This window comes from Thalassospira sp. B30-1 (genome assembly GCF_015767575.1).
Classification (GTDB): Bacteria; Pseudomonadota; Alphaproteobacteria; order Rhodospirillales; family Thalassospiraceae; genus Thalassospira; species Thalassospira xiamenensis.
In genome coordinates, this window is the sequence record NZ_CP065232.1 from 899,758 (window position 1) to 1,129,238 (window position 229,481).

Annotated in this window: 216 protein-coding genes, 2 tRNA genes, 1 other RNA gene and 2 pseudogenes (1 of these 221 running past the window's edge); 125 read left to right on the forward strand and 96 right to left on the reverse strand. The window is 55.9% G+C overall.

Features of this window, described 5'->3' with window-relative positions; genetic code table 11:
* Positions 1-120: 120 nt before the first annotated feature.
* Positions 121-1,485, reverse strand: coding sequence for an O-antigen ligase (locus IT971_RS04105; protein WP_063092808.1), 1,365 nt, complete (start codon positions 1,483-1,485; stop codon positions 121-123).
* A gap of 80 nt (positions 1,486-1,565) precedes the next feature.
* Here IT971_RS04105 and IT971_RS04110 point away from each other — a divergent pair, with 80 nt between their 5' ends.
* The 6 genes from IT971_RS04110 (at position 1,566) to IT971_RS04135 (ending at position 7,714) form a co-directional block, all read left to right on the forward strand.
* Positions 1,566-2,630, forward strand: coding sequence for an O-antigen ligase (locus tag IT971_RS04110; protein WP_063092809.1), 1,065 nt, complete (start codon positions 1,566-1,568; stop codon positions 2,628-2,630).
* Positions 2,617-3,948: a prenyltransferase/squalene oxidase repeat-containing protein gene (locus tag IT971_RS04115; RefSeq protein ID WP_063092810.1), complete on the forward strand. Its 1,332-nt coding sequence runs from the start codon at positions 2,617-2,619 to the stop codon at positions 3,946-3,948. The genes IT971_RS04110 and IT971_RS04115 overlap by 14 nt, the downstream gene beginning before the upstream one ends.
* Positions 3,949-4,018: 70 nt before the next feature.
* Positions 4,019-4,258: a type II toxin-antitoxin system Phd/YefM family antitoxin gene (locus IT971_RS04120; RefSeq protein WP_037991808.1), complete on the forward strand. Its 240-nt coding sequence runs from the start codon at positions 4,019-4,021 to the stop codon at positions 4,256-4,258.
* Positions 4,258-4,644, forward strand: coding sequence for a type II toxin-antitoxin system VapC family toxin (locus IT971_RS04125; protein ID WP_063092811.1), 387 nt, complete (start codon positions 4,258-4,260; stop codon positions 4,642-4,644). Before IT971_RS04120 ends, IT971_RS04125 begins: the two co-directional genes overlap by 1 nt.
* A 67-nt stretch (positions 4,645-4,711) precedes the next feature.
* Positions 4,712-7,216 (forward strand): ATP-dependent helicase HrpB, encoded by a 2,505-nt coding sequence (gene hrpB / locus IT971_RS04130; RefSeq protein ID WP_063092812.1) that lies wholly within the window; start codon positions 4,712-4,714, stop codon positions 7,214-7,216.
* A gap of 87 nt (positions 7,217-7,303) precedes the next feature.
* Positions 7,304-7,714, forward strand: coding sequence for a VOC family protein (locus IT971_RS04135; RefSeq protein ID WP_063092813.1), 411 nt, complete (start codon positions 7,304-7,306; stop codon positions 7,712-7,714).
* Here the strand turns inward: IT971_RS04135 and greB are convergent.
* Together greB and IT971_RS04145 are read right to left on the reverse strand one after the other, a co-directional pair.
* Positions 7,699-8,181 carry a transcription elongation factor GreB gene (gene greB, locus IT971_RS04140; RefSeq protein WP_223305010.1) on the reverse strand — a complete coding sequence of 161 codons (483 nt, stop codon included), beginning with the start codon at positions 8,179-8,181 and terminating at the stop codon, positions 7,699-7,701. The genes IT971_RS04135 and greB overlap by 16 nt on opposite strands.
* A gap of 78 nt (positions 8,182-8,259) precedes the next feature.
* Positions 8,260-9,168 (reverse strand): LysR family transcriptional regulator, encoded by a 909-nt coding sequence (locus IT971_RS04145; RefSeq protein WP_063092815.1) that lies wholly within the window; start codon positions 9,166-9,168, stop codon positions 8,260-8,262.
* Positions 9,169-9,264: 96 nt separating this feature from the next.
* On the opposite strand from IT971_RS04145, the gene IT971_RS04150 reads away from it, so the two are divergent.
* Both IT971_RS04150 and IT971_RS04155 read left to right on the forward strand, forming a co-directional pair.
* On the forward strand, positions 9,265-9,729 hold the full coding sequence (locus tag IT971_RS04150) for an ester cyclase (RefSeq protein ID WP_063092845.1): 465 nt from the start codon (positions 9,265-9,267) through the stop codon (positions 9,727-9,729).
* A complete protein-coding gene (locus tag IT971_RS04155; protein ID WP_063092816.1) occupies positions 9,726-10,649 on the forward strand; it encodes an NADP-dependent oxidoreductase in 924 nt (307 codons plus the stop codon). Before IT971_RS04150 ends, IT971_RS04155 begins: the two co-directional genes overlap by 4 nt.
* Positions 10,650-10,707: 58 nt before the next feature.
* Here IT971_RS04155 and IT971_RS04160 read toward each other — a convergent pair whose 3' ends face one another.
* The 4 genes from IT971_RS04160 to IT971_RS04175 form a co-directional block, all read right to left on the reverse strand.
* Entirely contained in the window at positions 10,708-11,937 is a 1,230-nt protein-coding gene (locus tag IT971_RS04160; RefSeq protein WP_063092817.1) for an MFS transporter, read from the reverse strand.
* Positions 11,938-12,016: 79 nt separating this feature from the next.
* Positions 12,017-12,970 carry a LysR family transcriptional regulator gene (locus tag IT971_RS04165; protein ID WP_063092818.1) on the reverse strand — a complete coding sequence of 318 codons (954 nt, stop codon included), beginning with the start codon at positions 12,968-12,970 and terminating at the stop codon, positions 12,017-12,019.
* 77 nt (positions 12,971-13,047) lie between these two features.
* Positions 13,048-14,235 carry a DUF3095 domain-containing protein gene (locus IT971_RS04170; RefSeq protein WP_063092819.1) on the reverse strand — a complete coding sequence of 396 codons (1,188 nt, stop codon included), beginning with the start codon at positions 14,233-14,235 and terminating at the stop codon, positions 13,048-13,050.
* A gap of 33 nt (positions 14,236-14,268) precedes the next feature.
* Entirely contained in the window at positions 14,269-14,484 is a 216-nt protein-coding gene (locus IT971_RS04175) for a SlyX family protein (protein WP_007090472.1), read from the reverse strand.
* A 110-nt stretch (positions 14,485-14,594) separates the two neighbouring features.
* Between IT971_RS04175 and IT971_RS04180 the strand changes: the two genes are divergently transcribed.
* Positions 14,595-15,131 carry a class I SAM-dependent methyltransferase gene (locus tag IT971_RS04180; protein ID WP_063092820.1) on the forward strand — a complete coding sequence of 179 codons (537 nt, stop codon included), beginning with the start codon at positions 14,595-14,597 and terminating at the stop codon, positions 15,129-15,131.
* Positions 15,132-15,188: 57 nt separating this feature from the next.
* On the opposite strand, the gene IT971_RS22510 is transcribed toward IT971_RS04180, so the two are convergent.
* From IT971_RS22510 to IT971_RS04190, 3 genes and pseudogenes are all read right to left on the reverse strand, one after another.
* Positions 15,189-15,602, reverse strand: coding sequence for an NAD(P)-dependent oxidoreductase (locus IT971_RS22510; RefSeq protein ID WP_255356857.1), 414 nt, complete (start codon positions 15,600-15,602; stop codon positions 15,189-15,191).
* Positions 15,585-16,091: pseudogene (locus tag IT971_RS22515) on the reverse strand (NAD(P)-dependent oxidoreductase); the annotation flags it as partial. The pseudogene IT971_RS22515 and the gene IT971_RS22510, both read right to left, overlap by 18 nt.
* A 255-nt stretch (positions 16,092-16,346) precedes the next feature.
* Positions 16,347-16,760, reverse strand: coding sequence for a tellurite resistance TerB family protein (locus tag IT971_RS04190; RefSeq protein ID WP_007090469.1), 414 nt, complete (start codon positions 16,758-16,760; stop codon positions 16,347-16,349).
* Positions 16,761-17,127: 367 nt separating this feature from the next.
* Between IT971_RS04190 and IT971_RS22365 the strand changes: the two genes are divergently transcribed.
* The gene (locus IT971_RS22365) at positions 17,128-18,318 is read left to right on the forward strand and encodes a PAS domain S-box protein (protein WP_252724175.1); all 1,191 of its coding nucleotides are present in this window, start codon (positions 17,128-17,130) and stop codon (positions 18,316-18,318) included.
* A 17-nt stretch (positions 18,319-18,335) separates the two neighbouring features.
* Positions 18,336-20,267 carry a bifunctional diguanylate cyclase/phosphodiesterase gene (locus tag IT971_RS22370; protein ID WP_252724181.1) on the forward strand — a complete coding sequence of 644 codons (1,932 nt, stop codon included), beginning with the start codon at positions 18,336-18,338 and terminating at the stop codon, positions 20,265-20,267.
* Between the two features lie 47 nt (positions 20,268-20,314).
* Here the strand turns inward: IT971_RS22370 and IT971_RS04200 are convergent, their stop codons facing one another.
* From IT971_RS04200 to IT971_RS04210, 3 genes are all read right to left on the reverse strand, one after another.
* Positions 20,315-20,959, reverse strand: a complete 645-nt coding sequence (locus IT971_RS04200; protein WP_007090467.1) for a Crp/Fnr family transcriptional regulator — start codon at positions 20,957-20,959, stop codon at positions 20,315-20,317.
* A 107-nt stretch (positions 20,960-21,066) separates the two neighbouring features.
* On the reverse strand, positions 21,067-22,452 hold the full coding sequence (locus tag IT971_RS04205; RefSeq protein WP_063092822.1) for a PepSY domain-containing protein: 1,386 nt from the start codon (positions 22,450-22,452) through the stop codon (positions 21,067-21,069).
* A gap of 153 nt (positions 22,453-22,605) precedes the next feature.
* On the reverse strand, positions 22,606-23,052 hold the full coding sequence (locus tag IT971_RS04210; RefSeq protein WP_223305014.1) for a DUF2946 family protein: 447 nt from the start codon (positions 23,050-23,052) through the stop codon (positions 22,606-22,608).
* 330 nt (positions 23,053-23,382) lie between these two features.
* Between IT971_RS04210 and IT971_RS04215 the strand changes: the two genes are divergently transcribed.
* Together IT971_RS04215 and IT971_RS04220 are read left to right on the forward strand one after the other, a co-directional pair.
* Complete coding sequence (locus IT971_RS04215) at positions 23,383-25,311, forward strand: heavy metal translocating P-type ATPase (protein ID WP_063092824.1); 1,929 nt, start codon at positions 23,383-23,385, stop codon at positions 25,309-25,311.
* Between the two features lie 98 nt (positions 25,312-25,409).
* Positions 25,410-25,979, forward strand: coding sequence for an HdeD family acid-resistance protein (locus IT971_RS04220; RefSeq protein ID WP_063092825.1), 570 nt, complete (start codon positions 25,410-25,412; stop codon positions 25,977-25,979).
* Here IT971_RS04220 and IT971_RS04225 read toward each other — a convergent pair.
* Positions 25,976-27,259, reverse strand: coding sequence for a glycosyltransferase (locus IT971_RS04225; protein ID WP_063092826.1), 1,284 nt, complete (start codon positions 27,257-27,259; stop codon positions 25,976-25,978). The two genes, IT971_RS04220 and IT971_RS04225, sit on opposite strands and share 4 nt — an antisense overlap.
* A 79-nt stretch (positions 27,260-27,338) precedes the next feature.
* Positions 27,339-30,125 (reverse strand): ATP-dependent DNA helicase, encoded by a 2,787-nt coding sequence (locus IT971_RS04230; RefSeq protein WP_063092827.1) that lies wholly within the window; start codon positions 30,123-30,125, stop codon positions 27,339-27,341.
* Positions 30,126-30,226: 101 nt separating this feature from the next.
* Between IT971_RS04230 and IT971_RS04235 the strand changes: the two genes are divergently transcribed.
* Complete coding sequence (locus IT971_RS04235) at positions 30,227-31,072, forward strand: AraC family transcriptional regulator (RefSeq protein WP_063092828.1); 846 nt, start codon at positions 30,227-30,229, stop codon at positions 31,070-31,072.
* Between the two features lie 5 nt (positions 31,073-31,077).
* On the opposite strand, the gene IT971_RS04240 is transcribed toward IT971_RS04235, so the two are convergent.
* The 6 genes from IT971_RS04240 to IT971_RS04265 form a co-directional block, all read right to left on the reverse strand.
* Complete coding sequence (locus IT971_RS04240; RefSeq protein WP_082822598.1) at positions 31,078-31,680, reverse strand: LysE family translocator; 603 nt, start codon at positions 31,678-31,680, stop codon at positions 31,078-31,080.
* A 172-nt stretch (positions 31,681-31,852) separates the two neighbouring features.
* The gene (locus IT971_RS04245; protein WP_007090456.1) at positions 31,853-32,221 is read right to left on the reverse strand and encodes a hypothetical protein; all 369 of its coding nucleotides are present in this window, start codon (positions 32,219-32,221) and stop codon (positions 31,853-31,855) included.
* Between the two features lie 179 nt (positions 32,222-32,400).
* Positions 32,401-32,841, reverse strand: coding sequence for a YqaA family protein (locus IT971_RS04250; RefSeq protein ID WP_063092829.1), 441 nt, complete (start codon positions 32,839-32,841; stop codon positions 32,401-32,403).
* Between the two features lie 64 nt (positions 32,842-32,905).
* Entirely contained in the window at positions 32,906-33,202 is a 297-nt protein-coding gene (locus IT971_RS04255) for a putative quinol monooxygenase (RefSeq protein WP_040060546.1), read from the reverse strand.
* Between the two features lie 181 nt (positions 33,203-33,383).
* A complete protein-coding gene (locus IT971_RS04260) occupies positions 33,384-33,809 on the reverse strand; it encodes an organic hydroperoxide resistance protein (protein ID WP_063092830.1) in 426 nt (141 codons plus the stop codon).
* 149 nt (positions 33,810-33,958) lie between these two features.
* On the reverse strand, positions 33,959-34,990 hold the full coding sequence (locus IT971_RS04265; protein ID WP_063092831.1) for an alpha/beta hydrolase: 1,032 nt from the start codon (positions 34,988-34,990) through the stop codon (positions 33,959-33,961).
* 257 nt (positions 34,991-35,247) lie between these two features.
* Between IT971_RS04265 and IT971_RS04270 the strand changes: the two genes are divergently transcribed.
* Positions 35,248-35,703 (forward strand): MarR family winged helix-turn-helix transcriptional regulator, encoded by a 456-nt coding sequence (locus IT971_RS04270; protein WP_007090451.1) that lies wholly within the window; start codon positions 35,248-35,250, stop codon positions 35,701-35,703.
* 27 nt (positions 35,704-35,730) lie between these two features.
* On the opposite strand, the gene IT971_RS04275 is transcribed toward IT971_RS04270, so the two are convergent.
* The 6 genes from IT971_RS04275 to IT971_RS04300 all read right to left on the reverse strand — a co-directional run bounded on the left by IT971_RS04275 (position 35,731) and on the right by IT971_RS04300 (position 44,814).
* Positions 35,731-36,198 (reverse strand): DUF1801 domain-containing protein, encoded by a 468-nt coding sequence (locus IT971_RS04275; RefSeq protein ID WP_063092832.1) that lies wholly within the window; start codon positions 36,196-36,198, stop codon positions 35,731-35,733.
* 309 nt (positions 36,199-36,507) lie between these two features.
* Positions 36,508-36,891, reverse strand: coding sequence for an MAPEG family protein (locus IT971_RS04280; RefSeq protein ID WP_063092833.1), 384 nt, complete (start codon positions 36,889-36,891; stop codon positions 36,508-36,510).
* Between the two features lie 129 nt (positions 36,892-37,020).
* Complete coding sequence (locus IT971_RS04285; protein ID WP_063092834.1) at positions 37,021-38,835, reverse strand: methyl-accepting chemotaxis protein; 1,815 nt, start codon at positions 38,833-38,835, stop codon at positions 37,021-37,023.
* A 188-nt stretch (positions 38,836-39,023) separates the two neighbouring features.
* The gene (locus tag IT971_RS04290; protein WP_063092835.1) at positions 39,024-41,099 is read right to left on the reverse strand and encodes a methyl-accepting chemotaxis protein; all 2,076 of its coding nucleotides are present in this window, start codon (positions 41,097-41,099) and stop codon (positions 39,024-39,026) included.
* Positions 41,100-41,269: 170 nt separating this feature from the next.
* Positions 41,270-43,714: an EAL domain-containing protein gene (locus tag IT971_RS04295; protein WP_065702182.1), complete on the reverse strand. Its 2,445-nt coding sequence runs from the start codon at positions 43,712-43,714 to the stop codon at positions 41,270-41,272.
* A gap of 8 nt (positions 43,715-43,722) precedes the next feature.
* Positions 43,723-44,814 (reverse strand): sensor histidine kinase, encoded by a 1,092-nt coding sequence (locus tag IT971_RS04300; protein ID WP_223305016.1) that lies wholly within the window; start codon positions 44,812-44,814, stop codon positions 43,723-43,725.
* A 442-nt stretch (positions 44,815-45,256) separates the two neighbouring features.
* Here IT971_RS04300 and IT971_RS04305 point away from each other — a divergent pair, with 442 nt between their 5' ends.
* From IT971_RS04305 to IT971_RS04315, 3 genes are all read left to right on the forward strand, one after another.
* On the forward strand, positions 45,257-46,849 hold the full coding sequence (locus IT971_RS04305; protein ID WP_037991990.1) for a lysine--tRNA ligase: 1,593 nt from the start codon (positions 45,257-45,259) through the stop codon (positions 46,847-46,849).
* Between the two features lie 148 nt (positions 46,850-46,997).
* Complete coding sequence (locus tag IT971_RS04310; protein WP_230729384.1) at positions 46,998-47,966, forward strand: proline dehydrogenase family protein; 969 nt, start codon at positions 46,998-47,000, stop codon at positions 47,964-47,966.
* A 151-nt stretch (positions 47,967-48,117) separates the two neighbouring features.
* The gene (locus tag IT971_RS04315; protein WP_065701921.1) at positions 48,118-48,705 is read left to right on the forward strand and encodes a DUF4136 domain-containing protein; all 588 of its coding nucleotides are present in this window, start codon (positions 48,118-48,120) and stop codon (positions 48,703-48,705) included.
* A 78-nt stretch (positions 48,706-48,783) separates the two neighbouring features.
* Here IT971_RS04315 and IT971_RS04320 read toward each other — a convergent pair whose 3' ends face one another.
* Entirely contained in the window at positions 48,784-49,659 is an 876-nt protein-coding gene (locus IT971_RS04320) for a branched-chain amino acid aminotransferase (protein ID WP_063094259.1), read from the reverse strand.
* Positions 49,660-49,944: 285 nt separating this feature from the next.
* On the opposite strand from IT971_RS04320, the gene IT971_RS04325 reads away from it, so the two are divergent.
* From IT971_RS04325 to IT971_RS04345, 5 genes are all read left to right on the forward strand, one after another.
* A complete protein-coding gene (locus IT971_RS04325; protein ID WP_063094257.1) occupies positions 49,945-51,009 on the forward strand; it encodes a LacI family DNA-binding transcriptional regulator in 1,065 nt (354 codons plus the stop codon).
* Between the two features lie 342 nt (positions 51,010-51,351).
* Entirely contained in the window at positions 51,352-52,389 is a 1,038-nt protein-coding gene (locus tag IT971_RS04330) for an ABC transporter substrate-binding protein (RefSeq protein WP_007090439.1), read from the forward strand.
* Positions 52,390-52,487: 98 nt separating this feature from the next.
* The gene (locus tag IT971_RS04335; protein WP_063094253.1) at positions 52,488-54,704 is read left to right on the forward strand and encodes an iron ABC transporter permease; all 2,217 of its coding nucleotides are present in this window, start codon (positions 52,488-52,490) and stop codon (positions 54,702-54,704) included.
* The gene (locus tag IT971_RS04340) at positions 54,701-55,801 is read left to right on the forward strand and encodes an ABC transporter ATP-binding protein (RefSeq protein ID WP_063094251.1); all 1,101 of its coding nucleotides are present in this window, start codon (positions 54,701-54,703) and stop codon (positions 55,799-55,801) included. The genes IT971_RS04335 and IT971_RS04340 overlap by 4 nt, the downstream gene beginning before the upstream one ends.
* 36 nt (positions 55,802-55,837) lie before the next feature.
* Positions 55,838-56,656 carry an inositol monophosphatase gene (locus IT971_RS04345; RefSeq protein ID WP_007090436.1) on the forward strand — a complete coding sequence of 273 codons (819 nt, stop codon included), beginning with the start codon at positions 55,838-55,840 and terminating at the stop codon, positions 56,654-56,656.
* Between the two features lie 47 nt (positions 56,657-56,703).
* Here IT971_RS04345 and IT971_RS04350 read toward each other — a convergent pair whose 3' ends face one another.
* The 5 genes from IT971_RS04350 to IT971_RS04370 form a co-directional block, all read right to left on the reverse strand.
* A complete protein-coding gene (locus IT971_RS04350; protein ID WP_223305018.1) occupies positions 56,704-59,916 on the reverse strand; it encodes an ATP-binding protein in 3,213 nt (1,070 codons plus the stop codon).
* A gap of 153 nt (positions 59,917-60,069) precedes the next feature.
* On the reverse strand, positions 60,070-60,690 hold the full coding sequence (locus IT971_RS04355; RefSeq protein ID WP_007090434.1) for a helix-turn-helix transcriptional regulator: 621 nt from the start codon (positions 60,688-60,690) through the stop codon (positions 60,070-60,072).
* Between the two features lie 155 nt (positions 60,691-60,845).
* Entirely contained in the window at positions 60,846-61,040 is a 195-nt protein-coding gene (locus IT971_RS04360) for a DUF1508 domain-containing protein (protein WP_063094249.1), read from the reverse strand.
* A 129-nt stretch (positions 61,041-61,169) separates the two neighbouring features.
* Complete coding sequence (locus IT971_RS04365) at positions 61,170-61,457, reverse strand: hypothetical protein (protein ID WP_007090432.1); 288 nt, start codon at positions 61,455-61,457, stop codon at positions 61,170-61,172.
* A 28-nt stretch (positions 61,458-61,485) separates the two neighbouring features.
* On the reverse strand, positions 61,486-61,692 hold the full coding sequence (locus tag IT971_RS04370; protein ID WP_139190005.1) for a hypothetical protein: 207 nt from the start codon (positions 61,690-61,692) through the stop codon (positions 61,486-61,488).
* A gap of 114 nt (positions 61,693-61,806) precedes the next feature.
* Here IT971_RS04370 and IT971_RS04375 point away from each other — a divergent pair, with 114 nt between their 5' ends.
* The 6 genes from IT971_RS04375 to IT971_RS04400 all read left to right on the forward strand — a co-directional run bounded on the left by IT971_RS04375 (position 61,807) and on the right by IT971_RS04400 (position 66,289).
* Positions 61,807-62,247 (forward strand): hypothetical protein, encoded by a 441-nt coding sequence (locus IT971_RS04375; RefSeq protein ID WP_063094247.1) that lies wholly within the window; start codon positions 61,807-61,809, stop codon positions 62,245-62,247.
* Positions 62,235-62,750, forward strand: a complete 516-nt coding sequence (locus tag IT971_RS04380; protein ID WP_063094245.1) for a hypothetical protein — start codon at positions 62,235-62,237, stop codon at positions 62,748-62,750. The genes IT971_RS04375 and IT971_RS04380 overlap by 13 nt, the downstream gene beginning before the upstream one ends.
* Before the next feature lie 213 nt (positions 62,751-62,963).
* Positions 62,964-63,206 (forward strand): hypothetical protein, encoded by a 243-nt coding sequence (locus tag IT971_RS04385; RefSeq protein ID WP_063094243.1) that lies wholly within the window; start codon positions 62,964-62,966, stop codon positions 63,204-63,206.
* 3 nt (positions 63,207-63,209) lie between these two features.
* Positions 63,210-65,060 (forward strand): portal protein, encoded by a 1,851-nt coding sequence (locus IT971_RS04390; protein ID WP_063094241.1) that lies wholly within the window; start codon positions 63,210-63,212, stop codon positions 65,058-65,060.
* Positions 65,057-65,320, forward strand: coding sequence for a hypothetical protein (locus IT971_RS04395; protein ID WP_063094239.1), 264 nt, complete (start codon positions 65,057-65,059; stop codon positions 65,318-65,320). The genes IT971_RS04390 and IT971_RS04395 overlap by 4 nt, the downstream gene beginning before the upstream one ends.
* Before the next feature lie 246 nt (positions 65,321-65,566).
* The gene (locus tag IT971_RS04400) at positions 65,567-66,289 is read left to right on the forward strand and encodes a hypothetical protein (RefSeq protein ID WP_063094237.1); all 723 of its coding nucleotides are present in this window, start codon (positions 65,567-65,569) and stop codon (positions 66,287-66,289) included.
* On the opposite strand, the gene IT971_RS04405 is transcribed toward IT971_RS04400, so the two are convergent.
* The gene (locus tag IT971_RS04405; RefSeq protein ID WP_063094235.1) at positions 66,286-67,086 is read right to left on the reverse strand and encodes a hypothetical protein; all 801 of its coding nucleotides are present in this window, start codon (positions 67,084-67,086) and stop codon (positions 66,286-66,288) included. The two genes, IT971_RS04400 and IT971_RS04405, sit on opposite strands and share 4 nt — an antisense overlap.
* A gap of 230 nt (positions 67,087-67,316) precedes the next feature.
* On the opposite strand from IT971_RS04405, the gene IT971_RS04410 reads away from it, so the two are divergent.
* The 7 genes from IT971_RS04410 (at position 67,317) to IT971_RS04440 (ending at position 71,939) form a co-directional block, all read left to right on the forward strand.
* The gene (locus IT971_RS04410; protein WP_037991857.1) at positions 67,317-68,132 is read left to right on the forward strand and encodes a phage capsid protein; all 816 of its coding nucleotides are present in this window, start codon (positions 67,317-67,319) and stop codon (positions 68,130-68,132) included.
* Positions 68,133-68,186: 54 nt separating this feature from the next.
* Entirely contained in the window at positions 68,187-68,462 is a 276-nt protein-coding gene (locus IT971_RS04415; RefSeq protein WP_037991859.1) for a hypothetical protein, read from the forward strand.
* Positions 68,463-68,563: 101 nt separating this feature from the next.
* Positions 68,564-69,034 (forward strand): hypothetical protein, encoded by a 471-nt coding sequence (locus IT971_RS04420; protein WP_139190006.1) that lies wholly within the window; start codon positions 68,564-68,566, stop codon positions 69,032-69,034.
* A complete protein-coding gene (locus tag IT971_RS04425; RefSeq protein ID WP_063094233.1) occupies positions 69,031-69,777 on the forward strand; it encodes a hypothetical protein in 747 nt (248 codons plus the stop codon). Before IT971_RS04420 ends, IT971_RS04425 begins: the two co-directional genes overlap by 4 nt.
* 147 nt (positions 69,778-69,924) lie before the next feature.
* Positions 69,925-70,497: a phage tail protein gene (locus tag IT971_RS04430; protein WP_063094231.1), complete on the forward strand. Its 573-nt coding sequence runs from the start codon at positions 69,925-69,927 to the stop codon at positions 70,495-70,497.
* Positions 70,498-70,578: 81 nt separating this feature from the next.
* Positions 70,579-71,187, forward strand: coding sequence for a tail fiber protein (locus IT971_RS04435; RefSeq protein WP_063094229.1), 609 nt, complete (start codon positions 70,579-70,581; stop codon positions 71,185-71,187).
* 92 nt (positions 71,188-71,279) lie between these two features.
* On the forward strand, positions 71,280-71,939 hold the full coding sequence (locus IT971_RS04440) for a phage tail protein (protein ID WP_063094227.1): 660 nt from the start codon (positions 71,280-71,282) through the stop codon (positions 71,937-71,939).
* A gap of 188 nt (positions 71,940-72,127) precedes the next feature.
* Here IT971_RS04440 and IT971_RS04445 read toward each other — a convergent pair whose 3' ends face one another.
* Positions 72,128-73,636 carry a tetratricopeptide repeat protein gene (locus tag IT971_RS04445; protein WP_063094225.1) on the reverse strand — a complete coding sequence of 503 codons (1,509 nt, stop codon included), beginning with the start codon at positions 73,634-73,636 and terminating at the stop codon, positions 72,128-72,130.
* A gap of 128 nt (positions 73,637-73,764) precedes the next feature.
* On the opposite strand from IT971_RS04445, the gene IT971_RS04450 reads away from it, so the two are divergent.
* The 9 genes from IT971_RS04450 to IT971_RS04490 all read left to right on the forward strand — a co-directional run bounded on the left by IT971_RS04450 (position 73,765) and on the right by IT971_RS04490 (position 82,973).
* Positions 73,765-74,334 carry a hypothetical protein gene (locus IT971_RS04450; RefSeq protein WP_063094223.1) on the forward strand — a complete coding sequence of 190 codons (570 nt, stop codon included), beginning with the start codon at positions 73,765-73,767 and terminating at the stop codon, positions 74,332-74,334.
* A 29-nt stretch (positions 74,335-74,363) separates the two neighbouring features.
* Positions 74,364-76,286, forward strand: coding sequence for a hypothetical protein (locus tag IT971_RS04455; RefSeq protein WP_175494875.1), 1,923 nt, complete (start codon positions 74,364-74,366; stop codon positions 76,284-76,286).
* Entirely contained in the window at positions 76,286-76,729 is a 444-nt protein-coding gene (locus IT971_RS04460; protein ID WP_063094219.1) for a hypothetical protein, read from the forward strand. Before IT971_RS04455 ends, IT971_RS04460 begins: the two co-directional genes overlap by 1 nt.
* A 432-nt stretch (positions 76,730-77,161) precedes the next feature.
* Positions 77,162-78,565: a hypothetical protein gene (locus IT971_RS04465; RefSeq protein ID WP_063094217.1), complete on the forward strand. Its 1,404-nt coding sequence runs from the start codon at positions 77,162-77,164 to the stop codon at positions 78,563-78,565.
* A 389-nt stretch (positions 78,566-78,954) separates the two neighbouring features.
* Positions 78,955-80,067, forward strand: coding sequence for a hypothetical protein (locus IT971_RS04470; RefSeq protein WP_063094215.1), 1,113 nt, complete (start codon positions 78,955-78,957; stop codon positions 80,065-80,067).
* A 44-nt stretch (positions 80,068-80,111) separates the two neighbouring features.
* Entirely contained in the window at positions 80,112-80,423 is a 312-nt protein-coding gene (locus IT971_RS04475) for a hypothetical protein (RefSeq protein WP_063094213.1), read from the forward strand.
* A gap of 98 nt (positions 80,424-80,521) precedes the next feature.
* Positions 80,522-81,514: a hypothetical protein gene (locus tag IT971_RS04480; protein ID WP_139190007.1), complete on the forward strand. Its 993-nt coding sequence runs from the start codon at positions 80,522-80,524 to the stop codon at positions 81,512-81,514.
* 362 nt (positions 81,515-81,876) lie between these two features.
* The gene (locus IT971_RS04485; RefSeq protein ID WP_063094209.1) at positions 81,877-82,290 is read left to right on the forward strand and encodes an MbcA/ParS/Xre antitoxin family protein; all 414 of its coding nucleotides are present in this window, start codon (positions 81,877-81,879) and stop codon (positions 82,288-82,290) included.
* Entirely contained in the window at positions 82,287-82,973 is a 687-nt protein-coding gene (locus IT971_RS04490) for an RES family NAD+ phosphorylase (RefSeq protein WP_223305020.1), read from the forward strand. The genes IT971_RS04485 and IT971_RS04490 overlap by 4 nt, the downstream gene beginning before the upstream one ends.
* A 187-nt stretch (positions 82,974-83,160) precedes the next feature.
* On the opposite strand, the gene IT971_RS04495 is transcribed toward IT971_RS04490, so the two are convergent.
* Complete coding sequence (locus IT971_RS04495) at positions 83,161-84,141, reverse strand: chlorophyllase (protein WP_063094205.1); 981 nt, start codon at positions 84,139-84,141, stop codon at positions 83,161-83,163.
* A 186-nt stretch (positions 84,142-84,327) separates the two neighbouring features.
* Here IT971_RS04495 and IT971_RS04500 point away from each other — a divergent pair, with 186 nt between their 5' ends.
* Positions 84,328-84,948, forward strand: coding sequence for a TetR/AcrR family transcriptional regulator (locus IT971_RS04500; protein WP_063094203.1), 621 nt, complete (start codon positions 84,328-84,330; stop codon positions 84,946-84,948).
* Positions 84,949-85,374: 426 nt separating this feature from the next.
* On the opposite strand, the gene IT971_RS04505 is transcribed toward IT971_RS04500, so the two are convergent.
* On the reverse strand, positions 85,375-85,812 hold the full coding sequence (locus tag IT971_RS04505) for a GIY-YIG nuclease family protein (RefSeq protein ID WP_223305021.1): 438 nt from the start codon (positions 85,810-85,812) through the stop codon (positions 85,375-85,377).
* 194 nt (positions 85,813-86,006) lie between these two features.
* Here IT971_RS04505 and terL point away from each other — a divergent pair, with 194 nt between their 5' ends.
* The 4 genes from terL to IT971_RS04525 all read left to right on the forward strand — a co-directional run bounded on the left by terL (position 86,007) and on the right by IT971_RS04525 (position 89,283).
* Positions 86,007-87,572 carry a phage terminase large subunit gene (terL, locus tag IT971_RS04510; RefSeq protein ID WP_063093572.1) on the forward strand — a complete coding sequence of 522 codons (1,566 nt, stop codon included), beginning with the start codon at positions 86,007-86,009 and terminating at the stop codon, positions 87,570-87,572.
* Between the two features lie 276 nt (positions 87,573-87,848).
* Positions 87,849-88,160: a hypothetical protein gene (locus IT971_RS04515; RefSeq protein ID WP_063093571.1), complete on the forward strand. Its 312-nt coding sequence runs from the start codon at positions 87,849-87,851 to the stop codon at positions 88,158-88,160.
* Positions 88,161-88,501: 341 nt separating this feature from the next.
* Positions 88,502-88,795, forward strand: coding sequence for a hypothetical protein (locus IT971_RS04520; RefSeq protein WP_063093588.1), 294 nt, complete (start codon positions 88,502-88,504; stop codon positions 88,793-88,795).
* A gap of 32 nt (positions 88,796-88,827) precedes the next feature.
* A complete protein-coding gene (locus IT971_RS04525; protein ID WP_007092307.1) occupies positions 88,828-89,283 on the forward strand; it encodes a cell wall hydrolase in 456 nt (151 codons plus the stop codon).
* Between the two features lie 15 nt (positions 89,284-89,298).
* Here IT971_RS04525 and IT971_RS04530 read toward each other — a convergent pair whose 3' ends face one another.
* Positions 89,299-89,895, reverse strand: coding sequence for a papain-like cysteine protease family protein (locus IT971_RS04530; protein WP_063093570.1), 597 nt, complete (start codon positions 89,893-89,895; stop codon positions 89,299-89,301).
* A gap of 146 nt (positions 89,896-90,041) precedes the next feature.
* Between IT971_RS04530 and IT971_RS04535 the strand changes: the two genes are divergently transcribed.
* Together IT971_RS04535 and IT971_RS04540 are read left to right on the forward strand one after the other, a co-directional pair.
* A complete protein-coding gene (locus tag IT971_RS04535; RefSeq protein WP_007092308.1) occupies positions 90,042-90,542 on the forward strand; it encodes a 3TM-type holin in 501 nt (166 codons plus the stop codon).
* Positions 90,543-90,600: 58 nt separating this feature from the next.
* A complete protein-coding gene (locus IT971_RS04540; RefSeq protein ID WP_082822562.1) occupies positions 90,601-91,131 on the forward strand; it encodes an NUDIX hydrolase in 531 nt (176 codons plus the stop codon).
* A gap of 180 nt (positions 91,132-91,311) precedes the next feature.
* Here IT971_RS04540 and IT971_RS04545 read toward each other — a convergent pair whose 3' ends face one another.
* From IT971_RS04545 to IT971_RS04555, 3 genes are read right to left on the reverse strand one after another with little or no spacing between them, the layout of a single operon-like run.
* Positions 91,312-92,025, reverse strand: a complete 714-nt coding sequence (locus tag IT971_RS04545; RefSeq protein ID WP_063093569.1) for a hypothetical protein — start codon at positions 92,023-92,025, stop codon at positions 91,312-91,314.
* Between the two features lie 37 nt (positions 92,026-92,062).
* Positions 92,063-92,389 (reverse strand): type II toxin-antitoxin system RelE/ParE family toxin, encoded by a 327-nt coding sequence (locus IT971_RS04550; protein ID WP_063093568.1) that lies wholly within the window; start codon positions 92,387-92,389, stop codon positions 92,063-92,065.
* A complete protein-coding gene (locus IT971_RS04555; protein ID WP_063093567.1) occupies positions 92,386-92,664 on the reverse strand; it encodes a type II toxin-antitoxin system Phd/YefM family antitoxin in 279 nt (92 codons plus the stop codon). Before IT971_RS04555 ends, IT971_RS04550 begins: the two co-directional genes overlap by 4 nt.
* A gap of 172 nt (positions 92,665-92,836) precedes the next feature.
* Between IT971_RS04555 and IT971_RS04560 the strand changes: the two genes are divergently transcribed.
* Complete coding sequence (locus IT971_RS04560) at positions 92,837-93,436, forward strand: exopolysaccharide biosynthesis protein (RefSeq protein WP_063093566.1); 600 nt, start codon at positions 92,837-92,839, stop codon at positions 93,434-93,436.
* 14 nt (positions 93,437-93,450) lie between these two features.
* Here IT971_RS04560 and IT971_RS04565 read toward each other — a convergent pair whose 3' ends face one another.
* On the reverse strand, positions 93,451-93,765 hold the full coding sequence (locus IT971_RS04565; protein WP_063093565.1) for a hypothetical protein: 315 nt from the start codon (positions 93,763-93,765) through the stop codon (positions 93,451-93,453).
* Positions 93,766-93,982: 217 nt separating this feature from the next.
* On the opposite strand from IT971_RS04565, the gene IT971_RS04570 reads away from it, so the two are divergent.
* The gene (locus IT971_RS04570) at positions 93,983-94,363 is read left to right on the forward strand and encodes a DUF952 domain-containing protein (RefSeq protein ID WP_065702185.1); all 381 of its coding nucleotides are present in this window, start codon (positions 93,983-93,985) and stop codon (positions 94,361-94,363) included.
* Here the strand turns inward: IT971_RS04570 and IT971_RS04575 are convergent, their stop codons facing one another.
* Both IT971_RS04575 and IT971_RS04580 read right to left on the reverse strand, forming a co-directional pair.
* Positions 94,364-94,600, reverse strand: coding sequence for a DUF1413 domain-containing protein (locus IT971_RS04575; protein WP_223305022.1), 237 nt, complete (start codon positions 94,598-94,600; stop codon positions 94,364-94,366). It abuts the gene before it with no gap.
* Positions 94,601-94,710: 110 nt separating this feature from the next.
* Positions 94,711-95,826: an NADH:flavin oxidoreductase gene (locus IT971_RS04580; RefSeq protein WP_037991901.1), complete on the reverse strand. Its 1,116-nt coding sequence runs from the start codon at positions 95,824-95,826 to the stop codon at positions 94,711-94,713.
* A 134-nt stretch (positions 95,827-95,960) separates the two neighbouring features.
* Between IT971_RS04580 and IT971_RS04585 the strand changes: the two genes are divergently transcribed.
* Positions 95,961-96,344 (forward strand): helix-turn-helix domain-containing protein, encoded by a 384-nt coding sequence (locus IT971_RS04585; protein WP_063093564.1) that lies wholly within the window; start codon positions 95,961-95,963, stop codon positions 96,342-96,344.
* On the opposite strand, the gene IT971_RS04590 is transcribed toward IT971_RS04585, so the two are convergent.
* Together IT971_RS04590 and IT971_RS04595 are read right to left on the reverse strand one after the other, a co-directional pair.
* Positions 96,341-97,690 carry a HipA domain-containing protein gene (locus IT971_RS04590; protein ID WP_063093563.1) on the reverse strand — a complete coding sequence of 450 codons (1,350 nt, stop codon included), beginning with the start codon at positions 97,688-97,690 and terminating at the stop codon, positions 96,341-96,343. The two genes, IT971_RS04585 and IT971_RS04590, sit on opposite strands and share 4 nt — an antisense overlap.
* Positions 97,674-97,907 carry a helix-turn-helix transcriptional regulator gene (locus IT971_RS04595; RefSeq protein ID WP_065702186.1) on the reverse strand — a complete coding sequence of 78 codons (234 nt, stop codon included), beginning with the start codon at positions 97,905-97,907 and terminating at the stop codon, positions 97,674-97,676. The genes IT971_RS04590 and IT971_RS04595 overlap by 17 nt, the downstream gene beginning before the upstream one ends.
* Before the next feature lie 333 nt (positions 97,908-98,240).
* Between IT971_RS04595 and IT971_RS04600 the strand changes: the two genes are divergently transcribed.
* From IT971_RS04600 to IT971_RS04640, 9 genes are all read left to right on the forward strand, one after another.
* The gene (locus tag IT971_RS04600; RefSeq protein WP_063093561.1) at positions 98,241-98,753 is read left to right on the forward strand and encodes a sigma-70 family RNA polymerase sigma factor; all 513 of its coding nucleotides are present in this window, start codon (positions 98,241-98,243) and stop codon (positions 98,751-98,753) included.
* A gap of 142 nt (positions 98,754-98,895) precedes the next feature.
* Positions 98,896-99,990: a FecR domain-containing protein gene (locus IT971_RS04605; RefSeq protein WP_063093560.1), complete on the forward strand. Its 1,095-nt coding sequence runs from the start codon at positions 98,896-98,898 to the stop codon at positions 99,988-99,990.
* Between the two features lie 125 nt (positions 99,991-100,115).
* Complete coding sequence (locus IT971_RS04610; protein ID WP_063093559.1) at positions 100,116-102,626, forward strand: TonB-dependent siderophore receptor; 2,511 nt, start codon at positions 100,116-100,118, stop codon at positions 102,624-102,626.
* A 7-nt stretch (positions 102,627-102,633) separates the two neighbouring features.
* Complete coding sequence (locus IT971_RS04615; RefSeq protein ID WP_063093558.1) at positions 102,634-103,875, forward strand: MFS transporter; 1,242 nt, start codon at positions 102,634-102,636, stop codon at positions 103,873-103,875.
* Positions 103,875-104,318: a hypothetical protein gene (locus tag IT971_RS04620; RefSeq protein ID WP_063093557.1), complete on the forward strand. Its 444-nt coding sequence runs from the start codon at positions 103,875-103,877 to the stop codon at positions 104,316-104,318. The genes IT971_RS04615 and IT971_RS04620 overlap by 1 nt, the downstream gene beginning before the upstream one ends.
* 130 nt (positions 104,319-104,448) lie before the next feature.
* Positions 104,449-105,690: a quinone-dependent dihydroorotate dehydrogenase gene (locus IT971_RS04625; RefSeq protein WP_063093556.1), complete on the forward strand. Its 1,242-nt coding sequence runs from the start codon at positions 104,449-104,451 to the stop codon at positions 105,688-105,690.
* A gap of 146 nt (positions 105,691-105,836) precedes the next feature.
* Positions 105,837-106,721: a TIGR01459 family HAD-type hydrolase gene (locus tag IT971_RS04630; RefSeq protein ID WP_063093555.1), complete on the forward strand. Its 885-nt coding sequence runs from the start codon at positions 105,837-105,839 to the stop codon at positions 106,719-106,721.
* Positions 106,715-107,299, forward strand: a complete 585-nt coding sequence (locus IT971_RS04635) for a hypothetical protein (RefSeq protein ID WP_063093554.1) — start codon at positions 106,715-106,717, stop codon at positions 107,297-107,299. Before IT971_RS04630 ends, IT971_RS04635 begins: the two co-directional genes overlap by 7 nt.
* Positions 107,280-107,474 carry a hypothetical protein gene (locus IT971_RS04640; protein ID WP_063093553.1) on the forward strand — a complete coding sequence of 65 codons (195 nt, stop codon included), beginning with the start codon at positions 107,280-107,282 and terminating at the stop codon, positions 107,472-107,474. The genes IT971_RS04635 and IT971_RS04640 overlap by 20 nt, the downstream gene beginning before the upstream one ends.
* A 90-nt stretch (positions 107,475-107,564) precedes the next feature.
* Here the strand turns inward: IT971_RS04640 and IT971_RS04645 are convergent, their stop codons facing one another.
* The 4 genes and pseudogenes from IT971_RS04645 to IT971_RS04660 all read right to left on the reverse strand — a co-directional run bounded on the left by IT971_RS04645 (position 107,565) and on the right by IT971_RS04660 (position 110,179).
* On the reverse strand, positions 107,565-108,437 hold the full coding sequence (locus IT971_RS04645; protein WP_063093552.1) for a DMT family transporter: 873 nt from the start codon (positions 108,435-108,437) through the stop codon (positions 107,565-107,567).
* 408 nt (positions 108,438-108,845) lie between these two features.
* Positions 108,846-108,959 (reverse strand): transposase domain-containing protein, encoded by a 114-nt coding sequence (locus tag IT971_RS04650; protein WP_158526686.1) that lies wholly within the window; start codon positions 108,957-108,959, stop codon positions 108,846-108,848.
* Positions 108,946-109,705 (reverse strand): annotated as a pseudogene (locus tag IT971_RS22570) (IS66 family transposase). The gene IT971_RS04650 and the pseudogene IT971_RS22570 overlap by 14 nt, the downstream one beginning before the upstream one ends.
* A 48-nt stretch (positions 109,706-109,753) precedes the next feature.
* Positions 109,754-110,179 carry a helix-turn-helix domain-containing protein gene (locus IT971_RS04660; RefSeq protein ID WP_037992021.1) on the reverse strand — a complete coding sequence of 142 codons (426 nt, stop codon included), beginning with the start codon at positions 110,177-110,179 and terminating at the stop codon, positions 109,754-109,756.
* Positions 110,180-110,281: 102 nt separating this feature from the next.
* Between IT971_RS04660 and IT971_RS04665 the strand changes: the two genes are divergently transcribed.
* The gene (locus IT971_RS04665; RefSeq protein ID WP_063093549.1) at positions 110,282-111,220 is read left to right on the forward strand and encodes an aromatic alcohol reductase; all 939 of its coding nucleotides are present in this window, start codon (positions 110,282-110,284) and stop codon (positions 111,218-111,220) included.
* A gap of 207 nt (positions 111,221-111,427) precedes the next feature.
* Here the strand turns inward: IT971_RS04665 and IT971_RS04670 are convergent, their stop codons facing one another.
* Positions 111,428-112,282, reverse strand: coding sequence for a D-amino-acid transaminase (locus tag IT971_RS04670; protein WP_007092457.1), 855 nt, complete (start codon positions 112,280-112,282; stop codon positions 111,428-111,430).
* Between the two features lie 343 nt (positions 112,283-112,625).
* Between IT971_RS04670 and IT971_RS04675 the strand changes: the two genes are divergently transcribed.
* Complete coding sequence (locus IT971_RS04675; protein ID WP_082822564.1) at positions 112,626-113,567, forward strand: arylamine N-acetyltransferase; 942 nt, start codon at positions 112,626-112,628, stop codon at positions 113,565-113,567.
* Between the two features lie 62 nt (positions 113,568-113,629).
* Here IT971_RS04675 and IT971_RS04680 read toward each other — a convergent pair whose 3' ends face one another.
* The 4 genes from IT971_RS04680 to IT971_RS04695 form a co-directional block, all read right to left on the reverse strand.
* Complete coding sequence (locus IT971_RS04680; protein ID WP_063093548.1) at positions 113,630-114,433, reverse strand: ABC transporter substrate-binding protein; 804 nt, start codon at positions 114,431-114,433, stop codon at positions 113,630-113,632.
* A gap of 215 nt (positions 114,434-114,648) precedes the next feature.
* Entirely contained in the window at positions 114,649-115,467 is an 819-nt protein-coding gene (locus IT971_RS04685; RefSeq protein ID WP_196871109.1) for an alpha/beta fold hydrolase, read from the reverse strand.
* 335 nt (positions 115,468-115,802) lie between these two features.
* Positions 115,803-119,447 (reverse strand): autotransporter outer membrane beta-barrel domain-containing protein, encoded by a 3,645-nt coding sequence (locus IT971_RS04690; protein WP_063093547.1) that lies wholly within the window; start codon positions 119,445-119,447, stop codon positions 115,803-115,805.
* Between the two features lie 182 nt (positions 119,448-119,629).
* Positions 119,630-120,037: a cytochrome c gene (locus IT971_RS04695; protein WP_063093546.1), complete on the reverse strand. Its 408-nt coding sequence runs from the start codon at positions 120,035-120,037 to the stop codon at positions 119,630-119,632.
* Between the two features lie 176 nt (positions 120,038-120,213).
* Here IT971_RS04695 and IT971_RS04700 point away from each other — a divergent pair, with 176 nt between their 5' ends.
* The 5 genes from IT971_RS04700 (at position 120,214) to IT971_RS04720 (ending at position 126,389) form a co-directional block, all read left to right on the forward strand.
* Positions 120,214-120,726, forward strand: a complete 513-nt coding sequence (locus IT971_RS04700) for a sigma-70 family RNA polymerase sigma factor (protein ID WP_082822542.1) — start codon at positions 120,214-120,216, stop codon at positions 120,724-120,726.
* Between the two features lie 135 nt (positions 120,727-120,861).
* A complete protein-coding gene (locus IT971_RS04705) occupies positions 120,862-121,905 on the forward strand; it encodes a FecR family protein (RefSeq protein WP_051682392.1) in 1,044 nt (347 codons plus the stop codon).
* 159 nt (positions 121,906-122,064) lie between these two features.
* Positions 122,065-124,491: a TonB-dependent siderophore receptor gene (locus IT971_RS04710; protein WP_063093545.1), complete on the forward strand. Its 2,427-nt coding sequence runs from the start codon at positions 122,065-122,067 to the stop codon at positions 124,489-124,491.
* Between the two features lie 224 nt (positions 124,492-124,715).
* Entirely contained in the window at positions 124,716-125,603 is an 888-nt protein-coding gene (gene yghX, locus IT971_RS04715) for a YghX family hydrolase (RefSeq protein WP_063093544.1), read from the forward strand.
* A gap of 150 nt (positions 125,604-125,753) precedes the next feature.
* Positions 125,754-126,389: a bifunctional 2-polyprenyl-6-hydroxyphenol methylase/3-demethylubiquinol 3-O-methyltransferase UbiG gene (locus tag IT971_RS04720; RefSeq protein WP_063093543.1), complete on the forward strand. Its 636-nt coding sequence runs from the start codon at positions 125,754-125,756 to the stop codon at positions 126,387-126,389.
* A 49-nt stretch (positions 126,390-126,438) separates the two neighbouring features.
* On the opposite strand, the gene IT971_RS04725 is transcribed toward IT971_RS04720, so the two are convergent.
* From IT971_RS04725 to IT971_RS04750, 6 genes are all read right to left on the reverse strand, one after another.
* Positions 126,439-127,362, reverse strand: coding sequence for an ABC transporter permease (locus tag IT971_RS04725; RefSeq protein ID WP_063093542.1), 924 nt, complete (start codon positions 127,360-127,362; stop codon positions 126,439-126,441).
* 6 nt (positions 127,363-127,368) lie between these two features.
* Positions 127,369-128,148 carry an ABC transporter ATP-binding protein gene (locus tag IT971_RS04730; protein WP_063093541.1) on the reverse strand — a complete coding sequence of 260 codons (780 nt, stop codon included), beginning with the start codon at positions 128,146-128,148 and terminating at the stop codon, positions 127,369-127,371.
* A gap of 80 nt (positions 128,149-128,228) precedes the next feature.
* The gene (locus IT971_RS04735; protein ID WP_063093540.1) at positions 128,229-129,215 is read right to left on the reverse strand and encodes an ABC transporter substrate-binding protein; all 987 of its coding nucleotides are present in this window, start codon (positions 129,213-129,215) and stop codon (positions 128,229-128,231) included.
* 156 nt (positions 129,216-129,371) lie between these two features.
* Complete coding sequence (locus tag IT971_RS04740) at positions 129,372-129,740, reverse strand: VOC family protein (RefSeq protein WP_063093539.1); 369 nt, start codon at positions 129,738-129,740, stop codon at positions 129,372-129,374.
* A gap of 17 nt (positions 129,741-129,757) precedes the next feature.
* Entirely contained in the window at positions 129,758-130,918 is a 1,161-nt protein-coding gene (locus IT971_RS04745) for a hypothetical protein (protein WP_063093538.1), read from the reverse strand.
* A 173-nt stretch (positions 130,919-131,091) separates the two neighbouring features.
* Positions 131,092-131,763 (reverse strand): TetR/AcrR family transcriptional regulator, encoded by a 672-nt coding sequence (locus IT971_RS04750; protein ID WP_063093537.1) that lies wholly within the window; start codon positions 131,761-131,763, stop codon positions 131,092-131,094.
* A gap of 165 nt (positions 131,764-131,928) precedes the next feature.
* Here IT971_RS04750 and IT971_RS04755 point away from each other — a divergent pair, with 165 nt between their 5' ends.
* Together IT971_RS04755 and IT971_RS04760 are read left to right on the forward strand one after the other, a co-directional pair.
* Positions 131,929-133,119, forward strand: a complete 1,191-nt coding sequence (locus IT971_RS04755; protein ID WP_007090711.1) for an efflux RND transporter periplasmic adaptor subunit — start codon at positions 131,929-131,931, stop codon at positions 133,117-133,119.
* 24 nt (positions 133,120-133,143) lie between these two features.
* Entirely contained in the window at positions 133,144-136,290 is a 3,147-nt protein-coding gene (locus IT971_RS04760) for an efflux RND transporter permease subunit (RefSeq protein ID WP_063093536.1), read from the forward strand.
* Positions 136,291-136,564: 274 nt separating this feature from the next.
* Here IT971_RS04760 and argE read toward each other — a convergent pair whose 3' ends face one another.
* Together argE and IT971_RS04770 are read right to left on the reverse strand one after the other, a co-directional pair.
* Complete coding sequence (argE, locus tag IT971_RS04765) at positions 136,565-137,752, reverse strand: acetylornithine deacetylase (RefSeq protein ID WP_063093534.1); 1,188 nt, start codon at positions 137,750-137,752, stop codon at positions 136,565-136,567.
* On the reverse strand, positions 137,749-138,516 hold the full coding sequence (locus tag IT971_RS04770) for an NAD kinase (RefSeq protein WP_037992041.1): 768 nt from the start codon (positions 138,514-138,516) through the stop codon (positions 137,749-137,751). The genes argE and IT971_RS04770 overlap by 4 nt, the downstream gene beginning before the upstream one ends.
* Positions 138,517-138,830: 314 nt before the next feature.
* Between IT971_RS04770 and IT971_RS04775 the strand changes: the two genes are divergently transcribed.
* The 8 genes from IT971_RS04775 (at position 138,831) to IT971_RS04810 (ending at position 147,940) form a co-directional block, all read left to right on the forward strand.
* Positions 138,831-139,556, forward strand: coding sequence for a TetR/AcrR family transcriptional regulator (locus IT971_RS04775; protein ID WP_110252816.1), 726 nt, complete (start codon positions 138,831-138,833; stop codon positions 139,554-139,556).
* A gap of 146 nt (positions 139,557-139,702) precedes the next feature.
* Positions 139,703-140,626, forward strand: a complete 924-nt coding sequence (locus IT971_RS04780; RefSeq protein ID WP_063093533.1) for a sulfurtransferase — start codon at positions 139,703-139,705, stop codon at positions 140,624-140,626.
* A 106-nt stretch (positions 140,627-140,732) separates the two neighbouring features.
* Entirely contained in the window at positions 140,733-141,941 is a 1,209-nt protein-coding gene (locus IT971_RS04785; protein WP_063093532.1) for a YeeE/YedE family protein, read from the forward strand.
* A gap of 192 nt (positions 141,942-142,133) precedes the next feature.
* The gene (gene dcm / locus IT971_RS04790) at positions 142,134-143,762 is read left to right on the forward strand and encodes a DNA (cytosine-5-)-methyltransferase (protein ID WP_269451294.1); all 1,629 of its coding nucleotides are present in this window, start codon (positions 142,134-142,136) and stop codon (positions 143,760-143,762) included.
* Between the two features lie 3 nt (positions 143,763-143,765).
* Positions 143,766-144,227, forward strand: coding sequence for a very short patch repair endonuclease (locus IT971_RS04795; protein WP_063093530.1), 462 nt, complete (start codon positions 143,766-143,768; stop codon positions 144,225-144,227).
* A complete protein-coding gene (locus IT971_RS04800) occupies positions 144,220-145,560 on the forward strand; it encodes an MvaI/BcnI family restriction endonuclease (RefSeq protein WP_063093529.1) in 1,341 nt (446 codons plus the stop codon). Before IT971_RS04795 ends, IT971_RS04800 begins: the two co-directional genes overlap by 8 nt.
* A gap of 262 nt (positions 145,561-145,822) precedes the next feature.
* Positions 145,823-147,652, forward strand: a complete 1,830-nt coding sequence (locus IT971_RS04805) for a DEAD/DEAH box helicase (protein ID WP_063093528.1) — start codon at positions 145,823-145,825, stop codon at positions 147,650-147,652.
* 78 nt (positions 147,653-147,730) lie between these two features.
* Positions 147,731-147,940: a cold-shock protein gene (locus tag IT971_RS04810; RefSeq protein ID WP_007090722.1), complete on the forward strand. Its 210-nt coding sequence runs from the start codon at positions 147,731-147,733 to the stop codon at positions 147,938-147,940.
* Between the two features lie 89 nt (positions 147,941-148,029).
* Here IT971_RS04810 and IT971_RS04815 read toward each other — a convergent pair whose 3' ends face one another.
* Positions 148,030-148,707: a FadR/GntR family transcriptional regulator gene (locus IT971_RS04815; RefSeq protein WP_063093527.1), complete on the reverse strand. Its 678-nt coding sequence runs from the start codon at positions 148,705-148,707 to the stop codon at positions 148,030-148,032.
* A 204-nt stretch (positions 148,708-148,911) separates the two neighbouring features.
* Between IT971_RS04815 and IT971_RS04820 the strand changes: the two genes are divergently transcribed.
* The 6 genes from IT971_RS04820 (at position 148,912) to IT971_RS04845 (ending at position 153,671) form a co-directional block, all read left to right on the forward strand.
* A complete protein-coding gene (locus IT971_RS04820) occupies positions 148,912-149,694 on the forward strand; it encodes a transporter substrate-binding domain-containing protein (RefSeq protein ID WP_063093526.1) in 783 nt (260 codons plus the stop codon).
* Between the two features lie 52 nt (positions 149,695-149,746).
* Positions 149,747-150,418, forward strand: a complete 672-nt coding sequence (locus IT971_RS04825; protein ID WP_037991958.1) for an amino acid ABC transporter permease — start codon at positions 149,747-149,749, stop codon at positions 150,416-150,418.
* Positions 150,411-151,064: an amino acid ABC transporter permease gene (locus IT971_RS04830; RefSeq protein ID WP_007090726.1), complete on the forward strand. Its 654-nt coding sequence runs from the start codon at positions 150,411-150,413 to the stop codon at positions 151,062-151,064. Before IT971_RS04825 ends, IT971_RS04830 begins: the two co-directional genes overlap by 8 nt.
* Positions 151,051-151,779 carry an amino acid ABC transporter ATP-binding protein gene (locus IT971_RS04835; protein WP_007090727.1) on the forward strand — a complete coding sequence of 243 codons (729 nt, stop codon included), beginning with the start codon at positions 151,051-151,053 and terminating at the stop codon, positions 151,777-151,779. Before IT971_RS04830 ends, IT971_RS04835 begins: the two co-directional genes overlap by 14 nt.
* Positions 151,780-151,911: 132 nt before the next feature.
* Positions 151,912-153,156 carry an MFS transporter gene (locus IT971_RS04840; protein ID WP_063093525.1) on the forward strand — a complete coding sequence of 415 codons (1,245 nt, stop codon included), beginning with the start codon at positions 151,912-151,914 and terminating at the stop codon, positions 153,154-153,156.
* Between the two features lie 41 nt (positions 153,157-153,197).
* Positions 153,198-153,671: a YaiI/YqxD family protein gene (locus IT971_RS04845; protein ID WP_063093524.1), complete on the forward strand. Its 474-nt coding sequence runs from the start codon at positions 153,198-153,200 to the stop codon at positions 153,669-153,671.
* An 81-nt stretch (positions 153,672-153,752) separates the two neighbouring features.
* Here the strand turns inward: IT971_RS04845 and IT971_RS04850 are convergent, their stop codons facing one another.
* Positions 153,753-155,210, reverse strand: coding sequence for an aldehyde dehydrogenase (locus tag IT971_RS04850; RefSeq protein WP_063093523.1), 1,458 nt, complete (start codon positions 155,208-155,210; stop codon positions 153,753-153,755).
* A gap of 480 nt (positions 155,211-155,690) precedes the next feature.
* On the opposite strand from IT971_RS04850, the gene IT971_RS04855 reads away from it, so the two are divergent.
* Entirely contained in the window at positions 155,691-156,572 is an 882-nt protein-coding gene (locus IT971_RS04855; RefSeq protein ID WP_223305025.1) for a helix-turn-helix domain-containing protein, read from the forward strand.
* Between the two features lie 146 nt (positions 156,573-156,718).
* The gene (locus tag IT971_RS04860; RefSeq protein WP_196871110.1) at positions 156,719-157,561 is read left to right on the forward strand and encodes a DUF3750 domain-containing protein; all 843 of its coding nucleotides are present in this window, start codon (positions 156,719-156,721) and stop codon (positions 157,559-157,561) included.
* Between the two features lie 77 nt (positions 157,562-157,638).
* On the opposite strand, the gene IT971_RS04865 is transcribed toward IT971_RS04860, so the two are convergent.
* Together IT971_RS04865 and IT971_RS04870 are read right to left on the reverse strand one after the other, a co-directional pair.
* Entirely contained in the window at positions 157,639-158,652 is a 1,014-nt protein-coding gene (locus tag IT971_RS04865) for an NADP-dependent oxidoreductase (protein ID WP_063093522.1), read from the reverse strand.
* A 119-nt stretch (positions 158,653-158,771) separates the two neighbouring features.
* Positions 158,772-159,281, reverse strand: coding sequence for a TspO/MBR family protein (locus IT971_RS04870; RefSeq protein ID WP_063093582.1), 510 nt, complete (start codon positions 159,279-159,281; stop codon positions 158,772-158,774).
* A 282-nt stretch (positions 159,282-159,563) separates the two neighbouring features.
* Here IT971_RS04870 and IT971_RS04875 point away from each other — a divergent pair, with 282 nt between their 5' ends.
* Positions 159,564-161,255 (forward strand): methyl-accepting chemotaxis protein, encoded by a 1,692-nt coding sequence (locus tag IT971_RS04875; protein ID WP_065702188.1) that lies wholly within the window; start codon positions 159,564-159,566, stop codon positions 161,253-161,255.
* Positions 161,256-161,314: 59 nt separating this feature from the next.
* Here the strand turns inward: IT971_RS04875 and zigA are convergent, their stop codons facing one another.
* Together zigA and IT971_RS04885 are read right to left on the reverse strand one after the other, a co-directional pair.
* Positions 161,315-162,541 carry a zinc metallochaperone GTPase ZigA gene (gene zigA, locus IT971_RS04880; RefSeq protein ID WP_037992309.1) on the reverse strand — a complete coding sequence of 409 codons (1,227 nt, stop codon included), beginning with the start codon at positions 162,539-162,541 and terminating at the stop codon, positions 161,315-161,317.
* A 119-nt stretch (positions 162,542-162,660) separates the two neighbouring features.
* On the reverse strand, positions 162,661-163,362 hold the full coding sequence (locus tag IT971_RS04885; RefSeq protein ID WP_063093520.1) for a glutathione binding-like protein: 702 nt from the start codon (positions 163,360-163,362) through the stop codon (positions 162,661-162,663).
* Between the two features lie 151 nt (positions 163,363-163,513).
* On the opposite strand from IT971_RS04885, the gene IT971_RS04890 reads away from it, so the two are divergent.
* The gene (locus tag IT971_RS04890) at positions 163,514-164,206 is read left to right on the forward strand and encodes a glutathione S-transferase family protein (protein ID WP_063093519.1); all 693 of its coding nucleotides are present in this window, start codon (positions 163,514-163,516) and stop codon (positions 164,204-164,206) included.
* Positions 164,207-164,280: 74 nt separating this feature from the next.
* Here IT971_RS04890 and IT971_RS04895 read toward each other — a convergent pair whose 3' ends face one another.
* The gene (locus IT971_RS04895) at positions 164,281-165,621 is read right to left on the reverse strand and encodes an MFS transporter (protein WP_007090739.1); all 1,341 of its coding nucleotides are present in this window, start codon (positions 165,619-165,621) and stop codon (positions 164,281-164,283) included.
* A 426-nt stretch (positions 165,622-166,047) separates the two neighbouring features.
* On the opposite strand from IT971_RS04895, the gene cyoA reads away from it, so the two are divergent.
* The 5 genes from cyoA (at position 166,048) to IT971_RS04920 (ending at position 171,157) form a co-directional block, all read left to right on the forward strand.
* Positions 166,048-167,178, forward strand: a complete 1,131-nt coding sequence (gene cyoA, locus IT971_RS04900; protein WP_037992314.1) for a ubiquinol oxidase subunit II — start codon at positions 166,048-166,050, stop codon at positions 167,176-167,178.
* A gap of 92 nt (positions 167,179-167,270) precedes the next feature.
* The gene (gene cyoB, locus IT971_RS04905; protein WP_007090741.1) at positions 167,271-169,280 is read left to right on the forward strand and encodes a cytochrome o ubiquinol oxidase subunit I; all 2,010 of its coding nucleotides are present in this window, start codon (positions 167,271-167,273) and stop codon (positions 169,278-169,280) included.
* 10 nt (positions 169,281-169,290) lie between these two features.
* The gene (gene cyoC / locus IT971_RS04910; protein ID WP_063093518.1) at positions 169,291-169,911 is read left to right on the forward strand and encodes a cytochrome o ubiquinol oxidase subunit III; all 621 of its coding nucleotides are present in this window, start codon (positions 169,291-169,293) and stop codon (positions 169,909-169,911) included.
* A complete protein-coding gene (locus IT971_RS04915) occupies positions 169,908-170,300 on the forward strand; it encodes a cytochrome o ubiquinol oxidase subunit IV (protein ID WP_007090743.1) in 393 nt (130 codons plus the stop codon). The genes cyoC and IT971_RS04915 overlap by 4 nt, the downstream gene beginning before the upstream one ends.
* 86 nt (positions 170,301-170,386) lie before the next feature.
* A complete protein-coding gene (locus IT971_RS04920; protein WP_063093581.1) occupies positions 170,387-171,157 on the forward strand; it encodes an SURF1 family protein in 771 nt (256 codons plus the stop codon).
* Positions 171,158-171,313: 156 nt separating this feature from the next.
* Here IT971_RS04920 and IT971_RS04925 read toward each other — a convergent pair whose 3' ends face one another.
* From IT971_RS04925 to IT971_RS04950, 6 genes are all read right to left on the reverse strand, one after another.
* A complete protein-coding gene (locus tag IT971_RS04925; RefSeq protein ID WP_063093517.1) occupies positions 171,314-171,871 on the reverse strand; it encodes a peroxiredoxin-like family protein in 558 nt (185 codons plus the stop codon).
* Positions 171,872-171,985: 114 nt separating this feature from the next.
* Positions 171,986-172,609, reverse strand: coding sequence for a class I SAM-dependent methyltransferase (locus IT971_RS04930; protein ID WP_037992317.1), 624 nt, complete (start codon positions 172,607-172,609; stop codon positions 171,986-171,988).
* A gap of 107 nt (positions 172,610-172,716) precedes the next feature.
* Complete coding sequence (locus IT971_RS04935) at positions 172,717-173,298, reverse strand: TetR/AcrR family transcriptional regulator (RefSeq protein ID WP_037992448.1); 582 nt, start codon at positions 173,296-173,298, stop codon at positions 172,717-172,719.
* Between the two features lie 126 nt (positions 173,299-173,424).
* A complete protein-coding gene (gene mscL / locus IT971_RS04940) occupies positions 173,425-173,856 on the reverse strand; it encodes a large conductance mechanosensitive channel protein MscL (RefSeq protein ID WP_037992318.1) in 432 nt (143 codons plus the stop codon).
* Between the two features lie 126 nt (positions 173,857-173,982).
* Positions 173,983-174,522, reverse strand: a complete 540-nt coding sequence (locus IT971_RS04945; RefSeq protein WP_063093516.1) for a dihydrofolate reductase — start codon at positions 174,520-174,522, stop codon at positions 173,983-173,985.
* Complete coding sequence (locus IT971_RS04950; RefSeq protein WP_037992321.1) at positions 174,522-175,316, reverse strand: thymidylate synthase; 795 nt, start codon at positions 175,314-175,316, stop codon at positions 174,522-174,524. The genes IT971_RS04945 and IT971_RS04950 overlap by 1 nt, the downstream gene beginning before the upstream one ends.
* Before the next feature lie 208 nt (positions 175,317-175,524).
* Here IT971_RS04950 and IT971_RS04955 point away from each other — a divergent pair, with 208 nt between their 5' ends.
* The 5 genes from IT971_RS04955 (at position 175,525) to IT971_RS04975 (ending at position 180,104) form a co-directional block, all read left to right on the forward strand.
* A complete protein-coding gene (locus IT971_RS04955; protein WP_063093580.1) occupies positions 175,525-176,085 on the forward strand; it encodes a putative glycolipid-binding domain-containing protein in 561 nt (186 codons plus the stop codon).
* Between the two features lie 78 nt (positions 176,086-176,163).
* Positions 176,164-176,539: a transfer-messenger RNA gene (gene ssrA / locus IT971_RS04960) on the forward strand.
* A 137-nt stretch (positions 176,540-176,676) separates the two neighbouring features.
* Positions 176,677-177,219, forward strand: coding sequence for an SspB family protein (locus tag IT971_RS04965; RefSeq protein WP_063093515.1), 543 nt, complete (start codon positions 176,677-176,679; stop codon positions 177,217-177,219).
* A 183-nt stretch (positions 177,220-177,402) separates the two neighbouring features.
* Positions 177,403-179,019 (forward strand): fumarate hydratase, encoded by a 1,617-nt coding sequence (locus IT971_RS04970; protein ID WP_063093514.1) that lies wholly within the window; start codon positions 177,403-177,405, stop codon positions 179,017-179,019.
* 164 nt (positions 179,020-179,183) lie between these two features.
* A complete protein-coding gene (locus IT971_RS04975) occupies positions 179,184-180,104 on the forward strand; it encodes a DMT family transporter (protein ID WP_063093513.1) in 921 nt (306 codons plus the stop codon).
* A gap of 71 nt (positions 180,105-180,175) precedes the next feature.
* Here the strand turns inward: IT971_RS04975 and IT971_RS04980 are convergent, their stop codons facing one another.
* A complete protein-coding gene (locus IT971_RS04980; protein ID WP_063093512.1) occupies positions 180,176-181,234 on the reverse strand; it encodes an AbrB family transcriptional regulator in 1,059 nt (352 codons plus the stop codon).
* Between the two features lie 104 nt (positions 181,235-181,338).
* Positions 181,339-181,920: a hydrolase gene (locus IT971_RS04985; protein ID WP_063093511.1), complete on the reverse strand. Its 582-nt coding sequence runs from the start codon at positions 181,918-181,920 to the stop codon at positions 181,339-181,341.
* A 226-nt stretch (positions 181,921-182,146) separates the two neighbouring features.
* Between IT971_RS04985 and IT971_RS04990 the strand changes: the two genes are divergently transcribed.
* Entirely contained in the window at positions 182,147-182,770 is a 624-nt protein-coding gene (locus IT971_RS04990; protein WP_063093510.1) for an alpha/beta family hydrolase, read from the forward strand.
* Between the two features lie 70 nt (positions 182,771-182,840).
* Here IT971_RS04990 and IT971_RS04995 read toward each other — a convergent pair whose 3' ends face one another.
* A complete protein-coding gene (locus IT971_RS04995) occupies positions 182,841-183,278 on the reverse strand; it encodes a VOC family protein (RefSeq protein ID WP_063093509.1) in 438 nt (145 codons plus the stop codon).
* A gap of 125 nt (positions 183,279-183,403) precedes the next feature.
* On the opposite strand from IT971_RS04995, the gene IT971_RS05000 reads away from it, so the two are divergent.
* The 3 genes from IT971_RS05000 to IT971_RS05010 all read left to right on the forward strand — a co-directional run bounded on the left by IT971_RS05000 (position 183,404) and on the right by IT971_RS05010 (position 187,221).
* Positions 183,404-184,108: a YafY family protein gene (locus IT971_RS05000; protein WP_063093508.1), complete on the forward strand. Its 705-nt coding sequence runs from the start codon at positions 183,404-183,406 to the stop codon at positions 184,106-184,108.
* 227 nt (positions 184,109-184,335) lie between these two features.
* The gene (locus IT971_RS05005) at positions 184,336-186,336 is read left to right on the forward strand and encodes a bifunctional diguanylate cyclase/phosphodiesterase (protein WP_063093507.1); all 2,001 of its coding nucleotides are present in this window, start codon (positions 184,336-184,338) and stop codon (positions 186,334-186,336) included.
* A 291-nt stretch (positions 186,337-186,627) separates the two neighbouring features.
* Positions 186,628-187,221 carry a lipopolysaccharide assembly protein LapB gene (locus tag IT971_RS05010; protein ID WP_063093506.1) on the forward strand — a complete coding sequence of 198 codons (594 nt, stop codon included), beginning with the start codon at positions 186,628-186,630 and terminating at the stop codon, positions 187,219-187,221.
* A 16-nt stretch (positions 187,222-187,237) separates the two neighbouring features.
* Here the strand turns inward: IT971_RS05010 and IT971_RS05015 are convergent, their stop codons facing one another.
* The gene (locus IT971_RS05015) at positions 187,238-189,310 is read right to left on the reverse strand and encodes a SpoIIE family protein phosphatase (protein WP_196871111.1); all 2,073 of its coding nucleotides are present in this window, start codon (positions 189,308-189,310) and stop codon (positions 187,238-187,240) included.
* A gap of 3 nt (positions 189,311-189,313) precedes the next feature.
* Entirely contained in the window at positions 189,314-189,619 is a 306-nt protein-coding gene (locus tag IT971_RS05020; protein ID WP_007090765.1) for an STAS domain-containing protein, read from the reverse strand.
* 169 nt (positions 189,620-189,788) lie between these two features.
* Between IT971_RS05020 and IT971_RS05025 the strand changes: the two genes are divergently transcribed.
* Entirely contained in the window at positions 189,789-191,381 is a 1,593-nt protein-coding gene (locus tag IT971_RS05025) for a sigma-54 dependent transcriptional regulator (RefSeq protein WP_063093579.1), read from the forward strand.
* A 12-nt stretch (positions 191,382-191,393) separates the two neighbouring features.
* Here IT971_RS05025 and cobD read toward each other — a convergent pair whose 3' ends face one another.
* Positions 191,394-192,584, reverse strand: coding sequence for a threonine-phosphate decarboxylase CobD (gene cobD, locus IT971_RS05030; RefSeq protein WP_158526685.1), 1,191 nt, complete (start codon positions 192,582-192,584; stop codon positions 191,394-191,396).
* A 13-nt stretch (positions 192,585-192,597) separates the two neighbouring features.
* Between cobD and IT971_RS05035 the strand changes: the two genes are divergently transcribed.
* Both IT971_RS05035 and IT971_RS05040 read left to right on the forward strand, forming a co-directional pair.
* The gene (locus IT971_RS05035; protein ID WP_063093504.1) at positions 192,598-193,482 is read left to right on the forward strand and encodes a phytanoyl-CoA dioxygenase family protein; all 885 of its coding nucleotides are present in this window, start codon (positions 192,598-192,600) and stop codon (positions 193,480-193,482) included.
* Positions 193,457-196,045 (forward strand): ATP-binding protein, encoded by a 2,589-nt coding sequence (locus IT971_RS05040; protein ID WP_063093503.1) that lies wholly within the window; start codon positions 193,457-193,459, stop codon positions 196,043-196,045. The genes IT971_RS05035 and IT971_RS05040 overlap by 26 nt, the downstream gene beginning before the upstream one ends.
* Positions 196,046-196,113: 68 nt before the next feature.
* Here the strand turns inward: IT971_RS05040 and IT971_RS05045 are convergent, their stop codons facing one another.
* Positions 196,114-197,265 (reverse strand): Xaa-Pro peptidase family protein, encoded by a 1,152-nt coding sequence (locus tag IT971_RS05045; RefSeq protein ID WP_063093578.1) that lies wholly within the window; start codon positions 197,263-197,265, stop codon positions 196,114-196,116.
* Between the two features lie 300 nt (positions 197,266-197,565).
* On the opposite strand from IT971_RS05045, the gene IT971_RS05050 reads away from it, so the two are divergent.
* From IT971_RS05050 to IT971_RS05065, 4 genes are all read left to right on the forward strand, one after another.
* On the forward strand, positions 197,566-197,751 hold the full coding sequence (locus IT971_RS05050) for a hypothetical protein (protein ID WP_037992343.1): 186 nt from the start codon (positions 197,566-197,568) through the stop codon (positions 197,749-197,751).
* 201 nt (positions 197,752-197,952) lie between these two features.
* A complete protein-coding gene (locus tag IT971_RS05055; RefSeq protein ID WP_063093502.1) occupies positions 197,953-198,696 on the forward strand; it encodes a glycerophosphodiester phosphodiesterase family protein in 744 nt (247 codons plus the stop codon).
* A gap of 131 nt (positions 198,697-198,827) precedes the next feature.
* The gene (locus IT971_RS05060; protein WP_063093501.1) at positions 198,828-199,976 is read left to right on the forward strand and encodes an ABC transporter substrate-binding protein; all 1,149 of its coding nucleotides are present in this window, start codon (positions 198,828-198,830) and stop codon (positions 199,974-199,976) included.
* 30 nt (positions 199,977-200,006) lie between these two features.
* On the forward strand, positions 200,007-201,455 hold the full coding sequence (locus tag IT971_RS05065; RefSeq protein ID WP_063093500.1) for a GGDEF domain-containing protein: 1,449 nt from the start codon (positions 200,007-200,009) through the stop codon (positions 201,453-201,455).
* Positions 201,456-201,462: 7 nt separating this feature from the next.
* Here the strand turns inward: IT971_RS05065 and rodA are convergent, their stop codons facing one another.
* The 7 genes from rodA to IT971_RS05100 form a co-directional block, all read right to left on the reverse strand.
* Positions 201,463-202,626 (reverse strand): rod shape-determining protein RodA, encoded by a 1,164-nt coding sequence (gene rodA / locus IT971_RS05070; protein ID WP_007090775.1) that lies wholly within the window; start codon positions 202,624-202,626, stop codon positions 201,463-201,465.
* Between the two features lie 4 nt (positions 202,627-202,630).
* Entirely contained in the window at positions 202,631-204,517 is a 1,887-nt protein-coding gene (gene mrdA / locus IT971_RS05075; RefSeq protein WP_065701926.1) for a penicillin-binding protein 2, read from the reverse strand.
* 183 nt (positions 204,518-204,700) lie between these two features.
* Positions 204,701-205,216: a rod shape-determining protein MreD gene (mreD, locus tag IT971_RS05080; RefSeq protein WP_007090777.1), complete on the reverse strand. Its 516-nt coding sequence runs from the start codon at positions 205,214-205,216 to the stop codon at positions 204,701-204,703.
* The gene (gene mreC / locus IT971_RS05085; RefSeq protein ID WP_063093499.1) at positions 205,213-206,193 is read right to left on the reverse strand and encodes a rod shape-determining protein MreC; all 981 of its coding nucleotides are present in this window, start codon (positions 206,191-206,193) and stop codon (positions 205,213-205,215) included. The genes mreD and mreC overlap by 4 nt, the downstream gene beginning before the upstream one ends.
* A gap of 125 nt (positions 206,194-206,318) precedes the next feature.
* Positions 206,319-207,359, reverse strand: coding sequence for a rod shape-determining protein (locus IT971_RS05090; RefSeq protein WP_007090779.1), 1,041 nt, complete (start codon positions 207,357-207,359; stop codon positions 206,319-206,321).
* A 182-nt stretch (positions 207,360-207,541) separates the two neighbouring features.
* Positions 207,542-208,444, reverse strand: a complete 903-nt coding sequence (locus IT971_RS05095) for a S9 family peptidase (protein WP_063093498.1) — start codon at positions 208,442-208,444, stop codon at positions 207,542-207,544.
* A 163-nt stretch (positions 208,445-208,607) separates the two neighbouring features.
* Complete coding sequence (locus IT971_RS05100) at positions 208,608-210,158, reverse strand: 2-isopropylmalate synthase (RefSeq protein ID WP_063093497.1); 1,551 nt, start codon at positions 210,156-210,158, stop codon at positions 208,608-208,610.
* Positions 210,159-210,786: 628 nt separating this feature from the next.
* Between IT971_RS05100 and IT971_RS05105 the strand changes: the two genes are divergently transcribed.
* Both IT971_RS05105 and IT971_RS05110 read left to right on the forward strand, forming a co-directional pair.
* On the forward strand, positions 210,787-211,410 hold the full coding sequence (locus tag IT971_RS05105; protein ID WP_007090782.1) for a LysE family translocator: 624 nt from the start codon (positions 210,787-210,789) through the stop codon (positions 211,408-211,410).
* A gap of 84 nt (positions 211,411-211,494) precedes the next feature.
* Positions 211,495-211,812 (forward strand): hypothetical protein, encoded by a 318-nt coding sequence (locus IT971_RS05110; protein WP_007090783.1) that lies wholly within the window; start codon positions 211,495-211,497, stop codon positions 211,810-211,812.
* Between the two features lie 85 nt (positions 211,813-211,897).
* On the opposite strand, the gene IT971_RS05115 is transcribed toward IT971_RS05110, so the two are convergent.
* On the reverse strand, positions 211,898-212,932 hold the full coding sequence (locus tag IT971_RS05115; protein WP_007090784.1) for a hypothetical protein: 1,035 nt from the start codon (positions 212,930-212,932) through the stop codon (positions 211,898-211,900).
* A gap of 171 nt (positions 212,933-213,103) precedes the next feature.
* Entirely contained in the window at positions 213,104-214,132 is a 1,029-nt protein-coding gene (locus tag IT971_RS05120; protein WP_063093496.1) for a GGDEF domain-containing protein, read from the reverse strand.
* Positions 214,133-215,190: 1,058 nt separating this feature from the next.
* Here IT971_RS05120 and IT971_RS05125 point away from each other — a divergent pair.
* Positions 215,191-215,397, forward strand: coding sequence for a cold-shock protein (locus IT971_RS05125; RefSeq protein ID WP_007090786.1), 207 nt, complete (start codon positions 215,191-215,193; stop codon positions 215,395-215,397).
* Between the two features lie 133 nt (positions 215,398-215,530).
* A complete protein-coding gene (locus IT971_RS05130) occupies positions 215,531-216,205 on the forward strand; it encodes a 5-formyltetrahydrofolate cyclo-ligase (RefSeq protein ID WP_063093495.1) in 675 nt (224 codons plus the stop codon).
* Positions 216,206-216,210: 5 nt separating this feature from the next.
* Here the strand turns inward: IT971_RS05130 and thpD are convergent, their stop codons facing one another.
* The 3 genes from thpD to IT971_RS05145 form a co-directional block, all read right to left on the reverse strand.
* Entirely contained in the window at positions 216,211-217,122 is a 912-nt protein-coding gene (thpD, locus tag IT971_RS05135) for an ectoine hydroxylase (protein ID WP_063093577.1), read from the reverse strand.
* A gap of 231 nt (positions 217,123-217,353) precedes the next feature.
* A tRNA-Gln gene (locus IT971_RS05140) sits at positions 217,354-217,427 on the reverse strand.
* Positions 217,428-217,506: 79 nt separating this feature from the next.
* Positions 217,507-217,580 (reverse strand) — tRNA-Gln (locus IT971_RS05145).
* A 252-nt stretch (positions 217,581-217,832) separates the two neighbouring features.
* Between IT971_RS05145 and IT971_RS05150 the strand changes: the two genes are divergently transcribed.
* The 6 genes from IT971_RS05150 (at position 217,833) to IT971_RS05175 (ending at position 225,229) form a co-directional block, all read left to right on the forward strand.
* Positions 217,833-219,011 (forward strand): Ppx/GppA phosphatase family protein, encoded by a 1,179-nt coding sequence (locus IT971_RS05150; RefSeq protein ID WP_223305027.1) that lies wholly within the window; start codon positions 217,833-217,835, stop codon positions 219,009-219,011.
* 59 nt (positions 219,012-219,070) lie between these two features.
* Positions 219,071-219,877, forward strand: coding sequence for an RlmE family RNA methyltransferase (locus IT971_RS05155; protein ID WP_007090790.1), 807 nt, complete (start codon positions 219,071-219,073; stop codon positions 219,875-219,877).
* A 278-nt stretch (positions 219,878-220,155) separates the two neighbouring features.
* Positions 220,156-220,680 (forward strand): PAS domain-containing protein, encoded by a 525-nt coding sequence (locus IT971_RS05160; protein WP_007090791.1) that lies wholly within the window; start codon positions 220,156-220,158, stop codon positions 220,678-220,680.
* Positions 220,655-221,983 (forward strand): methyl-accepting chemotaxis protein, encoded by a 1,329-nt coding sequence (locus IT971_RS05165; protein WP_082822540.1) that lies wholly within the window; start codon positions 220,655-220,657, stop codon positions 221,981-221,983. Before IT971_RS05160 ends, IT971_RS05165 begins: the two co-directional genes overlap by 26 nt.
* Before the next feature lie 242 nt (positions 221,984-222,225).
* Positions 222,226-223,692 (forward strand): IMP dehydrogenase, encoded by a 1,467-nt coding sequence (guaB, locus tag IT971_RS05170; RefSeq protein ID WP_037992357.1) that lies wholly within the window; start codon positions 222,226-222,228, stop codon positions 223,690-223,692.
* Between the two features lie 199 nt (positions 223,693-223,891).
* Positions 223,892-225,229, forward strand: a complete 1,338-nt coding sequence (locus tag IT971_RS05175; protein ID WP_007090794.1) for an RsmB/NOP family class I SAM-dependent RNA methyltransferase — start codon at positions 223,892-223,894, stop codon at positions 225,227-225,229.
* A gap of 194 nt (positions 225,230-225,423) precedes the next feature.
* On the opposite strand, the gene IT971_RS05180 is transcribed toward IT971_RS05175, so the two are convergent.
* Complete coding sequence (locus tag IT971_RS05180; RefSeq protein ID WP_063093493.1) at positions 225,424-225,774, reverse strand: hypothetical protein; 351 nt, start codon at positions 225,772-225,774, stop codon at positions 225,424-225,426.
* Between the two features lie 302 nt (positions 225,775-226,076).
* Between IT971_RS05180 and guaA the strand changes: the two genes are divergently transcribed.
* From guaA to IT971_RS05195, 3 genes are all read left to right on the forward strand, one after another.
* Complete coding sequence (guaA, locus tag IT971_RS05185) at positions 226,077-227,630, forward strand: glutamine-hydrolyzing GMP synthase (RefSeq protein ID WP_063093492.1); 1,554 nt, start codon at positions 226,077-226,079, stop codon at positions 227,628-227,630.
* Between the two features lie 304 nt (positions 227,631-227,934).
* Entirely contained in the window at positions 227,935-229,134 is a 1,200-nt protein-coding gene (locus IT971_RS05190; protein ID WP_196871113.1) for a site-specific integrase, read from the forward strand.
* A 73-nt stretch (positions 229,135-229,207) separates the two neighbouring features.
* Positions 229,208-229,481, forward strand: partial view of a Hachiman antiphage defense system protein HamA gene (locus IT971_RS05195; protein WP_196871114.1) — the beginning only. The gene runs 575 nt beyond the window's last position; only the first 274 of its 849 coding nucleotides appear in the window; the start codon lies at positions 229,208-229,210; the stop codon falls past the right edge of the window.

Sequence of the window (229,481 nt, forward strand, 5' to 3'; positions counted from 1 at the left end):
CTTTTAAATCAGGCGAATGGATGGCTTTGGAGATATTGACGAGTGCGGAGCTTATAGATGCGCCGTTTGATCCGGTTTTGATGTCGCTTCGGGCTTTGGCACGGGCGCAGCAACAAGACTTTAATCCGCAGGCGATTGGCGAAGAACTGGATCGGGCCGCACGGATTGCCGGGGACCGTTCCGATATTGTGATGCTGCGCGGCTTTGTACTTTCGGCCTTGCTTCAAGCGCGGCCAGAAGGGACAGGAAGGGCAGAATGAGTGCAGGCATCGACGCGACCCAGCCGATGCTGGACATGATACCGATCAGAGCCGCAAGGCTGATCAGAAGCGTTCGATCCAGACGGTTTGCGGCTGCTCGGAAAGTGCGTGTCAGCCGATACAGGATAAAACCAGCCATCGCCAGCGTTGCGGGAATGCCAAAGATGAGGGCGGCATCAAGCCATAAATTATGGCTGCTGAACCATGCGGCTTTGCGGTTAAGGCCAAGAGTTGCGAAATGATCCATCACCAGCGCAATCGCGTTCGGGCCAAAGCCGGTAAATGGGCGATGGGATATGGCGATGATGGCAGTGTGCCATGCGTCATCGCGCTGGATCAGATCGGGGCGGGCCAGTTCGGCAAAGCGATTGCCAAGATCGGGAATGAGCATGGCGATGACGATCAGGGCAGTTGTAACGCAGGCTACGACAAGAACGGGATATGTGATGCGCGGCAGCAGGCGGTCTGCTTTTGGGCGAAGCATGATTGCAAAGGTGATGAGGGCAATTGCCAGTGCAAGAACCGCACTTCGCGAATGGCTGGCGAACAGGGCGGATGTGAAAATCAGTGCAAGTGCGATCCAGCCAGCCGCGTGATCAATCCGGCTTCCGATTGTGGCCGTGCCCTTGGCGCAGAAAAGGTAAAGGGCGTAGATCGCCGCAATCGTCATCAGGCCGCCAAAGGCGTTGCGATTGGCAAAGCTTCCGGTCCAGTCACCAAGATGGGCCTGCTTGGCAAACCAATAGGTGCTTTCAAACGAGAAGATATCGGCAAGACAGGCAAGTGCGACTTGCAGAATTGCCGCAATTATCACGGCCCATGCGATTATTCGGGTGAATTTATCACCTCGCATTTGCGCGCATCCAGCGGCCAGCACATAGATACCGACCAGCCACAAAACACTGCCGATCATCGGCAGGAAGGCGGTTGGGTAAAGGGCAAGGTGCGATGCGTTGAACGGGGCAGGCAGCGTTGGCCAGATCGGTGCGGCCTGCACGACCAGCCATACAGACAGGAGTGCGCCGGCAATGCCAACCTGTTTGATCGGTCGGGTCAGTTTCACGTGGCCGAACCATCCCGCCGCCAGCAACCCGATGCCGGTCAGGATGGTCAAAACCGCTATCGCCCAAGGTCGTGTGCCGCCCAGCATGATAGGGGCCAGAACGATCTGGGATGTCAGGCAAAATGTCACCAGTCGCTGCATCAGCGTTCCGAAAATATCCATGATTTCAAGCTGATCACGATAGCGGAGTTTTTCGGATTTGTCCCGCCGCGAGGTGTGGCGGGGTGTTGCAGGGGCAATTCATGGCCGAAATGAACGCAAAGCCGGACACGGTCGGGGATACGGCGGGCTCAAACATGCCGGTTCTTTTGCTGGGCATTGTGGCAATGCTGGCATCGCTTTGGCTGACCGGGTTTGGCGGGATGCTGGCGAAGCTGATCCTGATCGGGTTTTGGGGGATTTGGGTTGGGCCTGCGATTTTGCGGGGGCGATTGACGGGAGATGGATTGGTCGCCGTGCTTTTGCTGGGCGTGTTGGTCGGGGTTGTTGGGCTTGGCGATGGCGGGACGGATGAGAAAGTCCGGCTGATCGGCAATCTTTTGATCCTGCCGCTTGGCCTGATATGCGGCCTATGGCTGGGGCGGGATTGTTTGCGGGTGATGGTGCCGGCATTGATTTTGTATCTGCCGATGGCAAGTGTTTTTCAGATCACCCATGAAGGGTGGCGGCTTAATCATCCGTTTCTGTTTCTGGGGTTGTTTGCATTGACGTGCGCGATGCGGAGGCGTGCGCGCGGATGGATTGGTGGGGTTGCCGCGGTTGCCGTGGTCCTGAGCCAGACGCGGATTGCGGTTTTGGCGCTGATGATCGCCTTTGTCGGGCGGGTTCGGTTTTCGCGAGCGATGACGTGGCTTTTCGGATTGCCGACTTTGATTGCGGTGGGGGTGATGATGACGATCTGGCTGCCGCGCCTTTTGATGACGCATGGCAGCGGGCGATTGGCATTCTGGCAGATGTTTTGGAATGATTGGCAAACGGCATCCTCCGCACGTCAATGGCTTGGCTTTGGAGCGGGCAGTGTCGAGGCGATTTTGCAGGATTTGCCGTCTGCGGCGGCATTCGGCGCGCTGCATAATGATCATTTCCGCATCCTGTTCGAGACGGGATTGATCGGAGCAATCCTTTGGCTGATGGGCTGGGGGATGCTGATCTGGTTTGCACGGGGATCGCGGTTGGCGATGTGTGTTCTGGCATCAGTCGTGGTGACGATGGTGACGGACAATACACTGTCATACGGGCATTACCTGATTTGTTGCGGGATGGCGGCGGGGATTGCCATGCGGGAGAATACCGATGCAAGGCAATGATCTGATTGCGGTGCGTGACCGTGTTCTTGCGGGGATTGTTCACGCCAACTTTGCCGGGGCCGATCCGTTTGACGGGCTCGAAAGCGGGGTGTTCCGTTTAAGCGGCTTGGGGCGGTTTCGGATGGCGCGGCTGACTTGGTTGCAGGCGATTAAGCGTGGACCACGGGCATTACGCCATATTGCGATCATCCCGGCATTGCAAAACCCGAAAACGTTGGCGTTGCTTCTGGGGGCGGCTGATGGGGTACGGCTTCGCGATGTGGCGGGCAGGCTTTGCCAGATGCAAAACGAGGACGGTGGTTGGGGATATCCGTTTGCGTGGCAGGCACGCGCCTTCTATGTGCCGCGCGGTGCGTCCAATGCGATTGTCACAAGCTTTGCGGTTGATGCGTTGATGACTGGCGGTATGGCACCAAGCGACCCGGTATTGCATCGGGCGGCGGGATTTTTGCGTGGGCTTTGGCGTGATGGGTATTTTGTCTATGTCGGGCAGGGGGATAGGGAAATCCATAATGCCAGCCTTTGGACCGCCTGGACATTGCATCGCATTGATCCGGGTAATGAAATAAGCCGGAAGGCGGTTGCGCGGGTTCTGGCCGCGCAGCGTTTCGATGGGGCGTGGGAATATGGCACGCGGTCGCATCATCGCTTTGTTGATGGCTTTCATACCGGTTACATCCTTGATCTGCTGGATCGGTTCCGGGCATCGGGGATGGTCGGGTTGGATGACGCGATCATGCGTGGCTATGCATTTTACCGTGCGGAATGTTTTGACACTAATGGCCGCCCGCGCAGCTTTGCCAAGCGGGACGGGTATGTTGATTGTCATGCGGTGGCACAAGCCATCGGGACACTTTGCCGGTTTGGTGATCTTCCCGCGGCAAAGAAGATTGCGGATTGGGCGTGTGAAGCATTGTTTGATGCAAAGCGCGGTGTTTTTTATGCCGGTCTTGGGCGGTTTGGCGTGGATCGGCGTAATTATATGCGCTGGACTCAGGCATGGATGGTCTGGGCATTGTCGATTGTGATAGAAAAGGCGGCGATGGAAAACATATTGAACCTTTTGTTGCCGTTAACTTTCGAGCATCCCGATCCGACCCGGCTGGAGAAGGAGGAAGCCCTTCGTGTGCTTTCCGAAGAGGCGTTTCGCGACTTGTTTAAAGTGACCCGGATCGAAGCGCAGAAAATGCGGGTAAGCGGCGATATGGATGCGCTTTATAGGCTGACGCGCGGGCTTAAAACCCTGCAACGGATTGGCGGGGAGCGGGGACTTGTTTTGAGGACAGGGCCGGTGCAATTCTTGCACGAGCAGGAGTAGTTCGCTTTTTGCTGCGAATTCGATAAATATAAGATAGACTAAGTTAACTTAGTCATATTTGAGGTGCGCGATGGGAACCGTTAACATTCATGAGGCCAAAACACACCTGTCCCGGTTGATTGCAAGGGTAATGAACGGCGAGGATCTTGTGATTGCTAAGGCAGGAAAACCGGTCGTTCAGATGTCTGCGTTTGATCCCGAGAAATCCCTTGCCAAACGGACGGGATTCCTTCGCGGTGAAATTCTGGTTCCGGACGATTTCGACAGAATGGGATCGGACGAGATCGAAGAAATGTTTGGTCTGCGCTGATGAAGCTTTTGCTCGATACGCACTTGATCCTTTGGGCGGCAGGAGAACCGGAAAAGCTTCCATCTGGCGCAGTTGATCTGATCGAAAACGCGGAGAGCGAATTGCTTTTCAGCGCGGTCAGTCTTTGGGAAATCGCAATCAAGTCCGGGCTGGGGCGAGATGATTTTCGGGTGAATGCCCGGCTATTGCGTCGAGGGTTAATTGATAATGGATACTCCGAATTGCCGATCATTGGCGAACATACGCTTATGATCGATACTTTACCGTCTATTCACAAGGATCCGTTTGATCGGCTTCTGGTTGCTCAGGCGATATCGGAAGGGATAATGCTTCTGACATCGGATGATCTGGTCGCGAAATATGCGGGGCCGGTACGTTTGGTCTGATTTTGTTGCGCTTTTGATGAAATCCTTCAGTAATGTCCGGCCCTTGCCGTAGTTGTTAGTCCAGTTCATGCCCAAAGCCTTCCCCATCCTTCCGATTGATGCGGTTCTGCCCGACCTTTGTGCCGTGCTGGAAACCGGTACCAATGCGGTTTTGCAGGCCCCGCCGGGGGCCGGGAAAACGACCAAGGTGCCCTTGGCATTGCTGGAAAGTGCATGGCGGAATGACCAGAAGATCGTGATGCTGGAGCCCCGGCGGCTGGCCGCACGGGCAGCGGCGCGCCGGATGGCGCAGTTATTGGGCGAAAGCGTTGGTGAGACGGTCGGCTATCGCGTGCGGTTTGACAGCAAGGTTTCCACCAGCACCCGGATTGAGGTCGTGACCGAGGGTATTCTGGTGCGCATGATTCAGAATGATCCGGAACTGTCAGGCATTGGTTGCGTGATTTTTGATGAATTTCACGAAAGGTCGCTGGATGCCGATCTGGGGTTGGCATTGGCACTGGAAACGCAGGCAGCCCTTCGCGATGATTTGCGCATTGTCGTAATGTCGGCAACCCTTGATGGTGATCCGATTGCGGCTCTGATGGGCTGTTGCCCGGTGATCACCAGCGAAGGCCGCGCTTTCCCGGTTGAAACAAAATATATCCCGATCCGCCCTGATGCGTGGATTGATCGGGAAATGACGGCGGCGATCCGGTTGGCACTTCGCGAGGAAAGCGGGTCGATCCTGACCTTCCTGCCCGGGCAGGGGGAAATCACGCGGGTTGAGGTGGCGTTGAAAGATGGGCTTGATCCATCGGTGATCATTGCGCCGCTTTATGGCGCGATGGAAACCAGGGCACAGGATATTGCGATTGAGCCCGCACCAGATGGCATGCGCAAGGTGGTGCTGGCGACTGCGATTGCCGAAACGTCATTGACGATAGATGGCATTCGGGTGGTGGTGGATTGCGGGTTGCAGCGTTTGCCGAGGTTTAACCCGGCATCGGGCATGACGCGGCTGGTGACGGTCAAATCATCGCAGGCCAGTGCTGAACAACGCCGTGGCCGTGCGGGGCGGTTAGAGCCCGGCGTGTGTTATCGCCTGTGGGCGGAAGCCGAACATCGTGCCCGCCCGCCCTTTACCGCACCGGAAATTGCCGATGCCGATCTTGCGCCGCTGACGTTGGAACTCGCGCAGTGGGGCGTGTCTGATCCGGCAAGCCTGCCGTGGCTGGATCAGCCCGACGGGGCAAAGATCGATCAGGCGCGCGATGTGTTGAGGCGGCTTGAGGCGATTGACGATGCCAACCGGATCACGCCGATGGGCACCGCGATGGCCGGATTGCCGGTGCATCCACGCTTGGCGCATATGATGTTGCGTGGGGCGCGCCTTGGACTGGGTGAGGTTGCCTGTGCGCTGGCGGCATTGTTATCGGATCGGGATTTCATGCGCGGTCGCGGCGCGGATTTACGGCTTAGGGTAGAGGCGATTTTGGCCCGCAAGGCCCCGAAAATGATCACCGAGGCCGCAAGGCAGCTTTCGCGGCGATTGGGTGATGCCGCGAAGAAAGAGGCCAGCAAAGCGGGTAGTCATAACCCCGCTGATCCTGTTGATCATGCCGATCAGGTCGGGTTGCTTCTGGCCTTTGCCTATCCCGACCGGATTGGCGAACGGCGCAAGGGGACTGATGCGCGGTATCGTCTGTCGGGTGGGCGTGGCGGGATTCTGGCGAACGATGATGGGTTGGCGAGCGAACCCTATATCGCGGTGGCGGAGCTTGACGGACAGGCACGAGAGGCAAGGATTTACCTTGCCGCACCGTTATCGCGCGCGAGCCTTGAAACCCATTTCGCCGATCAGATTTCCGAAGGGACAGAGGTCTTCTGGGATGCGCAAAGCGATGCGGTGCAGGCGCGCTGGCAACGGCGGATCGGGGCGCTGGTGCTTGACGAAAAGACCACCCGTGACGAAGCCGGACCTGATGCCATTGCGGCCGCGATGATCGAAGGCATTCGTCGTCTTGGCCTGCATTGTTTGCCTTGGGACAAGGCGGCCGAGGGACTGCGCGAACGGATCGCGTTCCTGCACCGGGTTGATCCGGAAAACTGGCCCGACATGAGCGACGATGCGCTTTTGGCATCGCTTGAGGATTGGCTGATGCCATATCTTGGCGGGATCAATAAACGCAGCCAGCTTAAACAGGTCAATTTGGCCGAGGCATTGGTATCAGGCATTGACTGGAACAGGCGCCAAGAGCTTGATCGTCTGGCACCGACCCACTGGACCGTGCCAACCGGGTCACACATCCGCATTGATTATAGTGGCGAAACACCAGGGCTTCCTGTCCGGTTGCAGGAAATGTTTGGCGCGACCGAAACTCCCAAAATTGCTGGTGGTAAGGTGGCGGTAACGTTGCATCTGCTGTCGCCAGCGCAAAGGCCGCTTCAGGTGACGTCTGATCTGGTGGGGTTCTGGAACGGCTCCTATGCGCAGGTCAAGGCCGAGATGAAGGGACGGTATCCCAAACATTACTGGCCCGACGACCCGTTGCAGGCCGAACCGACGCGTCGGGGTAAAAGCCGGATGTGAGAAGGCGACCTTGTCGGGCGCAGTAGGGCTATGCGTGTGTGGCACAGGCGGGCATAATCGTGACTCGATTTTGCGTTTAACAGGATCATGATGATCACAGCCGCCACACCGCTTTTAAACGTTGCCGAGATCAACCGCAGCATCGGGTTTTACCGTTTGCTGAGGTTTGAGGTGGTGGCGCGTACCCTGTCCGATCTGGATGAGCAACCGGTCTGGGCGATGCTGGAGGCAGGTGACGGGGATACCGGAATCCGTTTGATGCTGGCCGCGCATGGCGGTGTTTCGCATGAAGAGCGCCGGATGCGACCATCCTTTGCCGGGCTGGTCTGGTATCTGGAATGCAATGATGTTGATGTCATGTTTGACGCGCTAAACGATGCCGGGTTCAAGCCAGAGCCGGTGACGGAGCTTGAGGACGGCACGCATCAGTTTTTTGTCCGTGATCCGGATGGGTATGAAATTGCGGTCACAGAACCGACGGGTTATGCTGTCGGATAGCTGATTTTTAGGACTTCAAGCTCGTCCTCGCCCGCCGGGGTGCGCAACGTGACGACGTCACCGACACCGGCCTTCATCAGGGCGCGGGCGACAGGGGAAATCCAGCTTATTCTGCCTTTGAGGCTTTCGGCCTCGTCCTCGCCCACGATGCGGATGGTGACTTCTTCGTCCCGCGCATTCACATATGTAACCGTGGCGCCAAAGAAAACCCGGCCGTGATCGGGTTGTTCGTGCGGGTCGACAACAACCGCGTCCTCGATCCGTTTGCGCAGATAGCGCACCCGGCGATCAATTTCGCGCAGGCGCTTCTTGCCATAGATGTAATCGCCATTTTCCGACCGGTCGCCATTACCTGCCGCCCATGAAACCACTGCAACGGTTTCGGGCCGTTCCTTTTTCCACAGGTGATCAAGTTCGGTGCGAAGGGCTGCGAGCCCTTCGGGGGTCATGTAAATCGGTCTGTCCATGAGCGGGTTTTAGCTTAACGCTGCGCCGCGGGAAAGAGGCGATTTGGGTCGGCGGTGTAGCAGATACCGGGCGTCTTGTTATCCATCAAGCGGCAGGCCCGAGACAAAATCACGCAGCCAGCGTTGTGCGGGATGGACATCATTGCGGCGATGCCAGGACATGGTGAAGCCGATCGGATCAAGATCGAAGGGAAGCGGGCGGATGGCAAGAGCATCGGCCTGGCCAGACGCTGGAATGACGCCCGCCATCAGAGTCGCGATCAGATCGGAGCGCGCAATCACAAGCGGGGCGGCGTACATCGTTGGCAGGGTCACGGCAAGGCGGCGTTTATGGCCCATTTTTGCCAGTGCCGCATCCACCAGACCAAAACGGTCATTTTCCGGTGATACCAGCAAATGCGATAGCGAAAGGAAAGCCGCAAGATCCAGCGGTGCCTTGGTTGCTGGGTGGTCACGGCGCAGAACGCAAACGAAGTCTTCCGAAAACAGTGGTCGGGTCAGTATGCGCCCGCTTGCCGTGGGGGAGACGCCAATCGTTAGGTCGGCTTCCCCCGCGTCAAGCAGGGTAATGGCGTCATCCCGCGCGGTGAAGTTACCGATCCGCAGCGTGATGCCCGGTGCCTTCTGACGCAGCGCATCAAGCAACACCGGTAGGACTTTGAAGGTCGGATGATCCGAAAGTGCTATGGAAAAAGTCGCGGTTGACGTCGTCGGATCAAACGTCTGGGTGAATTCAAGCGTGCGCTGAATTTCGGCCAGCGCATGGCCAATTGGTTCGGCAAGATCAAGGGCACGCGGGGTTGGCTGCAAGCCCGCAGGGCTTCGGATGAAAAGTTCATCATTAAGCAATCCGCGCAGCCGCGATAGTGCGGCACTCATGGCCGGTTGGGTGCGGCCAATGCGGATACCCGCGCGCGTGACGCTGCGTTCTTTCATCAGCGCGTCGAAGGCCACCATAAGATTGAGGTCGATACCATGTAAATCCATGAAATGGATGTTGCCATATATCTTATATCGATTTCAATTATGTCGAGAGGATCGATAGCATTTCCCATATCCAACAATCCTGAATGGGAAATGAAAATGACGGAGCAAATCAATAAGCCTGTGATTACCGGGGTATCAGACCCGGATCGCAAGGCCATCGAGGTACTCTATCGGGCTTTTAGCGAAGGTGCCGACCTTTTGGATGAGGCGGTTTGCAGCGACTGGCAGGATATCCCGCTTGCCCCCGGGCAGGCACCGGGACGCGATGGCATGAAGCCCCTGATCAGGGCGTTTCAGGCTGCCTTTCCAGACGTGAAAATCATCGTCCACGAAATGATTGGCGGACCGGGCCGGGTTGCCGTGCGGGCCGAAATCACCGGCACGCATTCAGGCGAATGGTTCGGGATTGCGCCGACAGGCAGGGCTTTTCACATGCCGATTCACGAATTTCATTATGTCGAAAACGGCAAGGTGACCCATACATGGCATCTGGAAGACTGGCTTGGCTGGTTGTATCAGGTGGGCGCATGGCCAATCACTGATCAGGAGGCCGCGCAATGAAAGCCGTCAGACTTGATGATTACAATACCGCACCTGTCATCCGCGATATTGCTACACCGGAAATCGGCCCGGAGGACGTGCTGGTCCGGGTGGGAGCAGCAGCTCTTAATCCGCTTGATATTAAATTGCAAAGCGGCGTGTTGCAGGGCTATTTCCCGCTGGAGTTCCGATACACGGTCGGATCCGACCTTGCAGGGATGATCGAGGAGGTCGGGGCAAATGTGAGTGGCTGGCACAAGGGTGACAAGGTTATTGCTCGGCTTGATCCGGTTGCGGGCGGGGCGTTAGCCGGGTTTGCCTGTGTTCCGGCGAATTATCTGGTGAAGGTGCCCGAAGACATGCCGCTTGAAGTCGCCGCAGGCATTCCGACGGCTGCGGGAACGGCGTGGCAGGCGTTGTTTGAGCTGGGTGGTCTTGGTGTCGGGCAGACGGTTCTGATCCATGCCGGGGCCGGTGGGGTAGGCAGTTTTGCCATCCAGTTTGCCCGTGCGTCAGGCGCACGCGTGATTGCAACCGCATCCGGGGACGGGATCGCCATTGCGCAGACATTGGGTGCAGATCAGGTGATCGATTATCGCCATGCTGATTTTGCAGAAATGCTTTCGGATATTGATCTGGTGATTGACACCATCGGCGGTGAAACACAGCAAAAATCGTTTGGTGTTCTGCGAAGCGGCGGCAGGCTGCTATCGCTTGTTGCCCCGCCGGATGAGGCATTGGCACATGCCCACAATGTCAATGCGCAGTTTGTGTTTCACATGTCTGATGGGGATCGGCTGGCACGGGTCGTTTCGGCGATGACCGAGAACAATGTGCGTGTTCTGATCGACCGGACCGTGCCGCTTGATCAGTTTGCCGATGCCTTTGCCCGACAATCATCGGGCCGGGCACGCGGCAAGATCATTGCTACGGTGGTCTGATAGGAGAAAGCCGTGACACAGAAAATATGTGTCACGGCTTTGTTCGGATAATCAGCGATCAGGCGTTGGCTTCGACCCGAAGGGCTTTGTCGTCAATTGGCATATGGACGATGGCGGCAAAGATGCCAAGCGCGATGGAGGCGATCCAGACGCCATCGAAACTGCCGGTCATATCAAAGATGATCCCGCCCATCCATGCGCCAAAGAATGCGCCGATCTGATGGGAAAGCATGACAATGCCAAACAGGGTCGCCATATAGCGCGGGCCGAAAACCTGCACGATGATGCCACTGGTCAACGGCACCGTCGACAGCCAAAGCGCTCCCATCAGGGCAGAAAACAGCCAGATGGTTTCGGCGGTTTTTGGAGCAAGCATGAACAGCAGAATGACCAGTGCGCGCATGCCGTAAATAAACGACAGGCTCCATTTTTTTCGCCACTTGCCGCCCACCCAACCGGCCGTCAGGGTGCCAACGATGTTAAACAGGCCAACAATCGCAAGCCCCTGTGCCGCGACCGAACCGGGCAGGCCGCAAAGCTGGGTAAAGGTTGGCAGGTGGGTTGCGATCACCGCGATATGGAAGCCGCAGACAAAGAACCCGGCATTGAGCAGCAGAAAACCGCGATGTTTGCGCGCCTCGTCGAAGGCTGCGACCAGCCCGGTCGGTTCAAGATCGGCACCACCTGAATTGGGGCCATGGGCCTCGGCCTTGCCGGTAAGCGCAAAGGCAAAGGGTACGATGATCATCGACATGACGGCAAGAATTGCAAGGGCGGTGACATAGCCATAACCGTCATTAAGAAACTGGGTTGTCGGGGCCATGACGAACTGGCCGACCGATCCCCCGGCGGATGCCAGACCAAGGGCGAAGCTGCGTTTGTTCGGCGGAAAGGCGCGGCTTATGGCGGCCAGAATGACCGGGAAGCTGGTCGCACCGACCCCTGCTCCGATCAGGAATCCCGATGTCAGATGCAGTTCCATTGGCGAGGTCGAAATACCCATGAGATACAGGCCCAACGCATAAAACGCCGCCCCACCAATCAGTGTGCGTGTGGTGCCATAGCGATCAGCAAGGGCACCGGCAATCGGGGCGGCAACACCCCACATCAGGTTCTGAATGGCAAAGGCCAGACCAAAGGTCGAGGCACTCCAGCCGGTGGCGGTCAGCATATCGGGGATGAACAGGCCAAGCGACGGGCGGATGCCGAGATTGACCGCCAGGACAAGACAGCCAGCGACAAGAACAAGCCAGGGAAACCACCTGGCGGTGCGAAGAGTGGGGCTCATCGGTTTACTCCGGAGCGGATTTCAATAATTGTTCCAAATTTGAACGCAGGGCCGCGATGCGTCCAATTCATTCGGTTTATTATGCGGATAACATTTGCGCATTATTATCTGGCAGCGTATCGGACATAGCCCCGGCTTCGACGACAATTTTGCCAACGGTATCAATGATATCATCAAGATCGGTGTTGGACTGACGGCGGATCAGCATGATCCCCATATCCCAATTCATGCCCGGAATATTAAGAATGCGGATGCGGTTTGTCGCCGGGCTGTGCATGCAGAACCGCCGTGCCATGATGCCGTATCCTGCCCCGGCGGCTACCATTTCGATCTGCAATTCAAGAGCGGAAACTTCCAGGACGGATTTGAACTGCACCCCGTTCTGGCGCGCCCATGCATTGCCAAGTGCCCGGAAAGTACAGCCATCCGGCATCAGGACCATGGGATGTTCGGCCAGTTCGGCAATGTTTTTCGGGTGATGTCTGGCTGACCGGGGGCCGATGGCAACGATCTGATCATCAAGAAGTTTTTGGGCACGCAGACTTGGCGGAATATCGCGGACATCAATGCTGCCAATTGTACCATGCGGACCATCCAGCGACAGCATGGCATCAATTTCGCCCCGCCGCATCAGCGGCAACAGCTCGCTTGACCAGCCACTTTTGATTGTAAGCGACATGTCGGGAAAACGTGCGTGTAGATCTCGCAGTTCGTGCGCCGCCAGAAGCGGTGCCGCCCCGTGACTGACGCCAAGGCGGAACGGACCGGTCACGGCATTGTTGCCGGTGATGCTTTCGGTGAAACCATCAAGGCGGCGTAAAAGATCGCGGGCTTCGGCCAATGCCCGGTGCCCGGCGGGGGTGGGTTGTAACGGCTTTAAGGACCGGTCAAAAAGCTGTGCGCCAATGCGTTCTTCAAGGCGCTGGATACGGCGCGTGATGGCAGGTTGCGTAAGGCCAAGGCGGGCGGCGGCCCCATGAAAGGATTTTTCATCGGCAACGGCGATCAATGCCTGAAGTTCGCGGGTATCCATGACGGTCACCTGTTGTCACAAAAGATGGTTCAGGATCGCGCAAATCGGCTATTGATGCAAGAAAAGCATCGGTGTCGTTAAGTTGATGCGAGTTCTGCATGAGCTGGTTGTGCCGGGAGCTTTTTCATCTTTGCTTTGCAGATGCTGGCTGCCGCGGTGTAACCGCCATCGGCTCCATCTAGGAAATGCAGGTGGGAGTCCGTTGCAATATCGGGAACGATGCAGGTCATCAGCGCTTCGTCCTGCTGTTTTATCCCAAACCAGATATCACCATTGTTTTCGGCATCCGACAGCAACGTTTCGATTTGTTCTGTTTGTGGTGCGGTGCAATTGACAGTCAGCCAGATACCATCGCCAAAGCGTCGGAAATCAGTATTGAGTTTGGTTTGTTCGCGATAATGCACCGGATCGAAATCGCCAAGATTCCGGCCAGTTTTAAACAGAAACAGGGCAACGCAGGAGACGAAAAGCGCCTTGCACCATGCGCGCAGTTTTGATCCTTCGGTTCCCTGTGTTGCCAGTGCTTCGAGGCGCAGGCTTTGCCAGCCAATCCGGAAATCGGGACCGGATTCAGGGACCGGATTGCTGTCACGACGGTCCTGTTCAAGGATGCCAAACAGGGCGGTTGCGCAACGGTCAAAACGAGCACGATCATCGCGGGGCAGCATGATTAGTGACAGGATTTTACATCCATCCTCGGCCCGGATTGGCGACCATCGGCACGAAAGTCCTGTCAGATCGGGCTGCGTGCCAGACGGTGCCGGTGTAATCAGGTTATGGCCCTGCTTCATCTGTTCTTCGGCCCAGGAAATGCCGCGCCCGGAAAATACCGCATAGGCCAGCTTTTTTGATGCGAGAAAACGGGCAACCCGGACATTGTGACCACTTTTTCGGATTTCGTCGATGCGGACCAAGGCAACCCGCAAATCAAAACCCAGTTCTTCGCTTGCCCAGATGGCGGTCGCGGCAAGGGCATCGCGGACGGCGGGAACCTTGTCGGGTGGGCAGGCAATCGCTGCACCGTCCCCGCCAAAGATGAATGGAAAATCCGAATGTCCGATGGCATTGGTGGCTGCGGCAATGACCGACGCGCCGACCATATTGACTTCCTTGTAACGGCCTGCTTCGACCGCCTTGGTCGACCCGACGATATCGGATGTGCCAACCCACCAGTCATCGGGCAGTTCGCGATAAATTGACGGGTCAAGAACCTTGGCGAAATCGTCGAACACCGGGATGTCGAGATAGGGATTGATCAAGGGCATCTCTGGGGTTGGCGGGGCCAGTTCATGGCACCATTAATAATGAGGCGGAGGTGCATCATCTTCTGGTGATGTACGCAGAAAATCGACAAGCCGTTTTATATCTTCGGCCATTAATTTGTTGCGCCGTTCCAGCAGGTCGATCCGGTCCCACTGTGATTTGATCATGTCGGACATGTCATGTATCGAGCTTTCGAGATGGGCGATGTGGATTTCGAGTTCGTCGATACGGTTGCTTGCGTCTTGGCTCATGGCGCGATGGTTGTCCCGCTTGGATGGGTGAAAACTTGCCGGGGACAATGCCCTGTGGCAGGAGTAAGACACCAACCTAGCACAGATCAGAAAGATTGGTTAGCAGGCCCATGAGCGAATTATCCATCCTCGTCATTCTTGGCGTCGTTACAGCACTGATCGTGGTCTATGCCATCCGGTTGCGTGCGGTGCCGATGCCAAGTGGTCGCAAGGCACGCAACGAAATCATATCCTATCTTCCCAAGGAACCCTGCCGGGTGACGGATTTCGGATCGGGATGGGGCGATCTGGCGATCAATATCGCGCGTGCCCGACCCGATATAACGGTGACCGGGATTGAGTTATCGCCGCTACCCTATGCGGTCAGCCGCATTCGCGCGCGGCTGGCACAGCTTGAAAACCTGTCGCTGGTGCGCGCGGACTTCAGAAAGCGCGATCAGAATCCGGGGGATGTTGTGGTGTGCTTCCTTGACCCGCGGGTGATGGCCGATGTCGGCGATGTTTTAAACCAGCGCATGGCACCGGGCGGGATTGTGATTTCACGTGCTTTTGCCATTCCGGGCTGGCAGGCCTTTGGCGAAGTCCCGATGCAGTCGGGATCGGATATGCTTTACCTGTACCGAATGGGATCGCATCTGCCAGGATGAGGCGCTGCCTGGCTTGCAAAAAGCAGGGTCGCCCAATGACACCCTGCTTTTTGCGTGTCATTCTTCTTCGTAAATCTTGATCAGGGCGGAATGGTCAAGATCGCCGCCGCCCATTTCGATCAGTTCTTCGTAAAGTTCAAGGGCGAGCCGCGAGAAGGGCAGTTCAAGGCCCAGTTCGCCTTCGGAAAATTCAAGCGCCTGATACAGGTCCTTGCGCTGGGTCACGACCTTGCCACCTGGTTCGAAATTGCGTTCGATCATGCGTTCGCCGTGCTTTTGCAGGATCGCGGAATCCGCAAAGCCGCCGGTCAGCGCGGAGCGCAATTTGCCCAGATCTACACCGGCTTCGTCGGCCATGGAAAAGGCTTCGGCAATCGCACCGATGGTGATGCCAACGATCATCTGGTTGGCGGCCTTGGCGATCTGGCCGGATCCGATTTCACCGACATGGGTGACGCGTGATCCAAGCACGCCAAAGACTCGCTGGACACGTTGAAAATCTTCTTCTTCTGCACCGACCATGATGGTGAGCGTACCGTTTTCAGCCCCGTGTGTTCCGCCTGATACCGGGGCATCGATCCAGTGACCGCCAGCTTCTTCGACGGCATCGGCAAAGCGCCGTGTGGCGTCGATGGCGGTCGTGCCCATGTCGACAACGATGGTGCCTTCTTCCATGCCGTCAATCACGCCATCCTCGCCAAGCAGCACGTTTTCAAGGGCTTCGGTATTGGCGACACAGATGATGACGATATCTGCATTCGCCGCTGCATCGGCCGGGGTGGGCGCGGTGGCAACGCCCAGATCGTCAAAGGCATTAAGCGTTTCGGGATTGCGCGTATTGACGGTCAGGATCGCCCCTGCTTTTTCGAGATTGAGCGCCATAGGACGGCCCATCAGTCCCAAACCGATGAATGCGATGTTTTCCCCGGCAAGTGCGGTCATAACGGTGTTCCTTCGTTTTGGCCAACGCGTGGGCCTTCGATGTGACGGTCAAAAAGCGATCAGACGATCAAAATCATCCCGGCTGGTTGAACCGGGTGGGCGGCAGTCAAATCGCAAGTGCGGCCATAACATGGCGGTCTGACAAAGAAAGCAGCAATTCAGGGCGTTGCCCGGTTTTATGCGCGTTTCGTTCGGTTTCCGTCGTTATCGGCCGACGCTATGTCGTCGGAATGGAAATTATGTGGTCGTTCTGTGCCGTCTTTGCGCGATTGCCTAAAACTCGCCGGGGCGGACATATCGCGCGGCCATGGCGCGTTCAATCGCGGCACTCACAAGGCGGTCAATATCGAGCCGATGACGTATCAGTTCGAGAATACGAAGTTCTTCCTGACTGATTTCGCTGTCCGACAGGACAATTTCGCAGGCAAAGACATAAGCGGTTTCGCGCAATTTGCGCGGCAGGGCTTCGCGGATCATGTCCAGCGTGCTGTCCAGGCCGTCTTCTTCGGCAAGCAGTTTGGCGCAATCGCGCGCAACCGCCGTGACACCGTCATTGTCAAAGCCGGCAAAAATCGGAAGATAGCGAACCCGACGCCCCATTGCGGACAGTTCCGCATCGGTGATGTCGTTATCCGAGGCCGAAACCATAACCATTGTGTAAATCAAGGCGTCCTGATGTGAGATCACGATGATTACTCCTTTTCCGGATGACTGACCGTTAACGGGTATTCCCGCGAAACGTCGACGCACCGGTTGATGGCGTGTGACAACTCCGATGGACATAGAACCTAAGACGGTATTTGATCTCCGGCAACAGTTAACCGGTTAAATATTCACGATTTTAATGATTGCGTAGTGAAATGTGGCGCATCCTCTGGGCGTCGGAACACAGGGGGGCTTGCTGCGCATGCATGTGCAGGGGCTGTGAACCGAAGGGGATGCTTAAAAAATTACAACATGTTAGCGTCAAGAACGCATCGCATTCTCTCTTGGGAATAAAATAGGCCTTTGCAGCGCATGGGGTAAAAGTTATGGTCTCGCAGCGATAACAAAAATGACGAATAAGCCGGGTATGGGAGTTATCATTTCAAGCAACGCTGCGGGGACTCTTGCGGCGTTGATTGGGCATCTTCGTGTCCCGTCGGGGGTTTATGACCCCATCGGCGAAAGCCTTCTTGTGAATGCGCCATGGGCGCAGACGATTTCACCCGACCTTGTCGATGATACCTGGCACAAGATTGATACCCATCCCGAAATCGCCCAAAATATCCGTGAAATCAGTGCCGAGGCCCTAAATGCCGTCGGATATTTTTCGCGTGTCGATAAAATTGATGGCCGCGATGTCCAATTCTTTGCCTGGCAGCTTTCACTCTCCGGGCAGGTTTTCATCCGGATCATCGCCCTTCAGGACGCAGATGCGACGACTGGCACCGGGGTTTTGATTTCGCCGCAGCCGGTTCTGGTGGTGGAGCGTGACGGCGGTTTGCGATTCTCCAACAAGGCAGCCGAGCAGGCCGCCCTTGAAATGGGGCTGCCTGGTGCATTGTCGCTGACTAAACCATCTGGCCAGCGTGCCCTGATTGAAGACGGCGAAAACATCGCCGACTGGGATGACATCCGCACCGTGCATTACGGGCAGCGGATTTATCAGTGGCAACGCATGCCGTTACCGACACAGGATGCGATTGCACTTTTCGGGCAGGAACGCACCCGCGAGGAAAGCTATCGCCGTGCCCTTGAACATGCGGTGCACGGTATTATCGATCTGGCCGCCGATGGCACATTGACCAGTGTGAACGAAGAAGCTGCGACATTGTTTGGCTATGACAATGTTCGCGAATTGCGCCAGGCCTATATTGCCAATAGTGAAAAGTTTTATGCCCGGGCCGAGGATTTGCGGGATTTGCGTCGCGACCTCGTATCCGGGGCAGGGATTCAGGCGCGCGATATCGAAATGCGCCGTCAGGATGGCAGCCAGCTTTGGGTGCGGATCAATGCTACCGAAATTCGTGGCGAAGGTGGATCGCTTCTGGGTTATAGCGTCACGGTTACCGACATCACCAAAAGCCGTCAGGCGGAATATGATCTGCGCCGCCGTCAGGAACGTTATCGTGCGCTGGTCCAGACTGCAGGCAGCGTGATCCTGTTCCTTGATAGCGAAGGTCGCATTCTGGAATATAACCGTGAATGTGAATGGACATTCGGCTTTTCCTGGATGGAAGCCGCCGGGGCAGAATTTCTTTGATTTCCTGTTGCTTGACGGTGAACGCGGATCAGGTGCGTCAGGGGATCAAACGCCTGATTTCCGGCGAGATCATCAAGGACGAAGTCATTTCATTCCGGCGCCGCGATGGCGAGGTTCGCCTGTTGCAATGGAATGCGCGTGCGCATTTCGGCGAGGATGGCGACGTATCGGGCGTGATCTGCATCGGGCAGGATGTGACCGAAAAGCTGTCGGTCGAACGTGCCCTTCGCCGGGCCGAAGAAAAATATCGCGGCATTTTCGAAAATTCCGCCGAAGGTCTTTATCAGAGCCGCCCGCTTGGCGATATCCTGTCTGCCAATCCGGCCTTCGTATCGATCCTTGGCTATGACAGTGCCGATGAATTGCTGGTGTCCCAAGCCGGGTTTTCGCAATGTTACCTGAACCCGACCAATCGCCTGCGCCTGACGGGAAAGCTTATGCGCGATGGCGTGGTTCAGGGGTTTGAGGCCGAGATGCGCCGACGCGACGGCAAGATCATCTGGGTCGAGGAAAATGCGCGACTGGTACGCGATGACAAAGGTGTTCCGGTTCTGATCGAAGGATCGATCACCGACATCACAGATCGCAAACGCAGCGAAGCACGTATCCAGTTTCTGGCCCATCATGACGGATTGACCGGACTTCCGAACCGCACCCTGTTTCAGGAGCGCCTTGCAGCCGCGGTCAAGCGTGGCAAGCATGAAAAGCGCAGTTTCGTGCTGATGCTGTTTGATCTGGATAACTTCAAAGACATCAATGATACGCTTGGGCATCCCATCGGCGACCTGCTCTTACAGGGGGTTGGGGAACGCATGCGGGTTTGTCTGCGCAACGAGGATGTGGTCGCGCGCCTTGGCGGGGATGAATTTGCCGTCCTGATCCATGATCCGGGCACGGTCGAGGAAGTGACCCTTGTTGCACAGCGCCTGATTGAACGGGTTTCGGAACGCTTCATGCTGGATGGGAACGAGGTGCAGGCATCGACATCGGTCGGTATCTGCATGTTCCCGCAGGACGGGCGCGATGAAAAGGACCTGTTCCGCAATGTCGATCTGGCGCTTTATTGTTCCAAGGCCGAAGGACGTAACCGGTATCATTTCTTCGAACCGCGTTTGCAGGTCGAAGTGCAGGAACGCAAGGCGCTTGAACGCGACCTTAGTCATGCGATTGAAAATGACGAGCTGGAGCTGTTCTATCAGCCGATTATTGATATCGCGAACCACAAGATCATCGGAATGGAGGCGCTGGTGCGCTGGTTCCATCCGTCCCGCGGGCAGGTCAGCCCGGTCGATTTCATTCCTGTGGCCGAACGCATGGGCATCATTGCCGATGTTGGCCATTGGGTGCTTAATCAGGCTTGCAAACAGACCCGGCAGTGGCTCGATGCCGGATATGGCGAACTGACGATTTCGGTCAATCTGTCGCCGCTGGAGCTTGCCCGGCACGAAGACCTGATTGAAAGTGTCGGCGATGTTCTGGAACGGTCGCGTTTGAACCCGACCCAGCTGCAGTTTGAAGTCACTGAAAGTGCGGTGATGGATAACCCGCGCGAAGCGGCGATCACGCTTGGCATTTTGCGAAATCAGGGCATCCGGATTGCAATTGATGATTTCGGCACAGGTTATTCATCGCTGGCCTATCTGAAACGATTCCCGGTCGACAAGATCAAGATAGACCGGTCGTTTATCATCGACCTCGACAGCCGCGATGGCAATGCCGCGATTGTGCGCGCGGTGGTGTTCCTGGCGCGGTCGTTTGGCATGGCGGTCAATGTCGAAGGGATCGAAACCGAAATGCAACTGGAACGCATCGTCTCTGAAGGCGTTGATGAGGTACAGGGCTTCTATTTCAGCAAGCCGATCCCTGCCAGCGATTTTGAAATGCTGTTGAAATCGAATGTGACCATGCCGTTCGATGTGTCCTTTGGCGGGAACACGCGGCCGCACTGATCATGCAGGCGACCGCATTCCCGGTTTTCAACAGGTTTCGTCCGTTATCACGCGGCGCGGTGGTCCCAGAAATCTCCGGCCTTCTGGCGCACGCGATCCCGGTCGATCACGACCGTTGACGGGCGAGACCGGCTTTTGCGCAAAACACCCTGACGGCGAAGATCAGCAATCATGCGGCTTGCGGTTTCGGTGGTTGTGGCAATGATGCTGCCCAGCTTGTCGCGTGTCGGCAGCGGGCAGTGATCATCCTTGGCACTCCAGAGCAGGAAACGGCAAATCCGGCGCATCGCCGATCCGGTCCCCAGATTGACCTTCCAGTTATAGCCATCGACAACCTCGCGTGCGAGCAGCCGCAGGATCGCCTGTTGCAGTTCGGGATTGGTCGCCTGTGCCATTCGGATGCGCGCAACCGGAATGCGCATCAGGACCGTCGGCGTCAAGGTTTCGCTGATCAGTGAAAGACCCGGTTCGACAACCGTTTCAAGCCCGATCAGATCACCGGGGCGGAACACGCGGCAGACCTGACGTTCGCCATCTTCGGCATAATGACATTGCATCACAAGGCCCGACAGGATGCGATAGATATATTCGCCTTCCTCTTCGTGGTGCCCGATGGCGGCATTGGCCCCCATATCAAGGGCCGGGTTTTCAGCAAGTTTCTCAAGATGTTTCAAGGCGTCTTCGTTGTTCATGGGGAACTCCCGATGGCACAAGGGAGATACGCGGCACGTTGCGGGGGGCCGCGTATCGACACCAGATCTTTTGTCCAGCCGGACGGCTGGTTTGCATTGTCGAACCTTCAGGCCACGCGCAATGCCCGGGCGGGGCGGGCCACAAACAGCCAGTCCAGGAACCAGATCACCAGCATGGATACACCGACGACCGGGTAAATGATTCCGCCAATCCCAAGGATCGCCGTCACTCCGACCAGGCTTTTTGTCCGGCGCGGCAAGGGCGGTATGCCCAGCGATCCGGCCGGGCGGCGTTTCCACCACATCATCCCGCCAGATACAGCCATAAAGACAATCGCGGCACAGACAATCATCAGCACAATCTGGTTGATCACCCCGTATTCCTGACCCATATGGACATTGATCGCCCATTCCATGATGCGGCCAAAGATGCCGTAGTCCTGATATCCCATATCAATCAACGGTCGACCTGAATATTGGTCCAGATGAATGACGCGCTGCTGGGACAGGTCATCGGGATAGATTGATGCGCTGTAAACACCGGTTTCACTGCTTGGCAATGAAATCGCATAGCCGGGTGCAATGCCAAGTTCTGCGAACTTTGCCACGGCGGCATCGATGCCAAACGGAGTTGGTGTGCCACCATTGGCAGTTGACGTGCCATCAACCGATAACGGGATCTGGGCGTTTTCGGTGGTCCAGCCGGTTTCACCGAAAGCCTTGATCATCGGGACGGTCGAAAGGGGCACATCGACGCGAACACCCGAAGGATAGCCGCTCGGCGTACCATTGGCGAATTCGTTGGCATATTTACCCCAGAATACAGACCAGAACATGCCGGTCGCGGCCAGAAACACGATAAAGAAGCCAACGAAAATGCCGGTAACCGCATGGGCATCGCGCCACCAGCGCCGACGCGCCGGGGTATCGCGCACGGTTAGAACGCCGCCGTTTTGATTGCCACGCGGCCACCAAAGATAGGTGCCTGTCGCGACCAGAAGGATGCTCCATCCCGCGGCGATTTCGATCAGGTAATTGGTAACGGTACCAAATTCGGCCAGACTGTGAATGCGGCGGATCAGCCACATGATCGTGCCGCGATCTGGCATCGATCCTAGCACCAGCCCGGTATAGGGATCGACATAAACCGACCGGCGATCACCCGCCGATGTGGCAATGACGATTTCGGTGCTACGGTCCGGCGAGGTCGGCGTGATGATTTTGACCGGTTTGTCCCCGACGAAATAGCGCACGGCATCAACCTGTGTGCTGATCGGAAGTGGCGGTACATCCAGAACATTGACGAATTTCAGGTCGGAATAGACCCAGTCATCGATTTCGTCACGGAAAAGATAGGCCGCACCAGTGACGGCCAGAAGAATCATAAAAGGCAGAACAAAAAGTCCGGCATAGAAATGCCAGCGCCAGACAGCGCGATAAAGGCTGCTTGTCCCTTTGGGCGCATTTTTGGCATGTGCCGATGCGTTTGGCATCACGATATCCCCAATTCGGTCGCGGGTCTGTCGGGATATGGGCGCATTGGCCCGATGATCCCTACCCGGAGCTCAAACAATCTGAAGTTGACCACGCTGGGCGGTCCGGGGCCAGTAAGGGCAACGGACATCATCCATCAGGCCGGGAGACACTCAGACGGGAAAGGGCGGGGCGCGGGGCGATGCCGCAATCGGACAGAAATCATGCAGGCGTGCCGTGATATGAAGGGCGGTGACCGCATTGGACATCCGCACGCGATGGATCAATGGCAATTCCGGTTCGACGGGCAGGCCGACCGCATGATTGCCAAGGCCGCAAATCGCGCATTGGAATCCTTCATAGGCACTGGAATGAGGGGAAGAACCGCCTTCTTCTGTTGCGCCAGCCGGGACAGATATCGTCTTGATGCCATTGGCGGTACAGATGATAAGCGGGATAAAGTTCCGATCGGCGTTGCCCCCGACAGCGGCCGGGGTATTGGCAAGCGCGACCGGCGCATGCATAAAGCCGAACATCAGGGCGTTTGCCAGCAAAAAGCACGCGACAGCAACCGACAGGCTGCGTCTGAGTGCCGAATATATCTGGCGGGTTCTGATCACGGCTTTCAATCCATTCCGGAAAGATACCTGCCTTCAATAATCCCTTGAAGGCGGAGTGTCAAAACCTCTTGGTGTGAACCACTTATCAGCAATTTTTTATAATCGTTCCTATAACAATTGAAATTCGCTGATTTGACTTGGTTGCGACGAATTGCACCAACAGTGTTTTGGCATTCTGAAAGCCAAAAAATTTTGTCTCGGATTTCGAAACGCCGGTTGTGGCGAAGGCTGTCAAAGCTTCCAGCATGCGGTTTGCAAATAGTTTTCGGTAAAACTCCTGTTTGGGGCTAGGCTTCATTACCTGCTTTGGTCATTTGCGGAGAACCCCCTATGCATGCCTATCAGCACGGTGGTGTGCCAGAACAGAAAACGCCCATATGGTCTGCGGTTCGTCTGAACCGGGCGGTTCTGATTTTGACCGTTGTCGGCATTGTCACCCATTTTGCCTTGATACCGGTTTCGATCTCTGTACCGGTTTTCGGGCATGCCGCGATGGATTGGCCGCTTTTTGCAGTGATTGCACTGGGCGGCGGGGTTCTGATTTTTGAAATCGTGCAAAAGGCGCTTGCCCGGGATTTCGGTGCGGATTTTCTGGCGGTGATTGCCTTTGTCACCGGTGTGGTGTTGGGCGAATATCTGGCGGCGGCGCTGATTATCCTGATGCTGAGCGGTGGGCAGGTTCTTGAAGCATTTGCCATGCGCAAGGCATCTTCGGCGTTAAATGCGCTTGCTGATCGGATGCCGCGTGTGGCGCATCGCAAAGACGGCGAAAACATTACCGACATCAGCCTTGATGACATCGTGGTCGGTGATCTGATTGCGATTTTCCCGCATGATACTGCCCCGGTCGATGGGGTGGTCGTCGATGGTCATGGTGCCATGGATGAAAGTTACCTGACCGGGGAGCCGTTTGTTGTGGCAAAGGCACCAGGGGCATCGGTGCTTTCAGGTGCGATCAACGGAGATGCGGTTCTGGTCATTCGGGCGGAGAGGCTTTCAAGTGAGTCACGCTATGCCCAGATCATGCAGGTCATGCAGGAAGCCGAACAGAAACGCCCGAAAATTCGCCGGATCGGGGATCAGATCGGGGCGTGGTTCGCCCCGTTTGCTTTGCTGGTTGCTTTTATCGCTTGGTATCTGAGCGGTGATTCCGTGCGGTTTCTGGCAGTCCTGGTCGTGGCAACGCCGTGTCCGCTTTTGATTGCCATTCCGATCACGATCATGAGCGCGATTTCCATGGCCGCCAGACGGGGCATCGTGATCAGCGATCCGACGGTTCTGGAACGGTTGCCGACTTGTAAAACGGCAATTTTTGATAAAACCGGAACACTGACATATGGCCGACCTGAACTGGTCGAAGTTCTGCCCGCCAGCGGTCATGGCGCGAACGAGGTTTTGCGTCTGGCCGCCAGTCTTGAACGATATTCAAAACATCCGCTGGCAACCGCGGTGCTGGCAGCGGCAGAAACCCGCAAACTGGCGCTTGGCGATGTGGCACGAGTATCAGAAAAGCCCGGGCAGGGGCTGGTCGGGGTGGTGGATGGTCAGGAGATTGCGGTGACCCACCGCAAAAAGCTGATTGCAAGTGACCCGGCCATGGCCGAAATCCTGCCGCCCGATGCCAGCGGACTTGAATGCGTGATCATGATTGATGGTGCCTATGGTGCGACATTGCGTTTCCGCGATAGCCCGCGTGCCGATGGCAGGAATTTCGTCGGGCATCTCGGGCCGGTTCATAATTTCAACAAGGTCATGCTTCTGTCAGGGGATCGCGCAAGCGAGGTCAGCCATCTTTCAAAGCTGCTTGGCATTGATGAGAGTCTTGCCTCACAAAGTCCGGAGCAAAAGGTTGAAATCGTGCGGCGCGAAACGGCGCTTGCGCCCACGCTTTTCATGGGGGATGGCATTAATGATGCGCCCGCGCTGGCGGTGGCAACCGTTGGTATCGCCTTTGGTAAACACAGTTCTGTAACGGCCGAGGCCGCCGGTGCCGTGATCCCCGAAAGTTCGCTTCAGGCGGTTGACGAACTGTTTCACATCAGCATGACCATGCGGCGCATTCTGCTGCAAAGTGTGATCGGTGGCATGGTGTTATCGATCTTTGCCATGGGCTTTGCCGCCTTTGGCTACATCAGTCCGGTTGCTGGTGCCGTGCTGCAGGAAGGGATTGATGTCATTGCGATCGTCAATGCCTTGCGCCTTGCCCTGGCGGGCAACATCCGCGCCGATCTTGTTGGGGATGAAAAGCAGATATCCTGAACATATCATCGACCGGAACCAAGCTTTGATGGCGGCGTTTATACAAACGACGGATCATATTTAAAGAAATCGGTAAATGAAACCAAAGGGACAGGTCCATGACACTCGTTGTAAATGACGGCACGCCGGAAATGCGCGCACTTCTGGAAAAGGGCCGCAAACGGCTTCGGACTGTCGGGGTCGTTCTGCTTTTGCTGGGTATTCTTGCCGTCGCCTTCCCGTTTGCCACGACGATTGCGTTTAAAACCGTGATCGGCTGGTTGTTTATCATCGGGGCTGTCGGGCATTTTTACGGCGCGTGGAATGCCGATACACCAACGCGCCGCTGGATCGATGTGGTGCAAGGCGTTCTGTTCGCGCTTGTCGGCGGGTGGCTGGCGTTTTTCCCGCTGACCGGGATTGTGACCCTGACCGTGTTGCTGGCAATTGCCTTTATCCTGCAAGGATTGCTTGAACTTGCCATGGCGTTCCGCCTCAGCCAGTTTCCCGGCTGGAAATGGATGCTGTTTTCCGGCGGTATAGCAGTACTTGCCGGTGTTTTAATATTCGTGGAATTGCCAAGTGCTGCCACTTGGGCGATTGGATTGTTGCTTGGGATTAATCTGATTTCGTCAGGTTTGAGCTATCTGATGGTGTCAATGGCAATGCGAACGGTTACCAAGAGCTAAGCTGCGATTTCTGTGCCGTTCAGGATCAGATCAACCGCCGTAGCAACACCGTTTTCATGCGAAATTTGTTTGGCAATTCGTTTTGCTGTTTCGTGAACCTGTGGTGTTGCCAGAATGTCGCTTATGGCGCTGGCAAGACATTTTGCATCAAGCTTCGATGAGGGGATCAACTGGTGGGCAACGCCGATCGTGTAAAGCCGTTTGGCCCAGAATGGTTGATCGCCAAAGAACGGTACAATAATGGATGGGCATCCCGCCCGTAATGCTGCTGCACACGTTCCGGCCCCCCCATGATGTATGGCGGTCTTTACATGTTTGAACATCCATTCGTGTGGTACTTCCCGAACGGCATAAATGTTGGATGGCCAATCAACATCGGAAGCAATGCCGCCCCAACCGGTTGCAATGATTGCCTGGGCATTTGCCTGTTTGACCGCATCAATCAACATTTGGGCGGTCTTTTGCGGATTGGCGGCGGGCATGGAGCCAAACCCGATATAGATCAGTTTTTGACTGTTTTTGATAAAGCTCGTCATTTCGGTGCTTGGCTCGTACAAAGCATCATTTACAAACCAATAGCCCGTGACAGCAGCTTTTTTCGGCCAGTCATTTGGGCGCGCTATGATGGCGTTGCTATAGGCGTTTAGAATCGTGATGGCTCCGAACTTTTGTGATTTTAGGATATCAAATTTCTGATACGGGATGGCTTTATGCCGTTTTGATGCCCAATCGCGGAGGCTGTTGCGCAACGACAGATTAACCAACCCCTTCACAAGCTTCCCTGTCAGAAGGTTATATTTCCGGCAATCCGCCATATTGGGAAAGCCGATATGCGGATAGGCACGAGTTGGAATAAGTGCTGGGATCAACTGGGCCAGAATGGCTGGGATTGCAAAATGATCAGCAATTGCCAAGGCGCCAAAGGCTTTTGGATGAAATACTATTTTGTCTGGCCTGAGCCTATTAATGGTTTCAAAAATATCATCAAGAAGCGCACCTTGAAGGTCTCTTCCTTGCGCACGCAATTTTAAGATGCTGCTTATTTTCTTTAGGAATCCGGTGCCCGGATTTGACGCATTCGCAAATTGTGGTTTGCTGGTCAGATTTATTAACGCATCTGTTAAGGGCGCAAATGCGAGGCCGTGTTGTTGCACTAACGATTGGAAGCGCCCGGGGGCGGCAAGTGTAACCATATGGCCGGTTTGTTGTAACCCGTACGCCAAAGCAATGAAGGGCTGGATGTCGCCGCGTGTGCCATAGGTCATCAACAAGATATGCATATCGCGTCCTTCGGCGGAAAATGGGGGTATTGCACAATCGATTTGTTGTCAGATGTCAGGTGAAGTTGACCCGCACAGATTACTTTAGCAGATTTCCATTGTCGGCGTTTGGCCTTAAAAATGCCCGTGTCTGTTCAATCGCTTCGCGCATGCCGACCCGCTGGACATTGACGTCTTCGGGGAATGCACCCAGCAATCGCGACGGCATCCGGTTATCAAGCAGCACAAATACCCCACGGTCTTCCGCGCGGCGAACAAGGCGACCAAAGGCCTGCTTCATCCGCAGACGGGTCAGCATGTCGTCATAGCGCGCACCATGAAATGCGGCCTTGCGCGCCCGGTGAAGGATATCGGGGCGGGGCCATGGCACGCGATCAAACACGATCAGGCGAAGGCTGTCACCCGGCACATCAACCCCGTCGCGCACCGCATCGGTTCCAAGCAGACAGGCATCGCGTTCTACCCGGAAAATATCGATCAGGGTTGACACATCCATACCGTCAATATGCTGTGCCAGAAGCTGCAACCCGGCATCGTCAAGCGGCCCGGTCAGGCGTTCGTAAACCGCACGCAAACGGTTGATTGCGGTAAACAGGCCAAGTGCACCGCCGCCGGACGCCAGAAACAATTCGCGATAGGCCGCCGCCACATGATCGGGGTTATCACGGCCAAGGTCATTGATGATGAAAACCTTGGTCTGTTTGGCATAGTCATAGGGGCTTTTCATCGCCGCCCGGATCGCGGGCATCGGCATGTGCGATGCTCCGGTGCGATCTTCGGCAACGCCCCAGTCAAACATCTCATCGCCCGTGCCATCGCGGAGCGTGGCCGACGTGATCACCAACCCATGGGCGGAGGGTGCCAGGGCCGCGGTCAGGGGCAATGTGGGGTCGATATGATGGCGGTGCATGCCAACATCGAAATCGCGGCCAAACTGCCGTTCGATGGCAAACCAGTCGACAAATTCCGGCGGGGTGGCATCGACAAGGCTTTCAAGCATTGCGCGCCATGCGGCAACCTGCATGATCGCACGCCGTTCAAGGGAACGGATCGCGGCATCAAGGCGTTGGCGCTCGGCACTTTCAAGCTCGTCTGCCTTTTCATCTAGCATATGGGCGATGATTTTGATTAGGGCCTTGGCCGGTTTTTCAAGGGCGGCCAAGGCACGGTCAAGATCGGCCGCACTGGCCAGAACCGGGTCAATCGCCGGTTTACAGTCGGTTTCAATCGAATAACCCCGGTCGCCTTCGGCCGCACGCGCCATCACCTGTGCCCGGACATGGGCAAGGAACAATTCCGCCGGGCCCTTGGCATGTTCGGCCCCGTCATGAATGCGCATCAGCCAGCCCTGTTCGGGCAGGCATTGGGCGGCGACAATCACGGCATTGACCGCATCACGAAGTTCGTCCCGATCCATGATCAGGGTTTCAAGCCGTTGTTTAAGTCCACGTGCGCGCGACTGGCCCTTGTTTTCCGCACCCAATAACCAGCGGCGTAATTCTGCCCCTTCCTGCCCGGTCAGATGGGCGGAAAAGGCTTTGTCGGCGGCATCAAAAAGATGATGTCCCTCGTCAAAGACATAACGTGTGGGCATCGATGCGTCGTCAAGCCCGCCAAGGGCAGCCTGCACCATCACCAGCGCATGATTGGCGACCACGATCTCGGCCGACCGCGCCCGGCGCACGGTTTTTTCAACAAAGCAGCGCGAATAATGCGGGCAGGCGGCATAAATGCATTCGCCGCGCTGATCGGCAAGCGCACTGGTAAACCGGCCACCGATCAGTTCGGTCAGCCATGCCGGGAAATCACCGCCGACCATATCGCCATCGCGCGTTTGCGATGCCCAGCGCGCCATAAGCCCCAGTGGGATCGCCTGATGGGGCTGTTGCGCCAACGGTCTTTGGGCTTCTTCGAAATTCAGAAGGCACAGGTAATTTTCGCGACCCTTGCGCACGACCGCCTTCAGGCGTTTGTCCTTGGGATCGTCATAAAGGCGGTTCAGTTCCTGATCGATCTGACGTTGCAGGTTGCGGGTATAGGTTGAAATCCAAACCGCCCCGTCATTCTTTTGTGCCCAGATCGAGGCCGGGGCAACATAGCCCAGCGTCTTGCCCGTCCCGGTCCCTGCCTCGGCCAGGACGATATTGGGTGTGCCTTCGGCAGTGCGTGGCGCGAAGGCCGAACAGACGGCGGATGCATAATCGGCCTGTTGCGGGCGTTCTTCTGCCCCTTCGCCCAGAAGCTTTTTCAGCCGTTCACGGGCATCCTTTGGATCGACCGGATTGTTGCCGGGCGGCGGCGGCGGGGCATGTTCCGCCCATTCGCCCATTTTCTTCCAGACCTTAAGACCTTCATAGACGGCAAATTTATGCGGGCCGTCGCCATCGGCACCAAGGGCGGCCAGAACCGGCACGCCCCACATCCAATGCCCGCGTGCCATCGGCCATGCAATGGAAAGCGCACGTGCGCGCTTTTCACGCGGCAGGGTGGCAAGTTCCTGCAACAATCGTTTCATCGCCTCGGCCAACGCTTCGGCCTGTCCGATCAGATCATCAGACGCCCGTTGCCCGGTCGCCATGGCAAGCCCGCGTGGTGTGGGGACGCAAAACTGCGCCGGGCGGACAAAGGCAAAAAGTTCCAGAAGGTCATGGGCCGGAAACGGATCGGATTTCATCCGCCGTGCCGATGCCGGGGTATGAACCAATATCGGGCGTTGGGATCGCGCCCGTTTGGCCGCCGCCCCATGCGGCAATTCTTCTATTTCCCCGTCGGGCGAGAGGAAAACAGCATGACGCAATCCGACGACCATGACGGGTGCGTCGGGTGGCATGAATTTCGGCGTGGGATCAGAACGATCATCGAACATTTGGGGGACTATAATCAGGTCGGGCCACTGGTGCCACCGGGGAAATTATCCTATCTTCGGATTTTCGCGTTTTCATTCCCAAAGATGGTGCGGGCGTTTCAATGGGCAAGGCAAAATCAGATAAGCAGTGTTTCTGGCGCGATGCCGGTTTGCCGTTTGTCGAGCTGCGTCGGGTCGATGACGGGCGTAATGTTTGTTATGAGCGCCACAGCCACGACACGTTTTCAATCGGCATCGTCAAGGGTGGGCGCAGCACCTATTGGAACCGGGGGAAGACCCATGAAACCGGCAAAGGATCGGTTGTTGTGCTGAACCCTGAGGATTTCCATGGCTGCAACCCGGTGCCGGGTGGGGGATGGTGTTATGACATGCTGTTTGTCGATCCGGCGTGGCTTCTGGATTTGCAGGTGGAAATTGATGCCGATGCCGCCGGGCGGTTTGCGATGTTTTCCGACACCATCAGCCATAGTCCAATGCTGTATTCCGGCCTGCAAAGCCTTGCCGATACATTGATTGATCCCGATTGTGACCGGCTGGCCAAGGAAAGTACGATGGTATCGTTCTTTGCTGATCTGCATGTGGCGCTTGATCGGCGCGGTATCTTGCGTGGGGTTGGCGGTGCGACGGATAAAAACAAAATGGGCCGGGTTGCGGATTATATCCGGGCCTATTACGCCGAAGACGTCAATCTGGATGATCTTGCCGGGGTGATCGGGGTTTCGCGATCCTATCTGGTGCGCGCGTTCAAAAAGGCACATGGCATGACGCCCTATGCCTATCTGATCAATTGCCGGGTGCAGAAGGCACGCCATGCGCTCAAGCGCGGGGAGCGGATTGTTGACGTTGCCCTTGATTGCGGCTTTGCCGATCAGGCGCATTTTCAACGGGTTTTCAAACGCCTGATGGCGACCACGCCGCGCCATTATGCGATGGCGCATGTCGCCTGAGCCAATCAAGTGACGATCAGATAGGCCGCACTTGCCATCAGTAGCAATGCCATGATCCGGTTAAACAGCCGGATATGGGCGGCATCATTTAAAAACCGGCCGAGGAACGCCCCGGCATAGGCCCAGCAGGCGACCGAGGCAAAACAGACCGCGAAATAAAGCACTGTGAATTCCCAGACCAGCGCCGGCGCACCATTTGCGGCATAGGCCCCCATGCCGGCAACCGCAGCAAGCCACGCCTTGGGGTTAACCCATTGCAGCAATGCGCCGGTGATCATCGATGGTCCCTTGTCCGCGCGCGTTTTGCCCAATTCGCCCGATGCGGTGGCAAGCTTGAAGGCCATGAACAGCAAAAACGCCACCCCGGCCCATTGAATGACTGTCGTCAGGTTGGGAAAAATCACCAGCAATTCATGCAGGCCCAACCCGATCAGAAGCAATAACAGGCAAAAGCCGCTGGTCGCGCCGAACACAAGTCGCAGGCTGGGACGAAAGCCGTAATGCACGCCGGAACTCAGGATCAGGATATTGACCGGGCCGGGCGTGATCGAGGCGGCAAGCGCGAAGGCAGCCATCGACAGATAAAGGCTTGGGGCGGCGGCAAGCATGGGTTGGCGATCCTTTTGGTGGCTTTGCTGGATGCAACAATGCGCCGCAGGTCTTGGGGTTTATTGAACGATATTGCCCTGCCGGTTGTAAATGCCCCAAAAAAAACGGCATCCGGGAGTTGGCCCGGATGCCGTTTTGGACGGATCAATTACCTCGGGGGAGGGGATCCGCTTAGTTTTCTGTCAGTTTCATCAACTGACTTGCACAGGCGTCGGCGATTTCCGGGGTCGGGGCATCATTGCCAGGCATGGTGGCCCAGCCTTGAGCGGCGACGAAATCATCACGCTTGTAGGAGCTTTCCTCTTTAAGGGCGGCAAGCTGCATGGTCTGATTGGTGGGGGTCTGGGTTTTGAACTGCGCAACACAAATCGGGGCGAGGGCGGTAATGACCGCATCCTTGCTTTGCGTGTTGGCCATTTCGGCTGCGGTGCTGCCCGAAACGACCCAGCTTGCGCTAAAGCCGATGATCGTGATGGCAACGGCACCGATAACACCGCCCCAGATTGCGGGTTTTACCCAGACTGGAATTTCCATATTCATAATATACTCCCATTAATTTTGTGAAATTTATAAACAATTGCTCGTTTGTATTTCACTCAATGAAATCATTTGGGCACCATTTTAGCAAATGAACTATATTTTTATATAATTGATATGGCTATTGTGTTTTCGACAATTTGCGCGTTTCGATTTTATTGTGTATTTTGTTTTGACGAATATTATGAATATCCAAGTAGGTTGGCGATCCAGCCCGCGCCACCGGCAATCATTGCATATCGTGCCGCCTTGCCAATCGTCACCAGCACGATAAAGTGCAAAAAGCGCACCCGCATGACACCGGCAAAGAGTGTTAGCGGATCCCCGATTATCGGCAGCCACGCCAGCAAAAGCGACCAAAGCCCGTATTTGCCAAACCAGTCTGAAGCACGATCAAGGGCATCTGGCGATACCGGGAACCATCGCCGATCCTTGAAATGATCGATATACAGTCCAAGCCCCCAGTTGACGCACGAGCCCAGAACATTCCCCGCCGTCGCGACGACAACCAGCCACCACGGCGCATGATCACCCGACGCGACAAGAGCTGCCAAGGCCACCTCGGACGTGCCGGGCAGGATGGTGGCTGATGTCAATGCCGACAGGAACAAGGCGAAAAGCACGGATAAAGGTCCCGTTCAGGTCAAATGAGCTGGATCAGGCGAAGGCAGGAATTAAGTTCAGGCTTCAGGATTTAACGGTGAATTTCTGAATGCTGACCGGTTCTGCCAGTAATTCATCGCCAAGGGCGCCAAAGGCGCGCAGGTATGGTGTTTCAAAATGAAGGGCGAGGTCTTCGTCAGAGCGCCAGTTTTCATACGCCATCCAGATCGCCGGATCTTCGTTGGACTGATGAATATCGTAACTGATGCAACCTTCTTCGTCGCGCGACGGTTCGACAAGTGCCAGAAGCTGTTTGCCAAGTTCGGCTTCCTTGCCCGGTTTGGCGCGTGCGATGGCAAGAACGGTAAGCTTGGTGGTCATCAATGTTTCCCATGAAATTTTTGTGGTATTTTTGCTGCCAAGGATCATCAGGGCAGAGGCCGCATCGGGCAACTGTTAAATGCCGACAAATAAAAGCCCGGTGCAGGGGAGATGCACCGGGCTTGGCTTCGGCATATACGGATCAGGGGAGGTTCCGTGCCGAAGAGGGGCCGTTTGTTGATTAGGCGATGTGCGAGGTTACATCGACATTGCCGCGGACCGAGTTGGAATACGGGCAGATTTTGTGGGCTTCTTCGACCAGCTTTTCAGCTTCGGCCTTATCAAGGCCCGGCAGCGAGATATGCAGGTCAACCGCAAGGCCGAAACCGCCAGCCGCACGCGGGCCGATGCCGACAACAGCCTTGACCGAAACATCAGACGGAACTTTCGGGCCTCCCTGGGAGGAGACGAATTTCATCGCGCCGATGAAACAGGCCGAGTAACCCATTGCGAAAAGCTGTTCAGGGTTGTTGCCTTCACCGCCAGCACCACCGAGTTCCTTGGGCGTGGTCAGTTTGACATCGAGGCTGCCGTCTTCGGTTTTCGCACGGCCGTCACGGCCACCGGTTGCACTTGCTGTTGCGCGGTATTTGACATCTACAGACATGGTTTTCTTCCTTTGTTTGAACGTGATGGTTCTAAGGTTTCGATAACCCGGCTGATCAGGGCGTTGGTTCGGTTAGTGCCCCAGATGATATGTCGCCGGGTGGGTGGGGGCGCAACCGCGCCCCCGAAAGAAGTTGCAGAAAGTTCAGGTCATTCGCCGTAGAAGGCGTTCTTCAAAAACTGGCTGGCCTGGGCGGTTGCGGCCTTGGCAGCCGGGGTGTCGGCGACGGCATTGAGCATGACGAAATCATGGATCGTGCCGTTGTAGCGAACCGTGGTGACATCCACCCCGGCCTGGCTGAGTTTGCGGGCATAAGCTTCGCCCTCGTCACGCAGCACGTCGTTTTCATCGGTGATGATCAGGGCAGGTGCCTGTCCAGCCAGCAATTCCTGCGGGGCATGGATCGGCGTTACTTTCGGATCGGTGCGGTCCGTACCTTCGGGCAGGTACTGGTTCCAGAACCATTCCATTGCCGCCTTGGTCAACCACGGGCCATTGGCAAACTCGGTATAAGAGCCATTTTCAAAATTCGCATCGGTCACCGGATAGAACAGGACCTGGGCGATGATTTCAGGGCCTTTGCGCTGCTCGGCCAACAAGGAAACAACCGCGGTCATGTTGCCACCGACACTGTCCCCGGCAATCGCCAAACGGGTCGGATCAACGTTAAGCTGTTCACTGTGTTCGGCGACATATTTGGTCACCGCATAATCCTGTTCAATCGCGATCGGATATTTGGCTTCGGGTGAGCGTTCATAATCAACGAAGACGACGGCAGCATTTGCCTGTACGGCGATTTCGCGGATCAGACGATCATGGGTTTCCTTATCCCCCAGAACCCAGCCGCCACCGTGGAAGTAGACGACAACCGGCAGGCGGTCGGTGTTGCCTTCGGGGCGGACGATCCGGACCCGGGTTTCGCCGGTCGGACCGACAGGGAAGACGGTATCGGTAACATCGGCGGCGCGTTTTGCAATCGGGCCTGCCTGCGCACCGGCCAGAACATTGCGGGCATCAGCCGGGCTGAGCGTGTAGATCGGCGCACCGCCCGAAGCGGTCAGAGCATTGATGAAGTTCTGGGTGTTATTTTCGAGAACCGGATTTGCCAGTGCGGTCGTGGTGGCCAAGGTTGCTGCCAGAGCAAATGCAGCGGAGGCAACAGTCGTTTTGAATGTATTCATGATCTTGTTCCTTTTGGCTGTCTGGATGGTGCCGCTGTGCGGCGTTTTCCGTTTCGATGATTATGAAATAGCATGCGATTTAATCGTACACGATATAAATTTGAGAATATGAGTCATGCAATTAAATCGCTTGTAATTAAATCGTACACGATATATTAATATGGGTTTGATTTAAAATCAGCCGTGTTACGAGCCACAGAAGCAGCACCAGTGACTGCCAGTCGGCCCGGCCCGATAGGACAAAGGAGAACGCCACTATGGACAATCATGATAACAATCCGCTCAGGCTTGAAAACTTCCTGTGCTTTTCTGTCTATGCGGCCAGTCATGCGTTTAACCGTATCTATAAACCGCTTCTTGACGCGCTTGAGCTCACCTATCCGCAATATCTGGTGATGGTGACCCTGTGGGAGGAGGATGATCAGCCGGTTCGCAGCATTGGTGAAAAGCTGTTTCTGGAATCCAGCACCTTGACGCCTTTGCTTAAACGGCTTGAGGCGGCGGGACTGGTTAAACGTACCCGTGATCCAAAGGATGAACGTTCCGTACGTATTACCCTGACAGCAGCGGGCAGGGAATTGCGGCAAAAGGCACTTGATGTACCGCGTTGTGTTGGCGAGGTGGCGGAACTTGATCTTTCGACAATCAAACGCCTGATCGATGATCTGGGCCAGTTGCGTGACAATCTTGAGGCAAATGCATCGCGGAAATAGTGATGAAAACGTTCAAGCAAGCGGCGACTAGCGTTTGGGTGTCGGTTTGCGCCGGTCCTGATGATAAGTCAGCGCCCAGCCAAGCACGGTTTTAATTGCTTCTTCGGGAAACGGGCGATCCAGCGCAAGCAGGATCGCCCGATTTCCTTCGCATTCCAGAACCCCGTCAAAATGGCTACGGACCCGATCAATCAGGTCGGTCTGGCAGTTGACGTAAATGGCGATCCGGTCGGGTGCCTTTGGTTTCCAGTCGGCCCGGATGGTCGTCCCCGACCCGGAGGGCGTTACCCATGCCGGTTCCCCCCATTTCAGGGTTTCCGTAATCATCCCAATAGGGATATTTGCCGCCAGTTCGAAAATCCACCCGCGAATTGTCATTAGCGCCGAGCGGGCATCGTCGGGATAGCATGCGAATTTGGTAGAAAGGTCAGCGGCCAGTTTGGGAACCGTGCCGGGGTCAGATCGGCCTATTCCGAAGGATTGCGTCTGGTTCATATTCCTGCCCGGCATTGAATGCATCAGCCAGACATCATATCGCAGAAAAAGAAAGGGCGCGATGTCCTGGTGGAAATCGCGCCAAGTTTGCTGTCAGGGACAGCAGGGAGGCATACATCAAGGTTCAGATTATCTGCGAGAACAGAAAACCACGGAATGCAGCCACCGGCATATCCCCATATGAGGAGGTTAAAAGCATATCGCCTATTCCGTCGAAGATAGCGGGATGCGATTCGGGCATGGAAAAGGCTGCAAGCCGGAACTTGCAGCCTTGTAGGGGGCTGGTCCCAGAGCAGGGCCAGTTTTTATCTAGATGCTTTGGATCAGAGGCCAGATGGCAGCGCAGAACATGACGGCATGCTGTATCAGCATGGAGGGGGCGACCAAGGCAATTGATGCGGTCAGGGCGCCCCAGGCGTGAAGAATCCGTGCGACAATGAAGGCCGCGGCAACCAGCCAGATGATGTCAGACGTTGCCAGAACAGCCTCGAGTGCGAGCACGACAAGAATACAGAAAGGCGCATTTTCGATGAAATTGCCATGCGCGCGTATCCGGCGTTGCAGGGCTTCGTCACCACCGTCGCCACGGGCCAGTTTAAGGTCGCGCCGCCGCAAGGAAACATTCAGGCTAAGGGCGATCAGCATTAGGGCAAAAATGCCAGTCAGGCAGACGGTAACGGTGATCGGCAGCATGTGCATGGTCCTTTGACGCGTTGGGATGAAACAGCTTTGCCTGATTGGCGGGGCGATGCAAGAGGCAGCATGCAAACAGGCCGGAAATATCCGGCCTGTGCTTGGATCGGTTTGTCTGACTCTGCTGTGTTATTCGGCGGCGCGAAGCATGGTGGTCTGATATTGCCCCGATTTGCTTGTGGCTTCCGGGCTATCGCCCTGCACGCGCTTCATCGCGGTGATGAAATCGCTGATCTTGCTGTTCAGGAAACCCGCCTGATGGGCGGTATGATCGGCATTTTCGTGCACCGTGATCGCGCTGTTGCCGACATCGGTAACACTGGATTGAATCGTGGTGACATTTTCCGAAACCCGTTTGGCACTTTCAGAAACGAAATCAACATTGCGGGCAATTTCGCGTGTTGTGGCGTTCTGTTCTTCGACGGCACCGACAATGGCCGCGACATAACTATCGATGCTGTTAATCACGGTGCCGATATTGGTGATGGCATCGGTTGAATTGCGCGACACGCTTTGAATGCGTTCGATCTTGCGGGTGATTTCATCCGTGGCCTTGGCCGTCTGATTGGCAAGGTTTTTGACTTCTCCCGCAACCACGGCAAATCCTTTGCCTGCTTCACCGGCGCGCGCGGCTTCGATCGTGGCGTTCAGGGCCAGAAGATTGGTCTGATCTGCAATCTGGGTAATCAGTTGCACGACTTGGCCCACTTCTTCTGCGACTTCCTGCAGGTTGCGCATTTCGGTCTGGGAGGTATTGGAATGTTCAACAGCGTTATGCGCAATCCCAGAAAACTGTGTGATCTGGGATGAGATTTCGTCAATCGCTGCAACCATTTGTTCGGTTGCAGCACTAAGCGACTGAGCACTTGCTGATGATTCTTCTGCCTCGGTGGCAACAGCACCGGCGAGCGATCCTGCCTGTGTACTTTGGCTTTGCATGGTTTCGGCACGTGAGAGAACTTCATTGGCGCCTTTGACGATATCGACAAACGTATTTACAAGAGTTTCGCAAAATTCTTTTACCAGTCGATCCGTCTCTGCCCGGCGTTTCTCATCAAGTGCACGTTGTTGTTCTTGCATGGCTTCAAGTTCACGGGCCTTGATCATATCTGCCTGAAATACCCGCATCGCATCAGCCATCTCGCCGACTTCATCGCGGAAGGCGGAAACCGGCACCGGTGTATCAAGTTTACCTTTTGCCAGATCGCCCAGAGCTTCTGTCAGGCGATGCAACGGACGGGTAATCGACCGTCCCAAAAGCCACGCCAAAAGTATGCCTGATACGAGCGCAAAGCCCGACAAAGCGGTGATCAGAGTTTTGCCCATGCGTTCGTCTTCCAACGCCTTGTTCATTGACAGCTGGGTGTAGTTCGCGACTTCGGCAAGAAGGGCTTCAATGGCGGTATTAAGGTCTTTTTGCAATTTCTCTGTCGCGATGACAGCATCCGCGACGTCGGATGTGCTTGCCCCATTGTCAAGAGCTTTGAAAATGTTGGCGACGTTGGACTCGTAATTGTGATGATCCGCTTCTATGCGCAAAAGGGCCGCTTCGACAGCGGCAAATTCTGTTCGGTCTGCATTATTTGAAAGCTCGGTGAGATAGGCTTTTACCATTCTGGTTGCTTCACGGAGCTCCACATCGGACTGTTTTGAAATTTCATCGAAATTAGCCCGAACACTGGTTTCGCTCTCGCTATGGGAGTCCACATTGCGGAAACGCAGCGACTTTTCCATCAGGATGGCTTGTTCAAGCTGATGCTGCGTGATTTTTTCAAGCATCAGTGTCAGAGGCAGGTCGCGCGCGGTAACCTGTTCCAGTTCATTGCCGATCACGGTCATTTTGTATACGGCGATGCTGCCAAGCAAACCTGAGGTTAACAACAGCCAGCCCGCAAGACTATATAGGCGCTGCGCAATATTTGACTTCCACACCCATCCAAACATTTAGTTTCCCTCGCGAAAAAGCAGACGACAATTCCACTTGGGGTCGATGTTTGGTTGTTCAAGCTATCCAAAAGGGTGGCGTTTGCTATTTCCGGGTGTGGCGTGTTTTTTCGAACGAAGCGGTTCAACCGATTGAAATGGGCGGCATCCGAAGGTGCCGCCCATGCTGTTCTTCGTGCCCCGAAAGACTAGATGTTACGCAACCGCTCAAGGAAGTTTTTGACCTGTGTATCAAGGTTGCGGGCCTGTTCGGCCAGTTCGGTTGCCCCGGCCTGCACGTTGGAAGCGGCATCGCCGGTTTGCTGGGACGTATTGCGTACGATCCCGATTGAGGAGGATACTTCGTTGGTGCCTGCCGCGGCCTGCTGGACATTGCCCGAAATTTCGGCCGTGGCAGCGCCCTGTTGTTCGACCGCGGCGGCAATTGCGCCAGTGATTTCATTGATGTTGGAAATTGTTTCAGTGATCTTTTCAATCGCGCCGACGGTATTGTGGGTCTCGGACTGGATCGATCCGATCTGCTGGGCGATTTCCTCTGTCGCCTTGGCAGTCTGATTGGCAAGGTTTTTGACCTCGCTTGCGACGACCGCAAAGCCTTTACCCGCTTCACCCGCGCGGGCGGCCTCGATGGTGGCGTTCAGGGCCAGAAGGTTGGTCTGGGACGCGATATCATTGATCAGGCTGACAACCTGACCGATGCGGTCGGCGGCTTCGGCCAGGCCGGTGACCATGGCGTTGGCACGTGATGCTTCGTCGACCGCATTGTTGGCGATTTCAGAAGAACGTGCGACCTGCGAGCTAATTTCCTGAATGGAAGCGGAAAGTTCCTCACTTGCCGAAGCGACGGTCTGGACATTCGCACTGGCCTCGTCGGCAGCCGCAGCAACCACGGTTGCCTGTTCCGAGCTTTCGTTCGCGGCACGGCGCATCTGACGCGAGACTTTTTCCATATCGCCAGCACTGTCAGTGACATGAACAACGATGGAGCCGACCGACTTTTCGAATTCGTCGGCCATCTGCAGGCGGGTACGGTTGCGTTCTTCGCTGGCGCGATGTTCGGCCTCGCGTTTGTCGCGCTCGGCCTGCTGCATGCCCGCGGATGCTTCTTTGAAAGCTTCGAGCGCCTTGGCAATCGCACCAATTTCGTCGGACCGGTCATGATAGGGGACGGTGACGTTGAAATTGCCCTTTTCCAGATCGGCAATCACCCCGGCAACACGGGTCATCGGGCGGGCAACCATGGCGTTGGTCGACAGCAGGATCACCGCTATCACAACGATCAAAAGTACCACACCACCGATCAGGGTTGCATTGCGCAGGTCATCGGCCGGGGCATAAACGGTGGCAAGCGGCACGTTGACGACTACGCCCCACTGGTTGGCATAACCTTCAATGGCGACCGGAACGATCAGGTGCATGACTTCGCCATCGTCAATCTGACCGGACTGGCCCGACTTCATCGCTTCAAGAATGGCCGCGTCGGTTGGATTGGCGACATCAAGTTTGGTGCCGCGGATATCGGGGTTTTCATGGGCAACCCATGTGCCCTGTGCGGAAACAAGATTGACGGTGCCGGTGCCAAACGGGGCCAGTTCGGCAAACCGTTCCGACAGCGCATTCAGTTCAAGATCGACACCCATAACACCAAGAAACTTTCCGCCGCTGTCCTGCACCGGATAGACAAACGATGTCAGAACCACATCGCGGCCCTGAATGTCATAGGTAATCGCATCGGTCAGGTAGGGCTTATTGGTGCGTTTTGGTTCGGTGTAATATTCATTGACCTCCGGGTTATCGAGCCCGGTCAGGTGATAGGGGGTAATGCCGCCACCGAAGTTATAATAATAGGTGACATATTTTCCGCTGCCGTCGCCAAACGGTTCGCCTTCGCCCTTGTAATCGGCATCCTTGCCGTCAAGGGCGTTGGTTTCAAATCCGGACCACGCCCCGGCAAGGGAGGGGTTGTCCATCAGGGTGCGATTGAGGATTTCGTTATAGGCCTTGCGGTCTGCTCCGCCCTGTTCACGAAGTGCGCGAAAGGCACCTGCAAGGTTTTTGGCAACCAGCATCCCGCCATTCAGCACCCGGCTGGCCTGTTCGGCATGGAACTGGCCAACGGCACGGGCTTCGCCCACGGTCAGCTCTTCGGTTGTTTTGCCGGTCTGGACAGTTTGAAGGAAGATGCCGACGATCAGACAGAAGGCAATTGCGAGTGCACTGACGCAGGTCAGCTTGGCACCAAGAGACATATTGGAAAATCGCATTAAAGGTCCCCCTCAGATAAGCTTATACCTCTGAAGTAAGTCTGACGGTCCTTCCCTGTGCCGCCTTATTCAAGGGTTTGGCGACTTTGATCGGGAAACACTACCACGTAGCCTATACTTTAGATAAGTGGGAATTATCTGTTCAGGTGGCAATAAAAGGTGGGATTGTTTTATGAAATTTTCGTGCTTGAGTGGCTGGACTTGAAAAGTTGTTCGGCGGGGACCGGTTTACTGAACAGGAAACCCTGCAATTCGTTACAGCCCTGCCTATGCAGGAAATCACGTTGGGCGGTTGTTTCGACCCCTTCGGCAGTGACTTTGAGGCCAAGGGTCCGTGCCATGGCAATCATGGCTTCGGCAAGGGCGGCATCATCGGTATTTTGCGGAATGCCTTTGATAAAGGCGCGATCAATTTTGATGCGTTCAATCGGCAGGCTTTTGATGGACCGCAAACACGAATAACCCGTGCCGAAATCATCAATCGCGACCGATACGCCAACCGCGCGCAATTCATGCAGGGTATCGATCATGATATCTTCGTCCTGGATCATGCTTTCGGTGACTTCAATCTCCAACCATTTCGGATCAAGTCCGGTATCGGCCAGAACAGTTTGCACCGTTTTGGCAAAGCCCTGTGTGCGCATCTGGCGGACCGAAACATTGACCGCGATGCGGATTGGATCAAAGCCTTCATCTTGCCAGCGGCGCGCCTGTGCGCAGGATTCTTCAAGAACCCATTGGCCGATTTCGACAATCAACCCGCTTTGTTCCGCAATCGGGATGATTTCCGCCGGACCAAGAATGCCATTTTGGGGATGGTTCCACCGAATCAGGGTTTCGGTCCCGGTCATTTCACCGGTTTTTGCATCGACTTGCGGCTGATAATAAAGGGTCAGCTCACCCTTTTCCAGACCGCGACGCAATTCCAGGCTGCGCGTCATATAGTGCGTGGCACTTTCGGTCATTTCCGATTTATAAAACGCATAGGTGCGCCGCCCCTGATCCTTGGCGGCATACATTGCCGTGTCGGCCAGCCGGATCAGATCCTGTGGTGAATGGGCATTTTCGGGATAAAGGGCAATGCCGATGCTGGCCGATAATGTCAGTTCATGGCCGACAATATAGAACGGCTTTTGCAGTTCATGAATGATGTGGCTGGCAAGGTTGCCTGCGGCGGCCTCGCTATGCATGTTTTCGCGGATAATCAGGAATTCGTCCCCGCCAAGGCGCGCGATGGTATCGGTTCGATCGGTCAGTGCCTTGATACGGGTCGCAACAATCAGCAAAACCTGATCACCGGCGGCATGGCCAAGTGTATCGTTAATATTCTTGAAGTCATCAAGATCAAGGAACAGGCAGGCGACCACCGATCCGGTACGTTCGCAGCGTTCAATCGCACGGTTCAGCCGGTCGGTGGCCAGAAGCCGGTTGGGCAGGCCCGTGAGGCCGTCATACTGGGCCAGATAATGCAGTTCCTGTTCGGCCTGTCGGATGGCGGTGCGATCCGAAATCATCGCAACGAAATGGGTCAGGACGCCATCGTCGTCCTCGACCGCGATGATCTGCATCATGATGGAAATCGGATTGCCCGACATGTCGCGGGTTTCGATTTCGCGGTGCCAGTGGCGGCGTGTGCGCAGCGTATGGAACAGTTCCTGATAAAAGGCGGGCGGGAAGGCCTCTGGCACGATCATATAGGGCGGGCTGCCGACAACGTTCATCGGGTCTGCGCCTGTAATCTGGCAATAGGCACGGTTGGCGCTGGTGATGTTCAGGTCCGGGTCAAGTATCAGAATACCATCCTGGGTGGTTTCAAATACTGTCATCGCCTGACGGAGCTTGTCATTGGTCAGACGTTGATCGGTAATGTCCTGCATCACGCCTATGATGCGCTGGGTGCCCTTGCGGTCATTGATATAGGACTTGCCGCGTGCGCGGAACCAGCTTTGGGTGCCTTCGCTTTGCTGGCCGCGGAAAACGACGTCATAGAATTCGCCATGCAGAACGGCATATTCGAATGCCTTGCGGACCATGTCGCGATCACCGGATGCAACACGATGCAGAAAATCTTCCCAGCTTTCGGTGATTGTTTCTGCACTTTGATTTTCGTCGGGTAAAAACTGCGCCAGACCGGTACTGTGCATTTTGCGGGTACTGACATCCACCTCCCAGCAGCTCATGCGGGCAGCATGCATGGCAAGCGACAACCGTTCCTGACTTTCACGAAGGGCGAGTTCTACCTCGCGGCGTTCCAGTGCCATCTGGATTGTCGCGTGCAGTTCACGTTCTGAAAACGGTTTTAACAAAAAGCCATAGGGCCGGGTTTGGCGCGCCCGTTCAAGGGTTGTATCCTCGGAATAAGCCGATAGATAGATGATCGGGATCATCAGATGTTCGGGGATGCCCGCCGCGGTTTCAATGCCGTCAATATCGCCGTCGATGCGGATATCCATCAGAATGATGTCAGGCGCATCGGTTTCAATCGCTTTCAAGGCATTGATACCGGCACTATGGACCGATGTCCGGTCATAGCCGAGCCGGGCAAGCTGTTGACGCAAATGCAGTGCGACGATCCGTTCATCTTCGACAATCATCACATGGATCGGCTTGCGCATGGCGATCATCAATCCTTTATCGTGAAGCGAATAGTGATGCGGGTCGGGTTGCGGGTGTGCATATCAAGGGTCCCGCCAAGCTGATCGGTCAGCAATTCAACCAGTTGCAGGCCAAGCCCGCTGCTGCTGTCGATATAGAAACTTTCCGGGAATCCGACCCCGTCATCGGTCAGGCTGAGTTCGATCTGGTTCGGGGCGATTTCGGTGGCGGAAAGGCTTATTGTGCCCTGTCTGTTACCGGGAAATGCGTGTTTGAGCGCATTGGTGATCAGTTCGTTGGTAATCAGGCCGCACGGCACGGCCGTTCCGATCGGAAGCGACACCGAACCCAGATCGCGTTCAAACCTGATGAGGTCGGGGTTGGTGTTAAAGGTCACCAGCAGCGAATTGATCAGCGCATCACAGAAATAGTTGAAATCGACGCGCGAAACATCTTCGTTTTGATAAAGGGTCTGGTGGATTTGCGCCATGGACCGGACGCGGTTGCAACTGTCGCGGAGGATTTCACGCGCCAGATCGTCCTTCACATTGGCGGTTTGCATATCAAGCAGACTGTGAACGATTTGCAGATTGTTTTTGACCCGGTGATGGACTTCCGACAGCAGGATTTCCTTTTCCTGCAAGGATTTTTCCAGACTTTCCTGACGGCTTTTGCGGTCTGAAATATCGACAATGGCGGCCAGGACCTGTACACGGTCGCCTTCGGCAATCGGGTTCAGACCGATTTCCACCGGAAACTCGCTGCCATCCTTGCGCAGGGCATAAAGATCCCGTCCCGGTCCCATGGGCCGTGGTCCGGGTGCGGCGATGAAACTGTTGCGAAGGCCCGCATGATGATGGCGAAACCGATCTGGTACCAGCACATCGACCGGCTGGCCGAGTAATTCATCACGGGTATAACCGAACACCTTTTCGGTTTCGGCATTGACCATTTCAATAAGACCCTTGGCATCGACAAGAATCATCGCGTTCGGCGCATATTCAACAACGCGCCGGAATCGATGATCTTCCTCGAATGCGACATGCGGTGCGGTCATCGTACTGCCCGATCCATCGGTGTGCGACGCCGACAAGTCTTTCATGTCTGACGTTTCGTTCAATCATTTCTCTCCCGTGCAAGGCGGTCTCCCGCCTCAAGAAGGACAGGGAACCCTTGATCGTCGCCAGTTTTCTTCGCCCACTCCCGGCGGCTTTTTTTGTTCCTGACTGCACGGACAAGTAACAGTTACGACATATCAGCGCTCGGCAAGCTGGTTTCAACCACCCGTCGGTGTAGGTTTGGTTTTTTTCTTATATTTGCTGTATCCTGCTGATCCGACGCGCGAATTTTGCGTGTTACCATGCCCGCCCTCTCTGTCAGGGTGGGAGAAGTGACGGGGTGCGCCGGTTAAATTGCGCGTTGCAGCCCGGTCATACCCGATCCGGACTTGATCTTGCAGGCTGGCGGGGATAGCTTCGCGCACGCACGGAATCCGGGTGATTTCACGTGTGGCCGGATTTCCAGATAATTCAACGATACAACTGACAAACAAGGTTTCAAAAATGACAGCCGATCTTCGTGATGCCGCCTTTAACAGCAACGTCTGGGCCTTCCAGGAAGCCCGCAAGCTGGTTGAGCGGTACAAACAGAAGAAGCCTGAAAAGGGTTATGTGCTGTTTGAAACCGGTTATGGCCCGTCGGGCCTGCCCCATATCGGGACGTTTGGCGAAGTTGCGCGCACGACCTATGTCCGCCGCGCGTTCGAACAGATGTCCGATATTCCGACCAAACTTTTCTGCTTCTCGGATGACATGGACGGTCTTCGCAAGGTACCCGACAATATCCCGAACAAGGATATGGTCGCGCAGCATCTTGGCAAGGCATTGACCAGCGTGCCGGACCCGTTTGGCACCCATGAAAGCTTTGCGCATCACAACAACGCGCGTCTTTGCGATTTCCTCGACAGTTTCGGCTTTGATTACGAATTCAAATCTTCGACCGAATGCTATCGTTCGGGCATGTTTGATGCAGCGCTTCTGCGTCTTCTTGAACGGTATGATGCGATCCAGAAGATCATGCTGCCGACCCTTGGTGAAGAACGTCGCGCGACATACAGCCCGTTCATGCCGGTCGAAGAAGGTACCAACAAGGTCCTGATGGCCAAGGTGACCGAGCTTAACGTTGAAGCCGGGACCATCGTTTACGAACATCCCGAAACCGGCAAGCTGGTTGAAACCCCGGTCACGGGTGGCCGTTGCAAATTGCAGTGGAAGCCGGACTGGGCGATGCGGTGGTTTGCGCTGGGCGTTGATTATGAGATGGCGGGCAAGGACCTTATTCCGTCGGTCGAACTTGGCAACAAGATCGTCAAGGCGCTTGGCGGCACCCCGCCGGAAGGCTTCAATTACGAGCTGTTTTTGGACGAGAACGCACAGAAAATCTCGAAATCCAAGGGCAATGGCATTTCGATGGAAGACTGGCTGAAATATGCGCCGGAAGATAGTCTTTCGCTGTTCATGTTCCAGAAGCCGAAAACCGCAAAGCGCCTGTATTTCGATGTCATCCCGAAAACGGTTGATGAATATCTGACCTTTGCCGACAAGCTGAAAACCGAAACCGATCCGGAAAAGCTTTTGCAGAACCCGGCATGGCACATCCATGAAGGCAAGGCACCGGAACGCGATATTCCGTTGTCGTTCGGTATCTTGCTGAATCTTGTTTCGGTCTGCAATACCAGCGACCCGGAACTGCTTTGGGCGTTCATTTCGCGCTATGCCAAGGGCGCAACGCCGGAAAATCAGCCTTATCTCGACAAGCTGGTCGGCTATGCGATCAACTATTACAACGACTTCGTCAAACCGACGAAAAAATACCGTGCCGCGACGGATGCGGAAAAAGCAGCCCTGACCGAACTGCGCGATATGCTTAAAACCCTTGATGCCGGCACCGATGGTGGCGATATCCAGACCCAGGTTTTCGAAGTGGGTAAAAACCACAATTACGAAAACCTGCGCGACTGGTTCAAGGCACTTTATGAAATCCTGCTGGGACAGGAACAGGGCCCGCGTATGGGATCGTTCATTGCGCTTTACGGTATTGATGAAAGCATCCAGCTGATTGACCGTGCGATTGCCGGTGAAGAACTCGGCGCGTAAGCAGTCGCTTTTTTCAGGCTGCTGTGAAATATCAAGCGATCCGTCGTCCGGCGGGTCGCTTTTTGTTTGATCGAGTGTCATTTCCTTCAATAAGTTTGCCAGCTTATCGCCGATGGTTGCTCTTTTGCGTTTGACCAAAACGGAGTTGATGATGGGTTTCTGGCAAAAGACGATGATCGCAGTGGCGTGCAGCAAACCATTGCGCCGCGCGGGCGAGGCGGTCGGGCGGAAAACCGGCCTGGCCGCACAGTTCGTTAGCGGCACGGATGGCGCCGGGCACGTGAAACGCACGCAGGAATTGGCAAAGCAGGGTATTCGGGTTTCGAGCTTTTATCTGGGCGAATATGTGACCGATCCGGCACAGGTGGCGGAAACGGTTGATGCAATTACAGCCGTGATACCCAAGCTTGATCGTGTTGGTTTGGATGTTCATGTTTCCATTGATCCATCGCAGCTTGGCTATATGCAGGATCCGGGGATGTTGGATGACAATGCCCACAAAATTGCCGGTTTGATCCGCGATGTCGGTGGTGAGAAAGCAGGTCGGCGCTGCTGCCGGATGATGATCGACATGGAAGATTTCGACATGGTCGATGATACGCTGGCCCTTCATGATCGGCTGCTTGAGGCAGGGTATCCGGTAGCCCAGACATTGCAGGCGCGATTATTGCGAACCGAAGCCGACATGGTGCGCAAAATCGCACAGGGGGCCATGATACGTCTGGTTAAAGGGGCGATGGCCCCGCCTGATCATGTTGCCTTTACCCGGCGTCGCGACATCGACGAAAATTATCTGAAACTGGCGTCAATGATGTTGTCCGACGAGGCGCGCCTTACCGGATTTATGCCGGTTTTCGGATCGCATCATCGTGAGTTGGTTGAATATATCGCAAAGGTCGCAGACGAACGTGGGTGGGAGCGTGAGGCGTTCGAGTTTGAAATGCTTTATGGCGTCAATCAGCCACTTCAGCGGGATCTTGTGTCGCTCGGTTATCGGCTTCGGCTTTATGCGCCGTTTGGGGCGGATTGGTGGGCTTATGCGTGGCGTCGTGTTGGTGAAAACCCCCGCAATCTTGGTCTTTTGCTGCGTTCGCGGCTGAATGCTACGGGCCTGTAAATGCGAGCGGGTTGTGTTCGTTGCGTTCTGCCATGCATCTGCCCAAATGATAAGATGTAACGTAAAACAAAATCAGTCATTTCCGGTGTTTTGGTTAGGGCCATGTACCGGGAATGATCATTTAAACGGCGAGCACCGAAAGGAAGGCCGGATGAAGATGGTCAAGATCATGATGGCGGGGGCAATGGCGATGCTGCTGGCGGCCTGTTCGACCGGGCCGCGTGTCTATACCGATGCCGATCCGGCGGCCGATTTTTCGCGTTATCGGACCTTTGCCTTTTATGAGTCCGCGGGAAAGTCGGATGAAAAATACGCCACCCTGCACGGTCAGCGGATCGAGGATGCGGTCAGTGCCGCCCTTGAAGCGCGCGGTTATCGCGTTGACATCAACACCCCTGATATCCTGATCAACTATCACCTCAAGACCGAGGAAAAGACCCGGACATCACCGCCGGTCTATTACGGCGGGTATTACGGTTATCGCAGCGGGATGTATGTCGGTTGGCCCGGGTATGTCGAGCCGGGATATGTTGACAATTATACCGAAGGCACGATTTCGGTCGATATGGTAGACCGCCGCACCGATCAGATGATCTGGGAAGGCACGGCGGTTGGCCGTATCGACAGCGAGTTTCGCAACAATCCCGATCAGGGGGTGCGCAAAGCGGTTGGCGCGATATTTGGCAAATATCCCTATGTCGCGGGAAGCAGTGTACCGGTGATACCTGCGGCGCAGTAGGGCGGGTTTGGTGGATTTGGTAAGCGGAACGGGCCGGGGGGATGCCGGCCCGTTCCGTTTTCGGCTGTTCGCGAGGCTTTAGCTCTGCTCGGCAAACGCCCAGTAAAGTTCCTGTGCGCGTTTGGTTATCGGGCCGGGTTGCAGGTTGCGGTCGTCGAGTTTGACGCAAGGTGCGACCTTGTAATAATTGCCGGTGCCAAAGATTTCGTCGGCATTTTCAAGTTCGCTGTAGGTCACGGTTTTTTCGGTGACGTCTACGCCGTCTTCGCGGAGCAGCCTGATCACGCGTTGGCGGGTCAGGCCGTTTAAGAACGTGCCGTTGATCACGGGGGTAAAGACCTTGCCATCCTTGGCGTAGAACAGGTTGGCATAGGAAAATTCCGCGACATTGCCGAGAGGATCGAGCATTACGCCGGTATCAAAACCGTCTTTGGTGGCCTCTGCCACGGCGCGGCCGACATTGGGATACAGGCAGGATGCCTTGGCCTCGGTCGGGGCACTTTCGGGCGAGGGGCGGCGGAAGCTTGATTTCCGGGCGGTAAAGCCGGTCTTGATGGCATCGGGCAGGTCGGATACCGAAATGCACAGCACGAATTGCGCGCTTTCTGGTGTCGGGGCAAGGAAGCCTTCGCCGCCATAGACAATCGGTTTGATATAAAGTGCCAGCGCCGGATCGAATTTCTGAACGCCTTCGCGGACGAGGGCGACGATTTCATCGGTGGTGATCTGCGGGGCAAGACCCATCAGTTCGGCCGAACGCAGCACACGGGCGCAATGGGGCACAAGATCGGGCATTTTGCCATTGATGCGGCGCGCGCCGTCAAAGACCGTGGAGGCCATCCACATGCCGTGGGTCTGCGGCCCGATAATATGCGGGTTGCCTTCGTGCCATTCGCCTTTGTACCAGGTCCATGTGGTGACGGGGGTGGTATTTGCGGTGGTGGCGTGACCCATTCTTCTTGCTCCTGATCGAATTTCGGGTGGCGTTTGCATATCGCGGGGCGATGCAAGGCATCCAGAATAGGGGCTTTGCGCGATCATGGTCAAAGAAAACTGACAGGGTAAATGCCGTTTCGGTGCCGTTTTTAAGGAAGTTGCGATAAATGACGGTTCTGTGAAATATCCCGCATCATGCACACGTGTGCGTTGGCGGACCGGAAGGCCTGTGATATGTGTGTGGCCGTGCTGCAAGACTGAAAACAGGCACGGCCAGATGGCGTAAAGAGGGAAATTGCGCGCATGACCGAGGGGAAACACACGCCTGCAAATGGTGACGGGACCGAACCAGGCCGCGATTTGCAGCATATCGTGACCTCGGCCGATGTTGCGCGCGAAGCCGGTGTTTCGCGGTCCACCGTTTCGCGGTGTTTATCAGGCGACCGGCGGATATCGGATGCGACCCGCCTGCGGGTACAGGAAACCGCCAACCGGCTTGGTTATCACGTCAATAAAATCGCCCGGTCGATGAATACGCGCAAAAGCGATCTGATCGGATTGGTGACATCGGGGCTTTCCGATCCGTTCCGCGTTGAATTCCTTGATAAACTGATCCTTGCAATTCAGCAGTCCGGTTATCGTCCGTTGGTGATTGATGTATCAGATCCCGCCCAGATGGGCACATCGATGATGCATCTGTTGCAATATCAGGTGGCCGGGGTGGTCGTGACATCGGGAAGCCCGCCGCCCGAGGTGGGTGTGCATTTCCTGAAACGCAGTGTCCCCGTCGTTCTGGTCAATCGCGCCGGGCGGCTTGAGGGCGCGGATGTTATCAATTGCGATAATGTGCGCGGCGGTGAAATGGCCGCCGACCTGTTGCTTGAAACCGGTAAAACCCGGTTCGGGTTCCTCAATGTCAAGGGTGGTACATTCAGCGGCAATGTGCGGGGCGAAACATTCGTTTCGCGCCTTGCTCCGCGCCTTGCGAACGGGGATGTCAGCTTTACCCCGCTGGTCTGCGACAGTGCCGATTATGATGGTGGCTTTAATGCCGCGCTTAAATTCCTGGCAACGCCGGAAACCGCACCAAACGCGATTTTCTGTGCCAAGGACCATATCGCGTTGGGTCTTCTGGACGCGGCCCGGTTTGAACTGGGCCTGCGCATCCCCGAAGATATTGCCGTGGTCGGGTTTGACGATATTGCTGCGGCCCGGCAGGGGGCGTATCAATTGACCACTGTGTGCCAAAGTGCGACGAAGCTGGCCGAAATGACGGTGGATCGGCTGCGCCAGCGCATCCGGGGCGATGCCCTGACGGATCAGCGGCTGATCCTGCCGGTGGAAATGACGCGTCGCCGGACGGCCTGAGCCGGTCTTTTTCACGGATTTCTGGCCTATTTTTCTTCGATTTCTGATGCAAAACGGCTGACTCGCGATGTTTCTGCGGGTTTTGCGCACACGTGTGCGTTAAGTTTTAAGTCGGAGGCCTTGCTGAGGGCAGCGTATGGTTTTGCGATGGCGGTTTGTGGGCATGAAATTTTTACATTTAAAAACAGATGGTTACCCGTTGATGGTGAGAGTTTTTGGGCTCCAAATAGAATTTTTCTGTCATTTGATGGAATTTATGATTAAATCATTCCAGCACGTGATTTGCGCAATGGTAATGCACACGTGTGCATTCAACGAAATGCGAACCGGGAGGAAACCCAAATGACGATCAGAAATTCTCTTTTTGCGACTGTCGCGATTTCAGGCCTTTTGGCTGTTGCGACCGCCGGTTCGGCCAATGCGGCCGGTCGGCTTAATGTCATCTGCTCGGCCGATAATGAATGGTGCGAGATGATGGAAACCGCGTTCGAGCTGGAACATGACATCGATGTATCGATGGTTCGCAAAAGTTCGGGCGAGGCTTATGCGCAGGTTCGCGCCGAAGCTGCCAATCCGAAACTGGATGTATGGTGGGCCGGGACCGGCGACCCCCATCTTCAGGCTGCCGCCGAAGGCCTGACGGAAGAATATGAATCCCCGCAACTTGGCAACCTGAATGACTGGGCCGTGCGGCAGGCGAAAAATTCCGGCAATCGGACGGTCGGGGTTTATGCCGGTGCACTCGGCATTGGTTACAACAATGATCTTCTGACGAAAAAGGGCCTTCCGGCGCCGAAATGCTGGGAAGATCTGAAAGACCCGGCCTATAAGGGCGAAATCCAGATGGCGAACCCGAATTCATCGGGCACGTCCTATACCGCACTTGCGACGCTTGTGCAGATTTTTGGCGAAGAAAAAGCCTTCGATCTGCTTAAAGAAATGCACAAGAACGTCAACCAGTACACCAAATCGGGTTCCGCCCCGATCAAGGCCGCAGCCGTTGGTGAAACCACAATCGGCATCACCTTCATGCATGACATGGTCGCCCAGATCAAACAGGGGGCGAACCTGACCGTGGTGTCGCCGTGCGAGGGGACCGGTTACGAAGTGGGTTCCATGAGCATTATCAAAGGTGCGCGTAACCTTGAAAATGCGAAAATCTGGTATGAATTCGCACTTAGCCCGCGGACCCAGTCTATTGCCGAAGACGCGCACAGCTATCAGGTGCCGTCCAACAAAGAGTCAAAAATTCCCGATGGAGCACCGCGTCTGAGTGAATTGAAACTGATCGATTATGACTTCGCGAAATACGGGGATGCGGAAACCCGCCGTCATCTTCTGTCGCGTTGGGATGACGAAGTCAAAACCGCGCCGCAATAAGCGCGATCTGCCTTAACGGTTCTGTCCGTTCGGTGTGATTATCGGGCGGGCAGAACCAGACTTCCCAATTCGGCGTGCAGGAGAGTTTCGTGAACCGGATGCTTTGGTTCTGGCTGGTGATCGGCTGGATCGGTTTTGCAATTTTACCCTGGTATCAGCAGGAATACGGGTTCTGGACCCTGGAATGGCTGTATGACGGCTATCCGATGTATGGCGATTATTCGCCTGCGATCCTGCAAACGACCCTTCATCAAAAATTCTGGCTTTTACCGGTTGCGGCGTTTCTGCTGGTGCCATTGGCGCTGGTGCGGGCCGGGCGGGATCATCCGCATTATGCCCGTATCCTGATTTCATGCGGGCTTGGCGGTTTGATCTATCTGGTGGGGCAGGGCTTTTTTGTCGGCATTTCCGGCTGGGGATTTGGCTGGCTTGAGGCGATGTTTGGTCCGCTTGACGTCCGGCAATACGGGCTTGGCTATGGCGCGATGTTTGTTGCGGCCAGCCTGCTTGTGATGCTTTGCACCGGTCTTGCCGCAGCGGGGGCGATGCGGGGCGATGTGTTTGTTACTTCCGCCATCGGGACGGTTATTGCGCTTGTCGGGTTGTTTGTCTTCTTTCCGGTCGCGCGCATTTTCATCGGATCGTTTGTCGATATTGATGGCAACCTTTCGGGCGTGGCCTTTATCCGCAATTTCCTTGATGACAGCATCTGGGGGCTGGGCTGCCTTGCCGGGGGTGTTTGCGGGGTTGCGTGGAATACGGCGTTTCTGGCGGTTCTGACCGCTGTTTCGACCACGCTGCTTGGGCTTTCATTTGCGCTTGTGGTGACGCGGACCGGGTTCCGGTTCAAAAAGCCGCTGCGGGTTTTGACGGTGTTGCCGATCATTACCCCGCCTTTCGTGATCGGTTTGGCATTGATCCTTCTTTTTGGCAGATCGGGGGCTGTAACGCAGTTCTTTGCTGATCTGCTCGGGGTGGAGGCAGGGCGCTGGCTTTATGGCCTCCCTGGAATCTGGCTGGCACAGACCCTGTCCTTCACCCCGATTTCTTTTCTGGTGCTGATCGGTGTGGTCGAGGGTGTCAGCCCGTCGATGGAAGAGGCATCGCAAACCTTGCGGGCCGGACGTTGGAAAACGTTTGTCAATGTGTCGCTGCCCTTGATGCGCCCCGGTTTGGCCAATGCCTTTCTGCTGGCCTTTATCGAAAGCATGGCCGATTTCGGTAACCCGATGGTTCTGGGTGGCAATTACGAAGTGCTGTCGACCGAGATATTCTTTGCCATTGTCGGCGCACAAAACGATGCCGGGCGGGCTGCCGTCCTTGCGATGATATTGCTGTTCTTCACACTTTCTGCCTTCGCCGCACAGCGGTTCTGGCTCGGCAAAAAATCCTATGCCACGGTATCGGGCAAGGCCGATAACGGGGCGCATGTCGGGCTTAATCCCGGTATGCGTTTGGCGTGCTACTTCACCGCCATTCCGTGGGCGATCTTTACGGTCGTGCTGTATGGCATGATTTTCTATGGCAGCTTTGTCAAACGCTGGGGCTTTGATAACAGCCTAACGTTCGATAACTATAGCGATGCTTTTGGCATTGGCTGGGGCGAGCATGGCATCGTCTGGGCCGGGGCGGCATGGGACAGTTTCTGGACCACGTTGAACATCTCGGCGATTGCCGCACCCTTGACCGCAGCGGTTGGTCTGACGACGGCCTATCTGCTGGTGCGGCAGAACTTCCGGGGCAAAAGTGCCTTTGAATTTGGTACGATGTTAAGCTTTGCCATTCCCGGTACGGTGATCGGTGTCAGTTATATTCTGGCGTTTAACGTGCCGCCGTTCGAATTGACCGGCACGGGTGTGATCCTTGTGATCTGCTTTATCTTCCGCAATATGCCGGTGGGGGTGCGCGGCGGGATTGCGGCCATGAGCCAGCTTGATAAAAGCCTTGATGAAGCGTCCCTGACGCTTGGGGCCAACAGCTTTACCACGTTCCGGCGTGTGATCCTGCCGCTTCTGCGCCCGGCGATTGTTGCCGCACTGGTTTACAGCTTTGTGCGTGCCATTACCTCGGTCAGTGCGGTGATCTTTCTGGTCAGTGCGGATCACAATATGGCGACATCCTATATTATCGGGCTTGTGGAAAACGGGCGATACGGCGTTGCGATTGCCTATTGCAGTGTTCTGATCCTTGTCATGCTGAGCGCGATCCTTGTTGTGAACGGCCTGATCGGGCAACGGCGTCTGCGCCGCGAGGACCGGGTTGAGGCAACACCGGACAAGACATCGACAGGAAATCTGAGAGAGAAGCATTCATGAAACTGAAAACGCGTGCGGGTTCGGTCGTATTCGACAATGTCACCAAGACCTATGGTCATGGGGCGGTTACCGCGATCGACAATGTATCTTTCACCATCCATCCGGGCGAACTTGTGACCCTTCTGGGGCCAAGCGGCTGTGGCAAAACCACGACATTGCGCATGATTGCCGGGCTGGAACATGCGACAACGGGCAAGATCCTGATCGGGGGCAAGGATGTCACACAGCTTCCGGCGACGGACCGTGATGTCAGTATGGTGTTTCAGTCCTATGCGCTGTTTCCGCATATGACGGTGGCGGAAAACGTTGCTTATGGGCTGAGTGTCACCGGCGTTGCCAAGGCCGAGGCCAGGGAAAAGGCCGAGGAAGGGCTTAACCTTGTGGGCTTGGGCGGATATGGCAGTCGCCTGCCGTCCGAGCTTTCGGGCGGGCAGCAGCAAAGGGTGGCGGTGGCGCGTGCGCTGGTGCTGGAGCCTGAAGTTCTGTTGCTGGACGAGCCGTTATCGAACCTTGATGCCAAGCTTCGCCGTCATGTGCGGACCGAAATCCGCGATTTGCAGCAAAAACTTGGCCTGACCGCGGTTTATGTGACCCATGATCAGGAAGAAGCATTGGCGGTGTCGGACCGGATCATCGTGATGAACCGGGCGGTGATCGCGCAGCAGGGCACGCCACGCGAATTATATGAACAGCCGCAATCGGAATTTATCGCCGACTTTATCGGTGATGCCAATCTGGTTGACGGGGAAATCATCAGCATTGATGGCAATCACGCCCGCGTCGATATCGGGGGCGCGCACTGCAATCTGCGTCATCGCGGGCAGGCAAAGGGACCGGTTCGGGTGGCGGTGCGACCCGATGCGGTGCAACTGACCGGATTGGCGGCGATTGCGGGCGATGCACATGTCATTGAAACGTCGCTAAAAGGTCACATTACGCATGCAGCCTATCTTGGTAGTCAGATGCAGTATTCTGTGGAAACCCCGATTGGCGAGCTGTTTGTGATCGATCATCGGATCGATACACCGATCATCGCCGGTGAACAGGTTGCCATCGGCTTTTCCGAACGCGGCATGGCCGTGGTTTCGGGGCAATAACGGATCAATCGCAAAACTGTTTCAGGCAGGGACAAAGTGGAAAAGACATTTTCGGGAATTGATATCGAAGCACGGTTTGAACATGCGCGCGACGTGATCCGCGAAGCGGGCAAACGCGCCATGGAATATTACGAAGGCGACGCCGCCGACCTTGCGATTGAAACCAAAACCAACGCGCTTGATATGGTCAGCATTGCGGATAAAAACGTCGAGGCGATCATCCGCGACCGGATCGGCGATGCCTTTCCCGAGGACGGGTTCCTGGGCGAAGAAATGGGCATCGAGAAGGGTGATAATGACTGCCTTTGGGTGATTGATCCGATTGATGGCACGGCCTGTTTTGTCAATCAGATGCCGACCTGGTGCATTTCGGTTGCCCTTATGATCGGCAAGGAAGCGGTCATCGGCCTGATTTACCATCCCTGCAATGGGGAGCTTTTCAGCGCGGTGATCGGGGATGGCGCACGTGTCAATGGCGAGCCGGTCAAGGCCAGCGATGCCAAACTTGTCAGTGATGGTGTCATGGGGATCGGCATGTCGCATCGTCTGCCAAGCAGTTCGATCGTGCCGGTGATCGGCCAGTTGCTTGACGAGGAAGGCATGTTCATCCGCAACGGGTCGTGTGCGTTGATGATGGCCTATGCCAGTGCCGGGCGTTTGATCGGCTATTACGAGCCGCATATCAATCCGTGGGATTGCATGGCGGGGATTGTCCTGATGCGTGAGGCGGGGGGCTGGTGCAATGATTTTCTTGATCTGCCCAACGTGCTTGAAGATGGTGGGCCGATATTGGCCGCGGGGCCCAATGTCGCCAAACATCTGGCGGATATGATCGGGCTTTCGTATCGGGGCTGATCACGCCTGATGGCACGATATTGAATGCATGCTGACCGGTGCCGGGTTTAGTCCCCGGTGCCGGTCAGTTGCTGTTTGCGTTCTGTGAGCATGCGGTAATCAAGGCGGGAGAGTTCGTGATTGATGGCCTTGATATCGAGCGGCTTGGTGCAGTGCGCATCCATGCCGGCCGCGCGAAATTCTGCCAGATTGTCGCTTGATGTATCTGCGGTCAGGGCCAGAACCGGGATGGTTGCCTTGATCGGGTCGGCAAATTCGCGGATCTGGCGGGTGGCTTCGATCCCGTCCATGACGGGCATATGCACATCCATCAAGACCGCGTCAAAATCATGTTCAAGCAGTTGGTCAAGGGCTTCCTGCCCGTTGGCGGCGGTGACGATTTCATGGCCCTGCTGTTCAAGCAGTTTCTGGGCGAGAATACGGTTGATCTGGATATCCTCGACCAGAAGAAGCTTCCGTCCCATGACGCGCGGTTTGTCCGGATCGGCAAGGCCAAGCTGACGGTCGTCTTCGGCTTCGCTGCCAAGTTTTGGCGCGTCTGTCAGCGGCAGGTCGAGGTCAAACCAGAAGGTGCTGCCCTTGCCCTCGATGCTTTCGACATCAATCGTGCCGCCCATCGCCAGGATCATTTTCTGACAGATGGCAAGGCCAAGGCCGGTTCCGCCAAAACGGCGGGTTGTTGATGTATCGACCTGTGTGAAGGCTTCGAAGACCGAGCGGACCTTATCGACCGGGATGCCGATCCCCTCGTCACGGACAGAGATGCGGAACGCCATGCGACCGTTGGCGGTTTCCTGCCGGGTTACGACAACATGGATACTGCCGGATCTGGTGAATTTGATTGCGTTGGAAACCAAATTGGTCAGGACCTGCTTGATGCGGACCGGATCGCCGATCACCCAGCGCGGCATGTCGGCCGGGATATCAAGATGCAGGCGGTTATCCTGATTGCGTGCCGGGACCATCATCATGGAAACGACTTCTTCGCAAATCGCGTGGATGTCGGTTGGCACTTCTTCAAGGACCAGTTTGCCTGCTTCGATCTTTGAGAGATCAAGAACATCGCCGATCAGGGACAAGACATGACGCCCGGCCCCATTGATGGTCGAAAGATAGCTTCGGATGGTTTCGGACGGTTCGTTTTTGTCGATGGCATCGCGTGCCAGCTGGGCGTAGCCGAGGATCGAGGTCATTGGGGACCTGAATTCGTGGCTCATATGGGCGATGAATTCGGATTTTGCGCGGTCGGCCTGCTGCGCCTGATTCATGGCGTTTTCGGCTTCCTGACGGGCGTTATCAAGTTCGCTGGTGCGCTGATAGACCAGATCGACAATCCGTTTTTCGGTGCGGGTCAGGGACCGCAGATAGACCATCAGAAGGATGCTGATGGTGGCACCAAATACAAAGATCGCCCATGGCTGCCAGTATAAAAGCCCGTTCAGGCGGGCTTCGGGCCCGTGCAGGACAATCGTCCAGTCGCGGAAGCCAAAGGTAAAGGTCGATACCTTGGGGTTATAGCCGGAGGTGATTTCCTTGACGATATGGGTGATCGCATATTCCGGGCGTCGATTGGAATAGATCAGTTGATGGCCTTCGGGGGCATCCATATCCGCCAGATGGATTTCAAAATCCGATGGCAGGCGGGCAATGCGGGCGGCACGCGTGATCATATTGGTCAGACGCAGCACGCCAACCGCAAGGCCAAGCGGCGCCTTGCCGGGATTGCGCCGGTTCGGGACATTTAAAAAGGCCAGTGCCGTGATTTCGGCGGTGGCGGACTGCCGCATCCGGATCGGTTCGGTCAGGGTAATGTTTCCGGTGCGGATGGCGGTTTGCAGGGCCTGGTTGCGGATTTCATCGCTTGCCAGATCGAACCCGACGACATTTTCATTGCCGGACTGCGGAAAAACGTAAAAAACCGGGAAATATTCATCGCGTTCCGGGGAGCGTCGCATGTCGCCATCGATCAGATTGCGAATTTCAAAATTTTCAACACCCCGGAGGGAGGCATTTTCCTCGATCAGACCGCGTGCACGGCGTTCGATATAGGGGACCCATTCCAGTGCTGCGACACCCGGTCTGCGTTCGACCCACGGGCCGATCATGGCGTTGAAGGTATGAAACGACACATCGCCATGGACATCAAACAGGGTGCGCACGGCAATCAGGCTGTCGGTGGCGCGGCCCAGTTCTTCGCGAAGGGATGCTTCGAAGGCGCGGCGGTACTGTTCCGTCTGGACGTCAACGGCGTGATCGATCTGACCGAATGTGTACCATGCCGCCAGCCCCGATATCGAAAAACCGGTCAGGCCGACAATCAGGGCCAGATTGCGACGCAGACGATGGATGTCGCTTGAAATCCGGCCATCGCGGGTGCGCATGGTGATGACATTGATTTTTTCGATGCCCGTACCGAGCAACAATGTCCCGACCGAAACCGCAATCACATAGCTGTAAAGATTTTCAAGGCCGATATTCATGTTTGAGGTGTGGATAAAGGTGCTTTCGCCCAAGGCGGCAAAAACAACGATATCAACGACGATAAAGGCATTGACCAATGCCGCGCCCAGCAACCCGAACCGCACCGCCCCCCACAGAACAAAGGGAAGGGAGACAAAGATGAACAGATATTCCGGTTTGGCGATCAGCGGGGTTGTCTGGACGACCGAGGACACGATGGTGGTGGCGACACAGACAAAGGCCAGTTCGCCGTAATATGCAAAGCCGTGTGATCGCCATTTCTGATGGATCAGGCGCAAAACCAGCGGCCCGATCACCATTACACCGACCAGATCACCAAGCCACCAGCCCCGCCAGATGGTGGCGAACTGGTCAAAATTGCCAATTGCCGTCAGGCTGAGGCTTGTCGTACCGCAAAGTGCGGCAAGCGCCGGGCCGCCAAGCCCGCCGATCATGATCAGGCTGAAAATCCCGCGCGCGGTCAAAAGCGGGGAGCGGCCAGATATCCGGGCGATCAGTATCGCGGAAAGCGTCGCGGCCAGGGTGTTGCCGATTGCAATCAGAATGGCGGTTTCAACCGGTGCCGCCGTCGTCAGGTTCACCAGAAGCGCACCTGCAAACACGGCGGGAAAATAACGCCATCCCCATGCAATCAAAGACCCCAGCGCAATCCCGGAAGGCGCCCAGATCAGGGTGACGCTGCTGCCATAGAAGGGGAATTGCAACCCGGCATAGCCAAAAACGAAATAGGTTAGCGCAATCGCCACAAAGCGGATGATGTGCACAGGGGCCAAACGCAAATTCGTTCCTTCCCGGGGTTGGGCGCTTCTGATCAGATGGGAAGTCGGGCGCAAAAATGAAGACCCCGATCCCAATGTTTAGGGACGATTATCACGCAAAATTCTTAACGCACTATCCCCATTTGAGGAGAATGCAAAAAGGTGATGGTTGTTCTATTGGCTGACCCAAAGGACGCGCGCGATCCAGTCAATGTCGCGGGCTTCGACATAGCGGTCCTCATAGGCCGGGTTCAGCGATTTCAGTTCCACCCCCATCGCCCCGCGGCGCACCAGTTCCTTGGCCATGACTTCGCCCGATGTGGTTTTGACAACCACGCGGTCCTGCGGGCGGATGTTTGATGCCGGGGAGACGACGATCAGATCACCATCGCGAAAGACCGGGGCCATGGAATCCCCCGAAATCCGAAGCCCGTAGGCGGTCGGATCATGCAGGGCGGGAAAGGTGATGTCTTCCCACGCGCCGCCGACCGGATAACCGGCATCATCAAAAAAGCCGCGATTCCCGGCCTGGGCAAAGCCGATGACCGGCACGCGCCCGGCCCCGTTGCCATCGACAAGCTGGGCGAATTCCTGAAAGGTGACATTGGCCACCGAGAGCACCTTTGAAATGCTTTCGGTCGAGGGCCAGCGGGGTTTGCCCTGATTTGTCGTGCGTTTGGACCGGTTGAATGTGGTGGGGTCAAGCTGCGCCAGGCGGGCCAGCCCGGAGGGGGTCAGCCCGTTATCTTCGGCGATCTTGTCGAGTGCGCCCCATATCTGTTCTTGCCGGATCATACGGTATCCTAGCAGGATGACGGGGCGGCCGAAAAGGAACAAATTCCTTGCATATCCGAAAGTTGAACCGATATCGCCATATGATTGAAAAGGTTATCAACCCCGGCAATGCATGCCGGGGTTTTGGGGGCAGGCGGTGGCGTCATGCGCCGTTTTCATGCATCGGCTTCATGCACCGGGACATCCTTGGAAGATTTCAGCAGATCGATGCTGTGGATGCAGTCGGATTTGGCTTTGTAGCCCTCGCTGCTCATGGCGATTTTAAGGCCGTTGCGCGCGATATAGGTCCAGCGCCATTCGCCTTTCTTGTCCTTGTAAAGCTCGTAACGCGGGGCGGGTGCATTTGCCATGGGAGACTCCTGACTGTCAGTGGATCGGCATGCAGTGGATTGCATCGACCGGTGATGGAAAATTGCCCGATGGGGCGTCCATGAAGACAGTTCAGGAAGGGTTTTGTGATGAAAGGGGCCGGGCGGTGATTAGCGCAGAAGTGCAATCCCGTCATCGTGGCCTGCCAGCAGGATCACATCCTTTTTCGATGGGGCCTTGCATTTTGTGGCCGGGCGGAGTGCGAGCAGGGACGTGGCAATTTTCTGCGCGCCGGGGGAGAGGAAAAACGCATCATCCGGCCCCAGTTCGCGGGAGCAGAAAAGGGCGGCATCACGTGGTTTTTTGGCGGCAATGAAAAGCTTTTCAAACGCATCGACAAAATCGGTCGATGTTCCCATTGCTTCCTGTTGCGTCATTTTGATGCTGGCCCAACTCATGGGAGTCTCTCGTCTGGTTGCGGATATTTCACAGGCCATTATTCATCCGCTGGCCCGCAAGTCGAGGATTTTTGCGGTCGTTCGAATAATAGGAAATTAATCCTTTACAATGAGAACAAAAAGGGATTATAGCTTGTGGATCAACACCGGAAGTGCATCCGGAAATAGCTTTGATGCGGTCAGAATGGCGGAAAGCGGCATATAAGCCGGGTTTTGCACGTATCACGTTGGCCATCTTTACATATCCGGCAGGCAATTGGCTTTGGGCTTCTTTGAGGCGCGAAAGGGGATAATTGCACGCGTTTTCGGAGGTGTTGATGCGAGACAGGCAGTTCAGCAGGAGGGCGAAATGAGTGAACAGAGACTTTTTCCCAAGCCGATCGCGGACCGCGTGACGACCCCGTTTTCCAGCGCCATGCAGGCCTGGTTCTGGTTTGTGCGGTGCCAGGCGTCACGGATCGAAGGGGCGCGTGTGGTGGCGGATGCCAGTGACGTTGTGCGGCCGTGCGACCCGGATGATATCTATAACGCGGTCATGCGGCTCCGGCGCGAAAATGTGCTGGATGACCGGCATTTGCAGGTGATCGAATATTACGGGCTGGTGGAACGCACGCCCGATCCGCGTGATGGTCGTGAAAAGCCGAAATATGATCTTTGGTGCGATGCGATGGCGGCCTTGCAGGATGCGTTGATTGCGCGCGATATCGTCCTGCCGGGGGCCGAGGATGCCTTTCACCATCCCGAAAGGATGATTAAAATGACGGGAGAATTGCCGCCATGCAGACTTTGACCCGAGAGGCGATCCGGCCCGATATCCAAGCGGGTGCTCAGGCGGATTCTGTGCCGAAACAGCCGGTAAATTCGCCAACTGAACCGGTGATGCGCGATGTGCTTGTCGTGTTTGCCGATGCACCCGAAAAGCGGCTTTTGCGGTGGCTGAAACCCGGTTTCCGGCATTGTTTCGTGCTGATGTCGGGCGGACGTGCCGGGGAGTGGATCTGCCTTGATCCGCAAAGCCACCGGGTGGCGTGCGATGTCTGGCAATATTCGGTTCTGTTCGATCCCGAAGCCCATTACCGGGCGCGCGGATTTGATTGCGTCTGGGTCAGTTATCCGGCGGAAGTGCCAAGGCGGGTGCGGTTGGGCGCGTTTACCTGTGTCGAGTTCGTCAAGCGGTTGCTGGGCATTTCCGGGTTCTGGATCGTGACACCGCATCAACTTTTTTGCGCGATAAAACGTGCGGAAACAAAGGGTTATCGTGGGAGAGTGTTTTTTTCTGAAAAATGTTCTTGATTTGTTCTTTTTCTTGTGCCATAAGGGAGAAGTCAACACCACAATTGCGCCCGCATCGCTTTATCGCGTTGCGGGCGTTTTTGTTTCCAAGCCCGTTTAAGGGCGTTTGTTTTTTTTAGCCCCGGTTTGGGGCTGTTTGTTTTTTGGGCCCCGGTTTGGGGTGTTTTGTTTTGCCCCGTTCGGGGCGGGTGCAGAAGGAGGTAAAGGGGCATCATGGGTAGTCTGTTTTCGACACCAAAACCATCCGCGCCACCACCAATTGCCACCAGCCCGTCCGCAAACCCGGCGTCCGTCGATGACGGGGAAAGTGCGGCAGAAGCGGCACGACGGGCGCGGTCCGAGGCGCTGGAGCGGCGACGCTATGGCCGGGCCGGTCTGATCGGTACGGGGGTTCGTGGCCTGTTGTCAGACCGGATCGACCGTGCGGCGGGTGGCAAAAATCTTTTGGGGGATTAGGCGATGACAGAACGGCAGAACCGCAAAGCGCGCCCGGTCCGTCCGGCCCGGAAGGTGGGTTTGGCGGCAAAGCATGCGACGTCTGATCGGGGGCTCCCCGATGGAGCGCAGCGTGCTGCCGGTCGGAATGCGACCGGGCAGGGTGATGCCAATCCGGGTGATGCCAATCCGGGTGATGCCAGGCCGTCGGGAGCAGACCAGAGGGCGGCGACATTTGGCCGGATGGCGAAGGAGCCGGTCGGCCGTCTTGGAGCAGGTGCTGGTGCTGGTGCCGGGACAGGCAGCAATGCCGGGACCGGGGCCAAAGCCGGCGGGATTGCGATTGCCGATTTGCGGGCCCGGTTCCGGGCGGCGGTCGGGCAGAAGCAGGGCTGGGTCCGGCATTGGCAGGAATGTTACGAATTCGCCCTGCCGCAGCGCAACGGGGCAAGCGAGCAACCGGGAGCATCCGGCGGGGTATCTGGCGGGGAAAAGAAATTTGATCGGGTGTTTGATGCCACGGCCCCCGATGCGGTCGAGCAGCTTGCGGCAAGCCTGATGGCGGAAATCACCCCGCCGAGTGGTGGCTGGTTCGCATTTGAGCCGGGCGGCAATGTGGCGGATGCGGATCGGGACATTCTGACCGCGCGGCTGGCGCGGGCCGCAAGCATTTTGCAGGGGCATTTTGACCGATCCAATTTCGCGGTCGAGATGCATCAGGCGTTTCTCGATCTGGTGACGGCGGGGACGGCGTGCCTTCGGCTTGAAGCGGATGATTTTTTAAGCCCGTCGGCGTTCCGGTTTGGCGCGGTGCCGCTGCGTGAACTGGCGTTCGAGGAACGCAGTGACGGCAGAATGGATGCGGTGTTTCGCAAGCTGTCGCTGAGCCGGGACGAGATTGCAAGGCAATGGCCAGAGGCGCGGTTGCCCGATAGGGATCGGGATGAGGGGCAGAGCCCGAGACGATACGCGGTGGTCGAGGCGGTTCTGCCCAATCCGGGGGCGTTTGGCGGTTATCAGCTTTGCGTGTTTTTTGAGGATGGCGGGCAGGTTTCTGGTGGTCTGGCCGGCGAAGATGGGGTGATCCATCGGGACCGTTTTGAGGTGTCGCCCTATATCGCGTTTCGGTGGATGAAGGCACCGGGCGAGGTTTATGGCAGGTCGCCGGTGATGAAGGCGCTGCCGGATATCAAGACGGCGAACAAGGTGGTCGAGCTGGTGCTTAAAAACGCATCCATCGCGGTGACCGGCATCTGGCAGGCCGATGATGACGGGGTTTTGAACCCGGCGGCGATCCGGCTGGTGCCCGGAAGCATCATCCCCAAGGCGGTTGGATCGGCGGGGTTAACGCCGCTTGATGCGCCGGGGCGGTTTGATGTTTCCGATCTGGTGCTGTCGGATCTGCGTGATCGCATCCGGCGGTGCCTGTTGGCCGACCGGCTGGGGCAAAGTGACCAGCCGGGCATGACCGCGACCGAGGTTCTCGAACGCGCATCGGAAAATGCCCGGTTGCTGGGGGCGACTTATGGCAGGTTGCAGGCGGAACTGCTTTATCCGCTGATTAGGCGGGCGATCCATATTCTGGTGCGGCGCGGCGAGCTTCCCGATATGCCGCTTGATGGCGATGTCGTGCAGTTGCGCCATAGCGCGCCATTGGCCCAGTTGCCCAAACGCGTACAGGCCGGGCAGGCGATGGATTGGCTGTCACGCATCGCGACGCTGGGGCCGGAGGCGCTGGGCGAGGTCGATATGCCGCACATGGTCCGCTGGCTTGCCGATCAGTTTGGCGTGCCGGACCATTTGCTCAGGCCGATGATGCCGGTTTTGCCGGTTGAGGCATCACTTGAGGCGGGCGTTATGGAGGATGCGGTATGAGTGGCTGGGACTGGTTTGAGGGGGTGGCAGCCGCCGACGAAACGGATGAAGCGGATCGGGTGCATTGGCAGCAATGCTTTGGCACGCACGCGGGGCAGAAGGTTCTGGCGGAGCTTGAACGCAGCATCATCAAAACCGCGCTTGGCCCGCAAAGCCCGGATCGGGCGATCTGGATGCGGGAAGGGCAGCGGGCGCTGGTTTTGCAGATGGCGCGGCTTGCAATGGGCAGCGTAGATGGGGGTGGTTCGGACAGGGGATGAGGTGATCCTTTGGTGTGTTTGGTGCCAGTTTGGCGCATGCAGCCCGATGGACTCCCGCGTTCGCGGGAGTGACGGGGTGGGTGTGGTGACGGGAGAGGTTGGGGCGGTATCATTCTCTTCAACCGTCATTCCCGCGAACGCGGGAATCCAGACTTGGTGCCGCGCGTACCGTTAATCAGGAAAACCGTAACTTTATGAACAGCAATCCGGCAGCGAAGCGGCTGCGCGGAGAGGGGAGAGTGCAGCATGACGATTGAGCAGAACCTGACGCGGCCAGAAGCCGGGCATGGAGCAGAGGGTAATCTGTTGCGCCCGGCTGATGCGGCGGGTGGCGTGCCTGAGGCGTTGGAAGATTTGGAAAGTGGCGCGGAGGATGTGGTTTCCGATGCTGGTGTCCTGCCAGAAGATGAGGTTGAGGCCGGTGAAGCCATCGCGGCCCTTGACCCCGCCAGCATTCCCGAAACGCCCGACGGATACGAGATTGCGGTTGATGAGGTGCTGGGCGCGGTTGATCCGGCGGTAAATGCGCGGTTGCATGCGGCGGGATTTACCGGCGCACAGGCGCAGCTTGTTTATGATCTGGCGGCCGAGGTGATCGGGCCGTTAATCGGCGAGGTTGAGGGCGCAGGCAAACGTGCCACGGATCGGGCGGCATTGGCGGCGGAATTTGGCGGGGCGGAAAACTGGAAACGGTTGGCACCGCGGATTGAGAAATGGGGGCGCGAGAACCTGCCCGAGGCGGCGTTTGAGGTTCTGTGCCAAACGGCAGACGGGGTGCGCAGCATTCATCGGTTGATGAGCGGCCGGGCGGAGCAGGGACTGGCGTCGGGGTCAGGCGCGGACGGGACAGGCGATTTGCGCCAAGATATCCGGGCCAAAATGAATGATCCGCGATACTGGCGCGACCGTGATCCGGGGATTGTCGCCGAGGTGCAGGCAGGTTTTGACCGCCTGCATGGCATTTCCTAGTTCACCTGATAGCGGCCATCGGTTTTGTGGACTTCGGGGGGAATGCGGGTGCGCTCGAACGCGGCATACACGTCATAAAGCCCCGGTGCCGGGACGCTGGCAAAGGCGTCTTCGGTGAGGGTCACGGCATCATCCATGTTCTGGCGTTTTTCAAAGACGTGGACGGGTACCTGTGCCTGCCCGGCGCGAAGGGCCGTATCGATCAGCATATAGACCGGTTCGATATCGCTGTTTTCAAGGGCAATACCGCCCGTGCCCTCGCAATTGCCGCGAAGGGCGGGGCGGGCGGTTTGGGCCTGTTCTGCCATTTCTTCGGGGCTGCCTGATGTGAGCGGGGTCAGGGCGATTTCGAGGTGATGGGGGCTGCTCGGCGAAAGGTCGTCGCGCGTGACATGGTAAACGCCAAGTTCGGCGGCATTGCCGACGGTGGCGGTAGCGGCATCGGTTGTGCTGCTGTTCGCGTCGCTGGCGCGCGTGATGGCATCGGCGTCGCAGAAATTATAGCGGGTAAACATGCGGTAACGGTTGTTTGCCTTGAGCCAGATTTCGACATCGCGATCCGCATTGAAGACGCGCACGAAAACCGGTGCGCCAATCGCAAGATCGGCGTTGGACAGTTCGGCTTCGAGATCGGGCAGAACCCGGTCGCGGATATTTTCCGCGCCAAACCCGGCAAGGGACGAAACCCGGCTGGTGAAATCGTTGAAATAGCCGGGAACGGGGGTATAGGGCAGCAGGGTATAACCCGCTGCCCCAATCCCGATCAGGGCGATGGTGGCAAACAGTTTTGCGCGCAACGCAAACTCCAGATCATCAATTTTGCAACAGGTCCGGCCAAACCGGACAGATGTTCGATCCCCCGTGGCGATGGGGGTTCGAGCCGAAACACAAGACCACTCAACCATGACCGCAAGATGACCGGTTCGGGGTGCAAATAAGGCGGAATTGCCTGATTTGCTGCCGCTTCGGGATGCTGCATCGCGCGTTGCGGTCTTAAAATTGTTTATGGGCAGAAGGATATAAACCGATGAGTGTCACGATTGATAAAAGCTTTGTGGATCATTTCCAGGCCGATGTGCATCAGGCCTATCAGCGGATGGGATCAAAGCTTCGTAATACGGTGCGGGTCAAAAACAGCGTGAAGGGGGCCAGCACGGTTTTTCAGAAAGTCGGCAAGGGCACGGCGACCACCAAGGCACGCCACGGCAAGGTGCCGGTGATGAATGCCGAACATGAGGCAGTGCGCTGTGACCTTCGCGATTATTATGCCGGTGACTGGGTCGATGCGCTTGATGAGCTCAAGACCAATCACGATGAAAAGATGGTTCTGGCCAATGCCGGGGCCTATGCGCTGGGTCGCAAGACCGATGAGCTGATCATCAATGCGCTGGCAAGCGGCGAGGAGCTTATTGATCACAATGATACGGGCCTGACCCTTGGCAAGGTGATGGCGGCGTTTGAGGGCATGGGCAACCGCGATGTGCCCGATGACGGGCAGCGTTATGCGATTGTCGGCTGGAAACAATGGTCGCAGCTTTTGCAGATCAACGAATTTTCCAATGCCGATTATGTCGGCGATGATGACCTTCCGTGGAAGGGAACGCAGGCCAAACGGTGGCTTGGCACGCTGTGGATGCCGCATTCGGGGCTTCCGGTGGCGGACGGCATCCGGTCGTGCTTCTGGTATCACAGAACGGCGATTGGCCATGCGATCGGGGCCGATGTGCAGTCCGACATTACCTGGCACGGCGATCATGCGGCGCATTTCGTCAACAATTCCATGAGCCAGGGTGCGGTGCTTGTTGATGATGCCGGGGTGAGCTGCATCCGGGCCAAGGAATAAGCCGCGACAGAGCGTGGCTTTTGAAGATTTTTCATACAGATAACGGAGACCAAAATGGCAGAAGGTTTTAAAGCCAGAAACCTCAGTGTTCTGGCCTATGCCAACGGCTTTACGCTTTGGCATTACATCACCCCGGATTTCGCCGCCGATGTTGATACGGCGGGCTATTTTGCCGATGCCCGCGACATGCTGCGGGTTGGTGACATCATCATCGCCAATACCAACCGCGATGCCACCATGTCCGGCGGGCTGTTCGTCGTGGCAAGTTCGGGGGCTTTGGGCGTTGATGTCCGCGATATGACGGCGATTGGCAGTTCGAATACGGACTGATCAAACAATTACATTGTACTCTTGGTTGCATTTTGGTTTTGGGTTGCGATCATACGGATGTTATCTTGCTCATATGAAAGCATGATCAAGGACTTAATTGTATGAGAGCCGATGAAGTTGCTCACTATCTGAGTGCAACCAAGTCTTTGTCCGGTACACCGATTTGGATTGCAGGCTCAAAAGACAATCAGTTTCGTTTGAAGTGGCCGGTGATATTCAGGGGTACAGGTGGCACACACTTAGAGATCACCTATAGCAGTGGAGCGCCATATCTTAAATATAGCATGATGTTGATGGTGCCGCCGCCGGTGTTTCGACTTGATGTCGGCAAAGAACTAACCCATATGAACCACAGACCGCATCCTCATATGATTCGAGGGCATCATTATCATCCTTGGGAACTGAACTCGCCCGAAGGGCGGGCTGCAATTCCCAAAAGTTTGCGTGAAGCTCTTCGGTATGACAGGGCAACAGATATCCGAACCGCTTTCGATTGGTTTTGTGATATGGTAGGGATCGCTTCTCCAAGTTCGGAACTTCCCGAACCACCGTTGCGGGAGACGTTGCTATGACAGACAGATATTTGCAAATCTCCTCCGAAATTGTTAAGGCGCGTCCCGTCGAACATGGAACGCTTGTTGATACCACTTGCTTGCTTGCAACAGGTGAAATTGTACAAGTTCTTGTAAGCGGCGGTTTAAACGATGTGGTTGTTTCTGACTGTGGTTTGGCAATGACAGAAATAGAAAACCTTGGAGCGGTTGAAAAGTTTCCGTCCAGGCGCTTTAAAGGCTATGCGTCCAAATTCGGAGTGAATGTTTCTCAAAAGGGGGAACTTTATCTGAAGACTTCTGCCGCTGAAATATCAGCAGCAGTTGTGCTGGTTGCCAACGCCGTTCAGGAAGCGGTTAATACAGAAACATTCCGTATGAAGCCACAGCATCATCGAGATTTGAAGATTGCAGTTGCCGATTTCGTTCGCGAGAAAGATTTGCTTAAATTCGAACGAGATCGCACCATCTCAGGAAAGCATACGGCTCATAAGTTTGAGCATGTATTTGAGAGCAGAAACAATCGATTGATTATTCTGGATACAGTTGTTCCTGACTTAACCTCTATAAGTTCACGTGTAGTTGCTCATATCGATGTGAGAGAAAATTCGGAGATCAAGGCTGAGTCTCTGTTGGTCTATGACGAGACTGATAGCTGGAGAACAGATCGATTAGGGCTTCTTGAACTCGCTGGAACGATTGTACCTTTTGACAGATTGGATGAGGCTATGGCTGTCCGCTTCGGATTGGAAACAACTCATTAGCGAATAGTCCAAATAGACGAATTCGAGCAGCCCGGCCACTGAGCCGGGCTTTTTTGTTTTGGTTCAGATGTGAACCATCTAGGCTTCTACCGACCCCGACAGCAAATGCTGTCGGGTTTTTTTTATGTCCAACACAGGAGAATGCCCATGCAGGGTTCCAAACCGGTCGAATGCGAAGTGCTTAACGTTATCCAGGCGGCGGGTATCTGGCCGGATTGCGATGACAAGACGCAGCTTTTGCAGGCGATCAATACGCTGATTTCGGGTGGCGGCAATGGTGGTGGCGGTGGTGCGACACCGCTTGGCACGGTGCTGCCCTTTGCCGGTGCGACGGCACCGGATGGTTTCATGCTGTGCGATGGTGCCGAACTTTTCGCGAGTGAACATGCCGATCTGTTTGCCGTGATCGGCACGGTTTATGGCGAAGGCGAAGCACCGGGCAGCTTCAAGCTACCGGATTTGCGTGGCCGTGCGGCGATTGGTGCCGGTCAGGGTGTTGATCTGAGTGATCGGGTTCTGGGGGCGATGGCGGGGGCTGAAACCCACCAGCTTACTGTTGATGAGATGCCCGAACACGATGGTCATATTGATGGTGGTATTGGTCAGGCTGGTAATAATGCCGGGGTTTCCTCCAGTTCCTCAGGATCAATCCGCGGGGGCGGCCAGCCGCACAACAACATGCAGCCTTTCGTGGTGCTGAACTACATCATCAAGGTCTGATTTTACGGTTTCAAACCCAATTCCCTCGACCCGGCTGCATCCCGCTGCCGGGTTTTCTTTTGACTGAAACGGAGAATATCCATGCAGTGTAATACACCGGTTGCCAGCGAAGTTCTGAACGTTGTTCTGGCGGCCAATATCGCGCCGGATCGGCAGGATGACACCCAGCTTTTGCAGGCGATCAATACCCTGATTGCCAATGGTGGTTCGGGTGGTAATGGCGGCAATGGTGGCGGTTTCGGTGCCGAAATCGGCTCTGTCACCGCCTTTGCCATGCCGACCCCGCCGGAAGGCTGGCTGGTCTGTGACGGTTCGGCGGTTTCGCGGACCGACTATGCCGATCTTTATGCCGCGATTGGTACCGTCTGGGGCCATGGGGATCAGATTGCCACCTTTAACCTGCCGGATCTTCGCGGCGAGTTTGTTCGTGGTTTTGATGCCGGGCGTGGTGTGGATGCGGATCGTGTGTTCGCGTCATATCAGGATGATGAAACGAAAGCCCATTCTCATTCAAATAATGGGCAAACCGGTGTCATAAACACCTACGGTGATACACATCCTTATCGTCTGGCTCTTGCCGGTTCGGGTACTTTTGCTGCAGGGGAGACTGGTGAATTTGGAGGAGTTGAAACCCGCCCACGCAACGTCGCGATGACCTATGCGATCAAGGCGTTTTATCCGGTTGCCTGATCGGGTGTTGCCTTTCGAATAACGCACTTTTCTATTGCCCCGGCAGCGCAGGTTGCCGGGGTTTTGTTTTTTGAAATGACAGGAGAATGTCTATGTTGGGTTCAACCCCGGTGGATTGCGAAGTCCTTCACGTTATTCAGGCAGCAGGCATTACGCCCAATTGCGATGACAAAACCCAGCTTCTTCAGGCGCTGGATGCCCGCTATCTGGGACAGAATGGTGGTGCATCCGGTGGCACCGAGATCGGTGTGATCGCAGCTCTTGCCATGCCGACCCCGCCGGAAGGCTGGCTGGTTTGTGACGGTTCGGCGGTTTCGCGGACCGATTATGCCGATCTTTATGCCGCGATTGGCACGGTTTGGGGGGATGGTGACCAGATTGCCACCTTTAACCTGCCGGACCTTCGTGGGGAATTCATTCGTGGCTTTGATGCTGGGCGTGGTGTCGATGTGGATCGTGTGTTTGCATCTGATCAGCTTGATCAGATGCAGCGCATTACGGCTCGTGCGTTAGGCTACGGCACTGACGGCGGTATGTTTGCACCGTTTGCGTCATTTGATGGGGCGTTCAGTGAGGCCGAGGCTAATAACAATGGTAGAGCTGCCGTGGGCACCCATAGTGGTTTGGTGTCCGGGTTGGCATTTGACAGTGCTGGCTCGCCAAATGCCCGAGTTGGCGCCGAAACCCGTCCACGCAACGTCGCGATGACCTATGCGATCAAGGCGTTTTATCCGGTGGCGGCTTCGAGCTAGGGCCTGATTGAGTGATGGGCGGGGTCCGGGGTTCCGGGCCCCGCTTTTACCTGCGGCACGCAGGACTGGATTCCCGCCCGCGCGGGAATGACGGCAGGGAAAAGCTCCTTTCCCCGTCACTCCCGCGAAAGCGGGAGTCTATCGTGCCGCATCCTTAAAACCGGCGCTAAGCCTGCCGTCCGATGGTTTTACTGTGCCCCTTTTTCGGCCAGATATCTGGTGACCTGGGCAGCGGCGCGGGCGCGTTGTTCGTAGGTGACGGAGGGGGCGGCGACTTCGATCCAGGTTTTGGCTTCGACATGATCGCGCGCGGCGGCGATGGAAAGATAGTACCAGGCAAGTTCGAGGTCTTCGGTGGTGTATTCGCCGTAATAATGCATCCGGCCCATGGCGGCAAAACCGTTGGTATCGTCAAGTTCGACGGCCTTCTGATACCAGACAATTGCGCCTGCCGGGTCTTCGGGGCCGCCGATGCCGTATTCAAGGAAATGGCCGTAATAGTAAGGGGCATCGGGATCGCCGTTTTCAGCGGCAAGCTTCATCCACTTCCGGGCCAGCACCGGATCGGGTTCGATGCCCTCGGCACCGGACTGGTAGATGGCGGAAAGGTTGTATTGGGCGTAGGCGTCGCCGTCGGAGGCGGCCTTTTCATACCATTCGCGTGCGCGGGGAAGGCTGACATCGACCCCGATGCCGTGCAGATAGCAATCGGCCAGATTGACCATGGCAGACACATCGCCCAGATCGGCGGCGCGCCGATAGTGATAGGCGGCTTCGGTGGCGTCGGGTGCGACGCCTGACCCGTTGAGATACATGACGCCAATCAGGTTGATCGCCCCGGCATGGTTATGATCCGCCGCCTTGCGGGCCAGTTCCATCGCGCGGGGGAAATCCTGCGGCATGCCATCGCCATAATAGGCGGCCAGCGCATCGGCAAAGAGCGGTTCGGTATCGGTTGCCGGGGCGGTCGCCGTCGGTTCGGGGGCGGGTTTGGGTGCCGGTTCGGGTGCGGGAGCTGGTTCGATCTCGACGAGCCGGAAGGATGTAAAGCGTTCGGTTATCGTGCCGTTGGCATCCATGGTCCGGTTGGTGAAGGGGCAGGGTTCTGATGCCGGGTAGGTCGTAATCGCGTCGCCGTCGGCCAGAACCGCGATGGCCGGGGCGTAACCCTGTTTGGCGGCGCAATTATACCAGCCTTCGGCTTCGTCGAAGGCGTCAAAGAAAAGGAATTGGCTTTCGAGATATTCGGCCAGAGCGAACTGTGCAGCGGGATCGCCATTCATGGCGGCGTCGCGCAGGGCGTCTTCATCGAAAGTCCCGGCGGTCGGATCAGCGGGTTTCGGATCGTCGGCGGTGTAACCGGCCCCGGTGTAATAGCATTCGCCGGTTTCGCTGATATCGAAATTGGCGTTGATGTTTTGCAGCTGATCAATGGCGGGCTGGTCACCCTGCAGGGCAGCGCATTCAAGCAGGCGGGTGATGGTGAAATGTTCATCATCGTCAATGTCGCCGTCCTCGGCATACTCGTAGGACAGCAAGATCGCCAGCAGGCGCTGGGCCTCGGCATTGCCTGCGTAGGACTTGCGCCAGTAATTATCGATCAGGATGTCGTCATCGATACTTTGGGCCGATGTGACGGCAGATGTGCCGATGATTCCGATCAGGAAAAGCGATGCGAAAAGCTGGGACCGCGACATTGATGCTCCATTCCTGCGGGCCGGTTGGTTCGGGCGGCCACTGACTACCCGGTCTGTTCCGACCGGTTGATACGGATTTTGACAATATTTCAACGATATCGGCAACCGGGAATTGAAGGGAACGCGATATGGCACTGAGCGACATCGCACTTTGTGCGCGTGCATTGGTGATGATCGGGGCGGCACCGATTGTTTCGTTTGAGGATGACACGGCCGAGGCGGAGGTGGCGGGGATGTTGTATCCGGCTATCCGGGACGGGATGCTGGCGGCGTATCCTTGGCGGTTTGCCGCGCGTGGGGCGTGGCTGGCGCGGAGGGAGAGTGAGGAAGTTTTGGGCGCTGGCGAGGGCATGTTTGTCCTGCCCGGGGATTTTATCCGGTTGCTGTCGCTTGAGACCGAGGGCGGGGCGGTGCCGGAGTTTGAGCTGGTGCAGGGGGCGGTGAGGTGCGCGGCGGATCGGGCGTACTTACGCTATGTCGGGCGGATGGCGGAGGGAGCGTTTCCCGCCTTTTTCGATCTGGCGCTGATCACACGCCTTGCGGCGGAATTTTGTGTGCCGCTGACCGAAAGTACGTCGCGGGCGGAGTATCTGTTTAAACGCGCCGAGGACCAGTTTCGCAGCGCCCGGCTGGCCGATGCGCAGCAATCAACCCCCCGCGCGATTGGGGATTTCACCCTGATCGGGGCGCGGGGATAAGGGTTTTGACCAACGGGGAGGGGATGGCTATGGCGCGCAGGGTACTGGAAAAGACGACATTTTCGACCGGTGAACTGGCCCCGGAATTGTGGGGGCGCTCAGACCTTAATGCCTATGGCAATGGGGCGGCGCGGTTGCGCAATGTGTTTATTGAACCGAGCGGCGGGGTGCGCAGGCGGCCCGGTATCGCGTTGATTGATGCGGTGTCCGGCCCGGTGCGGTTGATCGCGTTCGAGTTCAATACCGAGCAGACCTATCTGCTGGTGTTTGGGGATTATCAGGGCACGGTTTATCGCGATGGGGTGGCGATTGTCGGGTTTGAAACGCCGTTTGGAATTATCCACCATGCGCTTCTGAACTGGACGCAAAGTGCCGATACGCTGCTTGTCACCCATCCGGACGTCGAGCCGATGCGCCTGACGCGCAAAGGATCGGACGACGGGGCGGGAACGTGGGAGATGACCAACTGGGCGTGGCGGGAAACGGCGGTGAAGCGGTTTCAGCCCTATTATAAATTCGGTGATCCGGCGGTTTCGATCACGCCTTCAGGGACCAGTGGCACGATCAGCATCACGGCCAGTTCGGCCCTTTTTGAGGCCGGGCATGTCGGGACGCGCTGGCGGATACAGGGGATTGAGGGGCAGATTGCCGGGGTTTCGAGTGCGACACTGGCAACCATTACCTTGAAAGAGGCGCTGCCCGATGCCAGCACGACACAGGACTTCGAGGAACAGGTGTTTTCGCCGGTGCGCGGCTGGCCGCGCAGCGTGACCTTTCATCAGGACCGCATGGTGATTGGCGGATCGCGCGATTTGCCCAACCGGTTGTGGATGTCGAAATCGGGGGATCTGTTCAATTTCGATCTGGGCGAGGGGCTGGATGACGCGGCGATTGAATTTGCCCTGCTGGCCGATCAGGTCAATGCGATTACCGGCATTTTCGCCGGACGCCACTTGCAGGTTTTCACCAGCGGATCGGAATGGATGGTAACGGGGGCCCCGTTGACCCCGGCCAATATTCAGGTGACGCGCCAGACCCGGATCGGCAGCCGGGCGGATCGCACGGTGCCGTTGGTCAATGTGGATGGCGCGACGATCTTTGCCGCGCGAAGCGGCCGGGAATTGCGCGAATTCCTGTTTACCGATGTCGAGCAGGCTTATGGGGCGGCGGATTTGGCGCTTTTATCGCGCCATCTGGTGCAGGGCCCGGTTGATCAGGCGTTTGATGCCGATCATCGGCTTTTGCATGTGGTGATGGGCGATGGCAGCCTTGGGACCCTGACGCTTTACCGCAGCGAGGCGATTACCGCCTGGTCGGCGCAAAGCGTTGCGGGGGCGGCGTTTCGCTCCGTCGCGGTGGCGGGCGGGGAGGTTTACCTTTGCCTTGAGCGCGAAGGGAAATTTTACCTTGGCCGGTTTGATGAGGGTTGCGGGCTTGATCTTTCGATCACCGCAGAATTGGCCGAGGGCGAGGAACCACGCCGCCATTGGGGCGGGTTTGATGATCTGGAAAATGTCACTTTGGCCGTTTGGGCCGGTGGCGTGCTTTACCGCGATATCACGGTTTCGGGCGGCACGATCAGCCTTTCGGAAAATGTTTCAACGGTCGTGGCCGGATTGCCGTTTACCCATGAAATTGCCGCCCTGCCACCGGCCGGATCGGATGGCACGCGGGCACATGGGGGCAATGCGCTGCGGCTTGTGTCGGTGACATTCCGGGTGCAGCAGACCGCGCAGTTGCGCGTCAATACCGGGCGGGGATTTCGCGATGTGACGCTGGGTAGAGGACGGAGCGAAGACGCGGCCTATAGCGGTGATGTCAGTTTGCGGGCCCTTGGCTGGCGGCGCGGCAGTGCCGGGCGGGACAATGATGGATTATGGCGGATCGCCGGGGATTTTCCCCGGCCTTTTTTATTGCTGGGGGTCGCCAGCGAATTGGGGGTGAATGACTGATGGGCGCGTTTGCATCCTATGCACCAATGGCACTTTCTGCCCTGCAAACCGGGCAGCAGATTTCATCAAACCGGGCGGACCAGAAAAACCGCGCGGCAGAGACCGAGGCCAACCGGCAGGTCGATATTGCGCAAATCAATGCCAGCGAGGCCGAACGCGCACGCGAACGGGCCGAGGAATTGCGCATCCGACAGGCACGGTTACGCGCACGCCAAGGGGCAGCGGGCCTGCAAAGCGGGGGCACCGGATCGGCCAGTGCGGTTCTGGCCGGGCTTGAAAAACAGGCATTGTCAGAAACGCATGCCGATGCGGATGCGGCGGCACGCAAGCGGGCAGAGGTTAACCGGCAGGCAAGTTGGCGTGAAACATCGCTTTTGCGATCCTTGCAGGATGACACGGTGGCACGGTTGAATGCGTGGTTTGCCCGGCGGGATGGGTGGTGAGGGCTGCGGGGTTTGGTCGCGGGTTTTGAGTGTGCGGTGCTGTTTACTGGATTCCCGCCTGCGCGGGAATGACGGGGGTGGGGTAGGGCCTTTCCGCCCGTTCGTCACTCCCGCATAGGCGGGAGTCCACCGGGCTTGCGGGTTCGGTGGCTGGTTTTGAGGATGCGGCGCGGCTGACTGGATTCCCGCGTGCGCGGGAATGACGAGGTTTTGGGGTAGGGCCTTTCCACCTGTTCGTCACTCCCGCGCAGGCGGGAGTCCATGGGGCTGCGGGTTCGGTGGTTGGGTTTGAGGCTGTGGCACCGCTGACTGGATTCCCGCGTGCGCGGGAATGACGAGGTTTTGGGGTAGGGCCTTGCCACCTGTTCGTCACTCCCGCATAGGCGGGAGTCCAGAGTGGCAGGTTCGGGTTAGTTTTTTTGGGGGGATGAGATGGGCGCGGTATTTAAGGTTGATGGCGGGACGGGTGTCGGGTTTACCGGCGACGGCAAACGTACGGTTTTTCCGTTTCAGTTCGCGGTTTTTGGCAGTGATGATGTGGCGGTGCGCGTTGATGGAAACCCGGTCACGACCGGGTTTCATGTGGCGTTGAATGATGGTGAAGACGCGCCCGGTGGCGCGGTGATTTTTGAGGTCGCGCCATCGGTGGGGGCGGCGATTTCGATCCGGCGGTATTTGCGGTTACGGCGGTTGAGTTCCTATGGCAGTGCGACGTCGCCGCGTGGTGATGCGGTGGATCGGGATTTGGATTATCTGACCGCGGCCCTTGGCGATATTGACTGGGCGATGGTGGGCAGTTTGCGGCTTGATCCCGCCGATCAGGGCAAGGGGGATCTGGCGTTACCGCGGATGGTGCCCGGTCGGGCCCTGGTGTGGAACGCGCAAGGTAACGGGCTGGTGAACGGGCCGGATGCGGGCGAGATTGCATTGGCCGGGCAGCATGGCGCGATGGCGCAGGATGCGGCGAACCGGGCCGAGGCCGCCGGAACGCGGGCGGAAACCGCGCTTGCAGGGTTTCAGAAGCAGATGGCGGGGGCGGCGTTTGACCTTGATCTGCGGGCCCAGAACGTCACGCTTTGGCAGGATGAACGGCGCATGCCGGTGATCGATGCGCCGGGCGACCGGATCATGGATATCCGCGAGACCGGGGCGTTGGTGCGGTTATCGAATGGCGGGCGGTTGAGCCTTCCGGGGGTGAGTGCCGCGCGCAACGGGGTGCGATACCGGGTGGTCAATGGCGATGGCACGATGGTCGATATAAGTGCGGCCAGCGGGGATCAGATTGTGCCGTTGGACGGGGCGGCGGTGCGCAGTGTTTATGCCCTGCCGATCCGCGGCGATTGCGTTGATCTGATCTGTGATGGCGGGCGGTGGTTTGCCGCACCGATCGCGCAAACCGGGCCGGTGGTGAAGCTTTTGCGCACCAATGCGCAGGATATTCCGGCGGGTGGTTATTTCATCGTTGAATGGGATCAGGTGGCAGAGGACAGCCACGGGCTTTATGACGCCGCCCTGCACGGCGTCGGGAGCCTTCCGCCCGGTTTTTACCATGTCGATGCCGGGGTGAATTTCGCGATTGGCGATACGGCGGTGGCGGTCAGTGCCTATGTCGAGCGGCAGGGGCCGGCGGGATGGAGCACGCATTTGCAGGCGTCCGATATTGTCGGGGCGGGCAGCAATGCGACGCAGAGTGTGCGGGTCAGCGGCATCGCCCGGATCGGGATCGGCACGGATAATGCGCTTCGGCTGCGTGTGCGCCATTCGGATACGATTACGCGCCAGATCGCGGCGAGTTCGGGGATGAGCTGGTTTCATCTGTGCCGGGTTGGTGGGTAGGTTTTGAGGCTGCGGCACGGCTGACTGGATTCCCGCATGCGCGGGAATGACGGTTTATTGGGATAAGGCTTTTCCGCCTGTTCGTCACTCCCGCGCAGGCGGGAGTCCATCGGGCGGCGGTTGCCGTGGCCGGTTTTGAGTATGCGGCACGGCTGACTGGGTTCCCCCGTGTGCGGGAATGACGGAAGGAAGTGAGGTCCGCTACATCGTCACTCCGGCGAAAGCGGGAGTCCATGGGGCTGCGGGCTCGGTCGTCGGCTTTGAGGATACGGCACTGTTGACTGGATTTACGCGTTCGCGGGAATGACGGGTGGGGCTGGGCCTTTCCATCTGGCGGCAGGCTCGTTGATCCTGACGACATTTCATCATTTGAAGACGGAGAATGCAAAATGGGCATGCGATATGCGCCATTGGAAAGCTGTCTGCGCGTGGGGCGCGCCAGCCCCAAGATTGTACGCGGATCAGACGGGATTTTGGCCGAGATCGGTGCGGATATGCCGGGCCATGATCATGATGTGCTGGGCCGGGCGCGGGGGCTTTTGATCGAGGCGGCGGCGGTTAATCTGCTGCGCTATTCCGCCGCGTTTTCCAATCCGCTTTGGGAGAAGGATGCGGGGGTGAGTGTGGCGACGTCCGGGGTTGCGGCCCCGGATGGGAGTATGACGGCCACACAGCTTGACCTTCCGGGCGGCACGGCGGGGCTTTATCAGCGGGTGGATAATCTGACTGTGGGGGCGATATACAGCTTTGGCGTCTGGGCGCGGGCGGTATCGGGCACGGCGGAGATTACGCTGGGCGTGGTGAATGGGGCATCTGCCCATGCGGTGAGCCTTGCTGAAAGCTGGCAACGGGTGGGCTTTGCCGAGGCCGCATCGGGCACCAGCCGATACCCAAAAATCAGCACGACGATTTCGGGCAATCCGGCATCGATCCTGATCTGGAATGCGCAGCTTGAGGCCGGGCCGGTTTTGACCAGCGATCTGATCAGCAATGGCATCCCGGCGGCGCGCGCCTTGGATGATGTGATGCTGGAGCCGGGCGACTGGTTCCGGGGCGCAACCGGGCGGGGCACGTTTGTTTTTGATCTTGAATTGCCGACGGCCTGGAGCGGCATCTGGCGGATCGTGCAGATGCATTCGGGGAACCTTAACGATGATCATCTTGATCTTGGCTATGACAGTGCGGCGGATCAGTTGCGGATTTCATTGCGCAAGGCGGGCAGCCCGATCATCACGCAGTCGCTTTATGGCGGGCTTGTGCCGGGAACGCGCACGCGGATCGTGCTGGCGTGGGCGGATGACGGGGTGGCGGTGGCGAAAGCGGGCGCGATTTTGAAATCACCCGGCGGCTTTGCCATGCCGCGCAGTTTCAACACGATCCAGTTGGGGAGTTATGCCGGGCAAAGCGGGGCCTTAAACGGGCATTTGCGCGGGGTTTCCTACTGGCCGGAACGGTTGGGCGATGATCGGTTGATCGCTCTTTCGGCAAATCCCGAAAATTAACCCCATGGAAGCCCCCAAACGAAACAGAGGAAACGGAGGACAGGATGGAGGAACTTGATACGGTGCGGGCGGAGCTTTTGCAAAGCCTGCCCGGTGATATCAGCCGCGCGCGCAACGCCTATCGCCGGATGGCGCAGGCCGCAGCCCTCAAGATGGATGCCAAAAGTTTTGCCGCCCATCAAACGGCGTGCAAGGCGGGGCTTTCGCATCTTGAAGGCCTGATCAAGCTGCTGCGCTGGGCGTCCGGCCCGGATGCGGCGGAGAATGACAAGGCAAAGTCGCCTGCGATGGAGGAGGCGGAGATCAGGAAGCTGATTGCCGAGGCACGGGGGGCGTTGGCGGGGAGTGAGGGTTAGCTGATTGAGATTTTCATGACATGGTTGGTAAGATGGTGGGTAATCCGAGAAAGATGCAATTAATTCTGTCGGAGTGGAAACCGTTGAGGGTTCTTCTAATGGGTAGAACGAAAGACCAGACTGTAGAAACAAAGCCGAAGTATGACTGGGTTAAAGCTGCTCTGGAAGCTGATATCAGACTATTTGTCTTGGAAAATCTTCCATACGATCCGGCGAAAACAGCAACGGTTGCCGAATTAGAAGCAAAGTCTGCCGAAGAACTGTTTTGCTATTATATAAATTGGCTTCAAAGGCTTGTGCCTAATGTGCCAAGGCGGGTGCATTTATCTTCATCTTTGCTGCTTAACCATTTGTTCTTGGAATACAAAGACGCATTCGCAAAGATCAGAAACCTAATTGAAACAGGTGGTTCTTTGCAGTCGTATCTTAGTCGGGCTGTAAATAATGGTTACTATCGTCACAAGAAGCTAATGGCGCGTCGGCATTTGGATTTGCTTTTAAGCGAGTGCGGCATCCATCATTTGCATGTGGAAAAAAAGCCTAATCCAGAAGGCAAAGGTTTTGGTTCTGATCATCTGCTTTTCTGCATTTTCAGGCAAAATGATGCCTATCTGATTGATATTTTGCCGCACAACCAAACTGATTTGTGGGCAGATAGTGGTTTATTCAGGACAATATTAGACAACTGGCCAAACCATAATTTGCTGATTCGAGCCCAAAGTGTTCAAGAAGAAGAGCCGCTAGAGCACAATGCGACAGAACATCTGACTCAGAGAAATAAAGGTGCGAACTCGCCAATATACATTGATGGTCAGACATTCTATGGAACTGGAATGATGTCACCCTCTGGATTGTCTCATCATTCGAGCGCTATGTTTCAAAAGCATGTGTGGCCTGTGATGTTCAATTTTTACTATCGGTGGTTGGCTGAAAGGGATCAGTTGTGTACAGAACTTTTGGCTCAGGGAGTATATTTGTCTGCGTCATCAAACCCAAGGTTCCACATTGATCCTGACGGAAGGTTCGGCGTTTTCGAGCATTCTCAGAAAGCATTTTTGTGTCTGGGAAATTTGGCTCTTTTGTTGAACTGACTTGGAATACTAGGGATAGGAAATCAGCGCTTTCTGGTTGTTCGCTTTGGCCAAGATGAGGGCCGCTTTATGTCGATGCTATCGACATATTCCAATAACGTGTCGAAATTTTCCGGTTTTATCGACATGACGTGTCTTGCGGCTTGAGGCAGTGCAGTTAGATCGGCGTGTGCGGCACGGCTGACTGGATTCCCGCGTTCGCGGGAATGACGGGCTTTGGGGGAGGTAAGGCCTTTCCATCCTTTCGTCACTGCCGCGCAGGCGGGAGTCCATGGGGCTGCGGGCGCGGTGGGTGGTTTTGCTATTCCGTCATTTGCCATTTGGCATAAAAATGCTATATTGATGTCAAATGGAGGTGTGCGATGGAATTCGCGATTGTGGAGCCGACCGGGGCGCGGCCGGATCGGGCGGTGATTACCGAGGATGAGGCGGCGGCATTGGCGCGCGCCACCGTCAATCTGTTTGGTGCCTGGGATCTGAGCGATCAGGAAGCGCGGGTTTTGCTGGGCGATATGCCCGCGCGCACCTGGGCGCGGTGGAAGAAGAAGGATATCGGGCGGATTGATCGTGATTTGCGTACGCGCATGGCGATGCTGATCGGGATTCACAAAGGGTTGCGATATCTGTTTCGTGAACCCGCACGCGGTTATGCCTGGATCCGCAAGCCCAATGCGGCGTTTGGCGGGCAAAGTGCGCTTGAGGTCATGTTGCGCGGCGAGATCATGGATATTGCCGATATCCGAAGTTACCTTGATGCGGAGCGTGGTGGCTGGTGAGCAGGAGCAGGCATGTTGCGTGGCCGCAGTGTGTGCGGATCATCCGGTCGATCTATCCGCCGATTGACCTGTTTGAAGATATCGCCGATCCCGCCGATTGGGAGGCCCTGGCATCGGCGGAAGCCAAGATGAACCCGCGCATTCGCGACAGTATCGGCAATCTGGCGAAGGTGCCGGTCGAGCGCCGGGTATCGGGGCCGGGGGCGAGTTATGTGATGGCGCCGTTTGTTCATTACTCGCCCTATCGCCCCGGCCGGTTTTCGGATGGCACATACGGGCTTTATTATGCCGGGGATCGCCGGGCGGTGGCGATTGCCGAAACCGTGCATCACCATGCGCGCATGATGCGGGCGACCGACGAGGAACCGGGCTGGACATCGCAGTTTCGCGAGCTGGTCGGGCGGAGCGATCATGTGTTTGATGACGTGAGCCATCGGGCGGATTTGCTGGACCCCGATGATTATAGCGCATCGCAGAAATTTGGCGCGGAGCGACGGGCAGCGGGATCGGACGGGATTTATTGGCCCAGTGTGCGGTTTGATGGCGGGCATTGTATTGCGGCGTTCTGGCCCGATGTGGTGCCGATCCCCGTGCAGGGCGATCATTTTTCCTATCACTGGAACGGGGAGGCGGTCGATTATGTTCGCAATCTTGCCAGTGGGGAGACTTGGCGGGTTTTTTAGGCGCGGGTTTTGTAAAGCCGGGTGGTTGTGAGGTTGCGGCGCGGAGGACTGGATTCCCGCGTGCGCGGGAATGACGGAAGTTGAGGTGACATTTCCCTTCCTCGTCACTCCCGCGCAGGCGGGAGTCCATGGGGCGGTTGGCGCGGTGGCTGCACCGTTTCGTGGTGCAGCCAGCCGGTTTCAGGCGTTATTTGAGTGTGACATGGGCGTGGTGCGCGGCGTGATCGGCAAGGGCTTTGGCGGCGTCCGCCCATGACGTATCAGCGGGATCAAGGGCTGATTTGAGGTAGGCCAGCGTCATGCGTTGGGTGATGGCAAGGCGGTCGGGGTCTTCGTCGTCGGTTTCCTTTGCATCATATCCGGCAATGCCGCCAAGGCCATGTTTGCCGCCAATCAGGGTCAGCAGGGCATCGGCACCGGGACTGAGGTGGAACGGGTCGGTGTGCCAGGCGGGGCCACGGGTGGTGAGGTGCGGGTTGTCATCGGCATCGCCGGCAACGACGAGCGTTCTGGTCGTCAGGTGGCTGAAATCGGGGTTGAGCGATGTGTAGTTTGCGCGGGCAAAGTCGCTGAGGCTATCCCCGCCCTTGCCGGGGGCGGCCAGCAGGACGCCGGCCGTGATGCGCGGTTCGATCAGATCGACATTCTGTGCATCCGGGTCGTTGATATCGGTCAGACGCGCACCAAGCAACATGCCGACCGTCTGCCCGCCCAGCGAATGGCCGATGGCAGCGATTTTGGAGCGGTCGAGCCGTCCGGCGATGGCGGGAAACTGGTCCTCTATCGCGTCAAGCTGATCGAGGATGAGCTTCATATCCAGCACGCGCGAGCGCCAGAAAAACGGCGCACCCGGTGCATCGGCCGGAAGACCCGCGACCTTGGAATTGCCGTGTGTCGGCTGGATCACAACAAAGCCGTGCGCGGCATAGAAATTCGCAAGCGGCGCGTAACCATCCTTGGAAGGGATATAAAGCGACGGCCCATGCCCGTGCGAGAGCAGAAGGATCGGAAGGTCCCGATTATTCGAGGACGGGGTGAGCGGCGCGGTGATGCGCAGGTCAAGCGGTTGACCGCGATCCGGGGCCGGAAGGGTGACGGGGTTGAGGCACAGGGTCGAAAAGGACGGGCCGGTCGGGATATGGCGGGCATCGGTAAGCAGATTGTTCATGACTTGGTGCCTTGTTTTGCTTGGCGAAGGTCGGGGGCTTCGCCTATATAGAAAAACGGAACGTTGATCCGATAATAAACGGAACTTTGTTCCACTTGATGAATTGTATATACGGAACGTTGTTCCGTATATCAAGAGGCAATTGCGTGCGGGGTCTTTGGGCCTGCTACAACAGGGAAGATTTGAGTGACAGACGACCCGACAAACCATGACCTTGAAGGCAAGGCACCGAAACGGCGCGTGCGGGCTGACGCACAGCGTAACGAGGATGCGGTGCTGGAGGCCGCCAAGGCGGTTTTTGCGACGGCTGGCGTGGATGCGCCGGTGCGCGAAATTGCCACGAAGGCCGGGGTTGGTGTGGGGACGTTGTATCGCCGTTTTCCGACCCGGTCCGACCTTGTGGCGGCGGTTTTCAGACGCGAAGTCGATGCCTGTGCGGCAACCGCAGAAACGCTTGCGATGGATTATCCGCCGGGCGAGGCACTGGTGCGCTGGCTTAATCGCTATACCGATTTTATCGCGACCAAAAAGGGGCTGGCGGCGGCACTGCATTCCGGCGATCCGGCGTTTGATGCGCTGCCCGATTATTTTCGCGCGAAGTTCGAGCCGGTTCTGACATCGCTTCTGGAAGCCGCGGCGGCAGCGGGCGAGGTGCGGCGCGATATTGCCGCCTATGACCTTTTGCGCGCGATTGGCAACCTTTCGGTGGCGGGCGTTGGCGATGAAGCCGGGGCGGCGCATACGCGCAGCATGGTGGAGCTTCTGGTCGACGGGTTGCGGTTTGGCGCGGTGAAGGCGGGGCGGTAGGGCGGAGGCCTTCGGTTTTGCGCGAAGGTTTTTTCCACTCTGTCGTCACTCCCGCGCAGGCGGGAGTCCATGGGGCTTGCAGGTTCGGTGGATGGTTTTGAGGCTGTGGCAAGAAGGACTGGATTCCCGCGTTCGCGGGAATGACGGTTTATTGGGATAAGGTTTCCACCTGTTCGTCACTCCCGCGAAAGCGGGAGTCCATCGGGCTTGCGGGTCCGGTGGAAGGTTTTAAGGCTGTGGCAAGAAGGACTGGATTCCCGCCTTCGCGGGAATGACGGTTTATTGAGATACGATTTCCACCCGTTTGTCACTCCCGCGCAGGCGGGAGTCCATCGGGCAGCGGGTCCGGTGGAAGGTTTTGAGGCTGCGGCGCGAAGGGCTGGATTCCCGCGTTCGCGGGAATGACGGAAGAGAGTTTATCGACGCTTATGCGTTCAGGCTGTCGAACAGGTCGTTCCAGTCGGGATTGTGTTTTTCGATCAGGTCGAGCTTCCAGGCGCGGCGCCATTTTTTAAGGCGCTTTTCGCGCAAAATGGCGTTTTCCAAGCTGTCATACAGTTCAAAATGCACGAGTTGCCCGACATTGTAACGTTGGGTGAAGCCCTTATCCGTGCCAGTGCGATGTTGCCAGATGCGGGCGCGCAGATCGGCGGTGACGCCGATGTAAAGCGTGCCGTTGCGGTTGCTGGCAAGGATATAGACGCAGGGCTGTTTCATCGCCGGAGGATAGCAGGATTTGGCCAGATGACGGAGCTTTTGGTGATGCCGATGGGTGGTTTTGGTTGCGGGGGTGGAGGTCTCGGCACGAAAGACTGGATTCCCGCGTTCGCGGGAATGACGGCTTTGGGGATGGGCTTTCGACACATTCGTCACTCCCGCGAAAGCGGGAGTCCATCGTGCTGAGGGTTCGGTGGTTGGGGTAGAGGACGTGGCCCGCAAGGACTGGATTCCCGCGTTCGCGGGAATGACGGCTTTGGGGATGGGCTTTCGACACATTCGTCACTCCCGCGAAGGCGGGAGTCCAGGGTGCAGCGGGTTGGATGGTGAGGGGAGCGGGCATGGCGCAGGTGATTGATCGGGGGCGGGCGAGGTGTGCCGGGTTTGGCGAGTTTGTCTGGATCTGGAATGCGATGATGGGGCTTGGGTTGCCGGGGCATCATCGCGATATGGCGGTGTGGCTTGAGGTGTGCTGGAAAGCGGGGAAGGGGCAGCTTTTGCTGATGGCGTTTCGCAATTCGGGCAAGTCAACACTGGTCGGGCTGTTTTGCGCGTGGTTGCTGTATCGCGATGCGGATTTGCGCATTCTGGTGCTGGCGGCCGATCTGGGACTGGCGAAAAAGATGGTGCGCAATGTCAAGCGCGTGATCGAACGCCATCCGTTGCTGGTGGGGCTTCTGCCCGAAAAGCGGGTCGATTGGGGCACGCAGCGTTTTACGGTCGAGCGACCGGGCGTATTGCGGGATCCGTCGATGCAGGCGGCGGGAATTGGCGGCAATATCACCGGGTCGCGCGCCGATGTGGTGATTTGCGATGATGTCGAGGTGCCCAAAAACAGCGATAGCGCCCATAAACGCGCCGAATTGCGCGAGAAGCTGGGCGAGATTGCCTATGTCCTGTCGCCCGATGGCACGCAGATTTATGTCGGAACCCCACATAGCTATTATTCGATCTATGCCGACGAAATCCGGGCCGAAACCGGGGAAACCGCCCCGTTTCTGGCGGGGTTTGAGCGGTTCTGCCTGCCGATCCTGGATGAACAGGGGCAATCGAACTGGCCAGAGCGGTTTCCGACCCTCAAGATCGAGGAAATCCGCACCCATACCGGGGAGCGGAAATTTGCCAGCCAGATGATGCTGAAGATGCTGGCCCCCAGTGACGGGATCCTCGACCCCGCGCGGTTGCACCGTTATGGCGATGATGCGGTGATCGAGCAGGCCAACGGGGCGCTTCGGCTGTCGATTGCGGGGCGGCGGATGGTGGCGGGCGCATGCCATTTTGATCCGAGCTTTGGGGCCAGCGGGGGCGTACCTGGTGGCGCAAATGGGGGCGCACATGATGGCGCGGTGATTGCGTGCGTTTATGTCTGCGAGCGCGGGGAATACTGGCTGCATGATATGGCGTGGCTGACATTTGATCCGACGCGCCTGCATGAGGCCGATGAAGCCAGCCAGATTTGTGCCAAGGCTGCAGCATTCATCCGGCAGAACCATTTGCCGTCGGTGCGGGTCGAGACCAATGGCGTCGGGCGGTTTTTGCCCAATATCCTGCGCCGCGCCTTGAAGCAGGCCGACTGGGCGGCAAGTGTGGTGGAGCATCACGAGGCGAAAAACAAGGATGCGCGGATCGAGGATGCATTTGGCGCGGTGTTGAGTGCGGGGTTGCTGCATGCGCATGCGCGTATCTGGCAAACGCCGTTCATCCGTGAAATGCGCGAATGGCGACCCGGCGAGGGACGGGGGCGGGGAAGGAGCAAAGCGGGCCAGCATGATGACGGGCTGGATGCGGTGGCGGGCTGCCTGATCCATGAGCCGGTGCGCCTGCCGCGGGTGGAAAAAGCCCGGTCCGGGGGCGACTGGCGGCCTGCCGGGGCGGCTTTTTCGGCGCGAAACGGGTTTCAGCCCTAAAAAGTTTCGTGAATTCACAAATGCTTATGCAATCCGTCGATCACAAAATCGAGAAATTCATGGAAAATTCAATATTCGTGATTACCTTAACTATATGGTTGAATAGTAATTGCGAAAATTAACTATACCAAGGAATAATTTGCATCCTTTGAGTCGATACGGGTTTGTTGCCGCAAGGCGCGGCGTTGGTCAATTTAGCAGTGCCGGAACACAAGACGCCCCTGCCGTTCATCCCGGGCGCACCGCACTGCCTGTCCCTTAAAGGAGGGCCTGACCATGTGGAAAACTGTAAGCCTGATTGCCGTAATGGCCGGTGGCATCACCCTTGCCAGTCCGGTTACGGCGCAGACCGTATCGCCGGTTTGCGGCGACCGCACCAAGGTGATCAACAGCCTGAGCGCGAAATATTCCGAGGAACCGGTCGCGGTTGGCGTGACCGCCAATGGCGGCGTGATCGAGGTGCTGAAAGCCCCCGATGGCAAGACATGGACCATCCTGTTTACCTCGCCCAACGGGGCAAGCTGCCTTGTGGCATCGGGCGAGGCGTGGCAGGAGCTTGAGGTAAAGCTTAACGGGCCGCACGCCTGAATTTTCGGCGCGCCCCGGACCGAGACACCAGCCCCGCAACCGACCCTATCCTCCCGGTGGGTGCTTGCGGACCCGGCTGGTGACCATTGACGGATGACTGAGACGAAGACAATCGGGACGATTGAGACGACGGCTGATCCTATCTTATCTGGTTTTGATGAGTGACCTCCTTGACTGACCCGCAAGCCTTTCGGTTTGCGGGTCTTTTTTGTGCCGGTCTTTTTTGTGCCGGGGCGGGGCGGGAGAGGGGGCGGGCGGCTTGGTAAAATTTCATGTGGGTCCGCATTTCCGATGCGGGCCCTTTTTCATGGGCGATTTATGCAAAGGGGCAGGAGGATGTGATGAGTGGACCGGTTGATCTGATCTGGTGGATTACGGCGGTGGAAATTCCCGCCGTGGCGGGGCTTTTCTGGCTGAACTGGCGGATGCGGAGCGAGCTTTCGGCGCGGCTGGAAAGCCAGCGCGAGGGCCATGACGCGGAGATGATCGCGCTTCGCGATGGCTTGGCGGACTTCAAGCTTGATGTGGCGCGAAACTACGTTTCGATCCCGTACCTTAAAGATATTGAAAAACGCCTGACCGCGCATCTGCTGCGGATCGAGGCGAAGCTTGATCACAATGTACCGGCAGCGTGAGGCCGGTTTTGAACCCTAGAAAGGAAACAGCGATGAATGATGTTCTGATGATGGAAGCCGTTGCCGACCCGCAGGAATTGCCGGTCGCCGAGGTGCTGGCAAGGACGCTTTATGGTGAGGCGCGCGGCGAGGGTTTGCCGGGGATCGAGGCGGTGGCCTGCGTGATCCTGAACCGGGTGGCATTTGCCAAAGCGCGCGGGCGCTATTGGTGGGGCAATACGGTGTCGCAGGTGTGCCTGAAACCGGGGCAGTTTTCCTGCTGGAACGCGGGCGATCCGAACCGGGTGAAGTTGCTTAAGCTCAGTGCGCGCGACCCGGCATACCGGCTGTGCAAGCGGGTGGCGACACGGGCATTGGCCGGGGAGATTGCCGACATGACCCAGGGGGCGACGCATTATCACACCCATGCGGTTGATCCCTATTGGGCGCGCGGACAGGTGCCGGTGGCCGAGATTGGCGGGCATCTGTTTTTCAAAAACATAGGGTGAACGTAAAGCCCCATCTCAATTGGCGATAAAGGCCCCGGACCACATATGGGCGATGTTCTGGAACGGGACGGGCTGGGTGAAATAGGCCAGCGGATCATTGATATAAAGTACTGCTGTCGGCCCCATCGGGGTTTGCACCCATGCCATGCCGCGCAGAACCACAACATGCCCGGAATAGGGGGTGTTTTGCAGTTTGAGGATGATGGCGCGACCCGATGCCAGGGTGTTGTAAAGCACCATCGGATGGGCGGGCATGCCGTAACCTGCGGCATTGTTGCTGACCAGGCTTAGCAATTGCATGATTTCGGGGTCCTGTCCGGTGCGCACGCATTGCTGTGCCAGCATCGGATTGGCGTTCACCGCGGCAGCATTGCAGCAAAACGGCTGCGGCATGCCGTTTGCGGCGGAGACAAGCTCGCACTGATGCGGCGATGAATTGGGGGAGGTCTGGCTTTTCCAATGGGCGATCTGTTCGACCACGGCGACCCAGCACCAGACCTGTGTCTGTTGCGGGATATTGACAATGCCAAGGTCAATCGGCGGCGGGAGCTGCTGCGCGGTGGCCTGATTCATCCCCAGAAACAGTAGCACTGCGGCAAGAAGTCTTTTCATGGCGGCCCCCTGATATCCCCTGTATTAAAACGCGAACATTAGATTTGAAAAATAAATCTATTGGTTTTTTATTTTCGCGTCAATTCATTCAGGGTTGTGTTGGCGGGGCGAGGAAACCGGCATTTTTAAAAGGAAGGAGGTATCACGTGATACCAGCATTACTGGCACAGATCGGCCTGCCGCTTTTGATGAAGGCGGTCGGCGCGGGGCTTGAAACCATTGATCATCCGGTCGCGAAAACCGCGGCCGAGGGGCTTAAACAGGTGGGGGATGCGGTGACCAAGGGCGATGTCACGCCCGCCCAGATCATCGAGGCCAACCGCCATTCCGAACGCATGGCGGAAATCGAGCTTTCGCGGGACCGGAGCGTTTTGGCAACCGTCAACCGCACCATCCGGGCCGAGGTGCAAAGCGAGGATGCGTTTGTGCGCCGCTGGCGACCGAGCTTTGGCTATGCGGTGGCACTCACCTGGATCATGACCATGGGATCAATTGCGGCCGCCATCATCTTAACCCCGCTTCAGGCCCCGGCGATTATTGCCGCATTGGTCAATACCAGCCCGATCTGGGGCATTGCGCTGGGCGTTTTGGGGGTCAGTGTGGTGAAGCGGAGTGCGGATAAGAAGATCGGAGAGGGTGGCGCGTGACGGGGTGATGGCCTGTTTGCGGCGGTGATTGCGGGTTGTCACGGGTGGTGTGGCTGATATGATCGAAAACACCACCCAGGGGGCTGACAGGGGGCTTGAGATTTTGCTGGCCTCCGCAGACGAGGCCGCCATGTCTGATCAAACGTCGTCATTGCATTTACCATCACGGCCGATTGCGGCGACAATTGCCGTTGTCGTGCGTGATCAGCAGGTTTTGCTGGTGCGCCGCGCCAATCCGCCCGATCAGGGCATGTGGGGATATCCCGGCGGCAAGATTGATGCCGGGGAAACCCTTGCACAGGCCGCATTACGCGAACTTCACGAGGAAACCGGCATTTCGGCGGAAGCCATCGGTGTTTTGACGGCACTCGATGCCTTTGATCGCGATGCGGACGGGCAGGTTAAACGCCATTTCATCCTGATTGCGATGCTGTGCCGCTGGAATGGTGGGGAGCCGGTTGCGGGGGATGATGCACTGGATGCGGGCTGGTTCCCGGTTGCCGGTCTTGAGGAAAGCGGCGTTGAATTGAGTGCGGATGTGGCGTGGGTGGCGCGGAAGGCGGCGGATGTTCTGGCGGAGGGGGCATGATTACCAATATCCTTCGCGAATTGCCACGGCGGTTATTGCCGCGTTATGGATTCCCCGCGCGGGAACGACGGGCAGGATATCTAGTTTAGTAATGCCCGCGAAGGAGGGTATCCAGTTTGTTCGTCAAATTGTTTGATGCACGGTGTCTGACGCGTGTGGCTAGGTCTAAAAAGAGACTTACTATCCGAAGAAATGTTTGATCCAATCAGTCTTCACTGAGTTGAAGTGAATTTGGCTCTTATGTGGGGAAGAGCAAACATCTGATATGAAAATGCTAAGATTTTCGCCTACTTGAACCGCAAGCTTACCCATTTCCGCTAAAACCGCTTCTAAAGAAGATGGCTCAAGAAAAGGGCCAAGAGCTATTTTGCTATCAGGCGTTGGTCTGAGCATGTCGGCCATCCTCACATTCGGATGGCCTGCCAGTTCACAGAAAAGATCGTAGGCCTCATCTCGCTTTCCACTTGTGAAGCCATCTCTCTTATCAAGTGCTTTACGAATTTTTGCTGGTCCAAATTTTCCGAGCCGCGTTTTTTTATCCGCATTTCTCCACAGCGCGATATCGTGTTTGTTGGTTGAGAAATAGCTCAATAAGAAGATTGTTTCCAAAACATCACGCATGACTAATGCTGCATTTTGTTGATATCCGGAGAAACTGAGCTTTAAACTTGCTCCGAAGGCATTAAATGTTCTGATCCCTAAAACCTGTACAATTCGCACATCCTCACATTCAATTTCAAATTGTCTGTAAACATCTGCAAGGTCCATTGCAGCTTCAATTACAGTCAAGTGGAGATGGCAATTCTTGCTCTGATTTAGAGTAATTAACGCCTTTTCTCGGAGCACTTCTTCTTGTGTGTGTAGGCTTAGCAAGTTATTGGGAATAAAAGACATGGAAGTTATTCTTTCTTAAGAGAGCCGGTGCCTGGATTTAAGTGTTTTGTGTCCTCATGGGGGACCAATAATCCTGCCTTCCATGTCGTATATGCAGGACTGAAACCTGATCTTCCTCGACACAATAAAACACCCGCCAAGGCGTTCCGCGCCCATAGAGCAATTGCCGGATTTCACTATCGAAGGCGTTACTTTCCGGGGCAATTGCGTGGGCAAATGGGAAGGTTTTCAGGTTCATTACAGCTTCTTGCAAGCCATCCCGCCACTGATCGGCATAGAGCGGGTTTTCTTCCTGCAGCCAGTCATAGGCCGCAATGATATCCGCGACGGCCTTGGGCGATATGACGACCCGATAATGCTTCATTTATGCCGGGTGGAGAGGTCGTCAAAGAAGCTTTCCGCGTCCTGTCCCTGACCGTCGGCAATCTGGTTCAGGCCTGTGCGGATGCCCGCGACCGTCTCGTTATATTCCAGACGATTTTGCATGTCCTGCCACGCCTTGGCATCCATCACCACCACCGATGCCTTGCCATTGACGGTCAGGATTGCGGGTTGCTGCGTTTCACGCAGGCGTTTGGTGAAGGTCGCCGTATCGCGTTTGAATTCGGTCAGCGGGCGAATATCCTTGGTGATATCCATATTTGCACCTTTAAAGCATCGAATTGAATGCGAATTTAGCATGTTTTTCGTGGTGGTGCGATGGAAATTCCCGGTGAAACGTCAATGCTGGCTTGGCCCACCCTGAAACAAACCCGCCCGCCCCGCGTTGCAAAGGCAACATCATTGTGCAAACAGGCAGCGAGGATTTGGCATGGCAGGGGCAGAACCGTTTTCCGTTGGCGGGATTGTCGCGCGGATACGGGATCGGGCGGCGGCGGGGCAGCGGACGGTTTCGGTTGATGATATGGTGGCCGTGCTGGGGCGGCGGAGTTACGGGCCGTTTTTGTTCGTGCCCGGATTGATCGGGGTTACACCCCTATCGGGGATTCCGATGGTGCCGGCGATCCTTGCGGTGATTGTCGCCGTGTTTGCCATTCAGATCGTTCTTGGGCGGTCGCATTTATGGTTGCCGGATATCCTTGGCCGCCGGTCGTTTGACGGGGCCACGGTCGCCGATGCGATGGCGCGGATCGAACCGGTCGCCGAGAAGCTTGATCGCTGGTTTTACGGGCGGTTGCCGGGATTGACCGGGCGGCATGGGGTGCGGGTGGCGGCCCTTGTCTGTGTGCTGCTGGCGGCATTGGTGCCGTTTTTTGAAATGGTGCCGTTTGCCGGTATGGCGCCGATGAGTGCGATTGCCGCCTTCGGGCTTGCGATCCTTGTGCGCGACGGGGCGCTGATGCTGGCCGCGATATTGATTTCGCTGACATCAATGGCGGGTCTGGTGTGGGTGCTGCTGGCGGCGGTGTGAGGTGATGAGGCGGATCAGGATGCGATCCGGGCCAGTTCGCTATAAAGATAAAACAGGACGCAGGCGGTGCCGATGGCCGCAATCAGGCGGGCGACAAGTCGGGGCAGGTCAGCATTGGGCCAGATGTTGGGCACATTCGGACCGCTGAAAGCGCGGAAATCCTTGTGAATGTCGATGATCTCTGTCGCCGGGCGGCGCTGGTTCTGTGTAACGTGGTCCGGCGAGCCGCGACGGAAGGCGGCCGGTTTCGGGGCCTGATCATTTGAAACCCATTGGCGGGTGGTGTCGGGAAGGTCTACAGGGGCGCGTCGGGCCTGTCTGGTCGTCATGTTCTGCGTGCTCGTGTCCGGTTTGGTGGTCTGGTCTTCTGATTTTGCCGGATGATTTTAGTTGGTATAATTTAACTATACATAAGTATCTTATATTTCCTCATCGGTATAGGCTTTTCGCGCGAGAGGCAAGAGAGAAAAAGCACAAAACCGGTTTTTTTGTGCTTTGGCATTTCGCCTGCTTGCCGAATGGGCCAGGCGACCTTATTTTCCCCGGATGACAAATTCATCACACACCATGATTTACCGTGTATTGGGCTCGGACGAGTGGGCGGAAGCGCTTGCGACCGGGCATTATGCCGGTGCGCCGCATGATATTGCGGACGGTTTTATCCATTTTTCGACGATTGATACGCTGGCAGAGACGCTTGCGCTGCATTACCCGAAACGCGGGGGATTGCGGCTTTTGCATGTGCCGGTCGCGGCGGTCGATGACAAGCTGAAATGGGAACCGGCGCGCGGCGGCACGCTGTTTCCGCATCTTTATGACCAGCTTTCGGTCGAGCATGTCGCACGCGTTGATGACCTTAAGCTTGATGATAACGAGGTTCACATCCTGCCCGAGGATCTGCGCCCCGACCATATGCGCAGAGGGTAATCATACCCGGCGATAGACGCGCCCGCCGCCCCGCTTTTGGCCGGTATCCTCGACCGTGGGGAATTTACCGGCCCGGACCGCATTGAGAAATTCCCGCCCGATCCTGACCTTGTCGCCGATATAAAGCGTGTCCCAGCCGGGGCCGTAGATTTCCGGGAAGTGAAATGTGCCGGGCGCACGGGCGGCGAGGCGGCTTTGCAGGCGGGTGATTTCGTTGGCATCCATGAGAGGAGCCATGATGGCCTCCTTTTTTTGCGGGCGGCTTTCCTTCAGGTAGTTTTCAGGCGGGCATAAAGAAAGGGCGATGCCGGGATGGCACCGCCCTTTTGCCTTCGAGATCGGCAGGATCAGACCAGTTCGCCCAGCGTTGCCGGATCAAAGCCGAGCAGGGCATCGGTTTGATTGTCGCGCACCTTGGCCGTCCATGCCGCATCGGTGATCAGCGCACGGCCGACCGCGATCAGATCGAATTCGTTGCGTTCCATGCGTTCGATCAGGGCATCGAGGCTGGTGGTCTTGGAGCCTTCGCCCGCGAAAGCGGTCAGGATGTCGCCTGAAAGCCCGACGGAGCCAACACTGATGGTGGCTGCCCCGGTCAGTTTTTTGGCCCACCCGGCACAGTTCAGGCCCTTTTCGCCGTCCAGTTCGGGGAATTCCGGTTCCCAGAAACGGCGTTGCGAGCAATGCAGGATATCAACCCCGGCATCGACCAGCGGGCCCAGCCATGCGGTCATTTCATCGGGAGTGGGGGCAAGACGGACGGTCAGGTCCTGCTGTTTCCATTGGCTGACGCGCATGATGATCGGGAAATCCGGGCCGACGGCGGCGCGCACGGCACGCACGACTTCGACCGCGAAGGTTGATCTTTCGGCGATGGTTTTGCCGCCAAAGCGATCGGTGCGCAGATTGGTGCCCGACCAGAAGAACTGATCGATCAGGTAGCCGTGCGCGCCGTGAATTTCAAAGGTATCGAAACCGGCATTTTTGGCATCAAGGGCGGCCTGGGCGTAGGCGGCGATGGTGTCGGCAATGTCGGCATCCGACATGGTGTTGCCGTGCGGTTCATTGGGCGCGATAAGGCCGGACGGGCTTTCGACCGGAGCATCTGGCACCCATTCGGTCTGGGCGCTTTTGACCGATCCGGTATGCCAAAGCTGCGGGCCCATTTTGCCGCCGGCTTCATGAACGGCATCAACGACGGCCTTCCAGCCGGCAAGGGCATCGGCCCCGTGGAAAAGCGGAATGCCCGGTTCATTGCGCGATGCCGGGCGGTTGATCACCGTGCCCTCCGACAGGATCAGGCCAACGCCGCCTTCGGCGCGTTTGCGGTAATATTGCGCATTGGCGGCACCCGGAATACCGTTCGGGGCGCTGGAGCGGGTCATCGGGGCCATGACGATACGGTTGGGAAGCTCAAGGGTTTTCAGCTTGAAGGGCTGAAACAGAATGTCGGTATTTGACATCGGATATCCTCCGTTTGGAAATGGGTGTATGGTGGCTACTAGATATACGTTGTATACCTACTGTCAATCAGGCACCTTGAGGTTACCAGGTATACTTGAGGAAACCTGCATGACAGTGCGCCGGAGGAAATGACATGGAAATTAAGGAATGTTCTGCCCTGATGTTCCGCTCGAACTGCCCGAGCCGGGAGCTTCTGGACCAGATTGCCGATAAATGGTCGATGATGATCCTGGCGGTTCTGGCGGAAGGGCCATTACGGTTTAACGCGATCAGGCGCGGGCTTGAGGGCATTACGCAAAAGGCATTGACGCAGACGCTGCGCAAGCTTGAACGCAACGGCATTGTCGCGCGCCACGTGATCGCGACATCGCCGGTCGCGGTGGAATATGAAATTACCGATCTTGGCCGGTCGCTGGTCGGGCCGTTCAAGGCGCTTTATCTGTGGACGCGCGATCATTACGACGAAGTGGAAAAGGCGCGGGCGGCGTTTGATGCGCGGATGGAGGAGCGGGTTTAGGAACCCATGCCCCAACCGCCGCCTTGGGGGACGAAGCTGTCGCGCGATTGCTGTTTCACGGGGACGTCGAGAATTTCCGCGACTGTGGTGATGTTTTGCGAAATCATATCGCGGCAGGCCTTGAGGCTTGGGCCTTCCATCATATCCAGATTGTCTTCGACGGTCTGAAGAAGGCCGCCCAGTTCGTCGAAATAGCGGTCACGGGATTTTGCTGTGCGCATGGTGCGGGCAAGGCCGATGGCGGAAATGCAGGCGGCGATATCCGGTGCAGTCAAATCCTCCATTTTTTCGGCCTGACCGATATTGAATGAAAAATCGTGGGTGACGGACCGATCGAGCACAACCGGGATGATATCATAAGCCGGGGCAAGGATTGGTTTGCGGCCCAAGGCCGGATAAAGGATGGCGTGGTTTTTGGCGTGATTATCGGTATTGCCAACCACCAGATTGAATATCGACAGGGCCATAAAATGCTGCCGCGCGATCAGCGGGACTTCGGTTTCATCAAGAACGCGCGCCACGCCAATGGCCGAGAATTTGTTTTCCTCGGTCCCGTTGCGTTGATATTTCAGACTGGGCGCAAGCGATAGCGCCTGACAGAAATCTTCCTGATGAATGCGATAGATGTTTCCATCTTCGGTTTTACGGTCAAACCGTTCGATCAGCAGGGCTTCGCAGCCTGCAATTTCGATTGCCCCCACATGTGCCACCGGCAGCGGCAGGACCCTGGCCGCGAGTGCCATCAGGGCGGCTTCCTGGGCAACAAGGGCCTCGTTACCCTGCGACGGGATTTTGAGGATGTGGGTCGTTGGCGCGCCCGAGCCCGGTTTGGGCAGGGCGAATTGACCGTCTTCAAGCCGGGTAACGGCAATTTTCCCCTGTACCCCGGCAAGTGGAGAGGGATCGTTTTTGCCATCGGGCAGGCGACGACGGTCGCGCAGGCTGATCAATATGTCGCCAAGATCGTCACTTGAAATCACGTCATAATCATCGGCCATGTTGCCGGGCATTTTTGACGGTTTTTCCCCCCATGGCACACAGGAAATGGCACCGGGGCAATCGCGACCGACGTGATAGAGCAATCCGGCGATGTCGTCGCGGTCGATGCGGTGTTTTGCCATGACCTGCTCAAGCGCGTTGTTTTCCTGTAACAGGTTGGCAAAGAAGCCGCGCGTGATGTGATCGGTAAATGATCCCCGTGCGGCAGGCATCGAAATCGATAATTGCATGTTCGCGCGAGCAGCATCGTCGCCATAGGCAAAGGTCAGCGACTTGTCGTCATTGCCAAGAAGCTGGCCAATCGGGTGATCGACCCCTTCGAGATACACATCAAGCCGTCTGGTCATCTGATATGTCCTCATATCCCAGTTTCAGGCCAAGTTCCCGGCAAACATCCAGCGCCAGACCGACATTGACGCCCGGCGTGCCCTTTTCCAGCTCGCCGATCAGTTGCCGCGAGACGCCCATCATGGATGCAAGATAGGTTTGCGTCATTTTCAACTGCTTGCGGCGGGTTCGGATCGCCGTGGCAAGATCGTAGGTATCTTTGATGAGTGTTGTCATGTCAGTATCAAAAATGTCAGGAATATTTGACATTATGCCGAAAATGACAAAGAAGTCAATGAATGTCAGGTATTTTTGACATTCATTGCTGTGTGCCGTACATTCTCATGAAATGTCAGATATAGGTGACAATTTCTGATGAAAGGCTTTTGGGGGCTCCGGCGTGTATTGGTTTAAGATAGCCTGTTTGTGAGGCTGCGAATAACTGTTGCACCGATTTCAACAAATCTTTAGATGTAAATGATAATGATCCTCATTTGAATATATGGAATGAGTGAAGTTCATTGTCCCCAAGAGGGGCCATTTATTTCAGGAAATCGGGATTGAGCCGTCTTGAGCGACCAGCCAAGCAATCTGGACATTTTTGTCACGCATCGACGGGCGCTGCTGAATTATGCCAGCAGCATCGTGGGCAGCCGTTCGCGTGCGGAAGATGTCGTTCAGGAGGCATGGCTTCGTTTCCACGAGGCGTCAAAAGGGCGCTTGCTGGAGGATTCAACAAGCTATCTTTTCCGGATCGTTCGCAATCTGGCGCTTGATGGCAGGCGGCGCATGAAGCGCGAAAGCCTGATCATTACCGACGACGACTTTGAAGCGGCGGCGAATGCCTGGACCGACAGTGTCGCATCGCCGGAAACCGTGGCCCTTTACAAAGACGAATATGCATTGGTCATGGATGCGTTGGCGCAATTGCCCGAGCGTACGCGGATGGCCTTTGAAATGCATCGTTTCGGCGGGGCTAAGCTTCGGGAAATTGCCGAGGCACTCGACATTTCGTTGCCGTTGGCGCACCGGTTGGTTGCCGATGCCGTGCAGCATTGCAAGGAGCAACTCGGATGGCCGTAACCTTGCCGGTTTTGCGAAACTTGTATAAAAAATCATCCGATATGCCTTTAGTCATAAAGGGATGCGCCCTGAAAAGTTATTTGAATTGCGGTGTCCGGGCATCGGAGGTTCGGGTTGTTCCGGTCGGGACTGAAGGAAGCGCATGACGGCTACCACGCAACAAATCGAGAAGGCAGCTTCGCGCGAGGCAACGGATTGGCTTGTTCTGCTGCAGGACGATCCGGACGATGTGCCTTTGCAGGACGCATTCCGGGAGTGGCTTGAGCGCAGTCCGGTAAACGTGGCTGCGTGGCAGGCGATGACGCAGGCGTCACAATCAATGGATGCCGCAACGCCGGTTCTTGCCGACAAATGGACGCCGTTGCTTGAAGCTGTGCGTGGTACAGAGCAGGCTGATATTGCTCGGACAGAAGAAACCCGTTTCAGACACAGACAGGCCGCGGCCATGGCAGGCAGGATGTTCGCGCCTGTTCTGAAAACGCGTACTTTGCGGAATGGTGGTTTCAAGCGTCCGGCAATGTTCGGGGTGGTCGGGCTTGCGGTTGCGGCATGTCTTGTCGCGGTGCTTGCCGGGCCGGATTTTCTGCGCGGTTTGCAGTCCGATTACATGACCGGGACGTCACAAACCCGCCAGATCACGCTGGAAGATGGCAGCACGGTTACCCTGGCACCGGAAAGCGCGATTACTGTTGCGTACAGTGCGGGTGAACGCACGGTCAGGCTTCTGGGTGGCGAGGCATTTTTTGACGTTGCCCCAAATCCGGAACGTCCGTTCCGGGTTGAGGCAGAAGGTGTTGATACCACCGTTCTTGGCACGGGGTTTGATGTGCTGCGAAATGATGGCGGGGTCAGGGTATCGGTCGAGCACGGGCGGGTCCGTGTGGATTATGCCGATCAAGGTGTTCTGCCGGTGGCAGAGACGCTGGGGGCGGGCCAATCGCTTCGGGTTGACTGGTCGGGCGCCTATGAGATCGTGGAAAGTCCGGCAAACCATGTTGCTGCTTGGCGGCAGAACCAGATTGTCGCGCGCTACGAGCCGTTCGGTGCAGTCGTTGATCAGCTTCGTCGGCACTATTCGGGGAAGATTGTCGTGCTTGACGACGAGCTGTCCTCCAAGCCGGTGACTGGCGTTTACAATCTGGCCGATCCGCTGGAAGCCCTTTACGGGATTGCCCGGGCGCAGGACGCCGTGCTTTGGCAGATATCGCCGTGGCTGGTGTTCGTTTCAAAGGGATAACCCTTTGTTCAAAAAAGATTTTTAAAAAAGATAAAGTTTTTAGAGAAAATTTCTCTCACGCGACGTTCCCTCTGTAGAGGCGAAATTGCGATGCAATCTCATTCGCAGTGGCGCCGGATATTCATATGTCAAAAAGGATGGGATTCGACGTGATCAAGGGGGTTGGAATTTGTTTTGGGGTGGTCAATCGACATGTCGCAGCCGCAGGAGCACTGGCATTGACCACGGCGCTGTGCACGGTTTATCCGGTAATCCAGGTCCGGGCACAGGAAGCATCGATGTCGTCGGAATTTTCCGAAAAATTCCGAGCGGAGCATGATTTCGATATTCCTGCCCAGGTCTTGACGGACGCGCTGGTTGCGTTCGGTCAGCAATCGGGCATTCAGGTGACGGTCAATGGCGATATTGCGCAGGGTGTTTCAGCATCGGCGGTGCAGGGCAGAATGCCCTCGGAAGATGCCCTGCGCGGGCTTTTGTCGGGCAGTGGCCTTTTCTACACCATTTCGCGTTCGACCGTTGCCATCGAGCGGATTACCGAGGGTGCGGACGGTGCGACATTGCTTGATCCGGTGATGGTCGAGGGACGAATGGAAACCGCGACCGGCCCGGTCGACGGATATGTCGCGACGCGCAGTGCTGCCGGAACCAAAACCGACACCCCATTGATCGAAACACCGCAATCGGTTTCGGTGGTCACACGTGATCAGGTGGAAATTCAGCAGGCGCAAAGCATTACGCAGTCGCTGCGTTATACATCCGGTGTGGCAGCCGAAGTGCGCGGTTCGGCATCGCGGTATGACATTCCCTACATCCGCGGATTTGGCTCGCCGAGCGACCCGGTTCAGTATCAGGATGGACTCAATATGTTGCGCGGTCCGGGATATGCCTTTCCCCAAACCGAAGCATATGGTGTCGAGCGGGTTGAAGTCCTTAAAGGTCCGGCATCGACGACTTATGGTTCGGCAATGCCAGGTGGTCTGGTGAATGCCGTGAGCAAGCGCCCGACCGAGCAAGAGCGCGGCGAAGTCGAGGTTCTTGTCGGAAGTCATGATCGCTATCAGTTGGCAACCGACGTTTCGGGGCCTGTGACCGAAGACAATTCATTACTGTATCGTTTTGTTGCATTGGGACGGGATAGCGAAACACAGGTGGTCAATACCAAGGAGCAGCGTGTCTATGTGGCACCGGCACTGACCTGGAAGCCAACGGATGACACCACGCTTACCATGCTGACCCATTATCAGCGTGACCCGGAAGGCGGCTATTATGGTATTCTGCCAACAGTCGGCACAGTCTGGAGCAGCTCTGCCGGGGCCATCCCGCGCAGCTTTAATGATGGCGACCCGGCATTTTCCGATTTTGATCGGGAACAGTTTTCCGTCGGATATGAATTCGAGCATGTCCTGAACGACATTTGGGCGTTCCGCCACAATCTCCGTTATCTTGACATTGATGTATCGACCAAGGATATCGCGACATTAAGCCTTGCCGCGGATGGCCATACGATCAACCGTTATGCCCTGACCACAGACGAGCAGACCCGCGGTGTTGCATCGGATTTGCAGGCACAGGCCGATTTCGCTACTGGTATGATCGGGCATACGGCCCTGTTCGGGTTTGATTACAAATATTCGGATTCATCGCAATACCGGCTATATGGCGCGACGGCACCGACAATTGACTATCTTGACCCGGTTTATGGGGTTGCGACGTCCATATCCCTGTCGCCGTTTGTCGATCAGGATCAGACCATCAGCCAATCCGGGCTTTATGTGCAGGATCAGCTTGATATCGGGAACTGGAATTTCCTGGTTGGTGGGCGGTATGACGCTGTTCAGACCGTAACCGACAACAATCGTACAAACGTGCGCCAGACCCAGAATGATGATGCATTTAGCTGGAAAGCCGGTGCTGTCTATAATTTCGAAAACGGCATTGCACCCTATGTCAGCTATGCCACGTCGTATCTGCCGGTCAGCGGTACCGACTTTAATGGCGATGCGATGGACCCGACCACGGCCAAGCAATATGAAGTCGGTTTGAAATACGAACCGACGAGTTTCGATGCCTTGTTTACACTGGCCTATTTCGACATCACGCAGGAAGATGTTGTTAGCCAGATCAACCCCAACCAGCGCTATCAAACGGGTGAAGTACAGTCAAAGGGGGTGGAGTTTGAGGCCAAAGTGGCCTTGACCAGCCAGACAAATGCAATTGCCAACTTCACCTTCACGGATGCCGAAGTTACCAAAAGTGTTGTCAATGATCTTGGGGATGCGCCGATTGCAATTCCCGACATGACGGCATCCCTGTGGCTTGATCATGAATTTGATCGCGGCCTTATAAATGGCCTGACGGTTGGTGGTGGTGTGCGTTATGTCGGGGAAACGGTTGGCGGTTACAGCCCGAATGCAGCGAACGCAAGCGCACGTCGCATTGATGTGCCGGGCTATACGCTTTTTGATGCGATGCTGCGTTATGACCTTGGTGTGCTTGGCAACAATCTGGAAAATGTTTCGGCCCAACTGAATGTTACCAACCTTGCCGATGAAACCTATGCCACCTGTCTTGCCAATAACTTCTGTAACTATGGCAATGGCCGGACGGTTTATGTTTCGTTGAAATACGCTTGGTGAGGCGTTGATGTCGGGCATGAATGCAGATGCGGCGGGGAATATCCCCGCCGCGCGACGGCGACATGGCATGATCCTTTTCGGGCTTAATGCGCTTTATGTCGGGTTTGGCATGATCATGGGCGTGGTCAATGGCGGGCTTCCGACCGTCATGCGCGCCCAGGGTATCGACATTTCCACAGCAGGGTGGATTTACCTTTTGTATCTTCCCTTTGGGCTGACTTTTTTGTGGGCGCCATTGATTGATCGTCTGCGCCTGCCTTTCCTGTCGCGCAGGATTGGCTGGATTGTGACCATGCAGGCCATTGCTGTTCTGGGGCTTGTCATTGTTGCCTTCAGTGAAGGGGCGGCACCGCTTGTCTTGTTTCTGCTGGGCTTTGGTGTTGTTCTTGCCATTGCCACGATGGACATTGCCCTTGATGCGCTTGCGGTTCGGGTTGTAGCACCTGACTGGCGATCGACGGCGTCGGCCACCAAGCTTGCAGCCCTTTCGATTGGCACGATGATTGGTGGTGGGGTTTTTGTGGCCCTTGCCGGGGATCTGGGATGGCAGGCGACCTTCCTTGTTCTGTCGCTTGTGCTTGTTTTTTTGCTGTGTCCGGTGCTGACGCTTGGAAAACTAGATGAACTGACCGGGGCTGGAGCCGATGCACCGGAAAGTATCGGCGGGGCGAGCCTTTTAAGGCTTTTGCGGGATGCAAAATTGCGCAAGCGGCTGATTTTTCTTTGTATTGCGTGTTCCATCATGTTTCCGTTGGTCGGGCTTAATCGGCTGATGCTGGTCGATATTGGTGTGCCGGTTTCTGAAATCGGATGGATTGTCGGCACCCTTGGTCCATTGTCGATGTTGCTGATATCTGCGGTTTCTATCCCGTTGATGCGCTGTCTGGGGCTTGTGCGCAGCATGCTGATCTTTGCCACCGTTGCCTTTGCCGCGATTGTTGCCATGGCGTTTGGTTTTGCGTTTCAAAACCAGTTGGCGGGCATTGGCGGGGCGATTGCAGTCGGGGCAGGCGTCAGCGGGGTTTATGTGACCATTGCGACCAAAATTCTTGGCTGGTCGGCTGGAACACAACCGGCCACCGATTACGCCGCCTACTATGGGATCAGTCGATTTGCCAGCACACTGATGACGGTGGCGGCGGCACAGATTGTACCGCTTGTGAATTGGGGGCTGTTTTATGGTGGCGGGGCGATTGCGCTGCTTGTCATGGTGGTTCTGTTACTTGTTCTTATTGGAAGAAATGATTGATGTCTGCTGATGACCTTTTGCCTGCGGGCTTTATCGGGCCTGCGCCAAGCCCGGTTTTCTTTGATCTGGCGGCATGGCCGATTGCATTTGTGCGGTTTCCCGAACTTGATGACGAAGATCGTCTTGAAGGTGTTCTTGGCGGGTTGGAAATGCTTCTGGATCAGAAGGTTCCTTTTGTTGCCGTCTGGATCCCGGCAAGCCATGACCATGATGACGAGCCGCATGAAGATGAAATCGCATCCAACAAATGGATCAAGCGGCACCGAGAGGCGCTGAATACCTATTGCAAGGGCTATGTCTATATCACGCGCGACGAGGCGCTTGCCGCATTGCTGACGGACCGTATCGCAACAATATCGGGCCGGCTTTTCCGGTTCCCGATGAAGGTGGTCGGGGATCACGAAGAAGCGTTGCAGGCTGGGGAATTGATGCTTGCAACGTGAAACCCGGAAAGGTGTTTCCACGACGCCGCAAGATGTATGGCTGGGCAGGGATCAATGGCATTGATCCTTGCCCCATCCCCGCACACAGCGTAAGAACAGGGCAGGTATTTACAAGCACGGAGCAGGTCGCGTGGGGTGGTACAAGTCACTGGTTTTGCCGGTTGTGCGCTGGATCGATGCGGAGACCGCGCATGGTCTTGCGATTTGCGCATTGAAAAACAATCTGGTGCCGCGCGATGATGATGCGCTGGATGCCACGCCGATCCTTGAGACCGAGGTTTTCGGGCGCAAATTTGCCAATCCGGTCGGGCTTGCCGCAGGGTTTGACAAAAATGCCGAGGTGCCCAATCAGATGCTTCGCCAAGGGTTCGGCTTTGTTGAAATCGGATCGGTGACGCCCGAACCGCAACCGGGCAACCCCAAGCCCCGGCTTTTCCGGCTTTATTCGGACCGGGCGGTGATCAACCGCATGGGCTTTAACAATGAGGGTGCTGCGGTGGTTGCCGAACGCCTGCGCAAGCGGGCGCGCAAGGGCATTCTGGGTGCCAACCTTGGCAAAAACAAATATTCCGAAGATGCGGCGGCGGATTATGTGAAGGGGGTTGCGGCCCTTGGCCCCTATGCCGATTATCTGGTGGTCAATGTATCCTCGCCCAATACGCCCGGTTTGCGGGCATTGCAGGGCCGTGGGCCGCTTGAGACGCTTCTGACGTCGGTTTTGAAGGCGCGTGATAGCCATGCCAAAGGTGTGCCGGTGCTGCTTAAGGTCGCACCCGACCTGACGGAGGAAGACAAGGCTGATATTGCCGCCGTGGTCTTGAAGCTCCGGCTTGATGGCATGATTGTTTCAAACACGACGATTGATCGGCCGGTCGGGCTTAATTCCTATGATCAGGATGAAAAGGGTGGTCTTTCGGGTCCGCCTTTGATGGAGCCTTCGACCAAGGTTCTTGCCGATTTTTACCGCCTGACCGAAGGCAAAATCCCGTTGATCGGGGTCGGCGGGATTGCATCGGGCAAGGATGCCTATGAGAAGATTCTTAATGGGGCGTCGCTGGTGCAGCTTTATTCCGCCCTTGTCTATCACGGGCTGGAGCTTGTCACCGAGATCAAGGAAGACCTTGCACGGCGTTTGCGCAAGGATGGGTTTGCCAGTGTTGCCGATGCGGTTGGGGCGGCGTTCCCGGAAATTTCCGGGCGGAAGGCTCCGGTTGATGAGGCGCGCGCGGCCAAGGCGGCGGTGACGGCGAAGGCGGAAACGGCCCCGGCGACTAAAAAGCCCGCTGCGAAGGCGACCGCCAAGAAGCCAGCGACCAAGAAACCGGCGGCGAAAAGCAAGACGGCACCAAAGGGCAGTTCGGCGACAGATTGATTTGTGGCACCATGGATTCCCGCGTTCGCGGGAGTGACGGTTTTGGGGCTGAGCGTTCGTTTCCCGCTCCCCGTCATTCCCGCAAGCACGGGAATCCATCTTGCCGCATGTGCGATGACGATTTTAACATGAAGTGGAATGGGTGAATGACGGTTGGCACCAGCTATCAGATGATCAACGGCCTGTCGGAAGTGATCGAACAGTACGATGCGGTGATCCTTGATCTTTGGGGCGTGGTGCATGACGGGGTGACACCCTATCCAAGCTCCATCCCGGCGATGCGCGCCCTTCAAAATGCCGGTGTGCCGGTCGCCCTTCTGTCGAACGCGCCGCGCCGGTCAAGCGTCGTGGTGGCACGGATGGAAGATATGGGTATCGCGCGCGACCTTTATGGCCCGGCGGTGGCTTCGGGCGAGATCGCCTATAGCCAGCTTCTCGCACGGACCGACCCTTGGTACGCCAAGCTTGGCCGTCGGGTGATGAGTGTCGGCCCGGTGCGCGACATGTCGATGTTTGAGGGGCAGGATATCGAGATCGTCAAGGATGTCGCCGATGCCGACTGGCTTCTGGTGACAGGGCCGAATGACGATTATGACGCGGTTTCGGTTTATGAGGATCTGCTGCATGCCGCAAAGGCGCGCGACCTTCCGATGCTGTGCCCGAACCCGGACCGCGAAGTGATCCGCGGCGGGGATCGCATCATCTGTGCCGGTGCGATTGCTGCGCGTTACGAGGTGTTGGGCGGCAATGTCCGCTGGGAAGGCAAGCCGCTGGCGAGTGCCTATGATTTCTGCCTGCAACTGTTTGACAAGGGCCCGGATGCGAAGCTTCTGGTGGTGGGCGACAGCCTTTCGACCGATGTGGCCGGATCGAACAATGCCGGGCTTGATGTCGCACTCGTGACCGGCGGCATCCATGCCGAGGAACTTGGCGCACCGCGCGGGACTTTGCCGGAAAAGGGCAAGCTTGACGCGCTGCTGAACGCGACCGGGCGCAGCATTACCTATGCGGTTGGGGATTTTTGTTGGTAGACGCCTTTTACAGGCCTGAATTTGTCGAAGCTTTGCGGCTGCTGTCCGAGGCGTCGGATGTTGTGGAGCAACATGGTCATAACCGGCCCGTGCTTGTCGGTGGTGCGGCTGTTGAACTGGCGACACTTGGCGAGCTTGTTTCCGGTGATCTTGATATCGTGACACCCTGGCAGCAGGTGTTCGAGGATGCCCTTGAGGCAGTCGGCTTTGAGCGCAGTGTCGGGCCGGGATCATTTTCCCGCGGGTTTCAGCACCCGAAGCTGAAAGTTGGTGTCGAGGTTGTTGATAGTAACCTTATGGATGGGCGCGGGAGTTATGATCGTGTCTATCTGCTTCGGCTTGATGCGGATCATAGTGTTTCGGTGATCTGTATCGAAGATTTGATTGCTGATCGTATGGGGCAATACAATAGCCCGCCGCACTATGGTGCAGATATGCTTGATCAGGCTGTACGCCTGTACCAGCTTGCGTTTGAGCTTGATAAACCTTATCTTGATAAACGTATCGTCGAGGAAACTTCAGGCGATTTCGATTTGAATTTTCTGGAAAAACACGTGAATGCGCGAAATCACGATTGAAGAATTGGCAGCACGCATCAGCCAGAAACGGGCCGAATTGGGCCTGTCTGGCAAGGGTGACGTGCAGCCAAATTCCGGTCGTCGGCGCACCCAAAGCAAGCGTAATCTGTTGCGCAATATTGCCGAGCTTGCTGCAAGGGACGGGCGTGAGCCGCCTTTTAAAGCCAATTATTGATCTGCTTTGATCCTGTTTTCCGCTCGCCCGCCCCCCGCTTTCGCGGGGGCAGGCTTTGCGGGCATGACGGGTTTTGGGTTCGGGGGACGGTCAGCTTTCGGCCACGCGCTTTTCGCGGAAGATGATGAAAATGCCGCTTCCGGTGATGATGGCGGCACCGACAAAGGTCAGAAGATCGGGCGTTTCGCCCCAGAAAAACCAGCCAAGTCCGGTGGCCCAGACGAGTGCGGTGTAATCAAACGGGGCGACGGTTGGGGCGTCGGCCACGCGGAAGGCCTGGGTGATCAGGGTCATGCCGCTGGTGCCGACAAAGGCGATGGCGATGAAAAGTCCGATATCCTCTGCCCGGATCGGGGTCCAGAAATACCAGACGGCACAGGCACTAAGCAATGTGCTGGTGAAGCTGAGGTAAAACAGAAGCGTCCACATGCTTTCGCGGGGATCGAGCAGGCGCGCACTTAGCATCAGAAGCGCATAGGTAAAGGCGGTCGCCACCGGCAAGAGCGAGACGGGCTCAAAGGTTGCCGCACCGGGGCGCACGATCACCAGAACACCGAGAAAACCGACCATCACGGCAACCCAGCGCCGCCAGCCGACCCGCGCAATCAGCACCGATGAAATCGCGGTGATGAAAAGCGGGGCGACAAAGGCAAGGGCGGTGGCTTCGGCCAGTCCCATCAGATGGATGCTGGTGAAGAACATGATGGTCGCGGCGATCCAGATGACGGTGCGCATGAAATGGACGCCAACCCGATTGGACCGCAGGCCGCCAAGCCCGACCATTTTTATCGCCAGCAGGGCGGCAAAGGGCAGGGCAATCGAATTGCGCAGAAAGATGATCTGGATCGGCGAATAATGATCCATCAGTCCCTTGGCCAGGGCATCGTTGACACACAGCAGGGCGACACCGGCACACATCAGAATGATGCCGGTCAGGTTGTGCTGGGGCTGTTGTGCATTCATGGTTCGTGGCGCTTTCCCTGTGTGATGGTGGGTTATCGCAATCACCATCTGTTTTCTGAGCTTTAGGGCAAAGTGCCGATTGAGGCCAGCAAAGAAAGCGGTCGGTGGGGCTGCGGGTTCGATGGGTGGTTTTGAGGATGTGGCACGAAGGACTGGATTCCCGCCTGCGCGGGAATGACGGTTTAGGGGGGGAGGGCTATGCGCAACTTTATCGTCACTCCCGCGAAAGCGGGAGTCAATGGGGCCGTGGGTTCGGTCGCGGGGCCCCGATTATTGTCACGTGCCACAAAAGGCGGCATTCGGCTTTCTGCGAAATCAATTACTTAACATTTTCGATTGCCAGATAAGTTGTAAGCGTCGTGTCACGACTACCTTGACAGGGCCTGCGATATCCTTTCGGAGAGTGGATCAGTCCTGGAGGTCTATGTTCCAAGGAAGCAGGGCGTCGATCTTGTTGATCGGATGATCTGCAATGCGCTCAAGGACGGCGCTGAGGTATTTGCGCGGATCAAGGCCCTGCATCTTTGCTGTCTTGATGAGACTGTAAATGGCCGATGGCCAAAGGCCGGATGGCGCGTTCTGCGGCATTGTTGCTGATCTCGCATCTGCCATCATAAGCATACGTCCCACCGGGTCAGGGCATAACGCAACGCTCCGGCCAGATCGCTTTTGTCCGGTATCTTGCGCAAGGAATGCGCGAAGCAGTTTTTTGTTTCGCCAAGTTGCCTCAGGCTGTGAGACTGACGCACCGCCAAACGGTCATCAGGCGGCTTGTTGATAATTTGACGTTCAATGTCGAACAGATGCCCGATATGATCGAGTGCCTCCTTCGTCGGCTTCGATATGGAGATGACCGGTAAAGTCTTGCAGAACCGTCTGCGGATGAAGGCCCTTGCGATCAGGTGTATAGCTATAAAGGGCGGCTGGCGGCGTATCACCGCCATGCGGCCGTTCTTCGTGAAGATAAATCCATAACCGGCCCTGCCTTGTTTTCCCCCGGCCAAGCTCAAGGACAGGCACCGGTGTATCGTCGCATGGATATGCGACCCGGCCAGAACATGCCGTTCAATCGCATCAATCAGCGGCTCCATCAGGCTTGAACATTTGCCAACCCAGTTGGCCAGCAATGATCGGGACAGCTCCATGCCGCCGCAGGCATAAATGCCGCTTTGCCAGTACAACGGTAAATGATCGGCATATTTCGAGACCAGCACATGGGCGAGAAGATTGGCCGTGGGCATGCCGCGCTCAATCGGCAGGGACGGCATCGTTTCGCGCACTTCAAAAAGACGGCCATTGGACAGGCGAACAGTCCATCAAAAAGTTTGCCACGACGGATTTTCTGCCGGTCGGGAATCGTATTCTTCACGCGATTTTCGAAACTGATCCGAATTTTCAACAACCCATGTCCAAAGCGGGATCATGCGAATAAGCAGCCCCATTCCCAGCTCTGTCAGCTCGTATTCCACGCGTGGCGGCATCTCCACGAGATCATAACGTGTGACCAGCCCATCCCTCTCAAGCTGACGGAGGGTACGTGTCAACATTCTCTGGGTAACGCCATGCATTCGTCGTCCGATATCCGCATGGCGTAGTCTGCCATAGACACCCAAGGTGTGGATGATGCCCAGCGACCATCTGTTCCCTGCGTGGGTCAGAACTTCGCGCCTTACTCCGTCTTCATCCTCGCGAAGACCGTCGCAGACAGCTTGAGAATAGCTCAGCATTTCGTCTCTGGTCATCTTCCTGCCCTCCGGTATCACGCGTGTGCCTTCTTACGACAGCTTTCGAACTATGTCATCTATCCGGTCATATCAACGATGAGATTAGGAAGGATTTCCACGATGAACTATTCGCAAACAGTCGACGCACAGTCGATCTTGGTCATTGGTGCCGGAGAACTCGGCATGCCGGTTCTGCGCAATCTTGCACGTAAAGCCAAGGCGCATGAAGGGACAACGGTCAGCGTTCTCTTGCGGGTGGCCACCGTTGAATCCATCGATCCAGTGAAAAAGCGCGACGTCGCTGAAATTCGCGCATTAGGGATCGAGATCGTACCCGGAGATATCCTTGCCGCTTCGATAAGCGAGCTGGCAGCGATCTTTGCACCTTATGATACAGTGATCGGCTGCGCAGGCTTTTCCGCCGGTCGAAACACTCCAATGAAACTCGCAAAGGCTGCGCTTGAAGCCAACCTGAAGCGATATTTTCCTTGGCAGTTCGGTGTCGATTTCGACGTCATCGGTCGCGGCAGCCCCCAGGACCTGTTCGACGCCCAGATTGATGTGCGTGAACTCCTGCGCGGCCAAGACAAAACGGACTGGGTCGTAATTTCCACGGGAATGTTCACGAGCTTTTTATTCGAACCAATATTTGAGGTCGTTGATCTCAAAAAGAATGCGGTCCACGCGCTGGGCAGCCTGGATACGGAAGTTACGCTGACGACCCCTGATGATATCGGTGCCTTGACCGCAGAGGTGGTCTTTGCTCAACCGGCGATCCGAAACGAGATCGTCTACCTTGCGGGTGACACGGTGACGTATGGGGAGGTTGCAGACAAGCTTCAGACTGTGCTTGGGCGTCCGTTTACGAAATCGGAATGGACAGTTCCTCAGCTCAAATCGGAGCTTGCACAGGACCCCGACAACCACATCAAGAAATATCGGGCTGTCTTTGCCGAAGGGAAGGGTGTGGCATGGCCCAAACGCGACAGCTTCAATGAGCGGAATGGCATCAATGTCACGACCGCTGAGGAGTGGATCAGAGAAAACCTTCGCTCCTGAGGGCGATGAGACGGTCTACAGTCTCAGATGCTGTCGGGTTGTGGAGTTTCCTGGGTCGTGATGATTTCATCATTTCCGGCGAGAATTTCATCTTCTCTGGCGAAAATTTCAACTTTTGTGGCACTCGACAATTATTTCAGACAAACAAAAAAACGCCGCCCCGAGAAGGAGCGGCGTTTTGCGTTTGGGACGCGAGATGCGGATGGGTCAGATCGCGGTGGCGCGGTTGGCTTCGATATAGATTTCGCGCAGCCGCTTGGCGATCGGGCCCGGCGTGCCGTCGCCGATTTTTTTGCCATCGACTTCGGCGACCGGGCAGACAAAGGCCGAGGCCGAGGTTGAGAAGGCTTCCTTGGCGGCATAGACTTCATCGACCGTGAACAGGCGTTCTTCGACCTTGAGCTGCAATTCCTCGGCACATTTCAGGACGGCCTTACGCGTGATGCCGTGCAGGATGTCGTTGGAAAGCTGCCGGGTGACGATGACGTTATCCTGGGTCACGATATAGGCGTTGTTTGACGAGCCTTCGGTGACGTAACCATCGAGCACCATCCACGCATCATCAGCCCCCTTGGCGGCGGCTTCGGTTTTGAGAAGCGACGCATAAAGAAGCTGTACGGTTTTGATGTCGGACCGGCGCCAGCGGACATCCGGGTAGGTCAGGATTTTCTGGCCGCGTTCGGCCAGCGGCGATTTGATCAGGGATTTGGATTGGGTGAACAGAACAACCGTGGCCGGGGTGTCATCCTTGATCGCGAAATCACGATCACCGGCCGATCCGCGCGAGATTTGCAGGTAAACCAGCCCCTCGGTGATGTCGTTGCGTTTGACCAGTTCGCGATGGATTTCAAGCAGTTCGTCGATATCGGCCTTGTAGGTGAAGCCCAGTTCCGAGAGCGAGCGGGCCAGACGGGTCATGTGACCGTTAAAATCGATCAGCTTGCCATCAAGTACCGAGGTGACTTCATACACGCCATCGGCAAACAGGAAGGAACGGTCAAAGATCGAAATCTTGGCTTCATTTTCCGGCAGATAATCGCCGTTCACATAAACAGTACGCATGTCATCTTCCTGTCTGTTCGGGAACCGTCGGAATGGTGCGGGCATTCGCGAGCGTTACATCATATACCATTTCGATAGCACAGAGCAGGCGGGTTTGTCGCGTCGCGCTTTGGTTGTTGCGTGTAAAAGGTGGAAAATTGCCTTTGTGGCCTTTGGAATGCCGCAATGTTGCACATATATGCGTTTATTGGCGTGCAGGGCCGCAGAACATTCGATGATAAGTTTTTGAAATTAGTGTTTGACCTGAACTTAACTTGAGGTCCTATGGTCCTGCTCCTGAGATAGAGGTTCTTCGATATACCGCCCCATACCGCCCCGAACGGACAAGACACGGAGCCCCCCGATGAATACGCATCTGCCGACGAATGCCGCCAAATTCGATGATGCCACGATCCATTCCAGCGTGCAGAACGCGATTGACGCAAGCTGGGCGAAGCCCTTTAACCTGCCGGAACCGCAGGTCGATCTGGATGCCTATTTCGCGCGGATCGGCTATGACGGCCCGCGCGAGGCGAGCCTTGAGGTTTTGCGCGATCTGCATGCGCTCCATCCCGCGCATATCCCGTTCGAGGCGATCAATGTGCTGTGCCGCAAGGGCGTGAGCCTTAACCCCGATGATGTGGACCGCAAGATCATTTTTGACGGGCGCGGTGGATATTGCTTTGAGCAGAATGGCCTGTTCCGGCGGGTTTTGCGAAGCCTTGGTTTCGAGGTCGAAAGCCTTGCCGGGCGGGTATTGTGGGGCTATTCCGAGAGTGACGGCCCGCGGCCGCGCTGCCATATGGCGATGCGGGTAACGCTGGATGGCGAGGCGTGGCTGGTTGATGTCGGGCTGGGCGGGTGTGTGCCGACCGCGCCGCTTTTGCTGGGCGTTTCGGTGCCGCAGGTCACCCCGCATGATACCTTCCGCGTGCGGGAGCGAAATGGCCGTTACCTGACGGAGCTTGAACGCGACGGGGTGTGGAAGCCGGTGCATGAGGTCGATATCGTCCCGGTCGAGGATATCGATTACGAGGTGATGAACTTTTATGCCAGCACCCATCCCGAAAGCGGCTTTGCCAAGGTTCTGATGGTGGCGCGCAGTGCGCCGCATGCAAGGTTCACGTTGCTGAACAACCGCCTGACCATCCGGCTGCGCACAGGCGAGGAAGAGGTGCATCACCTGTCGGTCGGCGATGTCGAGCAGACATTGACCGATATTTTCGGCATCAGCGTTGATCCGTCTTGGCGGACCTACCTTGAAGATGTGGTCGCCAGTGCCGAGGCCGTGCGCAGGCAGGGGTAAGGCCGCGAAATTCAGATAATAAAGGGCCGTGGCAAAGTGCTGCGGCCCTTTTGCATGTGGGGTCAGTAATTGACCGTCAATTCATGCCGGTTCATCAGGCTTTCAAACGTGCCGTTCTGCTTGACGGTGGCGAGGGCTGTGTTGAAGCGTTCGAGCAATTCATCGCCGTTCGGGTAATCCTTTGAGGTCATCAGGAAAAGCCCCGATCCTTCAAGCAGCGGTTTTTCAATCGTATAGAATTTTTCGACTTCTTCTGGCGGGAAAAGGTTTCGGATGGTGTACCAGCCGACGGAGCGCGCGGTGGAGAACAGGTCAATCCGGCCGATGTGAAGCATTTTGAAATTCTGTTCTTCGGTCAGGGCATATTCGACGGAAAGCCCGGCTTCTTCGAACCATGGCTGATAATAATATCCCTGTATCCCGCCAAGGCGGTAGGGTTTGAGATCAGAGAGTTCTTCATAGTGAATGGCCGGTTTGCGACCCTTTGCGTTATAGGCGAAAAACGGGGAATCTTCGATATAGAGCGCATCAGAGAAATTGAATTTTCGCGCGCGTTCTTCGGTGCGGCGATAGGGCAGCGTGCCCCATGCTTCGAGATTTTCAACATCCTGTTCGCCGCGTTTCCACGGTTTGAAATGAAATTCAAACGTGACATTCATTTCATGGCCGATGGCATCAAACAGATCGGGCAGGAAGCTTCCATCCGCGTCGGCGTGCGCATAGGGCGGGTAATCGTTGGTGACGATGACCAGCGTTTCGGTTGCGTGTGCCGATGGCAGTTCATGCGCGTTGGCGTGCGTCTGAACGTTTGTCTGGACGAGCAGCAAAAGGGCGGCTGCGAGCCCGATTTTGCGAAAAAATGTCATCCGCGTCCTTTCCCGATGCCCCGGGGCGATTGGTTGCGGTGTTCTGTGGTGGTCGCAATTCAACCGTGTGTTTCATTGTATATGGGTAGGGCAGAAGAACTTTGCAGGGGGATGCAGGTTTGGCTTTGAGGTATCGGGCATAAAAAAAAAACGCGCCGCATGGGGGATGCGGCGCGCAAAGTCGGGCAGATGTTGAGGGAGGCAGGGGTTGAAGATCAGTTGGTGTTGGCGGCCTTCAAGATCAGGTCGGCAACAGCTTTGGGGTGGGAAACCATGACGACGTGGGAGGCGCCATCAATCACGACGGTTTCCTGTGAATTGGCGCGTTGCGCCATGAATTCCATTGCGGCGGGCGGGATGTTTTTATCAGCCGTGCCATAGATGTGGTAGGACGGCAGGTCTTTCCATGCGGTATCGCCAGACGGCTCGTTCAATGCAAAGTCGGTGACCGGGCGTTGGGCAATCGCCATCAGGCGGGCCTTGTCAGCGGGCACGTCGGCGGCAAATTGCGCGTGGAATTTCGCCGGATCGATATAAAGATCATTCACACCGTTGCCGAGCGGAACCGGGGCTGCCAGGGCTTCACCCAATGTGCCGCCGGGGAATTTTCCGGCCAGTTCGGCAATGGTTTCACCCTTTTCCGGGGCGAAAGAGGCGACATAGACCAGCGATTTCACATTGGCTGCACCGGTTGCGGCGTTGCTGATGACCGGCCCGCCGTAGGAATGACCGACCAGAACCACGTCACCCGGAATGCTGTCGATAAGCGAGCGGGTATAGGCGGCATCGCCCGAAACACTGCGCAGCGGGTTGGCAACGCTGATCACGCGATATCCTTCGTCCTGCAGGATCGGTGCAACACCGTCCCAGCTGTCAGAGGCGGCAAAGGCACCATGGACCAGAAGGATGGTTGGTTTGGTGTTGGCGGCATTCGCGGCCGCAGTGTCAGCGGCAAAGGCCGGAGATTGAGCGGCCATCAGGCCAAAAGCAAAAGCGGTCGCCTTGAGCAGGTTTTTCACATTCAGCATTTTCATCTTCCTTTTCCCGGTTTCGCCGATGACCGGCCAAACGTTGTTTCGATGAAATGCTTGTAGCCGCGAATTTATGATCGTGCAATTAAATCGTGTGCGATTTAATCACGTGCAATCACATAAGCGTGAGGTCGGTGTTATGGCCCGTGAGCGGGCGGGGCGGGTTTGGTAACGGGTTTTAAGGGGAGAGCACACACACCCGCCGTCACTCCCGCGAAAGCGGGAGTCCATGGTGCAGCGGGCTTGACGGTTGGTTTAGAGGGGGTGGCACGGAGGACTGGATTCTCGCCCGCGCGGGAATGACGGGGAGGGCATGGGCGTTCGTGGTGCGGTGGGGCTCAGAACTTCATCCTGAACCCGGCACCGAGGGCATGTTCGCGGCGGCTTTTTGAGATCGAGGGCTGGTAATCGGCATAGAAGCTCCAGCCATCGTCATCGGCAAGGGCAAAGCCGAGATTGCCGACCAGTGTATCGCGGTCGGTTTCGCTGCCTGCGACCGTGAAGGAGGATGTGCCGGTAAAGGCCAATGTGGTGCTGTTGGCTGTCGGGCCAAGGTGATGGTCCCAGCCAAGCCGGAATTGCGGGATCAGTGTTTTGCCATTGCCGGTTTCAAACATGCCCGCCATCCGCAGGCCAAGGCTTGCGGTTCCGGTCAGGGTGCTGTCAGATGCGCGTGACAGATTGGCCGATCCGGCCCCGGTCTCGGTAAAGGCGTCATGATCGTTCCAGAGCACGCCCAGCGCGCCATAGGGCACAACCCGCCAGTTAGGGGCAACGTCAAATCCCCTTGCCAGTTCAAGATTGGCATTGAGCGCATTGTCGGTGTAATCCGCCGTGGCGGTGCGATCAATGCCGCCAAAATCAAGATTACGGCGGCTGTCATTTGCCGTTCGGGTCCAGCCGGCCTGCCCGGAAAGCCGCAAATCATTGCCAAGATCGTGCGTAGCATAAAACCCGGCCATGAAATTGCGACTATCGAGGGTGGCATCCCGGCCAGCCTGACGGTTCCTGGCGTCGGCATAACCGAAATAGACCCCCAGAATGGTGGTGTCGGAAAGCGGTGAGTCAAAGCCGCCAACCATGCCGGTCCATTGGTAATCGGTGGTGTCGGCATTGCCATCACCATCGATCCGGCCGGTTGCGCCGATGGCCTGAAGCCAGATGGCGGAGGCGGCCTGTGGTGCATTTTCAGTGCCCAGCGACAGCATGTTTGCGTCACTTGCCATCGGGCCGGAACGGGCAAAGCCGGTAAGTTCGGCGGGGGACAGGGTGCTGGCGGCGACAAGGGACCCGCTGACGGTTTGGGCAATGTTGCGGCTGCGATTCAGATCGGCAAGGCGTGCCCCGATCTGGCCGGTGGCCTGATGGGTGATGCGGTCATTCATGGTGGGGCCCGCGGCAAAGATATCGCCTGAGAGTTGCTGATAGGCGTGCTGCGCCCCGGTATCCGTCAGGCCGAGAATGGCGTTGCTGATGGTGGTGCCGTCCGTGCCCGAAAGGTTCCCGATCTGGCCTGCGACGGCTTTTTGATTGGGGGTTGTGGCAATGTCGGTAAAGCCGCTGGCGTTGCGTGTCAGTGTCAGGGAGACATCATTGCCGGTGCCGCCGACGGTGGAACGGGCGGCGTCATAAAAGGCAAGCTGATTGTCAATCGTTGCAAAATCGCCGGTAATCGCATCAACGCCATCATTTTCGATGATTACGTAATTATAGGTGGTTTGACCGGAGAAATTGTTCCCCGATACGCCTTTGACCCGCAGCGTCGAGCCGGTGATGTCGACCGTGCCGGTCACGATGACCTTGTCGGAATTGCCAGCACTATCCACCTCGATCTCGAGGATGGAACCGGCATTGAGGAGATAGGCGCCATTGACGGTCTGGGTGCCGATGGAATTGCCCGGCGCGTGAATGCCGCCCAACTGCAAGGTCGTCGCCCCTACGGTGCCGGTGCCGCCAAGGGTACCGCCGTTCTGGACCGTGAAGGCCGAAGAAGTGGCAGAGCCGTTAACCGACAATGTGCCACCTGAGACAGTCGTGGCCCCGGAATAGGTGTTGGCCCCGCTGAGTGTGACGGTGCCGGTGCCGGTTTTGGCAAGCGCCCCGGTTCCGGCCAGAACGGCGCTGATGGTGCCCGACTGGGTCGCGAAAGTGCCCGATGATGATAATGTGCCGTTTGACACGGTTGCGCCATTGAGTGTGATGGTGCCGGTGCGGGTCTGTGTTGTCGTGCCGAGATCAAGCGTTCCACCGGTGAGGTTAAGTGCGCCTGCGGCATCCCCGAGTGTTCCCGATCCTGACAGGGTTAATATTCCCGCCGAAAGGTCCGTTGTGCCGGTATAGGTGTTGGCCCCGCTGAGCGTGACGGTGCCGGTTCCGGTTTTGGCAAGCGCCCCGGTCCCGGCCAGAACGGCACTGATGGTGCCCGACTGGGTATCGAAGGTGCCCGATGATGACAATGTGCCATTTGACACGGTTGCACCATTGAGTGTGATGGTGCCGGTGCGGGTCTGTGTCGTCGTGCCGAGATCGAGCGTGCCGCCGGTCAGGTTCAGCGCACCTGCGGCATTTCCGAGTGTTCCCGATCCCGACAGGGATAACGTGCCCGCCGAAAGGTTTGTTGCGCCGGAATAGCTGTTGGCGGCACTGAGTGTCAGGGTGCCTGCGCCGTTTTTGGTCAGTGCCCAGCTTCCGGTGCCGCCCGATCCGGCCTGATCGGTGATGGTATTGGCAAGGGTTTGTGTATCGCCGGTATCAGGATTGAAGGTCAGGGTGCCGCTGCCTTGCAGGAAAACACCATCGCCAAAGGCAGAGCCGTCCTCGGCGGTGCCCGCCGCACCGTTTCCGCCGTTTCCGCCGGTGACAGTGTTGTTATTGACGGTCAGGGTTCCGGCGATGGTCAGGGTTGCGCCATCCATCACAAAGATGGCACCCCCGGCACCAAGGCCACCACCCCCGGCCGCCTGAGAGATGGTACCGCTTGAGACACCGTTGCCCGCGCCAAATCCGCCCTGACCGACATTGGCGACGCTGCCAAGGCCGCCACCACCGCCGCCGCCGCCAAAACCGCCATCGCCCCGGAATGCGCCACCCCCGCCGCCAAAACCGCCATTGCCGGCTTTGCCGCCGCCGCCGCCAAAGCCGCCATCGGGGTCGTCGGTGAACGTGCCATCAATGCCGTTGACACCGCCGCCGCCGACCGACTGGTCGCCAGAACCCCCGCCGCCGCCATTGTTGCCGCCCGTACCACCCCCGCCGCCGAGATCGGCGCCATCCCCACCGGCACCTTCGCCCTGGGCGATCCCGTCACCGCCATTGCCACTATTTGATCCACCGGTTGCCCCGCTGCCAAGGCCGCCGCCGCCGCCGTTAGTGCCACTGACAACCGTGCCGCCATCACCCCCCATGCCGCCGCCGCCGCCGGTGACCCCACTTGCGGTTTGTGCACCGCCATCACCGCCGGTTGCGGCGTTGTTTTGCGCGACAAGGTTGCTGATGGTGACATTGGCGCCATCCTTGACGAACAGCGCCCCGCCAAGCCCGGCCCCGCCGCCTGCGGCCTGGCCTGCATCGCCGCCAGATGCAACCGCATTCTCGATGGTCAGGTCGTTGATTGCCACGGTGCCGGAATAAACAAACAGGCCGCGAAACGCGTTATTGCCACTGAGTGTATTGCCATTGCCGTTCAGCGTGATGTTGCTGTTCAGCGCGTTCAGGTCGCCGCTGGTCAGCGTGATGGTGCCCAGACCATTTTGGACATCGATGGTGTTGCTACCACCCGCAGCGTTGGCATCAAAAATCGCCTGACGCAGGGAACCGGCACCGCTATCGGCGGTGTTGGTCACGTTGAACGTTGCGGCCTGTGCCGATCCGATTGGTGCGGCGCATGACAGGATCAGGGGGACAAGACCGTATCGGGTGTGCGCAAAGATACCACGCCAGCAGGAGAATTGACGTGCCCGCCGGGATGGTTGATGCGGATCCATATGACAGCACGCCTTCGGTCATGAGAAATGATGATTTCCCAATCCTTTGGGCGACTTTTGCCAAGGGGACAACCCGCTATCTGGGGCCTTAGGCTTTATTCTGCGCAATCTGGATAAGGGGTTGCGCAAAGTGGATATTTGGCAGGTTTTTAAAAGATAAAAAGACCATCCGCCGGGCCGGATCATTCGGGATCAGTTTGCCGGTCTGCATCGGCCCGTTGGGAAAGATCATCCATATAGGCCAGAAGATCGGCGATGGTTTCCGGCGTGAAGGTGAATTCCGGCATGGTCAGTTGATCATGCGACACGGTGATGCCCTCGGCCAAGGCTTCTTCGAGGTTTTCAATCGGCCAGCGCTGGCCGAAGCTTGCGAGCGGTGGGGCGGTGGTGATTTCGGGGTCGGGATAGGGATCACCGGCAAATTCCATATGGCAGCGCAGGCAGGTTTGTTCGGCAATCGATTTGCCGCGCGCGATATCGCCCTGTTCCTCGCCGCGATGGGCCAGCTGGTTGCTGACGATCAGGAAGGTGGCGGCGGCGGCCCCGGTGATCAGGATGACGAGGCTGCTTTTGCGGATTCTGGTTTTCATGGCGGTTTCCCCCTTTCTTGCTTGCGCGGAGTATAGCGCCATTTGGTAAAGGAACGTTTTCGAATGTGGCGGGGAAGATTGCGAAAGATATTGATAATCAGTCTTAATATCTGCTAGTGACGTTTCCGGTTTCCGATACGCCATTGTTTGTGCCGGTCCAGAAGGAAGATACGGCTTTGTCCGCGAACCCCAATGCCCTTGTCCTTTTCATGTCGCACCGTCCGGCGCTGGTGAATTATGCCAGCAGCATCACGGGCAATCGCGTGCAGGCCGAGGATCTGGTGCAGGAAGCGTGGTTGCGGTTTGACGCGGCATCGGACGGGCGGCTGATCGAGGATGCGACGGGGTATCTTTACCGGATCGTGCGCAACCTGGCACTGGATAGCAAACGCAGGCTGGTGCGTGAAAGCCGCCTGACATCGGCGGGGGATTATGACGAAGCCGCCCGGACATCGCCCGATGCCACCCCGGACCCGGAAACCGTCGCCCTTTACAAGGATGAATATGCGATCGTGATGGCGGCGATGGATGAATTGCCCGAACGTACCCGCATTGCATGTGAAATGCATCGGTTTGGCGGCGCGAAGCTTAAGGAAATTGCCGCCTTCCTTGGCATATCCGTGCCGCTGGCGCACAAGCTGGTGGCGGACGGGATCGAGCATTGCAAACAGCGGCTGGATCAGGCATGAGCCGGTTTCACAATATTTATAGAAAAAAGTTCCGCAAATGCGTTTAGTAGTTGCAGGGATTTTGGCTTTGGTATTTTGCGGGGCAGGCCGGTGCGCACCCGCAATCTGCGATACCGACCGGGAATAGAGACGAGAATGGCAGCGAACACAGATGCGATCCCGCCGCAGGCCTCACGGGAGGCGACCGACTGGCTGATCCTGTTGCAGGAAGAGCCGGACGATCAGGATATTCTGCGTGCATTCGCGGCATGGTGCGATGCCGACCCGGCCCATATGCAGGCATGGAACGCAACCCGCCTGGCAGCCGATGTGATGGCGGCAGGTGTGCCCGAACATGCCGACCGATGGCAGCCGTTTGTGCATGAGATGCGGGCGGGCGGTGACGGATCATCTGTTTCATCATCATCGCGTAAAGACAATATTGTCCGCCCGACGTTCGGACGGCGGAAGATGCTGCTTGGTGGCGGGCTTGCAATTGCCGCATCGCTTTTTGCCGCCGTGGTCGGGCCGGGGATCGTTAGCCGTGCCGTGACCGGCTGGCAGGCCGATTATGTGACCGACACCGCCGAAATGCGGACCATCACCCTTGCCGATGCCAGCACGGTGACGATGGCACCGGAAAGTGCGATCCGGGTGCGGTTTGAGGCGGGGGAGCGCCATATCGCGCTTTTGGGCGGTGAAGCGTTTTTTGACGTGACGCCCGATCCAAAACGGCCATTCCGGGTATCGTCGGAGGATGTCGATGTCACGGTTCTGGGCACCGGGTTTGACGTGCGGCGCAATGATGCCGGTACGCTGGTTGCGGTCGAACATGGATTGGTGCGGGTCGGATTTGATGCGATTAACCCGCCGGTTCATGAAATGCTTGAAGCCGGACAAAGTGCCAGTGTGACATGGCAGGGGGCGGTGGCGCGTGGCAGCCTTCCGGCCGGGCAGATCGCGAGCTGGCGACAGAACCAGCTGATTGCGCAGGATCAGCCGTTGGGCACCGTGATTGACGGGTTGCGGCGTTATTATCCGGGCCGGATCATCATCACCGATGATGCGCTGGCGACCCGGACGGTGACGGGGGTTTATAACCTTGCCGATCCGCTGGCAGCCCTTCGCGGGATTGCGCGGGCGCAAAATGCCGTGGTGCGGCAGGTGACACCGTGGATTTTGCTGGTGTCGGCATCCTGAGAACGGCCTGAAACAGCCCGTTTGACAAAAATCTGAAAAATTTCCCGAAGTTTTTTTGAAAAAAATCCCCTGAGGCGCGTTTTGTGTTTTAAGCGCAAGTGAGAAGCGTTTTTATTCTCATTTGCGATCGTGGATGTGACGCAGAACGGAGATGACGGAATGACCACAGGGGGTAAGGCGGGCATGCGGAGCCGCAGCAGACAGACGGTTTTCGCAGGCGCGCTTTTGGTGACAAGCGCATTGGTGCCGGTATTGATTGCGGCACCGGCGATGGCACAGCAACAGGTGGCGCAAAGCGGGGCGGGGGTCCTTGGCGCGTCACATGCGTTTGATATCCCGGCGCAGTCGATGACCAGTGCGCTGGCCCTGTTCGGGCAGCAGTCGGGGCTTCAGATTACGGTGGATGGGGCGCTTGTGCGCGGGATTGATGCGCCTGCGGTCAGCGGCAGCATGACATCGCAGCAGGCGCTGGACCGGCTGTTTGCCGGAAGTGGCCTGAGTTACAATATTTCCGATGACGGCACGGTGGTGGTCGAACAGATCGTAACCGGTGCCGCCGCCGAAGGCGAAGTTCTTGATCCGATCCGGGTTGAGGGCAATGCAGAGGGGGCCTATGGCCCGATGGGTCCGACACGCGACAGCGTTGTTGCCAGCCGGTCGCGCACCGCATCGAAAACCGATACGCCGATTTTGGATGATTCCGCCGCCGTTTCTGTCGTGACGCAGAAGGAACTGGAAACGCGCAATGTGCAGGATGTGCAGCAGGCGGTGGCCTATAGTGCAGGCGTGCAGGCGGGCGAATACGGATCGGATGTGCGGTATGACTATATCCGTATCCGGGGATTTTATTCGTCGCTTTCGACCTATCGCGATGGATTGTCGTCGCGGACCTATAACTTCACAACCGCCCGCCAGGAACCCTATGGCCTTCAGCAGGTTGATGTCCTGAAAGGATCGACATCGAGCCTGTTTGGCATGAACGGGCCGGGGGGCCTGGTGAATTTGATTACCAAGCGCCCGCAGGATGAAGCGGGGGGAGAGGTTTTCACGACCTTTGGCGAAGATCACGTAAGGGGTGGCGGCGATGTGACCGGGCCGGTTGCGGAAGGCAGCAACTGGACCTATCGCCTGACCGGGCTTTGGCAGGATGCGGAACGCGAACAGGATTATTCGCAGGATGACCGCATTTATGTGGCACCGGCCTTTACCTATAAGCCGAAGGCGGGAACGGAATTGACGATCCTGACCAGTTACAGCAACCGCGAAAGCAATCTGGGTTATGGCTTCCCGACCGGGATCGAAACCAGCCGCAATGCGTTTTTCGGTGAACCGGATTTCAACACTTTCGATACCGAAGAAACCAATATCGGTTACGAGTTCTCGCACCAGATTACCGACAAGCTGCAATTCCGCCAGAATGCGCGATATACCCATGTCGATCTGGATTACGAGACGGTTTATCTGAACGACACCACGCCGCTTGGCAATCGTTGGGCTTTTGCGATTTACGGCGAGCTTGACCGTTTCGCCGTCGACAACCAGGTGCAATACGATACCGCACTGAATGAAACGTTCGATAGCAAGACGCTGGTGGGTTTTGACTTCAACCGGGATCAGAACCGGGAAAAACGTTTTGACGGGACGGCATCGCCGATTGATCCCTATAACCCGGCTTATTGCGGGCTTTCATGCATCAACTTTACCAGCAGTTCGGACACGGAAATCACGCAGGCGGCCTATGGTCTTTATGCGCAGGAACAGCTTACGATTGCCGATGACTGGATCGCCACCGTGGGGGGGCGTTTCGATTATGTCCAAAGCGATACGGACACGATCAGCAGCGGTACGCTTGACGAACGTGATGACCACAAATTCACATCGCGCGTTGGCCTGACCTATAAGGCGACGGATGAGGTTTCGGTTTACGGGAACTATTCGGAATCCTTCCAGCCGGTTTATGGCAGTGCGGCATCCCGCCCGGACGGGACCGCGCCACAGGAAGGCACGCAATACGAGGTTGGTGTCAAATATCAGCCGATTGCGATTGATGCGATGTTTACTGCGGCCCTGTTTGATCTGACGCAGGAAAACGTTTCGCAGTGGAATTCCACGACGTCGACCTATCAGCAGATTGGCGAGATCAATTCGCGGGGGCTTGAGCTTGAAGGCAAGATGTCGCTTGACGCGCGGACCAACCTGACGCTGGCCTATACCTATCTTGATGCCGAAATCAAAGACGATGTGGTGACGGCCAATGTCGGTAACCGTCCGTCAAACGTTCCTGAACATACCGCGTCGGCGTGGCTTGATTATACCATTCCAGAACATGGCGCGTTTGGCGACCTGACGATTGGTGGGGGCCTGCGTTTTGTCGGGTCACGCTATAACAATGATGCCAATGCCGATCTGCTGGGATCGCATACGGTGGTGGATGCCATGGTGAATTATATGGTGACGGACAATGTCAGCCTTGCGGTCAATGCGACCAACCTGCTTGATCGGGAATATGTATCGTCCAACACGTTTGGCAGCCGTTTCTATGGCGATGGCCGCACGGTTCTGGCGACGTTGAAATATAGCTGGTAGGCCAAGGTGCTTTGAAGCATCCGCCGGTTTGCAAAAGACGGTCGTCCCATCGGGGCGGCCGTTTTTGGTTTGCGCATTTTCGCGCCGGGAGGAAGGAGGAGGTGAACTGGTTCACCGATAGCGGATTTGTGATTTGCCTGCCGATGCGGATTGCCGAAAACTTTTCGCATTCCTGCCACCGCATTCATGATTTCCGCCCCGGTTAATACCGAAGGGAGCCTGTAATGAACCGTTTGACGGCTAAAGATTTCTCGCCACAATTGCTTGAGCTTTATGATTTTTATGCGCACGGGATCATTTCGCGGCGCGAATTCCTTGACCGGGCCGCGAAATATACCGTCGGCGGGGTCACCGCGATGTCGGTTCTGGCGTCGCTTAGCCCGGATTATGCGCTGGCGACACAGGTCGAGTTTACCGATCCCGATATTGTCGCGGAATATATCATGTATCCGTCGCCCAACGGCCATGGCGAGGAGCGCGGCTATTTCGTCAAACCGGCCAACGCGACCGGCAAGCTGCCCGGTGTGGTGGTGGTGCACGAAAATCGCGGGCTTAATCCCTATATCGAGGATGTCGCGCGCCGGGTGGCCAAGGCGGGCTTTATTGCCCTTGCCCCGGATGGGCTGACATCGGTTGGCGGATATCCCGGCAATGATGACAAGGGCCGGGAATTGCAGCGACAGGTCGACCCGACCAAATTGATGAATGATTTCTTTGCCGCCATCGAATTCCTGACCGCGCATGAGGCGACCACCGGCAAGATCGGCATTACCGGTTTTTGTTATGGCGGGGGTGTTTCGAATGCGGCGGCGGTGGCTTATCCGGAACTGGGGGCGGCGGTGCCGTTCTATGGCCGCCAGGCGGACGTGGCCGATGTGCCGCGCATTCAGGCACCGTTGCTGTTGCATTTTGGCGAGCTTGACACGCGGATCAATGAAGGATGGCCCGCATATGAGGCGGCATTGAAGGAACACAACAAGGTTTATGAGGCCTATATCTATCCCGGCGCCAATCACGGGTTCCATAATGATTCAACACCTCGCTATGACGAGGAACAGGCGAAGCTTGCATGGGATCGCACGATTGCGTGGTTTAATAAACATCTGAGCTAGGCTGCGGTGCAGCCCGCACATTCGCAGCAGCCCGGCGGCCAATATTCCGCCGGGCTGTTTTGTTTTCGATGTGTGCTTGACGGGGGCTGCTTTTAAGATACATCATAAGTTACATGATTCGATATGGCTTGTGATGAAGGAGCATTTCCGATGCAAAACGCGACCGAAAGGGCGGAAAACCCGGTTGAATTCTGGGAAGATCATTACCGAACAAAAAAGACCGATTATTCCGGTAATCCGGGGGAGTTGCTGGTGCGGTATGTCGCCGATCTGACGCCGGGGCGGGTGTTGGATATCGGCTGTTCGCACGGGGACGATGCGCTTTGGCTGGCCGGGCGGGGCTGGGATGTGACGGGGGCGGATATTTCGCAAACCGCGATAGAGCGGGCGCAGAAACGCTTGGTGGGGAGTGATTTTTCTGGCCGGGTTCTGTTTGTCGCCTGCGATCTGGAACGCGAGATGCCGGATGGGGAATATGACCTTGTCACCGCATCCTATTTTCAGTCACCGGTCGCCCTTGCACGGGCCGACATCCTTCGGCGTGCGATGGCAAAGCTGGTGCCGGGCGGATATTTCCTGTGTATCGCGCACGCATCGGCCCCGCCGTGGCGCAAGGGAAATGGCGAACATCAGTTCCCGACCCTTCAGGAAGAGCTCGACGGGCTTGATCTTGGACCCGATGAGTGGATTTTGCACAAGGCCGGGTACGCGGTGCGCAACGTTACCGGGCCGGAGGGGGAGAAAGCGGAAGTGAAGGATATCGTGTTGTTTTTGCAGCGCGGTTGATTTCTGACGACATGGAAAGGGCGGGGCCAATTGACCCCGCCCTTGTCTTTCATTCGCGGAACTTTTCGCGGGCGGGTGTGCCGCCGCGCCCGCGTTTGAGGCTGGGCAGGGCCAGCATGGCCAGCACGAAAAGCCCGGTTGCCAGTTTCAGGTCGGGCGGAGGCATCCCGGCGGCCAGGCAAAGCGACACCAGTTGATAATAGATGATCGCGCCGACAAACGGGGCGAGGAGCTGGCGAAAGACGCTTTGTTTGCCAACGATGGCCTCGCCGATCATGAGGGCGGCCAAGCCGTTGATCAGGATGCCAAGGCCCATATTCACATCGGCAAAGCCCTGTGACTGGACCATAAGCGCGCCGCTGGTGGCCGAAAAGGCACTGGCAAGGCCAACACCGCCGATGGTCGAAACCCAGACGGAAATGCCCTGGGCCTCGGCCATGGCCGGGTTGGCCCCGACGGCGCGCATTGCCGTGCCCTTTTCGGTTTTGAAAAACCAGTTAAGCGCCACAAACACCGCCGCCCCGATGATCCCGGCAATGATGATCTTGGCCGCCGGGAAACCGGGGGTGACAAAGGGCGCCCAGTCAAACACCGAACCGGTGCCAAAGATCGACAGGTTCGATTTGCCCATGATGCGCAGATTGATGCTGTAAAGCATCGTCATCATCAGGATACCGGCCAGAAGCGTGTGAATGCGAAACCGCAGATGGATGAGTGCCGTACAGCACCCGGCAGCAAAACCGCACAGAAGGGCCGCGATGATGGCGAGTGCCGGATTGACCCCGGCGGCAATCAGAACCCCGGCAACACAGCCGCCCAGCGGATAGGCGCCTTCGCTGGTGAGGTCGGGGAAATGCAGGGTGCGGAACGGGATCATGATGCCCATGACGACGAAAGCCAGGATCAGGCTTTGTGCCAGCGTGACCGGCACGAGCGCCACATAGCTTGTGAAGGTGGAAGAAAGGAATTCCATGATCGATCAGGCCCCCAGCAACATGGCGTCAGATTTAACCGAGAAATGATCGATCAGCTTTGCCACCGTGACATCGGCCTTTTCTTCGCCGCCGATTTCCAGTTTGACCTTTCCGGCATCCAGCATGATGACGCGATGGCCGTAATCAACCGCGTGCTGCATGTTATGGGTGACCATCAGGGTGGTGAGTTTAAGGGCGTCAACCGCGCGCACGGTTGCCCCCATGACAAGATCAGCGGTGCGCGGATCAAGGGCCGCGGTATGTTCATCAAGCAACAGCAGATCGGGCGATCCGCCGACCGCCATGATGAGCGAAAGCGATTGACGTTGCCCGCCGGAGAGCAGTTCAACGCGGGTATCAAGCCGGTTTTCAAGACCAAGGCCCAGGATCGACAGGCGTTCCTTGTAATCCGAAAGGCGTTTGGCATTCAGGCCACGGGCGAAGGTGCGGCTTTTGCTGCGCAGTTCGGCCAGAAGCATGTTTTCGGCCACCGTCATGCTGGCGGCAGTGCCGAGCATCGGGTCCTGAAACACGCGCGCAATGCGCATGGCGCGTTTATGCACGGGCATATTGGTGACATCATCGCCATTGATCAGGATCTGACCGCGATCAAGGGGCATTGCGCCGGAAATGGCGTTTAGCATCGTGCTTTTGCCCGCCCCGTTGGAGCCGATGACAACACCGAATTCGCCGGTCTGGAGAGTAAGCGACAGGTCGTCCAGCGCGATCTTTTCGTCGGGCTGGCCTTTATAAAAGGTTTTTCGTGCAGACCGGATTTCAAGCATCCGTATCCTCCGTAAAGCAAAATTGGCGCCCCCCGGTGATGCCGGAATGCGGGGCGCCAACAAAAAGACGAGGCCGGAATTTATTCGACGATGCAGCCGCAATCGTTGAATTCGGCCGGGATTTCGATGCCAAAGGCGGCGGAGGCCTTTTTCGAAATCATCGGGGCGTGGTTTTCATAGGATGGTGCGGATGGCGGAATGGTCGCCGGGTCCTTGCCATTGAGGATTTCAGCCGCAATCTTACCGGCATTCAGGCCGACCTGTTCGTAATCGACCGAGAAGCTGGCGGGTACGGTGCCATTGGCAACCGCCGAGCTATCGGAATTGACAATCGGAATGCCGATCTGACGCGCAGCGGCGGATACCGCAGCAATTGCCGGCTGGATCAGGTTTGAGGCCGGGGTATAGATGACATCAGCCTTGCCCGCGACGGCGGTGATGCGCTGCTGAATGTCATTGACGTTATCGATGCCGACCGGAACAACGGTAAAGCCCGCGGCGGGGGCGAGTTCCTGAACCTTTTCAAGCAGGGCAACGTCATTGGCTTCGCCCGGGTTATAGGGCAGGGCAAGGCGTTTGGCATCGGGCAGGAATTTGTGGGTGAATTCAAGAACGGCTGCGATGTCCTGAAGGTCGGACGCGCCGGTCATGCCGTCGTCGCCCTTATCCCATGACGGGACCAGTTTGGCGGCCACCGGATCGGTCACGGCGGAAAACACGATTGGAATGCCCGAACCCGCCAGTGCCTTTTTGGCGATCTGGGAGACCGGGGTGGTGATGGTATAGATCAGTTTGGGATTTTCGGCCTGCAATTTCGCGATCATCTGGGGCACCAGAGACGCATCAAAATTGGTGTGGCTTTCGGAATAGACAACATCCGTGCCCTCGGCAAAGCCGTTGGCGGCCATGGCTTCCTTGAAGCCCGCGATGGACGCGTTAAGCTGCGGATGTTCACCGAAATTGGCGATGCCGACCTTGATCGGTTCGGCGGATGCGCTGTTCATGGCGGCAATCATTGTACCCGCGATCAGAAGGCCTGAAAGCGCACCGGATTTGAAAAGTTTCATTGAATGAGGCTCCCTGATTTATTGGGTCGGCATGTGGCAGGCCGACCGTGTCACCGGATCATGCGAAGTTCCGCATTATCCGTCAACAGGATGTCGCAAGGGGCGCAAAGCATTGCCGGGAATGAGGGAGCATACGGACAGGGTATCTGAGCCCGGTCAGGAACGGATTGCAAAGGCCCGGCTGGAAATCGAAACCGGATTTCCGGACGGGTCTTTCATATTGGCGAATTGATAGCCATCCGCCTGATGGATCGGGCCGACATCAACGCCACGGGCCACCAGTTGCTTGCGGAAGGCTTCAACATGCTTGACGTCAAAGACCAGTTTGATCAGCGACTGGCCTTCTTTCTGGCCCTTGCCCGCGGGATGGAGCATCAGGATCAGCCCATCAAGGGCGGGTCTGAGTTCGACGATGCGGTCACCTTCGAGGCGGATGGCCTGATAGACGAAAAGATCGCAGTAGAAATGGACCATTTCGTCGATCTTTTTCGTGTAGATCACGATCCGGTTGCAGGTCGTCGGCATCAGGTTTTCCGTTGTTATCAGCTGCCACTTGCGGCGCTGAATACCGTTACGCCATTCACGACAATCCGGCCATCGCGCAATAGTTCGACATCGTAATTCGTCATGCCCTGTTTGCCGGGTTCACCGGCGGCAAGGCCATCGACAGCAAAGGGCACCAGCGCGCCCAGCAGGGTCGGGCTTTGCGGGGTCCCGATCAGGTCCTGAAGGCGTTCGCGTCCGATCAGGTCAAGGTCAAGCTGGCCTGCAAAGCCGTAGCGCGCGGCCTGCTGGGCGATGAATTCACCCTTGCCCAGTGCTTCGAGGCCGCGGCCTTCGACATAGATTTCATCAATCTTGACCGGGGCACCGTTATCGGCGGCCTTTTGCCAAAGCTCGTTGGCGATCTGGCGGCGGGCGGCGCGCGGCGCAAGACCGGTCAGCATATCATTGAAGCCCTTTTCAATGACTGGTTTGGCTTCGAGCCAGGGCAGGCCGGTGCTGCTGCTTTTGATGCGCACGGTGCGCGGTTGCAGCAGGCTTGGCAGCCAAAGGCCATCATGGGCGTAGTCAAGATGGGTTTCGCCATTTTCGCCGGGATAGAGCAGGAAGCTTGTCGATTTGACCGCGCCGCGTTTTTCCCGGTTCGGGCCGGTCCATTCGGCGGCCTGCCACGAAATCCGGGCTTCGTCAGGCAGCCATCGAATGACAAGTCCGTTCATCAGCCAGTGTTTGCGCGTGATCGGTTCATCGCCAATCAGGAAATCGGCCGCACCCGTGAAATTGACCGCGGTGCCGTTTATGTAGTTCCAGCGCAGGCTGCCGAGCGCCTTGCGCATGGTCAGTTCGCGCTGGTCACTGGTGGCATCGGCCAGCATCTTGCCGCGTTCGGGCAGGGCAATGTCGATATCGACCTGATTGGCGATATCGGTATCGCTTAGCGTTACCCGGACATCTTCAAGGGCCAGTTCACGCGCGGTGCTGTAGCCACTGAGATCAAGGCGCACACCGTCATAGGTAAAGGTGACCGCACCGTTGCTGTTTTCCGCGGATGTTTCGGTTGCGGAAATGCCGTTTTGCATCAGGATTCCATCCATGATTTCGCGCGCCTTTTGCGTTTCAAGCGCAAAGGCATTTGCACCGGCGGCGCAAATGGAAATCAGAGAAACACCAATGCCGATGACAATACGGCGTACAGGCATGATCGAGACCCCTATGGGTAATGGTTTGAACGGTTCCATTGTTTAGCGCAAATTTGGTGAAGATGGGGCAGGGATTGTGGTGAGGACAGGCGAAGCACAGCAGAAGGACACAAGTATGACATGGATCACATCTTGTCCTGGCTGTCATCTGGAAAGCATGGGGGCGTTGCCGGTCAGTCGGTGGCGCAGCCGATTTTGTCGCGCTTGCTTTCGACGGTGACCCCGCACAGGAAGACCTCGACGGCGCGTTTGACCCTTTTTGTGATCTCTTCTTCGCTGAGTTTCGGAGGAGAGATCATTTTCATCACCTGATTCTGCCAGTCGCCGACAATCATCGCATCGAAAATTTCGGCATAATGATCGGGATCGTCGATGACAAGATTACCAAGGTCGTTCTGGCGTTTCAGGTAGTTTGCAAGGTGTTTGCGCGTGCTTTCGGGGCCGACTTCAAGGAACTTCTCAACCATTGGTATGAAATGCTGTCCCTCGGAGAACAGAATCTGCGTGAAGCGAACGGCTTCCTCGGTTAGTATCTTGGTCGATAGTTTAAAGGCGAAGTCGGTCAAAGCGTCACGAGGGGGGAGATTGGATTCCAGCGAAATATGCAATTCCGCGGAAAACGCCATGCACCGTTCTGTCATAACGGCAGTCAGCAACCCATCCTTTCCGCCAAATGCCTCGTAGAGAGTTGTACGGGAGCCACCGGATCGAGAAATTACGTCATTTAGCGTAACGCCAGAAAAGCCTTTCTCCAGCAGAAGCTGCCATGCAGCATCCATCATCGCGCGTCGCCGTGCGAAGCCGCGACTGGATTGTTTTCCTTGGGTTTCTGACGTTTCGCTCATGGTTTTTCGATCTTTTCTGTCGACGTTGTTTTTGGCTCTTGATCGTGCAGTGCACAATGTGTACTGTACCGTACAGTATTTAATAATTCAATGGCAAAGCTGCCTGATATTCCCCGGCACGGCAGCGCTGCTTACAGGACTGTGAGAAGGAAAATCATTTTGTCGATGCGATCTTGTTTGAAACTTGCAGGCGTTGCTGTGCTTGCATTGATGGTTGCGGCCTGTGACGAGCAGAAAGAAGCGCAACAGTCGGATGCCAGCGCACAGCAGCAACCGCAGGCAACGCCGGTTGGTACCGTGACACTTGAAGCGCAGACCGTTGGTCTGATCGAGGAAATGCCGGGTCGTACCGTTGCCTTCCGCAAGGCTGCGGTGCGCCCGCAGGTCGATGGTATCATCAAGGAACGCAACTTTACCGAAGGCGCGTTTGTTGAAGCCGGTCAGCAGCTTTATATGATTGATCAGGCCGTTTACATGGCGGAACTTGACGCGGCACAGGCGGAGCTTGCCAAGCAGCGCGCGACCCTTGATCAGACGACCAAAACCCGCAAGCGATACGAAAGTCTTGTGAAAACCCAGGCGGTTTCCGAGCAGACCTTTGACGATGCGATTTCGGCAGAAGCCCAGGCAAAAGCCGCGGTTGCCGCCGCGCGTGCGCAGGTCGATCAGGCGCGGATCAATGTGGAATACACCACCGTAACCGCCCCGATTTCCGGCCAGATCAGTTCGTCTGATGTGACCGAAGGTGCGCTTGTGACCGCCAACCAGACCGAAGCACTGACCACGATCACCCAGCTTGACCCGATCTATGTCGATGTGACGCAGGCCGGTGGCCGGTTAATGAAGATCAAGCAGGCGATCCAGAACGGCCGCATTCAGGGTGTTGAAAACGGCAAGATCGAAGTTGCCCTGATCATTGATGCGACCGGTGTTGAATATCCCCATACCGGGACGTTGCAGTTTTCCGACGTATCGGTGAATGAAACCACCGGAACGATCCGTCTGCGCGCGGTTTTCCCGAACCCGGATGGTGTGTTGCTGCCGGGCATGTTCGTGCGTGGACAGGTGCGTCAGGGCAAGCTTGATGGGGCCTTCCTTGTGCCGCAGAAAGCCGTGATGCGCCGCCCGGATGGCACGGCATATGTTTACACCATCGGTGACGGCAAGGTCGTTTCCAAGGATATCCAGATCGAACAGTCGCAAGGCGAGAACTGGGTCGTGACAGACGGTGTTTCGGATGGCGAACAGCTGATCGTCGATGGCATTCAGCGTATCGCACCGGGGGCGCCGGTAACGGCGCAGCCTGTCGAGAATGCGAATGCTGGCCAGGGTGCCGCCCAAGGTTCAGCCCAGTAAGCTGACGATTAAGGACGATTTCTAATGGCAAAGTTTTTTATTGATCGCCCCGTCTTCGCCTGGGTTGTGGCCCTGGTGATCATGCTGGCGGGGGGGCTGTCCATTTTGCAGCTGCCGATCGAGCAATATCCGTCGATTGCGCCGCCATCGGTGCAGATCGAGGCGACCTATCCGGGTGCTTCGGCGGAAACCGTTGAAAACACGGTGACGCAGGTCATCGAACAGGAAATGAACGGGCTGGATTACCTGCGCTATATGTCGTCGAACAGTAGTGCGACGGGTAGTGCATCGATCACCCTGACCTTTGAACCCGAAGCCGATCCCGATATCGCGCAGGTGCAGGTTCAGAACAAGTTGCAGGCCGCCATGTCGCGCCTGCCAAGCGAAGTTCAGCAGCAGGGCATCACGGTTTCGAAATCAAGCGGTTCGTTCCTTATGGTGGCGGGCTTTGTGTCGGCCGATGGTTCGATGAATGCCGAAGACCTTTCGGACTTTGTGGTATCGACCATCGAAGACCCGATTGCACGTGTGAACGGTGTCGGTTCGGTTCAGGTGTTTGGTGCGCAGCATGCGATGCGCATCTGGCTCGATCCGAACAAGCTGATTTCCTATAACCTGACGGTTTCCGATGTCAGTTCGGCAATCGAAGCGCAGAACACGGAAGTCACGGCCGGTCAGATCGGCGGTGCGCCATCCGTGCCGGGCCAGCAGATCAACGCGACGATTACGGCGCAAAGCAAGCTTACGACCGTTGACGAATTCGCCAATATTCTGCTGCGTGTGAATACGGATGGTTCGCAGGTCCGTCTGGGCGATGTGGCGCGCATCGAGATCGGTGGCGAAAGCTACGAGGTCGTTGCGCGGTATAATGCACAGGCCGCTACCGGTATCGGTATCAACCTTGCGACCGGGGCCAATGCGCTTGACACTGCCGAGGCGGTGAAAGCCCGCCTTGAGGAGCTTAAACCTTTCTTCCCGCAGGGGATGGAAGTTGTTTATCCGTATGATACGACCCCGTTCGTCAAGGTTTCGATCGAGGAAGTGGTCCGGACCCTGTTTGAAGCCATCGCGCTTGTCTTCGTCGTGATGTTCGTGTTCCTGCAAAACTGGCGCGCGACCCTGATCCCGACGATTGCGGTGCCTGTGGTTCTGCTTGGTACGTTTGGCGTTCTGGCGGCGTTCGGATATTCGATCAACACGCTGACCATGTTTGGCATGGTGCTGGCGATTGGTCTTCTGGTCGATGACGCCATCGTTGTGGTCGAAAACGTCGAACGCGTGATGCATGAAGATGGCTTGCCGCCGCGTGAAGCAACGCGCAAATCCATGAGCCAGATTACCGGTGCACTTGTCGGTATTGCGCTGGTTCTGTCGGCGGTGTTTGTGCCGATGGCGTTCTTTGCCGGGTCGACCGGGGCGATTTATCGCCAGTTCTCGATCACCATTGTTTCGGCGATGGTGCTGTCGGTGATCGTGGCGATTGTCCTGACACCGGCCCTTTGCGCGACCATGCTTAAGCCGTCCAAGGGCGATCCGCATGCCAAAAAGGGTTTCTTTGGCTGGTTCAACCGCGGGTTTGATAAAACCAACAATTTCTATCAGGGCAGTGTCGGCCATGTTGTGAACCGCAAATGGCGTTACCTGTTCGTGTATGGCATTCTTGTCGGGGCTTTGGCCTTCCTGTTCGTGCGTCTGCCGGGCTCGTTCCTGCCGGAAGAGGATCAGGGGATCATGTTCTCGATGGTTCAGCTGCCAGCCGGTGCCTCGCAGGAGCGGACGGTCGAGGTTCTCAAGAAGCTCGAAAAGCACTTCATGGAAGACGAGAAGGAAGTGGTGAACGGTATCTTTACCGTGGCTGGTTTCTCGTTTGCCGGGAGTGGTCAGAATGCGGGTATCGCCTTTGTGAACCTGAAAGACTGGTCGGAACGGACATCGCCCGGTCAGTCGGTTGAGGCGGTGATCGGGCGGGCCTATGGTGCCTTTGCCCAGATCCGCGAAGCGATGGTCTTTGCCTTTGCACCGCCTGCGATTATCGAACTGGGCACGGCGAACGGCTTTGACATGCAGTTGGTGGACCGTGGCGGTGCGGGGCACGATGCCCTGATCGCGGCACGAAACCAGTTGCTTGGCATGGCGTCACAGGATCCGCGTCTGGTCGGGGTGCGTCCGAACGGCCTGAATGATACGCCACAGTTCGACATCAATATCGATCAGGAAAAGGCAAGCGCGCTGGGTGTCAGTATTGCGGACATCAACCGCACGCTGGCAACTGCCTGGGGCTCAAGCTATGTCAACGACTTCATCGAGAAGGGCCGTGTCAAGCGCGTCTATATGCAGGCGGATGCGAAATACCGCATGATGCCCGAAGATATGGATCATTGGTATGTCCGCAACAGCCACGACGAGATGGTGCCGATTTCGGCCTTCTCGACCACGCAGTGGACTTATGGCTCGCCGCGACTGGAGCGCTTTAACGGTCTTTCGTCTGTCAATATTCAGGGGCAGGCGGCACCGGGCGTTGCATCGGGTGATGCGATGACGGCAATGCAGGAAATCGTTGCCAAGCTTCCGGGCGGCATCGGCCTTGAATGGCAGGGGCTTTCCTATGAGGAACGCGAAGCAGGCGAACAGGGCCCGGCCCTTTATGCCCTGTCGATGATCGTGGTCTTCCTGTGCCTTGCCGCACTGTATGAAAGCTGGGCCATTCCGGTTTCGGTGATGATGGTCGTGCCATTGGGCGTTTTGGGGGCCGTGATTGCAGCCCTGCTGCGCGGGCTTCCCGATGACGTTTATTTCCAGGTGGCGATCCTGACCACGATTGGTCTGTCGGCCAAGAACGCCATTCTGATCGTCGAGTTCGCGCGCGAACTTTATGATCAGGGGATGGGCCTGCTTGAGGCAACGGTCGAGGCCGCGCGCCAGCGTCTGCGTCCGATCATCATGACCTCGATGGCGTTCACGCTGGGCGTTCTGCCGCTTGCGATCAGTACCGGTGCCGGTGCGGGGGCGCGTATCGCGGTGGGGACCGGGGTGATGGGCGGCATGATTGCGGCTACGATCCTTGCGATCTTCTTCGTGCCGCTGTTCTTCGTGCTGATTGTTGGCACCTTTGCCAAAAGCCGTTCGAAACGCGGTGATGTGAAGGCCGCCCACGAACATCCGGCGGAATAAACCAAAAAGCAAAGCCGGTCTGAATTCACAGACCGGCTTTGTCGGCGCGCTCGCGACGGTTGCAGACTTGTCTGCGCAGTCCCCCGACCCCGCCGTTGCGCGTGCGTAAGAAGGGCTGGTGCATTGCACCGGCCCTTTTGTTTTGACCGTAACGCCGATGGGCGTCAAGTCGCTTGCGAAAGGCAAAGGTCATTCCGGGGCCAAGTGTTTGATAGTTTTTCAATAAAAAAGCCCCCAACGCGGGAGCTTTTACGTTTGTTTGGCAGGTGATTTGCTATTTCCGCACCAACACCGCCAAAAGCCTATCCAGGAACTTTTCGCATCGGGCGAGCTGGTCGAGTTCGATGAATTCGTCGGGTTTGTGGGCCTGTTCGATGCTGCCGGGGCCGCAGACGACGGTGGGGATATCGCCCATCGCCGAGAATACACCTGCTTCGGTGCCGAAGCTGACCTTGCCGGTGGTGTTCGCCCCGGTCAGTTCCATGACCAGTTTTGTGACTTCCTCGTCATCGCCGGTGGCAAGGCCCGGCATGTCGGAGACGACTTCGATTTCGACCCCGACATCGTCATAGGTTTCGCGCATTTGCGGGATCAGGGTGTTGTCGAGATAATCGAAAATCAGGCATTTGAGTTCGTTGCGATCATGATTGGGAAGATTGCGGAATTCGAAATCGACATAGCAATTCTGCGGGATGATGTTGAGCTGCGTGCCGCCATGGATCACGCCGCTGTGGAAGGTCGTGTGATTGGGCACGAATTCATCATCATGCGGGCCTTCATTGCGGAATTTTTGGCCAAGGCGGCGCAGGAACACCACGAATTCGGATGCGAATTCAACCGCATTGACACCTTCGCCCGGCAGCGACGAATGGCCCGACCGGCCGGTGAAATGTGCGCGGGCGGAATATTTGCCTTTATGCTGGGTGATGACCTGCATGTTGGTGGGTTCGCCCACGATGCACATGGCAGGCTTATGGGGCAGGGCATTGATTGCCTCGACCAGGCTTGGCACGCCAAGGCAGCCGACTTCCTCGTCATAGGTGAAGGCAAGATGGATCGGCACGCGCAGATCAGCATTTTTGAAGGTTTCTGCCTTGGCCAGCAGACAGGCCAGGAAACCCTTCATATCGCAGGCCCCGCGGCCATAAAGTTTGTCGCCGCGGATATCGGTGGTGAACGGGTCGGATGCCCAGTTCTGGCCTTCGACCGGGACCACGTCGCTGTGACCTGACAGGATCACGCCGCCATCGACCGCCGGGCCGATGGTGGCATACAGGTTGGCCTTGCTTCTGGTTTCGTCAAACACGACCGCGCACAGATAGCCCAGACCTTCAAGATAGTTTTGCGCCTGTTCGATCAGGGCAAGGTTCGGGGTCAGGCTGACACTTGGATGGCTGATCAGTTTGGCAAGCCATTCAAGGGTTGCGGCAGACGGCATGGCGGTGGTGTTGGCGGCACTCATTCGACGAATTGTTCCTTAAGAATGCGTTCTTCCAGATTGTGTTCGGGATCGAACAGCAATTTGATTTTCATGTTGCTGTCTTCGCGGATGATCACGCGTGAGACATCGCGAACCTCGGTATAATCGGCCACGGCGGAAACCGGACGTTTTTGCGGATCCTGCACATCAAAAACGACTTCGGCCCCATGCGGCAGAAGCGCGCCGCGCCAGCGACGCGGGCGAAACGGGCTGATCGGGGTCAGGGCCATAAGGCCGCTTCCCATCGGCAGGATCGGACCGTGGGCCGACAGGTTATAGGCCGTACTTCCGGCCGGTGTGCAGACCAGTGCGCCATCGCACACCAGTTCGGCCAGCCGTTCGACCCCGTCGATCTTGATGCGAAGTTTTGCCGCCTGCCGGGTTTCGCGCAGAAGCGAGACTTCGTTGATCGCAAGCGCGCACATGCTTTCGCCCTGCATGGTGTGGGCTTCCATCTGAAGCGGGTGCAGTTGCACGGTCTGGGCCTCTGCAATGCGTTCGGGCAGGTCCATTTCACGGAATTCATTCATCAGAAATCCGACCGTGCCCCGGTTCATGCCATAGATCGGCACCTTGCGCCCCATATAGCGATGCAGGGTTTCCAGCATGAAGCCATCCCCGCCAAGTGCGACAATCACATCCGCCGTTTCCGGTGAGACATGGCCGTAGCGATGCTTTAACCGGTACATCGCGTCCTGGGCAATTTTGGTGTCGGCGGCGACAAAGGCGATGGAATGAATATGCATCTGCTTTCCGATCGAATGCGATCCTGTCATCGCATGCCACCATAATCGTGTCAGGGTGGCGTTGGGCGTGGTTCCGGGCGTGGTTCTGAACGTTTCCGGTTTTATTTCTGGCCGGATATGGGGGCCGTATCACCGGCCCGCAATCCCGTAATAGAGACTGGTTTACATGTAATTGCAAGGGGCTGGATCATCGCACGCGCGGGGATACTGTGCGCAAGGTCACGTTGGGTTCGATGTGCTCTCATATTGACCTTGGGGCAAAAACAGGGGAACCTTGGACAGCCTTATCGAACATGGCACAAGATATAAAAATCATGAGCAAACCGCCCTTTAGTATTACTGCCGCACTGGCCCGGATTTCCCATCCGGATGATCCGGTCGATGAGGGCACGATTGAAAATGCCATTGCCGACCATGCGCAAAATGCGCTGGCGACGACCCGACAGCCCCGCAATCCGCAGGCAACCCGCAAGCTGATCCTTGATGCGGCGTTTTATGAAATCCGCATGGCCGGGTTTGCCGGGGCATCAATCAATCAGATTCTGGAACGGACCGGCACGACCAAGGGCGCGCTTTATCATCATTTCCCCGGCAAGGCCAAACTTGCCCATGCCGTGATCGAGGAATGCCTGCCGCAATATATTGATGATGTATGGCTGCGGCCGCTTGACGGGGCGGATGATATCCTGCCGGTGATGATGGGGCAGGTGGATTGCCTTGGTACCAAGGATGCGCCGAAACTGCTTGAAGGCGGTTGTCCGCTGGCACGGCTGGCGTCGGGGGCGGCGGAACTTGATGAAAATCTGCGCAAGCGGATTGACGGGGTTTACCGATACTGGCGGCGCGGTCTGGCGCTGCATCTGGGCCATGGACAGTTCAATAAAACCATCCGCACCGATATCGAACCGTCTTCGGTGGCAGAATTCATCATTGCCGCCCTGCATGGCTTCCTGACCCGCCCGCCTGCCTTGCGCAACAGCGAAACCCATGGTGCGTTTGCGCGCGAATATGCGCGGTATCTTAATGGGTTGCGGCCCTAGCGTTTAAAGATTGCGGTGGATGCTTAATCACTAATGTTTGTCATTATAACAAAAAATAACTGTTATTATATATTAATTGACATCAGATGTATGGTGATTATATAGATTTCACAAATTTCTAATTCACCATATCGGAGACAGACCCCATGCGTTCTCTTATTCTTTCTGCTGCTGCGGCAGTGGCGATTGTCTTTGGCGGTGCGGCAGCACAGGCCGAGCGCCTGACCGAAAAGCCGCTGGTTGATGCCGCGTGGCTTTCGGACAATCTTGATAACCCGTCTTTGGTGGTGGTCGATATCCGGTCGCTGACCAAGGAAGGCAGCCCCTATGATGCCGGGCATATTCCGGGTGCGGTTTTTGCGCCCTATGGCAAGTTCGGCTGGCGTGCCAAGGTGGGCGATGTTGTCGGCCAGTTGCCGCCGGTTGATGTGATTTCGGCCCGGATCGGCAGCCTTGGCATTGATAATGACAAACAGGTTGTTGTCGTACCGGCCGGTCAGAACAGCTCGGATTTCGGTTCGGCGACCCGTGTTTACTGGACCTTTAAGGTGTTGGGCCATGATGCGGTGACCATCCTTGATGGCGGGCAGCGTGCCTGGGAAGCAGTCGGCAAACCGGTTTCAACCGATGCGGTCGCCCCGCAGACCTTGGCATTCAATGCCAATTTCCGCCCGGAGCTTCTGGCGACGGCCGATGATGTTGCCAAGGCGCGTGAAAACGGCGTCGCGCTGGTTGATGCGCGTCCGTCGGCACAGTTCCGCGGCGAGCAGACCAGCCCGGTCGTGGCGCGTGCCGGTGCAATCCCCGGTGCGGTCAATATCGAACAGTCGGCGTTTTATGATGATCAGAAAGGCCAGTTTGTTGCATCAGATGTGATCAGCGGCCTTGTTGAAAATGCCGGTGTGTCGAAAGACGGTGATGAAATCACCTATTGCAATACCGGCCATTGGGCATCGGTTGCGTGGTTTGGCCTTTCGGAAGTGATGGGCAACAAAAACACCCGGATGTATGACGGCTCCATGACCGAATGGGCGGCTGATCCGTCGCGCGACGTGGTCGTTCCGGAATAATTCGGAAATACGGCGTAACACCCCTATAATACACGATGTTTTGACGGAACCGGGTTGCCCGGTTCCGTTCGTTTTCAGGTTTCCAGTCAGATAGAGCGTCACCACCATGTCTGAAACGACCCTTAATGTCCGTGCTTCGGGCTTTAGTTTTGACAAAGGGCCCGCAGCCGTCACGGCCATCCTGTTTGTGATTGTCGCGGTGCTGATTGCGCGGGCTGTCGATATCCATCAGGCCGTGCTTTATGGCCTTGGCGGGTTGCTGGGCATTGCCCTTTATCATGCGTCATTCGGTTTTACCGGCGGCTGGCGGCGGTTTTCGGTCGAAAAGCTCGGCCGCGCGATGCGGGCCCAGCTTTTGATGATCGGCATTGCCGCGGCGGCGTTTATTCCCTTGCTTGCCATTGGTGCACCACTTGGCACCCCGATTGTGGGGGCTGTGGCACCGGTTGGTGTTTCGGTTCTGGTCGGTGCGTTCATGTTCGGCCTTGGCATGCAGCTTGGCGGCGGATGCGGGTCGGGGACGCTGTTTACGGTTGGCGGCGGCAGTGCGCGCATGTTGCTGACGCTTATGTTCTTTATCGTGGGTGCTGTGATCGGCACCGCGCATTTGCCGATGTGGCTTGAACTGCCTTCCATGCCGCCCATGAGCCTCGGAACCGAATTTGGCATCTGGGGCGGGTTGGGCGTGACCTTTGCCGGTCTGGCTTTGGTGGCGTTGATCACGATCTGGGTTGAAAAACGCGCCCATGGTTCGATTGAAACCGCACCGGTGGCGCCGCGTGCGGGCTTTGCCCGATTGCTGCATGGTCCATGGCCATTGGTCGGGACGGGTATCCTTCTGGCCGGGCTTAATGTTGCAACGCTTCTGAGTGCGGGGCATCCGTGGTCGATCACGTTCGGGTTCGGGCTTTGGGGGGCGAAGATCGCCCAAGGTATCGGCATTCCGGTTGAAACCTGGGAATTCTGGAACTGGGCCGGTCCGGCCAAGGCGCTTTCAAATTCGGTGCTGGCGGATAATACGTCGGTGATGAATTTCGGCATCGTGATCGGGGCGGCATTGGCGGCAAGCCTTGCGGGCAAATTCGCGCCCAAAGTGAAGGTGCCGTTTGCATCCCTTCTGGCGGCGGCAGTTGGCGGGATTTTGATGGGCTATGGGGCGCGGCTGGCGTTTGGCTGCAATATCGGGGCGTTGTTTAGCGGCATTGCCTCGGGCAGCGTGCATGGCTGGCTCTGGTTTGTGATGGCCTTTGCCGGTAGCTGGATCGGTATTGCGCTGCGCCCGGTATTTGGCATGGACGGATTTAAAAAGTCATGAGCGAGAAAAATACAATCCTGTTTGGTGCGGTGTTCCTCGCGGCCAGCGGTGCGGTGGCGTTTGATCATTATCATCACACCAGCACGCCCGCCAATCCACCGGCAATATCGAACCCGGCCACCAGTCCGGCGGTCGGGTGTAATCCGTGTGCGGGTAATCCGTGCGGATCGAACCCCTGTGCGGCGAACCCTTGTGCCGCAAATCCTTGTGCGGGCTATAACCCATGTGCAGCGAATCCATGTGCCGCAGCGCCGTGCGGTGCCAACCCGTGTGCCGCATATAACCCGTGCGGCGCGGGAAACCCCTGTGCGGCGTTTAACCCGTGCGCAGCAGAAAATCCGTGTGCGGCATATAATCCTTGCGGGGCAGGGAGCCGATAAATTCTTGAACGACGACAGGGCGGAAAGATCGCTCTGTCGTTCCATGGTTTTCAGGCATCGCCTTGGCATAAGAACAAAACGTGATTCTTTGCTTGCGCAGAGCGATGGAAATACTGCATTCTTGTTTTGTTCACCCCGAAGGCAAAGCAGGCTTGACCCTATGGAAAACAGGTTCAATTTCCTCCGCGAACAGAATTGTTGGTCAATTGATGACGTGGCCGGTTGTTTCGGTGTATCAACTGATATTGTCGCCAGATGGGATAGTGGTGCTTGTGAAGCGGACCCTGAATGTCTGCTCGAGCTTGAAAACACGCTGAAATATAAAAAGAACTTTGACCGGGGCCTGCCGATGCACGATTTTACATTCATTGATTTATTCGCGGGAATCGGCGGAGTTCGAAAAGGTTTCGAGGCGGCGGGCGGTAAGTGCGTTTTTACCAGTGAATGGGATACATATGCGCAGCAGACCTACCGCGATAACTTTGATGTAGACCACGAAATTGCTGGCGACATTACTGAAGTGGAGGCCGAAGATATTCCGGCTCATGATGTATTGCTTGCCGGGTTTCCGTGTCAGCCGTTTTCCATTGCGGGTGTTTCAAAAAAGAATGCTCTTGGTCGTGCCCATGGGTTTATGGACAAGGCGCAAGGAACCCTGTTCTTCGATGTTCTCCGTATCCTGAAACATCACCGTCCTGCGGCTTTCATGCTTGAGAATGTCAAAAACCTGCGCAGTCACAATAAGGGCGACACATTCCGCACCATTATGGGCGCATTGCAACACGAGCTTGGCTATCACGTCCAGGCACGCGTGATAGACGGCAAAGGTTACGTTCCGCAGCATCGCGAACGCATTTTTATCGTCGGTTTCCGGCAGAATGTCGGGTTCGACTTCGATGCCTGCAAATTTGCCGATCCGCAGAATGGCCCGACGCTTGAGAGTATCTTGCATGCGCCTGGCGAGTTGCCGGAAGCGCAGTATACGCTGGCACCGGAAGATACGGGTGTAAATGAAGCAAGTGTTGTGAACGCGAAATACACATTATCTGACAAGCTCTGGAAATACCTTTTTGATTACGCGGCCAAGCATAAGGCAAAGGGGAACGGTTTCGGTTTCGGCCTTTGCGGACCAGAGGACAAGGCCAGAACCTTGTCGGCGAGGTATTACAAGGACGGTAGCGAAATTCTGATCCGTCAGGATGGGAAAAATCCGCGTCGTCTTACGCCGCGTGAATGCGCGCGGCTGATGGGGTTTGACTGTGGCGAAGAGAAAATGAAAATCACGGTTTCCGACACCAGGGCTTACAAGCAGTTCGGCAATTCTGTCGTTGTTCCGGTGATCAAGGAAATAGCTTGGCATATGAAGCCGTATGTCCTGAAAAGCATGGAAGCCAAGCCCGAACGGGCAAAAATCCTGAGTGAAAACGTCGCCGCGGAGTAAGTCTTGACCGATATCGTTTCGCCCCGTAAACGCAGCGAGATGATGGCGGGTATCCGCGCGAAAAATACAAAGCCGGAAATGTTTGTTCGCAAAGCCCTGCACGCGCGGGGTTTTCGTTTTCGTCTGCACAACAAAAAACTTCCGGGCAAACCGGACCTTGTGCTGCCCAAATATCGGGCGGTGATTTTTGTGCACGGCTGTTTCTGGCATGGACATGATTGCAATCTTTTCAGGCTTCCCTCAACTCGTCGAGACTGGTGGCTCAATAAAATCAACGCTAACCGTGCGCGTGACAGTCGGGTGGAATCTGAATTAGCGAAGCTCGGATGGCGATGGGCAATTGTCTGGGAGTGTGCGTTGAGGGGAAAATTTCGCCTGGAAACGGGGGATGTTACCGAGGCATTGGCTGTCTGGCTTTTCGGTAGTATGGAAAATCTGGAACTTAAGGGGAATCCGGATGATTGACTCTCTGGCCAGTTTGCTGGCTCTCATGAAATTGCGCGGGGCGAAACGCTTTTATGCCAAGAAGCTTGCGGCTAATGATAATTCCAAGAACCAGGTTTACCTGGGAGGTGATTTTTCCGCATTGAACATTCTTCCGCATCAGGGTGTCTATACTGATGCGGCTGAGATGGCGGGAAGCAAGCGGGACCGGGCAAAGGCCGGAATCAGATTGTTTTGGGTCGACGAGGATGGGTGTTATCCGGCTCCAAACGCACAACTGATTTTGTATCCTAAATATCCCGAAGTCAGAATGTCCGGCTTTTTAAAGGGATGCGCTAAAAGTCCGTCAGACATTATGAGAGTTCGGGATGAAGGCCGTATCCTGTTCTTTGGAATATCCGATGACGGTGTGATCCTTTGCCACGCGGTTGGCGGAGATCATCCTCTTGCGCATGCCCTTCGGGCAATGGGCGAACTGACCGAGGCTGGTGTGTTTCTTGAAATTCCGGCAGGCCCGGACGAAGCCGATACACGTCAGCTTCTGCTTGCCAAGTTAACTGAAATCTATGAGCGAAACTGGATTCCTTCTCAAAAGCTTGGAGCAGACGGGATTCGTCATCCCTACAGGGCTGCGAACGGTGGTGGGTACACTCTTGAGGCTGAGTTGGGAATTACTCCGAATGGTTATTCGGAGCCGGATTATCTTGGTTGGGAGATCAAACAATACGGGGTTTCTGATTTTAAAGGTTTTCGGTCGAAAAGCCCGGTGACGCTTATGACGCCAGAGCCTACAGGAGGAATATATCGGGATCATGGTGTTGCCGTTTTTATGCAAAGCTATGGGTATCCTGACAAAAGCGGCAAAATCGACAGGATAAATTTCGGCGGCATCTATTCGGTTGGCAAAGATTTCCACATTGATACGTCCCTGCGCCTTGAATTGCTGGGATATGATCGCGAGAAGGGGGTAATCACAGATATGAGTGGTGGGATAGCGCTCCTGTCGCGAACTGGTGAAGTTGCTGCTCTCTGGGGATTCGCTGGCATAATGGATCACTGGAACCGAAAACATGCCAAGGCAGCCTATGTCCCCTCTCTGTTTCGCAAGCCACCGCCTGAGTATTCTTATGGTCCCAGAGTCCTTTTGTGCGAGCGGACCGATTTTAGTCTTTTCCTTCGTGCGATTTCGGAAAGCATTGTCTATTATGACCCGGCGATCAAAGTGGAAGGAGCTTCATCCCCAAAGCCTATCACCAAACGCCGCAGTCAATTTCGTGTCGGGCACGCCCAGCTTGTTCAAATGTATCATCGACATGAATACGTGGATCTGGTCGCAAGTAACGGGTTGCTCTGAAAGATAAATCCGGGCTCATCCAAACATGGTGTTTGACAAGCAGACAAAACTCTGCGCATGTTGCCCTTGTTATCTGATCGCTCCAGAAGCGTAGAGGGGACTTTATTGGCCTCGCCTGTTGAGTGATCTACCGGAAAACCGCATTGAAGGGCCCTACTACGCGGGCTTTTCCGAAAGAATATGCAAGGCGCAGAGCTGACGTAATACATTCAAGGGCCGATTCCCTTCCCTCTGCTGCCGCAATACCAAGAGATACTTTTATTTGACCCAATTTTCGGATCTCGGCCTGGCCGAGCCCGTCCTTCGCGCTCTCAAGCATGAAGGCTATGATGCGCCAACGCCGATCCAGGCACAGGCCATCCCATCTCTCCTTGAAGGCAAAGACCTTCTGGGGATCGCACAGACCGGCACTGGCAAGACTGCTGCTTTTGCACTGCCGATCTTGGACCGTCTTTCCAAAAACGAAACCCGTACCCCGGCGAAATCATGCCGTGTGCTTGTGCTAGCGCCGACGCGTGAACTGGCCGCCCAGATTGGCGACAGCTTCCGTGCCTATGGCCGCTTCATGAACACCACGGTTGCCGTTGTTGTTGGCGGGGTTGCGCATGGTCCGCAGATCAAGGCGATCACGCCGGGTGTTGACGTTCTTGTCGCAACACCGGGCCGTTTGCTTGATCACATTGATGCAGGCAAGCTGAAACTTAACAATGTTGATGTCGTCGTGCTCGACGAGGCCGATCACATGCTTGATCTTGGCTTCCTGCCGCCGATCAAACGCATTATCAAGATGCTGCCGCGTGATCGTCAGAACCTGTTCTTCTCGGCCACGATGCCGTCGCAGATCGGGCAGCTTGCCGGTGATATGCTTTCCGATCCGGTCAAGGTTTCGGTGACCCCGGTTGCCACGACCCAGGAACGCGTCGAGCAGTCGGTCTATATGATCGAGAAAAATCGCAAGCGTCAGCTTCTGGCGGAATTGCTTGATAACCCGCTTTTCAAACGCACCCTTGTTTTCACCCGCACCAAGCGCGGGGCGGATCGTGTGGCGCGTCATCTTGAAAGCTGCAAAATCAGTGCTGCTGCGATTCATGGCAACAAAAGCCAGAATCAGCGCGAACGTGCCTTGAACGCGTTCAAGGATGGTCAGATCGGCGTTCTGGTCGCAACCGACATTGCCGCACGCGGTATTGATGTCGACGGTGTGACCCACGTTGTGAATTTCGAACTTCCGAATGTTCCGGAAAGCTATGTTCACCGTATCGGTCGTACCGCACGCGGTGGGGCCAGCGGTTCGGCGATTGCATTCTGTGATGAAGAAGAACGCGGTCTTCTGCGTGATATCGAAAAAACCACCCGTCAGTCGATCCCGGTAATCGATCGTCGCGATGCAAAGGCAGCCGCCGAGCAGGACGCGATTTCAAAAGCCGAACGCGATGCCAATCCCGATCGTCGTGCCAGCAATGGCAATGGTAACGGGCGTGGCCGGAATGGCGGTGGTCGTCCGGGTGCAGGTGGCCGTAACGGTCAGGGGCGCAATGATGCCCGTGGTCGTAATGATCGCAATGACCGGAGCAATGATCGTCGTCGCACCGAAGAAACCACGCGCGATGTCGCCAGCGGATCGGAAAATTCCGGCCGTTACAAGGGCGGCATCAAAGGTGGTGCGGATCGTAACGAACGCAATGATCGCAATAACGAGCGTCCTGATCGCGCAGCGGCCCGTCCGCAGGGGCGTGATGGTGCGCGCCGTGAAGGTCGTGACAGCCGCGATGCCCGTGATACCCGTAACGCCAATGGCGATAGCCGGGTTCGGACACCGAAAAAGGTGACTTCGAACGGGACGGGCGGCGGTGACAACCGCATTGCATCCAACCTTTCATTCCTTGGCAGCTCGGACGAGCGCCGCACAACCGGCAACGGTGCGACTGCAAATGGTAAAACGGGTCAGCCCGGCAAACCGGCAGCCCGCAACGCACGTCCGGGGCGTGCGCGCCCCGGCAAGCCAGTCGGTGGTCGTCCGGGCGCACGCCCGAATGGCGAACGCCGTTCCGAAAACAATTCCGGAAACCGCAGCAGGCGCGAAATCGCCTGAGGCAGCTTTCCAAACTGATTGGTGCATCCACGCGGGATGCGCCGTAACGCCAATCGACACTCTAAAGGAGATTTAAAGATGGCAACTGGTACCGTTAAATGGTTCAACGCAACCAAAGGCTTTGGTTTCATTCAGCCGGACGAAGGCGGAAATGACGTATTCCTGCACATCAGCGCCGTTGAACGCGCTGGTATGAACCACCCGCAGGAAGGCGACAAGATCAACTACGAACTGCGCACCGACTCACGTTCGGGCCGCGTTTCGGCTGACGATCTGACCGCTGCCTAATTCGGTTTGCCTTCGCTTGCGAAGGCGCTGATTTGCGAAACCCCCATCCGGGCAACCGGGTGGGGGTTTTGTTTTGCGGGCCTGCTTTTTTATGGGCGCAGAAAGGCGATATTGGCCCGGGTCGCCGCACTGAGCACATGGAAATGCATGGCATCGCGCGCGCCCGATGGATTGCGGTCGCGTACATAGCGCAGGATCTGTTCATGTTCGCGCAACGGTGCCTTGATCGCGGCTGCATTGGCAAAGGGCAGCATCTGGTTTTCATGGATGGTCTGGGCCGCCGGGAATATCGCGGCAGCAAATAACGGATTGCCCGATGCGGACAGCAGGATTTCATGGAATTCAGTATCGGCATTGGCGGCGGTGATCAGGTCGTCAGCCTCGAACGCGGTTTGCATGTCATCGATGCTGCGTTGAAGGGCGATCAGATGATCGCGGGTGCGGGCCTGTGCGGCGAGGCCCGCGACATAGGGTTCTATGGCAAGGCGGAACTGATAGACCTGTGCGGCCTGGCGTTTCTGATTGTCATCGCGCGGCATTCCGTCATGGGGATCGGCGACATAGGCGCCCTTACCGGCCAGAACCCGGATCAGTCCCATGGCTTCAAGCGTTGCGAGCGCCTCGCGCAGGCTGGCGCGGCTGATGCCAAGGGTGGCGGCCAGTTCGCGCTGGGCCGGTAAAGAGTCGCCAGGACCTAAGCCGTTGCTTTTAATCAGGTTGCGAATGGCGCGCGCGGCGCGTTCCGGGGCGGTTTCAGTGCGTGTCATGCGTTTTCCATAACTGGTCTGACCAGTTGTATCAAAATTTATCCGGCGTAAAAATCCAATATATTTAAGGGTTATAGCTTTAATCAGCTTGTGATTTTTCGCAAGTGCGAAATTTACCCATGGACAATAGCATAAATTTTATGCAGTTATTTTATACAGATTAAAAATAAGTCTAATAATCCACTTTCATACGGGTAGAGGCAAATGAACAAATTTCTGAAATCAACCATCGTCGCGATTGCCATGATTGCGGCCCCGCTGGCAGGCGTATCAGCAGGGGCACTTGATACCATCAAGGAAGCAGGCGTTTTGAAAGTCGCCGTGCCGCAGGACTTTCCGCCGTTCGGAAGCGTTGGCACCGACATGCAGCCCAAGGGCTATGACATCGATATGGCGGCCCTGATCGCAAGCGACCTTGGCGTCAAACTTGAACTGGTGCCGGTCGCATCAAGCAACCGCATCCCGTATCTGACCACCGGCAAGGTCGATCTGGTGATTTCGAGCCTTGGCAAAAACCCGGACCGTGAAAAGGTGATTGATTTCACCGATCCTTATGCACCGTTCTATAACGGCGTTTTTGGCCCGGCTGATATTGCGGTCAAGGGTGCCGAAGACCTTTCAGGGCATTCGGTTGGCGTGACGCGCGGTGCGATTGAAGATCTGGAACTGACCAAAATTGCCCCGGCGGATCTCGAAATCAAACGGTATGAGGATAATAACGGCACGATTTCGGCCTTCCTTTCGGGGCAGGTTGACCTGATTGCGACCGGTAACGTTACGGCGGCAGCGATCATCGAACGCAACCCGCCGCGCAAGCCGGAGCCGAAATTCCTGATCAAAAACTCCCCTTGCTATGTGGGGTTGAACAAGGATGAGGATGCATTCAAAGCCAAGGTCAACGAGATCATCGCGGCATCGATTGCCGATGGCCGCCTGAATGCGATTGCCGAAAAGTGGCTTGGCATTCCGCTGCCGGAAAAGCTCTGATCCTGACTTGATTGACTGATGGCTTCACCCCTGACCGGATTGCTTGGTTTCAATGGCTTATGAATTCGATTTCGGTGCAATTGTCCCGCATTGGCAATTGCTGCTTGACGGGGTTGTCCTGACAACCGAACTGACAATCATCGGGGCTGTGGTTGGCGTCAGTCTGGGGACTTTGGGGGCGTGGGCGCGCGCATCGCGTGCCCCCGTCATCAGCCAGATCGTCGGCATATATGTGGAACTGATCCGCAATACGCCGTTTCTGGTGCAGTTGTTCTTTATCTTTTTCGGTCTTCCGGCGCTTGGCGTGAAGCTAAGTGAATTTCAGGCTGCGGTTCTGGCAATGATCGTCAATCTTGGGGCCTATTCGACCGAAATCATCCGGGCGGGTATCCTTGCGATCCCCAAGGGGCAGATCGAGGCCGCCCAAAGCCTTGCGATGAACCGGGTGCAGATTTTCCGCTATGTCATTATCCGTCCGGCGCTCAAGAAAATCTGGCCGGCATTATCAAGCCAGATCGTGATTGTCATGTTGGGGTCGTCGGTCTGTTCGCAGATCGCGGCCGAGGAGCTGACCTTTGCGGCGAACTATATCCAGGCCGTCAATTTCCGTGCCTTCGAGGTCTATTTCGTGGCGACCGCGCTTTATCTGGTGATGTCGGTACTGCTGCGCTGGGGTTTGAAGATATTTGGCAACTTCCTGTTTGAACGGCGCAGTCATGTCTGAATTCAGCCTTTGGGATATTGTTTATAATCTGCTGCTGGCCGCACGCTGGACGGTGTTGCTGTCACTTACCGCCTTTGTGCTGGGCGGGATTGTCGGGCTTTTGCTTTTGATGGTTCGGACCGCCGGTAATCCGTGGGCGATGCGACTGGTGCGCGGCTATGTCGAACTGTTTCAGGGCACGCCGCTTTTGATGCAGCTATTCATCGTGTTCTTCGGTCTGCCGCTGATCGGCATTGATGTGTCGCCCTGGATCGCGGCGATGTTGGGGTTAACGCTGTTTACCAGTGCGTTTCTGACCGAAATCTGGCGGGGGTGCGTTGAATCCATCGGGCTTGGCCAATGGGAAGCATCGGCAAGCCTTGGCATGAATTTCCGCCAGCAGATGCGCTATATCATTCTGCCGCAGGCGCTTCGTATTGCGGTGCCGCCGACGGTCGGTTTTTCGGTGCAGGTGGTCAAGGGGACAGCCGTTGCCTCGATCATCGGATTTGTCGAACTGACCAAGGCCGGAACCATGATCACCAACGCGACCTATGCGCCCTTTACGGTCTATGGCTGTGTGGCCGTCATGTATTTTCTGATCTGTTTCCCGCTTTCGCTTTATGCCCGCCATCTGGAAGGAAAACTTCGCCATGTCGCTCGTTGAACTGCACGCTATCCACAAAAGCTTTGGCGAGCTTGAAGTCCTTAAAGGCATTGATCTTAAGATCGAGGAAGGGCAGGTGATTGCCCTGATCGGGAAAAGCGGGTCCGGCAAAAGCACGCTTTTGCGCACCATCAACGGCCTTGAAACCATCAATGACGGGACGATCATGGTGGCGGGCAAGAAGGTTGGTGACCGCGATACGGATGTGCTTACGCTTCGGCTTAACGTTGGCATGGTGTTTCAGCAGTTCAATCTGTTCCCGCATTACACAGCACTTGAAAACGTCATGCTGTCGCCGCAGGTCGTGAAAAAACAGTCAAAGGCCGAGGCGAAAGAAGTGGCCGAGGAAATGCTGGCCAAGGTCGGGCTTGCCGACAAGATGATGCATTACCCCGATCAGCTTTCAGGCGGGCAGCAGCAGCGCGTGGCGATTGCGCGAGCGCTGGCCATGAAGCCGCGTGTGTTGCTGTGTGACGAGGTCACATCGGCCCTTGATCCCGAGCTGGTGAACGAGGTTCTGGCTGTCGTGCGCCAGCTTGCCGAGGAGGGCATGACATTGGTGATGGTGACGCATGAAATGCGTTTCGCGCGCGAGGTTTGCGATAAACTGGTTTTCATGCATCAGGGACGTATTCATGAAAGCGGTGCCCCCGAAGACGTTTTTGCCAATCCAAAAACCCCGGAACTTGCCAGCTTTGTCGGTGGGTTGGCGTGATCGCAGCCTGACAGGCTGTGATGGTTTTGTGACATCCTGATCGCGGGACGCGGAAAAAAATTTCACTCTTTTTAGTTGAAACGCTAGAACGGTTCTTTGATATCGCCACCCGATAACAAGGACATCAGTGAAATGCGCGACGGGGTTACAGGACCGGATAGTCCCAATGAACAGCCTGCCATGAATGCCATGCTGGCACGGCTTGATCGATATCCGTTGCTGGTTCTTGCACTGGTGCTGATCGGGGCGTTTGCAACAAGCTGTGTTGCTCCCCTGACCGGGCTTTATATTGTTGAAGGACTGGGCGAACCGCCCTGGAAAACCAGTCTTGTTGCGATTGTGCAGGTTTGCGTCACGCTTTTGACCAACCGGGCATACGGGCGCGCGATTGACCGCGGTGTGCCGATCCGTTTCCTTGTGATCCCGAGTATTACCTGCTTTGCCGCGGGTATGCTGTTGCTGGGTACTTTTCAGGTTTACTGGGTGTATCTGGCGATTGTGTCGGTGTTGCTGGGTGTCGGGTCCGGGGTTTTGTCGGTTGTCTATTCGTTTGGACGGCTCTTTGCCGAGCAGACCGGGCGCAATATCGCCAAATTCAACGGATTCCTGCGGATGCAGACATCGCTTGGCTGGATGGTCGGACCTGCGGTGTCGCTGACGGTTTTCGGGGCATATGGCTTTGCCGTGACCTATTACGCGATTGCGGCATTGGCGGTGATCTGGTTTGGCGTCTGTTTGATGGTTGTGCCTGCTGCGTTTCGGACCCACCATCCCGGAATGCTTGATCCCAATGCAAAGATTCCGTTCAATCGCGGGCTTTTGGTTGCCTGTATTCCGGTGTTCTTGCTGGGTTCCGGGAATGTGGTTTTTGTGTCGGCCATGCCGCTTTATTTCTCGACCGAGCTTGGTTTGATGCCGTCTGCAGCCGGTCTTGAGCTGACCGTTAAATGCTTTGTCGAAGTGGTGGTGATTTATTACTGCGCATCAATCATTCGCAAGGTCGGCGAACGCAAGGGCATGGTGATTGCAGCGATCCTTGCCATCATCTTCTTTGGGGCAATCCACAGTGCCGACAGTCTGGTCGATGTTCTTGTTCTGTCGGTGCTTGACGGGCTTTATTACGGCATCTTTGCAGGGATCAGCATGACGTTTGTTCAAAACTTTGCCCCCGAGCAGCCCGGTGTCGCGACCAGCTATTATATGAGTTCGCTTTTTGTTGGGGGACTGGTCGGCAATCTTTTGACCGGGCTTGTGGCCAGTGCATTTGATTTCCGCACGACAACACTTTTTGCCTGTGGCCTTGCGGCGATTGGCTGTTTTGTTTTGATGTTGATGCGCGAGGCAAAGCATTCAGAACGGACAATGGGGACAGCGTGAAGATGGCTTGACTTTCATCGTGTCCCGGCGATGATCGCGCCATGTCAGAACAAACCCAAAATACGCGCCCGCGTTTGTTTGTCGATGCCGATGCCTGCCCGGTGAAGGCGGAATGCGAACGTGTGGCCGAACGCCATCGTCTGGAAATGATCATGGTGTCAAACGGCGGTATTCGCCCGTCGCGCAATCCGTTGGTCCAGATCGTGATTGTGCCGCCGGAACCCGATGCCGCCGACGACTGGATTGCCGAAAACGCGGTTAAAAACGATGTGATCGTGACCAACGATATTCCGTTGGCGTCACGCGGGCTTGAAATCGGTGCGCGCGTGTTGCGACCCAATGGTCAGGAATTTACCGAGGCGAATATCGGCAATGCGCTGGCGGGGCGTGAAATTGCCGCCCATATGCGCGAAGTCACCGGCGAGCAGGGCCGCAATGCGGGCTTTACCCAGAAGGACCGGTCGCGGTTTTCCAACATGCTGGAAGTCACGATACAGGCCGCCCTGCGCGGTTAAGCGCAAGGCGGCCTGCCACAGGTCCCGGCCGATCATCTGAGGGAGTGCGACCGGGCTTCCCCCCTGCGGAATGTGATATTCCTAGAACGGATAGTGGCGTTTGCCGCTTTGGATCGTGATCCAGCGCATTTCGGTGAATTCATCAATTGATGCCTGCGATCCGAAGCGGCCATAGCCGCTGGCTTTCACCCCGCCAAACGGCATCTGGGCTTCGTCCTGAACGGTCGGGCTGTTGATGTGGCAGATGCCGCTTTCGATCCGTTTGGCGACTTCCATCGCACGCGGGATGTTGGTGGAAAAGACGGCCGATGACAGGCCATATTCGCTGTCATTGGCGATGCGAACCGCTTCGTCTTCGTTCCCGGCACGGATAACGACACAGACCGGGCCAAAGCTTTCCTCGGCATAAATCCGCATGGCGGGTGTGACGTGATCCAGAAGGGTCGCATCCATCAGAACGCCATCGCGCGCCTTGCCGGAACCGGCGACCAGTTTTGCGCCCTTGGAAACCGCGTCTTCGACCAGCTCTTCGATCCGGTTGACGGCTTCGACATTCACGACACCGCCCAGAATATGTTCGGCCTTTGCCGGGTCGCCAGCGGTCAGCGTTTTGGCCTTGGCGGCCAGTTTGGCAACGAAATCATCGGCAACCGCATTGTCAACGATCAGGCGTTCGGTCGACATGCAAATCTGGCCCTGATTCATATAGGCCCCGAATGCGGCACCATTGACGGCTTCGTCAATGTCGGCATCGTCGAGTACAAGGAACGGTGCCTTGCCACCCAGCTCAAGCAGAACCGGTTTAAGGTGTTCGGCCCCCAGTTTGGCGATGATGCGGCCAACCCGGGTGGAGCCGGTAAAGTTGATGCGGCGCACCGCCGGATGGGCGATCAGGGTTTCGACGATTTCCGGGGCGTCTTCGGGGGCGTTGGTCACGACATTGATGACACCGGCCGGGGCGCCTGCCTCGACCAAGCATTGCCCGATCAGGCGATGCAGGGCGGGGCACAGTTCCGATGCCTTGAGCACCACGGTGTTGCCACAGGCAAGCGGCATGGCAATCGCGCGCGTGCCAAGGATGACCGGCGCATTCCATGGCGCAATGCCCAGAACCACGCCAACCGGCTGTCGAATGCCCATGGCCATCAGGCCCGGCGTGTCGGACGGGATCAGGTCGCCCTGAATCTGCGTTGTCATTGCACCGGCTTCGCGCAGCATATTGGCCGCCAGATGGGCGTTGAAACCGCCCCACATGCGTGTACTGCCGGTTTCTTCAAGGACGAGACGACCAAACTCGTCGCCTTTGGCTTCCATGATGTCGGCGGCTTTGAGCAAAATCTTGCGCCGTGCGCCCGGACCCATTTTTGACCATTCCGGGAATGCGGCGGCGGCGGCATCGGCGGCCTTGCGCGCATCGGCGGGGCTGGCGGCAGCAGCAGAGGTTGCGACCTTGCCGGTGACCGGGTTCTTGCGTTCGAATGTCCGGTTGCTGGTGGCATTCACGGCTTCGTTGTTGATCAATAGCTTGGCATCGTTCACGACGTTTCTCCTGATTTCTTCTTTATGTTCTGCTGTGCGGCGGCGAAAGGCAGCTTTGCGCCGGGTAAGACCCGGAAAGGTCTTTGGGCAGTGATTTCGGTTTTCCCGCTTTGGCGTTACCTCAGGAAGATGGATACAGAAAATCTGTTATCTACTTTGATGTTCAAAGTAAAAAAGTGACGTATCCTCCTGTCCGTTTACTCGCATGTGCAAAATAACGGAAACGCATTGTTCAATATGTCTTGTTGTTATTGGCGGTTGCTTTGACCGCAATATTAGTAAGCGCTGTAAGCGTTCCGATGTAAAGATGGTCAAATTGACATTTTAAGACGAAAAATTGTACTATTTTACATATAACCATTTGGAATGTTTCAGGGTCAAAAAGGCATGGTTTCGCCGGTGATTGCAAAAAATCAACACCCGGAAGCGTTTGGCATCCAACCGTTTGATGACCCAGTGCCGGTCACGACACAGGCAGTGATGTACCGTTTTGATCATGCATTGTCGTCCCAGGAATGGGTGATGAATGACCGGGCGCGTCGGGACCGGTGCCATGCGGTTTTGATGCTGTCGGGGCGGGCGCATATCCGGTTGCGTCAGGGCACGATTGATTGTCATGCCCCGGCACTTGTGTGGTTGCCGCTTGGCGAAACGCAGGCGATATCCGTCAATGCCGGGGCGGATGGATATCTGTTATCGGCGGCGGACGATCTGGTGGCGCGCCATTGCGGGGGCAGTTCAACCGGCACAAGTGTGCCGCCAGTGCCGGGCGGGGGGCTGCCGTTACGGTTTGCCGCCGATACGGTTCATAATGTCACCCCGGCGGAGGGCAGCAATAATCTGACGTTACTTGCGCGCAGCTTTGATGCGATCCGGGCGGAGCTTATGCAAAATGGGCTTGGTGCTGGGATCGTGGTTGGGGCGCATCTTCAGATCATCCTGACGATGGTTTTGCGACTGGCCAAAGGGATGATCGAACAGCGCGATAAACATCGCCCCGGATCGATCACGTTTCAGCGGTTTTTGCAGACGCTAGAGCTGCATTTTCGTGAACATTGGAACATTGCCGACTATGCCACGGCCCTTGGCGTCAGCGAGAGGCGGCTGGGGTCGGCGGTGATGCGGGCGACCGGAAAGCCGCCCCTGACACTCGTGCATGAGCGGGTCATTCGCGAAGCCTGCATGCGGCTGGAACAAAGTCCGCTGGCGGTCGCGCAGATTGCCTATGGACTTGGTTTTCGTGATCCGGCCTATTTCAGCCGGTTTTTCAAACGTTACATGGGCGAGGCACCCGGCGCTTATCGCCGCCTGCGCCGGGCCGAGGAACGGGCGCGCGACCATACCTTTGCCGCGTGGCCATAAGGGGGGCGCAAGGCAATTGTCGCAGAATTGTCGCAAAGCCTCACCGTTTTTTGATGCTGCTTTGCAAACTAATTGCCATTTTTTGATCTTATTTGTCGTTTCACATCGTAACATTAATGAAACGTGACATCTGACAGGATTGATTGGTGAGAAAAGGCAGAAATTTCATTCTGGGCCTTCTGGCGATGCTTGTGCTGCCGTTTGGCATCAGCCTTGCACAGGACCCGCCCGCCGAAAAGGCCGAAAAACGCCAGACATGGCGTAATGCGCCGCGACATTCATCGGGCGCTGCCGCCGATCCGGTGGCAAATGCCGATATTGCGATTGTGCAGGTCATGGCGGCCCATACCTATGGCTGGCGTGGTTATTTCGCGGTTCATCCGTGGATTATCTATAAGCGGGCTGGTGAAACCAGTTACACGCGATATGACGTTGTTGGCTGGGGCGGGGGCAATGTGGTGCGCAAGAACTATGCGTTGCCCGATGGCTTATGGTTCGGGTCCGAGCCACAAATTCTTGCCGATCATCGCGGCGAGGGTGTGGATGATCTGATTGATCAGATCGAAGCCGCGATCAAGGATTATCCCTATCCGGATCAGTATCGCAGCTATCCGGGGCCAAACAGCAATACCTTTGTCGCCCATATCGGGCGCAGCGTGCCCGACCTTGATCTTGATATGCCGGCCAACGCGATTGGCAAGGATTTCCGTGCGATCACCGATCCTGTCGGATTGTCATCCAGTGGTCAGGGCATTCAGGCCAATCTTTTGGGGCTGCTTGGTTTTTCCATTGGTCTTGAAGAAGGGATCGAGTTGAACCTGCTGGGCCTTAACCTTGGCATTGATTTCAATCGCCCGGCCCTGCGTCTGCCGTCTGTCGGGCGGTTGGGCATGGATAATGTTGCCCCGGTTGGCGATGTCGAGACGGTTAAAGCCGCAGAAGCCGAAGAAGCAGCGGATGCCGACGGTGCCGGAACGCCAGCGTATTGAGAGCATGAACCAAACGACAAAGCCCCGCCCATTCTGATTTGGCGGGGCTTTGTTTTTTTAAGGGCTTCTATGGCGGATCAATCGGCGAGTTTAACCAGCATCTTGCCGGTATTCTTACCCTTGAACAGATCGATAAAGGCCTCGGGGGCGTTTTCCAGCCCTTCGATCACGGTTTCACGGCTTTTGAGCTGTCCGCTTCGCACCAGATCTGCCCCTTCGCGGACGAAATCGGGGTAACTGCCCCAATGGTCGCTGACGATGAAGCCTTCCATCTTTGCGCGTTGTGTCGTCAGTCTGAACAGGTTGCGTGGGCCGGGTTGCGGGGACTTGTCATTATAGTGTGAAATCATGCCGCATACGGCAATGCGCCCGCCAGTATTGATATGATCAAGGGCGGCCTCAAGATGCGCGCCGCCGACATTTTCATAATAAACATCAATGCCCTGCGGGGCGACTTCGCCAAGGCTTCCTGAAAGGTCGTCGGTATCGCGGTAATTTATTACCGCATCAACGTTCAATTCAGTGCGCAGCCATTTTGCCTTGTCCCTATCACCGGTCGATCCGATAACCCGGCATCCCTTGGCTTTGGCGAGTTGACAAACCACAGATCCGACCGCCCCGGCGGCGGCGGAAACAAAGACGGTATCGCCCGCCTTGCAATTGGCGATCCGGTTCAACCCCACCCAGGCCGTCATGCCGGGCATGCCCAGCACACCCAGAAACTTTTCGGGTGGAATATCAGGCATATCGGGGATGGGATGCAGGTAATCACGTTCAAGCAGCGCATGGCTGCGCCAGCCGGTCATCGAGGTAACAAGCGATCCTTCGGCAAAGCGTGGGTCGCGGCTTTGTATGACCCGGCCAATCGCGTGGCCTTCAAGCGGGGCATTCAGTTCGAACGGCGGGATATAGCTTTTGCGTTTGGTCATGCGACCGCGCATATAGGGATCGACCGACATCCAGATATTTTCAATCAGGACTTCCCCGTCAAGCGGATTTGGCAGGACGCTGTCTCTTGCCGCGAAGTCTTCCGTGGTGGGAACGCCATCGGGGTAATGTAAAAGGTGGATTTCCTTTGCTGCAATGCTCATCTGGGCCTCCTCGGTCGGTTTTATGCACGCTAAGATGTGCCCGACGTAGGATTCTGACCGTCATTTCGCAATGGCGGATTTCGGTCGAATTTCAAAAGCCCTTTGGTTTCAGGAGTGTTTCAGGGGTTAAGAAAATAAATCGATCCGTTGAGCAATGTAGCGAAGCCAACCCACAATGCATAGGGCACCAGAAGCATCCCCGCCAGACGATCAATCCGCCAGAACATCGCGCAATTGACAATGATCAGGATCAGAAGCGGGATGATATCGACCAGCCCGAGAAATGGTGACTGCGCCCCGAAAAACAGAAACGACCACAAAAGGTTCAGGGTCAGTTGGGCGGCGTAGATGGCAAAGGGGCCCTTTGCCCCGTAAATCCCGCGTTTAAGCCAGACGCGCCAGCCGCTAAAGGCGATCAGGAAATAAATCAGGCTCCATGCCGGACCAAACAGCCAATTTGGCGGATTGAAAAACGGCTTTTCCAGTGTCGGATACCAGTCATGGACGCTGGTTGCCGTGACGGCCCCGCCTGCTGCCGAAATAATCAGACACAGCACCATGAATGCAATCAGGGCAAAGACGCGCGTGCGATGATTGGGCTTGAAGATGGTGCCGGTTTGATTGGTCATGGTTTTATCCTTGTCTGCCATTGGACATCCAATAGATCGGTCCAAAAGGCTTATCCGCAAGGGGAGGGAGTCCAAGCGGGTATGAAGCCACAATAAATATAGCCGCATAAGTGATTAGTATCACAGCTGAAACATGTCTGGATATTGTATGCGCTTGCTATAATCTGATTATTCCCTCTGCCGGAAATGTAAAATACGGTGCGCTGGTGGTGGGATACTTGAAAAGAACAAAACGTTGCCAACATGTTGGCAACGATTAGGCACTGGCTTATGGGGATGGAAATGTTCAATCTGAATTCAATGAAGATCGGCACGCGAATGCTGATCATCGTCGCGGGGGCGATCCTTGCGGCTCTGCTGGTTGGGGCGTTCGGTCTGACCGAATTGCGCAGCAATATGCTTGAAGATCGTAAGGCAAAAACCAAAAATCTGGTTGAATCAACAATCAGCCTGATTGGGCATTTCCATGCGATGGAACAGTCCGGCGAAATGACCACCGAACAGGCGCAAAATGCGGCCAAGGCGGCGGTGGCGGCCCTTCGGTATGATGAAACCAACTATTTCTTTGTGTTTGATTACACGCCGGTGGTTCTGATCCATGACATCAAGAAGGATCTTGTTGGCAAGAATCTGAGTGATGCGGTTGATGGATCGGGTAAACACCATTACCGCGAATTCGCCCGTGTCGCCAAAGAAGAGGGGCAGGGCTTTGTCGATTATACCTATCAGGTGCCAAAGTCTGACAAGCTCCGTCCGAAGCTTTCCTTCGTCAAGGCGTTCAAGCCGTGGGGCTGGGTTGTTGCCACAGGGATCTACATTGATGACGTGAATGCCGTCTTCATGCAGAGCATGCTGGTGATGGGGCTTGTGGCATTGGCGGTCTTGTGTGCGGTTGTCGGTGTTTCGCTGATGATCAGCCGGGGCATTACCCGTCCGCTTTATGCCATTTCGGAAAACATGCTGCGTCTGTCGCAGGGCGATCACAAGATCGACGTCAAATATACCGATCAGAAAAGCGAGATCGGCGATCTGGCCCGCGCCATGGATATCTTCAAATCGAAAACAATCGAAATGGAAGAAATGCGCGAAGCGCGTGAAGAGCAGGAGCGTGTTGCCGAGGAAGAAAAACGCGCCGCACTTCGCAAAATGGCCGACAGTTTCGAGGCCAGCGTCGGGCAGGTGGTTGCACAGGTTATTCAGGCATCGGGTAACATGCAGCATTCCGCCAATGCGATGACCGATACCTCTAAACAGGTTGGTCAGCGTTCGACCATTGTTTCCGCAGCTTCGCAGGAAATGTCGAGCAACGTGGAAACCGTTGCATCGGCAGCCGAGGAATTGAGTGCCTCGATTGCGGAAATCAGCAATCAGGTCGCGCAATCATCTACCATTGCCAATGGTGCGGTTCGCACATCCGAAGACACCCACCAGAAGATCGAACTGCTGGCCGAGGCGGCAAACCAGATTGGCGAGGTCGTCTCGCTGATTACCGATATTGCCGAACAGACCAACCTTCTGGCGCTTAACGCTACCATCGAGGCGGCGCGAGCCGGTGATGCCGGCAAAGGATTTGCCGTGGTGGCCAACGAGGTCAAAAACCTTGCCAACCAGACCGCACGCGCAACCGAGGATATCCGATCCCAGGTCGGTGATATTCAGGTTGCGACATCCAACGCGGTAACTGCCATTGCCGAGATTGCCGAAACCATCCGCCGTCTTGACGGTGCGACAACCACGATTGCAGCCGCCGTTGAAGAACAGGGTGCCGCAACACAGGAAATCGCACGCAATGTCGAGCAGGCCGCACACGGTACCCGTGATGTTTCGGAAAACATCACGGGCGTTTCTTCGGCCGCGGATGATGCCGAAAAACTTTCGAACGAGGTGCTTGGCCTTGCCGAAGGTCTTGGGCGTCAGGCGGCGGTTCTGAACGATGCCGTCGAAGCCTTCCTGGCCGAGGTTCGAAGCGCCTAAGCTGCGGGTTCGCAAAGATCATTGACGCCGCCAGCCTTGTTGAAAGGCTGGCGGTTTTTTTATGCTGCGGCTTTGCGGCCCCAAACCGGGAACGGATCGGGCAGGGATTTATAGCGGTCGGGTTCAAAGCTTCCGGCGTCCAATGCCGCGTCCTCGTCAATCAGGCAGGCGGCAAGGCGGGCGCGAAGGGTTGCTTCGTTCATCTGATCGGCAAGGCCGATAAAGACGATTTCCTGCCGACGGTCGCCGAAAGTCGGATCCCAGTTCGACAGTACCTTATCGCGCCAGTCATTGTTATCGGGCCAGCGATCACGCGGGACGGCGCACCACCATGTGCCAAGGGCTTCATGCTTTACCGCAGCCCCGGCCTGACTGATTTCGCCAACCCAGTCGGGGCGTGTGGCGATCCAGAAATGCCCCTTGGCGCGGATAATGCCCGGCCATTCGGAATGGATGAAATCGTAAAACCGTTTGGGGTGAAACGGCAAAGGCGTGCGGAAGGTAAAGCTTTTGATACCGTATTCTTCGGTTTCGGGCACATGATCGGCAAAGCCGTAAAGTTCCTTGGCCCAAAGCGGATGATCCTGCGCGCGGTCGAAATCAAACAGCCCGGTATTGAGGATTTCATGCGGATCAACCCGGCCATGATCGGTTTCGATGATTTTGGCATCGGCATTGAGCGCGCGAATGATGCCAAGCACGATTTTGCGTTCGTCTGCACCAATCAGATCAAGTTTGTTCAGCACAATCACATCGGCAAATTCGATCTGATCGACCAGAAGATCGACGATGCTGCGGTCATCATCGTCGCCAAGGCTTTCGCCCCGGTCATTAAGGAAATCGGTGCTACTGTAATCGGCAATCATGCGCGCGGCATCAACAACCGTCACCATGGTGTCAAGTCGGGCAATATCGCCAAGAGACTGGCCGGTTTCATCGCGAAAATCGAACGTCGCGGCAACTGGCAAGGGTTCGGATATGCCGGTTGATTCGATCAGCAGATAATCAAACCGGCCTTCTTCGGCCAGACGGCGGACTTCGATCAAAAGATCGTCACGCAGCGTGCAGCAGATGCAGCCATTGGTCATTTCAACCAGCTTTTCATCCATTGCCGAAAGTGCTGCCCCGCCGTCACGGATCAGGTCGGCATCTATATTGACCTCGCTCATATCATTGACGATTACCGCGACCTTCAGCCCGGCGCGATTGTTCAGCACATGATTAAGCAGGGTGGTTTTGCCTGCACCGAGAAACCCGGACAGAACCGTAACAGGAAGGCGTTGCATGATGGTTCCTTTTAAATGTTATGTTATAACATAACATTTATTGGGTTTGGGATTACGATGCAACCGGTTTTAGATGCCCCCGCCCGAACGGGCAGGGGCATTGCGCAGAACAAATTGGATCAGGTGTTTTGGGTGCTTCTGGCGGTTTGGCCGAACAGGACTTTTTTGTCCTCTTCGCTCATCTCGCCAGATCGCAGACCTTCGCCGGCCTTATAGGCCGCGATGGTTGCCGGGCGGGCTTGGATGTTTTCAAACCAGCGTTTCAGGTTGGGGAAATCATTCAGGTCCTGCTGCTGTTTTTCATGGCTGACAATCCAGGGATAGCAGGCCATATCGGCAATCGAATAATCGTCCCCGGCGATGAAAGTGCGGCCATCAAGGCGCTTGTTCAGCACACCGTAAAGGCGGTTGGTTTCATTGACATAGCGCGTGATGGCATAAGGGATTTTTTCCGGCGCGTAACCGCTGAAATGATGGTTTTGGCCTGCCATCGGGCCAAGCCCGCCCATCTGCCAGAACAGCCATTCCATCACGGTTTTCTTGGCCCGGACATCGGTCGGCAGGAACTTGCCGGTTTTTTCCGCCAGATATTGCAGGATGGCACCGGATTCAAAAACCGTAATCGGATCGCCGCCGTCTGCCGGGTTCTGATCAATGATCGCAGGCATGCGGTTATTGGGCGAAAAGGCCAGGAATTCCGGTTTGAACTGATCCCCGGCACCGATATTGACCGGATGGATTTTGTATTCAAGTCCCGCTTCTTCAAGGAAAAGCGTGATTTTGTGGCCGTTCGGGGTTGGCCAGTAATAAAGATCAATCATGGGGCGAAGCCTCCTTTGACTTTCATGATGTGTGGCTCATCTCAAACTATGACCTTGCCAACACGTTTCTGATACGTCAATTTAAACTGATCGTTCCATAATTCAAGGGCAGGCGAAAAACACGGTTTCGCCCCCTTATCAGGAGCCCCCGATGATCCGCTTTTACTTCCACCCGACCCCGAACCCGGCCAAGATTTCGCTTTTCCTTGAAGAATCTGGTCTGCCTTATGAAATCCATCCGGTCGACACCAAAAAGGGCGAACAGCACAGTCCGGAATTCCTGGCAATCAACCCGAATGGCAAGGTCCCGGCGATTGTTGACACCGACGGGGCGGGTGGCAAGGAAACCCGCGTTTTTGATTCAAACGCCATCCTGATTTATCTGGCAGAAAAGACCGGAAAGTTCCTTGGTACGGCGGAAGATCGTGGTGAATTGCTGTCATGGTTGATGTTCATTGCATCGGGCCTTGGCCCGTTTTCCGGGCAGGCGGTGCATTTTCAGCATGTGGCACCGGCGGGCAACGATTACGGTGTGAACCGCTATCGCAAGGAAATTGAACGCCATTACAAGGTGATGGATGATCACTTGGCCCAGCGCGAATTTGTTGTCGGTGACAGTTACACCATTGCCGATATGTCGCTTTGGGGCTGGATCGAGCGGGCGGCATTCGTCATGAAAAATGATGCGCCGCTTGATCCTTATCCGAACCTGAAAAAATGGTATCAGGGCATCTGTACCCGCCCTGCGGTGGAACGGGCACGCAAGGTTGGCAGTGACCATGCCTTCAAATCGGAAATGGATGACGTTGCCAAACGGGCACTGTTCCCGTCGAATTACAGCTGATAGTCCGATTTTAACAAAAACACCCCCGGTAGATGACTGCCGGGGGTGTTTCGTTTCACATAGGGAAAGATCAATCAGTCGGTGTTTTTCTGTCCGAACTGCTTGTTGAAATGCAGGACGAGCAGAGTGACCGCCGCCCCCGAAAGCAGATACGCCCCAACGCCAATCGGGCCATAAGCCACGCAGAGCAGAAGGGCAATCAGCGGGGCGAAGCCGGCACCGAGCAACCATGCAAGATCGGATGTCAGGGCCGAACCGGTATAGCGATATTCACGTTTGAAGTTCGATGCCAGTGTCCCGGCCGCCTGACCAAAGCACAGACCCAGAACCGCAAAACCGCCCAGAACGATCATGCCTTCATTGATGATGTTATAGGCATAAAGCAGCGGGGTCAGGAGCGCACCGACCGCGATGATGGCTGCCGAATACCCCAGCAGGCGGCGGCGGCCGATCTGATCGGCAATGAAGCCCGATGCGATAATGCCAAGCGCGCAAAGCACCGCACCGACACCCTGGGTCAACAGGAACTGCCCCGGATTGGCCGGGGTGTAAAGCACGACCCAGCTAAGCGCGAAGACAGTGACCAGATGGAAAAGCGCGTAGCTGACGAGTGGCACAAGCGCGCCGAGAAGCACGGTCCGGCCGTGATGGCGGATGGTGTCGCGGACACGGACGGCCTGCAATTCATTCTTTTCAAGCAGGCTTCCGAATTCGGACGTTGCGACCAGACGCAGACGGGCAAACAGCGCCACCACGTTGATTGCAAAGGCAACAAAGAAGGCATAGCGCCAGCCGAATGCGAGGAAATCCTCGGGCGACAGGGTCAGGATCAGGTAGGCAAACAGCGAGGATGCCAGAATGAAGCCAAGCGGTGCGCCAAGCTGTGGCATCATGGCATACCAGCCCTTGCGATTATCAGGCGCGTTGAGTGCCAGCAGGGAGGCAAGACCATCCCATGCACCGCCAAGTGCCAGCCCCTGCGTAAAGCGAAGCACGCACAGCAGATAGATCGCAAACATGCCCGCACTGTCAAAGCTTGGCAAAAAGGCCATCGCGGCGGTTGAACCGCCCAGCAGGAACATGGCAACCGTCAGCTTTGTGCCGCGGCCATAGCGCCGGTCCACTGTCATGAAGACGAGGGACCCGATCGGGCGGGCGATGAAAGCCAGCGAGAATATAAAGAAGGAATGGATGGTACCGACGATCGCGCTTTCGCCGGGGAACAGGAGTTGGGGGAACACCAGCACAGAGGCGATGCAATAAACGAAGAAATCGAAAAACTCCGATGACCGACCGATAATCACGCCAAGCGCGATCTGTCCGGGGTCGTTGACTGTGCCAGCCGAGTGTTGGCGTGCGTCGCGTTCCAGTCCAGAGGAGGTGGAGGTCGCTAAGGTATGAGTGGGTTGATTCACGCCTGTCTCCCTAATTATCTGACTTCATTGCTTCTCATTGGACCCATCTTGATTGGCCATCTTGATTGGATCGAGTCTAATTATAGACATGTGAATTGCAAACGTCAGTGTCAATTATTGTGTTGCGTTGCACAACGCATGGTTTACAGCTTTTTGATAATTATCATAAACACCAGCCGATGTTTGGCGGCCTGCTTGACATTGTTGCGGCGCAGCTATAGCTAGTGAGCGAAATTTTCTGCTGGTGATCTTTAAGAAAAAAGTTCGCCAAATTTGTGTCTCTTCCGTGGAAGTTTGGAATTTTAATTCCTATATGCCGCTACGGTTGGGGTACGACGTGTGCCGGTCCGGTGGGCTGGTTATGCGGCTCGCAAGCATATGGTTGCTTGTGAGAACATCTTCCAGAGACTGACAAAGTAGAAGCGCATGCTCTCAAAACTTGCACGCGGCGTCGCAATTGCTTCTGTGTTCACGTTACTGACCGGATGTAATCTGGTCGTGATGGATCCGTCTGGCGATATTGCGTCACAGCAAGCCGACCTTATCGTTGTTTCCACGATCCTGATGCTGATCATCATCCTTCCGGTGATGGCGCTGACAGTGTTCTTTGCCTGGAAATATCGTCAATCCAATAAGGATGCAGAGTACGATCCTGAATGGCACCATTCCACCAAGCTGGAAATTGTCATCTGGTCCGCCCCGCTTGCGATCATTATCGCGCTGGGTGCGATCACCTGGGTCAGTACGCACACCCTGGACCCATACCGCCCGCTGGATCGTATCGATGCGGAACGTCCGCTTGAGAAAGATCACAAGCCGATGGTGGTAGAAGTCGTTTCCCTTGATTGGAAATGGCTGTTCATCTATCCCGAGCAAGGGATTGCGACCATCAATGAGCTGGCCGCACCGATTGATACGCCGATCCAGTTCAAAATCACCTCTTCGGGGATCATGAACTCCTTCTATGTTCCGGCACTGGCCGGGATGATCTATTCGATGGCCGGTATGGAAACCAAGCTCCATGCCGTGATCAACGAGGAAGGCGTCTATGACGGGTTTTCGGCGAACTATAGTGGCGAGGGTTTCTCGCATATGCGCTTCAAGTTCCACGGGCTGAGCGACGCAGGCTTTGATGACTGGGTTGCCAAGGTCAAATCCGATAGCGCCACTTTGGGCCGTTCGGAATATCTGGAACTTGAAAAGCCAAGTATTGCGGAACCGGTCCACTATTTCGGTAATGTCGATCCGGAACTGTACACGGCCATCCTGAATATGTGCGTCGATCAGTCGAAAATGTGCATGAACGAAATGATGCATATCGACAAAAATGGCGGTGGCGGTCTTGCGGGTATCTATAACGTTATGTCGCTGACATACGACACCCCGCGCGAACGTGGCAGCCAGCCTTTGCCGTTGACCGAATCATTCGTGGCAACGCTTTGCACGACGCCGACAGGCGGTCTGAGCCAGGAAATTTCTTCGATCCCGCTGTTTGAAAACGGGTCTGAAGACAGCCGGTTCAGCCCCGTTCCTGCCAGCGTATCGACAGGGTTCTGAAGCAGTGCCGGTTGATGTAAGTCGACCGGCCCTTCGCGGCTTGCGCACCGGCCTGGCCGGTGCGTTGCCGCATCGAAAAGAAGAGTAATCCGATGTTTTCAAATCCGGACCTTTTGCATTTTATATTTGGCCGGCTTTCACTCGACTCCTTCCCGATGTTCCACGAGCCGATCCTGGCTGTGACATTCGCGGGGGTTGTTCTGGGTGGTATCGTCGTTGTTGGCGCGCTGACCTATTTCAAACTGTGGGGTTACCTGTGGCATGAATGGATTACATCTATCGATCATAAAAAGATCGGTATCATGTATATCATTCTGGCCCTGATCATGCTTTTGCGCGGCTTTGCCGACGCGATCATGATGCGTGCCCAGCAGGCGATTGCCTTTGGCGATGTTGCTGGCTATCTGCCGCCCGATCACTACGACCAGATCTTTACCGCCCACGGCGTGATCATGATCTTCTTCGTGGCGATGCCGCTGGTGACAGGGCTTATGAACTTCGTCGTGCCGCTTCAGATTGGCGCGCGTGACGTTGCCTTCCCGTTCCTGAACAATTTCAGCTTCTGGATGACGGCTGCGGGTGCGATCACGGTGATGATCTCGCTGTTTGTTGGCGAGTTTGCCAAAACCGGCTGGCTGGCATATCCGCCGCTTTCGGACATTGTCTACAGTCCGGGGGTCGGGGTTGATTACTATATCTGGGCCTTGCAGATTGCCGGTGTCGGTACATTGTTGTCGGGCGTGAACCTGATTGTGACCATCGTCAAGATGCGCGCACCGGGCATGTCGATGATGAAAATGCCGGTCTTCACCTGGACCGCGCTTTGCACCAACATCCTGATCGTTGCCGCCTTCCCGGTTCTGACCGCGGTTCTTGTTCTGCTGTCGCTTGACCGTTATGTCGGCACGAACTTCTTCACCAATGATCTTGGCGGCAACGCCATGATGTATGTGAACCTGATCTGGATCTGGGGCCACCCGGAAGTTTACATCCTGATCCTGCCGGCATTTGGCGTATTTTCGGAAGTGGTTTCGACCTTCTGCCGTAAACGCCTGTTCGGTTACAGCTCGATGGTTTACGCAACGATCGTTATTACCATCCTGTCCTATCTGGTCTGGCTGCATCACTTCTTCACCATGGGGTCGGGTGCCAGTGTGAACGCCTTCTTTGGTATCACCACGATGATCATCTCGATCCCGACCGGGGCCAAGATATTCAACTGGCTGTTCACCATGTATAAGGGCCGCATCAGCTTTGACGTCCCGATGCTGTGGACGATGGGCTTTATGCTGACCTTCGTGATTGGTGGCATGACCGGTGTGATGCTCGCGGTTCCGCCGGCGGACTTCGTGCTGCATAACAGCCTGTTCCTGATTGCGCATTTCCACAATGTCATCATCGGTGGCGTGGTGTTCGGGATGTTTGCCGGTATCGTTTACTGGTTCCCGAAGGCGTTCGGTTACAAGCTTGACCCGTTCTGGGGCAAAATGTCCTTCTGGTTCTGGCTGATCGGGTTCTATTTCGCCTTCATGCCGCTTTATGTCCTTGGCCTGATGGGCGTTACCCGCCGCATGAACCATTTCGATGACGGCTCGCTGCAAATCTGGTTCATCATTGCTGCCTTTGGTGCGGTTCTGATTGCCATCGGTATTGCATCGTTCCTGATGTCGCTGGTCGTGTCCTTCATCAAGCGTGAAGAACTGCGTGATGAAACGGGCGATCCGTGGGATGGCCGTACGCTGGAATGGTCGACCTCGTCGCCGCCCCCGGCATACAACTTTGCCTTCACCCCGGTCGTTCACGATCTTGATGCCTGGGCTGATATGAAGAAGCGCGGCTATGTCCGTCCGACTTCCGGGTTCCTCGACATTCACATGCCGAAAAACACCGGTGCCGGTGCGATCCTTGCGGGTATGTCGCTTGTTCTCGGTTTCGCGCTGATCTGGCATATCTGGTGGCTTGTCGCCGTCAGCTTCATCGCCCTGATCGGTACCGCGATTGCGCACACCTTCAACTACAACCGTGATTACCACATCCCGGCCAGCGAAGTTGTCGCAACCGAAGACGAACGTACCGCCCTTTTGGCAAAGCAGCAGGCGTAAGGGAATGACAATGGCGAATACAAATGCCTCTCAGACCGAAGCGCCGGTCTTTTACCTGAAGGAAGAGCATCACCCGCAGAACGGGACGATGCTTGGCTTCTGGCTCTATCTGATGAGCGACTGCCTCATCTTTGCGATCCTGTTTGCAACCCATGGCGTGCTTGGCCGCAATTATGCGGCCGGGCCGGCACCGGTGGATCTGTTTGATCTGGAACTGGTTGCGATCAACACCTCCATGCTGCTGTTTTCCTCGATCACCTATGGCTTTGCCATGCTGGCGATGGAAAAGGGCAGCATCAAGGGAACCCAGATGTGGCTGGCGATTACCGGCCTGTTCGGTGTTGCCTTCGTCGGGTTGGAAATTTACGAGTTCCATCATCTTTGGAGTCTCGGCGCCACCCCGATGCGCAGTGGTTTCCTGTCGTCGTTCTACACGCTGGTTGCGACCCACGGGCTTCATGTGACGTTTGGCATCATCTGGCTTGTCACCCTGATGGTTCAGGTTGCCAAGCGCGGTCTGATCGTCGAAAACAAGCGTCGTTTGATGTGCCTTTCGCTGTTCTGGCACTTCCTTGACGTGATCTGGATCGGCGTATTCTCCGTTGTTTACCTGTTGGGAGTTCTGGGATGAGCACGCATTCTCATGCACATGATGACCATCACGGTCACGATCATGCTGACGGTGCCAGCCACGGCACCTTCAACAGCTATCTGATCGGTTTCATCCTGTCGGTAATCCTGACCGCCATCCCGTTCTGGCTGGTGATGGATGGAGTTCTTGACAGCAAGGTGGCAACCGCGGCCTGGGTCATGGGCCTTGGTGTCGTGCAGATTGTCGTCCATATGGTCTACTTCCTGCACATGAACACCAAGTCCGAAGGCGGCTGGAACATGCTGGCGCTGATCTTTACCCTTGTGATCGTGGCGATTGCCATCGCCGGTTCGCTGTGGGTGATGTATCACCTGAACACCAACATGATGCCGCAGATGGATCATGAAATGATCCGAAGCTTCGGCTAGGTTTTGCTGATGTAATTGGGGCGCGATACTTTCACCGGTATCGCGCCCTTTTTTGTTCCGATGATGTTTTGAAGGTCATGAAGATTATGGCTGATACGGATATGTCTACCGCCAAGGGACCGTCGATCAGGACCCGCATCGTGGTTTGCATTCTGGCCGCGATCCTGTTTTCGGGTTTTGCGGCCCTTGGTGTCTGGCAGGTTGAACGCCGGGCGTGGAAGCTTGATCTGATTGAACGGGTTGATGCCCGCGTTCATGGTGACCCGTTAACCGCACCGGACCGGGCGGATTGGGAAAATGTTACCCGCGAACGTGACGAATACCGCAAGGTTACGTTGCTAGGCCGTTATCGCAACGATCTGGAAAGCCACGTTTATGCTGCCACGGATTATGGTGCGGGATACTGGGTCATGACCCCGTTCGAACGGGTCGATGGCACCATTATCATGATCAATCGCGGCTTTGTCCCAACCGACCGTCGTGAACCCGATAGCCGGACGGATGGCTTGGTTTCGGGCGATACGCGCGTCACCGGTCTTTTGCGGATGGATGAGCCGGGCGGCACCTTTATCCGGGACAACGTGCCTGACGAAGACCGCTGGTATTCGCGCGATGTGCGCGCTATGGCCGCGAAACGCGGCCTTAACCCGGATGATGTCGCACCATATTTCATTGATGCCAATGGAAGTAATAATCCCGGAAAACTGCCGGTGGGCGGGCTGACACGGATCAGTTTCCCCAACAATCATCTGATGTATGCCATAACGTGGTTTGGCATGGCGGCGCTGACGCTGGTGGCGGCATGGATCGTTCTGCGTCCAAGGCGTAGCAGAGATGATGACAGTGATCCTGAATAAGTGATCGCTGTCGCTACTGTCTTGCCGTGGATCACATCCGGCTATCAAAATTCCTGCAGTCTTCGGCGATAACCCGAAGAGCTATCGAAACAAAAGGGCCGGTTTCTGCGAAATGAAACCGGCCGTTTCGTTTTTCAAAGTGTCGCCGCGCAGTGATCAGATATTTGTATGATCAATGACTTCGCCGCGTGCCGGATAGTTTTTGGCAATGACAAAATCAAGCGCCCCCAGAATCTCGGCAAAGGCCGGGCGGGCAAATGGCATGGTTTGAACGGTGCCAAAATAAAGTGTGCCATCAGGCCGGACAAGGAACAGGCCCGGTTCGGAAAACAGGGCCGGTTCTTCGAACCCGGACGAGGTCACGCCGTTGCTTGACGAAATATACAGGCCCCATTCGCGGGCTTGTTCGAGGCTGAGGCCATAACCGAGATCAAGGTTTTCAAGGGCCCATTTTTCTCTGGCCGTTTCGGCGCGGTCCTGTGTATCCGATGACAGGACAATCACATTGACACCTCGTTTGGCGAAGTCGGCCAGCTTGTCATCAAGGTCTTTAAGGTATTTGCCGCAGATCGGGCAATGCAGGCCGCGATAGAACACGACCATGGTGAAGTTTTCTGGCGTCTGATCGGCAAGCGACCATGTACCGCCACCGACAAGCGGGACGGACAGGGCAGGGACCTTTTGGCGCGGCATCAGGGGCGTAATTGCGGACATTTCGTTCCTCATGAATGTTATCTGGCTGAATGACGAATAATGTGGAATGATCATTCCGAAATAACAACAAACAAATGGTTCCATCACCGAACTGTGATGGCGGATGGTCTGGAATCAGAGTTTGCGGGCAACCACGAAACGGGCATGGTCCGAGGCAGGGTAAAGGCCGGTTTCGATGATTTCGAAACCCTCGCTTGCGATCATTGCGTCCAGTTCGCCATAGCGTAGGGAATTGACAAATGGCGCAAAGCCAAGCTTGCGCATGACGGCAATCAAAATGGCAAGCAAGCGACCCGCTTCACCAATACAGCCGGTTTTTGAAATGAACAGCCCGCCGGGTTTAAGCAAGCGATGAATTGTGCGGATTTCAGCGGGAATATCTCGGACAAGATGCAGGACATTAAACGCCAGAACCGCATCAAATACCTGATCGGCAAGATTGCCATCGGACAGGCGGGCCGCCTGAAAGTGAACATTCGGATGGTTCCCATCGGCGAGCTTGTCCTGCGCAATGGCGATCATGGCAGGGGACAGGTCGGTTGCGGTAAGATGTCCGACTGACGGGGCAAGCAACAGGGCTGTCGAACCGGTACCACATCCGATTTCAAGAACATTTTGATCCGGAGTCAGGTAATGACGGGTACGATCCAGGGTTTCGGCATAAGCCGTCTGGTTTCTAACGGGCTTTCGGGCATATTTCGCTGCTGCCTTGTCCCAGAATTTTGTGTCTTGGTCCATGCCATCCCCCGTATATGGTTCCGTGACCCGCGATGGATATACACGCAAAACGGGTGAATGTGAATTCACCCGTTGGGAGCAGGGCGATATTTTGCCGAGATCGGGAATCAGTCGAGCGTGGACAGGATGGTATTGACGTAATCGTCAAGTGTATCCTTGTCCGCACCACGGCGGGCCATCAAATGCACGCCCTGAATGGAGCCCGCCAGAAATCGCGAGAAGGAGCGGATATTTTTATCCTTGCCGATGGTGCCCTGTTCAACACCGCGGTGAAGTGCGCGGGCAAACATATCTTCAACCCGGCGGAATGACGCCTGCGCAATTGCGGCGGTTTCGGGATCGTGCGGGGCCAGTTCCATGCCGGAATTGACAATCAGGCAACCCTTGTGGCGGCCTTCGCCACAGCCCTGTCGTCCGGCATCGCGGAAGGTCGCGACGATGGCCTCGCGACCATCGACGGTTTCGCGCAGTTTGGCAAAGCGAACCGTGCTGACCTTCTGGCTGTAATGGTCTAGAACACGGAGGAACAGGGCCTTTTTATCGCCGAAGCTTGAATACATACTGGCACGGTTAATACCGGTTTCCTCGACGAGATCCTGCACCGATGTCGCCTCGAAGCCTTTGCTCCAGAAAATGTTCATGGCGTTATCAAGAACGCTTTCTTCGTCAAATGTGCGGGGGCGGGCCATCGGCAATCCTTCCTTGTTCCAGTAACTGGAATGGGTGTTCTGAAACATATTCAAAAATAGGCGCGGGAGCGCGCGATATCAACTGACAAAGTCAGAAACAACCGGTAGTGCGCACATTCCCGATATCTATTGTTCCTTGCGCTCTGCCAGCAGGTCGCGGATTTCGCGCAGAAGGGCGACATCTTCGGGCGTTGCGGACGGGGGCGTTTCACCGGCTTTTTCGTCTTCTTTTTTCTTGGCCTTGTTGATTGCCTTGACGACAAGGAACAAGACCCAGGCAATGATCGCGAAATTAAGCGCAATGGTAATGAATGCGCCATAGCCGATCACGGCACCCTGTGCCTTGGCATCGGCGTAATTCGTTGCGGTTACCGCGTCCGACAGGGCAATGAAATAGTTGGAAAAATCGAGCCCGCCAGAAATATAACCGATCACCGGCATGATGACGTCCCCGACAAGAGATGTGACAATCCGCCCGAATGCCGCCCCGATGATCACACCGATTGCCAGATCGACAACATTGCCGCGCAGGGCAAACTTCTTGAATTCTTCAAACATGTTTACCTGTCCTCTTTCATTCTTGGTTTTATCGGACAGGCGGTTTGATGCCCTACCGATAAAAAAACTTTAGAATTGAAATGCGAAAACAGGAATTGTTTTGTTTGGTTTAGGAAGGCTATCCGATCAGCCCGCCACCAAAAGGCGATTTAACGTGACAAAGCTGTAATCCGGTCCATCGGGATTTTTGATGGTGGCACGCGCGGTTTCCTGCCATTTTTCGGCGGGCAGGGGATCAAGAAACGCATCGCCATCAATATCATCATGGACTTCGGTCAATTCATACCGCGTGGTGTAAGGCAGGGCGAGTTTGTAAATCTGCGCCCCACCGGCAATGACGACCTCGTTGACATCATCCCTGGCCGCGATCTGATCGGCCAGTTTGATCGCACTTTCGATGTCATGGCAGACCCGGACATTTTCATGATCAAACGTCCAGTCGGTATCGCGTGTCACCACAATAGTGGTACGTTTGGGAAGCGGTTTGCCAATTGCCTCGAACGTCACGCGGCCCATGATCATCGGTTTGCCAAGGGTGAGTGCCTTGAACCGTTTAAGGTCCTCGGGCAGGTGCCAGGGCATCCAGCCATCCTTGCCAATCGCACCGTTTTGGGCGGCGGCAACCACGGCAACCCGTTCGATCCGGTCGTTATTGTTGGCGGGCATCAGATGGCCACCTTGCCCGCGATATGCGGATGCGGGTCATAGCCGGTCAGTTCGAAATCGTCATACTTGAAATCAAAGATCGATTTGACCGCCGGATTGATTTTCATGGTCGGCAACGGGCGCGGTTCACGCGACAGCTGCAATTCGACCTGTTCAAGATGGTTGGTGTAAAGATGGGCATCGCCCAGAGTATGGACGAAATCACCCACACCAAGATCGCAGACCTGCGCGATCATCATGGTCAGCAATGCATAGGATGCGATATTGAACGGCACGCCCAGAAAGATATCGGCACTGCGTTGATAAAGCTGGCAGGACAGTTTGCCATTCGCGACATAGAACTGGAACAGGCAGTGGCAGGGCGGCAGCGCCATGTTGGGCACATCGGCCACATTCCATGCCGAAACGATCAGGCGGCGGCTGTCGGGATTGTTTTTGATCTGGTCGATCAACTGGGTGATCTGGTCGATGGTTTCGCCGGTTGCCCCGCGCCATGACCGCCACTGGCCGCCATAAACCGGGCCAAGTTCACCGTTTTCATCGGCCCATTCGTTCCAGATGCGTACACCATTGTCCTGAAGATATTTGACATTGGTGTCACCGGCCAGGAACCAGAGCAATTCATGGATGATCGATTTCAGATGCAGCTTTTTGGTGGTGACCATCGGAAAGCCCTTTGACAGGTCAAACCGCATCTGGTGCCCAAAGACCGATACCGTGCCGGTGCCGGTGCGGTCTTCCTTATGTGCGCCAGTATCGCGCACCAGTCGCATCAGATCGAGATATTGCTGCATGGTGTTCCCTGCATTTTTGGAATCGCTTTGGTCGCAGCATAGTCAGGTCGGCGGATACGGGCAAGCGGCGCTATCCCATCTTTGGCGCAGCTTTACTAAACGCTTCCTGCTGACAATACTTGTCAGCATACGTCGCGCAAAATTGGCAAGTGCGGGTATACTTGGCCGCCTGAATCGGGGACGTATTTGCCGCATCGGAGCGTTGATCATGCGAGAAGCAGTTCAGTGGGTTGATTGGGATGGAAACGGTCTTGAATACTGTGTCTGTCAGTCTGGCCCGGATGGGATAAAGCTTGAAGGAGTCGTGATTGGTAAGCGTAACGGCCACTATGGCGGGTCCTACCTTGTGATGACTGACGCGATGTTTGCCACACGCGAAGTGAAGGTAAGCTATGTCGGCGGGGAGAACATGCATGTGACCTCAGATGGCAAGGGAACATGGTTTGATTGCATCGCGAAGCAAGAGCTGCCGTCCTTGTCGGGGTGCTTTGACGTTGATATCGGTATAACCCCCGCGACAAACATGCTTCCGATCAAACGATTGAAACTGGTTGAGGGAGAAGCGCGTAATGTTTTGGCGGCTTACGTACCGCTTCCAAGCCAGATTGAGGGCGATTTCCTGCCACGTAGCGCGCGACAACGTTACACTTGTCTGGTCCCTGATCGTCTCTATCGCTACGAGGGGCTGTTTCGCAATTTCGCTGCAGAGCTTGAGATCGATGATGTGGGGCTTGTTACCGATTATCCGGATACCTTCCGTCGCGTGTGATTTCGCGAAAATTGGAGATCGTACTTTGCCCCGATCACAAAGTGTTCCGCCGAAAATCAAAAAAAGATTTCCCGAATCCCCTTGTGAAAAGGGGGGCGTTTGCCCTATATAGGGGCTGTCGGGGCAACCCGACTATGGCGTTACACGACTTGGCAGAATAGACATTACGGACCCGGGGGCGGTACCCGGCGGCTCCACCAACTTTCATCTATCTGACTTCGTCCGACTCAGGCGAAGATGTTGGGGCCGAAATAGGATCGACGTGTGTAGTAAAAGCCTCTGTTGGCGCTCGGCATGGTACCACCGTTATCGGGCTAATGTTTGTAAACGCAAACGACAACAATGCTCCGGTTGCTGTTGCCGCCTAAGCGGTACTAGCACCAAAGCGAAATTCCGATTGCCGGGAGCGGTAGTCTGGTGGGGGATGGGGCACCTAGCAACAGAACGCCCCGCTCTTGTATTTTTTCCCCTCTCCGTTATGAATAGAAGCAATTCAATTGCGTCATCTGCAAATGACGCGATCAGGTGCCATATATAAATGACGGGCATATCCTGAAATCATCAGGGAACCCGCCAGACACAGGATTATCGATGCAGGAACCGGAAGAATTCCGTTACGACCTTATGGTCGATCAGGCGCTGCGCGGCGTGGTGAAGCAGATCCTTTCGCGCGTGGCCGAAGAAGGCCTTTTCGGCGAGCATCACTATTACATCACGTTCCAGACCAATCATCCCGGTGTTGCTTTGCCTGAAGGACAGCGCAAGGCGCACCCGGACAATATCACGGTGGTATTGCAGCACCGGTTCTGGGACCTGAAAGCGGAAGACGATCATTTTTCAGTCGGCATGAGCTTTGATGGCATGCCAACCACGGTGGTTGTCCCGTATGATGCCATGCTGGCTTTTGTCGATCCGTCCGCCAACTTCATGCTGACCTTCAGCGTCGAAGAAGAGATGGGTGACGATGATTTCGATTACGACGAAGATGACGATCTTGACGCCGATCTGGTCGATGGTGACGAGGATGCAACCCCGCAACTGGTGACCGAACCCGCCAAACGCAAAAAGAAAAAAACTGCGGAGCAGGGTGAAACCGGCGAAGTCATCGCCCTTGATGCGTTTCGGAAAAAATGAGTTTCAAAGGGGCGGGCATTTGGCTCGCCCTTTTTTCTTTCCCGCATGCCCGGTCCGGTTTCCCGCCGATTGCCGGAAGTCTGTTCATCTAACGTATCGTGGAAATTTACCGCGTTTGGCGTTATGAACGGCACAAATTAAAACAAACCCACCTTGTTTTTGAGAGAGACGAGAACTTATCCCATGAGTGATTTTGTCTATAAACCCATGTTCGAGCAGGGGAAGGACACGACCCCATACCGCAAGATCGGCGACGAAGGCGTTTCAACCGTTGAAGTCAATGGCGAGACGTTTTTGAAAGTCGAACCCGAGGCGATTGAAAAGCTGACCCTTCAGGCGTTTTTCGATTGTTCGCATTTGCTGCGCCCGGGTCACCTCGAACAGTTACGTAAAATCCTTGATGATCCGGAAGCAACGCCGAACGACAAGTTCGTTGCGATGGATTTATTGAAAAACGCCAATATCGCATCGGGCGGCGTTTTGCCAATGTGCCAGGATACCGGTACGGCGATTGTCATGGGCAAGCGCGGTGGCAAGGTCATCACCAATGGTGACGATGAAGAAGCCCTGTCGAAGGGGATCTGGCGCGCCTATCTGGAACATAACCTGCGTTATTCGCAAGTTTCCCCGGTCAATATGTTCGAAGAAAAGAACACCGGTTCGAACCTTCCGGCGCAGATTGATCTGTATGCGACGCCGGGCGATGAATACAAATTCATGTTCATGGCAAAGGGCGGCGGTTCGGCCAACAAGACGTTTTTGTATCAGCAGACCAAGGCGCTTCTGAACCCGGAAAGCCTGCGCAAGTTCCTGGATGAGAAAATCAGAACGCTTGGCACCTCTGCCTGCCCGCCCTATCACCTTGCCATCGTGATTGGCGGGACGTCGGCCGAGGCGGCCCTCAAGACCGTTAAAATGGCATCGGCACGTTATTACGATAACCTGCCGACCGAGGGCGGGGTGCATGGTCAGGCCTATCGTGATCTTGAATGGGAACAGAAGGTCCTTGAGATGACGCGCGAAATGGGCATTGGCGCACAGTTCGGCGGCAAGTATTTCTGCCATGACGTGCGGGTTGTCCGTCTGCCGCGTCACGGGGCAAGCTGCCCGGTGGCGATTGGTGTTTCGTGCTCTGCCGACCGTCAGGTTCTGGGCAAGATCACAAAGGACGGTATTTTCATCGAAGACCTTGAACACAACCCGGCAAAATATCTTCCGGAAGTGTCGGACGAGCATCTTGATGACAATGTGGTCAAGGTTGACCTGAACCGTCCGATGGATGAAATCCGTAAACAGCTTTCGCAGTATGCGGTCAAGACGCGTCTGGCATTGACCGGAACCGTGATCGTGGCGCGTGACATTGCCCATGCCAAAATCAAGGAACGCCTTGATGCCGGTGAAGGCATGCCCGATTACATGAAAAACCATCCGGTCTATTATGCGGGACCGGCCAAAACCCCCGAAGGCATGCCGTCCGGTTCGTTCGGCCCGACCACGGCGGGACGTATGGATGCCTACGTTGAACAGTTCCAGGCCGCAGGCGGGTCGTTCGTCATGCTTGCCAAAGGCAACCGTTCGAAACAGGTCAAGGATGCCTGCAAAAACCACGGCGGGTTCTATCTTGGTTCCATCGGTGGCCCGGCCGCGCGCCTTGCGCAGGATTGCATCAAGAAGGTCGAAGTCCTTGAATACCCGGAACTGGGCATGGAAGCCGTCTGGAAGATTGAGGTCGAAGATTTCCCGGCCTTCATCGTGATTGATGACAAGGGCAATGACTTCTTTGCCGAATTTGGTATCTGATTTCGGGATTGATGATTTGAAACAGGGCAGTGCGGGCAATCCGTGCTGCCCTGTTTTCGTTTCCGGTCGGTTATGCATAGCTGACCCACAGTCAAAATTCTTGCCATGATCCGTGGTGCATGGTCTGATTTTTGCAAAATCAACCCTTTAGCGGGAATGCTGATATGTCTCGAACTTCTGCTGTTGCTGTTTCGTCGGCAACGGAAAGCCGTCTGGTCGGTGTGACATCGGCCCTGGCGACGGTGACGATCTGGGCTGCGTGGCTGATTGTCACGCGCTATGCCATGACATCGGATTTTACCGCGGTCGATATCGGGCTTTTGCGCTTTGTCGTGCCGTTTGTGTTGCTGGCCCCGATCTGGCTTAAACGCGGTATCTGGCCCAAGGGGCTTTCGATTGCCAATGGCCTGATTATGCTGGTGGGATCGGGGGCGTTTTATACGCTTCTGGTCGCCAGTGCCCTGCAATATGTTCCGGCGAGCCATGTGGGCATTTTGCTGCCCGGTGTGATGGCGGTCTGGGCGGTTCTGATCGCGGTTGTGATGTTTGGCGAACGTCCGGGCTGGGTCCGACTGGCGGGTTATGCCACGGTGATTACCGGTATCGTCCTTCTGGCGGTACTTAAACCCGGTCATTCGACCGGCGACACGATCCTTTATGGGTATGGGCTTGTATCGGCGGGGGCATTTATGTGGGCGTGTTATACCCATGCAATGCGCCAAAGCGGCCTTGGCGCGCTGGAAGCGGCGGCATTTGTCGGGTTCTGGTCGTTTGTGATTATGGCGGTGGTGGCGCTGTTTACCGGAAGCCATATCCCCGATGCGCCGATGGATGATGTGTTGCTGTTGCTTGTGACACAGGGATTGCTGGCGGGATGCGTTGCGGTGGTCACCTATGGGCTTGCGGTGCGTCACATCGGATCGACCGGTGCATCAGCCTTTGGCGCGATGACCCCGGCATTGACCGCGCTCGGTGGTGTGTTCCTGCTTGGCGAGGAAGGCAATCTTGCGCTGGCGATTGCTGTGGGATTGGTAATTTTCGGGGTGATGGTCGCATCGGGTGTTTTTCGCAGGGTTCTGCGTTAACCCGTTGCGGGCTTGTCGATTTGCAGGCACCGCCAACGGGTTTTGCCCGTTCGCAGGTGTCTGCAACGCTTTTATACAATCCGATCCGGGAATTGTGCGGTGCGTTTTGCCACCATGCGGGCCAGGGGCGGACCAAACAGCAGCACCATGAAAAAGCGCGTTGCCTGTAACACCAGAATGAAGGACAGATCGACATTGGTGCTGGCCGCGATGATGGCAACCGAATCAAGGCCGCCAGGGCTGGTGGCGAGATAGGCGGTCAGCGGATCGACATCCATGAAGATCACCAGCAAAACCGAAATCCCGGCACAGAACGCAATCAGAACGAAAATCGAAATCAGGATTTTCGGCAGGGCATAGGCCGCGTGGCGCAAAACCGCAGGGGTGAATTTCAATCCGATCATCCAGCCGATCACGGCATAAGTCAGACCAAGAAACCATTCTGGCAGGACGATATCGACCATACCGGTGATGCTTAGCACCATCACGACGATCATCGGCACCAGAAGCGGCCCCGATGGCAAACGTGACTTTGCCCCGACAATGCAGAGGATGACGGCAATTGCCAATGTGCTGCCGAAATCGCCGATATCAAACGGGCTAAACCATTGATGCGGATTGGCCGCGGCAAGTGCTGGATCGACCCAGAAATTGGCAACACTTGACGCCACGGCAACCACAATCACCACCCGGACATATTGCATGAAAGCCACAAGCCTGGCGTCGGCGCCAAAGGCCTCGGCCATGATGACCATGGCGGAGGCGGCACCCGGTGATGATCCCCAAATGCCTGCCGTCCCCGGCAGAACCTGCTTGATGCAAAGAACCCAACCCAGAAAGCTGCTGGCGATCAATGTCAGTGCCGTAACGCCCAGAACCAGCGGCCAGTCATGCATGAAGGATGTGATGATCCCGGCGGTCATCGACCCGCCAACCATGCAGCCAAGCACGGATTGCGCGCCAAGATAGATCGGCTTTGGCATGGCAATGGTGGCGCCATTGGTGCCCATGGCAATACCGACAATCATCGGGCCGAGCAAAAGGGCGGCAGGGATATCGGCATCATGCAGGATCACGGATAGGACAAGCGAAATACCGATCAGCAATCCCCATTGCAGCAGATGGGGCATTTTACCGAGCTTTTCCCGATCTGAGGGTGGTTCGGATTTTGGGGGCTTGGGCGCGTGGGGCGAGGTATCTGGCACGGGGAAGCCTTTGTTTGGGGCTGCGATGATTATTGGGCGGCAAAGGTCAGTTCGGTTGATTGGCGGATGCGCGCAATGCGTGGCAGGATTTCGGTGATTGAAAACTGGTGCATTTCAACCGATTTGGTGGCGGTGGTATCTTCGGCAATCACGACGTTATAGCCGTGTTCCCAGGCGCAACGTGCGGTCGACTCAACGCCGAAATTGGTGACGACACCGCCAACAATGATGGTGTCGATGCCGCGACGGCGAAGCTGCAAATCAAGATCAGTGCCGTAAAACGCGCCCCATTGATGTTTGGTAATGACGATATCGCCGGGTTGTACCAGGTCATCAACAAGGGAGCCCCAATCTTCGGGCGGGCATTTCGGTGGGAGGGATGGCAGATCGACCACTTGTTGCGGCGCATCGGCCATATCAGAAGACCAGTACACGCGGACCAGAACGATGGGGGCGTTGGCCGAACGGAATTTGGCGATCAGATTGCGGGCATTTTCGAGCACCGCATCACCGCTTCGCGGATGCAGGGACTGGGCCAGAATGCCATTCTGTAGGTCGATCATGACAAGGGCGGTACGCGCCGGATCCAGTAGGATTTGGTCTTTGGGCATGGGGCACCTGATTGGGGCAAGCTATCGGATCGGGGCAGATGGTGACGCCGTTTGGGCTGGCGCACTGCTTTGGGGAGTGCCATGATAAACCGAAACATCCTGATATGGCGAGTTCTTCGGATGAATAGCCGGGAAACAGCGGACAGGCAGGGGATTGGGACTTGGCCCGATCAATCGCGATGGCTTATGTTTTTGATCGCCACAGGAACAGGGAAACCCGATTGTCATGACCATCGATTTTGTCTTTGACGGGCCTGATGATGCCAGACAGGCCATTGTGCTTGCGCATGGGGCGGGGGCACCGATGGACAGCCCGTTCATGAATGAAATGGCCTTGGGACTTGCCGGGTGTGGTTATCGCGTGGCGCGGTTTGAATTTCCCTATATGGCGAAACGCCGGGTGGACGGGAAAAAGCGTGGGCCGGATAGGGCCCCGGTTCTGATTGAAACTTATCAAAAGGTTGTGGAACAGCTTGGCACACCTGAAAATCTTGTGATCGGTGGCAAATCAATGGGCGGACGGATTGCCAGTATGGCCGCAGATGATCTTGGCGTGCGCGGTGTTGTCTGCCTTGGTTATCCCTTCCATCCGCCGGGAAAGCCCGAAAACCTGCGGACTGCGCATTTACAGAAAACGAAAACACCAACCCTGATCTGCCACGGAACGCGCGATCCGTTTGGTAGCCCGGACGAAGTGGCGGGTTATGGTCTTTCGGATGCGGTGGCCGTGCACTGGGTTTCTGACGGCAATCATGATTTTGAACCACGCAAGAAGTCGGGCCACACACAGGAAGGCAATATTGCCGGTGTGGTCGCCGCGATTGATAATTTTGTCAAGACAACGGGATGATGCAATGACTGCATCATCCCGCTTTTGATGTTTGTGGCAAAAACATCGATTGGTGGTGACGCGAAGGGGATTAGGCCGGGATGCTTTCGACCGGCATCAGGAAATCCTTGGCATATTCATCACTCATTTCCGCTTCCTGACTGGCGATATCGATCCTTACTCCATTGGGGTCAAGCAGGGTGAAATGACGTTGGCCCCATGGTTCATCGCGGAGTTCAAGGGCGAATTCAAAACCCTTGGCGCGAAGTTCTTCGGCGGCGGATTTGGCGTTGTCGACGCTGATTCCAAAGATACTGCCTTCGCCCATTGTGCGACCCTGAAACAGAGGCGGCTGGGTCGGGTGGTCTGGCTGCATCAGTCCGATCTGCACTTCCATGCAGTCCGGCCAGACAAGCTGAATGTACCAGTCGCCGGCAAAGACAGCGACAAAGCCCAGTTTTTCGTAGAATGAGCGGCTTTCTGTCAGTTTCTCGGTGACAATAATCGGAAAGGCGCTGGTGATTTTCATTGGTTTGTTCCTGACGAATGTTGAAACCCTGTTCCCGATAATTGTCATGTTTGCACATGCCTCCTGACAGGAGCCTGTCAGGAGCGTTATGATAAATTCTCGGTCATGCTGAGAAAGGAGCGAACATGAGAAGGGCCGACCGACTTTTCCGTCTTGTGCAGATTTTACGCCGTCGCAAACTGTGCCGGGCGCGCGAACTTGCCGAGGAACTGGAAGTTTCCGAACGCACGATTTACCGCGATATTCGCGATCTTGCCGCGTCCGGTGTTCCGGTCGAAGGCGAGGCGGGTGTGGGGTATATCCTGCGCGATGGATATGACCTGCCGCCATTGATGTTTGACGCTGACGAGATCGAGGCACTGGTGGTCGCCGCCCGCATGGTGCAAAGCTGGACCGATCCGCAGATGGCGCGTGCCGCGGGCGATGCCCTGACCAAGATCGAGGCGGTCTTGCCGGAAAAAATGCGGGGCCTTATTGGCGGGGTGCCGATTGCGATTGCCGAAATTGCTCAGGCCCCGATTGCAATTTCGATGCCCGATTTGCGTCGTGCCATCCGTGAACGGCATCTGATCAATATCGATTACACCGATGCCAAGGGGGATGACACCAACCGGCGGGTCTGGCCGCTGGGGATGCTGTTTTTTGGCACCATCTGGCTGTTGGCAAGCTGGTGCGAGCTGCGCCAGGCCTTCCGCGTTTTTCGCGCAGATCGCATCAAGAACATGCAGATCACCAGCGATCATTTTCGCCCGACACCAGGGCGGACATTGCGCGATTACCTGATTTCCGAAGGCGTCGAGGGGGAAATCCTGAATGGCATCGGACGATAGCGAATTTGTCCATATGGCCCTTGGCGCGGCGCATCGTGTGGCATCGGCAAAGGCTGCCAAAGCCAGGCGCAAAAAGTCGAAACCCGGCAGCAAAGGATAAAAGTTTTCAGGGAAATCGCGGCAAAATCGTCCGATTGTTTAAGGTCGCACTGAAAGGGCTGCATTTGCAGCGGATTTTCGTATAAGGTTTTCCTGTAGTAAGAAAACCACGGGGAAAGCGCATCGGTGTGGCGTTAAAGGATTTGTGCCGGAACATTGTCGGGACGTTCCGCGTTCGGGAAGATCAACCCGAACTGGTTTGCGCACAGGTCAAGGCCCTTTCCCGTCAAATCCCGCTGCTATACATCCTTCTTTTTGCCAATGCGGTCGCGCTGGCTTTCACGCATTACGGAACCGCACCTGACTGGATGACGGTTTATATTCCAGCCGTTCTGGGGATTGTGTGTCTGATCCGCGGACTTGCGTGGATGCGATTGCGTGATACGGCAAATGATTTTGCCAGTGCGGTGCTGCATTTGCGCCGTATCCGCATTCTGGCCGTCGTGATCAGCGTTGTCTTCACCGCATGGGCAATCAAGATGTTTGGCTATGGGGACGCCTATCAGCAGGGGCATGTCGCCTATTTCATCTCGATCACCGTGGTCGGTTGTATCTTTTGCCTTCTGCATTTTCCCCCAGCAGCCCTTTTGGTCGTCATCATCGTTCTGGGATCTTTCATTCTGCATTTCGGGACCACCGGGAACGAGGTCTATGTCGCGATTGCGGCCAATATGGCGATGGTGTCGTTGATGATCGTCCAGATCATCCGAAGCTATTACGCGGCGTTTTCCGGACTGGTGGAATCCCAAATCGATTTGGAAATTCAGCACGCTAAAACCATCGAGCTTTCCAACCAGAACCGCGAACTGGCCTTTCTTGATGCGTTGACCGGGCTTTCCAACCGGCGTGCATTCTTTTCCCATCTTGACGAAGCGGTGGCGCGTGCAAAGGACAGCGGGCGTTTTGCGATTGCGATGATTGATCTGGACGGGTTCAAGCCGGTCAATGACGTGCATGGCCATCCGGCTGGTGATGATGTGCTGGTCAAAGCCAGCGCCCGCCTGCGCGAGATTCTGGGGCCGGATGTCCTGTTGGCGCGGTTGGGTGGTGATGAATTCGGTGTGATCCTTGACGGTGTCACGGATGCAACTGAACTGATCCGCATCGGACGGGAGTTGTGCGGAACGTTAAACGATCCATTCGAAGTTGGCGGGGGTACGGTACAGCTTTCCGCATCGCTTGGTTTTGCGACTTATCCGGCGGTGGCACGCGAACCCAATGCCCTGTTCGAGCGCGCCGATTTCGCGCTTTATTACGCCAAGAAAAACATGCCCGGTCATCCGGTTCTGTTTGCCGCCCATCATGAAACCCTGATCCGTCATGACAGTCAGATTGAACAGGCGTTGCGCAAGGCCGATCTGGAAAGAGAATTGTCGATCCACTATCAGCCGGTTTTTGATTTGCGCAGCGGCAAACTGCATTCGGTCGAGGTTTTGGCGCGGTGGGACAATGACAAAATGGGGCGGGTTTCGCCGGAAATGTTTTTCCCGGTGGCCGAAAAAACCGGACAGGTCGGAACTTTGTCGGCAGTCCTGTTTCAGAAGGCCCTGAAATCCATGATTACCTGGCCGCAGGATGTCCCGCTGTCGTTTAACCTGTCGGCCCGCGATATTGTTCTGCCCGACATGGCGCACTGGCTGATTGACCAGATCAAATTCTTTGGAATTGATTCGGGACGTTTGACATTTGAAGTGACGGAAACGGCTTTGCTGCGGGATTTTGTGTCGGCCCGTGCCAGCATTCGCTATCTGCGTCGCCATGGTGCAAAGGTTGCGCTGGATGATTTCGGGATCGGATATTCCAGCCTGCGCTATGTTCATGAACTGGAATTTGACTGCCTCAAGGTTGATCGCAGTTTTATCGAACCGATTGTTACCAGCGAACGCAGCCAGCGGATTGTCAAAACCGTGATCGACATGTGCGACAATCTGGGCACCGATTGCGTGATCGAAGGGATAGAAACACCCGAACAGCGCGACCAGGTCCTGCGTCTTGGCGGGCGTCTCGCACAGGGATATTTCTTTGCCCGGCCATCGGCCAGCATTGATTGGGATGCCTTGCCCAATGTGGCAGATCGGGATCGGACAGAAACCCCATCGGACGTCCGACAGGCCGACGCAAAATCATAACGTTCCCATCATGAAGCGGGTGATCGCAAATAGGGCAAAACCGGCTGCATCTTTGCCCTATTGATGTCGGTTTCCCGGTTAATCTTCCCGCAACCCAATCAGGGTATTCTTCTGGTCATCCGGCATGGCAGATAGTGGCATATGCCCGCGTCGCGCGCCGGACTGCACCGGATACCGATTTTGCGGCCGATCTAAGCAATTGAAACGACTCGTTGTTTTTATTGGCTATTGCAAGGATTCAGGCGAGTCGTTACGATTCGCCATCTTAGACGGGAACAGGGCTTCGGACAGATGTCAGGCCAGACGCACATTTCATCCCAGATAGCCGCTGTCACGATTGACGGCATTGATCTGGCGCCTGAAATTCGCACCCGTCTTCGCAATCTGATCGACACACTGCCTGACCAACCCGCCCGATTACGGGTAATGGGGCATGTTCTGCTGGATATGGGGCTTGGCAGTCTTGCGCTTGATGCGTTTGGACGGGCCTTGTTGCTGGATGATCTTGATCCGGCAACGCATCTGGGATTGACCCGGACCTATTTGCAGAACGGATCACGCGACATCGCGCTTGAACATCTGGAAATCGCAATCAGCCTGCGGCCTGATGCCCGCGAGTTGCGCGTGGTGGCCGCCGATCTTGTCTCTTGCTGCGACCGCATGAAGGCATTCGATCAATTGGGTGCGGTCCTGTCGAGAGATCCGGATCACGCGGGCGCACGCAAGGGGCTTGCGGCATTGATACGATCCGTGATCACAAGCCGCATTCAGGAAAGCAGATCTTCTGCGTCAAAGGTTGCGACCGATACCACCCATATATGGGATTTGCAGGATAATATGCCGGAACGGGAACTTTCACCGCCCCAGCCATGGTTTTTGAATTAGCTGATTGTGCCTGATTTTATTTTCCTGACCGGGTAAGGGCATTGGGCTGTAATGATACGACGGTGAAGTCGTCATGCAGCTTGACCGGTGCGCGATCCATGAATTGATCGGCAAGGTGGGATGCCAGGTCGGTCATGCCGCCGGTTTCGGAAATTATGTCCTGAACCATTTTCAAAAGCCGTTCACCTTCAAGAAAAGCCCCATCATCAAGAACGGTTTCGATCAACGCATCGCTGTAAAGCAGCAGGAAATTATCGATCCCGAAGGGTATTTCGCGGGTTTCATATCTGGCATCGCGGATAACGCCAAGCGGCACACCTGAGCCATCAAGAAACGTGGTTTCACCGGTTTTGATGTTACCCAGAACTGGCGAGGTGCAGGCCGCACTGGCGTAGCGGAATGTTTCGGCGGTTCGATTGATAACACCATACAGCATCGTGGCGTATTGGCCGACCGGGAGCAGACCCTTGAGGTGGCGGTTAAGAGATTCCAGATAGACACCCGGATCATCATCATGCTGGTCATCTGACCAGATCAGGGAATGAAGGCGGAATGTATTGAGTGCGGCACCAAGTCCGTGACCGGCAAAGTCAACGATGTAAACACCCAGCCGGTCATCATCAATCGGGGCCAGTCCCCACATGTCACCGCCAAGTTCAGATGACATCTGGAAGCTGGCACTGATGGTCATGCCATATTCAAGGCCGGTCCCCCGATATTGTTCCGCCTTGGGGATCAGCATTTCCTGCATGTCACGCGCCATTTCCAGTTCGGACTGCGTACGTTCCTGATAGGCCTGCAACTGTTTGACCAGCAGACGATTTTCAAGATGGATACGCGTACGCGCGATCATTTCCGCCTTGTTTAGCGGCTTTAAAATAAGGTCGGTCGCTCCGTCCTCGAAAATCCGCGTGCGGCCTTCGTTTTCTTCAAGCGCGGTCTGGGCAATGATCGGGGTTTCGGCAAATAGCGGGTCGGCACGCAGGGTCTTACATACCTCGTAACCATCCATTTTGGGCATGATTATATCAAGGATGATCAGGTCGGGATTATGCTTTTGCGCCTGTGCCAGTGCCAGTGCATCTTCGCCGTCCTTGGCGAAAACCAGATTGGTAAAACCGTCCGAACGCAAATACGACGCGATGATTTCACGCGATATCATGGTGTCATCGGCAATCAGGATCATCGCATCACGCGGGTTGCGAAGGTCTCCTTCCCCGGCGGCCCGTTCGGCGGCCTCGAGACCCGCGACGAAATTGGTATTAAGCGGCAAGGCTGCCGATGCATCGGGGGCAAAAGTCAGCCGGATTGTCCGCCCGCCACGATCAAAGGTGACATCGTGGCAAAGGCTTCGGATCAATGGCAGGCCACGGCCAAAGGTGGATTCAGCGCCGGGTAATTTGGGAAGCGGTGTCTCATCGGGCGGGACAAAACCTCTGCCCTGATCATGGATCGAAATTTCGACATTGCCATTGCGCCGTTTTTTCGCCGTCAGCATGATCGCACGGCCACCATGGATCGGGGATGCCAGGCGGCGCGCCGTTTCCTCGCCCAATTCGTTGAAGCGGTCCATCGACAGATGGCCTGTCGTATTCATTTCCAGGTTGCCGTGAAGCATCGAATTTGCAAACGCTTCCTGAACGGCCATTTCGACCGTCGGCGCGATGGTATCGTGAATGATGCCGCGGTGGCGAAGGGCGGTGACGAATTTTCGTGCCATTGGCAGTTGATAGGCACTTTGCGTCGACATGCAGACCAGAAGGTCCCAATTCGCGCCCCGTTTGGCGGTTCGCAACGGTCCAAGATCACCCAGATCAAGCCCGTCATAGCATTCGACAAAATAATTGCAGTTGAGGCGCACCAGCGCGCCAAGCCATTCCCGACCGGTTTCGGACGGTATCAGGCATAATTGATATCGGTTGCGGTGTTCAAAATCTTCAGGGCTTCGGCCAAAGAAAAGTTCCGCATTCGCGCCTGCGCCATCACCGAAAATATGCTGCCCCCCCATAACCTTTGCCGCGCGGGCTTGGTCAAGCGGTTCGGCAACCGCAACAAGAGGGCGCGGGTTGGCCTCGCCGGTTGTCGGCATGTGTCAGTCTTCCAGCTTGAACAGGGTATCGAAGCGGGCAACTTCGAGCATGCGTTTTACCTGTCCCTGCGCGCCTTTGAGAATGACCGTTGCACGCGACTTCTCACCTTCGTCACGGGCGAGCAGCAGCATGCCGAGCCCGGCTGAGTCGATGAACTCGACCCCGGAAAGGTCAAGGATTTGTGTTTCGGCTTCCTGACTGCGGATTTCTTCGATCAGTTTGCGAAAACTGGAATGGTCCCCAAATGTAAATCGGCCATTCAGTTCGACCTTGATCGTGTCGCCGGATTTTTCGGTGGTGTAATTCAAGCCGTGATACTCCCGGATGCGAGCAATGTTACTGAAACTATGCCTTTTTTAACCAAAAGCTGATTTCTATGAGATAACGAATCAGCTGACTAGAGGTTAGCAGTTGTGCATGTAATGTCACTATCGGTATGGTTCCGGTAGATGAATAGATCGGGACGTGAACGGCAAAATGCCAGAACAGGCACGCATTATCGTTGTCGAAGACACGCTGTCGCTTGCGCGGGTGTATCAGGACTACTTGCGCGCGGATGGCCACAAGGTCGAGCATGTCGTCACTGGTCGTGATGCTATTCAAAGACTGCGAAATGATCCGCCTGACGTTCTGGTTCTTGATCTTATCCTGCCGGACATGGATGGGCGTGATGTTCTGCGCGCCGCCCATCAGGCCGCACCGGAATGCAAGGTGGTTGTGATTACCGCCCACGGTTCGGTCAATGTCGCGGTCGAGGCGATGCGTGACGGGGCTTGGGATTTTCTTCTGAAGCCTTTTACCGCCGACAAGCTTCGGATCACGGTCAGTGATGCCTTGGAAGGCCGGTCTGCGATCAGTCATGCGGTCCAAAAATCTGATGGCGTCGATACCGTCGACGAGATGTATTTTGACATCATCGGCGCGTCGGACACGATGCATGATATCTATCGTATCATTGAAAATGCGGCCCCCAGTCGGGCAACGGTTTTCATTACTGGTGAGTCAGGGACCGGTAAGGAACTTGCGGCAGAAGCCATTCACCGTCGGTCCGAGCGGGTTAACGAGCCGTTTATTCCTCTAAACTGTGGTGCGATCCCCAAAGACCTGATGGAAAGCGAGATTTTCGGTCACGTCAAAGGCGCGTTCACCGGTGCCGTAATCGACCGCGAAGGGGCCGCACACCGGGCCGATGGCGGGACCCTTTTTCTGGATGAAATATGCGAGATGGATCTGGATCTGCAGACCAAGCTTTTAAGGTTCATTCAGACTGGTACATTCCAGAAAGTCGGTGGCAGTTCGATTGAAAGCGTGGATGTAAGGTTTGTTTGTGCAACAAACCGTGATCCGCTTGAAGAAGTGCGTGCCGGGCGTTTCCGAGAAGATCTGTATTACCGTCTTCATGTGATTCCGCTTCACATGCCGCCCTTACGTGATCGCGATGACGATATCCTGCAGATCGCCAATTTCTATCTGCAACGCTTTACCCGAGAAGAAGGGCGCGATTTTCAACGCTTCAGCCCCGATGTCGCCGCCCTGTTTGCGCGCTATGCCTGGCCGGGCAACATTCGTCAGCTTCAGAACATCATCCGCAACATTGTCGTTCTGAATAATGGCACCGAAGTCACCATGTCGATGGTGCCCCGACCGGTTAACAGCGGCACGGACGACGAACGTTTTGGGTCGGAATCCATCGAAGCACCTCCGCCTCATCCGGTCGTCTCAAACGGGTTGGAGGATGCCGGTCGATTTTGGGAAGGGGACCCGGATGCGTTGGCCTTTTTGGCCGGTGCGCGCAACCTGCGCGACGGGGTGGAACCAAAGCATATGGATATGGCCCCTGCCATGATTGGCGCGAATGGCCGGTTTGGCATTGCACCGATGCCAACCGGTTTGCCGATAGACAGCAGCTATGCCGGGATCAAGCCGCTTTGGCTGGTGGAAAAGCAGGCGATTGAAGAAGCAATTGTGCGATGCGGTGGATCGATCCCGCGTGCAGCGGATGCCCTGGGCGTCAGTCCATCGACGATTTATCGCAAGAAACAGGCGTGGGAAGAAAACGGGGCGAAATAGACAAGGCAGCTTTTAAAGGCCCGCCAGCGCCTTTTCCAGCCTGATCCAGTCCTTTTCCGTGCCCGGCAGACCAAACCGGACACGGTCAGCATGATCATCAAACAACCGGACCAGAATGCCCTGCGTGCCCAGATGGTGCGCAAGCTTTGCGGCATTCTTGCCGTGATATAGCCGAAACAGTATGGTGCCGCCGATCCGTTCCAGATCGGTCAGGCTGGCAATCAGATTATCAAGGCGGTTTGCATCAATCGACAACTGTTGGCGCATATCGGTTTGCCATACCCGATCTTCAAATGCCGCCCGCGCGATGGTTAGTGCCGGACCCGCGATAGCCCATGGACCGATCCGGTCGGTTAGATCAGCGGCCAGTTCCGGGGGCATGACGGCACATCCAAGACGTAATCCTGCAAGGCCGAAAAACTTGCCAAATGAACGCAGGACAATCATGTGTTCGAATTTATGGCATTGTCTGCAAATGCTGTATTCCGGGCTGCAATCCATAAAGGCCTCGTCAATCAGAAGCCATTTGCCATGTTCTGTTGCCATTTCGGCAAGTTCTGTCAGGGTGGTCTGGTCTATCAGGCCGCCATCGGGATTGTTCGGATTAACCAGAATGACAATGTCATCGCGGCCACCAGGGGATTGCAGGATATCGGCCATGTTCGATACCCGGTTTTCCGGTGTTGTTGTGACGGTTTCCGTTCTGAACCCCGCACGTTTCCAGCCCAGTGCATGTTCGGCATATGTCGGGCCGATAATGTGAACGGTTGCGGTTCTGCCCTGATCGGCAAACCAGAAGGGAATGGTCTGGATCAATGCCTGCGTTCCCGGCGCACAGGCAATCTGGTTGGGATGTGAAATGCCGTAATAGTCCGCTGCGGCCTGTTTCAGGGCGTCCAGTTCACTTGCCAGCGGCAATCGTTGCCAATGGATGGCATCAATCGCTGCGATTGGCCAGGCGGTTGCATTGATCCCCGTCGACAGATCAAGCCAGTCCGGTGCGGCAATGCCGTATTTTTCGGCCGCCGCATCGATAGCGCCACCATGGGATGGGGATTGCAGGATCATGAATGTGCCTTTGGCCCGAAATGGGGATACAGAGCGGTGAAACAGAATGCTATCTGCGTAACGCGTGACAGGATCGGGCGCAAGTCGGACTTGCGCGGCAGCAGGTGACTTCGTATCGTCCGCCAGACCCTGCATTGGATTTTCCGACATGATGACTGCGTTTCAGGCCTGCCAACGTGAAAGTTGGCTTTCGATCAACCCGCAACTGACAATTTCCGCCGCCGGTGCGGGGATCTGTGATGTGCCGTCGGTCGGTTATGACAAGGGCGGATTTGACGGTTCGGCGCATTCCGACCGGTTCTGGCAGGATGGATATTTCCTGATTGATGATCTGTTGCCTGTTGAAAGTCTGGCGCAATTGCGCACCGGGATTGAAACATTGGTGGTCAACGGTTTGCCGCCAGCGATGATCTATCTGTATGACGAGGCATGGCAGATTTTCATGCGGCTTCGCCCGTTGCTGACCCATTTTCTGGGGGATCGGGTAAAGCTGCTTCCGCATTTCTGGGCATGGCACGTCGATCCGGGGCAGGGCGGGCGCGGGTGGCCGCCGCATCGCGATTATCAGGGGGAAAGTGTTATTGGCGATGACATGCTGATCAGCCTGTCACTTTGGGTGCCACTGGGCGTTGCAAGCCCCGACAACGGCTGTATGTACGTATTGCCGCGTTCATTTGAAAAGTGTTATCCTTGCCCTGTTGCTAAACCGGAAGATGTTGTTTTGCAAGATGTTCGGGCACTACCCGCGAGACCGGGGACCGTGATGGGCTGGCGGCAGGACTTGTATCATTGGGGTGGGCGCGCCAGTGCCTTTGCCACCGAACCAAGGATCAGTCTGTCGCTTGAATTTCAGAATGCAGCATTTGATCCCCTGGCGGATCGTCTGCTTGATCTGGACCAGCCACCGGCGTTTCATGAACGGCTTGAACTGATCGTGCAGCAATTTGCGAAATACCGGCATATGCAATCGATGGACGACGATACCCTGCGATGGGCAAACAGCATTAATGCCGAACTGTCAGGTTGGGCATGACAAAAGCCCTGCATCGCGTTCCAGATGCCGGAATGGCACGCTAACAACGGTCAAAAAGACCAGAACCGGGGTCGATGCCAATATGCCAAAAATGCTGAGCCTTCCTGGTGTCGTATTTCTTGCCTTCTGTGCCATCGCTCCTGTGTTTCTGCTTTTCTCGTCGCTTGATGACGATCTGGTGTCGGGCATTACCGTTTCGGTTCTGGTGGTCGTGGAATTCATCGCGCTGCTGTCGATGTGCATTGGCTGGATCCTGTTCGACATCACCAAGCGCAAGCAGATTTTCTATTTGGCGGCCGCGATGGGGGTGCTGCTGATCAGCGACCTTTTGGGTATTCCCAACCTTCTTGCGGCCCGCAGCGTGTTGGGGCAGGAACAGGCACTTGGTTCCTTTACCGGCCTTCTGGTTCTTGTGTTACGACTGGGCTCTTTCTGGCTGGTTGTCATGAGCTGGCATGTCGCAAACCGTCATGAAAGCCGTCAGGGTACTGATCAGGTGTGGGCAATGGTGCCCGGGCTGATCATCGCCGGTGTCGCGGTTCAGGCATTTCTGGTCTGGGTCATGCCCGGTGTTTCAAGCGATGTCAGCGGGGCATTGCAAAATATCAGCACGCTTATCCTGTTTCCGACGACAATCATGATTTTTGCCGGGGCGGCGGGGTATCTGGTGCGGTGCCATTACCGGTTTTCCCTTTCCGAAAGCCTGATCTGTTTCACGCTGCTGATTGGCTGCTTCAATCATCTGGCATTTTTCGTATTCGGTCCGGAACACGCCGATATTGTCGCGCGCTTCATCATTCCATCGCGCCTGATCAGTTACAGTTTTGCCCTGGCTTTCATGTTGCTGGAATTGCGCAGCCATTATCGACAGTCATTTCAGGCAAGTTCGGCCAAAAGCGAATTTCTGGCGACCATGAGCCACGAAATCAGAACGCCGTTAAATGGCATTCTGGGCATGGCGCAATTGTTGCGGCAAAGTCAGCTTGACGATGCGCAAAAGGAACGGGTCAGTGCGATCTTGTCATCCGGGCGGGCGCTGATGGCGCTTTTGAACGATATCCTTGATATGAGCAAGATCGAGGCCGGTCGGGTCGAGTTGGAAAAACGCCCCTTTCACCCATCCGACATTACCTATGATCTGTTTCGTGCGATTGCCGACATGGCACGCGAAAAGAACCTTTCCCTGCATTGTGATGATGCGCCGTTGGCAACAAGGGTGTTTACCGGTGATGAAGTCCGGTTTCGCCAGATACTGTGGAACCTGTTGTCAAATGCAGTGAAATTCACCCGGAAGGGATCGGTAAGGTTGGAAGTCACCCGGGAGGAAAATGTACCGGAACGGGTGCGCGACCTGATTGCGGATGAGGAAGTTTACCATTTTGCCGTTATCGATACCGGCATCGGAATTCCGCGGGATCGTCAGGAACAGATATTTTCCCCCTTTAGCCAGGCCGACAATTCCACCATGCGGCAATATGGTGGAACGGGGCTTGGTCTTTCGATTGCACGCAGTCTGACGGAATTGATGGGCGGCTTCATGAAGGTCGATAGTACCGAGGGCAAGGGAACGCGATTTGATGTGTGGCTGCCGTTTGAAGCCCGCCGATCGGAACGGCATGAGCATGGGGGCGGCCAGATTGCCGAGAGCAGAGGTGACAGTGTTCTTTCGGGTAGTCGCATTCTTGTTGCCGAGGATAACGAGATTAATGCCAACGTGATCCGGGGCCTGTTGCTGCGATATGGATTGGTTGTCGATATCGTCCCCAATGGTCGCCAGGCCGTGCATGCCTTCCAGCAGAATGACTATGATGCGATCCTGATGGATGCCCATATGCCGGTTCTGGATGGTGAGGGGGCGACCCGCCATATCCGTGAACTGGAACGTGTCACCAGAGGTGGACGTGTTCCGATCATTTGTGTAACGGCCGAAGCATTCAGTGATCGCCATCGTGATTTTCTGGCGGCGGGCATGGACGAGGTTATGACTAAGCCTGTCGAAGAACGCAGGCTTTACGGTGTTCTGTTACGCTTCCTGAGAAACCGTGGCGGCGGGTATTCTGTAACATCCGGTTTGCAGGTTAAAGATGCCGATATGGAAGTGAACCTGCCCGACGCCTTGCCCGTAGATAGTCCGGCGCGAACGGTTAACAGTGATAACGCAACGGGAGACACAAAACCCGTGCCCGAGCCGGCTAAAGCAAACATATCTGCCAAAGAGACCAAAATGAATCTGATCGACAAAATACGTTTCGAGGAAATGAGTCGTGCCTTGGGTGCAGATCAGATGGCCAGCCTGATTGACCTGCTGCCGGCGTCCTATCAGGAAGAACGCGAAAAGATCATCGCAGCAATTGCCGATGGTGACCGCGAAAGCCTTCGCCGTGCGGCACACACGATCAAGGGAATGGCGGCAAACCTTGCGGCAGAAAAGCTGGCGGTCGATGCCCGCCAGTTGGAACTTTATGAAGGCGACTTTGATGGGGCGATCCATGATCGGATTGCCAAACTGGATCGTCTTGCCGAAGACACGGCAGATGCCATGCGCAAGGCATTGCAGGACTGATAGCTGCAATACACGAAAAGGCCCGCTTCATATTCGAGCAGGCCTTTTGTGGAAAACTGCTTTGTATATCAGCGCGTGACCAGGTCGAGTTGATGACGTGATATGGCTTCGTTGCCGGTTTCGGTAACAATCACCGAATGGCCGGGGCACATGGCGATGCCGCTTTCGCTGTCCATCAGGATCATATGCAGGAAGTAAACCATGCCCGGTTCGGCGATCACCGGATTGCCATGATAAAACATCGGCCAGTCCATCCAGTTCGGGGCAAAGGTCGTCCCCATTGAATAACCGCACGCGTTTAGACGGTGGGCTTTCATGCCGCCTGCATCGCAAACCCTGGCATAGGCATCGAATACCTTGCCGATTGGTTCGCCGGGTTTAAGCGCATCGCGGCAGGCGACCATGGCATCCGTTGCGACCTTGTGCATTTCAACGTGGCGCGATGTTGCCTTGCCGATTGGGATGGTGCGCATCATCGCAGCATGATAATGCCGATAGGCTCCTGCCCATTCCAGCGTGATCTGATCCGTGTCAGCCAGATGTTTGCGCCCGGTGAAGTAACGGCAAAGCAGTGCATCGCGTCCGGCACCGATAATGAATTCATTGCCGGGATAATCCCCGCCCCCTTTGAAAATAGCGCCCTGCATGGCGGCCAGTATGTCGCCTTCAAACGCACCTGCATGGACGGTTTCAAGGGCGGCATCCCATGCGTCATCGGCAAGACTGGCGGCGGTGCGGATATAATCGAGTTCCGCCGGGCTTTTGACAACGCGCAGTTCCGATACCAGACGGGATGCGTCGGTAAGCGTGCAGAAACCGTCAAGTGCTGCATCAAGCTTTTTGCCATTGGCGGCGGTCAACCCATAGGCATCGTATTCAACGCCAAGTTTTTTGCCGCCACAGCCAAACTCTGCCAGCATGTCGCGCAGTTGCAATGCAGGGTTCACATCCGGGCCATCGACCCAGATACGGATATCTTCGATGTCGGATGTATGTTGTGCCTGACGCAAGTCCGGTGCGCGGGTAATAAGGGCAATGCGGCCGTCAGCCCCCAGATACAGGCACTGGAAAAAGACATAACCGAACGTGTCATACCCCGTCAGATAGAACATGCTTTCCTGGCGGAACATCAGCAGGCCATCAAGACCGGCGGCTTCAAGACGTGCAACCGTTTTTGCGCGGCGGGCCGACAGTTCGGCGCGTTCAAAATGCAATGCCATGGGGGCTTCCCTGATTGTGATTGTTGATTTGCCAATGACGCTAACAAACTCCGTGAACACGAAATAGTAAAAAATACGATCCAATGATGTTTTGTTGATAAATTGCAATTGTTGGGCGGCGATCTTTCCGGGATTGTCGTTTCAGATCATGATCTTACCGAAAGAAATCAGTAAATTTTGTTCGAAACCGTAGACATTTTTTCATTCCATCCCAAATGAAATGTAATGGCAGTGTCACAAAGGGCATCGAAATTGCCCGATGCCAGTTCCGCTTAAGACCATCCCCCTCAGGAGGCAAAAGTGGCTAGCTATCAGAAATTTTCTGGAAATGCGCCGGCAACGTCATCGCGAGAAAGACAGTTCGAACCGGCCTATGAAAAATGGCGGCGCGACGATCTTTATCACCTTGCCAAGCAGCACGGGATCGAGAATCGCGCGAGTATGTCGACCGACGAACTGGCCCGTGCGTTGCGCGATATTGGTTAGACTGGGCTTCCTTTCGGTGACTTTTGGGTGTCCTGCTGTTTGCGGGACGCCGCATAATTTTTGTGCCTGATATCTTCCGGATGCGGTTTCGCGACGTAACAGGCAAGGTAACAGTAAGGTTAAATTGACCTGACATGCTTGCTGCGCGCGGGACTGTCGACCTACCTTCCCTATGGCCAGTCGAGCCATATGGAGGGTCCCGTGAAGCCAGTACAACTTGTTTATCACCGTGGCGACAGCCTTAATGCGCCGGAAAATACCTTTGCCAGCGCCGAAAGTGCGATTGTGGCGGGGGCGGACTATATCGAATTCGATGTGCGCCAGTCCGCCGACGAAGTTCTGTATGTCATTCATGACGCAACCGTGGACCGCACAACCGATGGCACCGGTGCCATTGCGGAAATGACCAGCGCGGAAATTGACCGGCTGGATGCCGGTTCTTGGTTCAATCCGGCATTCGCAGGCGAGCCGGTGCCGCGGCTTGAAGACTTTCTGCGCCGTCTAAAGGGGCGGGTGAAAATATATTGCGAGATCAAGCAGGCAGATGCGGGCAGGGTTGTCGACATGCTTGATGGTTTTGCCTTCGGAAACGATGTTTTTGTCAGTTCTTTTTCTGCCGACATTCGTGACGACCTGCGCCGGATTGCACCGGATATCCGGCGCAATGTGCAGCTTCATATTGCCGGTTCGCTAGAACAGGCGATCCATCATGAACAGGCACATATTTTCGAATTTCTTGAGGAAAATGTGACGCGCGACGCAATACATGAAGCAAAGGCGCGTGGTCTTGAGACGATGATTTTCATCGATACGCCCAATGCGGAACTTTTCGCCAAACTTGTCGAATGGCAGATTGACTATGTCAATCTGGATTATGCGGCGCTTTTCCGTGCGGTTCAGCAGGAAGTCATGTTGCGTTTGGATGGTGCCGCCCAGACGATCTGATCCTTCCGTAGGCCAACTTGATTTGACCTTTCGGATATAATTGGTTAATGCGGCGACACTGAAAATAAACAGGCGATCATCGTCCTTTGCACGGCGGGAAAGGCCTGTGACCGGTGTCGAGGGAATAGTCTTTGAAACTTGTAAGCTGGATCGCTGCGCTGTGCGCGATTTTGGGGGGCGCGATGCATGTTGATGCGCGTGACCTGAACAATGTTTCCGAACCGCGCATCGCTTTTATCAATCCGGGTTATGGTGATCGCGGTTTCTGGAAAGACGTGCGCGACACCATGCAGGCCGCAGCCGATCAGTTCGGTTTTGATCTTGTTGTGTTTGACAGCGACCGTGACTGGAAACAGATGGCCGAAAGCGCCAATCGTGTTTTTGCCATAAATCCCCCGCCCGATTACATCATCGCGGTTAATGAACATCAGCAAGGTACCCGGATCGTTCTTGAGGCGCAGGAACGCAGCATCCCGGTTCTGATGCTGCTCAATGATCTCACCGATGAACAAAAGCAGCGATTTGGCCGACCGGGCAGGGAACTCGGCTTCTGGATTGCGACGCTGGTTCCTGATAACGAGCGTGCCGGATTTGAAATTGCCCAGTCGTTGGCTATTGCCGCAAAGGACGCACATAATGGCGGTTTGCGCAAAGACCTTTGCCTTTTGTCTTTGGCCGGGGACAGCATGACACCGGCGTCGCTGCAGCGGCTCCGGGGGCTTGATATGGCATTGGAACAGTATCCCTTGCTTCGTGAACAGCGTCGCCTTGTGGTCAATTGGTCATTTGAGGAGGCCTATCGCAGGACTGCGGAATGGCTTGCCACAGGTGGCTGTCTGGATGCGGTGTGGGCTGCCAATGACAGTATCGCCCTTGGTGCAATCAAGGCGATCGAAGAATTCGGAAAAGTTCCCGGGAAGGATGTCTTTGTTGGCGGCTTGAACTGGTCCGCCGAAGGATTGGAAAATGTTGCCAGTGGCAAAATGACGATGACGCATGGCGGACATTTTCTGGCGGGTGCGTGGATTATGGTATTGCTAAAAGATTACCTTGAAGGCATTGAAAAACTGACAACAAATCCCGAAATATCTTTCGGAATGCAGGCAATTACACGGGATAATTTCGAGACCTACAAGCAGGTTCTTGGCGACCGTGACTGGAATAAGATTGATTTTTCACAGTTCAGCCTTGTCAGCAATCCGGAACAAAGGGACTATCGGTTCAGGATCGAGGAACTGAATTCGGCGCAGGAACGTGATTGGCCAATACCGTCGCGCTGATTGGACTGGCTTTAATGGAAAGGGTGCCGTGTGTCTAAGACAGGAAAGGATACCGTTCAGGACCTGTCTGGACTGAAGCTTGGCAGTTCTGTTGCGACAAGGCAGCTTAAATATTCCCTGTTGGCCGCAATGCTACTTGGTTTTGTTATCACGGCTTTTCAGATTTTCACCGACTATCAATGGCTTGAGGGTGTCTATCAGCAGGCCAACGAGCGTGTTGTTGATAGCAGCCTGCCTGTGGCGGCCGAAGCGGTGACAAAAAAGGATGCAGCATTGGCCGAGGTCATGGCGCGCGGCATGATGCTGCAAAGATCCATTTCCAGTGTCAAAATACAGCTTGGCGATGGCTCCGTTCTTTATCAAAGAAAACGTCCGGTAGGGGAAATTCCAACCTCGCGATGGGCGGAAAAGTTGTTTGGCGGTTTGCAGCAGCTTGAAATCCCGCTTCAAAATGAAAACAACCCGTCTGCCGATGCCTTGGGAACACTGGTCGTTGCCCTGAATCCCCAGGTTTATGTAACTGCGTTCATGTCGCGGTCTGCCTGGTCGTTTTTGGCCAACATGGTTTTTGCGGCCACCATGGCGGTGGTATTTGCCTCGCTTAGTTATTTTGTGTTTTCGCGCCCCTTGGTGAAGCTGGCGCATTACATCGTCAATTCCGATCCGTCGGATGTTAAACGGTCGCTGGATATGCCGCCAACGTATCGTCATGACGATGAAGTGCAATTGCTGAGTTCGGTTACGGTAGGGCTTTTTGGCATGATACGGGGGCAAATCGGGCAGTTGCAGCGCGCGCGTGATGATTTGCAGGACGCAAATGTCAATCTGGAAACGCGGGTTGAAAGTCGGACGCGCGCATTGAATGAAGCCATGGGAAAGCTTGAAGTGCTGGCTTCGACAGATCCGTTGACCGGTCTTGCCAACCGTCGCATTTTTATGATGCGTCTTGAAGAAAACCTTTCGATCTGGAAGCGTCGCGATACGCCGATGAGTATCATTTTGCTCGATATTGATAGGTTCAAGCTTTTGAATGACACCTATGGTCATCAGGCCGGAGATGCGGTTTTGGTATCACTGGCAAAGCTTTTGAGATACAGCCTGCGTGATATCGATTTACCAGCCCGACTGGGCGGGGAAGAATTTGCGGTTCTTCTTCCGGGGGAGGGGGCGGAAGGTGCCATTATCCTTGCAGAGCGTCTTCGGAGCGCGGTTGAACAGGATGCTGTTGCCTTCGGCGGCAAGCATTTGAACTACACGTCAAGTTTCGGGGTGATATCACTGCCTGCACAGGGGACGGCTGGCAAATTGGATGCGCAAGTTGCCAAAAACGTTGCATTGCTGAAATCCCGCGAAAACACAGATGTTGCCGACATTCTTTATTCGCTGGTCGATGCCGCACTTTATCAAGCCAAGGAAACAGGGCGAAATCGTTGTATGCCTGTCGATCTGGCCAATCTGGCCGATCAGATCAGCACCTGAGTTGGGGCTATTGACGGCCGTCGTCATTTCCCTGTCTTGAAATCCGTATATCGCGGTGGATTGATACACTCATCAGAAGGCCAAAGCTGACAAGAATGGTCATCATCACCGTGCCGCCGTACGATACCAGCGGCAACGGAACACCGACCACAGGGATAAGTCCCATCACCATGGCGATGTTGATGAAGACATACAGGAAAAAGGTCGAGGTGATCCCGATTGCGACAAGGCGACCGAACTGGTTGCGGCACCGAAGCGCAATCACATAACCATACATGATTACCATGGTATAAAGCAGCAGCAACGCCAATCCGCCAACCAGTCCGAACTCTTCACCCAGCATGGTAAAGATAAAGTCGGTCTGTTTTTCCGGCAGGAAATTCAGATGGCTTTGCGATCCCAGCATATAACCCTTGCCAAACAGGCCGCCGGACCCAAGGGCAATCTTTGACTGGGTAATGTGGTAGCCCGCGCCAAGCGGATCATTTTCAGGGTTCAGGAACGTCAGAACGCGGTTTTTCTGATAATCGCGCAGAAACTGCCAGCCGATGGGAATGATTGCCAGAACCGCGCCAAGTATCAGGGCGAATTTCCACATCCGAACCCCGGCAAGCCAGAAGATGACGCCGCCACCGGCAATCAGCAATAGGGCAGTACCCAGATCAGGCTGACGCAACACCAGTGCCGCAGGAGCCAGAACCATTAAAAGTGGCGGTATCAAAAGCGGAATGCGCCCCACTTCTTCGACAGTCAGGCCGTGGAAATAACGCGCAAGTGCCAGCACAAGCGAGATTTTCATCAGTTCGGATGGTTGCAACTGGAAGAAACCAAGATTGATCCAGCGTTGCGCCCCCATGCCAATATCCCCCTTGATTTCAACCCCAATCAGAAGGATCAGCGCGACGAAATAGGAAAAATAGGCAAGTTTCAACCAGACACGGACATCGGTAACCGCGATGCCAATCATCACGATGGCGCCAACAGCAAAACGCATCATCTGACGTTCCGCCCATGGTTCAACCGAACCGTTGGCCGCCGAATACAGCATGGCAAAACCGATCCCCGCCAGTGTGGAAATCAGCAATACCAACGTCCAGTTAAGCATTAAAAGACGGCGACCGATTGGCACGTAATCCGGATCTTCGCCGATACGATATCTGCGGCTTGCCATCGTTCTAGCCTTCTTCTTCGCGGTCTGTCTGTGACGGGTGCGATAATTGCGCGGTGGATTGAATGTTGGCCGCCGATATGCCCGGGCGTGCAGATTTCAGTTCCTGCGCCTTGATCAGAATGTCACGTGCAATCGGTGCAGCGATGCCTGAACCGGATCCACCGTGATCCACAACAACCGCGCAGGCATAGCGGGGATTGTCGACCGGTGCAAAGGCAACAAACAGCGCATGATCGCGGTATTTCCACGGCAGATCATTGTTATCAAGAACCCCGGTGGTTTGGCGTTCGCGCATGGTAATGCGGCGGACCTGACTGGTGCCTGTCTTACCGGCCATCTCCATGCCCTTGATATCAATCCGCGACCGATGTGCCGTGCCGCGCAATTCGTTGGTGACACCATTCATGCCGTCGCGAATACGCGCCAGATGGGCACGGTTGACCTGAAGTTCGGGGAATTCTTCATTCGCCCGGCTGGTGATGCCTTCTGCGGTGACATGATCGCGTGTCAGATGCGGCTTAACAGCCTTGCCCGATGCGATGCGTGCAACCATGGTCGCGAGTTGCAATGGCGTTGCCAGAACGTATCCCTGACCGATTGACGAAATCAGGGTTTCACCACCCTGCCAGCGTTTGCCGAGCTGGATTTCCTTCCAGTCCTTGGTCGGGATCAGACCGGAACGTTCATTGGGAAGGTCTATACCGGTCAATTCGCCAAGGCCCAGTTTATTGGCCATGGCGGCGATGCGGTCGATGCCGATCTTTTGCGATATTTCATAGTAATAAACATCGCAGGAATGTTTCATCGAGTCATGCATATCGACCCAGCCATGCCCGCCACGTTTCCAGCAATGGAACCGTGCATTGCCAAGATCAAGATGACCCGGGCAGAAGAAACGCTGATTGGCTGTAACCACACCGGCTTCAAGCCCGGCAAGGGCGACACACATCTTGAATGTCGAACCCGGTGCATAGGTACCGGTGACGGCCTTGTTAGACAGTGGTGCGTATTCGTTATTGACCAGACTGTTCCAAAGCTTGTGAGAAATGCCGTTGGTAAAGGCGTTCGGGTCGTATGTCGGATGCGATGCCATCGCAAGCACTTCGCCGTTATGAATATCAAGCACAACGGCAGATGCGCTTTCCTTGTTTGACAGGCGCTGGTTGGCGTAACGCTGCAATTCAAGATCAAGGGTCATGACAACCGTGTTGCCACTGTCGCCTTCTTCGCGGTCAAGTTCGCGGATGACACGGCCAAGTGCATTGACCTCGACCTGGCTGGTGCCAGCACTGCCGCGAAGTGCCAGATCGTAAACTTTCTCGATCCCGCTTTTGCCAATCCGGAACCCGGGCAGTTCAAGCAATGGATCGCCGGTCAGTTCTTTTTCCGACACGGCCGCCACATAGCCCAAAGTATGCGCCAGATGCGGACCTTCGGGATAATCGCGCGAACGACCGGCATCAATGATCAGGCCGGGCAGGTCCGGGGCGTTAACGCCGACGCGTGCAACTTCTTCCCAAGTTAAATTGTCGCGCACCGTAACCGGGACAAAGGATCGTCTGCGCGCGACGTCACGTTCAACCCGTTCGATGGTGTCGGGGCCAAGTTCGATGATCTGACCCAGAATTTCCAGGGTCCTCCGAACATCCTGCGCCTGTTCGCGAACGATCATGATGTGATAGTTCTGCCGGTTTACCGCGACCGGAGCACCAAAACGGTCGGTAATAAGGCCGCGCGGTGGCGGCAAAAGGCGATGGGATATCCGGTTTTCATCGGCAAGGACCCTGTAACGGTCGCTTTCCATTACCTGCAGATAGTACATGCGTGCGGCAAGACCGGTCAGCAATATACCCTGACCCGCGCCGAGCATCAGGGCGCGGCGGGTAAACATGCGATATCTGTCTGAGTCACGGTGCCACATCGGCGTCGTCAAACCTGCTGGTCGGAGTGCCCCGCCGGAATTCCGGAAACTTGCGTGCCCGTTTTATCCTGTGCGGTGCATGTTGAAAACTGTCTTTCAAACATAGCCGGTAGCTATTGCCAAAACATCAATATTGATCCAGCTGGTACTGTTCTAGATATGGCGCAGAAGCGTATTTTGCGCCCGTGCCAGAACCCATGCAACAAGCGGGAAAAGTGCCGCAGTCAGTACATAGCTAATCAATGTCGACTTGATCGGCAAGAAGGCCCCGATTAATGCCGAACTCAAAAGCCACTGAACCAGCAGTGCCGGGATCGCGACCAATGCAAAGCCCCACCACATTACGCTGAACGGCTTGTTATGGAAAAAACGGCCCTGGCTTGCTGATCCGGTCTGCACGAGCAGCAAGACCAGCGAGCTGACGCCAAGGGGCAGGCCTGTCAGCAAATCCTGCAACAGTCCAAGAAAGAATGCCGTCAGCGCGGTTAGCAAATCCGGGCGGTTCACTGACCAATAAAATACAGCCATCAAAGGTAATGCAGGTGATGCGGTGCTGAGCAATGGCACGCTGATCGGCAGCAGATTGAACAGCAACAGAATGAAAACGCTGAATGCCGGAAACAAGCCTCGCGCAATGATATCCAGCCTGTGCCAGACACCCGGCTTCACGGAAGTCGATCCGTTGGCTGTGCGGGGCTAACCGTTGGCATATTTTCTGCCGCATCGTTCCCGTCATTGGGTACGATGCCAACCCCGTTGGGGATAACGCCATCATTCTGCTGATCACGGCGCATGGCCTGATCGCTCAGGATGCCTTGCAGGCCATAATCGGCGACGCGCAGATATTCAAGTTGGTGGCGGCGGAACAGTGGTGCGACACGCACAGCATTTTCCGAAACGGATGAAACGACACCAACCGGAATGCCAGGCGGGAAGGCACCACCATGACCGGATGTCAGAATGCGATCACCCGGCGCAACCGCCGCATCCGCAGTCAGGAAGGTCAAAAGCGGGCGGTCTGTGTTGTCGCCCGACAGAAACGCACGGTCACGCGAATTTTCAACAATCACCGGGACGCGCGAATTGATGTCTGTAATCAACAGAACGCGCGAAGCCTGATAGCCTGCTTCGGCAACACGTCCGACAAGCCCTTCGTCGGACATAACTGCCTGTCCCTTGATCACGCCATCGCGCGAACCGGCCGATACCATCAGGCTGTGCGCATAGGCACCGCCCATATCGGCAATCACGCGGGTGGTGACAAGGCGCAATGGCGGCGGGCTTGTATAATCGGCAAGGTCGCGCAGGCGGGCATTTTCATGCGCCAGATTACGGGCAACCTGCTGCCACGCCAGCAATTCGCGGTTTTCGCGACGCAGGCGTTCGTTCTGTTCATAGAGATTGAAGATATTGGTCGCCTGTTCCGTCAGCTCGTTGATGCTGGCGGCGGGACGGGAAACAACATTCATGATCGGGGATACAAGATCGGCTGAAGCGGCTCGTATCCTTTCGATCAGTACGGTATCAGCCTTGCCCAGAAGCATAAGGCCAAACGCCGAAACGATCAGAAGGATGAAGGCGAAGCGGTGAAGCGCCGTACGTAACGGCGAAAAGATACGCTGCTGCGGACCGCCATGCTGAGCCACTATATTCCCCGCATTAGATCAGAAAAGTTGTCCCGAAATCCCCGTGGGATATTCAACCTTAACGAAATCACCGAGTCGCGTCCAGTCAGGACATGACCCGGTGAGATGTTTTTTGCCATTTCGCCTTAGTAGGCGGTGTGCAATACGTTGCGAAGCATCTTCTTTTCTTCGAGTGCACGACCCGTACCAAGCGCAACGCAGGACAGGGGATCATCGGCAATCGAAACCGGAAGGCCGGTTGCATGGCGCAGGACATAGTCCAGATTGCCAAGCATTGCGCCACCACCGGTGAGAACGATACCCTTGTCGACGATGTCGGCTGCCAGTTCCGGCGGGGTCTGTTCAAGGGCGACTTTCACCGCCTCGATGATTGCCGAAACAGGTTCTGCAAGGCTTTCTGCAATCTGGCGTTCGGAAATGATCAGTTCCTTCGGAACGCCATTCATCAGATCACGGCCTCGGATTTCAACCGTTGCACCATCACCATCGTCCGGTGCACAGGCCGAACCGATTTCTTTCTTGATGCGTTCTGCGGTGCTTTCACCTACCAGCAGGTTATGGGTGCGACGGATATAGGCGATGATCGCCTCGTCCATCTTGTCGCCACCAACACGCACCGAACGGGCATAAACGATACCGCCAAGCGACAGGACCGCGACCTCGGTGGTGCCGCCGCCGATGTCGACAACCATGGAGCCGGTCGGCTCGGTGACCGGAAGACCCGCGCCAATGGCGGCTGCCATCGGTTCGTCAATCAGCCAGACCTTGCGGGCGCCGGCACTTTCAGCACTTTCCTGAATGGCGCGGCGTTCAACGGCGGTCGAGCCAGATGGAACGCAAATGATGACTTCCGGGCTTGCGAAGTTGCGACGGCCATGCACTTTACGGATAAAGTGTTTGATCATCTCTTCGGCGATGTGGAATTCGGCAATCACGCCATCGCGCAGCGGGCGAATGGCCTGAATGTAACCGGGCGTACGCCCGAGCATCTGCTTAGCTTCTTCCCCGACGGCAAGTACCTGTTTCTTGCCTTTTTCGTCGGTGATGGCTACCACGGATGGTTCGTTAAGGACGATGCCACGCCCTTTGACGTAAACCAGTGTGTTGGCGGTGCCCAAATCCACCGCCATGTCGGAGGATAAAACCCCAAGAAGCTTGGAAAACATTCCTGCCCTATGCCCCGGTTAATAGTAAAATCTTGAATACGAATGTACCGGCTTTGATAGCGTAACGCGCCAGTCGATGCACGAATAATCTGCTCAGGGAATTGAGGAATAATTAAGACGGGTCACAAGACTTGAAATAAGATGCAAAAAGATGATCCGCCATATGGTGTTGGCGTTTTCATTCAAGGTTTATCTTCCCTGAGAATTATTCCAGTTTTAAGCAGGAAATCCATGACTAGGGCAGTTGTCTCGGGGCCGGTTTCCACTTTCAGAAATTTGCGAGTCGCTTGTTTTTCCGGTGTTTCATTGCTTTGAAGTATCTTAAACATTACCGGTTCGCGATCCGCATGCAGGTCCCGATCCATGCGCCACTGGCACCATGCCGGCGGGTTTAGCCGATCCCCCTTTACCGTCACCAGCAATGCGGGAACGAAATTATCCATTTCCGACATGCATTGGGCACGCAGTCCCACCATCGAGACGAACCGCTGATCAAATCGTTTGGCGTGACCGTGGCGATAGATCGCGAATTGGGCGGCAGCCGCACCGTATCCGTAACCGAAAATCGCAATCCGGTCAGGATCGATACCATCCTGTCCAGCCAGATAGTCAAGCGCGCTTAGTGCATCAAAGGCCCAATAGGTCACGCCGTGTTTCGGATTATCAAGTGTACCGGCCGTGCAATAGCTTTGCGAAGGGTGGGCTTTTCCAGGCGATATGCGAAGAACCGCAAGGCCTGCATCATGCAGCGCGGTAATCCAGTCTTCCGGAAAACGGTCGTCACAATCAGGAACAGCAATTACCGCTGCGGTTTTAGCGTTTTCATCCACAGGCGGGTAATAGAGGCCGGGAATATCGAATTGCAGGCTGCTATCGACTTCGGGAATGGCTTTTCCCGCGTCAATCAAACGCTGCCGCAGTCCGCTTATCGGATAAGGTTGAGATGGTATGTCGATTTTCTGCACATCATTAATCGCAGCGGCTTTTGCGTGTGGCGTCATAGCGACAATCACGACTGCACAAAACGCCAATATCGTAATGGCAACAGATCGGTGATGAAACTGAAGAACAGGCTGCATGGTCATGGCTTTGGCCCCTTCGTTCAAGAGGCATAATGTATCACAGAATGCGCGGGTTCACAGCAATCATACCTGCTAAACAGCGGGGGTACCTGACGGAAACCGGCCCTGAAACGGAAAAAGGGGCGGCAAATACCACCCCTTTATTCTCAAAATGCAGAATGCCTGATCAGGAAGCCATGGCGTCCGGTGCCGTTTTCTGGCTTTTCTCGATCAGCTTGTTAACCGCGGTGACATAGGCCACGCAGGATGCGACAACGGTGTCGGTATCCGATGCATTGCCAACCACGGTGCGGTCTTCACCATCCAGCTTGACGGTAACCGTACCCTGTGCGTCCGTGCCTTCGGTGACAGCATGAACCTGATAGAGTTTCAGCTTCCAGTCATGGGGATAGATTGCCTTGATGGCGTTGAAGGTTGCATCAATCGGGCCATCGCCGGTGGTTTTGGCGGTGCGGGTTTCCCCATTCACATTCAGTTCCAGTTCGGCGGTCTGCGGACCTTTGGAGCCACAGGAAACAGCCAGCGATACGAACTTGATATGTTCGTTATCACGCATGCCATCATCGACCAGTGCGACGATGTCGTCGTCATAGACCTCTTTCTTCTTGTCGGCCAGTTCCTTGAAGCGGGCGAACGCGTCTTCGATGGCATTGTCGCCCAGTTCGGCAAAGCCCAGTTCCTTGAGCTTTTCCTTGAAGGCATGACGGCCGGAATGCTTGCCCATCACCAGACTTGATTTGTTCAGGCCGATGCTTTCCGGTTTCATGATTTCATAGGTTTCGGAATTCTTCAGGAAGCCGTCCTGATGAATGCCGCTTTCATGGGCGAAGGCGTTTGCGCCGACAATTGCCTTGTTCGGTTGTACGACGAAGCCCGACACAGCCGACACCAGACGTGATGCGTTCATGATTTTGGTTGAATCGATCCCGGTTTCATACGGGAAGGCATCGTTGCGCGTTTTCAGCGCCATGACGATTTCTTCCAGTGCCGCGTTGCCTGCGCGTTCGCCCAGACCGTTGATCGTGCATTCGATCTGGCGAGCACCAGCATGGACAGCCGCCAGCGAGTTTGCAACCGCCATGCCCAAATCGTTGTGGCAGTGAACCGACAGGATCGCCTTGTCGATATTTGGCACACGGTTAAACAGCATGGTCATCAGGTCGGCGTACTCGGTAGGGGTGGTGTAGCCAACCGTATCGGGGATGTTGATGGTGGTCGCGCCGGCATCAATCGCGGCTTCAACGCAACGGCACAGGAAGTCATGCTCGGTGCGCGATCCGTCCTCGGCCGACCATTCAACGTCGTCGGTAAATTTGCGTGCCAGTGTAACACTTTCAATCACCTTTTCCAGAACGCGTTCCGGTTCCATCTGCAATTTGAATTTCATATGCAGGGGGCTTGTGGAAATGAAGGTGTGGATGCGTTTGTTTTCTGCCGGTTCCAGTGCTTCGGCGGCCCGTTCGATGTCGCCTTTGGCCGCGCGGGCCAGCGAACAGATGGTCGGGCCCTTGATTTGTTTGGCGATTTCATTGACTGACCGGAAGTCGCCATTCGATGCGATGGCAAAGCCTGCCTCAATGATGTCGACTTTCATTTCTGCCAATGCGTGTGCCACACGCAGTTTTTCATCGAGCGTCATTGATGCACCCGGGGACTGTTCGCCGTCACGCAGGGTGGTGTCAAAAATGATGACGCGATTGTCGTTAGCACTAGCCATTACCGTAATTCCTGATCAAGCGGGACTTTGCCCGAAATTTGAAACGTCAATTTGGAAAGAGTGCGGGCCTTTTGGCGCGACTTGTTCCCCTGAGCTGCGGTAAATGGATTGACCTATTTGGTAATCCGAACCGTCTTCGTACGCTCAGGGGCGGGTAAGTCGTAGCGACCCGAGCGCTGCGAGACCAAGGAGACCGAGAATTAGGTTTAGAGCAGACAGCACAAAGGCACCCGAAGCATCGGCTTCGGTGCGATCGGCAATTGCAGGAATGTTGCAAATGTCTGCGGTCATCGGTCTTCATCAAATGGTATCGAAGTGCCAGGCTGTGCTGGCGACGCACCCAATTTCATCGGACCGCCCGCCAAGGTCAAGTAATTTTTGTATCTTTGATGCGCTTTTAAGGGTGGAAATTAGCGCGACGGTGTTGTCGCGGGCCCATATGGCGGCGTGCAGCATAGGATAGAGCTAAATTGATCAAATACGAGAATGGCAAACCACCCAAGCCAAAGATTGCGCTTGAAGTGTTCAAATTCTTGGTTATCTGTTGCAGTATCGATGCGAAATGCCCCAGAAAATTTTCCGATAACGTTTCGTATCAAGTGCCGCCACCAACTTACGGATATACACGATGGTAAGCCTGTCTTTGATCGGGGCCTTTATCCCGACGGCCTTCTTTGTCTCGATCACGCCAGGCATGTGCATGACCCTTGCGCTGACAATGGGAATGACGATCGGCGTGCGCCGTACCGTCTGGATGATGATGGGCGAACTTGTCGGTGTGGGGATTGTCGTGGTGGCCTCGGCCCTTGGTGTTGCAACGGTGATGCTGGAATATCCGGCGGTCTTTGCTGTTTTCAAATATGTGGGTGGCGCCTATCTGGCGTGGCTGGGTATCCAGATGTGGCGTTCGCGCGGACGCATGGCATTTAACGCTGAAATTGATGCCTCCCGCCCCGCGACCCCATTTGCGCTTGCTTCTCAGGGGTTTGTGACTGCGATTGCCAATCCGAAGGGCTGGGCGTTTATGGTGGCTCTATTGCCACCCTTTATCAGTCTGGATCATGCTATCGCGCCGCAGCTTTCCGTGCTGGTGGCAATCATTCTGGTGACAGAACTGATTTGCATGACGCTTTATGCGACCGGCGGCCGGTCGTTGCGACACTTTCTGGAAAAAAGCGGGAATGTCCGTATCCTTAATCGGATCGCCGGGACGCTGATGATCGCGGTCGGGATCTGGCTGGCGTCAAGCTAGGGGCCTATTTGTTTGTAAAACCTCTTTAAAACGGATTATCCTGCCTTATATCGTTGTATAAGTTTATTTGCAGGAAGAGCCATTATGCGCGAATTGCGCTGCATCATTTTCGAGGAAAGCGAGCTGATCAAGGCGCTGGTCGGATATCGCCGCCGCACCGGAAAGCCGTTGCCGCCCGGTCAGATCGGGAGGCTCGAAATTGAAAAATCGCCTGAAATTGCCGCACGGCTCAATATCATTGCCGATCATGGTGACCCGATAATTGTCCCGGCGGCAGGTGCAGAACTGGCGGCAGCCCTGATTGCCTATTGCATTGATGTGCGCGTGCCGGTACCGGCATCTTCGAAAAAGTCGATTACCATGATTGATGGGCATGTCGCGCTAAAGATCATGAAGCAATAGGGATGACTTTAACGCCCAAAAGAAAAAGCGCGGCATTGGCTGCGCTTTTATAATTGAGGGCAGGGCGATCAAGGTCGGATCAGTGTTACCACTGCATCATCTTGCCTTTGAGAGCGCCCATGCGTTCGTCTTCATTCTTGAAGCTTTGGCCTGCGGCAATCCCGTCCTGCACCTTTGTCATCATCAGCCATTCCTTGACCTTCATGAAGCGTGGGGCAAGGAACTGATATGTATCGCGGACCAGACGCACCGCCGGTGCGCCCCGTTCCAGTGCCATCGTATCCCAGCGTTCAAAAAGCGGTTCCCATGCCCGCAGACGGCGATACAGATCATCGCGCTTGTTGCGGATATACTGGCGCTGGGTCGTGAAGTTACGCAGGACTGACATGATTTCGCCGGTATTGGCGTCAATCTCGTCAAAGCTGGTTTCAAACTTTTTCATCGCATCATCAATAAGGCGAATGACCTGTGTGACCGTTTCCAGAACGCCCTTTTCATGTGCATAGATACGGCGCAGTTCCTGCAGCTTTGTGTCGATCTTTTTCACATTGCGGTACTTGTCGCGCAGCGTTTCGACATAAGAAAGTTCCTCGGCGACCTGATGAACCAGATTGACGACTTCCTCGCGGTTTTCGCGGCCGATATTGAGTTTATCGGCGACTTCGTCGAATGCCTGATTGATCTTTTTCTTGGTGCCGGGGTCTTCGGCGATCTGCATCAGCTGTTCGGGATCAGTGATCAGTTCTTCATTCCCGGACATCCAGGTGACAAGCTGCATGGTCAGGCGGTTATAGGCGATTGCACGGTGATCTTCATCGACATCCCACGACGCCTCGCCCGTCAGAACTTCGAGCGGCAAATCATCGCCGGGGCGCAGCACATTGACGAAATCCAGTGACTTGTCGACAAGGCCGATCAGTTCACCATCATTTGAATCCGGGTCGATCCCGAATTCCTTGCAAACCGCCTTAAGGGGCAGGGATACAACCGATCCTTCTGCCATTTTCAGCACAAAAAGAGCCTCGTCCGAAAGGTCAGACTTTTGGAAATGGCATTCCTCGAACGATTTAAAGACCTTGTGTTCAAGATCAAGTTTCCGTTCGCGCGTCGGTTTGTTCATTTATTTGCTCCGCCCGGATTGGTACTGCTGGTCTGATTTATCGTCAGCTCCTGCGATAGGGTTGACAGTCAGTTTATTGCAGCAGCCCCCGGGACTGGTAGTGTCCATATTCTCATACCGATAAGGTTGGGAGAACGTATCGATGTTTCCAGTCTCAACCTGACAGATATGTCACATTATCATAATGCAGGTATTTCTGCCTTCCTGTTTGGCTTGATAAAGGGCGCCGTCAGCACGGTCAACAAACTCCAGTATATTCTCGCCAAGCTTATAAGACGTCAAGCCGATTGAAACGGTTAACTTACCGAAATCCTTGCCTGTTTTCTTATTGATAATTCTTTGACCTGAGACATTGTCGCGCAATTTGTTGGCAAGTTTCGTGGCGTTTTCCAATGTCGTGTCGGGCAGTATGACGGCAAATTCTTCGCCACCGTAACGCGCAACGGTATCCGCCCCTTTGGTCGAATTGACGAGAACCCGGGCAACAGCCTTCAAAACGCCGTCCCCGGCACGATGGCCGTGATTGTCATTGAAGTTTTTGAAATGATCGATATCGATCATCAAAAGGCTTAACGGGGCGCCGGTTTCCATCGTTGTCGTGACCGCATCACGAAGCGATGCATCAAAATTCTTACGGTTGGCGATCCCGGTCAGGGTATCGGTCAATGCATCACGGCGGACCAGTTCCAGTTCGCTGCGAACCCGGCGAACTTCATTGTGGTACTCGTCAAGGCAACCGTTGAATTCACTATAACGGCCGTGCGCATCGCGGGTGGCACTTGAAAGTCCGCGTGTGACATCGCGCGCGATTTCAAGCGTGATATCGTCCGAGCTTAACCGATCAGACGCATTGTCCAGATGCTCGCAGAAGCCTTCGGTTTCACGAAGGACGCTGTGAACAGCTTCTTCGACCCGTTCGACCGCAGCCTGTAATCCTTCGACCCCCATATTCAGTCGCTGTTGCAGGGCATGTGTGCCAAGGAATTTGTGGTAAATCCGGAAAACGGTTTCTTCATCCAATTCCTGAGTGTTGCGGATCAAGACCTTGATCAGTTGGCTCAGTTCGGGAATCTCATCGGTCAGATAGCTGTAAAATACGTGATAAACCTGCGGCGTGGGCTGCAGATTCAACTCGGAGATCAGCGTCATGACATTGTGCGCAATGTCGCGTGGATTGGCGATCTTTGTCGTGGCAGTCAATTTATGTTTTCCGATCCGGTCTTCGGCTTAACCTTTTTACCAACTGCTTATGTCCCAATCCGTCCGGAATTATCCGGTTTGCTCGTTTTTTTAATATGTTGTGACTGCGTGCTGCTTTTCACACATTTATTTCTATCTTCAACCGAATTGCCTCTGCTTGTCACGAGAAACCGCGTCAACAATTATGACAAAATCGAACATTCGAAATACGAACGGACAGGGACGCCAGAAATCCTAACGGCTACAGGTGGTTGGTTCTTTTGATTGAATATTGATGTTTTATATTCCCGTTTTATTGTTCGGGGAAAGCATCGTGTATTTGCGGGTGGTACTTCGTGTGGAGCCGGGGCAAGCGCCATGTGATTCGCTTTTGGCCTCTCGTCTGGTTTTGGAAAACTATCGAGGGACTCGGTGCAATAAAGTGATTTCTGACATATGTTGGGGCATTGAAAAACAATCTTTCTATGTTCAATTTTGTGAAAATGTTCACATTTGGCCGTCGCGCCTGATGCGACGGATGGCCCGCTCTGCTGCTTGTTAAATCAGGTATGGCCAGATTGATCCGGCCTGCCTTCTTGCGTGTGGGGGGCTGAATGGGAATGGTGACGGATCTGAGGTCGGAAAAATGTGGTTCGAATAATGCCGCTTCCGTCGGAAGCCAAGGGAAATCCAAGCGTTTGGGCCGGGTTCACTGATCTTGATCAGGTTGCCAGGCGGTAGCTTGTCACGACAAGGCAGGTCAAAATTGAAATTCGTTCGAAATCAATGTGCCCCCCGGCGCGATCAGGTTGTGCTGAAAGTTGAACGTCGATCAGCAAGCAATATTCGCAAAATACCGGCTAACCATCAGGGTTGAATAAAGAACTTCAAACACGAATTCGTTGCGTGAAGGTCCAAATTCGCGTAAATGTTGAAACGATGCAGTGCATCTTTGGTCTGTGTTGTTGCCTTCTGGTTGAGGTTTCTAACGCTGGTTCAAAAGCGTATTGCAGGGACGTAACTTAAGCATTTTCCGCGCTTGGGAAATGCGATTACCAAAACTAAGGACGACTACGGATATGGCTACCGGAACGGTTAAGTGGTTCAATGCGACCAAGGGTTATGGCTTCATCACCCCGGACGAAGGCGGCAAGGATGCATTCGTGCACATCACCGCTGTTCAGCGCGCTGGTTTGCAGGGACTTGATGAGGGTCAGAAGGTTCAATTCGAGCTGATTGAAGGTCGTAACGGCCGCATGTCGGCAGAAGAACTCTCCATCATGTAATTTGATTTTGGATTGCAGCTTTTGCTGACAACCGTTAACGCGCCGGTCTCCGGCGCGTTATTCGTTTCAGGGCCTTTTTGCGTTAAATTTGTCTATCACGCCCGTTTCCGACATCGCCATCAGGTTACGCCCCATGACCCGGATCATTTTGCCCAACCCGCCTGAAAAGCCCGACGATATCGCCGTATCCGGGTGGCGAAAGGCGGTGCGCAAGCAACTTTTGGCGTGGCGCAGTCAAATGGACCCGAAGTGTTACGCGCAACGATCAGCTGTTATTTGCGCGAAACTTGCCGATATCCTTTCCGTGCGTCCCAATGCCACAATCGGTTTTTATTGGCCGATCCAGAATGAAATCGATCTGCGTCCGGTGATCTCCGATCATATCGAACATGGTGGAAAGGCAGCCTTGCCAATCGTATCGGGCAAGGATCAGCCAATGGTGTTTCATGACTGGACGCAACAGACCGAAATGGTGCCGGGTTTTGCCCGAATTCCCGAACCGGTCGGGACCAAAGCCGTGCCTATCCATGTCATGATCGCGCCACTGGTCGGATTTGACGGTCGTGGCTATCGGTTGGGATATGGTGGCGGATTTTTTGACCGGACACTTGCCGCGATGGCGGTGCGTCCACTTGTTATCGGTGTCGGCTTTGAAGCCACGCGCATCGCCGATATCTTTCCACATGAATATGACATTCCGGTCGATATCATCCTGACCGAGGCTGGCATACGCCCCGTAAGCGAAAAGGCAACCGGTGATTTCAACAGGGCGGAGGGAGCGTCGCCGCCCTGCTTCCTGTCATCCTGAGCGGGTTATTCGGCGGCCTGTATTTTTTGACGGCCGCTACGTACCGGAACAATATCTTTGCGCGCGGCAAGAAAGTTCGGTCTTGGCTTCGTAGCGCCAAACGGCGCAACCAGCCTGTTTGACATCGCATTATAAACGAAAAACAGGTTCGACCGCGGGTAGGGGGTGATGTTGTTGCCCGACCCGTGCAGTGTGTTGCATTCGAAAATCAGAACCGACCCGGCGGAGCCGACTGGTGCGACAATCCCGTTCTCATCGACCATTTCCGAGAGGTTTTTCTGATCAGGAGTGCCGATTTCCTGTATCTTGAGCGAGTTTTTGTAGTTCTGATCGGGAGTTTCTCCGACGCAGGAAATGAACTTTTTATGCGATCCCGGGATCAGCATTAACGGGCCATTATGGGCCGAGTTATCCGTCAAAGTGATCGACATCGAAAGGGCACGCATGCGGGGCATGCCGTCTTCGGTGTGCCAGGTTTCAAAATCCGAATGCCAGAAGAATTCCTTGCCCTTGAAGGCAGGTTTGAAATTGACCCGTGATTGATGAATGTAAACATCGTCATCAAGGAAATGTTCGGCAATCGCGACCAGGCGGTCATCTGATATCAGCTTCGAAAACACATCGCTTTTGTTATGAACACGGAAAACGCTACGGACTTCGTCGCTGCCCGGTTCTGAAATGACCTCTTCGTCGGTCGGGTCGGAATTTTCGACCAGCCCGGCCTCGCGGCGGAGCTTGGCGATTTCCCCATCGCTGAAAACATTTTTCAGAAACAGAAATCCGTTCTTTTCATAAAACTTCTCATCCTCGGCCGTGATCATCGGGCAATGGCCTTGATCGGACCAGATTACCGGATCAACACGATCGATGATGGTCGGATGGGAAGCGTTTCGGGATCGGTACATATCGGTAAGCATCTCATGCTCCTTTGTTGCCAAATGTGCATTCGTTGCCTGTGATTTGTCACAGATCGTGATAGCCCAACGTGCCGCATAGGCGGCAGGTTCCAAAAAGCGTCGAATATCTTTTCTCTGCGTTCCCGGCTTTCCTGCCTGACAGGAAAAGAACTGTTGCACCACATAAGACAATCACGGCTTTGTGCTGCAAAAAAAAAATCGTGATGGTTAGGGATATGCAGATCAGAAAGATGGCTGGGGAACCTGGACTCGAACCAGGACTAGCGGAGTCAGAGTCCGCGGGTCTACCATTAACCTATTCCCCAGCAGGGGGGGTGCGATTTACTGCTCGGTACATATTTGTACGAGACGAACCTCACCAAAGCTTGCAAAGCAAGCAAAGGCTGGCTGGGGAACCTGGATTCGAACCAGGACTGACGGAGTCAGAGTCCGTAGGTCTACCGTTAACCTATTCCCCAACAGAGCCTTGAACGCCGTGTGGCGTGGGCCGCTATTTATTAAACCGATGGCACTTTGGCAAGACCTTTTTTGCCCGTTACGTCTTTGGGCGCGGGGGTGAAGCCGCTCCTCCATGAGTTAAATGCATACGGGATTTGCCTTGTGCAACATTGTCGGTAAACTCATATGTGTGATTCGCAGGAACGTCATATAATTGTCGTGTTGATGCGATCAAAGAATTTGTAACCGACAAGCAAGGCAGATCAGAGCAGGTGAAACAGGTATCTCCCCATAGCGACACGCACAGGGCCATCCGCCCTGAAGGCGGTGCTGCCATGGCCGGAAATGCCGTGATGGATGCGCCGTGCGTTGTGCCATCATCGAGTTTGCCTGCCGACAGCCTTGTTGTGGATCGCCCGCTGCACCCCACGACCAGTCATCCCCCGCTTTATGCCGCGATTGATCTGGGCAGTTCGAATTGCCGTCTGCTGGTCGCGCGCCCTTGCAAAGACGGGTTCAAGGTGATTGATGCGTTTTCGCGCGTTGTGCGTCTTGGCGAAGGTGTGCGGGAAAAAGGTTATCTTTGTCAGGCGGCAATGGATCGTGCGATTGACGCGTTAAAGGTCTGTTCGAAAAAACTGCGCAAGCATCCCGGTGCAAAACTGCATGCGGTGGCGACAGAAGCCTGCCGAACGGCCAAAAATCGCGATGAATTCGTCCGGAAGGTCTTTGACGAAACTGGTATTGAACTTAAAATCATCAATCCGGACGAAGAAAGCCGTTTGGCACTTCAGGCCTGTTCAGCTTTGCTTGACGAGCGCCCCTATGCGGTGGTGTTTGACATTGGCGGTGGCAGCACGGAAATCTGCTGGATCAAGGTAGACAATATGGGCCAGACCCAGTGCATTGAAACGCTTTCGATGCCCTGCGGGGTTCTGTGCCTGACCGAACGTTATGCCGGGATCGAACAGCGCCGCGAACGGTTCGAAGCAATGCGCACTGAAATTCGCGACCGCCTGCGCGATTTCGCCAGCCGCAATTGCTGTTCGGACATTCTTGACGATGGCAAGGTGCAGATGGTTGGTACTTCTGGCACCGTGACAACATTCTGCGGTATTGCCCTTGGCCTTGAGCGGTACGAGCGCCACAAGGTTGATGGATCGGATTTGCGGTTCGATGATGCGGAACGCGTCACCGAATTGCTGCTGCGCATGGAAGCCGACAAACGCAAAGGCCATCCCTGTATCGGGAATCAGCGGGCCGAGCTGATGGATGCGGGGGCGGCGATCTTTGCCGCGATTCGCGATATCTGGCCCTTGGCGACGCTAAAAGTTGCCGATCGTGGCCTTCGCGAGGGAATATTGGTCGATTTGATGCGCGCAGACGGTCATGCTATTGACCCGTGCGATGCGCGACGTCATACAGTGTCCCATATTTCGGCCAATCCATGATCGGCATCGCGCCATCGGATCGTACTGGCCTTTAACACGTTTCAGTTCAGGTAAAGAACATGACCGACAATAGCAGCGGAAAAGGCGGGACGCGTCGCCGCAAGGGTTCAGCCATTGCTGCGATCGATACCGGCGCACGGCGCGGGCTGCGGACGCGCGTCAAAAGTGCCAAGGGACGCAAGATTTCCTCGACCCGCTGGCTCGACCGGCAACTGAACGATCCCTATGTGCAGGAAGCCAAGCGCCTTGGCTATCGGTCGCGTGCGGCCTTCAAGCTGATTGAAATCAACAATCAGTTCGATCTGCTGCGTCCGGGCATGCGCATTGTCGACCTTGGCGCGGCACCGGGCGGCTGGACGCAGGTTGCGGTTGACATGGTCGGTTCAAAACAGGGACGCGGTCAGGTCGTCGGGCTTGATATTCTGGAATGGGAAGGTCTTTCCGGTGCAACCTGTTTGCAGGCCGATTTCCTTGATCCTGCAGCGCCTGACATGATCAAGCAGGCCCTTGATGGGCCGGTTGATGCGGTGATTTCCGATATGTCGCCCGAAACCACCGGCCATCGCCAGACCGACCATATCCGTATTATCGATCTGGTCGAACATGCTTTGCTGTTTGCCGAAGAAGTTCTGGCACCGGGCGGTATTTTCATCGCCAAGGTGTTCAAGGGCGGTACGGAAAATGATCTTTTGAATCGGGTCAAAAAGAACTTCCGCGTATCCAAACATGCCAAACCACCGGCATCACGCCCCGAAAGCCCGGAAGCTTATCTGATTGCAACCGGCTTCCGCGGGCAAAACAATGCCGCCGATGACATTGCCAATGCAGAGTTGCGCGAAGACGACGGCTGGTCGCCGGTCGGCTAAGTTCATGAAAAGGTAAAATGCAAAGCGCGCCACAAGATCGGCGCGCTTTTTTATTTGCAAAAATTCGCCTTCATCCCGCTTGGGTTGTGTCGCGGGTGAAATATTCCGCAATCCGATTGCGCTAAGTCAAGAAGTGGCAATCCGGCATCTTCTATACATTGGTCTAGCAAATAGTCTCCGCACCGGATGAAATTGACGCAGAATTGCGCGACCCGGGCGGGGTTTCGCTATGTCAGGATCGGTTGTGGGACCATTGATCCGTGAACGGGGTGCTATTGATGAAACAGGATCAGCTTTTTCTGACCGGTGTTGAACGTCATTTTGGCGATAATGAAATTATCGTCAGCAAGACCGACACCAAGGGACGTATTACTTACGCAAATGATGTCTTTCTGCGGGTCGCAGGATATCGTGAAAAGGATATTCTGGGCCAGCCGCACAGCATTATCCGCCATCCCGACATGCCGCGCTGCGTGTTCGCCTTACTGTGGGACACGATTTCCAAGGGGCGCGAGATTTTCGCCTATGTGATCAATCGCTCGGCGAACGGGGATCATTACTGGGTGCTGGCCAATGTCACACCGACCTTCGGGCCGAATGGCAATATCGTTGGTTATCATTCCAATCGTCGGGTACCTCGCCGCGAAGCGGTTGAACAGGTTATCCCGCTTTATGCCGATCTTCGTGCAGAAGAAGAACGCGAACGTAATCGCAAGGACGGCATGGCGCGCAGTACACAAAAACTTGGTAATCTTCTGGGGCAGGCAGGCATCGACTATGATCAGTTTGTTTTCACTCTCTAATCTGCGACGGATTTTGATTTCTGGCCTGATGCTGGCCTTTGGTCTGATTGGTGCACTTCTGATGGCGCCAACGCATGCACCGTTTGTTTCTTTGATTGCGACGATTGCGCTTCTGGTCATGGCGTTGATTGGTGCGGTTGCCATCACGCGTCACAAGCGGATCATTGATGAACTGTACGATATCGTCCATGACGCTGCCGATGGAAAAATGGGTGTCAGGGTCAATAATCGTCAAACACAGGGTTATCTTGCGCCCCTGCAAAATGCGGTGAACCAGTTGCTTGACCTGACCGAGGCCTTCGCCAAGGAAGCCGCAGGTGCCATGGGCCATGCATCGCGGGGATCCTATTATCGCAAAATCCTGCCAAGGGGACTGCGCGGTGATCTGATCGGCTATGCCGGGACGGTCAATGCCGCCCTTGATGCCATGCATGAAAAAACCAGAAACTTCAGCGATAGCGCCGGGCGTATCGGTGATGATATCCAGTCGGTGGTTGGTTCGGTCTCGAACAGTGCAAAACAGCTAAGTGACAGTTCCGATTTTCTGTCCCGGCAGGTCAGTCGCATCGCCGAACAGGCCAACGATATGCGCCTTGCTGCCGATGACAGTACCGAGGCCCTGAACGGCATTGCGGTTGCCACCGAACAATTCAGTGCCTCCATTCGTCAGATCGGCGCGCAGATCAATGGTTCCGCCGAACTGGCCGAAGCCGCGGTTAGCCGGGCCCGTGTTGCCGATAATCACATCACGCGTCTTGATGATATGGCGCTTCGCGTGACCAAGGTGGTCGAACTGATCACCGATGTCGCCGATCAGACCAATCTTCTGGCCCTGAACGCCACCATAGAGGCCGCCCGTGCCGGCGAAGCAGGCAAGGGTTTTGCCGTTGTCGCGACCGAGGTCAAAAACCTGGCGTCCCAGACATCGCGTGCCGCCGAACAGGTGATTGGTGAAATCGGCGAAATGCAGTCAATGACCCGCGAAGCCGTTTCATCGGTGCGCGAGATCAATGAAAAGATCAGCGAAATCGATAGCGGTGCGCGTCTGGTTGCCGAAGCCGCCCGCGAACAGACCGAGGTTGTCGGTGCGATCAGTGACCGGATCGATCAGGCGGTGCGACGCATGCAAACCATTGCGGCCATCCTTGCTGACGTTGCCAGCGGCACGACCGAGTCCGGCTCTGTCGTCCTGCAACTCCATAGCGAGGCGACAAATCTTCTGGGGCAGGCCGATTCACTTGATGGTGATGTACGCCGGTTTATCGACAAGGTGCTCAACGTTCCGGATGCTGCGACCGCGTAAAACAGGGGCGGGCGGCTTTCGCGATTGCAGCAAACGCTTGGTCTGCCTTGCAAAATTCGGGGGTGATCCGGGCATAAAAATGGGACTGCGCCAGATAGCAGCCCCATCTACCAGTTTCTAACGGAACTGCCCGGATAATGCAGCAATAAAATGACAGGGCTGCTATGGGCGCAGAAAACTTGGCATAAAGGCCATAACGTGTATAAGTTCCGCGCCAACTCAGATTAACGAGGTGGCCCCATATGACCCGCATTGCAGAAGCCCTGACGTTTGATGACGTTTTGATCAAACCCGCCGCCAGCGAAGTGCTGCCGGCACAGGTGCAGACCAACACCCGCATTACCAAAAATATCGACCTGCGCATTCCGCTTCTGTCGTCCGCAATGGACACAGTGACCGAAAGCCCGATGGCGATTGTTATGGCGCAGCATGGTGGTATGGGGGTCATTCACAAGAACCTCGATATCGCACAGCAGGCCGAACAAGTTCGCCGCGTAAAGAAATTTGAATCCGGTATGGTCGTCAACCCGATCACCATTCACCCGGATCAGACGCTCGCCGATGCGCTGGACCTGATGGACATCAACCACATTTCCGGTATTCCGGTTGTTGAACGCGCCAGCAACAAGCTGGTCGGCATTCTGACCAACCGAGATGTGCGTTTTGCGTCCAACCGTTCGCAACCGGTTTCCGAACTGATGACCCACGAAAATCTGGTTACGGTAACGGAAAATGTCGAAACCGAAGAAGCCAAAAAACTTCTGCACCAGCATCGCATTGAAAAGCTTCTGGTGGTTGACGAAGCCTATCGCTGCACCGGCCTGATTACCGTCAAGGACATCGAAAAAGCCAAATTGCACCCGAATGCGTGCAAGGATGAAAGCGGTCGTCTGCGTGTTGCCGCGGCAACCGGCGTTGGCGAAAGCGGCTTTGAACGGGCAATGGCGCTGGTCGAGGCCGGTGTTGACGTACTGGTCATTGATACCGCACATGGCCATTCCGCCGGTGTGATCAAGGCAGTCGAATATATAAAATCAAAGATCGGCAATACCCAGATCATCGCCGGTAACGTTGCCACCCCCGAAGCCGTCAAGGCACTGGCCGAAGCCGGTGCGGACGCGGTCAAGGTCGGCATCGGTCCGGGGTCGATCTGCACCACCCGCATTGTTGCCGGTGTGGGTGTGCCGCAATTGACGGCCATCCTTGAATGTGCGGAAATCGGTCACAAGCTTGACGTTCCGATCATCGCCGATGGCGGTATCAAGTTTTCGGGCGACATTGCCAAGGCAATGGCCGCCGGTGCGAGCACCTGCATGGTTGGCTCACTTCTGGCCGGTACCGACGAAGCGCCAGGCGAAGTCATCCTTTATCAGGGCCGTTCGTACAAATCCTATCGCGGGATGGGTTCGGTCGGTGCGATGGCACGCGGGTCGGCAGACCGTTACTTCCAGCAGGACGTTCAGGACAACCTGAAACTCGTCCCCGAGGGCATCGAAGGCCGCGTCCCTTACAAGGGGCCGGCTGGTCAGATCATCCATCAGATGGTTGGCGGTCTTAAGGCATCGATGGGCTATACCGGTTCGGCAACGCTTGCCGATTTCCGTGAACGGGCCCAGTTCGTTCGCATCACCAATGCGGGTCTGCGCGAAAGCCATGCCCATGACGTGACCATCACCCGCGAGGCCCCGAATTACCGTCCGGGTAACTAATCGGGGCACGCTGATCAATTGGCTGGGCTGCCTTGCGCTTGTCGCTGTTGGCGAATGGCCCAACCCGTGATATCAGCGGGCACAAATTTCAGATGACGGCAGGCAATCCTGCCGTCATCGCCTTTTTTATCGTATGGTGTTTACTTGAATTCCCATATCGGGACAGGAACATCACACTCAGACAGGTTGGACATTCGTTTTGAAACCCGGTGCACGTATCGCGGCTGTCATTGAACTCTATGACGGCTGGACCCAGACCAGAGACGACGCAGACCGCGTCATTTCCGGCTATTTTGGCAATCGCCGTTATATCGGTGGTGGCGATCGTCGCGAGATCAGCGAACGTTTCTATAACCTGATCCGCCATCAGGCACGTCTGGGCTGGTGGCTTGCCGAATGCGGATATGAGTTTCAGGACGGTCGTGCGCGCATGATCGCCGAACTGGTCTTGCAGGACAAACGCAAGGCCGAAGACATTTCAAGCATGTTCAATGGTGAGGAGTTCTGCCCGAACCCGCTGCATCCGGCAGAAAATCATCTGATCAACAAGCTGACTGGCAAGACGCTTGATCATGACGGCCAGCCAGGTGCGGTCAAAACCGAATTGCCGAAATGGCTTTATGCCGAACTGCTGAAACTCCATCACGAAAACCTTCCGGCTGAAATGGCGGCCTATAATCAGCCCGCCAAACTTGATCTGCGCGTTAACCGCCTTCAGGGCACGGTTGAAGACGCAATCAAATCGCTTGAAGCCGATGGCATCCACAATATCGAAAGAACGCCTTATGCGCCCAACGGCCTGCGTCTGCCGCTTGGTGTGAATATGCTGGTTACGGCGGCCTACAAGGACGGCCTGATCGAAATCCAGGACGAGGCATCGCAGATTTGCGTGCGTCTGGTTGATGCCAAGCCGGGCATGCATATCCTTGATATGTGCGCGGGTGGTGGCGGCAAGACGCTTGGCATGGCGTCCGACATGCGCGGCAAGGGCCGTATCCTTGCCTGCGATACCCATGGCGGTCGTCTGGATAATTCGCGCAAACGTGCCAAACGTGCCGGTGCCGGTGATTGTATTCAGCAGCGCATCATCGCTGATGAACGCGATAGCTGGCTTCGCAACAAATCCGGTTTCTTTGATCGTGTGTTGCTTGATGTCCCCTGTTCGGGGCTTGGCACCCTGCGCCGTAACCCGGCACTGCGCTGGCGTATCGGGCAGCGCGATATCCGCACCCTGATGGCAAATCAAAGCAAGATATTGAAGGCCGGTGCGGCAAAGGTCACCAAGGGTGGGCGTCTGATTTACGCGACCTGCTCGATCATGCCCGAAGAAAATGAACGCCTGATCGAGACCTTCATGCGGGATCGCAAGGATTTCAGACCGGTTCCGATCAGTGAAATCTGGCCCGACGCCCCCAAATCCGTTCCGGTACCCGGTGGCAAGGACAAGCCGTGGCTTCGCCTGTCGCCTAATGTTCATGGTACGGATGGTTTCTTTGTCGCGGTGTTTGAACGTACAGCCAAAGGCAAGGTGAAATAATGACAATGGCGGCCATGGTCATCGCAAACAACCCGATGTCCGATGCCGCCCTTGGTCTGCTCGCAAACTGTAAAATTGCGGCAAGAAAAATGGCCCTGTCCCGAATGGGGACAGGGCCAATTCTTATCACAAGTGCATTTTACCGTGAACGCGATGTGAAGATTGGATCTTCCACAGTTTACCCTGCCGGTTTTTTATTCCGTCTTCGGGGCAGCTTCGCCACCGGTGGTGCCGCCGTCATCCTGCGGCATCAGTTCCAGCGGGCTGCTATCGTCGCCTGCATTGCTGCCATCAAGACCCTTCATGCCCGGAACTTCCTGATTGTCTTCTGGAAGGACGGTGTTCGGCGCTTCGCCGGTTTCGGCCGCCGGGGCATCCGGCACCGGGGTCATGGTATCGCTTTTTTCAGTACCGGTTTCGGTGCCAAACAGCGACGCCGGGTTGTTGGTCTCGGACTGGGTCATTGCAATGGCCGTTGCCGCACCGGCGACCAGAAGAAGGCCAGCGACGGCAAGCGCGATTTTACTGCCTTTGTTCTGTGTCATTTGTCTGTGTCCCTTTGCATGGTCAAACTTGATTTGCTCATGATTTCTAATTCTGTCGGACGCGGTTATCTCCGTGCTCCGTTGGAAACCAAGTTACAGACGCATTGCGCAGGAAAAAGGGACCAATTGTGCTTTTTTCGGGGGCGTTCCGGCAGGAAAAGGCCGCAATTGTCCCCAAATGCCGGAATTCGGCATCAGAATTTCATGAATGCATCCCAAGGTAACCGTTTGCGCCGGGTTGCCGAGACGGATGGTTTGGCGTATGTACGGCGCAACCCCATACTCGACGGAGATACGGCCCGATGACAGATCGCGTGCTGATTATTGATTTTGGATCGCAGGTCACCCAGCTGATTGCACGCCGCGTGCGCGAAAGCGGTGTCTATAGCGAAATCCACCCCTTCAACAATGTCTCGGATGCTTTCCTTGACGAATACGCGCCCAAGGCCGTGATCCTTTCGGGTGGTCCGGCATCGGTCCATTGGGACAAGGCACCCTCGGCTCCGGCAAAGGTGTTCGAGCTTGGCGTGCCGGTGCTTGGTATCTGCTATGGTCAGCAGACCATGGTCAACCAGCTTGGCGGCAAGGTCGCAACGTCCGATCACCGTGAATTCGGTCGTGCCTTTGTCGATGTCATCGAAGACTGCGCGCTGTTCACCGGCATCTGGGCCGAAGGTGCCCGCGAACAGGTCTGGATGAGCCACGGCGACCGTGTCGATGCGCTTCCTGACGGGTTCCGCGTTGTTGGCAAATCTGAAGGCGCACCGTTTGCCGCCATCGCCAATGACGACAAGAAATTCTATGCCGTGCAGTTCCACCCCGAAGTGGTCCACACCCCGCATGGCGCGCAGCTGCTTAAAAACTTCACGCATGGCGTTGCCGGTTGCTCTGGCGACTGGACGATGAACGCCTATAAAGACGACGCCATTGCCAAAATCCGCAAACAGGTCGGTGATGGCAAGGTCATTTGCGGTCTTTCAGGCGGTGTTGACAGCTCCGTCACCGCGGTTCTGATCCACGAAGCGATTGGCGATCAGCTGACCTGCGTGTTCGTTGATCATGGTTTCATGCGCTCGGGCGAAGCCGACCAGGTCGTCACCCTGTTCCGTGACCATTACAATATTCCGCTGGTGCATGTTGACGCGTCCGAAACCTTTATCGGCGCGATTGAAGGCGAAATTGATCCGGAAACCAAACGCAAGACCATTGGCCGTCTGTTCATCGAAGTGTTCGAAGAAGAAGCCAAGAAAATCGGTGGTGCCGATTTCCTTGCACAGGGGACCCTTTACCCGGATGTCATCGAAAGCGTGTCTTTCACCGGCGGCCCGTCGGTCACCATCAAGTCACACCACAATGTCGGAGGCCTTCCGGAACGCATGAACATGCAACTGGTCGAACCGCTGCGTGAATTGTTCAAGGACGAAGTCCGTGACCTTGGTCGTGAACTGGGCCTGCCCGACAGCTTTGTTGGTCGTCACCCGTTCCCTGGACCGGGCCTTGCCATTCGTATCCCCGGCCAGCCGATCACGCGCGAAAAGCTCGATATCCTGAGCAAGGCCGATGCGATCTATCTCGAAGAAATCCGTAATGCCGGTCTCTATGACGCCATCTGGCAGGCCTTCGCGGTGCTGCTCCCGGTCCGTACCGTTGGCGTGATGGGCGATGGTCGCACCTATGACTATGCCTGTGCTCTGCGCGCGGTCACCTCGACCGACGGCATGACCGCCGACTTCTTCGCCTTCCCGCCGGAACTGCTTGGCCGCATCGCCAACCGGATCATCAACGAGGTCAACGGTATCAACCGTGTCACCTATGACTACACCTCGAAACCACCGGGAACGATTGAGTGGGAATGATCCCGCGTCTGGCACGGCCAGGCACCTGAAGGCATAAAAGTCCGATAAGCCCGCGTAATTGCGGGCTTTTTTGTATGTATGTCTGGCAGAGTCTGGCAACAGAAGGAAGCGCCAAGCACCGTTTGAGCATGGCATTAAAGCTGGTACTATCCGTTGATGATGCCATGACTGATGCCGATACCATGCTGTATTTTTTATGTGTTCATGGTATCTAATTTTAATAACTTGTTGTTTTATATAGAAAAAACGGTGAAAATTTGGCGTTTTTTCAGCATGGTATCGAGAATGAAGAGGGACACGCTACATGCTGACCGATACCAAGCTGCGCAATCTCAAGCCCAGGGACAAGCTCTACAAGGTGAATGACCGGGAAGGTCTCTATGTGGCCGTGACTCCAGCCGGCTCCATCTCGTTCCGTTACAACTACTCAATCAACGGTCGGCAGGAGACCATCACCTTTGGACGTTATGGTGTCGGTGGCATCACCCTGGCCGAAGCCCGCGAGCAGTTGGGTGACGCCAAGAAGATGGTTGCAGCGGGCAAGTCGCCGGCCAAGGAGAAAGCCCGAGACAAGGCGCGGGTCAAAGATGCAGAGACGTTCGGTGCCTGGGCGGAAAAGTGGCTGCGTGGCTACCAGATGGCCGACTCCACCCGCGATATGCGCCGTTCGGTCTATGAGCGCGAGCTGAAGCCGAAATTCAGCAATCAGAAGCTGGTGGAGATCACCCATGAGGACTTGCGGGCACTGACCGATGCCATCGTCGAGCGAGGGGCACCGGCCACCGCCGTTCATGTGCGTGAAATCGTGCTTCAGGTCTTCCGCTGGGCAATCGAGCGCGGGCAGAAGGTTGAGAACCCTGCGGAGCTGGTGCGGCCAACGAGCATCGCCCGGTTTGAGCCGCGCGACCGCGCGTTGACGCCAGAAGAAATTGGGCTGATGTACCAGTACATGGAGCGGGTGGGTACAAGCCCAACAAATCGTGCGGCGGCCAAGCTGCTTTTGCTGACCATGGTGCGCAAAAGCGAGTTGACCAATGCGACCTGGAGCGAGATCAATTTCAGCGAAGCACTGTGGACGATTCCAAAGGAGCGGATGAAGCGCCGTAACCCGCACCTGGTATTTCTATCCCGGCAAGCACAGGATATTTTTATCGCCCTGAAAACCTTTGCCGGTGGTTCTGACTTTGTACTGCCATCACGGTACGACTCGGATGCGCCGATGAGCGCTGCCACACTCAACCAAGTGTTGACCCTGACTTACAAAGCGGCACAGAAAGACGGACAGTCGCTGGCCAAGTTCGGGCCGCATGACTTGCGGCGCACAGCCAGCACGCTGTTGCATGAGGCTGGCTACAACACCGACTGGATCGAGAAGTGCCTGGCACACGAGCAGAAGGGCGTAAGGGCGGTCTACAACAAGGCTGAATACCGCGAGCAGCGGGCGGCGATGTTGCAGGATTGGGCAGACATGATTGATGAATGGACTACTGGAAGTACTCGTTGATAGTCCATTATGACGCTTATCCTAGATTTGGACTGCGTGCCGATTTACTTGGCTTAGATAAATAGGAAATCAAATGCCCTGGAGTTCAGAGCACGTTAGATGGCTTGTCGACACTGGCGAACGGCAGAAGGCTGCCGACGGCAAGGAAGTCGAAGTATGGGAGTTCCGTCACAAGAACGACGAGGCTGTGCTCTCGGCCTGGGCGAAACACTTCCGGAATCATTACTGTCTTGATACGGAGATTGATTTCCTCCGGGGCAGACGTCCGAGGACGGATTATCTGACCAATATCAAATTTCCATGTAAAACATCCAAACTTGGTCCAGGAATCCGAGCGGGAGATTTCG

What these genes read in the sequence shown, in the direction of transcription:
- IT971_RS04565 (WP_063093565.1), bottom strand. Translation starts at nt 93,765, where the DNA reads ATGACGACCAGACAGGCCCGACGCGCCCCTGTAGACCTTCCCGACACC.
- IT971_RS04560 (WP_063093566.1), top strand. Translation starts at nt 92,837, where the DNA reads ATGGCAGGGGCAGAACCGTTTTCCGTTGGCGGGATTGTCGCGCGGATA.
- cobD (WP_158526685.1), bottom strand. Translation starts at nt 192,584, where the DNA reads ATGCAGGGTCTGGCGGACGATACGAAGTCACCTGCTGCCGCGCAAGTC.
- IT971_RS05040 (WP_063093503.1), top strand. Translation starts at nt 193,457, where the DNA reads ATGCCGAACTGTCAGGTTGGGCATGACAAAAGCCCTGCATCGCGTTCC.
- IT971_RS04690 (WP_063093547.1), bottom strand. Translation starts at nt 119,447, where the DNA reads ATGGATCCGCATCAACCATCCCGGCGGGCACGTCAATTCTCCTGCTGG.
- IT971_RS04585 (WP_063093564.1), top strand. Translation starts at nt 95,961, where the DNA reads ATGGAAATTAAGGAATGTTCTGCCCTGATGTTCCGCTCGAACTGCCCG.
- IT971_RS04650 (WP_158526686.1), bottom strand. Translation starts at nt 108,959, where the DNA reads ATGCAGGGCCTTGATCCGCGCAAATACCTCAGCGCCGTCCTTGAGCGC.
- IT971_RS04370 (WP_139190005.1), bottom strand. Translation starts at nt 61,692, where the DNA reads ATGGCCAACGTGATACGTGCAAAACCCGGCTTATATGCCGCTTTCCGC.
- IT971_RS04515 (WP_063093571.1), top strand. Translation starts at nt 87,849, where the DNA reads ATGTGGAAAACTGTAAGCCTGATTGCCGTAATGGCCGGTGGCATCACC.
- IT971_RS04235 (WP_063092828.1), top strand. Translation starts at nt 30,227, where the DNA reads ATGGGCAAGGCAAAATCAGATAAGCAGTGTTTCTGGCGCGATGCCGGT.
- IT971_RS04310 (WP_230729384.1), top strand. Translation starts at nt 46,998, where the DNA reads ATGATGGGTTTCTGGCAAAAGACGATGATCGCAGTGGCGTGCAGCAAA.
- mscL (WP_037992318.1), bottom strand. Translation starts at nt 173,856, where the DNA reads ATGTTTGAAGAATTCAAGAAGTTTGCCCTGCGCGGCAATGTTGTCGAT.
- IT971_RS04375 (WP_063094247.1), top strand. Translation starts at nt 61,807, where the DNA reads ATGAGTGAACAGAGACTTTTTCCCAAGCCGATCGCGGACCGCGTGACG.
- cyoB (WP_007090741.1), top strand. Translation starts at nt 167,271, where the DNA reads ATGTTTTCAAATCCGGACCTTTTGCATTTTATATTTGGCCGGCTTTCA.
- rodA (WP_007090775.1), bottom strand. Translation starts at nt 202,626, where the DNA reads ATGGCAAGCCGCAGATATCGTATCGGCGAAGATCCGGATTACGTGCCA.
- IT971_RS04335 (WP_063094253.1), top strand. Translation starts at nt 52,488, where the DNA reads ATGCTTTGGTTCTGGCTGGTGATCGGCTGGATCGGTTTTGCAATTTTA.
- IT971_RS05115 (WP_007090784.1), bottom strand. Translation starts at nt 212,932, where the DNA reads ATGAACAAACCGACGCGCGAACGGAAACTTGATCTTGAACACAAGGTC.
- IT971_RS04685 (WP_196871109.1), bottom strand. Translation starts at nt 115,467, where the DNA reads ATGAAAATGCTGAATGTGAAAAACCTGCTCAAGGCGACCGCTTTTGCT.
- IT971_RS04385 (WP_063094243.1), top strand. Translation starts at nt 62,964, where the DNA reads ATGGGTAGTCTGTTTTCGACACCAAAACCATCCGCGCCACCACCAATT.
- IT971_RS05010 (WP_063093506.1), top strand. Translation starts at nt 186,628, where the DNA reads ATGTCAGGCCAGACGCACATTTCATCCCAGATAGCCGCTGTCACGATT.
- IT971_RS04995 (WP_063093509.1), bottom strand. Translation starts at nt 183,278, where the DNA reads ATGAAAATCACCAGCGCCTTTCCGATTATTGTCACCGAGAAACTGACA.
- IT971_RS04200 (WP_007090467.1), bottom strand. Translation starts at nt 20,959, where the DNA reads ATGAACAACGAAGACGCCTTGAAACATCTTGAGAAACTTGCTGAAAAC.
- IT971_RS04660 (WP_037992021.1), bottom strand. Translation starts at nt 110,179, where the DNA reads ATGACCAGAGACGAAATGCTGAGCTATTCTCAAGCTGTCTGCGACGGT.
- cyoC (WP_063093518.1), top strand. Translation starts at nt 169,291, where the DNA reads ATGGCGAATACAAATGCCTCTCAGACCGAAGCGCCGGTCTTTTACCTG.
- IT971_RS04525 (WP_007092307.1), top strand. Translation starts at nt 88,828, where the DNA reads ATGAATGATGTTCTGATGATGGAAGCCGTTGCCGACCCGCAGGAATTG.
- IT971_RS05035 (WP_063093504.1), top strand. Translation starts at nt 192,598, where the DNA reads ATGATGACTGCGTTTCAGGCCTGCCAACGTGAAAGTTGGCTTTCGATC.
- IT971_RS05125 (WP_007090786.1), top strand. Translation starts at nt 215,191, where the DNA reads ATGGCTACCGGAACGGTTAAGTGGTTCAATGCGACCAAGGGTTATGGC.
- IT971_RS04170 (WP_063092819.1), bottom strand. Translation starts at nt 14,235, where the DNA reads ATGCCCTTGATCAATCCCTATCTCGACATCCCGGTGTTCGACGATTTC.
- IT971_RS04105 (WP_063092808.1), bottom strand. Translation starts at nt 1,485, where the DNA reads ATGGATATTTTCGGAACGCTGATGCAGCGACTGGTGACATTTTGCCTG.
- IT971_RS04415 (WP_037991859.1), top strand. Translation starts at nt 68,187, where the DNA reads ATGGCAGAAGGTTTTAAAGCCAGAAACCTCAGTGTTCTGGCCTATGCC.
- IT971_RS04835 (WP_007090727.1), top strand. Translation starts at nt 151,051, where the DNA reads ATGTCGCTCGTTGAACTGCACGCTATCCACAAAAGCTTTGGCGAGCTT.
- IT971_RS04725 (WP_063093542.1), bottom strand. Translation starts at nt 127,362, where the DNA reads ATGGAATTCCTTTCTTCCACCTTCACAAGCTATGTGGCGCTCGTGCCG.
- IT971_RS04265 (WP_063092831.1), bottom strand. Translation starts at nt 34,990, where the DNA reads ATGAATACATTCAAAACGACTGTTGCCTCCGCTGCATTTGCTCTGGCA.
- IT971_RS04990 (WP_063093510.1), top strand. Translation starts at nt 182,147, where the DNA reads ATGACCATCGATTTTGTCTTTGACGGGCCTGATGATGCCAGACAGGCC.
- IT971_RS04155 (WP_063092816.1), top strand. Translation starts at nt 9,726, where the DNA reads ATGAAAGCCGTCAGACTTGATGATTACAATACCGCACCTGTCATCCGC.
- IT971_RS04950 (WP_037992321.1), bottom strand. Translation starts at nt 175,316, where the DNA reads ATGCAGCAATATCTCGATCTGATGCGACTGGTGCGCGATACTGGCGCA.
- IT971_RS04175 (WP_007090472.1), bottom strand. Translation starts at nt 14,484, where the DNA reads ATGAGCCAAGACGCAAGCAACCGTATCGACGAACTCGAAATCCACATC.
- IT971_RS04480 (WP_139190007.1), top strand. Translation starts at nt 80,522, where the DNA reads ATGGGTAGAACGAAAGACCAGACTGTAGAAACAAAGCCGAAGTATGAC.
- IT971_RS04460 (WP_063094219.1), top strand. Translation starts at nt 76,286, where the DNA reads ATGGGCGCGTTTGCATCCTATGCACCAATGGCACTTTCTGCCCTGCAA.
- IT971_RS04865 (WP_063093522.1), bottom strand. Translation starts at nt 158,652, where the DNA reads ATGAGCATTGCAGCAAAGGAAATCCACCTTTTACATTACCCCGATGGC.
- IT971_RS04675 (WP_082822564.1), top strand. Translation starts at nt 112,626, where the DNA reads ATGAATACGCATCTGCCGACGAATGCCGCCAAATTCGATGATGCCACG.
- IT971_RS04230 (WP_063092827.1), bottom strand. Translation starts at nt 30,125, where the DNA reads ATGTTCGATGATCGTTCTGATCCCACGCCGAAATTCATGCCACCCGAC.
- IT971_RS04330 (WP_007090439.1), top strand. Translation starts at nt 51,352, where the DNA reads ATGACGATCAGAAATTCTCTTTTTGCGACTGTCGCGATTTCAGGCCTT.
- IT971_RS04355 (WP_007090434.1), bottom strand. Translation starts at nt 60,690, where the DNA reads ATGATCCGGCAAGAACAGATATGGGGCGCACTCGACAAGATCGCCGAA.
- IT971_RS04885 (WP_063093520.1), bottom strand. Translation starts at nt 163,362, where the DNA reads ATGATTGATCTTTATTACTGGCCAACCCCGAACGGCCACAAAATCACG.
- IT971_RS04240 (WP_082822598.1), bottom strand. Translation starts at nt 31,680, where the DNA reads ATGCTTGCCGCCGCCCCAAGCCTTTATCTGTCGATGGCTGCCTTCGCG.
- IT971_RS04680 (WP_063093548.1), bottom strand. Translation starts at nt 114,433, where the DNA reads ATGACATTTTTTCGCAAAATCGGGCTCGCAGCCGCCCTTTTGCTGCTC.
- IT971_RS04315 (WP_065701921.1), top strand. Translation starts at nt 48,118, where the DNA reads ATGAAGATGGTCAAGATCATGATGGCGGGGGCAATGGCGATGCTGCTG.
- IT971_RS04605 (WP_063093560.1), top strand. Translation starts at nt 98,896, where the DNA reads ATGACGGCTACCACGCAACAAATCGAGAAGGCAGCTTCGCGCGAGGCA.
- IT971_RS04530 (WP_063093570.1), bottom strand. Translation starts at nt 89,895, where the DNA reads ATGAAAAGACTTCTTGCCGCAGTGCTACTGTTTCTGGGGATGAATCAG.
- IT971_RS04590 (WP_063093563.1), bottom strand. Translation starts at nt 97,690, where the DNA reads ATGACCAGACGGCTTGATGTGTATCTCGAAGGGGTCGATCACCCGATT.
- IT971_RS04165 (WP_063092818.1), bottom strand. Translation starts at nt 12,970, where the DNA reads ATGGATACCCGCGAACTTCAGGCATTGATCGCCGTTGCCGATGAAAAA.
- IT971_RS04465 (WP_063094217.1), top strand. Translation starts at nt 77,162, where the DNA reads ATGGGCGCGGTATTTAAGGTTGATGGCGGGACGGGTGTCGGGTTTACC.
- IT971_RS05095 (WP_063093498.1), bottom strand. Translation starts at nt 208,444, where the DNA reads ATGACCATGCAGCCTGTTCTTCAGTTTCATCACCGATCTGTTGCCATT.
- IT971_RS04205 (WP_063092822.1), bottom strand. Translation starts at nt 22,452, where the DNA reads ATGCCAAACGCATCGGCACATGCCAAAAATGCGCCCAAAGGGACAAGC.
- IT971_RS05025 (WP_063093579.1), top strand. Translation starts at nt 189,789, where the DNA reads ATGCCAGAACAGGCACGCATTATCGTTGTCGAAGACACGCTGTCGCTT.
- IT971_RS04305 (WP_037991990.1), top strand. Translation starts at nt 45,257, where the DNA reads ATGACAGCCGATCTTCGTGATGCCGCCTTTAACAGCAACGTCTGGGCC.
- IT971_RS04325 (WP_063094257.1), top strand. Translation starts at nt 49,945, where the DNA reads ATGACCGAGGGGAAACACACGCCTGCAAATGGTGACGGGACCGAACCA.
- IT971_RS05105 (WP_007090782.1), top strand. Translation starts at nt 210,787, where the DNA reads ATGGTAAGCCTGTCTTTGATCGGGGCCTTTATCCCGACGGCCTTCTTT.
- IT971_RS04290 (WP_063092835.1), bottom strand. Translation starts at nt 41,099, where the DNA reads ATGCGATTTTCCAATATGTCTCTTGGTGCCAAGCTGACCTGCGTCAGT.
- IT971_RS04785 (WP_063093532.1), top strand. Translation starts at nt 140,733, where the DNA reads ATGTCTGAAACGACCCTTAATGTCCGTGCTTCGGGCTTTAGTTTTGAC.
- IT971_RS04975 (WP_063093513.1), top strand. Translation starts at nt 179,184, where the DNA reads ATGTCTCGAACTTCTGCTGTTGCTGTTTCGTCGGCAACGGAAAGCCGT.
- IT971_RS04810 (WP_007090722.1), top strand. Translation starts at nt 147,731, where the DNA reads ATGGCAACTGGTACCGTTAAATGGTTCAACGCAACCAAAGGCTTTGGT.
- IT971_RS04220 (WP_063092825.1), top strand. Translation starts at nt 25,410, where the DNA reads ATGACACTCGTTGTAAATGACGGCACGCCGGAAATGCGCGCACTTCTG.
- IT971_RS04770 (WP_037992041.1), bottom strand. Translation starts at nt 138,516, where the DNA reads ATGCATATTCATTCCATCGCCTTTGTCGCCGCCGACACCAAAATTGCC.
- IT971_RS04285 (WP_063092834.1), bottom strand. Translation starts at nt 38,835, where the DNA reads ATGTTTGGATGGGTGTGGAAGTCAAATATTGCGCAGCGCCTATATAGT.
- IT971_RS04645 (WP_063093552.1), bottom strand. Translation starts at nt 108,437, where the DNA reads ATGAATGCACAACAGCCCCAGCACAACCTGACCGGCATCATTCTGATG.
- IT971_RS04620 (WP_063093557.1), top strand. Translation starts at nt 103,875, where the DNA reads ATGTCTGCTGATGACCTTTTGCCTGCGGGCTTTATCGGGCCTGCGCCA.
- IT971_RS04615 (WP_063093558.1), top strand. Translation starts at nt 102,634, where the DNA reads ATGTCGGGCATGAATGCAGATGCGGCGGGGAATATCCCCGCCGCGCGA.
- IT971_RS04365 (WP_007090432.1), bottom strand. Translation starts at nt 61,457, where the DNA reads ATGAGTTGGGCCAGCATCAAAATGACGCAACAGGAAGCAATGGGAACA.
- IT971_RS04875 (WP_065702188.1), top strand. Translation starts at nt 159,564, where the DNA reads ATGTTCAATCTGAATTCAATGAAGATCGGCACGCGAATGCTGATCATC.
- IT971_RS04720 (WP_063093543.1), top strand. Translation starts at nt 125,754, where the DNA reads ATGCAAAACGCGACCGAAAGGGCGGAAAACCCGGTTGAATTCTGGGAA.
- IT971_RS04695 (WP_063093546.1), bottom strand. Translation starts at nt 120,037, where the DNA reads ATGAAAACCAGAATCCGCAAAAGCAGCCTCGTCATCCTGATCACCGGG.
- IT971_RS04380 (WP_063094245.1), top strand. Translation starts at nt 62,235, where the DNA reads ATGCAGACTTTGACCCGAGAGGCGATCCGGCCCGATATCCAAGCGGGT.
- IT971_RS04125 (WP_063092811.1), top strand. Translation starts at nt 4,258, where the DNA reads ATGAAGCTTTTGCTCGATACGCACTTGATCCTTTGGGCGGCAGGAGAA.
- guaA (WP_063093492.1), top strand. Translation starts at nt 226,077, where the DNA reads ATGACAGATCGCGTGCTGATTATTGATTTTGGATCGCAGGTCACCCAG.
- IT971_RS04955 (WP_063093580.1), top strand. Translation starts at nt 175,525, where the DNA reads ATGCGAGAAGCAGTTCAGTGGGTTGATTGGGATGGAAACGGTCTTGAA.
- IT971_RS04400 (WP_063094237.1), top strand. Translation starts at nt 65,567, where the DNA reads ATGACGATTGAGCAGAACCTGACGCGGCCAGAAGCCGGGCATGGAGCA.
- IT971_RS04825 (WP_037991958.1), top strand. Translation starts at nt 149,747, where the DNA reads ATGGCTTATGAATTCGATTTCGGTGCAATTGTCCCGCATTGGCAATTG.
- IT971_RS04550 (WP_063093568.1), bottom strand. Translation starts at nt 92,389, where the DNA reads ATGAAGCATTATCGGGTCGTCATATCGCCCAAGGCCGTCGCGGATATC.
- IT971_RS04755 (WP_007090711.1), top strand. Translation starts at nt 131,929, where the DNA reads ATGCGATCTTGTTTGAAACTTGCAGGCGTTGCTGTGCTTGCATTGATG.
- argE (WP_063093534.1), bottom strand. Translation starts at nt 137,752, where the DNA reads ATGAGTGCCGCCAACACCACCGCCATGCCGTCTGCCGCAACCCTTGAA.
- IT971_RS04935 (WP_037992448.1), bottom strand. Translation starts at nt 173,298, where the DNA reads ATGGCCCGCCCCCGCACATTTGACGAAGAAAGCGTTCTTGATAACGCC.
- IT971_RS04630 (WP_063093555.1), top strand. Translation starts at nt 105,837, where the DNA reads ATGACGGTTGGCACCAGCTATCAGATGATCAACGGCCTGTCGGAAGTG.
- IT971_RS04455 (WP_175494875.1), top strand. Translation starts at nt 74,364, where the DNA reads ATGGCGCGCAGGGTACTGGAAAAGACGACATTTTCGACCGGTGAACTG.
- IT971_RS04425 (WP_063094233.1), top strand. Translation starts at nt 69,031, where the DNA reads ATGACAGACAGATATTTGCAAATCTCCTCCGAAATTGTTAAGGCGCGT.
- IT971_RS04420 (WP_139190006.1), top strand. Translation starts at nt 68,564, where the DNA reads ATGAGAGCCGATGAAGTTGCTCACTATCTGAGTGCAACCAAGTCTTTG.
- IT971_RS04215 (WP_063092824.1), top strand. Translation starts at nt 23,383, where the DNA reads ATGCATGCCTATCAGCACGGTGGTGTGCCAGAACAGAAAACGCCCATA.
- IT971_RS04320 (WP_063094259.1), bottom strand. Translation starts at nt 49,659, where the DNA reads ATGGGTCACGCCACCACCGCAAATACCACCCCCGTCACCACATGGACC.
- IT971_RS04360 (WP_063094249.1), bottom strand. Translation starts at nt 61,040, where the DNA reads ATGGCAAATGCACCCGCCCCGCGTTACGAGCTTTACAAGGACAAGAAA.
- IT971_RS04435 (WP_063094229.1), top strand. Translation starts at nt 70,579, where the DNA reads ATGCAGTGTAATACACCGGTTGCCAGCGAAGTTCTGAACGTTGTTCTG.
- IT971_RS04820 (WP_063093526.1), top strand. Translation starts at nt 148,912, where the DNA reads ATGAACAAATTTCTGAAATCAACCATCGTCGCGATTGCCATGATTGCG.
- IT971_RS04580 (WP_037991901.1), bottom strand. Translation starts at nt 95,826, where the DNA reads ATGTCAAATACCGACATTCTGTTTCAGCCCTTCAAGCTGAAAACCCTT.
- IT971_RS04260 (WP_063092830.1), bottom strand. Translation starts at nt 33,809, where the DNA reads ATGTCTGTAGATGTCAAATACCGCGCAACAGCAAGTGCAACCGGTGGC.
- IT971_RS04340 (WP_063094251.1), top strand. Translation starts at nt 54,701, where the DNA reads ATGAAACTGAAAACGCGTGCGGGTTCGGTCGTATTCGACAATGTCACC.
- IT971_RS04730 (WP_063093541.1), bottom strand. Translation starts at nt 128,148, where the DNA reads ATGCTTGAAATCCGGTCTGCACGAAAAACCTTTTATAAAGGCCAGCCC.
- IT971_RS04145 (WP_063092815.1), bottom strand. Translation starts at nt 9,168, where the DNA reads ATGGATTTACATGGTATCGACCTCAATCTTATGGTGGCCTTCGACGCG.
- IT971_RS04245 (WP_007090456.1), bottom strand. Translation starts at nt 32,221, where the DNA reads ATGAATATGGAAATTCCAGTCTGGGTAAAACCCGCAATCTGGGGCGGT.
- IT971_RS04705 (WP_051682392.1), top strand. Translation starts at nt 120,862, where the DNA reads ATGGCAGCGAACACAGATGCGATCCCGCCGCAGGCCTCACGGGAGGCG.
- IT971_RS04555 (WP_063093567.1), bottom strand. Translation starts at nt 92,664, where the DNA reads ATGGATATCACCAAGGATATTCGCCCGCTGACCGAATTCAAACGCGAT.
- IT971_RS04180 (WP_063092820.1), top strand. Translation starts at nt 14,595, where the DNA reads ATGAGCGAATTATCCATCCTCGTCATTCTTGGCGTCGTTACAGCACTG.
- IT971_RS05160 (WP_007090791.1), top strand. Translation starts at nt 220,156, where the DNA reads ATGAAACAGGATCAGCTTTTTCTGACCGGTGTTGAACGTCATTTTGGC.
- IT971_RS04980 (WP_063093512.1), bottom strand. Translation starts at nt 181,234, where the DNA reads ATGCCCCATCTGCTGCAATGGGGATTGCTGATCGGTATTTCGCTTGTC.
- IT971_RS04110 (WP_063092809.1), top strand. Translation starts at nt 1,566, where the DNA reads ATGGCCGAAATGAACGCAAAGCCGGACACGGTCGGGGATACGGCGGGC.
- IT971_RS04780 (WP_063093533.1), top strand. Translation starts at nt 139,703, where the DNA reads ATGCGTTCTCTTATTCTTTCTGCTGCTGCGGCAGTGGCGATTGTCTTT.
- IT971_RS04160 (WP_063092817.1), bottom strand. Translation starts at nt 11,937, where the DNA reads ATGAGCCCCACTCTTCGCACCGCCAGGTGGTTTCCCTGGCTTGTTCTT.
- IT971_RS04295 (WP_065702182.1), bottom strand. Translation starts at nt 43,714, where the DNA reads ATGCGCAAGCCGATCCATGTGATGATTGTCGAAGATGAACGGATCGTC.
- IT971_RS04440 (WP_063094227.1), top strand. Translation starts at nt 71,280, where the DNA reads ATGTTGGGTTCAACCCCGGTGGATTGCGAAGTCCTTCACGTTATTCAG.
- IT971_RS04965 (WP_063093515.1), top strand. Translation starts at nt 176,677, where the DNA reads ATGCAGGAACCGGAAGAATTCCGTTACGACCTTATGGTCGATCAGGCG.
- terL (WP_063093572.1), top strand. Translation starts at nt 86,007, where the DNA reads ATGGCGCAGGTGATTGATCGGGGGCGGGCGAGGTGTGCCGGGTTTGGC.
- IT971_RS04475 (WP_063094213.1), top strand. Translation starts at nt 80,112, where the DNA reads ATGGAGGAACTTGATACGGTGCGGGCGGAGCTTTTGCAAAGCCTGCCC.
- IT971_RS04745 (WP_063093538.1), bottom strand. Translation starts at nt 130,918, where the DNA reads ATGCCTGTACGCCGTATTGTCATCGGCATTGGTGTTTCTCTGATTTCC.
- IT971_RS04740 (WP_063093539.1), bottom strand. Translation starts at nt 129,740, where the DNA reads ATGCCGACGACCTGCAACCGGATCGTGATCTACACGAAAAAGATCGAC.
- IT971_RS04815 (WP_063093527.1), bottom strand. Translation starts at nt 148,707, where the DNA reads ATGACACGCACTGAAACCGCCCCGGAACGCGCCGCGCGCGCCATTCGC.
- IT971_RS04925 (WP_063093517.1), bottom strand. Translation starts at nt 171,871, where the DNA reads ATGTCCGCAATTACGCCCCTGATGCCGCGCCAAAAGGTCCCTGCCCTG.
- IT971_RS04450 (WP_063094223.1), top strand. Translation starts at nt 73,765, where the DNA reads ATGGCACTGAGCGACATCGCACTTTGTGCGCGTGCATTGGTGATGATC.
- IT971_RS04760 (WP_063093536.1), top strand. Translation starts at nt 133,144, where the DNA reads ATGGCAAAGTTTTTTATTGATCGCCCCGTCTTCGCCTGGGTTGTGGCC.
- cyoA (WP_037992314.1), top strand. Translation starts at nt 166,048, where the DNA reads ATGCTCTCAAAACTTGCACGCGGCGTCGCAATTGCTTCTGTGTTCACG.
- IT971_RS04640 (WP_063093553.1), top strand. Translation starts at nt 107,280, where the DNA reads ATGCGCGAAATCACGATTGAAGAATTGGCAGCACGCATCAGCCAGAAA.
- IT971_RS04445 (WP_063094225.1), bottom strand. Translation starts at nt 73,636, where the DNA reads ATGTCGCGGTCCCAGCTTTTCGCATCGCTTTTCCTGATCGGAATCATC.
- thpD (WP_063093577.1), bottom strand. Translation starts at nt 217,122, where the DNA reads ATGCTTACCGATATGTACCGATCCCGAAACGCTTCCCATCCGACCATC.
- IT971_RS04570 (WP_065702185.1), top strand. Translation starts at nt 93,983, where the DNA reads ATGACAAATTCATCACACACCATGATTTACCGTGTATTGGGCTCGGAC.
- IT971_RS04135 (WP_063092813.1), top strand. Translation starts at nt 7,304, where the DNA reads ATGATGATCACAGCCGCCACACCGCTTTTAAACGTTGCCGAGATCAAC.
- IT971_RS04540 (WP_082822562.1), top strand. Translation starts at nt 90,601, where the DNA reads ATGATCGAAAACACCACCCAGGGGGCTGACAGGGGGCTTGAGATTTTG.
- hrpB (WP_063092812.1), top strand. Translation starts at nt 4,712, where the DNA reads ATGCCCAAAGCCTTCCCCATCCTTCCGATTGATGCGGTTCTGCCCGAC.
- IT971_RS05045 (WP_063093578.1), bottom strand. Translation starts at nt 197,265, where the DNA reads ATGGCATTGCATTTTGAACGCGCCGAACTGTCGGCCCGCCGCGCAAAA.
- IT971_RS04545 (WP_063093569.1), bottom strand. Translation starts at nt 92,025, where the DNA reads ATGTCTTTTATTCCCAATAACTTGCTAAGCCTACACACACAAGAAGAA.
- IT971_RS04520 (WP_063093588.1), top strand. Translation starts at nt 88,502, where the DNA reads ATGAGTGGACCGGTTGATCTGATCTGGTGGATTACGGCGGTGGAAATT.
- IT971_RS04275 (WP_063092832.1), bottom strand. Translation starts at nt 36,198, where the DNA reads ATGAACCAGACGCAATCCTTCGGAATAGGCCGATCTGACCCCGGCACG.
- IT971_RS04735 (WP_063093540.1), bottom strand. Translation starts at nt 129,215, where the DNA reads ATGAAACTTTTCAAATCCGGTGCGCTTTCAGGCCTTCTGATCGCGGGT.
- IT971_RS04775 (WP_110252816.1), top strand. Translation starts at nt 138,831, where the DNA reads ATGAGCAAACCGCCCTTTAGTATTACTGCCGCACTGGCCCGGATTTCC.
- IT971_RS04710 (WP_063093545.1), top strand. Translation starts at nt 122,065, where the DNA reads ATGACCACAGGGGGTAAGGCGGGCATGCGGAGCCGCAGCAGACAGACG.
- IT971_RS04945 (WP_063093516.1), bottom strand. Translation starts at nt 174,522, where the DNA reads ATGCCCGCCAACAATAACGACCGGATCGAACGGGTTGCCGTGGTTGCC.
- IT971_RS04575 (WP_223305022.1), bottom strand. Translation starts at nt 94,600, where the DNA reads ATGGCTCCTCTCATGGATGCCAACGAAATCACCCGCCTGCAAAGCCGC.
- IT971_RS04870 (WP_063093582.1), bottom strand. Translation starts at nt 159,281, where the DNA reads ATGACCAATCAAACCGGCACCATCTTCAAGCCCAATCATCGCACGCGC.
- IT971_RS04890 (WP_063093519.1), top strand. Translation starts at nt 163,514, where the DNA reads ATGATCCGCTTTTACTTCCACCCGACCCCGAACCCGGCCAAGATTTCG.
- IT971_RS04670 (WP_007092457.1), bottom strand. Translation starts at nt 112,282, where the DNA reads ATGCGTACTGTTTATGTGAACGGCGATTATCTGCCGGAAAATGAAGCC.
- IT971_RS05130 (WP_063093495.1), top strand. Translation starts at nt 215,531, where the DNA reads ATGACCCGGATCATTTTGCCCAACCCGCCTGAAAAGCCCGACGATATC.
- IT971_RS05155 (WP_007090790.1), top strand. Translation starts at nt 219,071, where the DNA reads ATGACCGACAATAGCAGCGGAAAAGGCGGGACGCGTCGCCGCAAGGGT.
- IT971_RS05000 (WP_063093508.1), top strand. Translation starts at nt 183,404, where the DNA reads ATGAGAAGGGCCGACCGACTTTTCCGTCTTGTGCAGATTTTACGCCGT.
- IT971_RS04120 (WP_037991808.1), top strand. Translation starts at nt 4,019, where the DNA reads ATGGGAACCGTTAACATTCATGAGGCCAAAACACACCTGTCCCGGTTG.
- IT971_RS22365 (WP_252724175.1), top strand. Translation starts at nt 17,128, where the DNA reads ATGACGAATAAGCCGGGTATGGGAGTTATCATTTCAAGCAACGCTGCG.
- IT971_RS04270 (WP_007090451.1), top strand. Translation starts at nt 35,248, where the DNA reads ATGGACAATCATGATAACAATCCGCTCAGGCTTGAAAACTTCCTGTGC.
- greB (WP_223305010.1), bottom strand. Translation starts at nt 8,181, where the DNA reads ATGGACAGACCGATTTACATGACCCCCGAAGGGCTCGCAGCCCTTCGC.
- zigA (WP_037992309.1), bottom strand. Translation starts at nt 162,541, where the DNA reads ATGCAACGCCTTCCTGTTACGGTTCTGTCCGGGTTTCTCGGTGCAGGC.
- IT971_RS05015 (WP_196871111.1), bottom strand. Translation starts at nt 189,310, where the DNA reads ATGCCGACAACCGGCGAGGCCAACCCGCGCCCTCTTGTTGCGGTTGCC.
- IT971_RS04915 (WP_007090743.1), top strand. Translation starts at nt 169,908, where the DNA reads ATGAGCACGCATTCTCATGCACATGATGACCATCACGGTCACGATCAT.
- IT971_RS04150 (WP_063092845.1), top strand. Translation starts at nt 9,265, where the DNA reads ATGACGGAGCAAATCAATAAGCCTGTGATTACCGGGGTATCAGACCCG.
- IT971_RS04255 (WP_040060546.1), bottom strand. Translation starts at nt 33,202, where the DNA reads ATGACCACCAAGCTTACCGTTCTTGCCATCGCACGCGCCAAACCGGGC.
- IT971_RS05100 (WP_063093497.1), bottom strand. Translation starts at nt 210,158, where the DNA reads ATGGCTAGTGCTAACGACAATCGCGTCATCATTTTTGACACCACCCTG.
- IT971_RS04225 (WP_063092826.1), bottom strand. Translation starts at nt 27,259, where the DNA reads ATGCATATCTTGTTGATGACCTATGGCACACGCGGCGACATCCAGCCC.
- IT971_RS04495 (WP_063094205.1), bottom strand. Translation starts at nt 84,141, where the DNA reads ATGAACAATCTGCTTACCGATGCCCGCCATATCCCGACCGGCCCGTCC.
- IT971_RS05110 (WP_007090783.1), top strand. Translation starts at nt 211,495, where the DNA reads ATGCGCGAATTGCGCTGCATCATTTTCGAGGAAAGCGAGCTGATCAAG.
- mrdA (WP_065701926.1), bottom strand. Translation starts at nt 204,517, where the DNA reads ATGTTTACCCGCCGCGCCCTGATGCTCGGCGCGGGTCAGGGTATATTG.
- IT971_RS04665 (WP_063093549.1), top strand. Translation starts at nt 110,282, where the DNA reads ATGAACTATTCGCAAACAGTCGACGCACAGTCGATCTTGGTCATTGGT.
- IT971_RS04845 (WP_063093524.1), top strand. Translation starts at nt 153,198, where the DNA reads ATGTCAGAACAAACCCAAAATACGCGCCCGCGTTTGTTTGTCGATGCC.
- IT971_RS04840 (WP_063093525.1), top strand. Translation starts at nt 151,912, where the DNA reads ATGCGCGACGGGGTTACAGGACCGGATAGTCCCAATGAACAGCCTGCC.
- IT971_RS04830 (WP_007090726.1), top strand. Translation starts at nt 150,411, where the DNA reads ATGTCTGAATTCAGCCTTTGGGATATTGTTTATAATCTGCTGCTGGCC.
- IT971_RS04390 (WP_063094241.1), top strand. Translation starts at nt 63,210, where the DNA reads ATGACAGAACGGCAGAACCGCAAAGCGCGCCCGGTCCGTCCGGCCCGG.
- IT971_RS04920 (WP_063093581.1), top strand. Translation starts at nt 170,387, where the DNA reads ATGGCTGATACGGATATGTCTACCGCCAAGGGACCGTCGATCAGGACC.
- IT971_RS04610 (WP_063093559.1), top strand. Translation starts at nt 100,116, where the DNA reads ATGTCAAAAAGGATGGGATTCGACGTGATCAAGGGGGTTGGAATTTGT.
- IT971_RS05180 (WP_063093493.1), bottom strand. Translation starts at nt 225,774, where the DNA reads ATGACACAGAACAAAGGCAGTAAAATCGCGCTTGCCGTCGCTGGCCTT.
- guaB (WP_037992357.1), top strand. Translation starts at nt 222,226, where the DNA reads ATGACCCGCATTGCAGAAGCCCTGACGTTTGATGACGTTTTGATCAAA.
- IT971_RS04750 (WP_063093537.1), bottom strand. Translation starts at nt 131,763, where the DNA reads ATGAGCGAAACGTCAGAAACCCAAGGAAAACAATCCAGTCGCGGCTTC.
- IT971_RS04395 (WP_063094239.1), top strand. Translation starts at nt 65,057, where the DNA reads ATGAGTGGCTGGGACTGGTTTGAGGGGGTGGCAGCCGCCGACGAAACG.
- IT971_RS04855 (WP_223305025.1), top strand. Translation starts at nt 155,691, where the DNA reads ATGTACCGTTTTGATCATGCATTGTCGTCCCAGGAATGGGTGATGAAT.
- IT971_RS04430 (WP_063094231.1), top strand. Translation starts at nt 69,925, where the DNA reads ATGCAGGGTTCCAAACCGGTCGAATGCGAAGTGCTTAACGTTATCCAG.
- IT971_RS05165 (WP_082822540.1), top strand. Translation starts at nt 220,655, where the DNA reads ATGATCAGTTTGTTTTCACTCTCTAATCTGCGACGGATTTTGATTTCT.
- IT971_RS04410 (WP_037991857.1), top strand. Translation starts at nt 67,317, where the DNA reads ATGAGTGTCACGATTGATAAAAGCTTTGTGGATCATTTCCAGGCCGAT.
- yghX (WP_063093544.1), top strand. Translation starts at nt 124,716, where the DNA reads ATGAACCGTTTGACGGCTAAAGATTTCTCGCCACAATTGCTTGAGCTT.
- IT971_RS05190 (WP_196871113.1), top strand. Translation starts at nt 227,935, where the DNA reads ATGCTGACCGATACCAAGCTGCGCAATCTCAAGCCCAGGGACAAGCTC.
- IT971_RS04485 (WP_063094209.1), top strand. Translation starts at nt 81,877, where the DNA reads ATGGAATTCGCGATTGTGGAGCCGACCGGGGCGCGGCCGGATCGGGCG.
- IT971_RS04930 (WP_037992317.1), bottom strand. Translation starts at nt 172,609, where the DNA reads ATGGACCAAGACACAAAATTCTGGGACAAGGCAGCAGCGAAATATGCC.
- IT971_RS04800 (WP_063093529.1), top strand. Translation starts at nt 144,220, where the DNA reads ATGATTGACTCTCTGGCCAGTTTGCTGGCTCTCATGAAATTGCGCGGG.
- IT971_RS04470 (WP_063094215.1), top strand. Translation starts at nt 78,955, where the DNA reads ATGGGCATGCGATATGCGCCATTGGAAAGCTGTCTGCGCGTGGGGCGC.
- IT971_RS04280 (WP_063092833.1), bottom strand. Translation starts at nt 36,891, where the DNA reads ATGCTGCCGATCACCGTTACCGTCTGCCTGACTGGCATTTTTGCCCTA.
- IT971_RS05090 (WP_007090779.1), bottom strand. Translation starts at nt 207,359, where the DNA reads ATGTTTTCCAAGCTTCTTGGGGTTTTATCCTCCGACATGGCGGTGGAT.
- IT971_RS04985 (WP_063093511.1), bottom strand. Translation starts at nt 181,920, where the DNA reads ATGCCCAAAGACCAAATCCTACTGGATCCGGCGCGTACCGCCCTTGTC.
- IT971_RS04115 (WP_063092810.1), top strand. Translation starts at nt 2,617, where the DNA reads ATGCAAGGCAATGATCTGATTGCGGTGCGTGACCGTGTTCTTGCGGGG.
- IT971_RS04970 (WP_063093514.1), top strand. Translation starts at nt 177,403, where the DNA reads ATGAGTGATTTTGTCTATAAACCCATGTTCGAGCAGGGGAAGGACACG.
- IT971_RS04595 (WP_065702186.1), bottom strand. Translation starts at nt 97,907, where the DNA reads ATGACAACACTCATCAAAGATACCTACGATCTTGCCACGGCGATCCGA.